The organism is Variovorax sp. GW821-FHT09D04 (assembly GCF_059416405.1).
In genome coordinates this window covers 166,537-391,024 of the sequence record NZ_JBWKPA010000002.1, presented here as the reverse complement: position 1 = coordinate 391,024, position 224,488 = coordinate 166,537, and the positions used below count along the sequence as shown (strand labels likewise).

Annotated in this window: 210 protein-coding genes, 1 tRNA gene and 2 pseudogenes (2 of these 213 running past the window's edge); 128 read left to right on the top strand and 85 right to left on the bottom strand. The window is 67.8% G+C overall.

Annotated elements, in window-relative coordinates; genetic code table 11:
- The 6 genes from AC07O4_RS08060 to AC07O4_RS08035 all read right to left on the bottom strand — a co-directional run.
- Nucleotides 1–607, bottom strand: partial view of a T6SS phospholipase effector Tle1-like catalytic domain-containing protein gene (locus AC07O4_RS08060; protein WP_495304242.1) — the start only. It extends 1,505 nt beyond the left edge of the window; only the first 607 of its 2,112 coding nucleotides appear in the window; it begins with the start codon at nt 605–607; its stop codon lies beyond the left edge, outside the window.
- Between the two features lie 44 nt (nt 608–651).
- Nucleotides 652–1,140, bottom strand: a complete 489-nt coding sequence (locus AC07O4_RS08055) for a DUF3304 domain-containing protein (protein WP_369630586.1) — start codon at nt 1,138–1,140, stop codon at nt 652–654.
- Between the two features lie 73 nt (nt 1,141–1,213).
- Nucleotides 1,214–1,684 carry a DUF3304 domain-containing protein gene (locus AC07O4_RS08050; RefSeq protein ID WP_495304240.1) on the bottom strand — a complete coding sequence of 157 codons (471 nt, stop codon included), beginning with the start codon at nt 1,682–1,684 and terminating at the stop codon, nt 1,214–1,216.
- Nucleotides 1,681–2,598: a DUF4123 domain-containing protein gene (locus AC07O4_RS08045; protein WP_495304239.1), complete on the bottom strand. Its 918-nt coding sequence runs from the start codon at nt 2,596–2,598 to the stop codon at nt 1,681–1,683. The genes AC07O4_RS08050 and AC07O4_RS08045 overlap by 4 nt, the downstream gene beginning before the upstream one ends.
- Before the next feature lie 8 nt (nt 2,599–2,606).
- Nucleotides 2,607–5,621: a type VI secretion system Vgr family protein gene (locus AC07O4_RS08040; RefSeq protein ID WP_495304238.1), complete on the bottom strand. Its 3,015-nt coding sequence runs from the start codon at nt 5,619–5,621 to the stop codon at nt 2,607–2,609.
- A 25-nt stretch (nt 5,622–5,646) separates the two neighbouring features.
- Complete coding sequence (locus AC07O4_RS08035) at nt 5,647–6,474, bottom strand: hypothetical protein (protein WP_495304236.1); 828 nt, start codon at nt 6,472–6,474, stop codon at nt 5,647–5,649.
- Nucleotides 6,475–6,634: 160 nt separating this feature from the next.
- On the opposite strand from AC07O4_RS08035, the gene AC07O4_RS08030 reads away from it, so the two are divergent.
- The 6 genes from AC07O4_RS08030 to AC07O4_RS08005 all read left to right on the top strand — a co-directional run bounded on the left by AC07O4_RS08030 (nt 6,635) and on the right by AC07O4_RS08005 (nt 15,130).
- Complete coding sequence (locus AC07O4_RS08030; protein WP_370681903.1) at nt 6,635–7,477, top strand: M15 family metallopeptidase; 843 nt, start codon at nt 6,635–6,637, stop codon at nt 7,475–7,477.
- Nucleotides 7,478–7,537: 60 nt separating this feature from the next.
- Nucleotides 7,538–7,831, top strand: a complete 294-nt coding sequence (locus AC07O4_RS08025) for a PAAR domain-containing protein (protein ID WP_062481115.1) — start codon at nt 7,538–7,540, stop codon at nt 7,829–7,831.
- A gap of 102 nt (nt 7,832–7,933) precedes the next feature.
- Nucleotides 7,934–9,406, top strand: a complete 1,473-nt coding sequence (locus AC07O4_RS08020; protein WP_495304235.1) for a hypothetical protein — start codon at nt 7,934–7,936, stop codon at nt 9,404–9,406.
- 24 nt (nt 9,407–9,430) lie between these two features.
- Nucleotides 9,431–13,297 (top strand): type VI secretion system membrane subunit TssM, encoded by a 3,867-nt coding sequence (gene tssM, locus AC07O4_RS08015; protein WP_070062956.1) that lies wholly within the window; start codon nt 9,431–9,433, stop codon nt 13,295–13,297.
- Entirely contained in the window at nt 13,294–14,277 is a 984-nt protein-coding gene (gene tagF / locus AC07O4_RS08010; protein ID WP_095950376.1) for a type VI secretion system-associated protein TagF, read from the top strand. Before tssM ends, tagF begins: the two co-directional genes overlap by 4 nt.
- Nucleotides 14,278–14,284: 7 nt before the next feature.
- Nucleotides 14,285–15,130, top strand: a complete 846-nt coding sequence (locus AC07O4_RS08005) for an OmpA family protein (protein WP_495304233.1) — start codon at nt 14,285–14,287, stop codon at nt 15,128–15,130.
- Between the two features lie 48 nt (nt 15,131–15,178).
- Here AC07O4_RS08005 and tssA read toward each other — a convergent pair whose 3' ends face one another.
- The 4 genes from tssA to tssJ all read right to left on the bottom strand — a co-directional run bounded on the left by tssA (nt 15,179) and on the right by tssJ (nt 19,196).
- Complete coding sequence (gene tssA / locus AC07O4_RS08000; RefSeq protein WP_390347936.1) at nt 15,179–16,339, bottom strand: type VI secretion system protein TssA; 1,161 nt, start codon at nt 16,337–16,339, stop codon at nt 15,179–15,181.
- Nucleotides 16,336–17,133, bottom strand: a complete 798-nt coding sequence (icmH, locus tag AC07O4_RS07995; protein WP_062481127.1) for a type IVB secretion system protein IcmH/DotU — start codon at nt 17,131–17,133, stop codon at nt 16,336–16,338. The genes tssA and icmH overlap by 4 nt, the downstream gene beginning before the upstream one ends.
- Before the next feature lie 16 nt (nt 17,134–17,149).
- On the bottom strand, nt 17,150–18,496 hold the full coding sequence (gene tssK, locus AC07O4_RS07990; protein ID WP_062481129.1) for a type VI secretion system baseplate subunit TssK: 1,347 nt from the start codon (nt 18,494–18,496) through the stop codon (nt 17,150–17,152).
- Nucleotides 18,497–18,575: 79 nt separating this feature from the next.
- Nucleotides 18,576–19,196 carry a type VI secretion system lipoprotein TssJ gene (gene tssJ, locus AC07O4_RS07985; RefSeq protein WP_062481131.1) on the bottom strand — a complete coding sequence of 207 codons (621 nt, stop codon included), beginning with the start codon at nt 19,194–19,196 and terminating at the stop codon, nt 18,576–18,578.
- A 217-nt stretch (nt 19,197–19,413) separates the two neighbouring features.
- Between tssJ and AC07O4_RS07980 the strand changes: the two genes are divergently transcribed.
- From AC07O4_RS07980 to ubiA, 21 genes are all read left to right on the top strand, one after another.
- Nucleotides 19,414–20,082, top strand: coding sequence for a tetratricopeptide repeat protein (locus AC07O4_RS07980; RefSeq protein ID WP_159279611.1), 669 nt, complete (start codon nt 19,414–19,416; stop codon nt 20,080–20,082).
- Nucleotides 20,083–20,202: 120 nt separating this feature from the next.
- The gene (tssB, locus tag AC07O4_RS07975) at nt 20,203–20,718 is read left to right on the top strand and encodes a type VI secretion system contractile sheath small subunit (protein WP_062474762.1); all 516 of its coding nucleotides are present in this window, start codon (nt 20,203–20,205) and stop codon (nt 20,716–20,718) included.
- Nucleotides 20,719–20,720: 2 nt separating this feature from the next.
- Nucleotides 20,721–22,223 (top strand): type VI secretion system contractile sheath large subunit, encoded by a 1,503-nt coding sequence (gene tssC, locus AC07O4_RS07970; protein WP_495304231.1) that lies wholly within the window; start codon nt 20,721–20,723, stop codon nt 22,221–22,223.
- An 84-nt stretch (nt 22,224–22,307) separates the two neighbouring features.
- The gene (locus AC07O4_RS07965) at nt 22,308–22,820 is read left to right on the top strand and encodes an Hcp family type VI secretion system effector (RefSeq protein WP_062474768.1); all 513 of its coding nucleotides are present in this window, start codon (nt 22,308–22,310) and stop codon (nt 22,818–22,820) included.
- A gap of 109 nt (nt 22,821–22,929) precedes the next feature.
- Entirely contained in the window at nt 22,930–23,421 is a 492-nt protein-coding gene (tssE, locus tag AC07O4_RS07960; RefSeq protein ID WP_495304230.1) for a type VI secretion system baseplate subunit TssE, read from the top strand.
- A 26-nt stretch (nt 23,422–23,447) separates the two neighbouring features.
- The gene (gene tssF / locus AC07O4_RS07955) at nt 23,448–25,298 is read left to right on the top strand and encodes a type VI secretion system baseplate subunit TssF (RefSeq protein ID WP_070062961.1); all 1,851 of its coding nucleotides are present in this window, start codon (nt 23,448–23,450) and stop codon (nt 25,296–25,298) included.
- Nucleotides 25,262–26,383, top strand: coding sequence for a type VI secretion system baseplate subunit TssG (gene tssG, locus AC07O4_RS07950; RefSeq protein WP_495304229.1), 1,122 nt, complete (start codon nt 25,262–25,264; stop codon nt 26,381–26,383). The genes tssF and tssG overlap by 37 nt, the downstream gene beginning before the upstream one ends.
- A 40-nt stretch (nt 26,384–26,423) precedes the next feature.
- The gene (gene tssH, locus AC07O4_RS07945; protein WP_495304227.1) at nt 26,424–29,150 is read left to right on the top strand and encodes a type VI secretion system ATPase TssH; all 2,727 of its coding nucleotides are present in this window, start codon (nt 26,424–26,426) and stop codon (nt 29,148–29,150) included.
- A gap of 38 nt (nt 29,151–29,188) precedes the next feature.
- Nucleotides 29,189–31,984 (top strand): type VI secretion system Vgr family protein, encoded by a 2,796-nt coding sequence (locus AC07O4_RS07940; protein ID WP_495304225.1) that lies wholly within the window; start codon nt 29,189–29,191, stop codon nt 31,982–31,984.
- On the top strand, nt 31,972–32,949 hold the full coding sequence (locus AC07O4_RS07935; protein WP_495304223.1) for a hypothetical protein: 978 nt from the start codon (nt 31,972–31,974) through the stop codon (nt 32,947–32,949). Before AC07O4_RS07940 ends, AC07O4_RS07935 begins: the two co-directional genes overlap by 13 nt.
- A 37-nt stretch (nt 32,950–32,986) precedes the next feature.
- A complete protein-coding gene (locus tag AC07O4_RS07930) occupies nt 32,987–36,496 on the top strand; it encodes a T6SS effector BTH_I2691 family protein (RefSeq protein WP_495304222.1) in 3,510 nt (1,169 codons plus the stop codon).
- A gap of 2 nt (nt 36,497–36,498) precedes the next feature.
- Complete coding sequence (locus AC07O4_RS07925; protein ID WP_495304221.1) at nt 36,499–37,440, top strand: DUF6708 domain-containing protein; 942 nt, start codon at nt 36,499–36,501, stop codon at nt 37,438–37,440.
- Nucleotides 37,441–37,510: 70 nt separating this feature from the next.
- Nucleotides 37,511–38,029: a hypothetical protein gene (locus AC07O4_RS07920; protein WP_495304219.1), complete on the top strand. Its 519-nt coding sequence runs from the start codon at nt 37,511–37,513 to the stop codon at nt 38,027–38,029.
- Between the two features lie 153 nt (nt 38,030–38,182).
- Nucleotides 38,183–41,056 (top strand): type VI secretion system Vgr family protein, encoded by a 2,874-nt coding sequence (locus AC07O4_RS07915; RefSeq protein ID WP_495304218.1) that lies wholly within the window; start codon nt 38,183–38,185, stop codon nt 41,054–41,056.
- Nucleotides 41,053–42,627 (top strand): hypothetical protein, encoded by a 1,575-nt coding sequence (locus tag AC07O4_RS07910; RefSeq protein WP_495304217.1) that lies wholly within the window; start codon nt 41,053–41,055, stop codon nt 42,625–42,627. The genes AC07O4_RS07915 and AC07O4_RS07910 overlap by 4 nt, the downstream gene beginning before the upstream one ends.
- A 10-nt stretch (nt 42,628–42,637) precedes the next feature.
- On the top strand, nt 42,638–43,642 hold the full coding sequence (locus tag AC07O4_RS07905) for a PoNe immunity protein domain-containing protein (RefSeq protein ID WP_495304216.1): 1,005 nt from the start codon (nt 42,638–42,640) through the stop codon (nt 43,640–43,642).
- Nucleotides 43,643–43,843: 201 nt separating this feature from the next.
- On the top strand, nt 43,844–44,716 hold the full coding sequence (locus tag AC07O4_RS07900; protein WP_495304215.1) for a PoNe immunity protein domain-containing protein: 873 nt from the start codon (nt 43,844–43,846) through the stop codon (nt 44,714–44,716).
- A 16-nt stretch (nt 44,717–44,732) separates the two neighbouring features.
- A complete protein-coding gene (locus tag AC07O4_RS07895; RefSeq protein WP_495304214.1) occupies nt 44,733–45,476 on the top strand; it encodes a hypothetical protein in 744 nt (247 codons plus the stop codon).
- 73 nt (nt 45,477–45,549) lie between these two features.
- The gene (locus AC07O4_RS07890; protein WP_062474802.1) at nt 45,550–46,515 is read left to right on the top strand and encodes a LysR substrate-binding domain-containing protein; all 966 of its coding nucleotides are present in this window, start codon (nt 45,550–45,552) and stop codon (nt 46,513–46,515) included.
- Between the two features lie 136 nt (nt 46,516–46,651).
- Nucleotides 46,652–47,236 carry a Dps family protein gene (locus AC07O4_RS07885; RefSeq protein WP_492741849.1) on the top strand — a complete coding sequence of 195 codons (585 nt, stop codon included), beginning with the start codon at nt 46,652–46,654 and terminating at the stop codon, nt 47,234–47,236.
- Between the two features lie 95 nt (nt 47,237–47,331).
- Complete coding sequence (gene ubiA, locus AC07O4_RS07880; protein ID WP_307582048.1) at nt 47,332–48,195, top strand: 4-hydroxybenzoate octaprenyltransferase; 864 nt, start codon at nt 47,332–47,334, stop codon at nt 48,193–48,195.
- Between the two features lie 15 nt (nt 48,196–48,210).
- Here ubiA and proC read toward each other — a convergent pair whose 3' ends face one another.
- Both proC and AC07O4_RS07870 read right to left on the bottom strand, forming a co-directional pair.
- Nucleotides 48,211–49,068, bottom strand: coding sequence for a pyrroline-5-carboxylate reductase (gene proC / locus AC07O4_RS07875; RefSeq protein WP_492741848.1), 858 nt, complete (start codon nt 49,066–49,068; stop codon nt 48,211–48,213).
- On the bottom strand, nt 49,065–50,261 hold the full coding sequence (locus AC07O4_RS07870) for an esterase-like activity of phytase family protein (protein WP_492741847.1): 1,197 nt from the start codon (nt 50,259–50,261) through the stop codon (nt 49,065–49,067). The genes proC and AC07O4_RS07870 overlap by 4 nt, the downstream gene beginning before the upstream one ends.
- A gap of 215 nt (nt 50,262–50,476) precedes the next feature.
- Between AC07O4_RS07870 and rplN the strand changes: the two genes are divergently transcribed.
- The 18 genes from rplN (at nt 50,477) to AC07O4_RS07780 (ending at nt 59,409) form a co-directional block, all read left to right on the top strand.
- Nucleotides 50,477–50,845: a 50S ribosomal protein L14 gene (rplN, locus tag AC07O4_RS07865; RefSeq protein WP_009124801.1), complete on the top strand. Its 369-nt coding sequence runs from the start codon at nt 50,477–50,479 to the stop codon at nt 50,843–50,845.
- A gap of 12 nt (nt 50,846–50,857) precedes the next feature.
- The gene (rplX, locus tag AC07O4_RS07860) at nt 50,858–51,190 is read left to right on the top strand and encodes a 50S ribosomal protein L24 (protein WP_062474813.1); all 333 of its coding nucleotides are present in this window, start codon (nt 50,858–50,860) and stop codon (nt 51,188–51,190) included.
- A gap of 11 nt (nt 51,191–51,201) precedes the next feature.
- Nucleotides 51,202–51,741 carry a 50S ribosomal protein L5 gene (rplE, locus tag AC07O4_RS07855; RefSeq protein ID WP_056576993.1) on the top strand — a complete coding sequence of 180 codons (540 nt, stop codon included), beginning with the start codon at nt 51,202–51,204 and terminating at the stop codon, nt 51,739–51,741.
- An 8-nt stretch (nt 51,742–51,749) separates the two neighbouring features.
- The gene (gene rpsN, locus AC07O4_RS07850) at nt 51,750–52,055 is read left to right on the top strand and encodes a 30S ribosomal protein S14 (RefSeq protein ID WP_056576989.1); all 306 of its coding nucleotides are present in this window, start codon (nt 51,750–51,752) and stop codon (nt 52,053–52,055) included.
- A gap of 20 nt (nt 52,056–52,075) precedes the next feature.
- Nucleotides 52,076–52,471 carry a 30S ribosomal protein S8 gene (rpsH, locus tag AC07O4_RS07845; protein WP_062474816.1) on the top strand — a complete coding sequence of 132 codons (396 nt, stop codon included), beginning with the start codon at nt 52,076–52,078 and terminating at the stop codon, nt 52,469–52,471.
- A gap of 24 nt (nt 52,472–52,495) precedes the next feature.
- A complete protein-coding gene (gene rplF / locus AC07O4_RS07840) occupies nt 52,496–53,029 on the top strand; it encodes a 50S ribosomal protein L6 (protein WP_062474819.1) in 534 nt (177 codons plus the stop codon).
- 14 nt (nt 53,030–53,043) lie between these two features.
- A complete protein-coding gene (gene rplR / locus AC07O4_RS07835; protein ID WP_056577252.1) occupies nt 53,044–53,409 on the top strand; it encodes a 50S ribosomal protein L18 in 366 nt (121 codons plus the stop codon).
- 18 nt (nt 53,410–53,427) lie between these two features.
- Entirely contained in the window at nt 53,428–53,946 is a 519-nt protein-coding gene (gene rpsE / locus AC07O4_RS07830) for a 30S ribosomal protein S5 (protein WP_056576983.1), read from the top strand.
- Nucleotides 53,947–53,981: 35 nt separating this feature from the next.
- Nucleotides 53,982–54,164: a 50S ribosomal protein L30 gene (gene rpmD, locus AC07O4_RS07825; RefSeq protein ID WP_019653974.1), complete on the top strand. Its 183-nt coding sequence runs from the start codon at nt 53,982–53,984 to the stop codon at nt 54,162–54,164.
- 11 nt (nt 54,165–54,175) lie between these two features.
- Entirely contained in the window at nt 54,176–54,607 is a 432-nt protein-coding gene (rplO, locus tag AC07O4_RS07820; RefSeq protein WP_056576982.1) for a 50S ribosomal protein L15, read from the top strand.
- A 27-nt stretch (nt 54,608–54,634) separates the two neighbouring features.
- Nucleotides 54,635–55,948, top strand: a complete 1,314-nt coding sequence (gene secY / locus AC07O4_RS07815; protein ID WP_056576979.1) for a preprotein translocase subunit SecY — start codon at nt 54,635–54,637, stop codon at nt 55,946–55,948.
- A 66-nt stretch (nt 55,949–56,014) separates the two neighbouring features.
- On the top strand, nt 56,015–56,128 hold the full coding sequence (rpmJ, locus tag AC07O4_RS07810) for a 50S ribosomal protein L36 (protein ID WP_013544106.1): 114 nt from the start codon (nt 56,015–56,017) through the stop codon (nt 56,126–56,128).
- Between the two features lie 23 nt (nt 56,129–56,151).
- On the top strand, nt 56,152–56,517 hold the full coding sequence (gene rpsM, locus AC07O4_RS07805) for a 30S ribosomal protein S13 (RefSeq protein WP_013544105.1): 366 nt from the start codon (nt 56,152–56,154) through the stop codon (nt 56,515–56,517).
- 12 nt (nt 56,518–56,529) lie between these two features.
- Complete coding sequence (gene rpsK, locus AC07O4_RS07800) at nt 56,530–56,934, top strand: 30S ribosomal protein S11 (RefSeq protein WP_009124825.1); 405 nt, start codon at nt 56,530–56,532, stop codon at nt 56,932–56,934.
- A 130-nt stretch (nt 56,935–57,064) separates the two neighbouring features.
- Nucleotides 57,065–57,688, top strand: a complete 624-nt coding sequence (gene rpsD, locus AC07O4_RS07795) for a 30S ribosomal protein S4 (RefSeq protein WP_056576976.1) — start codon at nt 57,065–57,067, stop codon at nt 57,686–57,688.
- Between the two features lie 142 nt (nt 57,689–57,830).
- Nucleotides 57,831–58,820, top strand: coding sequence for a DNA-directed RNA polymerase subunit alpha (locus AC07O4_RS07790; RefSeq protein WP_056576973.1), 990 nt, complete (start codon nt 57,831–57,833; stop codon nt 58,818–58,820).
- A 95-nt stretch (nt 58,821–58,915) separates the two neighbouring features.
- The gene (gene rplQ, locus AC07O4_RS07785; RefSeq protein ID WP_495304211.1) at nt 58,916–59,314 is read left to right on the top strand and encodes a 50S ribosomal protein L17; all 399 of its coding nucleotides are present in this window, start codon (nt 58,916–58,918) and stop codon (nt 59,312–59,314) included.
- Nucleotides 59,315–59,332: 18 nt separating this feature from the next.
- Nucleotides 59,333–59,409 (top strand) — tRNA-Met (locus tag AC07O4_RS07780).
- 202 nt (nt 59,410–59,611) lie between these two features.
- Here AC07O4_RS07780 and AC07O4_RS07775 read toward each other — a convergent pair.
- The 6 genes from AC07O4_RS07775 to AC07O4_RS07750 are packed head-to-tail and all read right to left on the bottom strand — an operon-like array spanning nt 59,612 to nt 66,555.
- The gene (locus tag AC07O4_RS07775; RefSeq protein WP_056576966.1) at nt 59,612–60,010 is read right to left on the bottom strand and encodes a RidA family protein; all 399 of its coding nucleotides are present in this window, start codon (nt 60,008–60,010) and stop codon (nt 59,612–59,614) included.
- A complete protein-coding gene (locus tag AC07O4_RS07770) occupies nt 60,007–61,635 on the bottom strand; it encodes an AMP-binding protein (protein WP_495304210.1) in 1,629 nt (542 codons plus the stop codon). Before AC07O4_RS07770 ends, AC07O4_RS07775 begins: the two co-directional genes overlap by 4 nt.
- Before the next feature lie 4 nt (nt 61,636–61,639).
- Nucleotides 61,640–62,833 carry an acyl-CoA dehydrogenase family protein gene (locus AC07O4_RS07765; protein WP_139700616.1) on the bottom strand — a complete coding sequence of 398 codons (1,194 nt, stop codon included), beginning with the start codon at nt 62,831–62,833 and terminating at the stop codon, nt 61,640–61,642.
- 5 nt (nt 62,834–62,838) lie between these two features.
- Entirely contained in the window at nt 62,839–63,693 is an 855-nt protein-coding gene (locus AC07O4_RS07760) for an enoyl-CoA hydratase family protein (protein WP_354347742.1), read from the bottom strand.
- On the bottom strand, nt 63,690–64,169 hold the full coding sequence (locus AC07O4_RS07755) for a MarR family winged helix-turn-helix transcriptional regulator (RefSeq protein WP_056576953.1): 480 nt from the start codon (nt 64,167–64,169) through the stop codon (nt 63,690–63,692). Before AC07O4_RS07755 ends, AC07O4_RS07760 begins: the two co-directional genes overlap by 4 nt.
- Nucleotide 64,170: 1 nt before the next feature.
- Complete coding sequence (locus AC07O4_RS07750; protein ID WP_495304209.1) at nt 64,171–66,555, bottom strand: bifunctional salicylyl-CoA 5-hydroxylase/oxidoreductase; 2,385 nt, start codon at nt 66,553–66,555, stop codon at nt 64,171–64,173.
- A gap of 118 nt (nt 66,556–66,673) precedes the next feature.
- Between AC07O4_RS07750 and AC07O4_RS07745 the strand changes: the two genes are divergently transcribed.
- A complete protein-coding gene (locus AC07O4_RS07745) occupies nt 66,674–67,942 on the top strand; it encodes a class I SAM-dependent methyltransferase (RefSeq protein ID WP_062474832.1) in 1,269 nt (422 codons plus the stop codon).
- Nucleotides 67,943–67,957: 15 nt separating this feature from the next.
- Entirely contained in the window at nt 67,958–68,287 is a 330-nt protein-coding gene (locus tag AC07O4_RS07740) for a DUF1840 domain-containing protein (protein WP_070062980.1), read from the top strand.
- A gap of 125 nt (nt 68,288–68,412) precedes the next feature.
- Here the strand turns inward: AC07O4_RS07740 and AC07O4_RS07735 are convergent, their stop codons facing one another.
- Together AC07O4_RS07735 and AC07O4_RS07730 are read right to left on the bottom strand one after the other, a co-directional pair.
- Nucleotides 68,413–69,447: a Bug family tripartite tricarboxylate transporter substrate binding protein gene (locus AC07O4_RS07735; protein WP_307582020.1), complete on the bottom strand. Its 1,035-nt coding sequence runs from the start codon at nt 69,445–69,447 to the stop codon at nt 68,413–68,415.
- Nucleotides 69,448–69,518: 71 nt separating this feature from the next.
- Nucleotides 69,519–70,448 carry a LysR family transcriptional regulator gene (locus tag AC07O4_RS07730; protein WP_070062982.1) on the bottom strand — a complete coding sequence of 310 codons (930 nt, stop codon included), beginning with the start codon at nt 70,446–70,448 and terminating at the stop codon, nt 69,519–69,521.
- A gap of 123 nt (nt 70,449–70,571) precedes the next feature.
- On the opposite strand from AC07O4_RS07730, the gene AC07O4_RS07725 reads away from it, so the two are divergent.
- On the top strand, nt 70,572–71,345 hold the full coding sequence (locus tag AC07O4_RS07725; protein ID WP_495304208.1) for an SDR family oxidoreductase: 774 nt from the start codon (nt 70,572–70,574) through the stop codon (nt 71,343–71,345).
- Here the strand turns inward: AC07O4_RS07725 and AC07O4_RS07720 are convergent.
- The 5 genes from AC07O4_RS07720 to AC07O4_RS07700 all read right to left on the bottom strand — a co-directional run bounded on the left by AC07O4_RS07720 (nt 71,333) and on the right by AC07O4_RS07700 (nt 74,793).
- Nucleotides 71,333–71,782, bottom strand: a complete 450-nt coding sequence (locus AC07O4_RS07720; protein ID WP_495304207.1) for a MarR family winged helix-turn-helix transcriptional regulator — start codon at nt 71,780–71,782, stop codon at nt 71,333–71,335. The two genes, AC07O4_RS07725 and AC07O4_RS07720, sit on opposite strands and share 13 nt — an antisense overlap.
- Nucleotides 71,783–71,803: 21 nt before the next feature.
- Nucleotides 71,804–72,766, bottom strand: a complete 963-nt coding sequence (locus AC07O4_RS07715) for an alpha-ketoacid dehydrogenase subunit beta (protein WP_495304205.1) — start codon at nt 72,764–72,766, stop codon at nt 71,804–71,806.
- Nucleotides 72,757–73,779 carry a thiamine pyrophosphate-dependent dehydrogenase E1 component subunit alpha gene (locus AC07O4_RS07710; RefSeq protein ID WP_495304204.1) on the bottom strand — a complete coding sequence of 341 codons (1,023 nt, stop codon included), beginning with the start codon at nt 73,777–73,779 and terminating at the stop codon, nt 72,757–72,759. The genes AC07O4_RS07715 and AC07O4_RS07710 overlap by 10 nt, the downstream gene beginning before the upstream one ends.
- 386 nt (nt 73,780–74,165) lie before the next feature.
- The gene (locus tag AC07O4_RS07705; protein WP_495304202.1) at nt 74,166–74,606 is read right to left on the bottom strand and encodes a Mor transcription activator family protein; all 441 of its coding nucleotides are present in this window, start codon (nt 74,604–74,606) and stop codon (nt 74,166–74,168) included.
- Between the two features lie 16 nt (nt 74,607–74,622).
- Nucleotides 74,623–74,793 (bottom strand): hypothetical protein, encoded by a 171-nt coding sequence (locus AC07O4_RS07700; protein ID WP_495304201.1) that lies wholly within the window; start codon nt 74,791–74,793, stop codon nt 74,623–74,625.
- A 7-nt stretch (nt 74,794–74,800) separates the two neighbouring features.
- Between AC07O4_RS07700 and AC07O4_RS07695 the strand changes: the two genes are divergently transcribed.
- The 9 genes and pseudogenes from AC07O4_RS07695 to AC07O4_RS07655 all read left to right on the top strand — a co-directional run bounded on the left by AC07O4_RS07695 (nt 74,801) and on the right by AC07O4_RS07655 (nt 86,557).
- Complete coding sequence (locus tag AC07O4_RS07695) at nt 74,801–76,741, top strand: phage tail tip fiber protein (RefSeq protein WP_495304200.1); 1,941 nt, start codon at nt 74,801–74,803, stop codon at nt 76,739–76,741.
- Between the two features lie 4 nt (nt 76,742–76,745).
- On the top strand, nt 76,746–77,369 hold the full coding sequence (locus tag AC07O4_RS07690; RefSeq protein ID WP_492741830.1) for a DUF4376 domain-containing protein: 624 nt from the start codon (nt 76,746–76,748) through the stop codon (nt 77,367–77,369).
- Nucleotides 77,366–79,927: a phage head spike fiber domain-containing protein gene (locus tag AC07O4_RS07685; RefSeq protein ID WP_492741829.1), complete on the top strand. Its 2,562-nt coding sequence runs from the start codon at nt 77,366–77,368 to the stop codon at nt 79,925–79,927. The genes AC07O4_RS07690 and AC07O4_RS07685 overlap by 4 nt, the downstream gene beginning before the upstream one ends.
- A 298-nt stretch (nt 79,928–80,225) precedes the next feature.
- Nucleotides 80,226–81,248 carry a D-xylose ABC transporter substrate-binding protein gene (xylF, locus tag AC07O4_RS07680; protein WP_409574661.1) on the top strand — a complete coding sequence of 341 codons (1,023 nt, stop codon included), beginning with the start codon at nt 80,226–80,228 and terminating at the stop codon, nt 81,246–81,248.
- Nucleotides 81,249–81,384: 136 nt separating this feature from the next.
- Entirely contained in the window at nt 81,385–82,575 is a 1,191-nt protein-coding gene (locus AC07O4_RS07675; RefSeq protein ID WP_095747146.1) for a sugar ABC transporter permease, read from the top strand.
- A 1-nt stretch (nt 82,576) separates the two neighbouring features.
- Complete coding sequence (locus AC07O4_RS07670; RefSeq protein WP_495304199.1) at nt 82,577–83,380, top strand: ATP-binding cassette domain-containing protein; 804 nt, start codon at nt 82,577–82,579, stop codon at nt 83,378–83,380.
- A 1-nt stretch (nt 83,381) separates the two neighbouring features.
- A complete protein-coding gene (locus AC07O4_RS07665; RefSeq protein ID WP_495304197.1) occupies nt 83,382–84,548 on the top strand; it encodes an ROK family transcriptional regulator in 1,167 nt (388 codons plus the stop codon).
- A gap of 457 nt (nt 84,549–85,005) precedes the next feature.
- Nucleotides 85,006–85,260 (top strand): annotated as a pseudogene (locus AC07O4_RS07660) (helix-turn-helix domain-containing protein); the annotation flags it as partial.
- Between the two features lie 121 nt (nt 85,261–85,381).
- Nucleotides 85,382–86,557: pseudogene (locus tag AC07O4_RS07655) on the top strand (IS3 family transposase).
- A gap of 2 nt (nt 86,558–86,559) precedes the next feature.
- Here the strand turns inward: AC07O4_RS07655 and AC07O4_RS07650 are convergent.
- From AC07O4_RS07650 to AC07O4_RS07640, 3 genes are all read right to left on the bottom strand, one after another.
- Nucleotides 86,560–88,635, bottom strand: a complete 2,076-nt coding sequence (locus tag AC07O4_RS07650) for a DUF6531 domain-containing protein (protein ID WP_495304196.1) — start codon at nt 88,633–88,635, stop codon at nt 86,560–86,562.
- On the bottom strand, nt 88,628–89,221 hold the full coding sequence (locus AC07O4_RS07645) for a contractile injection system protein, VgrG/Pvc8 family (protein WP_492741825.1): 594 nt from the start codon (nt 89,219–89,221) through the stop codon (nt 88,628–88,630). Before AC07O4_RS07645 ends, AC07O4_RS07650 begins: the two co-directional genes overlap by 8 nt.
- A 266-nt stretch (nt 89,222–89,487) precedes the next feature.
- A complete protein-coding gene (locus AC07O4_RS07640) occupies nt 89,488–90,738 on the bottom strand; it encodes a helix-turn-helix domain-containing protein (protein WP_495304195.1) in 1,251 nt (416 codons plus the stop codon).
- 143 nt (nt 90,739–90,881) lie between these two features.
- Here AC07O4_RS07640 and AC07O4_RS07635 point away from each other — a divergent pair, with 143 nt between their 5' ends.
- Nucleotides 90,882–93,014: a PQQ-dependent dehydrogenase, methanol/ethanol family gene (locus tag AC07O4_RS07635; RefSeq protein ID WP_495304194.1), complete on the top strand. Its 2,133-nt coding sequence runs from the start codon at nt 90,882–90,884 to the stop codon at nt 93,012–93,014.
- A gap of 65 nt (nt 93,015–93,079) precedes the next feature.
- Here the strand turns inward: AC07O4_RS07635 and AC07O4_RS07630 are convergent, their stop codons facing one another.
- On the bottom strand, nt 93,080–94,063 hold the full coding sequence (locus AC07O4_RS07630) for a helix-turn-helix transcriptional regulator (RefSeq protein ID WP_062473909.1): 984 nt from the start codon (nt 94,061–94,063) through the stop codon (nt 93,080–93,082).
- A 181-nt stretch (nt 94,064–94,244) separates the two neighbouring features.
- Here AC07O4_RS07630 and AC07O4_RS07625 point away from each other — a divergent pair, with 181 nt between their 5' ends.
- A complete protein-coding gene (locus tag AC07O4_RS07625; RefSeq protein WP_495304193.1) occupies nt 94,245–96,371 on the top strand; it encodes a carboxypeptidase regulatory-like domain-containing protein in 2,127 nt (708 codons plus the stop codon).
- Between the two features lie 80 nt (nt 96,372–96,451).
- Here AC07O4_RS07625 and AC07O4_RS07620 read toward each other — a convergent pair whose 3' ends face one another.
- Nucleotides 96,452–97,426: a tripartite tricarboxylate transporter substrate-binding protein gene (locus AC07O4_RS07620; RefSeq protein WP_070062994.1), complete on the bottom strand. Its 975-nt coding sequence runs from the start codon at nt 97,424–97,426 to the stop codon at nt 96,452–96,454.
- A 204-nt stretch (nt 97,427–97,630) separates the two neighbouring features.
- Here AC07O4_RS07620 and AC07O4_RS07615 point away from each other — a divergent pair, with 204 nt between their 5' ends.
- Nucleotides 97,631–98,815 carry a M48 family metalloprotease gene (locus AC07O4_RS07615; protein ID WP_495304192.1) on the top strand — a complete coding sequence of 395 codons (1,185 nt, stop codon included), beginning with the start codon at nt 97,631–97,633 and terminating at the stop codon, nt 98,813–98,815.
- 16 nt (nt 98,816–98,831) lie between these two features.
- Nucleotides 98,832–99,785: a hypothetical protein gene (locus tag AC07O4_RS07610; protein WP_095747135.1), complete on the top strand. Its 954-nt coding sequence runs from the start codon at nt 98,832–98,834 to the stop codon at nt 99,783–99,785.
- Here the strand turns inward: AC07O4_RS07610 and AC07O4_RS07605 are convergent.
- From AC07O4_RS07605 to AC07O4_RS07575, 7 genes are all read right to left on the bottom strand, one after another.
- Entirely contained in the window at nt 99,776–101,023 is a 1,248-nt protein-coding gene (locus tag AC07O4_RS07605) for a phenylacetate--CoA ligase family protein (RefSeq protein ID WP_495304190.1), read from the bottom strand. The genes AC07O4_RS07610 and AC07O4_RS07605 overlap by 10 nt on opposite strands.
- A gap of 46 nt (nt 101,024–101,069) precedes the next feature.
- Nucleotides 101,070–101,882, bottom strand: a complete 813-nt coding sequence (locus tag AC07O4_RS07600; RefSeq protein ID WP_492683399.1) for an ABC transporter ATP-binding protein — start codon at nt 101,880–101,882, stop codon at nt 101,070–101,072.
- An 85-nt stretch (nt 101,883–101,967) separates the two neighbouring features.
- Nucleotides 101,968–103,299, bottom strand: a complete 1,332-nt coding sequence (locus AC07O4_RS07595; RefSeq protein ID WP_062473894.1) for an ABC transporter substrate-binding protein — start codon at nt 103,297–103,299, stop codon at nt 101,968–101,970.
- A 68-nt stretch (nt 103,300–103,367) separates the two neighbouring features.
- Complete coding sequence (locus AC07O4_RS07590) at nt 103,368–104,432, bottom strand: branched-chain amino acid ABC transporter permease (protein ID WP_062473892.1); 1,065 nt, start codon at nt 104,430–104,432, stop codon at nt 103,368–103,370.
- Nucleotides 104,433–104,434: 2 nt separating this feature from the next.
- On the bottom strand, nt 104,435–105,364 hold the full coding sequence (locus tag AC07O4_RS07585) for a branched-chain amino acid ABC transporter permease (protein WP_070062998.1): 930 nt from the start codon (nt 105,362–105,364) through the stop codon (nt 104,435–104,437).
- A gap of 2 nt (nt 105,365–105,366) precedes the next feature.
- Complete coding sequence (locus AC07O4_RS07580) at nt 105,367–106,152, bottom strand: ABC transporter ATP-binding protein (protein WP_062473888.1); 786 nt, start codon at nt 106,150–106,152, stop codon at nt 105,367–105,369.
- On the bottom strand, nt 106,149–108,113 hold the full coding sequence (locus AC07O4_RS07575; protein ID WP_495304189.1) for an AMP-dependent synthetase/ligase: 1,965 nt from the start codon (nt 108,111–108,113) through the stop codon (nt 106,149–106,151). The genes AC07O4_RS07580 and AC07O4_RS07575 overlap by 4 nt, the downstream gene beginning before the upstream one ends.
- Nucleotides 108,114–108,197: 84 nt before the next feature.
- Here AC07O4_RS07575 and AC07O4_RS07570 point away from each other — a divergent pair, with 84 nt between their 5' ends.
- From AC07O4_RS07570 to AC07O4_RS07555, 4 genes are read left to right on the top strand one after another with little or no spacing between them, the layout of a single operon-like run.
- Entirely contained in the window at nt 108,198–108,962 is a 765-nt protein-coding gene (locus AC07O4_RS07570) for a Crp/Fnr family transcriptional regulator (protein ID WP_495304187.1), read from the top strand.
- 14 nt (nt 108,963–108,976) lie between these two features.
- Nucleotides 108,977–109,456 (top strand): hypothetical protein, encoded by a 480-nt coding sequence (locus AC07O4_RS07565; RefSeq protein ID WP_062473882.1) that lies wholly within the window; start codon nt 108,977–108,979, stop codon nt 109,454–109,456.
- A gap of 58 nt (nt 109,457–109,514) precedes the next feature.
- Nucleotides 109,515–110,288 carry an SDR family NAD(P)-dependent oxidoreductase gene (locus AC07O4_RS07560; RefSeq protein ID WP_487847490.1) on the top strand — a complete coding sequence of 258 codons (774 nt, stop codon included), beginning with the start codon at nt 109,515–109,517 and terminating at the stop codon, nt 110,286–110,288.
- 16 nt (nt 110,289–110,304) lie between these two features.
- Nucleotides 110,305–110,562: a hypothetical protein gene (locus AC07O4_RS07555; protein ID WP_062473877.1), complete on the top strand. Its 258-nt coding sequence runs from the start codon at nt 110,305–110,307 to the stop codon at nt 110,560–110,562.
- Nucleotides 110,563–110,672: 110 nt separating this feature from the next.
- On the opposite strand, the gene AC07O4_RS07550 is transcribed toward AC07O4_RS07555, so the two are convergent.
- Nucleotides 110,673–111,662, bottom strand: coding sequence for a Bug family tripartite tricarboxylate transporter substrate binding protein (locus tag AC07O4_RS07550; RefSeq protein ID WP_495304185.1), 990 nt, complete (start codon nt 111,660–111,662; stop codon nt 110,673–110,675).
- 244 nt (nt 111,663–111,906) lie between these two features.
- On the opposite strand from AC07O4_RS07550, the gene AC07O4_RS07545 reads away from it, so the two are divergent.
- Nucleotides 111,907–112,284: a VOC family protein gene (locus tag AC07O4_RS07545; RefSeq protein WP_495304183.1), complete on the top strand. Its 378-nt coding sequence runs from the start codon at nt 111,907–111,909 to the stop codon at nt 112,282–112,284.
- A gap of 105 nt (nt 112,285–112,389) precedes the next feature.
- The gene (locus AC07O4_RS07540; RefSeq protein ID WP_495304182.1) at nt 112,390–114,975 is read left to right on the top strand and encodes a hypothetical protein; all 2,586 of its coding nucleotides are present in this window, start codon (nt 112,390–112,392) and stop codon (nt 114,973–114,975) included.
- A gap of 49 nt (nt 114,976–115,024) precedes the next feature.
- Here AC07O4_RS07540 and AC07O4_RS07535 read toward each other — a convergent pair whose 3' ends face one another.
- From AC07O4_RS07535 to AC07O4_RS07515, 5 genes are read right to left on the bottom strand one after another with little or no spacing between them, the layout of a single operon-like run.
- Entirely contained in the window at nt 115,025–115,606 is a 582-nt protein-coding gene (locus AC07O4_RS07535; RefSeq protein WP_495304180.1) for a superoxide dismutase, read from the bottom strand.
- Nucleotides 115,607–115,649: 43 nt separating this feature from the next.
- Nucleotides 115,650–116,315: a helix-turn-helix transcriptional regulator gene (locus tag AC07O4_RS07530; protein WP_492686917.1), complete on the bottom strand. Its 666-nt coding sequence runs from the start codon at nt 116,313–116,315 to the stop codon at nt 115,650–115,652.
- A 35-nt stretch (nt 116,316–116,350) separates the two neighbouring features.
- Nucleotides 116,351–117,793: an efflux transporter outer membrane subunit gene (locus AC07O4_RS07525; protein ID WP_495304179.1), complete on the bottom strand. Its 1,443-nt coding sequence runs from the start codon at nt 117,791–117,793 to the stop codon at nt 116,351–116,353.
- A 12-nt stretch (nt 117,794–117,805) separates the two neighbouring features.
- The gene (locus AC07O4_RS07520) at nt 117,806–120,904 is read right to left on the bottom strand and encodes a MexW/MexI family multidrug efflux RND transporter permease subunit (protein WP_354347763.1); all 3,099 of its coding nucleotides are present in this window, start codon (nt 120,902–120,904) and stop codon (nt 117,806–117,808) included.
- Nucleotides 120,901–122,007, bottom strand: coding sequence for an efflux RND transporter periplasmic adaptor subunit (locus AC07O4_RS07515; protein ID WP_495304177.1), 1,107 nt, complete (start codon nt 122,005–122,007; stop codon nt 120,901–120,903). Before AC07O4_RS07515 ends, AC07O4_RS07520 begins: the two co-directional genes overlap by 4 nt.
- A 287-nt stretch (nt 122,008–122,294) precedes the next feature.
- On the opposite strand from AC07O4_RS07515, the gene AC07O4_RS07510 reads away from it, so the two are divergent.
- On the top strand, nt 122,295–122,621 hold the full coding sequence (locus AC07O4_RS07510; protein ID WP_062473861.1) for an ArsR/SmtB family transcription factor: 327 nt from the start codon (nt 122,295–122,297) through the stop codon (nt 122,619–122,621).
- A gap of 40 nt (nt 122,622–122,661) precedes the next feature.
- Here the strand turns inward: AC07O4_RS07510 and AC07O4_RS07505 are convergent, their stop codons facing one another.
- On the bottom strand, nt 122,662–123,075 hold the full coding sequence (locus AC07O4_RS07505) for a DsrE family protein (protein WP_062473859.1): 414 nt from the start codon (nt 123,073–123,075) through the stop codon (nt 122,662–122,664).
- Nucleotides 123,076–123,230: 155 nt separating this feature from the next.
- On the opposite strand from AC07O4_RS07505, the gene AC07O4_RS07500 reads away from it, so the two are divergent.
- The 23 genes from AC07O4_RS07500 (at nt 123,231) to kdpE (ending at nt 144,081) form a co-directional block, all read left to right on the top strand.
- Nucleotides 123,231–124,145: an MBL fold metallo-hydrolase gene (locus AC07O4_RS07500; protein ID WP_495304175.1), complete on the top strand. Its 915-nt coding sequence runs from the start codon at nt 123,231–123,233 to the stop codon at nt 124,143–124,145.
- Nucleotides 124,142–124,615 (top strand): thioredoxin fold domain-containing protein, encoded by a 474-nt coding sequence (locus AC07O4_RS07495; protein WP_495304174.1) that lies wholly within the window; start codon nt 124,142–124,144, stop codon nt 124,613–124,615. The genes AC07O4_RS07500 and AC07O4_RS07495 overlap by 4 nt, the downstream gene beginning before the upstream one ends.
- A gap of 144 nt (nt 124,616–124,759) precedes the next feature.
- Entirely contained in the window at nt 124,760–125,077 is a 318-nt protein-coding gene (locus AC07O4_RS07490; protein ID WP_062473853.1) for a c-type cytochrome, read from the top strand.
- 19 nt (nt 125,078–125,096) lie between these two features.
- Entirely contained in the window at nt 125,097–126,461 is a 1,365-nt protein-coding gene (gene soxC, locus AC07O4_RS07485) for a sulfite dehydrogenase (RefSeq protein ID WP_095747119.1), read from the top strand.
- Nucleotides 126,445–127,494: a c-type cytochrome gene (locus AC07O4_RS07480; protein ID WP_495304172.1), complete on the top strand. Its 1,050-nt coding sequence runs from the start codon at nt 126,445–126,447 to the stop codon at nt 127,492–127,494. Before soxC ends, AC07O4_RS07480 begins: the two co-directional genes overlap by 17 nt.
- A 19-nt stretch (nt 127,495–127,513) precedes the next feature.
- A complete protein-coding gene (gene soxY / locus AC07O4_RS07475; RefSeq protein ID WP_495304170.1) occupies nt 127,514–127,972 on the top strand; it encodes a thiosulfate oxidation carrier protein SoxY in 459 nt (152 codons plus the stop codon).
- 46 nt (nt 127,973–128,018) lie between these two features.
- Complete coding sequence (gene soxZ / locus AC07O4_RS07470) at nt 128,019–128,330, top strand: thiosulfate oxidation carrier complex protein SoxZ (RefSeq protein ID WP_172438442.1); 312 nt, start codon at nt 128,019–128,021, stop codon at nt 128,328–128,330.
- A 67-nt stretch (nt 128,331–128,397) separates the two neighbouring features.
- Nucleotides 128,398–129,201 (top strand): sulfur oxidation c-type cytochrome SoxA, encoded by an 804-nt coding sequence (gene soxA, locus AC07O4_RS07465; RefSeq protein ID WP_062473848.1) that lies wholly within the window; start codon nt 128,398–128,400, stop codon nt 129,199–129,201.
- 12 nt (nt 129,202–129,213) lie between these two features.
- Entirely contained in the window at nt 129,214–129,867 is a 654-nt protein-coding gene (gene soxX / locus AC07O4_RS07460) for a sulfur oxidation c-type cytochrome SoxX (RefSeq protein WP_492686923.1), read from the top strand.
- Between the two features lie 19 nt (nt 129,868–129,886).
- Nucleotides 129,887–131,611, top strand: coding sequence for a thiosulfohydrolase SoxB (gene soxB / locus AC07O4_RS07455; RefSeq protein WP_495304168.1), 1,725 nt, complete (start codon nt 129,887–129,889; stop codon nt 131,609–131,611).
- Nucleotides 131,612–131,653: 42 nt separating this feature from the next.
- Entirely contained in the window at nt 131,654–132,769 is a 1,116-nt protein-coding gene (locus tag AC07O4_RS07450; RefSeq protein WP_495304167.1) for a YeeE/YedE family protein, read from the top strand.
- Between the two features lie 184 nt (nt 132,770–132,953).
- Nucleotides 132,954–133,949, top strand: a complete 996-nt coding sequence (locus AC07O4_RS07445) for a DUF3829 domain-containing protein (RefSeq protein WP_495265128.1) — start codon at nt 132,954–132,956, stop codon at nt 133,947–133,949.
- An 8-nt stretch (nt 133,950–133,957) separates the two neighbouring features.
- Nucleotides 133,958–134,305, top strand: coding sequence for a hypothetical protein (locus AC07O4_RS07440; RefSeq protein WP_495304166.1), 348 nt, complete (start codon nt 133,958–133,960; stop codon nt 134,303–134,305).
- Between the two features lie 185 nt (nt 134,306–134,490).
- A complete protein-coding gene (locus tag AC07O4_RS07435) occupies nt 134,491–135,141 on the top strand; it encodes a hypothetical protein (RefSeq protein ID WP_495304165.1) in 651 nt (216 codons plus the stop codon).
- 214 nt (nt 135,142–135,355) lie between these two features.
- Complete coding sequence (locus tag AC07O4_RS07430; protein ID WP_172438440.1) at nt 135,356–135,496, top strand: hypothetical protein; 141 nt, start codon at nt 135,356–135,358, stop codon at nt 135,494–135,496.
- Nucleotides 135,493–135,591, top strand: coding sequence for a K(+)-transporting ATPase subunit F (gene kdpF, locus AC07O4_RS07425; protein ID WP_056576794.1), 99 nt, complete (start codon nt 135,493–135,495; stop codon nt 135,589–135,591). Before AC07O4_RS07430 ends, kdpF begins: the two co-directional genes overlap by 4 nt.
- Before the next feature lies 1 nt (nt 135,592).
- Nucleotides 135,593–137,392: a potassium-transporting ATPase subunit KdpA gene (gene kdpA, locus AC07O4_RS07420; protein WP_495304164.1), complete on the top strand. Its 1,800-nt coding sequence runs from the start codon at nt 135,593–135,595 to the stop codon at nt 137,390–137,392.
- Between the two features lie 13 nt (nt 137,393–137,405).
- Entirely contained in the window at nt 137,406–139,514 is a 2,109-nt protein-coding gene (gene kdpB, locus AC07O4_RS07415; RefSeq protein ID WP_495304163.1) for a potassium-transporting ATPase subunit KdpB, read from the top strand.
- 13 nt (nt 139,515–139,527) lie between these two features.
- On the top strand, nt 139,528–140,121 hold the full coding sequence (kdpC, locus tag AC07O4_RS07410; protein WP_369630527.1) for a potassium-transporting ATPase subunit KdpC: 594 nt from the start codon (nt 139,528–139,530) through the stop codon (nt 140,119–140,121).
- A 13-nt stretch (nt 140,122–140,134) separates the two neighbouring features.
- Entirely contained in the window at nt 140,135–140,491 is a 357-nt protein-coding gene (locus AC07O4_RS07405; protein ID WP_062473825.1) for a hypothetical protein, read from the top strand.
- Complete coding sequence (locus AC07O4_RS07400) at nt 140,481–140,615, top strand: hypothetical protein (RefSeq protein ID WP_276307467.1); 135 nt, start codon at nt 140,481–140,483, stop codon at nt 140,613–140,615. The genes AC07O4_RS07405 and AC07O4_RS07400 overlap by 11 nt, the downstream gene beginning before the upstream one ends.
- Nucleotides 140,616–140,626: 11 nt before the next feature.
- A complete protein-coding gene (locus AC07O4_RS07395; RefSeq protein WP_495304162.1) occupies nt 140,627–143,371 on the top strand; it encodes a DUF4118 domain-containing protein in 2,745 nt (914 codons plus the stop codon).
- An 8-nt stretch (nt 143,372–143,379) separates the two neighbouring features.
- Nucleotides 143,380–144,081, top strand: a complete 702-nt coding sequence (gene kdpE, locus AC07O4_RS07390) for a two-component system response regulator KdpE (RefSeq protein WP_119553599.1) — start codon at nt 143,380–143,382, stop codon at nt 144,079–144,081.
- On the opposite strand, the gene AC07O4_RS07385 is transcribed toward kdpE, so the two are convergent.
- From AC07O4_RS07385 to AC07O4_RS07375, 3 genes are read right to left on the bottom strand one after another with little or no spacing between them, the layout of a single operon-like run.
- Nucleotides 144,082–145,248 (bottom strand): acyl-CoA dehydrogenase family protein, encoded by a 1,167-nt coding sequence (locus tag AC07O4_RS07385; RefSeq protein ID WP_495304160.1) that lies wholly within the window; start codon nt 145,246–145,248, stop codon nt 144,082–144,084. It lies immediately after the preceding gene.
- Nucleotides 145,249–145,293: 45 nt separating this feature from the next.
- Nucleotides 145,294–146,064, bottom strand: coding sequence for an enoyl-CoA hydratase/isomerase family protein (locus tag AC07O4_RS07380; RefSeq protein WP_495304158.1), 771 nt, complete (start codon nt 146,062–146,064; stop codon nt 145,294–145,296).
- Nucleotides 146,061–147,056: a Bug family tripartite tricarboxylate transporter substrate binding protein gene (locus AC07O4_RS07375; protein WP_369630523.1), complete on the bottom strand. Its 996-nt coding sequence runs from the start codon at nt 147,054–147,056 to the stop codon at nt 146,061–146,063. Before AC07O4_RS07375 ends, AC07O4_RS07380 begins: the two co-directional genes overlap by 4 nt.
- Nucleotides 147,057–147,156: 100 nt before the next feature.
- Here AC07O4_RS07375 and AC07O4_RS07370 point away from each other — a divergent pair, with 100 nt between their 5' ends.
- Together AC07O4_RS07370 and AC07O4_RS07365 are read left to right on the top strand one after the other, a co-directional pair.
- On the top strand, nt 147,157–148,392 hold the full coding sequence (locus tag AC07O4_RS07370; protein ID WP_495304157.1) for a CaiB/BaiF CoA transferase family protein: 1,236 nt from the start codon (nt 147,157–147,159) through the stop codon (nt 148,390–148,392).
- 62 nt (nt 148,393–148,454) lie between these two features.
- Nucleotides 148,455–149,090, top strand: a complete 636-nt coding sequence (locus AC07O4_RS07365; RefSeq protein WP_495304155.1) for a TetR/AcrR family transcriptional regulator — start codon at nt 148,455–148,457, stop codon at nt 149,088–149,090.
- 73 nt (nt 149,091–149,163) lie between these two features.
- Here AC07O4_RS07365 and AC07O4_RS07360 read toward each other — a convergent pair whose 3' ends face one another.
- From AC07O4_RS07360 to AC07O4_RS07335, 6 genes are all read right to left on the bottom strand, one after another.
- A complete protein-coding gene (locus AC07O4_RS07360) occupies nt 149,164–150,294 on the bottom strand; it encodes a zinc-binding dehydrogenase (RefSeq protein WP_369630520.1) in 1,131 nt (376 codons plus the stop codon).
- A gap of 89 nt (nt 150,295–150,383) precedes the next feature.
- Entirely contained in the window at nt 150,384–150,923 is a 540-nt protein-coding gene (locus tag AC07O4_RS07355) for a dual specificity protein phosphatase family protein (protein WP_495304153.1), read from the bottom strand.
- Entirely contained in the window at nt 150,920–151,420 is a 501-nt protein-coding gene (locus AC07O4_RS07350) for a hypothetical protein (protein ID WP_495304151.1), read from the bottom strand. The genes AC07O4_RS07355 and AC07O4_RS07350 overlap by 4 nt, the downstream gene beginning before the upstream one ends.
- Entirely contained in the window at nt 151,417–152,559 is a 1,143-nt protein-coding gene (locus tag AC07O4_RS07345) for an MGDG synthase family glycosyltransferase (protein ID WP_495304149.1), read from the bottom strand. Before AC07O4_RS07345 ends, AC07O4_RS07350 begins: the two co-directional genes overlap by 4 nt.
- Nucleotides 152,560–152,643: 84 nt before the next feature.
- Nucleotides 152,644–154,089, bottom strand: coding sequence for a nicotinate phosphoribosyltransferase (locus tag AC07O4_RS07340; RefSeq protein ID WP_139700490.1), 1,446 nt, complete (start codon nt 154,087–154,089; stop codon nt 152,644–152,646).
- A gap of 65 nt (nt 154,090–154,154) precedes the next feature.
- A complete protein-coding gene (locus AC07O4_RS07335) occupies nt 154,155–155,231 on the bottom strand; it encodes a bifunctional nicotinamide-nucleotide adenylyltransferase/Nudix hydroxylase (RefSeq protein WP_495304148.1) in 1,077 nt (358 codons plus the stop codon).
- Nucleotides 155,232–155,394: 163 nt separating this feature from the next.
- On the opposite strand from AC07O4_RS07335, the gene AC07O4_RS07330 reads away from it, so the two are divergent.
- The 5 genes from AC07O4_RS07330 (at nt 155,395) to AC07O4_RS07310 (ending at nt 159,949) form a co-directional block, all read left to right on the top strand.
- Complete coding sequence (locus AC07O4_RS07330; RefSeq protein ID WP_062480682.1) at nt 155,395–156,228, top strand: pseudouridine synthase; 834 nt, start codon at nt 155,395–155,397, stop codon at nt 156,226–156,228.
- 10 nt (nt 156,229–156,238) lie between these two features.
- Nucleotides 156,239–157,348: a winged helix DNA-binding domain-containing protein gene (locus AC07O4_RS07325; RefSeq protein WP_495304147.1), complete on the top strand. Its 1,110-nt coding sequence runs from the start codon at nt 156,239–156,241 to the stop codon at nt 157,346–157,348.
- A gap of 98 nt (nt 157,349–157,446) precedes the next feature.
- A complete protein-coding gene (locus tag AC07O4_RS07320) occupies nt 157,447–158,103 on the top strand; it encodes a response regulator (protein ID WP_062480678.1) in 657 nt (218 codons plus the stop codon).
- Entirely contained in the window at nt 158,100–159,470 is a 1,371-nt protein-coding gene (locus AC07O4_RS07315) for a sensor histidine kinase (RefSeq protein ID WP_495304145.1), read from the top strand. The genes AC07O4_RS07320 and AC07O4_RS07315 overlap by 4 nt, the downstream gene beginning before the upstream one ends.
- 140 nt (nt 159,471–159,610) lie before the next feature.
- Nucleotides 159,611–159,949, top strand: coding sequence for a hypothetical protein (locus AC07O4_RS07310; RefSeq protein WP_495304144.1), 339 nt, complete (start codon nt 159,611–159,613; stop codon nt 159,947–159,949).
- Between the two features lie 25 nt (nt 159,950–159,974).
- On the opposite strand, the gene aqpZ is transcribed toward AC07O4_RS07310, so the two are convergent.
- Both aqpZ and AC07O4_RS07300 read right to left on the bottom strand, forming a co-directional pair.
- A complete protein-coding gene (aqpZ, locus tag AC07O4_RS07305; RefSeq protein ID WP_095747097.1) occupies nt 159,975–160,679 on the bottom strand; it encodes an aquaporin Z in 705 nt (234 codons plus the stop codon).
- 199 nt (nt 160,680–160,878) lie between these two features.
- Entirely contained in the window at nt 160,879–161,889 is a 1,011-nt protein-coding gene (locus AC07O4_RS07300; RefSeq protein WP_495304142.1) for a zinc-dependent alcohol dehydrogenase family protein, read from the bottom strand.
- Between the two features lie 101 nt (nt 161,890–161,990).
- On the opposite strand from AC07O4_RS07300, the gene AC07O4_RS07295 reads away from it, so the two are divergent.
- The 10 genes from AC07O4_RS07295 (at nt 161,991) to AC07O4_RS07250 (ending at nt 175,349) form a co-directional block, all read left to right on the top strand.
- Nucleotides 161,991–162,899: a LysR substrate-binding domain-containing protein gene (locus tag AC07O4_RS07295; RefSeq protein ID WP_495304141.1), complete on the top strand. Its 909-nt coding sequence runs from the start codon at nt 161,991–161,993 to the stop codon at nt 162,897–162,899.
- Between the two features lie 67 nt (nt 162,900–162,966).
- On the top strand, nt 162,967–164,016 hold the full coding sequence (locus AC07O4_RS07290) for an ABC transporter substrate-binding protein (protein WP_253252561.1): 1,050 nt from the start codon (nt 162,967–162,969) through the stop codon (nt 164,014–164,016).
- A 158-nt stretch (nt 164,017–164,174) separates the two neighbouring features.
- On the top strand, nt 164,175–166,211 hold the full coding sequence (gene htpG / locus AC07O4_RS07285; protein ID WP_495304140.1) for a molecular chaperone HtpG: 2,037 nt from the start codon (nt 164,175–164,177) through the stop codon (nt 166,209–166,211).
- Nucleotides 166,208–166,765, top strand: coding sequence for a hypothetical protein (locus AC07O4_RS07280; protein WP_495304139.1), 558 nt, complete (start codon nt 166,208–166,210; stop codon nt 166,763–166,765). Before htpG ends, AC07O4_RS07280 begins: the two co-directional genes overlap by 4 nt.
- Before the next feature lie 58 nt (nt 166,766–166,823).
- Nucleotides 166,824–168,170 (top strand): SWIM zinc finger family protein, encoded by a 1,347-nt coding sequence (locus tag AC07O4_RS07275; RefSeq protein WP_495304137.1) that lies wholly within the window; start codon nt 166,824–166,826, stop codon nt 168,168–168,170.
- On the top strand, nt 168,167–169,723 hold the full coding sequence (locus AC07O4_RS07270) for a DUF5691 domain-containing protein (protein ID WP_495304136.1): 1,557 nt from the start codon (nt 168,167–168,169) through the stop codon (nt 169,721–169,723). Before AC07O4_RS07275 ends, AC07O4_RS07270 begins: the two co-directional genes overlap by 4 nt.
- On the top strand, nt 169,720–170,799 hold the full coding sequence (locus AC07O4_RS07265; protein WP_062482644.1) for an AAA family ATPase: 1,080 nt from the start codon (nt 169,720–169,722) through the stop codon (nt 170,797–170,799). Before AC07O4_RS07270 ends, AC07O4_RS07265 begins: the two co-directional genes overlap by 4 nt.
- 13 nt (nt 170,800–170,812) lie before the next feature.
- Entirely contained in the window at nt 170,813–173,161 is a 2,349-nt protein-coding gene (locus tag AC07O4_RS07260) for a DUF5682 family protein (RefSeq protein WP_492745697.1), read from the top strand.
- Nucleotides 173,158–174,363, top strand: coding sequence for a VWA domain-containing protein (locus AC07O4_RS07255; RefSeq protein WP_492745699.1), 1,206 nt, complete (start codon nt 173,158–173,160; stop codon nt 174,361–174,363). The genes AC07O4_RS07260 and AC07O4_RS07255 overlap by 4 nt, the downstream gene beginning before the upstream one ends.
- Complete coding sequence (locus AC07O4_RS07250) at nt 174,360–175,349, top strand: Bug family tripartite tricarboxylate transporter substrate binding protein (protein ID WP_495304134.1); 990 nt, start codon at nt 174,360–174,362, stop codon at nt 175,347–175,349. The genes AC07O4_RS07255 and AC07O4_RS07250 overlap by 4 nt, the downstream gene beginning before the upstream one ends.
- 5 nt (nt 175,350–175,354) lie before the next feature.
- Here AC07O4_RS07250 and AC07O4_RS07245 read toward each other — a convergent pair whose 3' ends face one another.
- The 5 genes from AC07O4_RS07245 to AC07O4_RS07225 are packed head-to-tail and all read right to left on the bottom strand — an operon-like array spanning nt 175,355 to nt 180,702.
- Nucleotides 175,355–176,503 (bottom strand): CaiB/BaiF CoA transferase family protein, encoded by a 1,149-nt coding sequence (locus AC07O4_RS07245; RefSeq protein WP_495304132.1) that lies wholly within the window; start codon nt 176,501–176,503, stop codon nt 175,355–175,357.
- Complete coding sequence (locus AC07O4_RS07240; protein ID WP_495304130.1) at nt 176,500–176,946, bottom strand: PaaI family thioesterase; 447 nt, start codon at nt 176,944–176,946, stop codon at nt 176,500–176,502. Before AC07O4_RS07240 ends, AC07O4_RS07245 begins: the two co-directional genes overlap by 4 nt.
- Nucleotides 176,947–176,962: 16 nt before the next feature.
- Complete coding sequence (locus AC07O4_RS07235; protein ID WP_495304128.1) at nt 176,963–177,931, bottom strand: tripartite tricarboxylate transporter substrate binding protein; 969 nt, start codon at nt 177,929–177,931, stop codon at nt 176,963–176,965.
- A gap of 37 nt (nt 177,932–177,968) precedes the next feature.
- The gene (locus AC07O4_RS07230) at nt 177,969–178,958 is read right to left on the bottom strand and encodes a Bug family tripartite tricarboxylate transporter substrate binding protein (RefSeq protein WP_495304127.1); all 990 of its coding nucleotides are present in this window, start codon (nt 178,956–178,958) and stop codon (nt 177,969–177,971) included.
- Nucleotides 178,959–178,992: 34 nt separating this feature from the next.
- Nucleotides 178,993–180,702, bottom strand: a complete 1,710-nt coding sequence (locus AC07O4_RS07225) for an acyl-CoA dehydrogenase family protein (RefSeq protein ID WP_495304125.1) — start codon at nt 180,700–180,702, stop codon at nt 178,993–178,995.
- 90 nt (nt 180,703–180,792) lie between these two features.
- Here AC07O4_RS07225 and AC07O4_RS07220 point away from each other — a divergent pair, with 90 nt between their 5' ends.
- Nucleotides 180,793–181,689 (top strand): LysR family transcriptional regulator, encoded by an 897-nt coding sequence (locus AC07O4_RS07220; RefSeq protein WP_495304124.1) that lies wholly within the window; start codon nt 180,793–180,795, stop codon nt 181,687–181,689.
- Here the strand turns inward: AC07O4_RS07220 and AC07O4_RS07215 are convergent, their stop codons facing one another.
- The 7 genes from AC07O4_RS07215 to AC07O4_RS07185 form a co-directional block, all read right to left on the bottom strand.
- The gene (locus tag AC07O4_RS07215; RefSeq protein WP_070063054.1) at nt 181,690–182,733 is read right to left on the bottom strand and encodes a serine/threonine protein kinase; all 1,044 of its coding nucleotides are present in this window, start codon (nt 182,731–182,733) and stop codon (nt 181,690–181,692) included.
- A 33-nt stretch (nt 182,734–182,766) separates the two neighbouring features.
- The gene (locus tag AC07O4_RS07210; protein ID WP_495304122.1) at nt 182,767–183,885 is read right to left on the bottom strand and encodes a DUF2855 family protein; all 1,119 of its coding nucleotides are present in this window, start codon (nt 183,883–183,885) and stop codon (nt 182,767–182,769) included.
- A 188-nt stretch (nt 183,886–184,073) separates the two neighbouring features.
- Complete coding sequence (locus AC07O4_RS07205; RefSeq protein ID WP_062481095.1) at nt 184,074–184,499, bottom strand: organic hydroperoxide resistance protein; 426 nt, start codon at nt 184,497–184,499, stop codon at nt 184,074–184,076.
- A gap of 85 nt (nt 184,500–184,584) precedes the next feature.
- Nucleotides 184,585–185,037: a MarR family winged helix-turn-helix transcriptional regulator gene (locus AC07O4_RS07200; RefSeq protein WP_095950280.1), complete on the bottom strand. Its 453-nt coding sequence runs from the start codon at nt 185,035–185,037 to the stop codon at nt 184,585–184,587.
- An 807-nt stretch (nt 185,038–185,844) separates the two neighbouring features.
- Nucleotides 185,845–186,693: an ABC transporter permease gene (locus AC07O4_RS07195; protein ID WP_062481099.1), complete on the bottom strand. Its 849-nt coding sequence runs from the start codon at nt 186,691–186,693 to the stop codon at nt 185,845–185,847.
- Nucleotides 186,694–186,704: 11 nt separating this feature from the next.
- Nucleotides 186,705–187,670: an ATP-binding cassette domain-containing protein gene (locus AC07O4_RS07190; RefSeq protein ID WP_062481101.1), complete on the bottom strand. Its 966-nt coding sequence runs from the start codon at nt 187,668–187,670 to the stop codon at nt 186,705–186,707.
- Nucleotides 187,671–187,707: 37 nt separating this feature from the next.
- Nucleotides 187,708–188,598, bottom strand: coding sequence for a LysR family transcriptional regulator (locus tag AC07O4_RS07185; RefSeq protein WP_495304121.1), 891 nt, complete (start codon nt 188,596–188,598; stop codon nt 187,708–187,710).
- A 105-nt stretch (nt 188,599–188,703) separates the two neighbouring features.
- Here AC07O4_RS07185 and AC07O4_RS07180 point away from each other — a divergent pair, with 105 nt between their 5' ends.
- Both AC07O4_RS07180 and AC07O4_RS07175 read left to right on the top strand, forming a co-directional pair.
- A complete protein-coding gene (locus AC07O4_RS07180) occupies nt 188,704–189,369 on the top strand; it encodes a glutathione S-transferase family protein (protein WP_495304120.1) in 666 nt (221 codons plus the stop codon).
- Nucleotides 189,366–190,331 carry a flavin-nucleotide-binding protein gene (locus AC07O4_RS07175; protein ID WP_495304118.1) on the top strand — a complete coding sequence of 322 codons (966 nt, stop codon included), beginning with the start codon at nt 189,366–189,368 and terminating at the stop codon, nt 190,329–190,331. The genes AC07O4_RS07180 and AC07O4_RS07175 overlap by 4 nt, the downstream gene beginning before the upstream one ends.
- 1 nt (nt 190,332) lies before the next feature.
- Here AC07O4_RS07175 and AC07O4_RS07170 read toward each other — a convergent pair whose 3' ends face one another.
- On the bottom strand, nt 190,333–191,496 hold the full coding sequence (locus AC07O4_RS07170; protein ID WP_495304116.1) for a cytochrome P450: 1,164 nt from the start codon (nt 191,494–191,496) through the stop codon (nt 190,333–190,335).
- Between the two features lie 83 nt (nt 191,497–191,579).
- Between AC07O4_RS07170 and AC07O4_RS07165 the strand changes: the two genes are divergently transcribed.
- Nucleotides 191,580–192,275 carry an ArsR/SmtB family transcription factor gene (locus AC07O4_RS07165; protein WP_070061854.1) on the top strand — a complete coding sequence of 232 codons (696 nt, stop codon included), beginning with the start codon at nt 191,580–191,582 and terminating at the stop codon, nt 192,273–192,275.
- Nucleotides 192,276–192,287: 12 nt separating this feature from the next.
- Here AC07O4_RS07165 and AC07O4_RS07160 read toward each other — a convergent pair whose 3' ends face one another.
- From AC07O4_RS07160 to AC07O4_RS07130, 7 genes are all read right to left on the bottom strand, one after another.
- Nucleotides 192,288–193,313, bottom strand: coding sequence for a Bug family tripartite tricarboxylate transporter substrate binding protein (locus AC07O4_RS07160; protein ID WP_495304114.1), 1,026 nt, complete (start codon nt 193,311–193,313; stop codon nt 192,288–192,290).
- 115 nt (nt 193,314–193,428) lie between these two features.
- The gene (locus AC07O4_RS07155) at nt 193,429–194,946 is read right to left on the bottom strand and encodes an AMP nucleosidase (protein ID WP_062481401.1); all 1,518 of its coding nucleotides are present in this window, start codon (nt 194,944–194,946) and stop codon (nt 193,429–193,431) included.
- 59 nt (nt 194,947–195,005) lie between these two features.
- The gene (locus tag AC07O4_RS07150; protein WP_062481403.1) at nt 195,006–195,554 is read right to left on the bottom strand and encodes a TIGR00725 family protein; all 549 of its coding nucleotides are present in this window, start codon (nt 195,552–195,554) and stop codon (nt 195,006–195,008) included.
- Complete coding sequence (locus AC07O4_RS07145) at nt 195,505–196,326, bottom strand: ABC transporter permease (RefSeq protein ID WP_062481405.1); 822 nt, start codon at nt 196,324–196,326, stop codon at nt 195,505–195,507. The genes AC07O4_RS07150 and AC07O4_RS07145 overlap by 50 nt, the downstream gene beginning before the upstream one ends.
- A gap of 9 nt (nt 196,327–196,335) precedes the next feature.
- On the bottom strand, nt 196,336–197,412 hold the full coding sequence (locus tag AC07O4_RS07140; RefSeq protein WP_495304113.1) for an extracellular solute-binding protein: 1,077 nt from the start codon (nt 197,410–197,412) through the stop codon (nt 196,336–196,338).
- A gap of 23 nt (nt 197,413–197,435) precedes the next feature.
- On the bottom strand, nt 197,436–198,464 hold the full coding sequence (locus AC07O4_RS07135; RefSeq protein WP_495304111.1) for an ABC transporter ATP-binding protein: 1,029 nt from the start codon (nt 198,462–198,464) through the stop codon (nt 197,436–197,438).
- Nucleotides 198,465–198,469: 5 nt separating this feature from the next.
- The gene (locus tag AC07O4_RS07130; protein WP_070061918.1) at nt 198,470–199,237 is read right to left on the bottom strand and encodes an ABC transporter permease; all 768 of its coding nucleotides are present in this window, start codon (nt 199,235–199,237) and stop codon (nt 198,470–198,472) included.
- A gap of 187 nt (nt 199,238–199,424) precedes the next feature.
- Between AC07O4_RS07130 and AC07O4_RS07125 the strand changes: the two genes are divergently transcribed.
- Genes AC07O4_RS07125 through AC07O4_RS07115 form a run of 3 tightly spaced genes read left to right on the top strand, consistent with a single transcriptional unit; the run spans nt 199,425 to nt 203,320 of the window.
- Entirely contained in the window at nt 199,425–200,339 is a 915-nt protein-coding gene (locus tag AC07O4_RS07125) for a LysR substrate-binding domain-containing protein (protein WP_070061858.1), read from the top strand.
- 52 nt (nt 200,340–200,391) lie between these two features.
- A complete protein-coding gene (locus AC07O4_RS07120; protein WP_447747748.1) occupies nt 200,392–201,300 on the top strand; it encodes a ketopantoate reductase family protein in 909 nt (302 codons plus the stop codon).
- On the top strand, nt 201,284–203,320 hold the full coding sequence (locus tag AC07O4_RS07115; RefSeq protein ID WP_492745531.1) for a DUF3857 domain-containing transglutaminase family protein: 2,037 nt from the start codon (nt 201,284–201,286) through the stop codon (nt 203,318–203,320). The genes AC07O4_RS07120 and AC07O4_RS07115 overlap by 17 nt, the downstream gene beginning before the upstream one ends.
- 110 nt (nt 203,321–203,430) lie before the next feature.
- On the opposite strand, the gene gorA is transcribed toward AC07O4_RS07115, so the two are convergent.
- Entirely contained in the window at nt 203,431–204,789 is a 1,359-nt protein-coding gene (gorA, locus tag AC07O4_RS07110; RefSeq protein ID WP_070061861.1) for a glutathione-disulfide reductase, read from the bottom strand.
- A gap of 217 nt (nt 204,790–205,006) precedes the next feature.
- On the opposite strand from gorA, the gene AC07O4_RS07105 reads away from it, so the two are divergent.
- Nucleotides 205,007–205,294, top strand: a complete 288-nt coding sequence (locus AC07O4_RS07105) for a double zinc ribbon domain-containing protein (protein WP_062481416.1) — start codon at nt 205,007–205,009, stop codon at nt 205,292–205,294.
- A gap of 74 nt (nt 205,295–205,368) precedes the next feature.
- Entirely contained in the window at nt 205,369–207,396 is a 2,028-nt protein-coding gene (locus tag AC07O4_RS07100) for a PEP/pyruvate-binding domain-containing protein (RefSeq protein ID WP_495304109.1), read from the top strand.
- Nucleotides 207,397–207,408: 12 nt separating this feature from the next.
- On the opposite strand, the gene AC07O4_RS07095 is transcribed toward AC07O4_RS07100, so the two are convergent.
- Entirely contained in the window at nt 207,409–208,320 is a 912-nt protein-coding gene (locus AC07O4_RS07095; protein WP_495304108.1) for an MBL fold metallo-hydrolase, read from the bottom strand.
- 105 nt (nt 208,321–208,425) lie between these two features.
- Here AC07O4_RS07095 and AC07O4_RS07090 point away from each other — a divergent pair, with 105 nt between their 5' ends.
- From AC07O4_RS07090 to AC07O4_RS07080, 3 genes are read left to right on the top strand one after another with little or no spacing between them, the layout of a single operon-like run.
- Nucleotides 208,426–208,749, top strand: coding sequence for an ArsR/SmtB family transcription factor (locus AC07O4_RS07090; protein WP_062478840.1), 324 nt, complete (start codon nt 208,426–208,428; stop codon nt 208,747–208,749).
- A 2-nt stretch (nt 208,750–208,751) separates the two neighbouring features.
- Complete coding sequence (locus AC07O4_RS07085; protein ID WP_369630483.1) at nt 208,752–209,189, top strand: YeeE/YedE family protein; 438 nt, start codon at nt 208,752–208,754, stop codon at nt 209,187–209,189.
- Nucleotides 209,190–209,204: 15 nt separating this feature from the next.
- Nucleotides 209,205–209,645, top strand: a complete 441-nt coding sequence (locus AC07O4_RS07080; RefSeq protein WP_495304106.1) for a DUF6691 family protein — start codon at nt 209,205–209,207, stop codon at nt 209,643–209,645.
- A gap of 14 nt (nt 209,646–209,659) precedes the next feature.
- On the opposite strand, the gene AC07O4_RS07075 is transcribed toward AC07O4_RS07080, so the two are convergent.
- The 3 genes from AC07O4_RS07075 to AC07O4_RS07065 all read right to left on the bottom strand — a co-directional run bounded on the left by AC07O4_RS07075 (nt 209,660) and on the right by AC07O4_RS07065 (nt 213,499).
- Nucleotides 209,660–211,597, bottom strand: a complete 1,938-nt coding sequence (locus AC07O4_RS07075; protein WP_495304105.1) for a TRAP transporter large permease subunit — start codon at nt 211,595–211,597, stop codon at nt 209,660–209,662.
- Nucleotides 211,594–212,262, bottom strand: coding sequence for a TRAP transporter small permease subunit (locus AC07O4_RS07070; RefSeq protein WP_495304104.1), 669 nt, complete (start codon nt 212,260–212,262; stop codon nt 211,594–211,596). The genes AC07O4_RS07075 and AC07O4_RS07070 overlap by 4 nt, the downstream gene beginning before the upstream one ends.
- A gap of 127 nt (nt 212,263–212,389) precedes the next feature.
- Nucleotides 212,390–213,499: a TRAP transporter substrate-binding protein gene (locus AC07O4_RS07065; protein WP_495304101.1), complete on the bottom strand. Its 1,110-nt coding sequence runs from the start codon at nt 213,497–213,499 to the stop codon at nt 212,390–212,392.
- Between the two features lie 218 nt (nt 213,500–213,717).
- Here AC07O4_RS07065 and AC07O4_RS07060 point away from each other — a divergent pair, with 218 nt between their 5' ends.
- A complete protein-coding gene (locus AC07O4_RS07060; protein ID WP_062478826.1) occupies nt 213,718–214,128 on the top strand; it encodes a rhodanese-like domain-containing protein in 411 nt (136 codons plus the stop codon).
- A gap of 15 nt (nt 214,129–214,143) precedes the next feature.
- Here AC07O4_RS07060 and AC07O4_RS07055 read toward each other — a convergent pair whose 3' ends face one another.
- Entirely contained in the window at nt 214,144–214,416 is a 273-nt protein-coding gene (locus AC07O4_RS07055) for a DUF4242 domain-containing protein (RefSeq protein ID WP_095950262.1), read from the bottom strand.
- A 129-nt stretch (nt 214,417–214,545) separates the two neighbouring features.
- Between AC07O4_RS07055 and AC07O4_RS07050 the strand changes: the two genes are divergently transcribed.
- Nucleotides 214,546–215,499, top strand: a complete 954-nt coding sequence (locus AC07O4_RS07050; protein WP_495304099.1) for an AraC family transcriptional regulator — start codon at nt 214,546–214,548, stop codon at nt 215,497–215,499.
- A 19-nt stretch (nt 215,500–215,518) separates the two neighbouring features.
- Here AC07O4_RS07050 and lysM read toward each other — a convergent pair whose 3' ends face one another.
- Nucleotides 215,519–215,980: a peptidoglycan-binding protein LysM gene (gene lysM / locus AC07O4_RS07045; RefSeq protein ID WP_062478819.1), complete on the bottom strand. Its 462-nt coding sequence runs from the start codon at nt 215,978–215,980 to the stop codon at nt 215,519–215,521.
- 134 nt (nt 215,981–216,114) lie between these two features.
- On the opposite strand from lysM, the gene AC07O4_RS07040 reads away from it, so the two are divergent.
- Complete coding sequence (locus AC07O4_RS07040) at nt 216,115–216,900, top strand: type III pantothenate kinase (RefSeq protein WP_487847428.1); 786 nt, start codon at nt 216,115–216,117, stop codon at nt 216,898–216,900.
- Between the two features lie 27 nt (nt 216,901–216,927).
- Here the strand turns inward: AC07O4_RS07040 and AC07O4_RS07035 are convergent, their stop codons facing one another.
- The 3 genes from AC07O4_RS07035 to AC07O4_RS07025 are packed head-to-tail and all read right to left on the bottom strand — an operon-like array spanning nt 216,928 to nt 220,047.
- On the bottom strand, nt 216,928–218,286 hold the full coding sequence (locus AC07O4_RS07035; protein ID WP_095950259.1) for a serine hydrolase domain-containing protein: 1,359 nt from the start codon (nt 218,284–218,286) through the stop codon (nt 216,928–216,930).
- 56 nt (nt 218,287–218,342) lie between these two features.
- Nucleotides 218,343–219,158, bottom strand: a complete 816-nt coding sequence (locus AC07O4_RS07030) for a crotonase/enoyl-CoA hydratase family protein (RefSeq protein ID WP_095950258.1) — start codon at nt 219,156–219,158, stop codon at nt 218,343–218,345.
- Nucleotides 219,159–219,198: 40 nt separating this feature from the next.
- Entirely contained in the window at nt 219,199–220,047 is an 849-nt protein-coding gene (locus AC07O4_RS07025) for a 3-hydroxybutyryl-CoA dehydrogenase (protein WP_062478806.1), read from the bottom strand.
- Between the two features lie 181 nt (nt 220,048–220,228).
- Between AC07O4_RS07025 and purT the strand changes: the two genes are divergently transcribed.
- The 5 genes from purT to AC07O4_RS07000 form a co-directional block, all read left to right on the top strand.
- Nucleotides 220,229–221,431, top strand: coding sequence for a formate-dependent phosphoribosylglycinamide formyltransferase (gene purT / locus AC07O4_RS07020; protein ID WP_495266511.1), 1,203 nt, complete (start codon nt 220,229–220,231; stop codon nt 221,429–221,431).
- Nucleotides 221,432–221,620: 189 nt separating this feature from the next.
- Entirely contained in the window at nt 221,621–222,562 is a 942-nt protein-coding gene (gene lipP1 / locus AC07O4_RS07015; RefSeq protein WP_493195310.1) for a LipP1 family hormone-sensitive lipase, read from the top strand.
- A 113-nt stretch (nt 222,563–222,675) separates the two neighbouring features.
- Nucleotides 222,676–223,506 (top strand): helix-turn-helix domain-containing protein, encoded by an 831-nt coding sequence (locus AC07O4_RS07010; protein ID WP_095950254.1) that lies wholly within the window; start codon nt 222,676–222,678, stop codon nt 223,504–223,506.
- 21 nt (nt 223,507–223,527) lie between these two features.
- A complete protein-coding gene (locus AC07O4_RS07005; RefSeq protein WP_062478794.1) occupies nt 223,528–224,403 on the top strand; it encodes a branched-chain amino acid ABC transporter permease in 876 nt (291 codons plus the stop codon).
- A 7-nt stretch (nt 224,404–224,410) separates the two neighbouring features.
- On the top strand, nt 224,411–224,488 hold the 5' end (the start) of the coding sequence (locus AC07O4_RS07000; protein WP_062478791.1) for a branched-chain amino acid ABC transporter permease. It continues 999 nt past the right edge of the window; only the first 78 of its 1,077 coding nucleotides appear in the window; its start codon is at nt 224,411–224,413; the stop codon falls past the right edge of the window.

The window sequence follows — 224,488 nt, the reverse complement described above, 5'->3', positions numbered from 1 at the left end:
GTATCAACGCCCAATGGATGCGCGCTTCACCCCCGGTGCCGAAGCGCTTGCCGTTGTCCAGTTCCTTGATCTCTCCGATCTCGGGGAAATGTGTGCCGACGCCAGGGATGTAGAAGCGAAAATTCTCGACCTCGTCGTCCTTGTGCGCGTTGAAGAGGCTGACCACATTCGTGTGACTCTGGTCGCGTGAGTCGCGAATCAGGTTGTTGTTGGTGCCGTCAAAAAACAGGCCCACGTGAATCTCTTTGGCGCAACTCAGGGAATTGGCCTTGCTCGGGTCGGCGCTAGCGGCGCGTTGGCACAGTTCGCGTGCGGTCAGGGTCCGGTCGGCGCGCGAGTGGTCGCCAGGCAGTGCGGGCTGGTAGTTCTTGCCACCCGGGTCGTTGTCCCACCAGTCGCCTTTGGGCGCATTGGCCGTCCACTTGTAGCTGGGCAAACACTCGATGGCCCTGCCTGCGTCGTCCGACCACACCAGTATCTGCAGCCCCGTTTCCTTGACGATGCACTCGGCCGTGCAAAGCTTGGCGGTCTTGAAGTAGAGATAGCGCTTCTCACGGGTGTTGGCGTCGAAGCTGATTTCGTACCAGCCTTCTTCAAATTTTTCCATGTGTTGCTCCCGGATTTCTCAAGACATCTCTGGTTCGTCTTGGCTCACCATTTCCAGTCCGCAGGCTTCACCGGAGAGGCCGGACCGGGATAGTCCTTGGCACCGGCCCTCTTGTTGGAGATGATCAGCCGGACCTCGTTGTTCGGCAGGAAATGCACGTTCAGGAGCCCACCGGGCTCGTCATATTTTTCGATGGGAACGACTTTTTCATGCCACCGGGGCTTGATTGCATCCGGTCGTTTGTCGCCCGGAATTCCGCTGGAGGTCGTCCACTTCACTGTTGCATTGAGGCCGGCGCGCCACTTGGCGGGAAAGGAGATGCAGCACACAAAGCTGCCGCCGCCGCCGTACGGGTATGAGTTGCCGCCGCCGGCCCCGTCCACATAGAACTCGTGGATGTAGTCCTGCGTGTGGTTGTAGGCGCTGATGTTGGCGCTGTAGCTTTCGGCCGCCGGCTTCTTGCTGCTGCAAGCCACCAGTGGCAGTGTCAGCAGCGCCAGTGCACACAGCGTCAGGGTTGTAGTGCGTTTCATGGCGTGTAGCCTTTCCATACGTTCATAGGTTGTTCCTCCCGGACTCTTGTCGAATCTCTTGTTCGCCTCGGGCTCACCATTTCCAATCCGGCGGCTTCACCGGATAGGCGGGGCCAGGGTAGTTCTTGGCACCCGCCCCTTTGCTGGAAATGATCAACCGAACTTCGCCTTCGGGAAGAAAGTGGATGTTGAGCATGCCGCCCGGCACGGTGTATTCCTCGATGGGCACGACCTTCTCGTGCCAATGCTGGACATACGCTTCCGGTCGCCTGTCGCCTGGAATGCCGCTGGAGGTGGCCCAACGCACCTTGGCGCTCAAGCCAGGGCGCCATACGGCGGGATAGGAGATGCAGCACACGAAGCTGCCGCCACCGCCATACGCGCTCGAATGGCCGCCAAACATCCCGTCGACATACGGCTCGATATGGTCCGCCGTATGGTTGTACGGGCTGATACTGGCGCTGTAGCTTTCAGCCGCAGGCCTCTTGCTGCTGCAAGCCACCAGCGCCACCGCGCAAAGAACCAGGAGAGCAAAGCGCTTCATGAAGCCTTGCCCTCCAACGCCTTCCACAGTTCGTCGCTCCAGCCCTTCATCAGGCCCGACAGGCTGGTGCCTTGTGCGACGGCCTTCCATGTGTCCGACAGATCGGGATGCTGATAAAAGTCATCGCCGCAGGTCAGCGAGAGCACCACGAACTGCAGCCGGTCGGGGTTGCCTGCCACGTGCAGACGCGTGGCAACCGCGAGGGCGCGCTGGAGCCGCTGATGAAACGCTGCCCGGCCGGTCTGCGGGACCAGTTGCGACACCGTCTCGAGCAACTGCGCAAAGATGCCGTCGGCTTCCGAGGCATCCAGGAGCGTCGCGAATTGCGATGCATCGAGTTCGAGATGGTCGCGGGCATCGGCCACACCGTCCTTCCCAGAAGCTGCAAGCCAGTTGCCGACCACGGCACCGCTGCGATCGAACCACTGCCATTGCGAGATGGCCTGCGCCACGCGCCGTGCCTGTGGCTCGGCCAGCGTGGCGAGCAGCGTCGGAAGAACGCGTACATCGCCCATGCGGCAGTGCAGCTTCAAGCCGTCGTGCCGCGCCTGGGCCAGGTAGCCGAAGCAGGCCTGCAAATCCGCAGCGACGCGGCTGGATGCGATCCAGCTGAATGCGGGTGCTGCCGGGTCGATCGTGGCGAGGCGCCGCAAGCCCTCGGCGCGCACCTCGTCGTCCAGTGGCAGTTCCAGCAGCTGCGGTCCCCTTGCGCCATAGGCCGCCAATGGTGTGTTGGCCAGCGCATTGACGTGCGACCACCCGTTGCGGCGCAGCACCGATGCGAGGCGCGCCGGGTCGAGCAAGGCCGCATCGACCAGCAACCAGAGGCCGAAGGATGACGGTTGGGCGTCGGCCATCGCTTGCACGGCATGGGCAAGGTGGAGGGGGTCGATCAGATCGGTCGCGAATTCCAACGCCACGCTCACTGCAAGGCGGAGAAGGGGGCTCCGCTTTGTGCCGCCTTCAGCATGCACTCGATGCAGATGCTCTGCGGGAACAGCGGCAGCCCATACGGCGAGCTTGTCGGCCCAGCCAACTTCCGCTGCACCGAGTGATAAGTGATCTTCCCCGGACACTCGAAGGTGATGTCCCCATCCTGCAGCGTGATCGACGCGCCCTGCGCCGTCGCGATGCGGATCTTCTTCTTGGCCGCGAACTCCACCGTCTGGTCGGTGCTGGCGATCTTCAGGGCCTCCTTGGCCTGCACGCGCAGCTCGTCGTGCTGCGCCTGGAAGTCCAGGTCGTCGTTGCCCGCGATGACCGACAGGCCTGTGTCCGCATCCGCCTTCTGCGCTCCGGCCAGCACGCCGATGGCCTGGCCGCTGTGCACGCGCAGCACGTCGGCCAGCGCCAGGTTGATGTCACCGCCGCTGGCCAGCGTGGCGGTCTCGCCGCTGACGACCTGCAGCTGCTGACCCGCCACCATCGCCAGGCCGCCGCGTGCGGCCAGTGCGATCACGGCGTCACTCGTGTGCGGCACCTTGCCGTCGCCGGTGGCGATGGTTTTGTCTGCCGCATCTGCGTAGGCGGTGTCGAGCGCATCGGCGGCGACCATGCCGCTGGCGGTGCGCTCCATCGCGGCGTAGGGGGCGCGCTCCTTGTCGAGCTGGGATTCGTTGGCCTTGCCGGCCCCGATGTGCCCGGCCAGCTGCACGGTCTCGTGGGTCTTGGCCGCATCGCTCAGCGCCTGGCCCAGCTGCTGCACCTGCTTGAGCAGCGCCATGCCGGCGGCGAAGTCGCCCACGGGCTCCAGCTTCTGGCCGCCTGCGCCGTGGTAGGTGCTCAGCAAGACTCCCTTGCCGCCGCGCAGGGCGGCATAGCCGTCGGTGCGCAGCTCCAGGCCCTGGCCGCGGAAGCTGCCGCGGAAGTTGTCGGCCTGGTGGATCAGGTGGCCCAGGTTCAGCTGGCTGTGGGCGGTGCTCGCATGCAGCTGCACGCGCAGCTGCTGGTTCGAATCGTCGAAGACCAACTGGCTGAAGCCCTCGCCGCCGAACTCCTTGGTCTTGAAGCCGCTCAGGGCCGCTGCATTGCGGTGGCCCTTGTCGTCGGCGCTGGCGCCGTGCCAGGGTGGGGCATGGCCGGCCGCGAGGTTGGCCTGGGCGCTGGGCGAGGCGTTGCTCGCTTGGGCGAAAACGTCGTTGCTGTCGTTGTTGCCCTGCTCGCCGTTCTCACCGGTGCGCGATGCGCCGCCGGGCGTGGGGGCGATGCCGCCGTCGCCGCGGCCGTTGTACAGCGCCCCGACGATGACGGGCTGGTCCACATCGAGGTCGACGAACTTGACCAGCACTTCCTGCCCGATGCGCGGCAGCCACTGCCAGCCCATGCCGGGGCCGGCCTGGCGCTGGGCCACGCGGATCCAGCGGGTGCTGCGGTTGTCCTGGGCGTTGTCTCCATTGCTGCTGCTGTTGCCGTTGTCGCTCGATCCGTTCTGCCAGTGGAAGCGCACGCGCACGTCGCCACGGTCGTTGCAGTACAGCTCGTCGGCGCCATTGGGCGAGGTCTCGCCCGAAGGCCCGACCACGATGGCACTGTGCACGCCGCTGGCCGTGGGCCTGGCGTGCAGGCGGGCACCGTCGGCCGCCGCCAGTGCGGGGCGCCAGGGGCGAGGGGCGTGCACGCCCGAGAAGCTGTTGGCGTAGCCCTGGGCCTGCGCGGTGGCGAGGCTCTGGGGCTGCGGGTAGAGGTTGTTAGCGTTGCTTGTTGCCACTGCTGCAGACACCAGTCCGAATACATCGGCCTCGGCCGTCACGGGAGCGCAGGGCTGGTCGAACACGAGGTGTTCCGTCAGCGCGCCCAGCTGCGCCGCAATCGACGCCGCCGTGTCCTTGGGCAGGTTGTTGATGCCCACGTGCTCGATGGTGTCCAGCAGCAGTGCGGGCCTGGCCTGCAAGCCCAGCGCAGGTGCGTCGTCGATCTCGAGGCGCGTGCCCGCGCGCAAGGTGCGCACGGTGCTGTGGCCCAGCATCAGGTCGGCGCGGCATTCGGCCGCTTCCATCATCAATGCGGCATAGCGCTCGACGGTGCGGTTGGTGTCCCAGCCGCGGCTGCGGTCGTTCAGGCCGAGCACGTCGTCGTACTCCAGGCGCGGGGCGTTCTTGCCGCCGACCGGAAAGCGCGCCGGGGCGCTGCCTGTGAGCTGGCGCTTGCCGTCGACGTTCCAGGCGCTCAGGTGCACCTGGGCCACCGACTGGCGCATGCGGCGCACCAGCGCTTGCACGGCGTCGCTGCGCTCCTGCGAGCTCTTGCGGTGAAAGCGAACGGGCGAGCCTGCATCGGCGGTCTGGGTGTCGTTGGACGAGAAGATCACGAGCTTGTGGCCCGTCGGGGCCTGGGCGTCTTCTTCGATGCGCCAGGCCAGGCCTTCTTCGGCCAGCAGGCGCGAGAAGAAGTCGTAGTCGCTCTCACGGTACTGGGTGCAGTAGGTGCGAACGGGGGCGTCGGCCAGGAAGCTGTTCACTTCGGAAGAGAAGGCCCAGCTGCCCGCATCCGCATACGGCGCGAGCACGCGTTCGATGATGTCTGCCACGCTGCGCTGTTGGAAGACCTGGCTGCGTCCTTGCTGGGTGGCCAGCCAGAGCCAGGGCACCAAGGTCAGGCGGTAGCGGGCCAGGCCGCCGTCGGCGCCGAGTGACTCGACGGCGCGGATCAGGCCGGTGCGTCGTGCGAGCGAACCATTGGCCAGCACGGTGACCAACGTCAGCGGCTGGTCGATCAGCGATGACAGCGCCAGGTCCGCACGCAGGCTCAGGCACACGATGCGCAGCTCGAACAGCTGCGAGACCGCTTCGCGCTGCACCCAGCCTTCCACGCGCAAAGCATCGATGCTCTCGCGTGCGGCACTGTTGGAGGACGACGAAGCACTCGGCGCTTCGAGGCGATACAGCCGCGCCGTCTGGCTCAGCTCGGCCCACAGGGCGCTGCGGTCAGCGGAAGGCATCGGGAATTCGCTCAGGTTCGGATGCTCAAGGCTTGCAAGGTGCGCCCGGCTTGCAGTCCGCCGTTGCGGCAGTGGCCTGCGCCGACGGTGCGGGGTCGGAGGTCTTGCTGCGCTTGAGCAGCGCGGTCAGCAGGTCGGTGTCGGGATCGGGCCCCTTCGGCCGTGCCGCCGTCTGCGCGAGGTCGGTGCGCGCGGCGGGCTTCGCGGCCTTGCTGGTGTTGGCAGCGGTCTTGACGGGCTTGCCGTTCGCGGCCGTGCGCACGGGCTTCTTCGAGCCCGACGCGATGCGCTCCGGTTTCTTTGCAGCAACGGTGCTGGCCTTGCTGTCGGCGCCTGCCTTCTTTGCGGGGGAGGCCGCCGCAACGCGCGCAGGCTTCGCGGCCGGCGGCACGGCCATGGGCTGCGCACCGATGGCTGCGAACGGCGTGGAGGCCTGTGGTTGTTGCTGTTGCTGCTGTGGTGCCGGCGGCGGCGTGCTGTCGCCTTCGATGATGCGTGCGGGCGTGGGCTCCGGTGCCGCGGCTGCAACGGGCGCGTCGGGCTTCGGTGGTTCCTTGGCGGCAGGCGCTGCAACCGGCGCAGGCGTTGCTGCCGCCACGGTCGTGGCTGCGGCATCCGCGCGCTTCGATTGCAGGTGGTAGGTCGTGGCACCTGCCACACCGAGCAGCACCGCGAGCGAAGCCCACACGCCGGGCCGTGCGAAGAAAGAGCGCGCGCCGCTTTCGCGGCCACCGAACTGTGCGAGCACACGCGTGGATTCGCCTGCGGGTGCGGCGGTCGATGTGGCCGCGGTGGGTGCGCTCGAACCGAGCAGGCTCGGTCGGTCCTTGTGGGCGTCTGACGCGCCCATCATGGATGGGTGGTCCGGCTGGCTGCGGGCATGTGATTTCTCCCCTCGGCTTTATGTGGCGTGATCAACGCGATATCGCAATTGGGATGCAACAAGGTGCTGCGTGCGATGGGTTCAAATTTTTAAGCGACTCATACAATTGAGTGGCTCTCATTGAACACCGTTGATCTTCTTCACTCTCTTTTGTTATTTTGCCTTGATGGTGGCAGCACTTGCCATCTTCTTGTTCCCTTCTTTTCGTGACCGTGTGTTGCGAGCGACGGTCTCAATTTCTACTGCTATTGCATTCTTTTTTATTGGAATAGGACGTCGTCTCGGCTTTGTGTCCGAAGCAAGTTTTCAGTTGATGCGCGACAGCGGATCGGGAGTGCGTACTTTTGCCGTAAGGCATCGCTACTTGTTGCTGTCGGGTATGGGTCTGCTTATCGTGCCGGTGTTGTTAAGTGTGACTTTCGGAAGTGGCCGGGTTCTGTTCTTCGACGACTGGGCCGCCACAAGCGATCCGAAGATCGAGGCCTTGCTCAAGGGCGAGCAGCTGGTGCCGCCGCAGCCGTTGCCGCCCGAGGTGTTTGCGACGGCAGAGGTCGAGCAGATTCGTCCGCTCACGAAAGAAGGCAGTCGGGACTGGGCTGTTCTCGATGTGGACTTTCGTAATCGTTTGCTGCTCGTCTACAAGATCATGAAAGAAAAGCACGGCTACGACCTCGCATTGCTCGAGGGTTATCGCAGCCCCGAACGACAAGCCAAACTCGCTGCATTGGGCAATACAGTGACCATGGCGAAGGCCAATCAAAGCTATCATCAGTATGGACTTGCGGCAGACAACGCGTTCTATCGCAATGGCAAGCTGGTGATCTCTGAAAAAGATCCATGGGCCATGGAAGGCTATCGCCTCTATGGCGAAGCGGCCGAGTCCGTGGGCTTGGTGTGGGGTGGTCGATGGTCCTTCAGGGATTACGGTCACGTGGAGTACCGCAAGCCGGGATTTAAATTGTCACGCAACTGAATGCCGAGACGACACCTGTCGCATCGGCACACCACGAGGCAATCAAGGGGGAGAGTTCAAATGGGTGAGGATCAACCCGAGGCGGACAACGACCGCCCGTGGATCGTTCTGCATGACAAGACCGACCACGGTGGCTTCGTGATCACCGCATCCGAAAACACGCACATCGATGAACGGCGTGTGGCGCGCATCGGCGACATGGTGTCGTGCCCGCGGCCCGGCCATGGCATCAACCCCATCGTGACGGGCAGCGACTGCGTGTCGATCGATGGCCGTCGCGTGGCGCGCCACGGCGACCGGGCGGCCTGCGGTTGCAGGCTGTTGTCGAGCCAGATCGCTTCCGCGTCCGAATGACGGCGGTGTCTCCTTCTTCGGCTGCAGGCATGGCATGCGGTCACGCGACCGCGTGGGCCGCTGCCATCACCATCGCGTGACCCAGGCGTTCGAAAACTCCGGATGCTGTCGCGACTGATCAAGCCCGTTCTTTTGGCCTGCGCCGTGTTCATCACGGTGTGGGTGCTCGTGATCGTCTACTGGCAGTACACGGCGCGCATGCCGAGCACGAGCGACATCGTGCTCTACCTCGTGGTGCTGCCGCTGGCGCTGATGCTCTTCTATGTGGTGCTGCGCCGCATCTTCACGGCCGCGCCCGCTGCCGCGTTGCCCGCAGCCGGGGCGACAGTGGCCGCAGGCGCCGCGGCCTCATCGAATGCCGCGGCAACCGAGGCTTCGCAGGAGCGCCTGCAGATGGCCGTGCTGGCCTTCGCCCTTCGCACGCCGCGCGGCAGCGATGCCGACACGGTGGCCACGGCGATCGGCCAGGCGCAGACGCCAGAGATCGTTCCCGAACTGCGTGACGGCGAAGGCTTTCCCGTCATCGCGGGCCGCGTCGAAGGCATCGACGAGAACGAGCTGCGCGAGCACCTGCGCGAAAGCCTGCAACCCGCTGGCGAAGCTTTCGATATCGATGCGCTGCCCGACGATCGGCTGCGCGCCATCCATCTCATGTCCGACGTGCTGCAGGAGCTGCTGGCGTCCGCGGCCGAAGCCATCGCCAACGCGGGCGATGCGCTCGCGGTGCGCGCGCCCGGGCGCTTCGTGTCCAGCGGCGGCGTCATCCCGGGGCCGGCGGCGGCGCCGCAGCTGAACCTCTCGCTGCTGTTGCCGGGTGCATGGAGCGAGAGCGAACGCGCGATCGCCACGCAGTGGGTGCAGCAGCGCGTGCGCGAAGGCGATGCCTCGCAGCGCTGGCTTGTCGACTGCTTCAAGAGCGAAGACGGCGTGTCCGGCATGGCGCTGCTCGACCGCATCAGCCTGTCGCTGCATCGCGAGCAAAGGCCCGCGCTGTGGATCGCGCTGGCGGCCGATTCCTCGGTGTCCGAAGCGAGCATTGCGCGCTGGGAGGCCGACGGCCTGCTGTACACCGCCACGCGCCGCAAGGGCCGCGTGCCCGGCGAAGCCGCCGCGGGCCTGCTGCTCGTGCGCGCCGGCGATGCACTGCTGGCACCGGCCGAGGCCGTGCGGCTGTCGCGCAGTGCCAGCGGCCAGCGCGAGGCCTCGGCCGACACCGCGCGCACACCCGATGCCAGCCTGCTCGATCGCTTCGCCCAGCACCTGCTCGCCACCTCGACGCTCGAGACCGCCCAGGTCGACTGGGTCGTGAGCGACGCCGACCACCGCACCAGCCGCGTCACCGAAGTGGCCAAGCTCGTGCAGGAGCGGCTGCCGCACGTGCCCTTCGAAAACAACCTTTCTGTCTGCGCCACCCTGGGTCACCTGGGGGCCGCGGCCGACATGAGTGCCGTCGTGCTCGCGTGCCACCTGGCCGCGCGCGATGCACGGCACGTGCTCGCCATTTCCGTGCAGGACGCGCTCGCGCGGACGGCCCTCCTGGCCGGCCCGGCGAGCCCCGCGTCATCCGCTACTTAAACAGGACCGATTCCAGAAACTTCTATGCGGCGATTCTTCAGTTTCCTGGCCGATCCGCGCACCTTGTCGGTGATCGGCGCCATCGCGCTCGGCGCGTTCCTGCTGCTCGGGGCGCAGACGCTCGAAGTCGGCGCGATCTGGGCCGTCGGCATCTTCGTGGTGCTGCTGCTGTTGTGGCTGCTGGTGTGGTTCGTGCGGCGCATGCGCACGCGCGCGGCCAACCGCAAGCTCGGCGACATGCTCGAGGACCAGGCCGACGCCGCCGTGCGCGACAGCGACCCCGAGCGCAAGGCCGAGATCGACGAGCTGCGCGGGCGCATGGTCGAGGCGGTGAAGACCATCAAGACCTCGAAGATCGGGCAGATGTCGGGCAGCGAGGCGCTGTACGAGCTGCCCTGGTACATGGTCATCGGCAACCCGGCGGCGGGCAAGAGCAGCGCCATCCTGAATTCGGGCCTGCAGTTCCCGTTCGCCGACAAGGGCAACGCGGTGATCCAGGGCATTGGCGGCACGCGCAACTGCGACTGGTTCTTCACCACCGAAGGCATCGTGCTCGACACGGCGGGCCGCTATTCGATTCACCAGGAAGACCGCAAGGAGTGGTTCGGCTTCCTCGACCTGCTCAAGAAGTACCGGCCGAAGGCGCCCATCAACGGCATCATCATCACGGCCAGCATTCCCGAGCTGATTGGCAGCCGGCCCGACTTCGCCATTCAACTCGCGAAGAACCTGCGCCAGCGCATGCAGGAACTCACCGAGCGGCTCGAAGTGTTCGCGCCGGTGTACGTGATGTTCACCAAGGCCGACCTGATCACCGGCTTTGCAGAATTCTTCGGCGACAGCGACAAGATGGAGCGCGACCGCGTGTGGGGCGCCTCGCTGCCGTACGACGGTGACGAGAAGCAGGACGCCGTGGCGCTGTTCGACAAGCGCTTCGACGAGCTCTACATGGGCCTGAAGGAAATCAGCGTCTCGCACTTCGCGAACCACCGCAGCAGCGACCCGTCGCCCGAGCTCTTGATCTTTCCGCTCGAGTTCGCGGCCATCAAGCCCGCGCTGCGCGCCTTCCTGGCCACGCTGTTCGAGAGCAACCCCTTCCAGCACAAGCCGGTGTTCCGCGGTTTCTACTTCACCAGCGCCTTGCAGGAAGGCACGATGCGCAGCCTGTCGACCGAGCGCATCGCCAAGCGCTTCGGCCTCACGCTGAGCAACGCGGCCACCAAGTCGAAGGAAATCTATTCGCAGAACGGGTTCTTCCTGCGCGACCTGTTCTCCAAGGTGATCTTTGCCGACAAGAAGACGGTGCGGCAGTTCTCCAGCCCCGTGAAGGCGCGCGTGCGCTACGTGAGCTTCTTCGCCTTCGTCGCCGTGCTGGGCCTGCTGCTGGGCGGCTGGACCTGGTCGTACCTCGGCAACCGCCAGCTGGTGGAGAACGTGCAGGCCGACCTCGACAAGGTGGTCAAGCTGCAGGCCAGCGACAACGGGCTGCGCACGCGCTTCGAGGCGCTGGGCATCCTGCAGGACCGCATCGAGCAGCTCGAGAAATTCCGCAACGACCGGCCGCTGTCGCTGTCGCTGGGCCTGTACCAGGGCAACCAGCTCGAAGACAAGCTCGTGGCCGAGTACTACGGCGGCGTGAAGCAGCTGATGCTCGCGCCGGTGTCGGACAACCTGCAGGCCTTCCTGCGCGAGGTGAACGCGCACCCCGACCGCCTGAAGCGCGCCGACGCGGTGGCCGCACTGACGGGCGGCACGGCGCCCGCGCCGTTGCCGGTCGCCGGTGCCACGACCACCACGGCACCCGCCGCAGCGCCGGAAGGCGGCGGCCTGTATGCCGGCTCCTCGCCGGCCGACGTGCAGGACGCCTACAACGCGCTCAAGACCTACCTCATGCTGTCCGACAAGCGGCAGGTGGAAACGGCGCACCTCACCGACCAGATCTCGCGCTTCTGGCGCGGCTGGCTGGAGAGCAACCGCGGCGACATGCCGCGCGCGGCGGTCATCCGCGACGCCGAGCGCATGATCACCTTCTACCTGCGCCGCGTGGGCGACGACAACTGGCCCGCGCTGGCCGACACCAACCTGGCGCTGGTCGAGCAGACGCGCGACAACCTGCGTCGCGTGGTGCGCGGCATGCCGGCGCGCGAACGCGTGTACGCCGAGATCAAGGCGCGCGCTTCCACGCGCTTCGCGCCGATGACCGTGGCGCGCATCCTCGGGGCAACGGCCAGCAGCGCCGAAGCCGAAGGCACCCTCGCCGGCAGCGTCGCCATCTCGGGCGCGTTCACGCGCGAGGCCTGGCAGCAGTACGTGGACGACGCGATCCGCGACGCCGCGAACAAGGAAACATCGAGCAAGGACTGGGTGCTCAACGTTGCCGGCAACGACGACCTGACGCTTGAAGGCAGCCCGGAGCAGATCCGCAAGACGCTGGCCACCATGTACAAGCTGGAGTACGCCAAGGAGTGGCAACGCTTCCTGCAGGGCATCGCGGTGAAGGACATGGGCAGCTTCGAGCAGGCCGTGGTGGCGATGAACCAGCTGGGCGATCCGCAGAACTCGCCGATCCGCAAGGTCTTCGATACGGTGTACGACCAGACCTCATGGGACAACCCCTCGCTGGTCAACGCCGGCCTGCAGCAGGCGCGCACCGGGGCCTTCAACTGGTTCAAGCGGCTCTTCAGCCGCGCCACGCCGTCGCAGGTCAACGTGAACGTCGACCTCAACGGCGGCGCCACGGAAATCCCGATGGGCCCGATCGGGCGCGAGTTCGCGGGCGTGGCGCGCCTGGTGGTCGAGCGCGACAACACCTCGCTGCTGCGCGGCTACCTGGGCACGCTGTCCAAGCTGCGCGGGCGCTTCAACCAGATCAAGAACCAGGGCGACCCCGGGCCGGGCGCGCGCCAGCTCATGCAGCAGACGCTGGAGGGCAACGGCTCCGAGCTGGCCGATGCGCTCAAGTACGTCGACGAGCAGATGCTCACCGGCATGGACGCCGCGCAGCGCCAGGCGCTGCGCCCGCTGCTGGTGCGGCCGCTCCTGCAGGCCTATGCGGTGACAGTGCAGCCGACGGCGGTGGAGGTCAACAAGATCTGGAGCGCGCAGGTGCACCAGCCCTTCCAGCAGTCGCTGGCCACCAAGTACCCGTTCTCGGCGAGCGCGAAGATCGAAGCCTCGCCGGCGGAGATCGCGCAGTTCTTCGGGCCTGAAGGCGCCATCGGCAAGTTCGTGACGACCACGCTGGGCTCGCTGGTGATCCGCCGCGGCGACCTGCTGTCGCCGCGCGCCTGGGGCGACCAGGGCCTCACGCTGAGCCCCGACTTCGTGAACGGTTTTGCGCAGTGGGTGGCACCGCTGTCGGGTGGCGCCGCGGCCGGGGCCGGCGGCAGCGCGCAGCCGCAGACGCTGTTCCAGATCCTGCCGCAGCCCGTGTCGGGCCTGACGGAATACATGGTCGAGATCGACGGCCAGCAGCTGCGCTACCGCAACACGCCGCCGCAGTGGTCCAACTTCGTCTGGCCCAACGCACAGGGCACGCCGGGCGCGAAGATCACCGCAGTGACCTTCGACGGGCGCACGGTCGAGCTGATCAACGAGCCGGGCAACTTCGGCCTGGAGCGCCTGCTGAGTACGGCGCAACGCACCAAGTTGCCCGACGGCAGCTTCGAGCTCACATGGGCGCGCGACAACGCGAGCGTGACCGTCAAGCTGCGCGTGATCCAGAACACGCAGTCGGCCGGTTCGGGCGGCGATTCGCCGCAAGGCAAGGGCCTGCGCGGCACGGTGCTGCCGTCGACGGTCGCGGAGATCGGTGTGCCGCGCGCAGCAGCACCCGCAGCGGTTCAGGCACCGGCCCAGGCGCCGGTGCAGGCAGGGGGAGCAGGCAAATGAGCGCGCCACAACAGCTGTGCTACTTCGGCAAGTTGCCCGGTCGCGGCGACTTCGTGAAGGGCCTGTACAACCCGCAGCTCATCAAGGTGTTCGACCACTGGCTGTCGCAGACCATGGAGATGCTGTCGGAAGACCCGCGCTGGAAGCTGATCTACGACAACGCCGCGCCGATGCACTTCGTGTGCCTGGGTTCGCGCAGCCGCGTGGCCATTGCGGGGCACGTGCGCCCCAGCCGCGACGAGTCGTCGCGCCGCTACCCGTTCCTGGCGGCCACCTCGGTGGACGTGGACGAGGCGCTCGACTTCATGCGCGGCGCGCCGATGCTCATCGGCCCCTACTGGGACCGCATGGCGGTGCAGGTGCAGTCGCTGGCGGCCGGCACCGACCTGGACAACGAGCTGAAGAAGTTCGAGGCCATCGACCCGGCCATCGAGACCGGCTTCAAGAAGTCGGCCTCGCGCGCCACCTATGCGGCGTTCACGCGCGACACCAGCCTGCTGCGCATCGAGCAGATGCTCAACTTCGACGGCCACAAGGTGTCGCTGCGCCGTGCCATCCTGGCGCTGGGTTTGCTGCTGCAGCCGGTGATGGCCAGCGCGGTGTCGCACCTGGAAAAGGGGCTCACGCTGCCGCTGCCGCGCGACCCGGTCGACCGCTCGCTGATCGCCACCTTCTGGCTCGAGATGGTGTCGCAGTTCCTGGCCAAGGCCGACTTCGAGCTGGTGCTGCTGGTCACCGAGATCGACGGCCGCTCGCGGCTGGTGATCGGCTTCAACGGCCTGTCGCCGCGCAGCCTGCAGAGCGTGCTGCACCCGCAGGTCTACACCGAGCACAACATCGACATCGACAACCCGGAGTGGGTCGAGGACACCATCCACAGCAACTACGCGATGTTCAAGCTGGTGAGCTACCTCGACCAGCCGCAGCTGCCGCTGGACATCGTGCTCACCGCCTTTCGCGAAGTCTTCATCGGGGAATGACACGGTCATGAATTGTTCTTTGCGCGTTCTCGTGCTGTCCATGGCCTGCGGGCTCGCGCTCGTGCCGGCCGTGCAGGCCCAGCAACCACAGCAACAACCGCCCGCGGCGGGCGCCACCGCCGCCCGCGTCGAGACCACGCCCGCGGCCGTCGGCAAGGGCGAGCCGGTCGTGGCCGGCGGGCAGGTGCCCGACGAAGCCACGCGCATCGCCGTCATCGAGGCGCTGCGCCGCGTCTATGGCCCCAGCGGCGTGATCGACAAGATCGAGGTGGTGAACACCGTCAGCATGCCGGCCAACTGGGCCGCCAACGTGCAGCGGCTGATCACGCCCTCGCTCAAGGACATCCACCGCGGCCAGCTCCAGATCGAGGGCACGCAGATGGCGCTCAGCGGCGAGGTCGGCAACGAGGCGCTGCGCCAGAAGATCGTGAGCGACATGGCGAATTCGCTCAACCCGACCTACACCATCAAGAACAGCCTGCGCGTGCCCGCGTCGGAGCAGATCGCGGTCGACCAGGTGCTGGGCAACCGCACCATCGAGTTCGAGCTGGGCAGCGCCACGCTCACGGGCAAGGGCCGCGCCATCCTCGACGAGATGGCGCCCATCCTGCAGAAGCTCACCAACAAGTCGGTGGCGGTGGTGGGCCACACCGACAACGCCGGCAACCGCACGTCGAACCTGGCGCTGAGCCAGTCGCGCGCCGAATCGGTCAAAGGCTACCTGGTGGGCAAGGGCATCGACCCGATGACGCTCACGACCTCGGGCGTGGGCCCGGACCAGCCGGTGGCGAGCAACGCGACCGACGAGGGGCGTTCGCGCAACCGGCGCATCGAGTTCCGGGTCGGACGCTAAATAAAAAGGCCCGCAACGCGGGCCTTTTTTCTTTCGCTCAGCGCGCAGTCAACGCGACTCGTCGTCGCCCTTGGGCAGATCGAGCAGGTCCACCAGCTGGGCCAGCTCCTGCTCGTTCTTGATCACGTTGCGCAGCCAGGCATGCAGCGGCATGTCGGCCCAGCGCGCGGCCTTGTTCGCCATGTAGGCGGCCGGGCTCGAAGGCTCGGTCTGCTCGAAATACGCCGCCACTTCCTTGAGCTGCGCGATGGCCTGCGCGCGGCTGTGGATGCCGGGTGGCAGCGCGGCGGGCACATGCACCGCCGCGTGGTAGGTGGGAGATGAATGGGGCATGGCGGCGTCGAAGACAGGTTCGATGCGGGTCGGGGCAGCCGGTGCGCTGGCGGCCGGTGCAGCGGCAGTGGCTTGCTGCGCCGCGCCGTTGTCGATCGGCACGCCGGCCTCGCGCGCAAAGCGCTCGACGGCCTGGCGGATGGCCGTGGCCGCGTCCTTCGCGGCGCGAAAGCTCGGGCCGTTGGAGGCGGTGCGTTCGTCGAACACGGCCTCGAACTCGGCCAGCGCCTGCTCGCAGGCCTGCACGTCGCGGTGCGTCTTCTGCAAGAACTTCGCGGGCGTGGCGCGGCGCAGGCGGTCGAACTGCTCGAGCGTCACCTTGTTGCGTTGCAGCTCGTCGGCCTGCGCCGGCGTGCGGCGGATGGCCTGGTCGAGCGCCAGCGCGGTCTCCCACACCAGCGCGCTGTGGCCGGTGTGGCCGTCGCTCACGATGGGCGCGCGCTGCAGCAGCTCGACCGAGCGCGAGATCAGCCAGGTGACGGTGCCGATGCGCATCTCGATGTCGCCGCCCTCGGGCTGCGGATGCAGTTCATCCCAGTACTGGCGGCACAGGCCGCTGAGCAGGCGGTAGCCGTCGGCCAGCCCCTCGAAGCCGCGCTGGCTGGCCAGCGCGTCGGTGAGCCACACGCCCAGCCGCAAATCCTTGGTGGACGCGCGCAGCAGCTTCTCGCACTCCGAAATCACGAAAGGCCAGTTGGCTTCCTTCAGCTCGATGACCCATTCGCCCTGTTCGAGCGAGGGATCGTCGTGCTTGCGCGCCTCTTGGATGGCGTCGAACTCGCGCGAGAACAGCATGTCCTCGCCGCAGGGCTTGGCCTCCGAGATCGGGGCCAGCAGAGCCGCGAGGTCGAGGCGGTTCGTCGCGGCCGTGGTCATGGCAGCGAGATCGTCAGGTTGGCCTGGCGCGGGCCGAGCTTCACGATGTCCTGGTAGCTCGCGAGCGCGCCCTGCGTGGTGCTGCCCAGGTGCGCCGACAGGCCGATGAAGCCCAGCAGCCCGATGAGCGCGAACAGCGCGGCCACCACCCACTGCGGCGCCTCGCGCTTGAGCGAGTGCGAGATGAGGTCGGGCAGCGGCCAGTGCGGCGCGAAGGGCGTGCGCTTGCCGCGCGCGTTGGCGATCTCGTCGCCCACGCGCGCCGTGAGGTAGGCCAGCTTCTCGGTGCCGTCGATGGCGTACTTGCCCTGGAAGCCCAGCAGCAGGCACATGTAGAACACCTCGAGCGTCTGGATGCGCGCGGCGCCGTGGGCCCGCTCGACCTCGAGCATGTTGAAGAAGTTCTCGCCCGCCAGCTGGTCGCCGAACAGCGTGAGCTGCAGCGGCCGGCGCTCCCACTCGGAGCGGATGGCGAACTCGGGCGCCGAGAGCACGAACTCGTCGACCGTGGCGCAGAAGGCGTACTTGGCCGCGTGGATCTGCTCGGCCGTGGCGTCGAGCTTGCGCGCGTTGCGCTCGAACTCGCCCAGGTAGTTGCGGATGCCCGTGAGGAACTGCTCGGTGGTGGCCGGCTGCTGCTTCTTCTTCAGCAGGAACAGCATCACGAAGCCGTCGTACAGCAGGTCGAGCAGGCTCGAATCGGCGTCGGGCGCCACGCCGGCCGGCGTGAACGAAGCGGGCGGCGCGTCGGCGCCCAGCAGGGAAGGGGCCTTGTTGAGGGTGGTGGTGTTCATACGATCGGGCGGGTGATCAGCCGGTCACGGCGATCAGTTCGAGTTGCATGTCGGGGATGCCGGCCGGCGCGTAGATGGTGACGCTCTGCGCCTGCAGCATGCGGTCGTACAGCTGGCTCTTGCTGTCGATGGAAAAGTAGCAGGCGCCCGCGCGGATCGGAATGGCCGGCGGCACCTGCGGCGCGTAGACGATGCGCACGCCCGGCATGGCCGAGAGCACGAGCTTGTCGACGTCTTCGGGCGCGCCGATCTTGAAGCGCTGCGGCACCACCTCGGCCAGCTCGGCGGCCGGCATGCTGGCGGTGACCGACATGTAGAACACGGTCTTCTCGTCGATCTTTCCGGAGTCCAGGCGCCCCAGGTAGAAGGCGTTGCGCGTCTCGGTGAGCGCAATGGCGAAGTAGCGCGTGGAGATGACGGTGTCGAGCAGGTCGCGCACGATGCGGTCGAGCTCGGCGAAGGCCGGGCCGGGCTTCTCGTGGTCGTACACCGGCAGGTCGTTCAGCGAGTAGGTCTTGGCGAAGGTCATCAGCGCGCCGGCCAGGCTCAGCAGTTCCTGGAACAGCCGCTCCGGGTGCAGCGACGGGTGATGGAACAGGTGCGAGAGCGAGGCGAACGCCGAGTTGGCCGTGTGCAGCAGCCAGAACGAGGCGATGTCGCCCGAGCGGAACTCGATGATGTTCTTGCTCGGCTCGCGGTGGATGCCGTACAGCGAATTGACCTTGGCCTGCAGCACGTCGAGCAGCCGGCGCAGCTGCTGGAACACGGTGGGCGAGGCGTCGATGCTGGTGCACGGCGGCACGAAGCTGCGGTCGATCTCGAAGCCGCCCGCGGCGGTGCGGCGGATGCGGATCACCGGGATCGACACGAACTGCTCGCGCGGCTCGGTGTCGGCCAGGAGCTTCACGCTCTTGCGCAGGAACACCACCTCGGCGCTCACGGCGTTGGTGTACAGGTCGAGCGACTGCGTCGCGTCGCTGGTGTAGCGCGCGGCAAAGCCTTCCTCGTTGGGGTCGGTGTAGTTCTTGCCGAGCTCCTTCACCGGGTGCAGCACGAGGTAGAAGGTGATCTCGTTCTGGCCCGGGCTCAGCGTGTCCAGCGAGATGGGCGGGGGCAGCGCGTCGGCTTGCGGCGCCGCGTAAGGCTCGCCGTCGGGGAACACCAGCGACAGCTGCGAGGCGCGCAGCATGCCGCTGGCCAGCGCATCGAGGTCGAAGCTGATGGAGCGCACGCCCCAGAAGTACGGATGCAGCGTCTGCGCCGTGGCGCGCAGGCGCGCCTCGTGGTACGCGTCTTGGCGCTGGAAATGCTGGGGGCGTAGAAACAAGCCCTCTCCCCAGAGGACCTTGGCTGCATAGCTCACGTCGGATCAACTCCCCTCAATTTTTTTTGAATGTATCGCATCGTCGTGTCGACTTGAACGGCCCCGCCGTCGCTGCAGATCAGGCGGGAGAGGGCCGGCAAGTCACCGGCCCCAACAGGTTGAGCGCGCCCGTGGGGGCGGCGCCTTGTGCGTTCTGCTGGCCCACCACCGCGCCTGTCGTGACGGTGAGCGCGCAGGCATGCGCGCCCATCACGATGCCGGTTTTCTCGGCGTCGGCGGCGTTGAAGGCGAAGCGCCAGCGCTGTGCATCGGGCGAGTGGAACAGCACCACCACGGCCACCGCGTTGGCGCTGCGCGGAACCATCTCGGTCCAGGTGTATTGCTGGTCGGGAATGAGCGTGATCTCGCGGCTCTCGACGAGGTCGTCGCCCAGCTGCGTCTTGTCGCGCCCCGGCGTGACGAAGGCGTCGAAGGACGACTGGTAGAAGCCCGTCGTCTCCTTCAGCTTGTAGATGCGCATCACCACGGACAGCGGGCGGTTGCGGCCGTCGGCGTTGAGGTTCTTGCCCGCGGCGATCGACATCGTCACCTTGCGCGGGGGCTTCTGCGACTCGGGCAGCTCGGGCTTCTTCAGTCCGCTCGCCTCGAGCGCGATGTTGGCGATCGTGAGGGCCGGCGAGCTGCACCCGCCGAGCATCAACGCGGCCAGCAGCGCGCCAGATGTAATTAATATTTTCATTAAAAGCGAGTCGTAACAATATTTCGATGGACCAAATAGGATTAACCGATTTCGAAAATGACTTTCGATTAGGAAATTAGCATTAATCCGCCCCCGTCATTTGCCATCCACGCGGCTGTAGTATCGTGTATTGTTATTGTCAACGGTCGCAATTTAATGAATGATTGCGGCCTGCTAAAAAGTCAGATCAGGGGGGAATGTGTCGATTCGAAAAATCATGTCGCGCACGATGATTGCCGGTGCCATTGCGAGCACCGTCTTTTTGTCGGCCTGTACCACCACGCCGGACGCGGCCGTTGCCCAGGCCACCGCGGCCTACAACAAGAGCCTGGCCGAGGTCGATGCCGCCGCGGCAGCCGCCACCGGCGACAAGGCGCCCGTCATCCGTCAGTACCAGCAGCTCGCCACCGACAACCCGACCCGCGGTGAGCCGTGGTCGCGCATCGCGCAGATCTACTTCAACGAAGGCCGCTACAGCCTGGCCATCTCGGCCGCCGAGGAGTCGCTGCGCCGCGACCCCTCCAGCCGGCAGGCCAAGAGCATCACCGCCGTGGGCGGCCTGCGCCTGGCGGCCCGCTCCATCGAGGACCTGGGCAAGGACAGCAGCCTGAGCGGCGACGCCAACGCCGACGCCTACCGCCTGGCCGCCCTGCTGCGCGAAACCCTGGGCCTGTCGGTCCTGGTGCCCGCCGGCCCCGAAGCCCGGCCGGCACCCACGCGCCGCGCCGCGGCCCCCAGCCCGGCACCCGCGCCCTCGTCGTCATCGTCCGCCGCGCCGACCCCGGTCGCCGCCGCACGGCCCGCCCCGGTCGCCGCGCCGCGCCCGGCACCTGCCGCGCCCGCCCCGCGCGCGGGTGGCGGCAATCCATTTGACGCGCTCAAGTAATTGTCCGGTTTTTGAATTGGTTTTTAAACCAATGTATTAACGAATGGGCGTGCGATCTGGAAATGGGTCGTACAACTTTTTAATTCGTTTCTCAGTCCTATTGCGAAGGTATTGAAGCTTATGGCGACCAAAAGACAGAGCGTGCAGAAGCGTCTCCAAAAAGTGCGCCCGCCGCGCGTGCAACTCACGTACGACGTGGAACTCGGTGACGCCATCGAGAAAAAGGAATTGCCTTTCGTCGTCGGCGTGATCGCCGACCTGGCGGGCCAGTCCGAGGTCGAGCAGCCCAAGCTCAAGGACCGCAAGTTCGTCAACATCGACCGCGACAACATGGACGACGTCATGAAGGGCGTGGCCCCGCGTGCCGCCTTCCAGGTGCCGAACAAGCTGGACGGACGCGGCGGCAGCTTCGGTGTCGACCTCACCTTCAACTCGATGGACGCCTTCTCGCCCGAAGCCGTCGTCGAGCAGATCGAGCCGCTCAAGCGCCTGCTCGACGCGCGCACCAAGCTGGCCGACCTGCGCAACAAGATGGCCGGCAACAGCAAGCTCGAAGACCTGCTGGCCGACGTGCTGAACAACACCGAGCAACTCCAGCGCCTGGGACAAGGCGTTGGCAAGAAGGACGAAAGCTGAACATGACCGCGCAAGCACTTTCGGCATCGGGCGGTGCCTCTTCGTCCCAGGTTTCGTCTGAAGTCTCCGTCGACCTGCTCGACCAGATCGTCGAGAAGAGCAAGGTCGCCAAGTCCGACGTGGAACACACGCGCACCAAGGACCTCATCGGCGAACTGGTCAGCCAGGTCCTCGAAGGCTCGGTGATCGTCTCCGACAACGTGTCGGCCATGATCGACGCCCGCGTGGCCGACCTCGATGCGCTCATCTCCGCCCAGCTCAGCGCCGTGATGCACGCGCCCGAGTTCCAGAAGCTGGAGAGCACCTGGCGCGGCCTGGAGTACCTGGTCAAGGAAACGCCGACCGGCACCATGCTCAAGATCAAGGTCATCAACGCCACCAAGCGCGACCTGATCCGCGACTTCAAGGCCGCCGTCGAGTTCGACCAGAGCGCGATGTTCAAGAAGGTCTACGAAGAAGAATTCGGCACCTTCGGCGGTGCGCCGTTCGGTGCGCTGGTGGGCGACTTCGACGTCACGCGCCAGCCCGAAGACATGTACTTCCTGGACCAGATGGCGCACGTGGCGGCTGCCGCGCACGCGCCCTTCATCGGCGCGGCCTCGCCCGAGCTGCTGGGCCTGGAAAGCTTTGCCGACCTGGGCAAGCCGCGCGACATGGCCAAGGTGTTCGACACCGTCGAGTACGCCAAGTGGAAGTCGTTCCGCGATTCGGAAGACTCGCGCTATGTGGGCCTCACGCTGCCCCGCTTCCTCGGGCGCCTGCCCTACCACCCGCGCGAAGGCACGGTGGTCGACAGCTTCAACTTCGTCGAAGACGTCGACGGCACCGACCACGCCAAGTACCTGTGGTGCAACGCCGCCTGGGCCTTCGCCACGCGCCTGACGGCCGCGTTCGACGACTTCGGCTGGTGCGCGGCCATCCGCGGTGTCGAAGGTGGCGGCCTGGTCGAAGACCTGCCCACGCACACCTTCAAGACCGACGAGGGCGAGATCGCCCTGAAGTGCCCGACCGAGATCGCCATCACCGACCGGCGCGAAAAGGAGCTCAGCGACCTGGGCTTCATTCCGCTCGTGCACTGCAAGAACTCCGACTACGCGGCGTTCTTCGGCGCGCAGTCGCTGCAGAAGGCCAAGAAGTACAACACCGACAGCGCCAACGCCAACGCGGTGCTCTCGGCGCAGCTGCAGTACATCTTCTCGGTGTCCCGCATCGCGCACTACCTCAAGGCCATGATGCGCGACAAGATCGGCAGCTTTGCCTCGGCGCACAACGTCGAACAGTTCCTGAACCGCTGGATCGCGCAGTACGTGCTGCTCGACGACAACGCGACGCAGGAACAGAAGGCCCAGTTCCCGCTGCGCGAAGCCGCCATCCAGGTCGGCGAAGTGCCCGGGCGGCCCGGCGTGTACCGCGCGGTCGCGTTCCTGCGGCCGCACTTCCAGCTGGATGAACTGTCTATTTCACTGCGCTTGGTCGCCGATCTGCCGAAGTCAGTGAATAAGTAAGGAGGCAGATCGGGTGCGCGGCCGAGGGGCCGTGCTGCAACACGTTAACTGTCAGTAATCAATCAATCAAGAAGGGGAAGAAACATGAAAGATATCTACGTCAAGTTCGGCAGCCCGGCCATCAACGGCGAGTCGCAGGACAAGGACCACAAGGACTGGATCGAAGTCAGCTCGTGGCAGCACAGCATCGTGCAACCGCGCTCGGCCACCGCGTCGACCGCCGGCGGCCACACCGCCGAGCGCTGCGAGCACGGCGAGATGATCTTCACGAAGGACATGGACGTCGTCAGCCCGCTGCTGTACCAGCACGCGTCGGGCGGCACCACCTTCGACGAAGTCACGGTGCAGTTCTACCGTGCCGACGGCGAAGGCAAGCGCGTGCAGTACATGGAGATCAAGCTCAAGTACGTGCTGATCGCCAGCGTGAACCCGAAGGTCGTGAGCACCGATGTGGCCAGCGTGCCGAGCGAGACCTTCTCGCTGAAGTACGCCGCCGTGCAGTGGAAGTACACGCAGCAGAAGATCGGCGGCAACCAGGGCGGCAACTCGCAAGGCGCCTGGAGCCTCACGAAGAACGACAAGACCTACTCGGTCTGACGCCAGTCGGGCAATGACGACCGCGGCGCAGGCCGCGGTTTCTTTTTGGCGCCGCGCCCCTCGCGCGGCGCCGTGCCCGTTGTCCGACGCGAGAGACAGGGAGTGACCCATGACAGGATTCGAACCGGGCCTGCTCGACAAGCTGTTCGATGACGACTGGCGCGGGCCGGCTTCGCCGGTGCTGCGGCATTTGTCGCTTGACGAGGTCAAGAACGTGGTCGCACGCGACCTCGAATCCCTGCTCAACACGCGCATGGTCTTCGACGACGCCAAGCTCCAGCCCTACCCCGAGTGCCGGCGTTCCGTCATGACCTACGGCCTGAGCGATTTCTCGGGCCTGAGCCTGGCCAGCCACTACGACCGTTCGTTCATCTGCCGCTCGCTGGAGCAGGCGATCGCCCGCCACGAATCGCGCCTGCGCGATGTCTCGGTGTCGCTCGAGGTCGACGGCCAGGCCAGCACCCACATGCTCTATTTTGGAATCACCGCCCTGCTCGTGCTGCCCGAGCTGGCCGAGCCGGTGAACTTCGACGCCATGCTGCAGCCCACGACGCTGCAGTACTCCATCACCCGCGGCACCGGCAAGAGCCGGTACGCCTAGCGCCACGCCGGACCCCGACGCCCACCATGGACGAGTTGCTGCCCTTCTACGAACGCGAACTGGCCTTCCTGCGCGGCTACTCGCAGGAGTTCGCCAAGGGCTACCCGAAGATCGCCGCGCGCCTGGCCATCTCGGCCGACGCCAGCGAAGACCCGCACGTCGAACGCATGATCCAGTCGTTCGCGCTGCTCACGGCCCGCATCAGCAAGAAGCTCGACGACGACTACCCCGAGCTCACCGAAGCGCTGCTCGAGGTGATGTACCCGCACTACCTGCGGCCCTTTCCGTCGTGCTCCATCGCGCAGTTCGACGCCGGCGGCGCGGCGCTCGCCAAGCTCAGCAAGCCCGTCACCATCGCGCGCGGCACCGAGCTCACCTCGCAGCCGGTGCGCGGCGGCGCCTGCCGCTTTCGCAGCGTGTACGACGTCACGCTGGCGGCGGTGCAGGTGTCGAACGTGGTCTACCACTCGGTGGTCAACGCGCCCGCGCAGGCCTCGCTGCCGCGCAACGCCACGGGCTGCCTCTCGGTCACGCTCGAGGCCACCGGCGAGCAGAAGTCGCTCGGCACCCTGGCGCTCACGCTGGCGCGGCTGCGCACCTTCATCGACGCCGAGCCCTCGCTGGCCACGGCGCTGGCCGACGCCATCTTCCTGAAGACGGCCGCCGTCTTCGTGGAGCCCGAGCGCAGCGGCAAGTGGACGCTGGTGCAGGGCGAGGCGCTGCACCCCGTCGGCTTCGAGGAGGCCGATGCGCTCATCGAACTGCCGGCGCGCTCGCACCCGGCCTACCGCCTGCTCAGCGAGTACTTCGCGTTCCCCGAGAAGTTCAACTTCGTCGACATCGACCTGGCGAACGCGCTGCGCCACATCGGCTCGTGCCGCTCGATCACGCTGCACCTGGTGATGACCGGCGTGCGCGCCGATTCGCCCACGGCGCGGCTGCTCGAGGGCGTGTCCAGCCGCAACCTGCGCCTGGGCTGCACGCCCGTCATCAACCTCTTCAAGCAGCGCAGCGACCCGATCCGTGTCACGCACGCCGCGGCCGCCTACCCCGTGGTGGCCGACGCGCGCCGCGCCTTCGGCTTCGAGGTCTACAGCATCGACTCGGTCAAGCTCGTGAAGCAGACCGCCGAGGGCGACGCGTACATCGAGTTCCGGCCCTTCTACTCGCTGCACCACGGCGAGCATCCGAAGGAGGCCGAACACTACTGGTTTGCGCGGCGCAACGAGCTCGTGGCGCAGCGCAGCCCGGGCTACGAGACCGAGCTCTCGATCGTCGACATCGACTTCCAGCCCTCGCTGCCGCAGACCGAAACGCTGAGCATCGATCTCACCTGCACCAACCGCGACCTGCCGCATTCGCTGGCCTTCGGCCTGCCCGGCGGCGACCTGTTCATCGAGGGCAACTCGGTGGCGCGCTCGATCCGCATGCTGCGCCGCCCGACGCAGACGCTGCGCATGCCGCGCGGCAAGGGCGTGCAGTGGCGGCTGGTGTCGCACCTGTCGCTCAACCACCTGTCGCTGGCCACCAGCGGGCTGCCGGCGTTGAAGGAAATGCTGCGGCTGTACGACCTGGGCCGCTCGGCCGTGTCGGCGCGGCAGATCGAGGCCATCACCGCGATCGAGCAGCAGGCCACCACCCAGTGGTTGCCGGGCAAGCCCTTCGCGACCTTCGTGCGCGGCATCGAGCTCAAGCTCACGGTCGACGAGACCGGCTTCGTGGGCAGCAGCCTGCAGGCCTTTGCCCGCGTGATGGACCATTTCTTCGGTCTCTATGTGCACCTGAACAGCTTCACCCAACTGGTGATCGTTTCGGCGCGCGACAAGGAGGAGCTGGTGCGATGCAAGCCCCGCAGCGGCGAATCGATCCTCCTGTAGCCGAAAGGCTGCTGCGCGAACCCTACCGCTTCGAATTTTTCCAGGCGGTGCGGTTGATCGAGCTCATGCTGCTCAAGCGGCAGGAGCGCGACGTGCACCAGCGCCTGGTGCCCGGCGAGCGCATGGTGCCGCGCTGGGTGCGCTTTCGCAGCTCCACGAGCCTGAACTTCCCGCCCAGCGAGATCGAGGCGCTGGCGGTGCGCGACGCCGTGGGCGAGCTGATGTCGGGCGTGCAGCTGTGCGAGCCGCCACTGCCGCATGAGGACGAACACGGCCTGGGCCGCATCGAGCTCACGCCCGCGTCGTTCGGCATGCTGGGCGTGTCGGGCGCCTTGCCCATCGTCTACACCGAGATGCTGATGCGCCGCGAGCAGCATCTGCGCGACAGCTCGGCGCGCGCCTTTCTCGACGTGTTCAGCAACCGCGCCGCCGCGCTCTTCTATGCCGCGTGGCGCAAGTACCGCCTGCCGCTGCACTACGAGCACGAGCGCAGCCGCGCCTACCTGCCGGTGCTGCTGTCGATGGCCGGGCTGGAGCACACGGCCCAGCGCGATCCGCTGACCGACGGCACGGGCACCGTGTTCGACGAGACCGTGGCCGGCTACGCCGCCGCGGTGCGCCACCGGCCGATGTCGGCGGCGTACCTGCAGCGCGTGCTGTCCGACTACTTCCGCAGCCACATCCGCATCGAGCAGTTCCTGGGCAAGTGGTACGACATGCCTGTGCAGCAGCGCTCCAGGCTGGGCGAGGGCAACGTGAGCCTGGGCCAGAACGCGATGGCGGGCGAGCGCATCTGGCAGCGCGACCTGCGCATCCGTCTGTGGATCGGCCCGCTCAAGCGCAGCGCGCTGCGCGAGTTCTTTCCGGGCCGCGCGCATGCGAAGGCGCTCGAAAAGATGCTGGCGCTGCTGGCCGGCGTGACCTGCGAATACGAAGTGCGCCTGATCCTGGCGCGCGAAGAAGTGGCAGCCGTGCAGCTCAGCGACAGCGGCGGAAGCCACCTCGGCTGGGACAGCTTCATCACCACCCGCGAGGCCGAGAGCGACCGCAGCGACACGCAGTACGAGCTTCAGCCCCTGCAGTGACCTTTCAACGAACACGACCGACAGAAGAACACCACCGCTCATGAGCACCTCGCTGAAGACACTGATCACCAAGCTCAACGCCAGCGCCCGCATGGCCACGCAGCGCGCCGCCAACCTGTGCCTGGCCCACGGCCACTACGAGGTCGACCTGGAGCACCTGTTCCTGGCGCTGCTGGAGCAGACCGACAATGACCTCGCCCGCGTGCTGCGGGCCAACCGCATCAGCGCCACCGCGATCCAGTCGGACCTGGAGCGCGAGATCCAGACCTTCAAGAACGGCAACACGCGCACGCCCGTGTTCTCGCAGCACCTGCAGCAGCTGTTCCAGCAGGCGTGGCTGCTCGCCTCGCTCGACGCGCATGCGGCGCAGATCCGCTCGGGCCATCTGCTGCTCGCGCTGCTCACGCAGCCCGACCTCGCGCAACTCGCGCAGCGCGGCTCGCCGCTCTTTGCCAAGATCCGCCTCGAAGACCTGAAGCACGATTTCGACAAGCTCACCGACGGGTCGAGCGAAGCGGCAGAAGCCGGCGCCTCGGGCGCGGCCGCCGAAGGCGACGCGCAGCAAGCGCCGGCCGACCCGCTGGCCGCGGGCGTGCCCGGCAAGACGCCCGCGCTCGACCAGTTCACCACCAACCTCACGCAGCGCGCGAAGGACGGCGCGCTCGACCCGGTGATCGGTCGCGACACCGAGATCCGCCAGGTCATCGACATCCTGATGCGCCGTCGCCAGAACAACCCCATCCTCACGGGCGAAGCCGGCGTCGGCAAGACGGCCGTGGTCGAGGGGCTGGCGCTGCGCATCGCCGCGCAGGACGTGCCCGAGTCGCTGCGCGCCGTGGCGTTGCACACGCTGGACATGGGCCTCTTGCAGGCCGGCGCGAGCGTGAAGGGCGAGTTCGAGAACCGCCTGAAGAACGTGATTGCCGAAGTGAAGAAGAGCCCGCACCCGATCGTGCTGTTCATCGACGAGGCTCACACCATGATCGGCGCGGGCGGCCAGGCGGGGCAGAGCGACGCGGCCAACCTGCTCAAGCCGGCGCTGGCGCGCGGCGAGCTGCGCACCATCGCCGCCACCACCTGGGGCGAGTACAAGAAATACTTCGAGAAGGACGCGGCGCTCGCGCGGCGCTTCCAGGTCGTGAAGGTCGAGGAGCCCAGCGAGACGCTGGCCGCCGCCATGCTGCGCGGCATGGTGCCGCTGATGGAGAAGCACTTCAACATCCGCGTGCTCGACGAAGCCATCACCGAGGCCGTGCGCCTGTCGCACCGCTACATCAGCGGACGGCAGTTGCCCGACAAGGCGGTGAGCGTGCTCGACACGGCCTGCGCGAAAGTCGCGCTCGGCCAGAGCGCGACGCCGGCGCTGATCGAAGAAGCGAACCGCGGCCTCGAACGCATCGAAGCCGAGAGCGCCGCGCTGGTGCGCGATACCGCGGCCGGCGGGCGCCATGAAGCGCGCCTGGCCGAACTCGCGGAAAAGAAGAGCGCGCTGCAGGCCGAGTTGGCCGCGAGCCAGCAACGCCTGGCCGAAGAGAACGCGCTGGTCGAACGCATCCGCGCGCTGCGTGCACAACGCGACGAGTCGGCCGCGCAGCAGCCCGAGGCCGCACCCGTCGTGGCGGAGAAAGCGCCGGCTCGCGCCGCCAGCCGCAAGAAAGTGGCTGCCGCTGCCGACCCCGCGCGCGATGAACTCGATGCCCTGCTGGCCGAACTGCGCGCACTGCAAGGCACCACGCCGATGGTGCCGCTGCAGGTCGATGGCCACGTCGTCGCCGAGATCGTCTCGGCCTGGACCGGCGTGCCGCTCGGCCGCATGGTCAAGGACGAGATCAAGACCGTGCGCAGCCTCGACACGCTGCTCGCCGAGCGCGTCATCGGCCAGGACCACGCGCTCGCCGCCGTGGCCCAGCGCGTGCGCACCGCGAGCGCGCGCCTGGAAGACCCCAACAAGCCGCGCGGCGTGTTCATGTTCGTCGGCCCCTCGGGCGTCGGCAAGACCGAGACCGCGCTCGCGCTGGCCGACATCCTGTACGGCGGCGAGAAGAAGCTCATCACCATCAACATGAGCGAGTACCAGGAGGCGCACAGCGTTTCGGGCCTGAAGGGCTCGCCGCCCGGCTACGTGGGCTATGGCGAAGGCGGCGTGCTCACCGAGGCCGTGCGCCGCCAGCCCTACAGCGTGGTGCTGCTCGACGAGGTCGAGAAGGCGCACCCCGACGTGCTCGAGATGTTCTTCCAGGTGTTCGACAAGGGCATGATGGACGACGCCGAGGGCCGCGAGATCGACTTCCGCAACACGCTGATCATCCTCACCTCGAACATCGGTTCGTCGCAGATCATGCAGGCGTGCCTCAACAAGGCCGACGAGGAGCGCCCCGCGCCCGACGCGCTGGCCGAGGCGCTGCGCCCCGTGCTCATGAAGGCCTTCAAGCCGGCCTTCCTGGGCCGCATGAAGGTGGCGCCGTTCTATCCGATCACCGATGCGGTGCTCGAGCAGATCATTGCGCTCAAGCTCGGGCGCATCCGCGACCGCATCGCGACCAACCACAAGGCCGTGTTCGAGTGGGACGACGCGCTGGTCGAGGCCGTGCTCGCACGCTGCACCGAGGTCGACTCGGGCGCGCGCAACGTCGACCACATCCTCAACGGCACCTTGCTGCCCGAGATCGCCGAGGCCGTGCTCACGCGCATGGCCGACGAGACGCCGCTGGCCAAGATCAAGGCCAGCTGCGGCAAGGGCGGCGAGTTCCGCTACCGGATCACCTAGGCGCAGCCGCCGCGCGTGCCCACGGGAGAACAAAAACAATGACGACGACCTTCACATCGGCCTCGCTCGGCGGGCTCATGCGCGCGGGCACCACGCAGCGCGATCGCCTGCTGGTGCTGCACACGCCGCTGGGCGAGAACAAGCTGCTGGCCGAGCGCCTGGACGGCGTGGAGTGCATCGACGGCGGCGGCTTTCGCTTCGAACTCACCGCGCTGAGCGACGACGCGCACATCGAACTCAAGACCCTCATCGGGCAGGGCGTGCGGCTCGATCTGCAGACCGCGCAAAGCCGCACCGAGCTGCGCCCCTTCCACGGCCATGTGAGCGAGGCCGAGTGCGTGTCGAGCAACGGCGGCATGGCGCGCTACCGGCTCGTCGTCGAGCCGTGGATCGCCTTCCTGCGGTATCGCCAGGACAGCTGCCTGTTCCAGCACCAGAACGTGTTCGACATCGTCGATGCCGTGTTCGGTCGTTACCAGAGCCAGGGCCAGCTCGCGCCGCAGTGGCGCTGGGAGATCGCCCAGCGCGACATCTATCCTGTGCGCGGCATCACCACCCAGTACCAGGAAAGCGACTTCGACTTCGTTGCGCGGCTGCTGGCGGAAGAGGGCCTGTGCTACTGGTTCGAACACACCACGGGCAAGGACGGTGCACTGGGCAGCCACACCCTCGTCATCGCCGACCACAACGGCGCCTTCCGCGCCAATGCCCAGCCCACCATTCGTTTCCACCGCGCCGATGCGAGCGAGCGCGAGGACACCATCCAGCAGTGGCGCGGCCACCGTCAGCTGCAGACCAACAGCCTCGCGCAGCAGAGCTGGGACTACAAGAGCGTGAACGCCCGCCCCGTGCAACAGCAAAGCCGCGCCGCGGGCCAGCGCACCCTGCACTGGAGCGACGACCCCGGCGCCTACGGCTGGGAGACCAGTGCACAAGGCGAGCGCCTGCTCGCCAACGCCCTGCAGGCGCTGGAGCTGCGCAACAAGCGCTTCGAAGGCCGCAGCGCCGTGCGCACCCTGGGCCCGGCCACCACCTTCACGCTGAGCGGGCACGAGCAGCATGACAAGGACAGCGAGCAGGACCGTCGCTTCGCCGTGCTTGCCGTGCGCCACATCGCACGCAACAACTTCGACGAAGACCTGAAGACCGGCATCGGCGAGCGGCTGGGCCTGCCCGACATCGCCACCGTGTTCGACAGCGGCAACGGCGATACGACCGCAGACGCCGTCACCCACTACCGCAACGAGTTCGCCACCGTGCGCGCGGCCATCCCCTACCGGCCGCTGAGCCTGGACGGCCACGGCCAGCGCATCCACCCCAAGCCCAGCGTGCACGGCAGCCAGAGCGCCATCGTCATCGGGGTGGGCGGCGCCGATGCGCCGGTGCACACCGACCGTGACCACCGCATCAAGGTGCAGTTCCACTGGCAGCGCGGCAGTGCGTCGAGCGCACGCCAGTCGCGCACCGACGGCCAGGACAACGCGCCCGCCGCCGACCGCCTGGGCGCCTGGGTGCGCGTGGCCGCCAGCGCCGCCGGCGACAACTGGGGCCAGATGAGCCTGCCGCGCGTGGGCCAGGAAGTGCTGGTGGAATTCCACCACGGCGACATCGACCGCCCCGTGGTCGTCGCCGCGCTGTACAACGGCGCCGGCCAGGTCGACGCCCAGCACAACCAGAAACCCGCGGGCGCCGCCCAGTCCACCGGCAACGCGCCCGCGTGGTTCGCCGGCGAAGGCAAGGGCGCCAAGGAGCACGCGCACAACGCCGTCTTCAGCGGCATCAAGACCCAGGAACTGAGCGCCAGCCAGAGCGGCGACGGGGGCTACAACCAGCTCGTCTTCGACGACACCCCCGGCCAGGGCAGCACCAGCCTGGCCACCACCCAGGCCAGCAGCCGCCTGCACCTGGGCCACCACAAGCAGCAGGACGACAACGCCCGCGGCAAGGGCCGCGGCCACGGTGCCGAGCTGGCGACCACCGCGCAAGGCGCCATCCGCGCCGGCGCGGGCCTGCTCGTGAGCGCCTATGCCCAGCCGAACGCCAAGGGCGCGTTCATGGCGAGCCGCGAAGCGCAGCAGCAGACGAAGCAGGCCGAAGAGCTCGCCACCTCACTCGCCCAGAGTGCGCAGACGCAGAAGGCGCAGATCAAGGGTGAAGGGGCTCCGGGCGAGCTGCCGGCCATCGCTGCGCTGAAGCATGTGGCTGAAGTGCTGGAGGCGAAGCAGGAGGGCGGTGCTGCGGCATCAAGCAACGGATCGGGCGGCGGCGAGATCAAGGCCACCGAAGGCGGCCACGGCAGCGTCACCGCCTACAGCGAGCCGCACCTGCAGTTCAGCGCGCCCATGGGCATCGGCTTCGTCACGCCGAAGGAAGTGATCGCCGTGAGCGGGCAGCACACCGCCATCGTCGCGAGCCAGGATGTTGACCTGCCCGCGCAAGGGCAGATCGCGGTGAGCGTGGCCAAGGGGGTGAACCTGTACACGGTGGGCGCGAAAGCCGGAGAAGGCAGCGAACCGAACCAGGAGCGCGGCATCGCGCTGCATGCGGCCAGCGGCAAGGTGAGCCTTCAGAGCCAGACCGGCGCCACGAAGATCGCGGCGGACAAGAAGGTGACGATCGCCAGCACGGCGAAGGACGTGGCCGTGGAAGCACCCAAGCACGTGCTGCTGACCAGCGCGGGGGCGTACATCAAGCTGGAAGGATCGAGCATCAAGATCCATGCGCCGGGGAAGGTGACGTTCAGGGGGATGCACAACTTTGTGGGGCCGATGGCGGACAAGACCGACGAGTCGGTCAAGGCAGGAAATCTGGCCGACTGCGAGTGGAAAAGATGACATATTCGGATCAAGCACCCGGGCCCGATGCCGACGAATTGCGCGCGCAACTTCGAGCGCATTTTTTCCAGTGGCGCGAGGTGCACCCCCATGCCCACATCTATGCGTTGCTCGACCTGAATTGCCCTGTTGCGAAGTACGACGAACTGCATCCGTCGCATCTGAGCCAGCGGCCGATGGAGCGGCACATCGAACCGGTGCACCGACCCGATCTGGCGCATGAAGTCGAGCTTTTACCGCAGCTCTTGCAGCTGTACATCGCTGGCGAGCATGGCTATGCGGACGAAGCATTGATCGACCTCATGGTGGAGAGTGCTGTTGCGCGTTGCCGCAGCGTGAACGGTGCCTATTTGGCGGGCTGGCTGTGCAGTGATGCATCGCCCACTGCCGTGGCTCGCCATTTGTCCAAGGCGGGTGTGGTGTTCGACAAGAGCCAGGCACGCCAGCGCTATCTACCCTTTTTTGAGCCCTATCGACTGGCCTTGCTGGCGGACGACCCGGCTGCGGCAGGATTCCTGCGGCGCTGGTTGGGGCCGGTCAGGCATTGGGCGTTCGTTGACACGGCGGGTGCACTCAAGATCGTATCGGCGGCGTCGAAAGACGATTCCGAAAGCGCCGTGTCGCTCGGTCTCGAGCAATTTGCGTCTCAGGCGCGCGTTGCCACCGCACGCTTTGTCGTGATGGCGCTGACACGCTCAGGCATCACCATCGCCACGCAGCCCGAGTTGCGCATCGACGCAGCGATACGCAGCGCCACGCACAGCGGCCTCTCCCGCACAGAAGACATCGTCTTCTACGCGCTCAACGTTTTCACGCTGGGGCCCCGATGGGCCGAGCATCCGCAAGCCGCGGAGTTGATTCGCCAAGTGGCCGATGCGCCCGATGACCAGATGGGGCTGGCGCAGCTCGTTGCCGCTTTGCCCGACGTTGTGCTCGACGAGATTGCCGCGAGCGCGCACGAATAGCCATCGCACCAGATAAAAAACGGGGGAACGCAAGCTCATGGGAACCGAACAAACCAAAGCAAGGACGGCCACAGGCGCGCAGACCATTCGCGCGAACGGCCAGGCCGCCGAAGCGTGTGCGCTGGGCGCCGATGGGAAGTGCGCCTTTTGCGGTCGCGTGGGTCTGCCAGTCTTGCCACTGCGCTATGCGGTCGTACCGTCATACATGCCCGGCATCGTGACCGATGCGACCACATGGGCCAAGCTTGGAACGGGTTTGAAGGGCAAGCCTCCGGAAGGGCTCAAAGGTCATCGCTATGCCTTGCGCACCCTGCGCAAGGGCTTCGTCATGGTCTATTTCGGATCCAGCCTCTGGCATACCTATGCCGTGACCGCGAGTGGGCTGCTTCGCAAGCTGGCAGATCCCGACGACCCCGATTTCAAGACCGATCGCGAAATGACGCCAGCCTGCCTGCGCGAAGGGCACAACGTTCCCGCGAGCTTCATCACGATTCCGCCGATTCCGGTCGGAGGAAAGCGCGCACTGCCCACCAAGTTCTGGATTGCTTTCAGCGATGTGCCATGGACGCGCCGCGTGCGCCAGAAGTACGAAGGTGCCGGCGCCGCCGGCGCGCGGACCGGGCGCATGCAGGAATTCAGTACGGACGCACTCGGCAAACAAGCCGACACCGTGACCGATGCGTTTCAACTCCTCGCCGACGAGGTCCGCACGACCCAACGTCTGAACCGTCTGGTTCTGGAGTACGCGGAAGACGATGCGCAAGCGCGCCTGCGCACCCAGTACGACGCCATCGACCCCTACGACGCAAAGAAGCGGAACCACGTTGAATGGCAGAGCGCGCACGGTGTGAGCATGCGCACCGGCGGGGCGCCGGCCGTGGCCAAATTTACCGTCAAGCCGAGCGACTTCAACGGCCAGCAGTTCATGGCCAGTGCCATTGTGCTCAACGATCCCCTGGGCATGGTGCAAGAGCTGAATGTGACGCGACTCCAGGTCATGGACTCTCGCCAGCGCTACCTGAGCGATGCACGCATTGCCAGGCCACTGTTGATTTCTCAATCGATTCTGGGCCTGAAGCAGCTGATCGGAGAACAAGTCGCAGCGACCGTGCTGGAGGAAGAATCGAGCAAGGGCCAGCCCGATGTGCAGACTGAAACGTATAGCTTCCCGGACGATCTACCGAGCCAGGCCCAGACGGTCAGCGTGACCACCACGCGCAAGGAACGCGTGGACGCCAAGACCACGAGCCTGTGGTCTTCGCTGCAAAAGCACTACCGTGAAGCCGACCGCGCGGCTTTCGAGACCACACTGAAAGCGACGCTCCAGAGTTTTCAGGATTGGCTCGTGCGCACCGATGCCGACTATGCGTACTGGCTTGCGCAACCTGAATGGGTGCTGCGGCGTCACGATTTCGACAACGAGTCTCCCGCACAGCAAGATGTGTTGATCGAGGCGTTCGCAGCCGCGCTCAGCGGAGGGCCCAGCAGCAGCCCTTCCCAGGAGCAGGGCCAGGAGGCGCCGAAGGACACCCGTGTCTACGAAGTCTGGAAAGACCTGATCGCCAAGAGCCCCACGGACGAGACCAACCCGATCTACGTGGCCCTCTTTGGCGATCAACACGGGCTGTTCGAGTACCTCATGCCCGAGGGGCCGGACCCGACGGAGGACAGCCTGCACAAGGGCAGCAAGCTGTTCAAGGCCGTGAAGAACATCATCGGCACCAAGGACTGGACCAGCAATACGATGCAGGGCGTTCGCGAAGAAGGCTTCAGCCTCACGCGCGAAGCGGCTGACAAAGTCCCCAATCGTGCACGCGTCAAAGGCGCCGCCGTCATGGACAAGATCCGCGGCGGCTGGATTCCCAAAGCCTCCGGCGCTGTCGCAAACAGCCTGTTCACTGTTGGCAGCGCGCTCGCGCGGATGGCGGGAAGTGCGGTCAGCACAATCGCCGAGGCCACTGTTCTGCGCGCGATTCAAGGCGCAGTGCTCTTGTATGAACGACGCGAGATCATTCTCGTGACTTCTCAGATCAAGGTGCGCGAGTACCTCGCGTACCTCAACGACCTCGCCTTTCGGGCTTCCGATGCGGCCTTCGACGCTGCGGCCAAAGGCATACGTCGCGTGGCTCAAGCCGGCAAGAACACCGTGCGCTCGATGTCCATTGCAGGTGCCCTTCGTATCAGTGACAAGAAGACGCGTGACGGACTGATTGAGGTCATGTACTGGGCCTACAACGACCTGAACGACGTCACCAAGGCGATCGATGACCTGGCCCCTGCGCAGGACGCTGCGCGCTCGGCGCACCAGGCAGCGCAGGCGGCCAACGCAGCGGAAAGCGCGGTCATGGTTGCAGCCATGCGTGTGCACCCGCTGACCATCAGTCCTGGCGCACAGAAATTCGTGGATGCGGTGATGCAACGCGCGAACGCCGCGAAGGCTGGGACGGCCAGCGTTCTGAAGACATTGACGCGCACCAGCCTGAGATTGAGCAGCACCGGCTCGGGAATCCTGGCCGTGGCCTCGTTGCTCGTTCAGGCCTGGTCGTTCAAGGACAGCGTCAAGAAAGCGGACAAGACCTTTCGAGGCAGCAACGAAGCGCGCATATTGGTGATAGCCGCTGGTACTGCGTGCATTGGGGCCGCGGTGGAACTCGTTGGCGTCAGCGGAAAACTGATGGGCGCAACGTGGGGAACGGCGATTGGGCGCGTGGGGGGCGCGATCGGTGCCGCCGCTTCGATCGTGGAGGGGGTGCAGGCAGGCATGGCCGCCATCAGGACGGCGCGACGCGGCGATACCGATGCCCGCAACCTCTATGCGCTTTCAGGCGCCGCGATGATCGCCGGTGGCGTCGTAGGCATCTATGGCGCCGTCACCGGTGCGGCCCTTCTCGGTCCGATCGGGTGGGCGTTGATCTTGATCGCTGCCGGTGTGCTTCTGCTGTACTTCGCGATGAAAGCCGAAGACAGCCAGGCTGCCATCTGGCTCGACCGCTGCTACTGGGGCAAGGGATCGCGCTATGCGAATGCGAAGAATGTGGCCGACCGCCCCTGGACGAACCAGGAGATCGACGACGAGCTCAGCCAGCTCAACGCCATCATCTTGGGCTTGGCTGGTGAAACCGGATTCAACGACGACGGCTGGGGCTTTGGGGACCTTCGGTGGGACACGGTCAAGACCAAGATCACGTTTCCAAACTACAACGCGACGGACTCGGCTTTTGAATGGCGCCTGTCTGCGGTCAAGGGGCGCAAGGTCCAGAGCGTGGTACTCGCAAGCGGCAAACACAACACATTGCCGGCTGGCCCGAGTGCGATCTCCAACGCCAGTCCTGTCACACCCCGTCGCAACGACAAGACACAGTACTTCCGCAATCTCGTGGGGCCGACCTACAAGCTGGAGGGGAAGAACAAGGACATGCTTATCGCCGAGGTCAGCGTGGAGGTGCTGGTGGCGCAGTTTCAGGATCTGGAGCTGACAGCCGAATACGTACCGGACGTGTCCGACCCGCACGGCCGGGCGAGTTTGGTGCTCAACGAGGAAGACTGATCATGACTGCCGAGAGAGAGCCGCTCCGAGGGCCCCGCATCAAACCTGCCCACCCTCGGTGGGTACAGGACCTGGTGCTGCGGGATGCGCCGCCTTCGGGCAAGGCCGACGGCTGGGACGAGCTGAACCATCTGGACGAGACCTATCTGGAGTTCTCGATGGCTTCGGATATTCCCAGAGGGCCCATGCTTTGGTGCGGCATCATCAGCGCGGCTGCGGGCTTGTTTCCCGGCTACTTGATATCCCTGACCTGGGCGGCGCGTGGCTTCGACATCTGGGCAGATGGCGTGTTGATTGCACCGTCGCTCTTCATGTTCTGCCTTGCCTTCTTCTTCTTGCGCTTCGATTTGCGTGTGCCCAAGGACCGACCTGTTCGCTTCAATCGCCGCCAAGGCAAGGTCTACGCCAACAGCTACACCTGGAACCACAACCCCTTTGGCCGATGGGGCGGTGGCGCGAAAGTCTTCGATTGGTCCACGTTGCAGGCCGAGATCACCAAGCAGATCGGTGCCAGCGGCGAAGTGGTGACTCAGCGCTACGCGCTCGAACTCGTGGCCTGCAAGCCCGGCTCGTTCGAGGAAATGGACCGATTCCGGCTGCAACACGGTGCCCAAACGACCCGGCAGTATGAAGAGCAGTGGGAACTGCTGCGCCGCTACATGAACGACGGTCCTGCGGACCTGCCCCCGCAGAATCTGCGCAATCAAACCCCGGGCTTCATCGATTGCCTGCTGTTCGCCATGCCGTGGTTCGCACCCACGGAGATGGGGCGGCGCGCACGCGAGCGGATGCGCGGCTTCCTCGGCACGCTGATGATGGTGCTGATGTCACTCGTGTTCCCGCTGTGGCTGTTGTTTGGCCTGGGCAATTTCGTGGTGATGCGCCTCGCTCCGGAGGCGAGCTGGCCTGCAGGCATGGATGAAGCCTCGAAGTCATCCTCGTGACCACCATCACCGTTCCTCGCCCATTGCTTGCGATAGACGACCGCGTGTTGTCCCGCCGTTCTTTCTCCCTATGAAGCGATTCGTTCTACTTGCCGCAGTTGTTGTTGCAGCCCTCATCGCGTCGGCTGTGGCGTACCGCGGCTATCGGGTGAACACGAGCACTTCCGGCACTTCAACCGCGGTGTCGAGCGACGAGAGCCAGGCCCAGGGGAGGCTGTTGGCGAAGCTTCGTTTCGATGCACCGTCTTTTGGCGATTGCTCGGTCCATGACGCGTGGCTGGAAAAGTCCTCCACGTTCGTGACGCGCAGCTGGTTCGGAATCCGTCTTGGAAATGAAACCATTCCGACAGCCGCCATTCATGTGGTCCTCGACATGCCCAAAGAGCCGTTCCTTTTTGCGCAAAGCCTGAGCTTCGACGAGACGAACCCGACCGCTTCCGACCTGGGGCTGACCGGCTCGTTCACCCAGACCGTCACGATCAATGCAAAGCGCTACCGGCTGTTCGGATCGAACACCGTGTTTCCGCCGCCTGCGGTCATGAAATTCAGCTGTGGCACAGCAAACGCACATGCAACGTTGGCGAACTAGGATTTTTCCGGTCCACGCGATGTCGATCGGCCAGCCCCTGAACCGACAGGGCGGGAAGATTGCGCGCGGCCATGCATCGAACGAAGACCGGCACGACCGGCACTGACACCAGGGAGGTGGATATCCATGTCATCAGACACATCAAGCAGCTTCATGCCGACGCCATGGAAGCTCGAAGGCCTGAACGTCGCGCGGCTCTCGGAGCAGGCGCGGCTCATCAAGCTGCAGCTGCCCGCATCGGCACCGCAGAACGCCGTCGTCGTCGAGCGCTTCACCGGCAGCGAAGGCCTCAACGAACTCTTCGACTTCACCATCGACACCCTCGCCACGTCGAGCGAGTTCGACCCGTTCGCGCTGATCGGCGAAGAGCTGAGCCTGCGCCTGCTGCTGGCCAACGGCAGCTTTCGCACCTGGCACGGCTACCTCACGGCCGTCGATGCGCTGGGCGGTGACGGCGGCCTGGCACGCTACCGGCTGCATCTGCAGCCCTGGCTCGCCGCGCTCGGCCTGCGCCGCGACAGCTTCGTGTACGCCGCCAAGCACGTGCAGGACATCGTCAGCGAAGTGTTCGCCGACCACACGACCGCAAGCTTCAGCTTCGAAGTCACGCAGGAGATGCCCGTGCGGCCCACCTGTGTGCAGTACCGCGAGTCGGACCTGGCCTTCGTGCTGCGCCTGCTGGCGGAAGAAGGGCTGAGCTTTCGCTTCGAGCATGAGCAGCAACAGTCGACCGGTGGCGGGAGTGGCAACACCACGCCCTCGCACCACCGCCTGGTGATCTTCGACCGCGCGGCAATCCCGCCCGACTGCGCCCTTTCTCAGATTCGCTTCCACCGCGTCGACGCCACCGAAGCGACCGACGCCATCACCGCATGGAGCAGCCGGCGCCAGGTCACCACCAACGCCGTCATGCGCAACGCTTGGGACGCCAGCGTGTTGCAGGCCCCCACCGGCGCGGTGCAGAGCGCGCTGGCCATGGGCGAGGTGCCCGTGCTGGAGCACTACGACGGCGCCGGCGCGCAGCGCTATGCCGACAGCGCCACCGCTGCCCGCCGCGCCGAGCAGCAGCTGGTGGCCTTCGAGTCGCGCATCAAGCGCTACGGCGCCGCGGGCAGCGTGCGACAGCTCGGTGCCGGCGAGCGCTTCACGCTCACGCAGCACGACCGCTACGACGGCCGCAAATTCCTCGCACTGCGCGTGCGCCACGAAGCGGCCAACAACCTCGGCGCACAGGCCGCGCAGGTGCTCGAGGCCGGCGAACTCGAGAAGGGCAGCTACCGCAACAGCTTCGAGGCGCAGCCGGCCGAGGCACAGGTCGTGCCGTTGTGGCGCCCCAAGCCCACGGCCCCCGAGGCCATGGTCGCGCTCGTGGTCGGCGGCGATGACGACGAGGCGCCGACCGCAGTCCACACGCAGCGCGACCATCGTGTGCAGGTGCGCTTCCATTGGCAGGCCCAGCGTGCAGGCCAGCAGCAATCGGCGAGCAGCGGACAAGGCAGCCTCGTCGCTGCCGGTCGCCACGCGAGCAATCGCCAGTCCGTCTGGCTGCGCGTGGCTGCACCCGTTGCGGGCCCGAACTGGGGCGCACACCACCTGCCGCGCGTGGGTTCCGAAGTGCTCGTGTCCTTCATCGAAGGCGACATCGACCGGCCGGTGGTCGCTCAGCAGCTCTACAACGGACAGGACCTGCCGCCCTGGTCGGCTGGCACCGATTCATCCGCCAACCATGCGGGCGTGCTCTCGGGCTGGCACAGCCGCGCGCTCGACGGCAGCGGCTACAACCAGTGGATCGCCGACGACGCACCCGGCCAGGTGCGCACCCGCCTGGCCAGCTCGCACGCGGCCAGCCAGCTCAATCTGGGCCACCTCAACGCCCAGTCGCCCGACGAGAGCAGCCGCGGCGCCTGGCGCGGCAGCGGCGCCGAGCTGCGCTCCGACGCCTGGGTCGCCACGCGCGCCGGCGAGGGTTTGTTGATCTCCACGCTGGCCCAGGAACGCGCGGCAGGCAGCGTGCAGGACACTACCAGCGTGCGTGGCCAGCTCGCCGGCGCGTTGCGCGAGGCGCAGAAGCTGTCCGATGCGGCCGGCGGCGCGAAGGCGCTGGCGTTGAGCGCCACGGCGCTGCTGCAGCCGCTCATCGACGACATCGATCCGCAGAAGAATGGGCACTATCCCGGCAGCGTCAACGGACAGGACGCGCGCGAGCCCAAGGGTGGAGAGGGCGCAGGTTCACGTGAAGGGCAAGACCCCGTGCCCGCCTTCGCCCGGCCGCTCATGGTGCTCGATGCGGCCATGAGCCTGAGCATGGCCACGCCCGCCAGCGCGACTGTGTACGCGGGCGAGGCCATCCACTGGACCGCGCAGGCGCAGGCCCATATCGCGGCGGGCAAGACCGTGAGCTTTGCGGCCGCCAAATCTGTGGGCCTTTACAGCCACGAAGGTGGCATCCAGGTCATCGCGCAAGACGGGCCGGTGAGCGTGCAGGCGCACACCGACGAACTCGAATGGCTGGCCAAGGAAGGCTTCACGGTCACCAGCAGCAACGACGAGATCCACGTGCTGGCGCAGCAGAAGATCACGCTCAAGGGGGGGCAGACGAGCATCGAGCTGGAAGGGGTGAACATCACCTTGAAGATGCCGGGGCTGCTGGATGTGAAGGGGACGAGCAAGAGCTTTGTGGGGCCGGGGCGGGGTTCGGTGGAGTTGCCGCAACTACCGTCCGACGCGATGGACCTCAAGAACTGGATCGCACTCACTTATCACTATGCCGATCTGGACCCCGTCGCAGGCGCCAAGTACACCGCGACCTTTTCAGATGGTTCTGTTCGCAGCGGCAACTTGGACGCACAGGGGCATGCTCGAATGGAGAACGTGCCACCGGGTCCGGTCAAGGTGAAATACGAGGAGGTGAAGACGATCGACCCCTCCGTGCATTCCAAAGACAAGGCACAAGCGGACGTCTCGGCATGGCGCAGCGCGCTCACGGCGGCGTTCGCGGATCAAGTTGAACAGGGAGTCAAAAAATGAGCGGCGACAGAGGTGAATTGGTCAGTCTCGAAGACGCGCATGCGCACACCTACCTGAGCGACGCGTTCGATTGGGTGCGGGACCTGGCGGCCAAGGGCGCGCGCAGCGCTGCGGACACCGTGGACGACTGGACGATCGAACTCGACAAGCTGAACTTCAATGGCTCCGACGCATTGAAAAGTTATCTGCGCGAGCAAGGCAACTGGGTCTCCGACTTGTTCGCTGAAATACTCAGCCTTGTCGAACTGATCAATCCGCTGACCATCGGCAAGCAGATCGCCATCTGGATTCTGGAAGACTTCCGCGACGTGTTGCGCGCCCTGGCGTTGCTGGTCGACTTCAAGGACGACACGGCAGAGGAAACCAAGGATGCCTTGGTGGAGCTGGGCATGGCCGCTGCCGCCTTGTGCATCCCCTACGTGGGACGGGCTGGCAAGGTGATCTACCGGATGCTGCCGAAGTTCGCCAACATGCGTTTTGCGGTTGCTGCGCTGGAGACCGGCGAAGGTGCCGCGATGCTGCGGTTCCTGGGCACCGGTGACACCCTGGGGTACCTCAAGGGACTGAACTTCCCTTCCTACGCGGGCAAGATCAACTCGCTGCTGCGCCAGATATTCGACAAGATCGGGGCTGCCGTGGGGCGCTACCTGCCCAGGATGTCCAAGGTGATCAGCGAGTGGTACGCCAAGATCAGTGGTTGGGTGACGAGCGCTCTCAAGCAGGTCCAGATCTGGGTGGCTGCTGCCGTTGCCAAGCTCCAGCATGTGGTCTACAACGCCGCGACCAACATCACGAACCCCAAGGTGCTGGACAAGATTCCCGACAAATTGCTCGACTGGATGTACGCGCAGATCAACGGCAACTTGTGCGAGAGCTGCGTGGACAATTACTTCATCAACTTCATGGGCTACTCGCGTCTTTTCCCAGCGCCAAACACATCCAAGCGCGATACCAGCGCGTTCTTCGGCTCGGACCAGGGCATCGATGGCCTCTTCGAAAAAGAGCCCAGTGTGGTGACCGGTGGCACCTTGCTGCCACCGCACTACAACGGTATCCCCAACAGCCTGGGCTGGATACTAGACGAACTCGATGTGGAGATACCTGGTGAGCAGATTGCGAAGGCGGCCGTCAGCCGCAGCATCAAGCCCTTCGGCGATATCGATTCAGACTTCAACCCGGTGACGGGCAAGCCCGCCACGTTTCCGCGCTTTGTGGTGATGGAGGCCAAGTTCGGCTATCACGTCAAGTCGGGCAACAAGCTTCAGGACATTGAATGGAAGAACAAGCTGGGGACGACGACGACGGGACAGAAGCAAATGAGTCGCAACTGGATCAATAGTCGTCTGCAAAGCACCGTTTTCCCTCCCGATCCCGTCACAGGACAACCACCTGCAAAGCTGAAATCCGTAATAGCACAGTATCTTCGGTGGCTCTATGGTTGCCAGCCCGCAAATGCCAAGAACAAGAAGGTAGCGCAATCCCGAGGTGGAAGGCGCATGAAGGGCCTGGCCTTCTTCCCACCTTATGCATTGCGTGGCTACGACATCGACAAGATGAATTGGAAAGTTTAAGAGCGGACAAATGAGCAACTTCTACTCGATCCGACGTGAGAGGTTCTTGAACGAAGAGCCCTACGTAGTTCAGACCAAAGGCAGGACTGCATCGATCCAGGACTACCAACGCTCACTGGTCGAAGAACTTGCGGATGCTGGCGAGTTCGCGTGGCATGGTTGGAACTGGTTCATCGCCTCGAATAAGCTCGAATTGCTGGTTCTGAACTATTCAGCTGGCGAGCCGATTGGCGAGTTGGCGCTTTCTTTTGAGAATGTGCTTGCAGCTCAGGAGCCATCTGCCCTTCCGCACCCTACACAGCGCACGGAACCAGTTTTCCTCGAAGAACTCGATGGCTACCACTACGCCATGACTTTGCTGTCGTTGGCCAAGCTGCTGCGCCACGACGACCTCGTTCCACGCGTGGTCGCACTGTTCGAAGTAGCTCGGACCGAGAACCGCGGGAAAGATGCCTTGTATGAAGCGCTGCTGGAGAAACTGGGCCTACCAACAGTTCATGCAACGGGCATGCTGCGCTTCCTGAAAGCCCATCCGCTGCTGCTAAAGGCCATCGAAGCTGAACCCCGAAAGCGCCCGCTGTTTATCGCCGAGTTCTTAAAAAAGTGGTATCCCTCCATGAAGGGGACTTACTGGCATGGCCTGCACGACAAGGTACCGCAGAGCTTCTTCGGCTACTGGGCCTTCGAGGCCGGGCTGGTGACCTACCTCTGGGACATCGACGACAGCAGCTACCGAGACCTGCCGTTCTATCCCAAAGACCTCGTTGACTATGCGCGCACGCATAGCGCGGTCGCATCGCCTGACACCAGCGCTTCCCTTTCGGCACAAGACGGCCCTCCGGTCTCAACACGAGGTGGAGAGCCTTGCCCACTGGCCGGCTGGTGGTTCACGCCAGCCAAGGCGGGCAGCCGACGCTACTTCAAGGCGGACGAGGTCATGCCCGTCATCGAGGGCAGCAGCTACGGCGCAACCTTCTGGCAATGGAGTGCGGATCAAACGGCGCCCAAGCTCTGAGACTCAAGTCAAATGCGCGGTTTGGACTGGTGAGCTATGAGTAGTTCTTACTCGAAGCGTCGCGAACGACTTGTGAATGAAGAGTCATGAGCACAACGATGAAATTTTTCGATACGCAGGATATCGATGAGCTTGTTACCGAACTGAAGGAGTGTGGCGACGGCTTCGAAAAGATGAATTGAAAAGTTTGAGAGCGAACAGATGAGCAACTTCTACTCGACCCGACGCGAGAGGTTCTTGGACGAGGAGCCTTATCTACTTCTTGTGAACGCAACCCGAGCAAACGTCGCGGAGCTTGAAGGCTATCTAAGAAATGATCTGGCCTCCGCGGATGAAAATGCTTGGTCCCGCTGGCACAGCTTCTTGGCCGGTTCGAAATTTTCCTTGTTCGTTGGGGACTATTCCGCAGGGAGCCCGGTGCAGGAAATCGCGAGAGCTTTTCCTTCTTTGATTCAAGCTGTCGAGGCCGAAAGTCTGCCTCACCCGATCTATCAGACAGAGCCTGTTTTCCTCGAAGAACTCGACGGCTACCACTACGCCATGACCTTGCTGTCGTTGGCCAAGCTGTTGCGCCACGACGGTCTTGTTCCGCGCGTGGCCGCCCTGTTCGATGTGGCTTGGGCCGAAAATCGCGGAAAGGATGCTTTGTACGAAACGCTGCTTGGAAAGCTTGGCCTACCGACAATTCCTGCAAAGGGCATGTTGCGTTTTCTCAAAGCCCATCCGTTGCTGTTGAAGGCCATCGAGGCCGAGCCGAGAAAGCGCCCCTTGTTCGTGACCGAATTCCTCAAAAAGTGGTACCCCGCCATGAAGGGCACTTACTGGCACGCGCTGCACGACAGAGCACCGCAGAGCTTCTTCGGCTACTGGGCCTTCGAGACCGGGCTGGTGACCTACCTCTGGGACATCGACGACAGCAGCTACCGAGACCTGCCGTTCTATCCCAAGGACCTCGTTGACTATGCGCGCACGCATGGCGCGGTCGCATCGCCTGACATCAATGCGACCCTTGCGGCACAAGACGGCCCTCCCGCCTCCACTCGAAGTGGAGAGGTTTGCCCGAAACAGGGTTGATGGTTCAACCAGTCCCATGTGGCTCTACCTGCATCACACCGCCTCAGACCTCATCGACCTGGACCCCACAACCGGCCGTTGGCGCCCAGTCGACGACGCCGAGAAACCCCCAGGCGCGTCGGTACTCGCCGACCTCCCGGTCAAAGGCGGCTACACGATCGAGAACGACAAGCGCTACTACAGCTACTGGACGTCCGACGAGAAGTTCGTCTTTCACACCGACGACGGTGCCGTGTTCGAGATCTGCCAGAAGCGCGGCGACGGCTCCGTGGTGATGCTCTCGCCCGTCCTGCGCAGCGAGATCGCGCCTTCGCGGTACGGCGATGGGCGCTTGCGGCAAGGCTTCAGCCAGTTCCGGCTGGTGGAGGCCGCGACAGGCCAGGTCGTCTTCGCGCTGGACTACAACGCCGAGCGCTACCAGCGCCTGTACCAGGCCGACTTCACCGCCGCGGCGGCGGAGCAGGATCTGTCCGATTGGGATTTCTTCATCGCCCTGCAAGGCGCCATCGAAATCTTCGAAGAGCGTGCCGTGTCCGGCCGCGTCGCTTTCTCCGTGCACGACGATGGCTCGGCGCAGGTCCAGGGGCACCGCATGCGCCGCGATGAGCTGCTGTTTGCGGACACGGGCCAGACCTGTCCCCGCTCGGGCGTCTGGGCCTGCCTGACCGACCTGCGCGTGAGCACGGCGGTCACGCAGGGTGAGCCGATGCCCTCGAACGCTGGGCAGCCAGTGCAATGGGTCTGGAGCCGCGCCGGCTGAGCGCAGCGCAGCCCGCGGCTTTTAACCCCGCCCCAGCCGGGTCACAGACCCTTGCGCATAATTGACGCAAGCTATGACTCTCACCGAACTCAAATATATCGTCGCAGTCGCCCGCGAGCGGCACTTCGGCAAGGCGGCCGAGGCCTGTTATGTGTCCCAGCCGACGCTTTCGGTGGCCATCAAGAAACTCGAGGACGAACTCGAGGTCAAGCTCTTCGAGCGCAGCGCCGGTGAAGTCACCGTGACGCCGCTCGGCGAGCAGATCGTCCAGCAGGCGCAGAGCGTGCTCGACCAGGCCGCCAGCATCAAGGAGATCGCCAAGCGCGGCAAGGACCCGCTGGCTGGCCCGCTGAACCTGGGCGTGATCTACACGATCGGCCCGTATCTGCTGCCCGACCTGGTGCGCCAGGTGATCGCGCGCACGCCGCAGATGCCGCTGGTGCTGCAGGAGAACTTCACGGTCAAGCTGCTCGAGATGCTGCGCGCCGGCGAGATCGACTGCGCGATCATGGCGGAGCCCTTTCCCGACACGGGCCTGGCGATGGCGCCGCTGTACGACGAGCCCTTCATGGCGGCGCTGCCCGTGAAGCACAAGCTGGCCGACCGCGAGTCGATCACGTCGGAAGAGCTGCAGAGCGAGACGATGCTGCTGCTGGGCACGGGCCACTGCTTTCGCGACCACGTGCTCGAAGTGTGTCCCGAGTTCGCGCGCTTCTCGAGCAACGCCGAGGGCATCCGCAAGAGCTTCGAGGGCTCGTCGCTGGAGACCATCAAGCACATGGTGGCCTCGGGCATGGGCGTGACGCTGGTGCCGCGCCTGTCGGTGCCGGCCGAGGCGCTCAAGCCGAAGGTCAAGGGCCGCAAGGAGCCCGAGCAGATGGTGCGCTACCTGCCCGTGCGCGACGCGCAGGACCGTGACCCGCCGATGCGCCGCGTGGTGCTGGCCTGGCGCCGCACCTTCACGCGCTACGAGGCCATTGCGGCGCTGCGCAACGCGATCTACGCGTGCGAGCTGCCGGGTGTCAAACGACTCTCCTAGCGATTCGGGGCCTTCGCCTACGCGCGGGCTGTTTGGGATCGCTGATCGCTGGGATAGAGTGAAGCTGTTGCGAAGCCGCCTGCCGGCTTTCAGAATTTCGGTGTTGTCACCCAACTTCAAGAAAGACCCCTCCGCCATGGCCAAACCCTCGAAGAAAACCAAGTCCCCGTCGCCCGCAGCTTCCGCCGGCAAGGTGCCCAAGAAGGGCGGCGCCGCCGTCGCGCAGGAGTCGGGCAGCCGCAACGCGCCTATCATCAACATCGGCATCGAACGCCAGGACCGCGCGGCCATCGCCGAAGGCCTGAGCCGCGTACTGGCCGACACCTACACGCTGTACCTCACGACGCACAACTTCCACTGGAACGTGACGGGGCCGCACTTCAACTCGCTGCATGCGATGTTCATGACGCAGTACACCGAGCTGTGGGGCTCGACGGACGTGCTCGCCGAGCGCATCCGCGCGCTGGGCCACTACGCGCCGGGCTCGTACGCCGAGTTCAGCAAGATCGCCACCGTGCCCGACGTGCCGCAAACCCCGCCCAAGGCGATGGAGATGGTGCGCATCCTCGTGAAGGGTCACGAAACGGTGTCGCGCATCGCGCGCGAGTTCATCCCGGTGGCCGAAGAGGCCGGCGACGACCCGACCGCCGACATGCTGACCGCGCGCTGCACGGTGCACGACCAGACGGCTTGGATGCTGCGCTCGCTGCTCGAGGACTGATGACGGCCTCCTGATCTCCCCGCACCTGATGTGTGTCGGGAGCCCCTCCAAGAGCGGCACAATGGCCGCTCTTTTTTCGTCTGCCCGTCCGCCGCATGCCTCTCGCCCGCCGTTTTGCGCTCTACCTCGATCTGATCCGCTGGAACCGGCCGGCCGGCTGGCTGTTGTTGCTGTGGCCCACGCTGGGCGCGCTCTGGTTCGCGGCCGACGGCTGGCCCGGCTGGCACCTGCTCGCGGTGTTCACGCTCGGCACCTTCCTGATGCGCAGCGCGGGCTGCTGCGTCAACGACGTGGCCGACCGCGACTTCGACCGCCACGTGAAGCGCACGGCCCAGCGGCCCGTGACGAGCGGTGCGATGTCGGTCAAGGAGGCGTTGGGGCTGGGCGCGGTGCTGGCGCTGCTGTCCTTCGGGCTGGTGCTCACCACCAACCGCACGACGGTGCTGTGGTCGTTCGCGGCCCTGGCGATCACGCTGATCTATCCGTTCGCCAAGCGCTTCGTGTCGATCCCGCAGGCGGTGCTGGGCATTGCCTTCAGTTTCGGCATCCCGATGGCCTTTGCCGCGGTGCAGTCGACGGTGCCGGCTTTTGCCTGGTGGCTGCTGGCGGGCAACCTGTTCTGGGTGCTGGCCTACGACACCGAGTACGCGATGGTGGACCGCGACGACGACCTGAAGATCGGCATGAAGACCTCGGCGATCACCTTCGGCCGCTTCGACGTGGCGGCGGTGATGGCGAGCTATGCGATCTTCCTGGCGGTCTGGATCTGGGCCGGTGCCAGCCGGTCGCTGGGGGTGCTCTTCTATCTGGGCATTGCCGCGGCGGTGGCGCAGGCGCTCTGGCACTGGCGCCTGATCCATGACCGCACGCGCGAAGGCTGCTTCAAGGCCTTCCGCGAAAACCACTGGCTGGGCTTCGCGGTGTTCGTCGGCATCGTGGCGGGCTACGCCCTCCGATAGCCCCCGCTGGGCGGGTCAGCCGCGCCCGAATTCCTCGCCCAGCTCGGCCGCGCGCTTCTGCGCCGCGCGGATGGCGGTCTTGAACTGGCCCTTCACATCGGAGGCTTCGAGCGCGCTCAGGGCCGCGTAGGTCGTGCCGCCCTTGGAGGTCACGCGTTCGCGCAGCACCGACGGCGGCTCGGTCGCGCTGTGCGCCAGCGCCGAGGCGCCGGTGAAGGTGCCGATGGCCAGCCGCTGGGCCTGGTCGGGCGTGAGGCCCATCTCGACGCCGGCCTCGGTCATCGCCTCGATGAAATAGAACACGTAGGCCGGGCCGGAGCCCGACATGGCGGTCACCGCGTCGAGCGCGGGTTCGGCGTCGACCCAGATCAGCTCGCCGGTCGGCGCCAGCAGCTGGCCGACGCGTGCGCGGTCCGCGCTTTCGACGCCGGGCCGCGCGAACAGGCCGGTCATGCCCTTGCCGACCAGGGCCGGCGTGTTGGGCATGGCGCGCACCACGCGCTCGGTACCGAGCCAGCGGGCGATGCTGTCGGACGGAATGCCCGCCGCCACGCTCAGGTGCAGGGCGTCGCCGGCAAAGGCGCGCACCGGGCGCGTGGCTTCCGCGAAGGTCTGGGGCTTGACCGCCCACACCACCACGGCGCAGCGCGCGAGGGCCTCGGTGGCCTCGGCCTTGGCGACGATGCCGTAGGACTGGGCCAGCTTGGTGCGGGCCTCCTCGAAAGGCTCGATCACTTCGAAGTTGTCGGCCGCGACGCCTTGCTGGATCAGGCCGCCGATGATGGCGCTGGCCATGTTGCCGCCGCCTATGAAGGCGATGGGGGGCAGGGGGCCCGGCGCGGTGCGGGGCAGGAAGGTCACGGCGATGGTCATGGTCGGTCGGTGTAGGCGAAGGCGGCGAACTGCGTCACTTGCAGCGGGTTGAAATTGTCGTCGCTCACGACCACCAGCAGGCGGCGGCCGTCGGGCAGCGGCGGGCCCCAGCACATGCCCTCGGTGTTGTCGAGGCGCGAGAGGCCGAGGGTGGCGAAGTCGGCCACGAGCGTCTTGGCGGCCGGGCGGTGGTTGCCGGGGGCGAGGGCGTCGATGGCGAGCACGTCGTCGGCGGTCCGGGTGTCTATTTCATACAGGCGCAGCGAATTGCCGGCGCCGGTGGCGTAGGCCCGCTCCAGCACCAGCATGCGGTGGGCGTCGAGCATGAGCACCTCGCTCACGCCGTTGTCGGCGTAGGTGCCCGGCACCAGCGGGCGCAGCGGGATGGCGTCGGGCACATAGGCGATCTGGCGCACGGCGCGGCCGGTCGCGAGGTCGACCTGGGTGAAGCGACAGGGGCCGCCGGGGGCGGTGGTGGTCGGGACGGGGCCGTCCTGGACCAGGGCGTTTTCCATTGCAAGCCAGGCCGACCGGTCGTCGGGCGTGAGGGCCAGGCCCTCGAGTGTCTGGTTGTCGCGCGGGCCGCGGCGCTGGGTCGGGTCGGGGGCGAACATCGCCGGCAGGGCGAATTCGCGCAGGAAGCGTCCGTCGCGCGCCGATTCATACATAGCGGGGCCGAAGCCGCGGGCCAGGTCGCCTTCGCTGGTCCAGAGCAGGGTGCCGGCCGAGGGGCGCAGGCGCAGGGCCTCGGGATCGGGAACGGGAACGGGAACGGGAACGGGCAGGCCGTCGACCGCGTGGCGCCGACCGGGCCAGGGGCCGCCGCCGGGGCGTTGCAGCTGGACAACGCCGGTGGGCTCGGGGGCTGCGTCGACCGGCTGGGGCCAACGTGCGGTGTAGCAGCGCACGGGGCTCAGATCTGACCGGTCATCGCTGAGAAGCAGGTACTCACCTTTGATGGGGTCGTAGTCGATGCCGGAGAGGCCGCCTGCCGTGGTGCTCTCTATAGAGCGTCGGTGCGTCCAGCGGGCTTCCCCCAGGCGCTGCAGCCGGCCGGTGTCCGGCGCCGGTGTTGCGCTGCGGCAACCCGCAAGCCCCAGCGATCCCAGGCCCAGCAGGCCCGCGCCGCCCGCCAGCAGGCGTCGGCGCAGCAGGGAAGGCGGCGAAACGAGGGGGTGGTTGGGGGCGCGCACGCCACAAAGTCTAGCGGCTGTCGAAGTTCGCGTGATGAGGCAGTTGACATCGCCCGGCATGGGTGCCACAATCGCGGGCTTCGCTTTCAAAAGGCGAAGCTTTCAGCCCAAAGCGGAAGCGTCTCGAGTGGTTCGAGGCGTGGACGACGGGCCCAAGACTGACCGCGGTGTCTCCCTCCTGGAGGCTCATCGGTACAAGTTGGGAATATCAAGAAATGATCCAAACTGAATCCCGGCTCGAAGTGGCCGACAACACGGGCGCGAAATCCGTCCTGTGTATCAAGGTGCTCGGTGGCTCCAAGCGGCGTTACGCCAGCGTGGGCGACGTCATCAAGGTCAGCATCAAGGAAGCCGCTCCGCGTGGTCGCGTCAAGAAGGGCGAGATCTACAGCGCAGTGGTGGTCCGCACCGCCAAGGGCATCCGTCGTGCTGACGGTTCGCTCGTCAAGTTCGACGGCAATGCCGCCGTGCTGCTCAACGCCAAGCTGGAGCCCATCGGCACCCGCATCTTCGGACCGGTCACGCGCGAACTGCGCACCGAGAAGTTCATGAAGATCGTGTCGCTGGCACCCGAAGTTCTCTAAGGACGCAACGCCATGAACAAGATTCGCAAAGGCGACCAGGTCATCGTGTTGGCCGGTCGTGACAAGGGTAAGCGCGGCGTCGTGTCGCTGCGCGCAGACGATTCGCATGTGATCGTCGACGGCATCAACCTCGTCAAGAAGCACACCAAGCCGAACCCCCTCAAGGGTACGACCGGTGGCATCGTCGAGAAGACCATGCCGATTCACCAATCCAACGTGGCGATCTTCAATGCCGCGACCGGCAAGGCCGATCGCGTGGGCATCAAGGTCACCCAAGGTGCCGACGGCAAGCGCGTGGCTGTTCGCGTCTTCAAGTCGAGCGGCGACGAAATCAAGTTCGCCTAAGAGGTACTCACATGGCACGTCTCCAACAACACTATCGCGAAAAGATCGCGAAAGACCTGACGGAAAAGTTCGGCTACAAGTCGCCGATGCAAGTTCCGCGTCTCACCAAGATCACCCTGAACATGGGTGTGGGTGAAGCAGTCGCCGACAAGAAGGTCCTCGACAACGCCGTCGCCGACCTGACCAAGATCGCTGGCCAGAAGCCCGTGGTTACCAAGTCGAAGAAGGCCATTGCCGGCTTCAAGATCCGCGAAAACCAGCCGATCGGCTGCATGGTCACGCTGCGTGGCGTGCACATGTACGAGTTCCTGGACCGTTTCGTCACCGTGGCCCTGCCCCGCGTGCGTGACTTCCGCGGTATCTCGGGTCGTGCATTCGACGGCCGTGGCAACTACAACATCGGCGTCAAAGAGCAGATCATTTTCCCTGAGATCGAGTACGACAAGGTCGACGCCCTGCGCGGTCTCAATATCAGCATCACGACGACGGCCAAGACCGACGAAGAAGCCAAGGCGCTTCTCGCTGGCTTCCGTTTCCCGTTCAAGAACTGAGGTGATCTGTGGCTAAAGCATCTTTGATCCAGCGCGAACTCAAGCGCGACAAGCTGGTTGCCAAGTTCGCTGCGAAGCACGCAGAACTGAAGGCAACTTCCAACGACGCGAAGAAGAGCGACGAAGAGCGCGCAGCGGCCCGCCTGGCCCTGCAGAAGCTCCCGCGCAACGCGAACCCCACGCGCCAGCGCAACCGTTGCGAAATCACCGGTCGCCCCCGTGGCACCTTCCGTCAATTCGGTCTGGCCCGCGCCAAGATCCGCGAACTGGCTTTCAACGGCGACATCCCCGGTGTCACCAAGGCCAGCTGGTAAGCCAGGCAGGAGCAAACAACATGAGCATGAGTGATCCCATTGCCGACCTGCTGACGCGTATCCGTAACGCGCAGATGGTGGCGAAGCCCACCGTGTCGGTCCCGTCTTCCAAGGTGAAGATCGCGATCGCACAAGTCCTGAAGGACGAGGGCTACATCGACGGCTTCCAGGTCAAGACCGAAGCCGGCAAGAGCGAACTTGAAATCTCGCTGAAGTACTACGCTGGCCGTCCGGTCATCGAGCGCATTGAGCGCGTGAGCCGCCCCGGCCTGCGCGTCTACAAGGCCAGCACTTCCATTCCGCAAGTCCAGAACGGCCTCGGCGTTGCGATCGTTACGACCCCCAAGGGCGTGATGACCGACCGCAAGGCGCGCGCCACCGGTGTCGGCGGCGAAGTTCTGTGCTACGTCGCCTAACCGAGACATCGAGGAGTTACTGAAATGTCCCGAGTAGGAAAAATGCCGGTCGCCATCCCCGCAGGCGTGGATGTGTCGATCAAGGAAGACCAGATCAGCGTCAAGGGCACGGGCGGCACGCTCAGCCTGGCTCGCAACGCGCTGGTGAATGTCGTCAACAAGGACGGCAAGCTGAGCTTCGAGCCCGCCAACGATTCGCGTGAAGCGAATGCGATGAGCGGCACGATTCGCCAGCTGGTGAACAACATGGTGGTTGGCGTGACCAAGGGCTTCGAAAAGAAGCTGAACCTGGTCGGCGTCGGCTACAAGGCTGCAGCGTCCGGCGCCAAGCTGAACCTGCAAGTCGGTTACTCGCACCCGGTCAACATCGACATGCCGCAAGGCATCACGGTGACCACCGCGACCCCGACCGAAGTGGTGATCAAGGGCGCTGACCGTCAACGCGTCGGCCAGATCGCCGCTGAGATCCGCGCTGTTCGTCCGCCAGAGCCCTACAAGGGCAAGGGCATCCGCTATGCGGACGAGAAGATCGTGATCAAAGAGACCAAGAAGAAGTAAGGGGCAGCAAAATGATGTTGACCAAAAAAGCACAGCGTCTTCGCCGCTCGCGCCAGACCCGCATCCGCATTGCGACGCAGGGCGTGGCTCGCCTCACGGTGAACCGCACCAACCTGCACATCTATGCCACCGTCATCTCCGACGACGGCACCAAGGTGATCGCAACCGCATCGACCGCCGAAGCCGAAGTGCGCGCAGCACTCGGCGCCTCGGGCAAGGGTGGCAATGCCGCCGCTGCCACCGCCATCGGCAAGCGCATCGCTGAAAAGGCGAAGGCTGCCGGCGTCGAGAAGGTCGCTTTCGATCGTGCAGGTTTCGCCTACCACGGCCGCGTCAAGGCGCTGGCCGAGGCAGCCCGCGAAGCCGGTCTGCAGTTCTAATCGGACACGAGATTCAAAATGGCAAAGATTCAAGCAAGAACGCAGAACGAAGGTCCTGAGGACGGTCTGCGCGAGAAGATGATCGCGATCAACCGCGTCACCAAGGTGGTGAAGGGTGGTCGTATCCTCGGTTTCGCAGCACTGACCGTGGTCGGTGACGGCGATGGCCGCGTCGGCATGGGCAAGGGCAAGTCGAAGGAAGTGCCTGCTGCCGTGCAGAAGGCAATGGAAGAAGCCCGCCGCAACCTGTTCAAGGCTCCGATCAAGAACGGTACGCTGCACCACCAGGTGCAAGGTCACCACGGTGCTGCCACCGTCGTGATGTACCCGGCTCCCAAGGGTACCGGCATCATCGCCGGCGGCCCGATGCGCGCCGTGTTCGAAGTCATGGGCATCACCGACATCGTGGCCAAGAGCCATGGTTCGTCGAACCCCTACAACATGGTTCGCGCCACGCTCGACGGGTTGAAGAACTCGACGACGGCCGGCCAAGTGGCTGCCAAGCGCGGTCTCACCGTCGAAGAAATCTTCGCCTGAGCGCAAGCTCTCGCAAGGCTGAAGGAAGCATTCAAATGACGCAACAACAAACCCTCAAGGTGCAGCTGGTGAAGAGCCCGATCGGCACCAAGGAATCGCATCGCGCGACCGTGCGTGGCCTCGGCCTGCGCAAGCTCAACAGCGTGAGCGAGCTGCAAGACACGCCCGCAGTGCGCGGCATGATCAACAAGATCAGTTATCTGGTCAAAGTTCTGTAAGAGAGACTGATATGGAACTCAATGGCATCAAGCCGGCAGCTGGCGCCAAGCACGCCAAGCGTCGCGTTGGCCGCGGTATCGGCTCCGGCATCGGCAAGACCGCAGGTCGCGGTCACAAGGGCCAGAAGTCGCGCGCAGGCGGTTTCCACAAGGTCGGCTTCGAAGGCGGTCAAATGCCGCTGCAGCGTCGCCTGCCCAAGCGCGGCTTCAAGTCGCACCTGCTGAAGTACAACGCCGAAGTCACGCTGACTGCTCTCGAGCAGCTCGGCCTGGCCGAAGTCGATGTCCTGGCGCTGAAGCAAGCCGGCCTCGTGGGCCAGCTCGCCAAGGTCGTCAAGATCATCAAGACCGGCGAACTCACCAAGGCCGTCAAGCTGACGGGCGTGGGTGCGACCGCTGGTGCCAAGGCTGCGATCGAAGCAGCCGGCGGCAGCCTCGCCTGATCACCTTCGGACTGAAAGAAGTTCTTCGTGGCAACTAACGCGGCAACGATCGCAAAAACAGGCAAGTTCGGCGACCTCCGTCGTCGGCTCGTCTTTTTGCTGCTCGCGCTCGTGGTCTACCGGATTGGCGCGCACATTCCTGTGCCGGGTATCAACCCGGACCAGCTGGCAGCGTTATTCCAGGGCCAGCAGGGCGGCATTCTGAGCCTGTTCAACATGTTCTCGGGCGGGGCGCTGTCGCGTTTCACCGTGTTCGCGTTGGGGATCATGCCGTACATCTCGGCGTCGATCATCATGCAGCTGATGACCTACGTGCTTCCGACCTTCGAGCAATTGAAGAAGGAAGGCGAGGCCGGTCGCCGCAAGATCACGCAGTACACGCGCTATGGCGCGCTCGGCCTGGCTCTGTTCCAGTCGTTCAGCATCGCAGTGGCCCTCGAATCGTCGGCCGGTCTGGTGATCGCCCCCGGTTTCGGCTTCCGCCTGACCGCCATGGTGAGCCTGACGGCAGGTTCGATGTTCCTGATGTGGCTCGGCGAGCAGATCACCGAACGCGGCCTGGGCAACGGCATCTCGATCCTGATCTTTGCAGGTATCGCGGCCGGTCTGCCCGGTGCGATCGGCGGCCTGGCTTCGCTGGTGACGACCGGTGCGATGAACCCCATCGTTGCGCTCTTCATCATCGCTGTCGTGGTGCTGGTCACCTACTTCGTGGTGTTCGTGGAACGTGGTCAGCGCAAGATCCTCGTGAACTATGCGCGGCGCCAGGTTGGCAACAAGGTCTACGGCGGTCAGTCGTCGCACCTGCCCCTGAAGCTGAACATGGCCGGTGTGATTCCTCCGATCTTCGCGTCGTCGATCATTCTGCTGCCGGCAACGGTGGTGGGCTGGTTCAGCGCTGGTGACGGTGGCTTCCGCTGGATCAAGGACATCGCCAGCGCACTGCGTCCGGGCGAGCCGATCTACGTGCTGCTGTACGCCGCTGCGATCGTTTTCTTCTGCTTCTTCTACACGGCACTCGTGTTCAACAGCAAGGAAACGGCCGACAACCTGAAGAAGAGTGGTGCGTTCATTCCTGGCATTCGCCCGGGTGACCAGACCGCTCGCTATATCGACAAGATTCTGGTTCGCCTGACGTTGGCTGGCGCGGTGTACATCACCTTCGTCTGCCTGCTGCCCGAGTTCCTGATCCTGAAGTACAACGTGCCGTTCTACTTCGGTGGTACCTCCCTGCTGATCATCGTGGTCGTCACGATGGACTTCATGGCCCAGGTGCAAAACTACATGATGTCCCAGCAGTACGAATCGCTGCTGAAGAAGGCGAACTTCAAGACATCGTAGGGCTGTGAGTTTCAGTATTGAGTCCGGGCGGTAGACCGCCACGTTAAACAGTTTTAGGAGAATGAAATGAGAGTTTCGGCTTCGGTCAAAACCATCTGCCGTAATTGCAAGGTCATCCGCCGTAAAGGTGTGGTGCGTGTGATTTGCACCGACCCGCGCCACAAGCAGCGCCAGGGTTGATTGAAGAGTATTAGAGGACGCACATGGCACGTATTGCTGGCATCAACATCCCGCCGCACAAGCACGCTGAAATCGGCCTGACCGCCATTTTCGGTATCGGTCGCACCCGCGCCCGTCAAATCTGCGAAGCGAGCGGCATCGAATATTCGAAGAAGATCAAGGATCTGACCGACGCCGATCTCGAAAAGATCCGCGACCAGATCGCTCTGTTCACGATCGAAGGCGATCTGCGTCGCGAGACGACGATGAACATCAAGCGTTTGATGGACATCGGCTGCTATCGCGGCTTCCGTCACCGTCGCGGCCTGCCGATGCGCGGCCAGCGCACGCGCACCAACGCCCGCACCCGCAAGGGTCCGCGCAAGGCTGCGCAGTCCCTGAAGAAATAAGGATAGACAAGCATGGCTAAAGCACCTGCAAACAACGCCGCACAGCGCGTTCGCAAGAAGGTTCGCAAGAACGTTGCGGACGGTATCGCCCACGTGCATGCCTCGTTCAACAACACCATCATCACGATCACCGATCGCCAGGGCAACGCCCTGTCGTGGGCTTCGTCGGGTGGCCAGGGCTTCAAGGGCTCGCGCAAGTCGACCCCGTTCGCTGCGCAGGTCGCTTCCGAAGTGGCCGGCCGTGCTGCTGTCGAACAAGGTATCAAGAACCTCGACGTCGAGATCAAGGGCCCCGGTCCTGGTCGCGAGTCGTCGGTGCGCGCCCTGGCTGCGCTCGGCATCCGGATCAATTCCATTGCCGACGTGACGCCCGTTCCGCACAACGGCTGCCGTCCCCAGAAGCGTCGCCGCATCTGATCGTCAGTCCGCAAGGCGCAGCCAGCTTTCGAGCGGCTGCGCATTTGTTTTTTCACTAAGCCCACCGCCATCGGCACATCCGCCGACGGCTCCCGCAGGCAACTGCGGCAGATGACACCAAGGAAATACCGTGGCACGTTACCTCGGCCCCAAGGCCAAACTTTCCCGCCGTGAAGGCACCGACCTGTTCCTGAAGAGCGCCCGCCGTTCGATCCAGGACAAGGCCAAGTTCGACTCCAAGCCCGGCCAGCACGGCCGCACCTCGGGTCAGCGCACCTCCGACTACGGTCTGCAGCTGCGTGAGAAGCAGAAGGTCAAGCGCATGTACGGCGTGCTCGAGAAGCAGTTCCGCCGCTACTTCGAAGAAGCCGATCGCCGCCGTGGCAACACCGGCGCCAACCTGCTGTTCATCCTCGAGTCGCGCCTGGACAACGTGGTCTATCGCATGGGCTTCGGCTCGACGCGCGCCGAAGCACGCCAGCTCGTGTCGCACAAGGCGATCACCGTGAACGGCCAGTCGGTCAACATCCCGTCGTACCTGGTCAAGACCGGTGACGTGATCGCCGTGCGCGAAAAGTCCAAGAAGCAGAACCGCATTGTCGAAGCGCTGCAACTGGCCCAACAAGTCGGCATGCCGGCCTGGGTCGATGTGAACGCCGACAAGGCCGAAGGCACCTTCAAGAAGGTCCCGGATCGCGACGAATTCGCAGCCGACATCAACGAATCGCTGATCGTCGAACTGTATTCGCGTTGATTTTCTCTACCCGCCTGCGCGTCCTTGCGCCGGCGGGAGATTGATATTGTTGTTCACGTTCCTGCTCCGCACTCTGTTGCGGATCAGGCGCTTCACCAGCCTTACCGGTGTAACGAGCCGGGGGTATTGAGAGGAAGTCTGCATGCAAACCACCCTGCTGAAACCCAAGACCATCCAGGTCGAGCAACTTGCCGCCAACAAGGCCAAGGTCACGCTCGAGCCTTTCGAGCGCGGCTACGGCCACACGCTCGGCAACGCGCTGCGTCGCGTTCTGCTGTCGTCCATGGTCGGCTACTCGGCCACCGAAGTCACGATCGCTGGCGTTCTGCATGAGTACTCGTCGATCGACGGCGTGCAGGAAGATGTCGTCAACATCCTGCTGAATCTCAAGGGCGTGGTGTTCAAGCTCCACAACCGCGACGAAGTCACGTTGAGCCTGCGCAAGGACGGCGAAGGCCCGGTCCTCGCATCGGACATCCAGACCCCGCACGACGTCGAGATCATCAACCCCGACCACGTGATCGCGCACCTGTCGCAAGGCGGCAAGCTCGACATGCAGATCAAGGTCGAAAAGGGTCGCGGCTATGTGCCCGGCACGATGCGTCGCTACGCCGACGAGCCGACCAAGTCGATCGGCCGCATCGTCCTCGACGCATCGTTCTCGCCCGTCAAGCGCGTGAGCTACACCGTCGAAAGCGCCCGCGTCGAACAGCGTACCGACCTGGACAAGCTGCTGGTCGAGATCGAGACCAACGGTGCGATCAGCGCCGAAGATGCCGTTCGCGCATCGGCTAAAATCCTGGTCGAGCAGCTCGCCGTGTTCGCGCAGCTCGAAGGCGGCGAACTCGCTGCATTCGATGCACCCGCACCGCGCAGCGCCCAGCAATTCGATCCGATCCTGCTGCGCCCTGTCGACGAACTCGAACTGACGGTGCGTTCGGCCAACTGCCTGAAGGCCGAAAACATCTACTACATCGGTGACCTGATCCAGCGCACCGAAAACGAGCTGCTTAAGACCCCGAACCTGGGTCGCAAGTCGCTCAACGAAATCAAGGAAGTGCTCGCTTCGCGCGGTCTCACCCTTGGCATGAAGCTCGAAAGCTGGCCGCCGGCTGGTCTCGACAAGCGTTGATTTGAATTTTTGAGAAATCGGCCCCCTGAAAAGGGCCAGTGCACCGGACAGTACCTGACACGGCTGTCTGTTTTTATAAAGTAAAGGAAAGCACCATGCGTCACGGACACGGACTCCGCAAACTCAACCGCACCAGCTCGCACCGCCTCGCGATGCTGCAGAGCATGATGAATTCGCTCATCGAGCACGAAGTCATCAAGACCACGGTCCCCAAGGCCAAGGAACTGCGCCGCGTCATCGAGCCGATGATCACGCTCGCCAAGAAGCCCACGCTCGCCAACAAGCGCCTGGCCTTCGACCGCCTGCGCAGCCGCGACAGCGTCGTCAAGCTCTTCGGCGAACTCGGCCCGCGTTTCGCCGCGCGTCCGGGCGGCTACACCCGCATCCTGAAGATGGGTTTCCGCGTGGGCGACAACGCTCCGATGGCGCTCGTCGAACTGGTCGACCGTGCTGAAATTAAAGATGCTGGCGCTGAGCAAAACGCCGCTGAATAAGCTATAATTGATACTTGCCGCGCGATGGAGCAGCCTGGTAGCTCGTTGGGCTCATAACCCAAAGGTCGCAAGTTCAAATCTTGCTCGCGCAACCAATTTAAAAGGCCCTTTGAGAAATCAAAGGGCCTTTTTCTTTGGCCGAATTCTTTTGGAAATTCCTGGTCGAAATTCGACACAAAAAAAGCCCTCGCGAAGAGGGCTTTTCTGTTTCCGGGCCAGCCCCGCGAAGAGGCCGGTCTTGAGAACGCGCCGCAGCGGCGCCTGACGACTGCGCTGACGCGCAGCCCAAGCGCAGGATCAGTCCGGGATGACCGCCGTCACCTCGATCTCCACCTTCGCACGGTGCTCCACCAGCGCCGCCACCTGCACGCAGGTCATGGCCGGGAAATTGCGGCCCAGCGCATCGCGGTAGACCGGGCCGAGCTCGGACAGGCGTCGGCTGTACTCGTCGCGGTCCGTCACGTACCAAGTCATGCGCACCATGTGCTCGGGGCCGGCACCGGCTTCGCGCAGCACCTCGGCGATGTTGCGCAGCGCCTGGCCGCACTGGTCGATGAAGTCGTCGGATTCGAACTGCTGCTGGGCATTCCAGCCGATCTGGCCGCCGACGAACACCTGGGTGCCGCGCGCCGCGATGCCGTTTGCATAGCCCTTCGGGGGCAGCCAGCCCGGGGGCTGAATGAGTTTGTTCGTCATGATGGTGTGTTGCTGTTGAGTTGTCTCAATTTGAAGCGTTGGAGTTTGCCGGTTTCGGTGCGCGGCAGCGCCGTCACGAACTCGATCTCCCGCGGATACTTGAAGGGGGCGATGGTGGCTTTCACGTGGTCCTGGAGGGCCTTCACCATCGCCGCGTCGCCGGTGTTGCCGGGCTTGAGCACGCAGAAGGCCTTCACGATCATGCCCCGGTCAGTGTCGGGCTTGCCGATCACACCGCACTCGGCCACGGCCGGGTGCTTGAGCAGCGCATCCTCCACTTCCGGGCCGCCGACGTTGTAGCCGGCCGTGATGATCATGTCGTCCGCACGCGCCTGATAGAAGAAGTAGCCGTCGTCATCCTGCACGAAGGAGTCGCCGGGGTAGTTCCAGCCGTTCTTCACGTAGTCGGCCTGGCGCGAATCGTCGAGGTAGCGGCAGCCGACCGGGCCTTGCAGCGCCAGCTTGCCGACCGTGCCGCGCGGCACTTCGTTGCCCTGGTCGTCGACCACCTTGGCCGTGAACCCCGGCACCGCCTTGCCGACGGCGCCGCGGCGCACCTCGTCGCCGGCGGCCGAGATGTAGATGTGGAACACCTCGGTGCCGCCGATGCCGTCGAGCATCTCGATGCCGGTGGTCTCCTTCCAGAGCTGGCGCGTGGCGTCGGGAAGCGCCTCGCCTGCGCTCACGCAGATGCGCAGGCTCGGCGCCCCGTGCTGCCGGACGAAGGGCGCCATCTGGCGATAGAAGGTGGGCGCGGTGTAGCAGATGGTCGCGCCGACTTCGTTGATGAGCTTCACGAGCGCTTCCGGCGAGAAGGCGCCGTCGGGAAAGTACACCGACGCACCGGCCCACATCGGGAAGATCAGCAGCCCGCCGAGCCCGAAGGTGAAGGCCAGTGGGGGCGTGCCGACCACGATGTCGTCGCTGCGCGCGCGCAGCACGTGGCGCGGCCAGGTCTGGCACATGGCGACCACGTCGCGGTGCGTGGTGACGGGTGCCTTGGGCTTGCCCGTGGTGCCCGAGGTAAATGCGAGCAGCGCGATGTCGTCGGCCGCCGTGGGGCAGGCGGTGAACACGCCGCTCTTGCCGGCCGCGCGCGCCGACAGCGAATCGGGTGCGTCGGGCTGGTTGAAGGCAATCACCGTCGCGAGCACCGGGTGCGCCTGCTGCGCGGCCACCAGCTCCTCGAGCAGGCGGCCTTCGCACAGCGCGGCCACGGGCTGCGATTTCTCGATGATCTCGCCCAGTTCCTTGGCTCGCAGCAGCGGCATGGTTGCTACCGCGATCAGCCCGGCCTTGACCACGGCGAGCCACGACAGCGCCATCCACACCGAGTTGCCGCCGCGCAGCAGCACGCGGTTGCCGGGCACGAGCCCGAGATCCTCGACCAGCACCTGGGCGATGCGGTTCACCTCGACGCCCGCCTGGGCGTAGGTGAGCACGCCGGCGGGCGAGCGCAGCATCGGCCGGTCGCCGAAGCCCTTGGCGACCGCCTTGTCCAGCAGCTCCTCGACCAGGTTCAGCTGGTCGGGGAACTGCAGCTCGGGCAGGTCGTAGCGAAAGACCGGCAGCTGCGCGGCAGGCGGCAGGCGGTCATGAACGAAGCGATCGACTTGGGCAGACACGGTTTCACCCCCGCAAAACGGATTTGCCGATGATCAGTTGCTGGACTTCCGTCGCGCCTTCGTAGATGCGCAGCGAGCGGATATCCCGGTACAGGCTTTCGATCTTGGTGCCGACCTTCACGCCGAGTCCCCCATGCATCTGCAGCGCCATGTCGATCACGCGGCTGGCGTTCTCGGTGGCGCACATCTTGGCCATGGCCGCAGCGGCCGACACGTCGCCGACCGCCGGCGCGCCGCGGCGTTCCGCGTCGTCGCGCATCCACGCGGCGCGGTAGGTGAGCAGCGCGGCGCTGTCGATCAGCGCGGCCATCTCGCCGAGCTTGGCCTGCGTGAGCTGGAAGTCGGCCAGCGTCTGGCCGAACATGCGGCGGCCCTTGGCGTGCGCGATGGCTTCGGCGAGCGCGCGGCGTCCCATGCCGAGCGCGGCCGCGGCGACCGAAGCGCGGAAGATGTCGAGCGTGCGCATCGCGAGCTTGAAGCCGCCGTTCAGCGTGCCCAGCTGCGCCGTGCGCGGCACGACGCAGTTGTCGAAGCGCAGGGTGGCCAGCGGGTGCGGCGCCATCACGTCGATGTGGGCCGAGGTGTCGAGCCCCGGCGTCGTCGCGTCGACGATGAATACCGTGATGCCGCGCGTGCCGGCCGTGGGGTCGGTCTTGGCGAACACGCAGTAGAAGTCGGCGATGCCGCCGTTGCTGATCCAGGTCTTCTCGCCGTTCAGGCGCCAGCCGTCGGCGGTGGGCTCGGCGCGCATCGCCATCGCCGCCACGTCGGAGCCGGCCTCGGGTTCGCTGAGCGCGAAGGCCGCGATCTTCTTGCCCTGGCCCACGGCCGTGAGGTACTGCGACTGCTGCTCGGGCGTGCCGTCCAGCGTGATCGCGCCGCTGCCCAGGCCCTGCATCGCGAAGGCGAAATCGGCCAGTGGCGAGTGGTAGCCGAGCGTTTCGCGCAGCAGCACGAGCGCGCGCGAATCGAGGCGCTCGAGCGCGCCGCCGGCACTGCCCGGCACCGCATAGCGCAACCAGCCGGCGTCGCCGAGGCGGCGCACCCATTCGCGGCAAGCCGCGCGGTCGTCGCGCTCATCGATCTCCTGGGCGGCGCACCAGGGCAGCAGGTCGTTGGCGAGCGCGCGGTGCGCGTCGTCGAAGAACGGCAGCGCGAGGTGCGCGGTCGACGGTGGGGCAGGAATCTTGGTCATCATGCGCGTCAGTCTCCGCCGAACACCGGCTTGCGCTTGGCCGCGAAGGCCTCGTAGGCGCGCTTGAAGTCTTCGGTCTGCATGCAGATCGCCTGCGCCTGCGCTTCGGCCTCGATGGCCTGGTCGATGGTCATCGACCATTCCTGCGACAGCATGGTCTTGGTCATGCCGTGCGCGAAGCTCGGGCCCTCGGCCAGGTCGCGTGCGACCTTGGTGGCGGCGTCGAGCAGCGAGGCGCTGTCGTGCAGTGCGTTGAAGAAGCCCCAGGCCTGGCCTTCGTCGGCGGTCATGGCGCGGCCGGTGAACAGCAGCTCCGAGGCGCGGCCCTGGCCGATCACGCGCGGCAGCAGTGCGCAGGCGCCCATGTCCGCGCCAGCCAGGCCCACGCGGGTGAACAGGAACGCGGTGCGCGTGGCGGGCGTGCCGTAGCGCAGGTCGCAGGCCAACGCGATCATCGCGCCGGCGCCAGCGCACACGCCGTCGATCGCGCCGACGATCGGCTGCGGGCAGTTGCGGATGGCCTTCACGAGGTCGCCCGTCATGCGCGTGAACTCGAGCAGCTCGGGCATGCGCATGCCGGTCAGCGGGCCGATGATTTCATGCACGTCGCCGCCCGAGCAGAAGTTGCCGCCGGCACCGGTGACGACGATCACCTTCACGTCGGTCGCGTAGGTCAGCGCGCGGAACAGGTCGCGCAGCTCGGCGTACGAGTCGAAGGTCAGCGGGTTCTTGCGCTCGGGGCGGTTCAGCGTGATGGTGCCGACACCGGCTTCATAGCGCCAGGCAAAGTGCTCGGCCTTGTAGTCGGCCTTGGGTTCGAATTGCGCGCGCATGGGATTGCTTGCGCCGATGTAGTGCTTCATGCGGTCTCCGCCAATTGGCTGCTGTGGGAATGTTGCTTGACCTTGCCGAGCAGCTTGTGAAGCTGCGCGATCTCCTTGGGGTTGAGGCTCGAGAAAGCCTCGACGATCCAGTCTTCGTGCTGCTGCGCCATCTCGTTGAAGAGCTTGCGTCCGCGCGGCGTGAGGCGCACGCGCCAGGCGCGGCGGTCGCCCTCGACGTTGATGCGCTCCACCAGCCCTTCGGTCACGAGCTGGTCGGTGATGCCGGTGACGTTGCCGCCCGTGACCATCATGCGGCGCGAGAGCTCGTTCATCTTCAGGCCGTCGGGCGAGCGCTCGAGTTGCGACATGAGATCGAAGCGCGGCAGCGTGGTGGCGAACTGCGCGCGCAGGCCGTTGCGCACCTGCTTTTCCACCAGCTGCGTGCAGGTGAGCAGACGCAGCCAGAGGCGCAGCGCCTCGGGGTGCTCGCTGTGGGCGCGTGCTTCGAGGTCCATGTCAGTGCGTCTCTTCGGCGTCGGCCGCGCGGCCCGCGGCAGCGGTGGCCGCGGCGATCTGCTGCTGCTTGGCGATCTCGCGGTACATCTGGTCGCGGCCGCTCAGGTACTGCTTGGGCCAGTCGACGTCGCGGCTTTGCAGCTTGGCGGCTTCGTGCAGCGTCCACGCCGGGTCGGCCAGGTGCGGGCGCGCCACGGCGCACAGGTCGGCGCGGCCGGCCGCGATGATGCTGTTGGCCTGGTCGGCGTCGGTGATGGCGCCCACTGCGATGGTCGAGATGCCGACCTCGTTGCGGATGCGGTCGGCGAACGGCGTCTGGTACATGCGGCCGTACACGGGCTTGGCGGCGCGCGTGGTCTGGCCCGAGGACACGTCGATGAAGTCGGCACCGGCCTCCTTGAAGAGGCGCGCGACCACCACGGCGTCGGCATCGGTGTTGCCGCCGGGCGCCCAGTCGTGCGCCGAGATGCGCACGCTCATCGGCTTGTCGGTCGGCCACACGGCGCGCATCGCGCGGAACACTTCGAGCGGGTAGCGGCAGCGCGCTTCGATGTCGCCGCCGTACTCGTCGGGGCGCAGGTTGGTGAGCGGGCTGATGAAGGCCGACAGCAGGTAGCCGTGCGCGCAGTGCAGCTCGAGCCAGTCGAAGCCGCACTCGACCGCGCGGCGCGTGGAGTCGACGAACTGGTCGCGCAGCGTGTCCATCTCGGCGCGCGTGATCGCGGCTGGCCGCTGGTTCTGTTCACCATAGGGCAGAGCGCTCGCGCCGAGCACGGGCCAGTTGCCGCTTTCGAGCGGCTCGTCGGTGCCTTCCCAGCCCACGCGGGTCGAGCCCTTGGGGCCGCTGTGGCCGAGCTGGATCGCGATCTTGGCGCTCGACTGCGTGTGCACGAAGTCGACGATGCGCTTGAACGCGGCCTGCTGCGTGTCGTTGTACAGGCCCGTGCAGGCCGGCGTGATGCGGCCTTCTGGCGTCGGGCTCGTCATTTCGACGCACACCATCGCGGCGCCGCCGAGCGCGCGTGCGCCCAGGTGCACCAGCAGGAAGTCCTGCGGCACGCCGTCGACCGCGCTGTAGGTCGCCATCGGCGAGACCACGATGCGGTTCTTGAGCTCGAGGCCGCGCACCTTCAGCGGCATCAGCATCGGTGCCACGGCCTTGCCGCCCGCCAGCCACTGCTCGTAGCCGCCGAGCCATTGCGTGTCGCGCACGCGCAGGTTCTCGTGGCTGATGCGCTGCGAGCGCGTGAGCAGCGAGTAGGCGAACTGCTCGATCTCCATGCCCGTGTAGCGCGGCACGTTCTCGAACCATTCGGTGGAGTTGCGCGCGGCGTTCTGGATCTTCAGCACCTCGACGCTGCGGCGTGCTTCATAGCCTTCGAGCACATGGTCGACAGTGCCGCCCTGTTCGAATTCGTTGGCCAAGTCGATCGCGTCCTCGAGCGCGAGCTTGGTGCCCGAGCCGATCGAGAAGTGCGCCGTGTGCGCGGCGTCGCCCATGAGCACGACGGGGACCGAGCGGCCTTCGACATCGATGCGGTGCGTCCAGCGCTCGCACACCACGCGCGGAAAGCGGATCCAGTTGGCCGAGCCGCGCAGGTGCGTGGCGTTGCTGATGAGCGCGTGGCCGCCCAGGTACTTGGCGAACAGCTTCTCGCAGAAGGCGATGGCCTCGGGCTGCTCCATCTGGTCGAGGCCGTGGGCCTTCCACACGGCTTCGGGCGTCTCGACGATGAAGGTCGAGGTCTTGTCGTCGAACTGGTAGGCATGCGCCTGGAACCAGCCGTGCTCGGTCTGTTCGAAGGCGAAGGTGAAGGCGTCGAAGGTCTGGTGCGTGCCCAGCCAGACGAAGCGGCAGTTGCGCAGGTCGATGTCGGGCTTGAACACGTCGGCATAGCGCTGGCGGATGCGGCTGTTGAGGCCGTCGCTGGCAATGACGAGGTCGGCCTTGTACTGCGCGGCAATGGCCTGGTCGTCGGTGGCGTCGGTCTCGAACACCAGCTCCACGCCGAGTTCGAGGCAGCGTTCCTGCAGGATGTTCAAGAGGCGCTTGCGGCCGATGCCGCAGAAGCCGTGGCCGCCCGAGCGCACCTGGCGGTCCTTGAAGAAGACCTGGATGTCGTCCCAGTGGTGGAACTCGTTGCCGATGAGCGCGGCCGTGGGGCCGTCGGCTTCGCGCAGGTTGCCCAGCGTCTGGTCGCTGAGCACCACGCCCCAGCCGAAGGTGTCGAAGGGGCGGTTGCGTTCGACCACGGTGATCTGCAGCGCCGGGTTGCGGGCCTTCATCAGCAGGGCGAAATACAGGCCGGCTGGACCCCCACCGATGCACAGGATGCGCTGGAGGTCCGAGGCGGGCGCGAGGCGGGGGGAGGTCAAGCTGTTCATGGTTGAATAGTTTAGGCATAAACAATCTGTTGTCAACGAGGGCTTCTCTGCAGAGGCCCTGGGCCCGCGCGGCGCGTGATGTCATGCAAATCCTTGGAAAAATCAATACCATGGACGCATGCAACACTTGATACCCAAGATCGAGTCGCAGCTGGCCTCGCTGCCCGTGCCCATCGCACTGGAGTTGCCCGACGGGCGCCGGGTCGCCCAGGCGGGTTCACGCGTGACGCTGGCTTTCAAGGAGTGGTCGGTGCTGGCCAAGCTGGCCGGCCGGCAGGTCGGGGCCATCGGCGAGGCCTACGTCGAGGGCAAGGTGCAGATCGAGGGCGCCATGCGCGACCTGATCGACGCCACCGTCGGCCTGTTGCCCGGCAACCCGGCCGAGACCGACACCACCTGGTGGAGCCGCCTGCAGCGCCGCGCCAAGTCGCGCGGCTCGCACTCGCTGCGCAAGGACGCCGCGCAGATCGAGTTCCACTACGACGTCTCCGACGATTTCTACGCGCTGTGGCTGGACCCGCGCCGCGTCTATTCATGCGCCTACTTCCGCACGCCCGAGCTCACGCTGGCGCAGGCGCAGGAAGCCAAGCTCGACCACATCTGCCGCAAGCTCATGCTGCAGCCCGGCGAGCGCTACCTGGACATCGGCTCGGGCTGGGGCGCGCTGCTGCTGTGGGCGGCCGAGCACTACGGCGTGGACGCCACCGGCATCACACTGTCGAAGAACCAGCATGCGCACGTGCAGCGGCTCATCGAGGAAAAAGGCCTGCAGGGCCGCGTGCGCGTGGAGCTGCGCGACTACCGCGAGCTGCCCGACGACCAGCCCTTCGACAAGATCTCGTCGGTGGGCATGTTCGAGCACGTGGGCGCGGCCAACATGCCGACCTACTTCCACAAGATCCACACCCTGCTCAAGCCGGGCGGGCTGGTGCTCAACCACGGCATCACCTCGGGCGAACTGAACTACCGCCAGCTCGGCGCGGGCATGGGCGACTTCATCGAGAAATACATCTTCCCCGGCGGCGAGTTGCTGCACGTGACGCACGTGCTGCGCGAGACCGCGGCGGCCGGGCTGGAGATGGTCGACACCGAGAGCCTGCGCCCGCACTACGCGCGCACGCTGTGGGCCTGGTCGGATGCGCTCGAGGCGCAGCTCGATGCCGCGCGCGAAGTGCTGGGCCGCAGCGGCGGGCGCCAGGGCGAGAACGCCGAGCGCATTCTTCGCGCCTACCGCCTGTACCTCGCGGGCTCGGCGATGAGCTTCGAGCAGGGCTGGATCTCGCTGCACCAGATGCTGTCGACCAAGCCCGACGGCAAGGTCGAACACGGTGCCTTGCGCGGTGCGCAATCGGTGTACCCTTTTGCCCGTGACTACATCTACAAATAAGTGAGGACACCACCCATGCTCTACCGCTTCAAATCCCGGGCCGCCCCAGACTTCGTGATGCTCGAGGTGCATGCGCGCCAGCTGCTCGACATCGTCGGCAAGCCGGCCGCGCCGCAGGGCATCATCACGGTCGAGCAGATCCCCGGCGCCATTGCTGCCCTCGAAGCCGCACTGGCGCTCGAAAGCAGCAAGCCCGCGCCGCACAACCACGACGAGCACGTCGTCGAAGGCCATGACGCCGACGCCGAGAAGCAGCATGTCGGCCTGCACCAGCGCGCCGCGCCGCTGCTGCACATGCTCAAGGACTCGCAGGCCGAGAGCAAGGATGTGACCTGGGGGACCTGAGCCCCGACCTCAGCAAGTCACCCTGTCTTTTCGAGGAACACCGCGGAACCGGCTTTGCCGGGCCGCAGGTGTTGCCCCCTGCAAGGGGGTTGGCGTAGCGACACGACGTGCGCGAAGACTGGGGGTTAGTCCACCTTTGCGCCGGAGTCTTTCACGACCTTCGCCCACTTCACATGCTCACTCGCAATGAGCTTCGTGAAGTCCGCCGGCGAATTGCCGCTCGGGATCGCGCCCTGGGCCAGCATCTTTTCCTTGATCGCCGGCGTGCCCAGCGACTTGGCCACTTCCTGCTGGATGCGGTTCACGATCTCCGGCGACGTGCCGGCCGGCGCCAGCAATCCGAACCATGAGCTCGCCTCGTAGCCCTTGAGCGCGGGGCCGCCGGCTTCTGCCACCGTCGGCACATCGGGCAGCGCGGGCGAGCGCTGGGCGCTGGTCACGGCCAGCGGCGTGAGCTTGCCGCCCTTGATCTGCGCCATCGACGAAGGCAGGTTGTCGAACATCAGGTCGGCGCTGCCGCCCACCAGGTCGAGCAGCGCCGGGCCCGAGCCCCGGTACGGGATGTGCGTCATGAAGGTGCCCGTCATGCTCTTGAACAGCTCGCCCGCCAGGTGGATCGACGTGCCGCTGCCGCTCGAGGCCATGTTGAGCTTGCCCGGGTTGGCCTTGGCGTACTTGAGGAAGTCCTGCACGTTGCGGATGTTCAGCGACTTGGCTTTCTCGGCGTTCATCTCCATCACGTTCGGCACCGCGGCCACCAGGGTGATCGGCACGAAGTCCTTGATCGGGTCGAAGGGCAGCTTGGGGTACAGCGCGCGGTTGATGCCGTGCGTGCCCACCGTGCCCATCAGCAGCGTGTAGCCGTCGTTGGCCGAGCGCGCGACGATCTCGGCACCCACGTTGCCGCCGGCACCCGCGCGGTTGTCCACGATGAACTGCTGGCCGAAGGCCTTCGAAAGCTCGGGCGCCACCGCGCGCGCCAGGATGTCGGTGGTGCCGCCGGCCGCGAAGGGCACGACGATGCGCACCGGCTTGGTCGGCCAGGTGGCCTGCGCGTGTGCGGTGCCGCCCAGCAGCGCAAGGGTGGCCGCCGCCGTGGCGACGAGCGCGAAGCGGCGGGTGGATGAAGTGACGGAAGAAGAGCGGGAGATGGAAGTCATGCGCGCCTTTGTACAGGGGGGCGCCGGAAGCGTCGCGAGTAAAAACCCCGGCCTCTTGGGGCCATCGCCGCTCAACCTACCTGCATCCGCTGCGCGAAGCGCGCCTCGCGAAAGCGCGCCAGCACGAAGTCGACGAACACCCGCGTCTTGGGCGGCAGCAGCTTCTTGCTCGGGTAGTAGATCCACACGGCGCCCGAATCCTGGTACCACCCGGGCAGCAGCCGCACCAGCGCGCCGCTGCGCAGGCCGCGCTCCACGAAAGGCATCGGCAGCATCGCCACGCCGAGCCCCAGCAGCGCCGCCTGCGCGATCGCCTCGGGGTCGTTGAAGATCGCGCGCGGGCGCGCCGGCAGGTCGACCATGGTTTCCTCGCCGCTCGCATGCCGCAGCGTCCACGGCCGCAGCCGGCCCGTGGGCGAGGAGCGGCGCAGCAGCACGTCGAAGCGCGCCAGCTCGGACGGGTGCGCGGGCAGCGCGCGCCCCGCCAGGTAGGCCGGCGCCGCCACCGCGACCACGTGGATGCGCGCCAGCTCGCGTGCCACCACGCCGGGCGACAGCGCAATGCCGCCGCCGATGGCCGCGTCGAAGCCCTCGCCGACCAGGTCGACCTGCTGGTTGTCGAAATGCCAGTCGGGCACGATGCCCGGGTAGCGCGCCAGGAAGTCGCCCATGAACGGCAGCACGTGCTCGCGCCCGAAGGCCTGGCCCATGCTCACCTTCAGCGTGCCCGAGGGCTGGCCGTCGTCCTGCGCGAGGCCGGCCACCGCGTCCTGCAGCGTGGCCAGCGCGCCGCCGACCTGCGCCAGGAAGCGCTCGCCGGCCTCGGTCAGCGTGAGCCGGCGCGTGCTGCGCTGGAACAGCCGCACGCCCAGCCGCGCCTCGAGCCGCGCCACGTTCTTGCTGACCGCCGCCGGCGTGAGCCCCAGGCGCCGCGCGGCCGCCGAGAAGCTGCCGCCCTCGGCGCTCTGCACGAAGGATTCGAGGTGATTGAGCGGTTCCATGCCGCCATTCTGGCGCGCATCTTCAACTTTGGGTTGAATCTGATCGGGCCGATTGATGGCTACCACAAAGGGAATGGAATTCCGACACTGAAGGCCTTCCTCCTCCAACTGATCGGAAAAATCATGGCTTCCACCTCTGTGTCCTCCTCCTCTTCCCCCGTCCTGGCCGGCAAGGTCGCCTTCGTCACCGGCGGCTCGCGCGGCATCGGCGCCGCCATCGTGCGCCGGCTGGCGCGCGACGGCGCGGCCGTGGCCTTCACCTACGTCAGCGCGCAGGCCGAGGCCGACAAGCTCGCCGGCGAGATCCAGGCCGCCGGCGGCCGCGCGCTGGCCATCCGCGCCGACGTCGGCGACGCCGCCGCGCTCACGGCCGCCATTGCCCAGGGCGCACGCGCCTTCGAGCGGCTCGACATCCTGGTGAACAACGCCGGCGTGTACCTCGGCGGCGAGCTCGACACCTTCTCGCTCGAAGACTTCGACCGCACCATCGACGTCAACGTGCGCGCCACCTTCGTGGCCGTCCAGGCCGCCGCGCGCCACATGGGCGACGGCACGGGCCGCATCGTCAACATCGGCAGCATCAACGCCGAGCGCGTGCTGGACGCGGGCGCCAGCGTCTACGCGATGAGCAAGGCCGCCATCGTCGGCCTCACGCGCGGCCTGGCGCGCGACCTGGGCGCGCGCGGCATCACCGTGAACAACGTGCAGCCCGGTCCCATCGACACCGCCATGAACCCCGCCACCGGTCCGCGCGCGGCCTCGATGCACGACGTGATGGTGCTGCCGCGCCACGGCCGCGCCGAAGAGATCGCCGGCATGGTCGCCTACCTCGTGGGCCCCGACGGCGGCTTCGTCACCGGCGCCAACCTGAGCGTGGACGGCGGCTACACGGTCTGACCGGCAGTGCCTGAGTCGGGCGCGCGCTCCACCGCGCGGATCAGCGTGTCGAGCGTATCGCTCAGGCGGGCCAGTTCGCGGGCGTCGACGCCCGCGAACAGCTCGGCCTCGCGCTGCCGTCCCAGCACGCCGACGGTGGCGTGCAGCGCCTTGCCGGCGGCCGTGAGGTACAGGCGGCTGCAGCGCTGGTCGGTCGGGTCGCTGCGGCGCTGCACGCGCTGGTGGCGCTTCAGGCCCGCCAGCGCGCGGCTCACGGCCATCTTGTCCAGGCCGGTGAGGTCGGCGACCTGCGTGGCGCTGAGCCCCGGCTGCGCGGCCAGCACGGCCATTGCGCGCCACTCGTTCAGCGTGAGCTGGTGCTCGCGCCCCACACGCTCATGGAACGGCCGCGCCGTGAGGTTGACGACCCGCACCAGCTTGAAGAAGAGCGGGTCCATGGCCGTTCGTGCTTTTGTGGTTCAGCCGGCCAGCTTCTTCGCCGCCGCCACGATCGCGTCCACGCCGACGCGCGACTGCGCCTCCAGCACCGGCGCGTAGCCGACCGGAATGCGCGGCGCGCCCAGCCGCGCGACGCGGCAGCCCGTGGCCTCGGCCGCGCTCGCGGCGATCTCGGCGCCGAAGCCCGCGGCCTGCACCGCCTCGTGCACCACCAGCAGCCGCCCCGTGCGCGCGCACGACGACAGCACCGTCTCGCGGTCCCAGGGCCAAAGCGTGCGCAGGTCAATCAGGTCGACTGCGATGCCCTCGGCCGCCAGCGCGTCGCATGCGGCGGCGCAAGGCTGCATCTGCTTGCTCCAGCTCACGAGCGTGAGCGCGTTGCCCTCGCGCACGCGCGCCGCCTGGCCCAGCGGCACGGCCAGTGTGTCGTCCACCTCGCCGCGCACGCCCCACAGCGTCTTGTGCTCGATGTAGACCACCGGGTCGCCGCACTGCAGCGCCGCGCGCAGCAGGCCGTGGTTGTCCTGCGGCGTCGACGGGCTCACCACCACCACGCCCGGCAGGTGCGCGAACCAGGCCTCGAGCGACTGCGAATGCTGCGCCGCCGACGCGTCCCAGATGCCGCCCGGCATGCGCGCCACCAGCGGCACGCGGCCCTGGCCGCCGAACATGAAGCGGTTCTTGGCGGCCTGGTTCACCAGCTCGTCCATGCCGCACAGCGCGAAGTCGACCACGCGCATCTCGACCACGGGGCGCAGCCCCGCGAGCGCCATGCCCACGCCGGCGCCCATGATCGCGGCCTCGCTGATCGGCGTGTCGATCACGCGCTCGGCGCCGTACTGCTGCTGCAGCCCCTTGTACTGGCCGAAGATGCCGCCGCGGCCCACGTCCTCGCCGAGCACGACCACGCGCGGATCGGCGTCCATTTCCTGCTGCAGCGCGCGCACGGCGGCTTCGGAATAGCTCCGCGTCGTCACAGCCATTGGCCTGCTCCCGTGGTCTGCACGTCGGTGAAGGCGGCGCTCGCCTCGGGCCAGGGCGCTGCGTCGGCCACGGCGAGGGCCGTGTCCACCTCGTCGCGCGCGGCGTTCTCGATGGCGTCCAGCGTCGCGGCGGCCACGCCGGTGTCCAGCAGGTGGCCGCGGGCGCGCGCGATCGGGTCGGTCTCCAGCGCGGCGGCCAGCTCGGCCGGGTCGCGGTAGGCCGCGAGGTCGACCGACACGTGGCCCTTCACGCGGTAGGTCAGCGCGTGCAGCAGGCGCGGCCCCGCGCCGCTGCGCACCTCGGCCACCAGCCGTGCGGCAGCGGCATGCACCGCGAACACATCGTTGCCGTCGACCTGCGTGGCCGCGATGTCCATCGACGCGGCGCGCGCCGAGGCGCCGTCGCCGGCCGTCATCGGGCCGCTCGCGGTCGTGGCGCTCCAGCGGTTGTCCTCGCAGACGAAGAGCACGGGCAGGTCGTACACGCGGGCCCAGTTCAGCGCTTCGAGGAACGGGCCGCGGTTGATCGCGCCGTCGCCGAAGAAGCAGACCGTGATGTCGTCGCTTTGCTTCAAGAGCTTCTGCGCATGCGCTGCGCCCACGGCGATCGGCAGCCCTGCCGCGACCACGCCGTTGGCGCCCAGCATGCCCACCGAGAAATCCGCGATGTGCATCGAGCCGCCCTTGCCGCCGTTGAAGCCCGTGGCCTTGCCGAACAGCTCGCACATCATCCGCGTGAGGTCCGCGCCCTTGGCCAGCGTGTGGCCGTGGCCGCGGTGCGTGGAGGTGAGGTAGTCGCTCGCGCGCAGGTGGGCGCACACGCCCGCCGGCACCGCTTCCTGCCCGGTCGACAGGTGCAGCGGCCCGCGCACCTTGGCGGCGCCGCCCGCCTGCTGGCCGTAGGCGCTGACCCCGCCTTGGCTGGCGGTTTCGGCGGCGTTCTCGAAGGCGCGGATGCGCACCATGACGCGGTACAGCGCCTCGCCGGCGCCTGGGGGGTTGCTCGGGTCCATCTTGTCTCCAACGCCCTTGGGATCGGCGCTTTGAGAAAAATCGTATCAACCGAGACGGGTTCGACCTACCGGGCTAACCCTTCGACCCCCCGCCCGGCCTCTTTTTCGGGCGCGGGCTTCCTGCTCTCTTCTCTATTTATTCTTCTTATTTAAGTTAGTAGTAGTAGATAAGGGTAAACCCGCCCTGTGGACAGGGCACTTTTTCCCTTGCCTGACAACAACTTGTCACACCCCGGACACTGTGTGCTCCTGTGCTTTCGCGGTGCTATCAAACCAGGAACAACTTGGGCGGGGTCGCTCCCGCTGTGGATAACAGGGGGCTTGTCCGGAAACTGTCCCCAGAGTTTTCCTGTGAGGAGGCCGGGCCTTGCCGCCCGGCCTCCGGGTCAGAGCGAAATGTCCGCGACGATGCGCGAGACCTGGCGTTCCACGAGGCTGTGTTCCGCGGCCAGCACGCGGATGGACTTGCCCGTGCTGTAGTCCGTGCGGATCTGTTCGTTGCGGATGGCGTCGAGGGCCCGTTGGGCCTTGGGCAGCACGAAGCGAAGCCCCGTGCCGTCGACGGCGTACTCGGCGCTGAGGGCGCGCAGGTTGTCGAAGCCGATCAGCGCGGCGAACGGATGGTCGGGGGCCGGGTTCGCCGGAATGTAGATCCGCAGGCCGCCGTAGCGCGCGACGAAGGACATGGTGGCCGACAACCCGATCAGGCGGGCGAACTCCCGCAACCGGGGCGGCAGCAGGTCGCGCGCCGGCGCGGCCCTGCGCGGCCACGGCGCGATCGTGTGCGTCGGAAACGGCATGGTGCTGACGAACTCGGGAGGGCTCATGGGGTGGGGCTCCGTTTCAGATGTCGGTGGGGCCGATCTGCACCTTGGCGGGCGGGCGCTCCCGCATCGCCGAGGGTTCGACCAGGCCCGCGGCTTCGAGCTGCGGCCGGCACGCGTCGCAGGCGATCTCGTGCAGGCTGGCGCCGGGCGCCAGCCTGGACACGGTGATCGGGGCGTCGCTGGTCAACGACTTCGTGAGCAATGCCTTCGAAGTCTGGGAGAAGCCGACGGGCCCGACGCTCGCCAGCGGCCTGATCTACGAGGAGCGCCAGGCGCGCATCACGGCGGATGCGGCCGAGGTGTCTGCACGGCAAGCGCTCGAAGCGGTCGTCAACACGAACAAGGCAGATGCCGCCGCAGCCGTGACGGCCGAGCAGAGTGCCCGCGTCACCGCGGACACGGCGAACGCCAATGCGATCACGGCGCTGTCGGCGACCGTCAACCACACGACGAACGGCCTGCCGAGCAAGGCCAGCAACACGGCCCTGACCGCATTGACGACGCGCGTCACGAATGCAGAGGGCCTGATCACCTCGCAGGGCGATGCGATCACCAGCATCAACAGTGGGCTGGAGCTGGGGCGTGCCGATTCGCAGGCCAGCCTGACGGCAGACGAGAGCCTGGCGAATGCGACGGCATGGCGCAGCCACTACGGCACCAACCTGTCGACGTTCTTCGTCACGACCACGACCGGCAAGGTCGCCACGACGGTGTGCCGTTCGCCCGTGGGCGGCGCGAACTTCTGGAACTACTCGAAGAGCAAGGTGGTGATCGATCCGGCGCGGACCTACCGCCTCACGGCATGGGTCCGGCGCGTGGATGCCAACGGCACGCACTACTGGACCTGGTGGCGCAACACGTTGGGCAACTACAGCAACAGTCCCATCGCGATCGGCAGCTTGCCCAACAACGTCTGGACCCGGATCTCGCTGGACCTGCTCGGCAGCGCCTTCGGCGACACCTCGGTCAGCCCCGGCTTCGCCATGAACCACACGGGTGGCACCACGGGCTACTCGGAGATCCAGGGGTTCCGCTTCGAGGATGTCACGGACAGCCTGCGGATCACCAAGGCGGAGACCACGAAGGCGGACGCCAGCGCGGTCAATGCACTGACCACGCGAGTCACCAGTGCCGAAGGCTCGATCACGGCCCAGGCCAACTCGATGACTTCGTTGACCGCTACGGTGAACGGTCACACCTCGTCGATCTCGACCAACGCCTCTGCTATCGCAACACTGGATGGCACCGTCAAGTCGCAATGGCGCCTGAACGTCAACGCGGACAAGAAGGTCGCGGGCATGATCCTCAACAACGACGGCACGAAATCCGAGCTGGTCGTGCTGGTCGACAAGTTCGCCATCGCGCAGGACGGTCCGGGCGGCGTGCCGACGTTCCCTTTCGTTGTCGGCAGCATCGGTGGCACACCTTCGGTCGGGATCAACGGCAACATGTTCGTCGACGGGTCGATCAAGGCTCGTTCGCTGGATGTGGAGCAGTTGACGGCTTCGATCTCGAAGCTGGGCTACATCACTTCCGGTCAGATCGCGATCAACGGGGACATCACGGGAACCGGTTGGGGCTACATCCGAAGCCGTGAAAAGTGGCGCGATGCCTCTTCGGGCTGGGTCCTGGCGCAGCACCCCAACGGTGACATGTTCGTCGACTTCAATCTCGGCGGCTGCGGGCTTGTGATGCATTCCATTCCCGCGAGTTCGTACGCAGGATTTCGTCTCTGGGGGCCTGGTTTCAATCTGGATCAGAGTGGACTGACGATCGGAAGGGCGGTGATCGACACGCTGAGCATCCGAGGTGGGGCCGTCACGCTGCCCAATGCGAAGCAAGCCGAAAACGGTGGCAGTGGAACCACGATGTGGTTCACCGTGCCAGACAACGAGGGCGAATGGGTGCAAACCTACATCACGGCGACAACCTTCGTGAACCCCTTTGGCTTCGGCGTCGGAACACTAACCATTCGTGTGGATGGCAACTCTGAATGGCTGGGCGTCGGCTTGGAGGGAACAACGATCACCGGTGCAATCGTCCGATATCTGAAGCCCGGCGGACACAGCATCGAAGTTGTAGGGACGTTCAATTGCACGGGAACTTCCGTATTTTCTTTGGGATGTAGGAGATAAAGAGATGCCTGTTTACACGGTCTACGACAACACATCGGGTCGCGTGCTTGCGAGCGGATCCGCGCCCACAAACGAGGATTGTTTGATGCAAGCCCGGGAGACGCACGAAAGCGTCTTGCTGGGGCAGACGGTGCCGCAGGGGCACTACCTTCATGTGGCCACGCTGAAGCCCATTCCGATGGGCGACAAGCCTAGCCAGCATCATGTGTTCGACTGGACGCAATACGGCTGGGTCGATCCTCGATCGACCGAAAAGCGGCGCCAGGATCTGCGCGCACTTGTGACGGCGCGTCGATGGGAAATCGAAACCGGCGGCATCACGTTGCAGAACGGCGTGCGCGTTCTCACGGGCAAGCCCGACCAGGACCGCATCACGGCGGTGATCGTCAACGCCGACATCGCAGGCATCGACGCCGTCGACTTCAAGGCCGACAGCGGATGGGCCCGCCTGACCCTCGACGAACTTCGCGGTGTGGCCCGTGCGATCGGCCTGCATGTCCAGGCGTGCTTCAGTGCCGAGCGCACGCACCACGCCGCCATCGACCAACTCCGGACAGAGGCCGAGACCGAGGCCTACGACATCTCCGCGGGATGGCCCCTCACCAACAACAGCATTGAAACGCAATGACCACCACGCTCACCGAAAAAACGTTTGCCGAATTGTTCACCTACGCGGGGGCGGCACAAGGCACTTTCACGAACGCCCAAGGATGGATTCAGCCGAAGCCTGCCGGCGCTGTGCCCCGCTACGACTACGACCCCCTCACGAAGGCGCCAAAGGGCCTGTTGATCGAAGGATCACGCACGAACGTGCTCTTGGGTTCATCTCGCTTCGAGACCTCCTCCTGGGCTAAATCGAACGTCGTGGTAACCCCGGGCGCTGCCATCGCACCGAACGGTCGTTGGGACGCCTGCAAGCTGACGTTGATCAATGGTGCTAATGCTGGCGCTGGGCACACCATTCAAACGACCGCAAAAGGCGAGGCAGCCGGCACCTACGCCTTTTCGTTCTACGCAAAGGCTGCCGGCTCGTCCAATGGATACCTCTACGCACGCGGCGCATCAACGGCCAACAGCATCACCATCGGATTCAATTTGGCCACGATGACGACCACGGGCTCCACTATTGGCGGGTTCGTCGAAGTGTCCCGGAAGATCATTGATATCGGCAACGGCTGGCGCAGGGTCGAGGGCGTCTTCACGACCGATGCGACTGCAGTGCTGGGGGCTGCCATTTACCCTGGATCGGCGGCAGGTACTGGGCCTGGCGACGGTGTCGTGGGCATCTACATATGGGGCGCGCAACTCGAAGTGGGTACGTTCCCCAGCACTTACATCCTCAATGTGGAGACGTTCAATAGTCGCGCCTCCATTGGCGGCTACTACGACGCCAACGGCGTCATGCGCTATGCCGCGGCAGGCGCGGCGCGCCACAGCTACGAGCCGTCGAACCTGACGCTGCCGCCTATGCTGATGACGGAAGAGCAGCGGACGAACGTCTTGGCCAAGAGCAGCGATCTGCACCTGTCGCCGTGGGTAGGCAGTGGGCTCACGCGTATCCCTGGAAAGCTCGCTCCGGACGGGACTTTGCGGGCGGTAGAGTTTTCGGGGGCATCGATCGGCCCGTTCACCCAGCAGGTGACCGCGACGGCGACCGTGATGACCTACTCTATCTACGTCAAGAATGTGTCGAGGACTGCTTCCATCGAGCTGCTCTTGCGGAACGACACCACTGCCACCAATGGGGTGTATGGCATCGTCTCCCTACACACGGCGACTCCGACTATCACCGGTGCTGGCTGGGAAATGCGTGACGTGGGGAACGGCTGGTTGCGGTGCGCCTACACGTCGGCGTTCCCGATTGCGGTCGGGGATTTGGTGAGGTTCTATACGGTGGTCACGGGAGCACGGGCTGATGCCGGAGCGTGTCTTGCCTGGGGCGCTCAGCTCGAAGCCGGCGCATTCGCAACCAGCTACATCCCGAACACCGAGACCTTCACCGGCCGCGCTTCCATCGGCACCTACTTCGACTCAACGGGGGCGATGAAGACTGCGGCGGCGGGCGTTGCACGGATGACCTACAACCCGGCCGACTTGACCATTGCGCCGTGGTTGTTGCTGGAAGGCGGGAGCACGAACCTGTTGCTGAACAGCCAGATCACGCTCGGCGTCGCGGAAGGGAGCACGCCGCCCACGGTAGCGGGAACGACTGTCGATGGCGAGGCGTGCGTCGCCGTGACGTTTACATCGGCCAGCGCCGTTGGCTATGCAGGCAGTCGCGTCCGAGGCGGCACAGGCATCTACGCAGCTATCACTTCTGGGACCGCCTATTCGATGAGTGCCTATCTGAAGCTGAGCAGACCGTTGACTGGGACCGAGGCAATCAACCTGTACTACACCGGCGCATCGGGAATGGGGGGCTTCTCCATCAGCGCAGCGAATTCAACCCAGTTCGTGGACCGGTTCTCTCGGACGATCACTCAAAACATTGCACCGTCTGCCACGGGGGCGATTTACCCTGTCGTTCACACCAGTGGAGCCCTTGCCAGCAACCTCACGGTGTGGATCTGCAAGGGCCAAATCGAAGAAGGCCCGGTGGCAACCAGCTACATCCCGACAACGTCGGCGACCGTCACCCGGGCTGCAGACGTGTCGACGTCGGCCGTCACAACCCGCCTGGGCGACTCCTTCACTTCAGTGGCCACGACACGCGCCGGCGACGGCGTTCGGGTCGACACCTCCAAGGGCTGGTGCAATGCGGCTGAGGGCACCATCTTCATGGAATTCGGACGACCGAGAGAAGGAGATGTGACGACAAGGAATCTTGTCGAGATCGGCACCGCAGTCGGGAATCGCCTGGGTATCGGGTTCACTGCATCGGCGCTCGCCTATGCGTACTCGGCTGTCAACGGCCCGTCCGGGCCGAACACGGTCTCCACCGGGCTCCTGGGTACACCTGTGGGAGGCCCGGTCAAGGTCGCCCTCAGCTATGGCGCCGATGGACTCCGGTTCGCGTGCAACGGCCAACTCCTCAAGGCCGCCATGCCGACGGTCCCGCCGTTCGCCAGCCTTGGCATTGGAAATCTGTCCTATAGCGGCGGCAATCAACCGTTTTTCCACGTTCGCGCGGTGCGCTATCAACCGCAGAAGCTGACGGATGCGGAAGTGGTGGCATTGACGACATAAGGAGGGGCTCTGGTAAGAAGGGCAGTGCGAAAAGAGCAATCACCACCAGGCCCTTCGGGGCCTTTTTCACGCCTGCTTGCGTACCCACGCCATCTTCACGCAGTCCTTCTTCGTACTGCCAACCTCCTTGGCATCCGCTCCCAAAGCGCGCGGAGCGCTTCCCACGCCTGCGTCTCGGGGAATTCCCGGGTGCCCGGAATCTCCCCCCAATGGGATAGTTAGTTCGCCACTCAAACTAACTACCCCGGTCCGCCAGCTCACGCTCGGCACACCGTTCTGAGGAGAGACACCGATGCAACTGACAACGAAACACACCCTGGCCGCCCTGGCTTTCGGTCTCACGGCCGTGGGCGCGATGGCGCAGACCGTGGTCGGCGTGAGCTGGTCCAACTTCCAGGAAGAACGCTGGAAGACCGACGAGGCCGCGATCAAGGCGCAACTCGAAAAACTCGGCGCCAAGTACATCAGCGCCGACGCGGGCGGCTCGCCCGAGAAGCAGCTGGGCGACATCGAGGGGCTGATGTCCAAGGGCGCGAAGGCGCTCATCGTGCTGGCGATGGACAAGGACGCGATCCTGCCCGCCGTCACCAAGGCCACGCGGCAGAAGGTGCCGGTGGTGGCGTACGACCGGCTGATCGAGGCGCCGGGCGTGTTCTACATCACCTTCGACAATGTCGAGGTCGGGCGCATGGAGGCGCGCGAGGTGCTCAAGGTCAAGCCCAAGGGCAACTACGTGATCATCAAGGGCTCGCCGAGCGACCCGAACGCCGACTTCCTGCGCGCCGGCCAGCAAGAGGTGCTGGACGCCGCGATCAAGAAGGGCGACATCAAGATCGTCGGCGACGAGTACACCGAAGGCTGGAAGCCCGAGGTCGCGCAGAAGAACATGGAGCAGATCCTCACCAAGAACGGCAACAAGGTCGACGCGGTGGTGGCGGCCAACGACGGCACGGCCGGCGGCGCGGTCGCTGCGCTCACGGCCAAGGGCCTGCGCGGCATTCCGGTGTCGGGCCAGGACGCCGACTTCGCCGCGCTGAACCGCGTGGCACTGGGCACGCAGACCGCGACCATCTGGAAGGACTCGCGCGAGCTCGGCCGCGAAGCCGCCACGGCGGCGGTCTCGCTGGCGGCCGGCAAGCCGGTCGACAAGGCTGCGCCCTGGGCCGGCGGCGCCAAGAAGCTCTCGCTGTCCTCGCGCTTGCTGACGCCGGTGCCGATCACGCGCGACAACCTCGACGTGATCGTCAAGGCCGGCTGGATCAAGAAGGACGAACTCTGCAAGGGCGTCTCGGGCGCGAACGCGCCCGCGGCCTGCAAGTAACGCTGCAACCACCGGCGCGTTTGGCTTCTCGCTGAACGCGCCCTCCATCTCTTCGCAACATGGCTTCCGGCCGACCCGCAAGGGCCTGCCGGTGGGCGGTTGCGCACCTGTAGTCCGTCCCGAGGGGGTCTGAAAAATGAGCGATCCAACACCCGGCTGGTGGCGCCGCACCGGCATCGACCTGCGCCTGCTCCTGATGTGCGTGCTGCTGGCCGTGATGGCGGTGGCGTTCAGCATCATGTCGGGCGGCGTGTTCCTCTCGCCGGAGAACCTCTACAACGTCGCGCAGCAGACGGCGGTGGTCGGCATCGTCTCCACGGTGATGGTGCTGATCATCGTGGCGCGCCACATCGACCTGTCGGTGGGCTCGGTGATGGGCTTCGTCGGCGTGCTCATCGCCTACCTGCAGTACACCTCGGGCTGGTCGTGGCCCACGGCCTGCCTCGCGGGGCTCGCGGTGGCGCTCTTGGTGTCGATCTACCAGGGCTGGCTCACGGCGGTGCTGGGCGTGCCCTCGTTCGTGGTCACGCTGGGCGGGTTGATGTCGTTTCGCGGCGCGGCCTTCCTGGTGGCCGACGGCAAGACGCAGCCGGTGAACGACGAGTTCTTCCAGCGCCTGGGCGGCGGCTACGACGGCGGCATCGGCGTCACGGCCAGCTGGGTGCTCGCGGGGCTGGTGGCGCTGGTGCTGTTCGGGCGCATGGTGCAAAAGCGCCGCGCGCGCCAGCGCTACGACATGCCGACCGAGGCGCTGTGGCTCGACGTGCTGCTCACGGCCGTGCCGGTGGCGGTGGTGGTCGGCTTCGCCTGGGTGATGAACAGCTACCAGATCTCGTCCAAGAGCGAGCCGCAGGGCATTCCGATCCCGGTGCTGATCTGGGCGGCGGTGGCGATCGTGCTGTCGTTCATCGTGCATCGCACGCGCTTCGGCCGCTATGTGTTCGCGATGGGCGGCAACCCCGACGCGGCGGCGCTGGTGGGCATTCCGGTGCAGCGCGTCACGCTGATGCTGTTCGCGCTGCTGGCGGTGCTGGTGACGGTGGCCGCCATCGTGTCGATCGCGCGGCTCAACGCGGGCACCAACTCTCTGGGCACGGGCATGGAGCTGTACGTGATCGCGGCGGCCGTCATCGGCGGCACGGCGCTGGCGGGCGGCAGCGGCTCGATCTTCGGCTCGGTGCTGGGCGCGCTGATCATGCAGTCGCTGGACAGCGGCATGCTGCTGCTCGACGTGCCCATCGGCAAGCGCATGGTGATCATCGGCCAGGTGCTGATCGTCGCGGTGGTGTTCGACGTGCTGTACCGCCGCAAGTTCGGGGAGAACTGACATGGCTGACATCGACAAGACCAAACCACTCGTCGAGCTGCGCGAGATCCGCAAGGCTTTCGGCGGCGTGAAGGCCGTGGACGGCGTGAGCATCAACCTCTACCCCGGCGAGGTGGTGGCGCTCCTGGGCCACAACGGCGCGGGCAAGTCCACGCTGATGAAGATGCTTGCGGGTGCCTACCCGATCGATTCGGGCGACACGCTCATCGCCGGCGAGAAGGTCCACATCCGCACGCCTGCCGAGGCGCAGGCGCAGGGCATCGAGACCATCTACCAGACGCTCGCGCTGGCCGACAACCTCGACTCGGTGGCCAATCTCTTTCTGGGTCGCGAGAAGATGACGGCGTGGAACACGCTGGACGACCACTTCATGGAAGTGCAGGCGCGCAAGGTGTTCCAGCGCCTGAACAAGAACTTCACCAACATCCGCATCCCGGTGCGGCGCCTGTCGGGCGGGCAGCGGCAGGTGGTGGCGATCTCGCGCGCGCTGTACTTCAACGCGCGCATCCTCATCATGGACGAGCCCTGCGCCGCGCTCGGCCCCGAAGAGACCGCGATGGTCGGGCGCCTGGTCAAGCAGCTGAAGGACGACGGCGTCGGCATCTTCCTGATCACGCACGACATGCCCGACGTGTTCTCGCTGAGCGACCGGCTCGCAGTGATGAAGAACGGCAAGCTCGTGGGCACCTACCGCACGTCCGATGTCACCGAAGACGAGGTGCTCGGGATGATCATTGCCGGCAAGCGGCCCGAGGGGCGCGAACAGGCGCACCACGCGGCAACCGCGGCCACCGCAGCGGCATGACATGAAGACCATCGGCGACCAGCAGCTGCTCAAGCGCCTGAACCGCAGCGTGCTGCTGCGGTTGCTGCGCGCGCAGCCGGGCTTGTCGCGCGCGCGGCTCGCGAGCGAAAGCGGGCTCACCAAGTCGACCGTGAGCCTGCTGGTGCGCGAGCTGCTCGATGAGGGCTGGCTCAGCGAATCGGGCGCCGCCGTGGCCGACGGGCTCGGGCGGCCGTCCACGCCGCTGCGGATCAACGTCGGCGTGCGCGCGCTGATGGGCGTGGAGATCGCCGTCGAAACGCTGCGCCTCGTGTGCGTCTCGCTGCAGGGCGAGGTGCTGCATGCGGAAGCCCAGCCGCTGGACGACGGCGAGCCCGGCCGCGTGTGCGCGCAGCTCGCGCGCATGGCCGCGGCCGCGCACGCGCACCTCGACCAGCGCGGCCTGCGCCTGTCGAGCATCGGCGTGTGCGTGCCCGGCGCGGTGGACGACTGCACGGGCGTCGTGCGCTTCGCGCCCAACCTCGGCTGGCGCAACGTGAGCCTGCTGCCCGCGCTCGAAAAGGCGCTGGCCGCGGCGGGCCTGCCGGGCGTCACCGTGCAGCTGCAGAACGACGCCGATGCGGCCGCGCTCGGCGAGTACGAGTTCGCCGCGGGCGAGGGCGAAGACCCGCTGATCTTCGTCAACAGCGACGTCGGCGTGGGCGCGGGCGTGGTGCTGAACGACCGCCTCTTCACCGGCGCGCAAGGCATGGCCGGCGAGATCGGCCACACCATCCTGCAGCTGGACGGGCCGCTGTGCTCGTGCGGCCGGCGCGGCTGCGCCGAGGCCTTCTTCGGTTCGCGAGTGCTGGCGCGCGAGGGCGCGGACATGGCGCGCGCCGCTGCGTTCTTCGGCGTGCTGCTGCAGAACCTGTGGGTCACCTTCAACCCGCGCGCGATCGTGCTCGGGGGCAAGGTCTGCGCCGAGCATCCGGAGTTCGCGCAGGCGGCGTTCGAAGGCGTGAAGGGGCACGCGGAGCGTGCCGGCATGCCTGCGCCGGAACTGCGTACGGCGCGGTACGAAGCACTCGCGCCCGCGGTGGGGGCGGCGGCGTTGGCGCTGCACGAATACTTAAGGCCGCTGCAGCCCGACGCCCGCACGCGGCGTGCGCGCGCCGCGCAGGGTCTCGCCACCGCGGCCCGAGCGTAATCGTTGGTCTAGAACCGACGAGCCGCAGACCAGTCCTCAGTCGAGCTGCAATCCCGCTTTTTGCGCTGCCTTGGGCAGGTTGTGGCGTTCTGTGCAGCGCCCCGCTCCACAACGGATCCCGCGCGAGATCATAGCTGCCGCCATTGCGTCATCAACGTTTTTACGCCTGACGCTCAGTGGCCCTTGGTGTTCATGGGTTACCAGAGCTTGAGATGAGGAGTGCAGAAGCCGCGGACAACATCCAACACCTCAAGGACACGATCCTCACCGGATTCACTGACCACTGAACTTCGGAGTTGCTCCAGTGCATGCGCGATTTCTTCCGCTGTCAATCCTCGTCGCTTGTACTGGTGTCGGTTGCCGCCAAAAATTGACCCTCTTAATGCAGTAATTTCCGTCTAAGACTGATCCACGTAGAACCCTATCCTGCTGATTTTTAGAACAGGGGGTCCTAGGAGTGATAGACGTGGCGACATTGAGTGTCATCAGACGCTGGACCCTGCGTGAGCAGATGTCCATTCGCGAGATTGCAAGGCGTCCAGGCCTGTCTCGCAACACCGTAAAGAAGTACCTGCGAGCCGACGATGAAGAGCCGCGTTACGCCAACCGGGCGAGTTCAAGCAAGCTCGATCCCTATGCCGAGAAGTTCGCGACTTGGCTCGCGATCGAGGTAACCAAATCGCGGAAACAGCGGCGCAATCTGCGGCAGATCACACAAGGAGTACATCAACCACTTATCCACATAGTGAAGCCTTCAGGCTCACAAAGTGTGACCTTGCCCCCGAAAAACGTCCCCCTTGCCGAGTGTTTCAATACAAGCAAGGAGAGTCGAAATGACGAAGACGGCAAGAGCGCGCTACACGCTCGAATTCAAGCTTGAGGCAGTGCGACTGGTCGAGGGCGGCCAGAGCATCGCGCACCTTGGGCGTGGTCGAGCAGACCTTGTTCAACTGGGTCAAGGCCCGGCGCCAGGGCAAGCTCACTGGCGCTGACAGCAAGGCGGTGAGCGCCGAGCAGATGGAGATCAGCCGGCTGCGTGCCGAGCTGGCGCGCGTGAAGATGGAGCGCGATATCTTGGAAAAAGCCACAGCGTACTTCGCGAAAGTGCAGCGGTGAAGTACGCCTTTGTCCAACGCCACCGACGTGTGTGGCCGATCTCGGTGCAATGCCGGGTGCTGCGAATCAGTTTGACGGGATATCACGAGCACTTCGTGCGCAAGGCCAGCGGCGCGCAGCGACGTCATCTGAGCGACGATGCCTTGCTGGTGCACATCAAGGCCATCCATGCCGAGACACGTGGGGGCTACGGCTGGCCGCGCATCTGGAAGGAGTTGCTCGCACGCGGCATCCGCGTTGGCAAGGACCGGGTGCAAAAGCTCATGCAACGCCACGGCATACGCGCCCGAGGCAAGCGCCGCTTCAAGGTCACCACCGACAGCCGCCACGATCTGCCGATCTCGCCCAACCTGCTGAATCGCGAGTTCACCGTGAATGAACCCGACCGGGTGTGGGTGGGCGACATCACCTACATTGCCACCGACGAGGGATGGTTGTTCCTGGCGGTGGTGATCGATCTGTTCAGTCGCCAGGTGGTGGGTTGGTCGCTGCGCCAGGACATGACGCGCGATCTCGTGATCGACGCGCTGCGCATGGCGTGGTTCAAGCGGCACCCGAGCAAGCAGGTCGGTCTGATCTTCCACAGCGATCGGGGCAGCCAATACGCCAGCCACGACTTCAGGGACGTGCTCAAGCAGTACGGCATCACCAGTTCGATGAGTCGCAAAGGCAACTGCTGGGACAACGCCTGCAGCGAGACCCTGTTCGGCTCATTGAAGGTGGAGCGGTTGCACGGGCAACGCTTCAAGACCCAGCGTGAGGCCAAGGACGAGACCGTCGCGTGGCTGCTCTGGTACAACCGTGCTCGACTGCATTCGACGCTGGCCTATGTCAGTCCGATGCAGTTCGAGCAGGACTGGCTTGCCAATCAACCAAGGCAAGCCAACTCATGAGCTCAGCTATGGGGTACGGATTCCAGGGGCAAGGTCAGTGTGTGGGTCAGTATTCGATGGAAATCTAGGGTCAGAGATCGGCGGAATCCAACAGCCTGGGCGCTGTTGTCGGCGGTCAGCGCAATGGAGAAGCCGTCTTCGTGCTTCCAATGGAGGTGGGTGCCACGGCCGGTGCGGTCGGTGTACCTGGAGATCAGATGGGTACTGGATTTTCCCCCTGCAGGCTTGTATTCGTAGTGCCAGCTTTGCTGATTTTCATCCTGGGCGGCGATGAGGTCGCTGCTGCCATCGGGCGACGCCTGATGCGTGTAGGCGGCGAGTTGGCGTATGGCCTGTCCATCCTGAACGAGCCACAGGCTTTGAATGCGGCCGAGTTCGTCGATGGCAGTGCTGACATGGATCTGGCCGCTGACAATGTCGGAGAGCTGGCCGCCTTCATGGCGATAGGCCAACCTCGTGGTGTGGCCGTTGCGCGTGCGCTGGCTTGTCAGCCGGTAATGCACGGCCTTGCCTTGCGTGCGCGCCTTGCCCTCGCGGACGAACTGGGGGGCGAGCTCGAAGGTCTCGACGTAGTCACGCCCATGGCTCAGGACGAGCAGGCCGGCATTGCCTCGCCCGAGGGTGAGGTCTTCAATGGCATTGTGGTGAGTCTGGCCGGCCTTGCCATCTTCAGGTTCGGCCAATTTGGGGAAGCGATGCTCGCGGCCATCGGCCGCGAAGTAGCTCAGCGTGCCATCTGCGGCCTGATCGATGCGGGTGGTGTAGGGACTGGTCCACCGGGCACCAAGGTAAGCGCTGGTGCCGGCCTGTCCGGATTGCTGCACCAGTGGGTCGTAAGCTGACAGGCGCGAGTGGTACGTGCGACTCCAGACGATGGGCATGTGGCCCGGCAAGGTGAAATCGGTATGGGTGAAGGTCTCGCTGCCGGTTGCAAAGCTGATGGAGCCGGGCGTTCGAGCGGCCGTTTCACAGTCCTTGCAGCGGTTGGCATCCTGTATTCGTCTCGTGCGCTCGGAGCCCCCTGTATCCAGTTCCCCTTCCGGCTTCTTCTGATCGTGCTTTCCGGTCGTCGTTGGGTTGACTGTGGCGCCTCCCGTCTTGCCCTTGGCGCGAAAGCGCAAGACAGCGTCCTTGAGCCTCTTGAGAAGCCAACCGATGGACATGTCGGCACGCGCATCGCCCAACGCCTTGATCTTCGTCTTCGCCGTTCTGCCCAGATCGTCGAGCAAGTCGGCGTAGGTGTTCATCAGCTTGGAGGCCTTGCCGCCGGCTTCGGTGTTGCGCATGGCCAGGCCGACGCCGGCATTGCTTGCAACCTTGGCGCCTTGCACGACCTTCCCGCCGACATACCCGGCTCCCTCTGAGATCCCCTCTCCGACATCGTCGGCAATTCCTTTGATGGCTCCCCAGACACCGCTCTCGTAGGTGGTCTTGGGATCGCGCTTCAAGGAGATTTCTGGCGCCGGTGCGCTGGTATCGAAAGGCTTGCCCGATGCGAGCTTGCGCAATGCGCTGCCCAATCCGGAGATCAGGTCATGCGCCATGGAGGCGGCTTCTTCCAGAATGCCCTCGAGCTTCTTGATGGCCTCGTCCACGAACTTGTCGATCTCACCGGCCAGCGTGGCATTGAGGTGGTCAACAAGCAGTGCGACGAGGGCATCGTCGAGGCCGTGGCCGACGGTGCGCAACTTGCTTCGCACAAGATGCAGCGCAGGTCTCAGGCTGGTGCGCGCCGCAGCCATGGTCGGAGGGAACGGAATGATTCCAATCAGGTTGGTACCAAGGCTGACCCAGTTGAGTCCCTTCTCGACGCTGCTGGAGGTCTTGTTCTGGACAAGAACGATGATGTCGCACACGGCATCGATGGCTGCCAGGATGTTGCCGAGAATGGGAACGGCACTGGCGACAGCCATGACTCGGTCCACCGTGACGTAGTTGCCGCTGATGCTCTTGAGCCAGTCGTTGACAACCTTCTTGGCGCCCGGAAGCTCTGCGGGATCGATCTGATCCAACGGCTTGACGAATATCTCCTGTTCGTCTTCTTTCTTCGCCATCTCCGCTTGCGATAGGTCAGCCATGCTGGGACTCCCTGAGCCGCTTGGCTCGTGTCGATTTTTTTATGCACTGCATGCACGCAATGCGCGCATATGCGGCTTGAGCTCTAGACCGTGGTGTGAGGACCTGCCGCGCCGGGTGGCAAGCGACATCGGTCATGCCCGCAATGCCGGCTGCATCGATTGCCAACCTGGCGAGCTGACCGTCGGCCATCGCGGCTGTCGCCCAGTCGGTACTCACGGGCGCCAGATGCAGCCAGGGACGCAACGTGAGCTTGTCTTGAATGTGGCGACCTTCTTCACCCCACAGCTGCGCGCCGGCGATGAGCGCATTGATCTGCCGGGCGTCGGCGCCCAGCCCGCCTGCGTTGCCGCCCACCACGCCGGCCACAAACTCCCCCGTGTCATCGAGTTCGATCGCGTAGCTGATCTCGCAGCCGATGAGGGCATCCAGGTCGATGTCGGCCACCTGGCTGAAGCTGAGTGCATCGGGAGGTTTGAGCGCAAGCTCGTATTCGAACAAGGCATTGAGGCCTTCGTGGCCCGACAGGCGCACGGGTTCGAGGGCATCGGGCAGCACAGGGCTTGTGACCGCAAGGGTGTGAGACACGTGGTGGACCTCTGACAAAACAGGGATCCAAAAAGTCTGTGGCACACCCGCGCCGCACCGTTGCAAACAATGGTCAACCAGCGCTCACGCGTGCAACTGGCGCAGCGTGGCGTGAAAAATTCGTGGAACTGAGTTCGAGTGAACTGGAGCGAAGAGCGATTCGCGGCCCAAGGCGGCCACCGCTCATCCGATTGGCCGGATGGCTGCACGATCATTCAGGCATCGTGTTCTCAACCTCTCTGCAATGGGCAGACGATGCCCGCACTTTATTCGGCCTGAGGCTGCTCGCTGTCGCGCCAGCCGCGCAACCGCCGGTACAGCGTGCCGCGCGACACGCGCAGCTGCCGCGCCGCCTGAGACACGTTGCCGCCATGCGCCGCGAGCGTGTCCTCGATCAGCTTGCGGCTGTGCTCGCGCAGGGTTTCGGTGGGCGGTGTCTCGCTGGCGGGTGCAAGCGCCACGGGCTGCTCCGCCTGCACGTCGATCGCCACGGGCGCCTCGACCTGTGCGCTCGCCATGTCCGGCATCGCCACCGCGTGGCGGAAGTCCGCGCCGTCCGCGCCCTTGAGCTGCGCCTGCATCCACACGCCGAGCCCGCTGGCCAGCCGCAGCGGCTGCGCGGCCTCGCGCCGGCCCAGCCGCAGCAGGCTCGCGAGGTCGTGGCCCAGCAGGCATTCCACGTCGCGGTCGTCGGGGGCCTCGGGCAGCCGTCCCAGCAGCCGCGCGCCGGCGTTGTTGAGCCACGCGATGGTGCCGTCGGGCGCGATGCCCGCGAGCGCCTCGAGCGGCGTGCCCAGCAGCGTGGGGCTGGCCTGGAAGCGCAGGATGAGGTGGTCGCGCGACTGCGCCTGCAGCAGCCGGTTCTCGATGATGGTGGCGTGCAGCGCCACCATCGAGGCCGCGTCGAAGCCGAAGCGCCGCGCCTCCACCGTGAGGTCGAGCACGCCCGCGAGCCGGCCGCACACGTCGCGGATCGGCGCCGCGGCGCATTGCATGTGGCACAGCACGTCGTAGTAGTGCTCGGCACCGTCCACGGTGCAGGCCTGCCCGGTGCTGGCCACGATGCCCGGCGCCGTGGTGCCCACCACGCGCTCGGAGATGTTCACGCCCAGCCGTGCGGTCTGGCGCAGCACGGGCTGGTGCGTGCCGGCGGGCTGGCTCGTGACATGCACCACCACGCCGTCGCGGTCGGTCAGGATCACGCGGCAGTCGGTGCCCGCGAGCATGTGCTCCATCTGCACGAGCTCCTGCCGCGCCACGTCCAGCAGCTCGCGGTTGCGCGCGAGCGTGGTGTGCAGCCGGCTGGGCGTGACGGCGTCGAAGGCCACCACGCGCTGCCGGTCGGCGTGGGTGCGGCTGCAGCGCATCCACGACTGGATCACCGCCTCGCCGACCAGCCCCGAGGGGCGCACGCCTTCTTCGAAAAACTGCTGCCGCGCCAGCGCCACGCGCTGCGCCGGCGTGCTGGCAAAGAGTTGGCGCGGCGCATCCGCCGTGCCGAGCCTGTCGAGCGCCATGGGTTCGCCGCCTCTTCCGGGTTCAGGGACCCTCTCGAATGTGTTCCGCAATGGAACAAGGCTTGATTGGGGAAATCCCGGGGGTGAAGGCCGATGCCGTGCGAACGATCCTTGGGGCAGAACGAAGAAGGAGACAGACCCCGATGAAGACGACAACGACACAGCCTCTTTCCGGGCGGCGCCTGCTTGCGGGCGCCTTGCTGTGCCTGGGCCTGGTGGCCCCGGCGCTGGCCCAGACGGCCGCCAGCCCGCAGGACCGCGCCGGCGCGGCCGCCAAGCGCGTCGACGGCAACTTCGTGCGTGCCAACGCGGCGAAGAAGACGCCCGACTGGCCCAGCTACGGGCTCGACTACGCCGAGTCGCGCTTCAGCAAACTCGACCAGGTCAACACCGGCAACGTGAAGCAGCTCGGGCTGGTCTGGTCGTACAACCTCGAATCGACGCGCGGCGTGGAAGCCACGCCGCTGGTGGTCGACGGCATCATGTACGTCACGGCCTCGTGGAGCATCGTGCATGCGATCGACACGCGCACCGGGCAGAAGATCTGGACCTTCGATCCGCAGGTCGACCGCACGAAAGGCTTCAGGGGCTGCTGCGACGTGGTCAACCGCGGCGTGGCGCTGTACGAAGGCCGCGTCTACGTGGCGGCTTACGACGGCCGGCTGATCGCGCTCGACGCCGCCACCGGCCAGAAGGTGTGGGAGAAGAACACCATCGACGGCCAGAAGGGCAGCTACACCATCACCGGCGCGCCGCGCGTGTTCAAGGGCAAGGTCATCATCGGCAACGGCGGCGCCGAGTACGGCGTGCGCGGCTATGTCACCGCCTACGACGCGAAGACCGGCGACCAGAAGTGGCGCTGGTTCGTGGTGCCCGGCGACCCGAGCAAGCCCTTCGAGGACGAGTCGATGGCGCGCGCCGCCAAGACCTGGGACCCGAGCGGCAAGTACTGGGAGGCCGGCGGCGGCGGCACCGCCTGGGACAGCTTCGCCTTCGACCCCGAGCTCAACCTGATGTACGTGGGCACCGGCAACGGCTCGCCCTGGGCCGCCAAGGCGCGCAGCCCCAAGGGCGGCGACAACCTCTACCTGGGCTCGGTGGTGGCGCTCGACCCGGACACCGGCAAGTACAAGTGGCACTACCAGGAGACGCCCGGCGACAACTGGGACTACACCTCGACCCAGTCGATGATCCTGGCCGACGTCAAGCTGAACGGCAAGGCGCGCAAGGTGCTGCTGCACGCGCCCAAGAACGGCTTCTTCTTCGTCATCGACCGCACCAACGGCAAGTTCATCTCGGCGAAGAACTTCGTCGCGGTCAACTGGGCCACGGGCTACGACAAGAACGGCCGGCCGATCGAGGTCCCCGCCGCGCGGCAGAACGAGAAGCCGGGCGACAGCATCCCGGGCCCGTTCGGCGCGCACAACTGGCACCCGATGTCCTACAACCCGCAGACCGGCCTGGCCTACCTGCCCGCCCAGCACGTGCCGATCAACCTGATGGACGACAAGGCCTGGAAGTTCGACGAGAACGCACCCGGCCGGCCGCACGCGGCGCTGGGCTGGAACCTGGGCAAGTTTGCCAACGTCGAGCCGCCCACGAGCAAGCCCTTCGGCCGCCTCGTGGCCTGGGACCCCATCAAGCAGAAGGAAGCCTGGGGCGTGGACTATGCCTCGCCGTGGAACGGCGGCACGCTGACCACCGCCGGCGACCTCGTGTTCCAGGGCACGGCCGACGGGCGCCTGGTGGCCTACCACGCCAAGACCGGCGAGAAGCTCTGGGAAACGCCCACCGGCACCGGCGTGGTGGCGGCGCCCGCGACCTACATGGTGGACGGCAAGCAGTACGTGTCGGTGGCCGTGGGCTGGGGCGGCGTGTACGGCCTGGCGCAGCGCGCCACCGAACGCCAGGGCCCGGGCACGGTCTACACCTTCGCGGTCGGCGGCACGGCCAAGATGCCCGCCTTCGTCGAGTACCGCATGGCCAAGCTGGTGCAGGGCGTGAAGTACGACCCCGCCAAGGTCCAGGCCGGCACCATGCTGTACGTGAGCAACTGCGTGTTCTGCCACGGCGTGCCGGGCGTGGATCGCGGCGGCAACATCCCGAACCTGGGCTACCTCGACCCGGCCTACATCGAGAACCTCGACAAGTTCGTGCTCAAGGGCCCGGCCATGTCGCGCGGCATGCCCGACTTCACGGGCAAGCTCTCGGGCGACGACATCGAGAGCATCAAGGCCTTCATCCAGGGCACGGCGGACGCGATCCGGCCGAAGTAGAGGCATCGCGGACTCAAACAGAAAAGGCGCCCTCGGCGCCTTTTCTTTTGGGGGCAGGGCGCTCGTCAGCCCGCCAGCCGCAGCTCGTGGATCAGCCCCGCCACGTTGCCCACCTGCAGCTTGTCGTAGATCGACTGAATGTGGTTGCGCACCGTGGCCGGCGAGCGGTTCAGGATGGCGGCCACTTCCTTGTGGGTGTCGCCGCGCGCCAGCAGTTCGGCGATGGTGTGCTCGCGCGGCGTGAGGCTGTCGGCGCGGCAGCGATGGCGGCACTTGAGGAACAGCAGGCGCTGCTCGACGCGGTGCGTGACCACGATCTCGCGCCCGTTGAAGCGCGCGTGGCCCTGCAGGAAGTGCTGCAGCAGCGCATCGGGCAGCGTGCGGCCGTGCCAGGCCGGCCACTCGGCCTTCAGCATGGCCTCGAACAGCCGGTCGGCGTGGTACAGCACGCCGCGCAGGTCGCCGATGGCCGAGCCGCCGGGCGACGCGCTGCCCGCTTCGAGGCGGTCCAGGTGCATCACGCGGTTCAGCGCCAGCGCCTGCATCACGTGCGGCGCGAGGCTGGCGAGCAGTTGCCGCTCTTCCTCCGTGCCGTGGGCTTCCGGGTCGGCGCGGAACAGACTGAGCCAGTGGACGAAGCTCGTCTGCGGGTTCGAATCCGAGGTGATGAAGAAGTTGGCCTGCTCGAAGCGGCGGCCGTAGTCGCGCAGCTCGGCCTGGTCGTCGCGGCAGAACCACGCCTGCGCATTGAAGGCGAGCGTGGCGTTCGACTGCTTGGCCACCTCGCCAGCGGCCGTGTCCATGTGCTTGACCTGCTCGTAGGCCGTGACCATCTCGAGCGGCTGGTTGTGCAGGTGGATCGTGTGGATGTCGATGCCGTGGTCGGTGCGGGTGGCGGTACCCCACATCGACGAGTCGAAGGGCAGCACGGGCTTGAGGAGGTCGAGCGCGGCGTCCTGGAAGGCGTCGATGGGCAGCTCGTGCGAGAGGCGGTACAGCCGCAACAGGAGGTCGCTGAAGTCGCGCGGGACACCGGCCGTGAAGGTCATGCGGGGAGTCTTCCAGCCCCGGCGCCGCATGCCCATCCCATGTTCCGGTGACGCGCGCGGGGCTCGGCCGCGCGGTTTCAAGAATGGTGCATTTGCATCATTTGATTTCCAAAAGCGAAAGCTATTGTTTGCAGCGCCCTCGGTTGCTGACCAGGCCCTTTCCCTTTTCGAGAGACCCACGATGCCCCACCCCACCTCCAGAATTCCCCACGCCCTGTCCCTTGCCACCCTGTTGATCCTCGGCGCCTGCGGCGGCGGTGGGGGTGGCGGAGGCGGCGGTGGCTTTGCATTCCCCGTCGGTACGGGCGGCAACGGCGGCACGCCGCCCGCCGCCGAGTCGCCCGGCACGTTGAGCGGCACCGTGGCCACCGGCGCGGCCTTTGCCGGCGCCGCGCTCACCGTGTTCGACCAGACCGGCGCCAAGGTCTGCGAAGTGACCGTGCCGGCCGAAGGCACCTACAGCTGCGTGCTGCCCGCGGGCACCAAGGCGCCGCTGGTGATCCAGGCCGTGCGCGACGACCTCACGCTCTACAGCACCACCGCCAGCACCGCCACCGGCACCACCAACGTCACGCCGCTGACCACCGTGGTGGTGGCGCAGCTGTCGCCCAACGGCGACCCCGCCAAGCTCGCCGCCGCGGTGCAGGCCGATGCCGGCGCCGTCACGCCGGGCGCCATCAGCGACCAGGTGGCGAAGCTCGTGGCCGCGCTCAAGCCACTGCTGGACGCGCTCAACACCAGCATCGACCCGATGAGCGGCACTTTCCAGGCCAACGGCACGGGCCAGGACCGCGTGCTCGACACGCTGAACGTCTCGGTGCGCCCCGACGGCACGGCCGCCAACATCGAGATCACCGTCAAGGCGCAGCCCGCGAGCGAAGAGAGCGCGCCCGTGTCCATCGTCTTTCGCACCGGCGAGAGCAGCATCGCGCCGCTGCCCGCGGTCGATGCCGCGGCCCTCGTGCAGCCGCCCACGCCGGCGATGGTCAAGGACCTGCTGGACCGCCTCAACGCCTGCTACGCGCTGCCGCTGAACGAGCGCGTGGACAGCACCATCGGCTCCGACGGCAATGCCTTCGGCGAGGCCGCCGACGTGGTCGCGCCGGCCTGCCGCACGCTGTTCGTGGGCGACGACCCGGCCAGCTTCGTCGCGGCCGGCCTGCACATCGGGCGCGCGTCGAGCGGCCCGCGCCGGCCTTTCGAAAGCCTGTTCCGCTTCGGCCCCACGAACCTGAAGCACGACCGCGGCAACTTCGAATACTTCCACCCGGGCGGCGACATCGCGCTCACCTACCGCTGGACCGACAGCGTGGGCAACACCGACAACGACGTGTTCAACGCCAGGATCGTGAATGGCACGCTCAAGCTCACCGGCAACAGCAACGCCTACCGCGCCGCCGTGCGCCCGCAGCAGGAGCTGAAGGACTTCCTCAAGCACGCGAACCTGAAGTACCACGCCGCGGGCTACAACGTGTCGGTGGACAACGTGCTCGACGGCAATGGCGACTCGATCTTCACGAAGGTAGTGGCGACCTCGTCGGCGCTGCCGGGGCGCGAGCTGGTCCTCGTGCCCCGGGCCGGGCTGACCACCCTGGTGCTCACCACCGACGGCACCGCCAACGGCGCGCTGAACTCCTCGCTGTGGCGCATGGCCGCACGCTACGTGGACCCGGCGCAAGGCGGCAACCCGAGCAGCGTCGAGTCCGGCAATCTCTTCGCAGCGCCGCAGTTCGACGACACGCAGCTGGGCGCCATTCCCGACCAGGCGGTCTGGAAGCTCGAGTTCTTCCTGGCGGCCGGCGGGCCCAACCCGGTGCAGTACGTGCGCACCTTCTCGCGCGCGCCGACCCTCGCCGAGGCCGTGCAACTGCCGACCGTGGAAATGACGCCGGCCTTGCGCGCCGAGCTGATGCAGGAAATCGACGGCGTTCCGCGCGGCATCGTGTTCGGCGCGCCGGTGCCGTCCGACCCCACCGCCAACAACATCGACTTCAGCGCCGAGGGCAACCTCGACGGCTGGGCCGTGCCCAGCGGCGCCTACGCCCCGACCACCTTCCTGGTGGCCGGCCGTGGCCCGAACAACAACCGCTTCACCGACTCGATCACCGTGCGCACCTCGGCGCGCAAGGCCGTCATCTACTGCCAGCCGGTGAACTCGCCGAGCGACAACCACTGCGTGAGCGTCGGCAACAACGCGTACCAATACGCGCAGGGCTCGTCGGTCAGCAGCTTCATCTTCACGGCACGCACCGCGCGCCAGGTCGATGTGCGCAAGAACTTCGAGGCGTGGACCTACTCGCCTCCCTGATTCTTTTCCTGCTGTCACCGCATGAAAAAAGCCGCCGGCCCTTTCGGGTCGGCGGCTTTTTCGATGGGAGATCGAAAGGATCAGTCCGCGTACACGCCGGCGGCCTTGATGATCGGACCCCACTTGGCGATTTCAGCCGAGACGAACTTCTTGTGCTCGGCCGGCTCGACGCGCTTGTCGGTGGTGATCACGGCGCCCAGGCCTTCCTGGCGCTTGATGAACGCCGGGTCCTTCATGGCGGCCTTGATGGCCTCGTTGACCTTCTTCAGCACCGGTGCGGGCGTGCCCTTGGGGGCGTACACGCCGTGCCAGATCGACACTTCGAAGCCCTTCAGGCCCGACTCGTCGAGCGTGGGCAGGTCTTTCAGCGCGGGCGTGCTCAGGCGCTTGCTGGTGGTCACGGCGTAGGCCTTGACCTTTTTGGCCTCGATCTGCGACGTGGTGTTGGTGGTCTGGTCGCACAGCAGGTCGATCTGGCCGCCCAGCAGGTCGGCGATGGCCGGCGCGGTGCCCTTGTACGGCACGGGCGTCATCTCGATCTTCAGCGCGCTCTGGAACAGCAGGCCGCACAGGTGCGAGGCGGCGCCCAGGCCGGCATTGCCCAGGTTGATCTTGCCCTTGTTGGCATTGATCCAGGTCGTCAGTTCCTTGTAGTTGTTGGCGGGCAGGCCGGGCTTGCCGATGAGCGTCATCGGCACTTCATTGACCATGCCGAGGTATTCGAAGTCGTTCTCGACGTTGAACGGCAGCTTGCGGTACAGCGCCGGCATCGTCGACATGCCGATGTGGTTCAGCAGCAGCGTGTAGCCGTCGGGGTTGGCGCGCGCCACCTTGGCGGTGCCGATCGAGCTGCCGGCGCCGGCGGTGTTGTCCACGATGATCGTCGTGCCCAGCGTCTTCTGCAGCGATTCGGCCAGGTCGCGGGCCACGCGGTCGGTCGGGCCGCCGGCCGAGAAAGGCACCACCAGCGTCACGGGCTTGCCTGCGGGGAAATCCTGGGCGTGTGCGCCGACGGCGGCCGCGGCAATCGCCGCGAGGGCAAACAGTTTCTTCATGATGTCTCCGACGGAGTTTTTAAATGGAAAGGGTCGCGATCTTATCGGCTGACCGGGGGCTGACCCATACCGAATAGCCCTTAGGAATGTCACCGTTTTCGCCCCATGCTGGGGCATGATCACGCCCGTCCCGCGCACCCGCGCCGGGGTGACCACAACCACAAACAGGCCAGCCCGACGGGCGGCATCGAGGAGAAGAAACCAATGGATCCCTGGGTCTATCCGCGCGAGCGTTGGCTCGGCAAACTCACGCTCGTTCTGGGCCTGCTGGCCTGGACGCTGATCGTCGTCGGCACGCTGGGCATTGCGCTGCTGTACGTGCTGCTGGGCTTCATCGGCTACGTGTTCGCGCAGTCGGCGGTCATCGCCTGGATCAAAGGGACGGGCGTGAAGCTGTCGCCCCAGCAGCTGCCCGAGCTGCACGCGCGCTTCGTCGACTGCTGCACCCGCCTGGGCATCGCGCAGCCGCCCGAGGCCTACCTGCTGCACGGCGACGGCATGTTCAACGCCTTCGCCACGCGCTTCTTCGGCCGCAACTTCGTGGTGCTGCTGTCCGACGTGGTCGACGCCATGGAGGCGCAGCCCGACGGCATCCACTTCTACATGGGCCACGAGCTGGGCCACATCCGCCGCGGCCACCTCACGGGCCACATCTGGCGCGCGCCGGTGCTCTGGCTGCCGCTCCTGGGCGCGGCCTATGCGCGCGCCAAGGAATACACCTGCGACCTGCACGGCGCCGCCTGCTGCCGCGAGGTCGACTCCGCACCGCGCGCGCTGGTGGCGCTGGCCGCCGGCGCGCAGCAGTGGCGCAACGTGAACCTGCAGCGCTACGCCGCCCAGTCGGCCGGCAATCGCGGCTTCTGGGGCTCGTTCCACGAACTCATCGGCGGCTACCCCTGGCTCACCAAGCGCGTCGCGCGCGCCATCGACCCGGGCGCCAAGCTGCCCGAGCGCAACCCGGTGGCCTACCTGCTCGCGTTCTTCGTGCCGTATGCCGGCCGAGCCGGCGGCGGCGCGGCGGGTGTGCTGATCGTGGTGGCTGTCATCGGCGTCATGGCGGCTGCAGCCATCCCCGCCTACCAGGAGTACCAGACCCGCGCCGTCGTCGCGCAGGCCTGGTCCGAGGGCGCGCCGGTGCGCAACGCGCTCACGCGCCACTACGAGGAAAAGGCCGAGATCCCCGACTCCCTGGCCGCCGTCGGCCTGCCGGAGAACCTGCCCAACGGCGCGACCCTCACGCTCGACCCCGACAGCATGGTGGTGGAGGTGGCCACGCCCAAGGGCACGCTGCGCATGGAGCCGTCGTCGACCGACCGGGGCATTGCGTGGCATTGCAGCGCGGGTGACGGGTTGAAGGAGAAGGCGTTGCCGGCGAGCTGCAAGAAGTAGCCGGGCATTGGCCCTGATGACGTCCCCCGCTTCCATCGCACACGCGTGGCGCCTGCCGCGCGACTTCGCGCTCATCACCGTGGCGGTCGAAGCGGCCATCGTGGGGGTCCACTTCGGCAGGCAGTTGTGGCCCGGCTCGGGGCACGAGGGCTATGGCCTGGACGTGTGGGCGGGCATGGCGGCCAACCTCGCAATGTCCTGGGTGCTGGCGGCGGCACTGGCCTGGAGCCATGCGCGCCAGGCATTGGAGGTGCGCGGCGGTGCGCGCCTGGCGCAGCTGCGCGGCCCGCGTGTGCGCCATGCCGGGGCCTATCTCATCGTGCGGGTGCTGGACTACTTCGTGCTGAGCCCGTGGCTCTACGGGCTGGGGTTGCTCTACATGCCGGGCGGTCGGCTGGTGCAACTGGCGATGCTGGTGCTGAGCGTGTGGCTGGCAACCTGGCTTGCGCTGAGGCAGGGCACTCAGGCATCGGCCGCGTCGTTCGATGCGGGCGATGCCGACGCCGTGGCGCCCGCGAGCGCATCGCCGGGTCGCGCCACGGTAGCGCTGTTGATCGCCGCCGTGTCCGCGTCGATCCAGATTTGGTGCGCGATGGTCACGGACCCGTGGCACGAGGCCATGAGGACCATGGACCGCGTGGCGCCCTTCCTGAGCTGGGTCGCGCCGCCGTTGTTGGTCTTTGCTCTGGCGTTCTGGGGCGCGTGGCTCGGCATCGGCCGTGGCCCGCTCCCCACACGGGTCCGGCCCTTCCGGGCCGTGGCCGCGTCGGTGCTGGCCTTTGTGCTGGTGCTGGCGGGCTGCGCTGCCGTCATCCTCGCGGGACTGGGGTTGCTGGAGCCGTCCCAGACCAGCATGGCCGGTGTCGGCGACCTGGTCATCCTGCTGGCCGCGCTCGTACCGCTCTACCCCTTACTGACCGTGCTGCTCACGCGCTTCATCACGCGCCGCCTGTACCGCCCCTACTTGTAGCTGCGCGCGTCCTCGATCACCTTGCCGTCGTTCGGCAGGCTGCCCGGCGCCACCAGTTCGATGGTGCCGCGCAGCTTGGTCACTTCGCGCACCGCGTCGGCAATGCGTGCGTCGAGCCCGGCCGGGGCGCCGGCGCATTCGAGCTTGAAGGTCATCTGGTCGTCGCCCATCTCGCCCGACACCACGAGCCGCGCGCGCACGATCTCGGGAAAGCGCCGCACGACCTCGGCGACCTGCGAGGGGTGCACGAACATGCCACGCACCTTGGTGGTCTGGTCGGCGCGGCCGAGCCAGCCCTTGATGCGCTTGTTGGTGCGGCCCGTGGGGCAGGTGCCCGCGAGCACGGCCGAGAGGTCGCCGGTGCCGAAGCGCACCAGCGGGTAGTCGGGGTTGAAGGTGGTGACGACGATCTCGCCCACCTCGCCGTCGGGCACCGGGTCGCCGGTGCCGGGGCGCACGATCTCGACCAGCACGCCCTCGTCGATCACCAGGCCCTGGCGCGCGCTGGTTTCATAAGCGATGAGGCCCAGGTCGGCGGTCGCGTAGCACTGGATGCCCTGCACGCCGTGCGCGGCGATCCAGTCGTGCAGGCTGGGCGGAAAGGCCTCGCCGGACACCAGCGCCTTGGTGAACCACGGCAGCTTCTGGCCCTTTTCTTCGGCCTTCTCCAGCAGGATCTTCAGGAAGCTCGGCGTGCCCGCGTAGCCGTCGGGCTTGAGGTCGACGATGGCTTCGAGCTGCTGCTCGGTCTGGCCCGTGCCGCCCGCGAAGATGGTGCAGCCCATGGCATGCGCGCCGCTCTCCATGATGGAGCCGGCCGGCGTCATGTGGTAGCTGAAGCTGTTGTGGATCAGCTCGCCGCTGCGAAAGCCCGCCGCATGCAGCGCCCGCGCGGTGCGCCAGTAGTCGCGCGCCTCGCCCTCGGGTTCGTAGATGGTGCCGGGGCTCGCGAAGATGCGCGGCATGCGCGGCCCGCGCACGATCGACGCAAAGCCGCCGAAGGGGTCGTCGGCGCGGCGCGCCTTCTGCAGCTCGAGCAGTTCCGACTTGCGCGTGACGGGCAGCTTGGCGAGGGCCTCGCGCGAGGTGACGTCGGCGGGCTTCACGCCGTCGAGGATCTTCGTGAAGGCGGACGTTGCAGTCTGTGCCTGGGCGATCTGCCGGGGCAGCGCGGCCAGCAGGTCACGTTCGCGTTCGGCGGGGTCGCGGATTTCCAGTTGGTCGTAGTGGTCGTTCATGTCCGTACCCTTCGTCTATCGATTCGGTCGCTCTGGGGTGGGTACTTCAGGCCAACCAGCGCTTGCGGCGCTTGTAGCTCTTCACGTCACGGAAGCTCTTGCGGTCTGCGCCGCCCACGCCGAGGTAGAACTCTTTCACGTCCTCGTTCTCGCGCAGGCTCTTGGCCTCGCCGTCCATCACGATGCGGCCGTTCTCCAGGATGTAGCCGTAGTCGGCATAGCGCAGCGCCATGTTGGTGTTCTGCTCGGCCAGCAGGAAGGTCACTTTTTCCTTGGTGTTCAGGTCTTTGACGATCTCGAACACCTCTTCCACGATCTGCGGCGCCAGGCCCATCGAGGGCTCGTCCAGCAGCACCATGGTCGGGTTGGCCATCAGCGCGCGGCCGATGGCGCACATCTGCTGCTCGCCGCCCGAGGTGTAGGCCGCCTGCGAGGTGCGGCGCGTCTTCAGGCGCGGGAAATACGCGTAGACCTTCTCCAGCGTCTCCTGCACCGCGGCCTTGCCGTCGGTGCGCGTGTAGGCGCCGGTCATCAGGTTCTCTTCGATGGTCAGGTGGGCGAAGCAGTGGCGGCCTTCCATCACCTGGATCAGCCCGCGCTTGACCAGCTCGGCCGGCGACAGCGCCTCGATGCGCTCGCCGCGCAGCTCGATGGTGCCCTTGGTCACGGCGCCGCGTTCGCCCGCGAGCAGGTTGCTCACGGCGCGCAGCGTGGTCGTCTTGCCGGCGCCGTTGCCGCCGAGCAGCGCCACGATGCCGCTTTCGGGCACGGTCAGCGACACGCCCTTGAGCACGAGGATCACGTGGTTGTAGATGACCTCGATGCCGTTGACGTTGAGAAGGATCTTGGGTTCGCTCATGGTGTGGTCCGAAGCATTCGCAAGAACGGCACATCGCCGTCCTTGCGAATGGCGGCTCTTGCGAGCCGCCACGGCACTCAGTGCATCAGGATTGGCAGTCGGCTGCTTCGCGGCGGGTGAGCTTCTTCTCGCCCGCGTACTTGTCGGCCGCCGCCTTCACCATCGGCTTGATGATCTGGCTGTCGGCCTCGTACCAGTCGGACATGCCGCCCCACTTGGCGCCGTCCCAGGTATGGACGCGCGCCCAGGTCGAGCCCATGTGGTCCTGGCACGAGGTGCTCACCGGACGCATCACGCCCGAGAAGCCGAGGGCGTCGAGCTTCTTCTGGTCGAGCGCGAGGTTTTCCATGCCCCAGCGCACCTGCTCGCCGGTCATGACCTTGCCCTTGCCGAAGCGCTCCTGCGCACGACGCACGGCCTCGATGGTCAGCATCTGGATGATCACGCCGCGCGTGTAGAGCACCGAGCCCACTTCGTCCTTCGGACCCGTGCCCTGGCCCTTGTCATGCACCTGCTTGAGGATGTCCTGGATCACCTTCGGCTGCGTGCCCGAGGTGTTCAGCGCCAGCGCGTTGTAGCCCTTGGCGTTGGCGCCCACGTCCTTCACGTCGGGTTCGGCGCCGGCCCACCACACGCCGTACATCTTCTCGCGCGGGTAGCCCGTGGCCACGGCTTCCTTCAGGGCGGTGGAGTTCATCACGCCCCAGCCCCACAGCAGCACGAAGTCAGGACGCGACTGGCGCACCTGCAGCCAGGCCGACTTCTGTTCCACGCCCGGTGCGGTCACGGGGATCAGCGACAGCTCGAAGCCGTTCTGCTTGGCGCGCTCCTGCAGCAGCGGGATCGGTTCCTTGCCGAATGGCGAGTCGTGGTACACGAGGGCGATCTTCTTGCCCTTGAGCTTGTCCATGCCGCCTTCTTTTTTGCCGATGTGCTGGATCAGGATGTCGGCCGCGGTCCAGTAGGAGCCCATGAGCGGGAAGTTCCACTTGAACACGCCGCCGTCCTGCGAGGCCGACAGGCCGTAGCCCAGCGTGATGAGCGGGATCTTGTCGGTGGGCACCTTGTCGGTCAGCGCGAAGGTGATGCCGGTGGCCTGCGGGTCGAACAGCGTCACGCCCGGGCGGCCCTTCAGGCGCTCGTAGCATTCCACGCCCTTGTCGGTGGCGTAGCCGGTTTCGCATTCCTCGTACGTGATCTTCACGCCGTTGATGCCACCGGTGGCGTTGATGTACTTGATGTAGTCCTGCTTGCCGTTGGCCCAGGGCGTGCCGTTGGGCGCGTAGGGGCCGGTGCGGTACACCAGCAGCGGGAAGAACTGTTCCTTGGCCTGGGCCTGCGCGAGCGAAGGCGCGAAGGCCGCGCCGAGGGTGCTGGCCACCAGGGCGGCGGTCAGAGCGAGCGATTTCAGTGTCATGCCTGTCTCCTTTTGTGGGCACCTCGGTGCCGGGTTTTTACGAACGAACAACAACGAACCAGAACCTGTCAGTGCGGGAAGGGCCACAGCCGCAGCTTTTCCTTGGCCGTGGACCACAGCCGCGCCAGGCCGTGGGGCTCGACGATCAGGAAGAACACGATCAGCGCGCCGAAGATCATGGTCTCCAGGTGCGAGGCCAATGCGGTCGAGATCGAGAAGCCCAACCACCCCGGCAGCTGGTTCAGGAAGAGCGGCAGCAGCACGATGAAGGCGGCGCCGAAGAAGCTGCCCATGATCGAACCGAGCCCGCCGATGATCACCATGAACAGCAGTTGGAACGAACGGTCGATGCTGAACGCCGCCGGCTCCCAGGCACCGAGGTGAATGAAGCCCCACAGCGCGCCGGCCACGCCGACGATGAAGCTGCTCACCGCGAAGGCCGTGAGCTTGGCGTACACCGGGCGGATGCCGATCACCGCGGCGGCCACGTCCATGTCGCGCATCGCCATCCATTCGCGGCCGATGGCGCTGCGCACGAGGTTCTTGGCGAGCAGTGCGAACACCACCACGAAGATCAGGCAGAACAGATACTTCTGCACCGGCGACTCGATCGGCACGCCGAACACGTTCAGGCCCGCCACGCTCACCGAGCCCGAGGACGAGTTGTTGGTGAACCACTGGATGCGCAGGAACGCCCAGTCGGTGAAGAACTGCGCGGCCAGCGTGGCCACAGCGAGGTACAGGCCCTTGATGCGCAGGCTCGGAATGCCGAACAGCACGCCGATCACCGTGGCGCACAGCCCGCCCAGCAGCAGCGAGGCGATGAGCGGCATGCCGTCGATGCGCACCTGGAAGTTGTAGGCCGCATACGCGCCCACCGCCATGAAGGCGCCGGTGCCCAGCGAAATCTGGCCGCAATAGCCGACCAGGATGTTCAGGCCCAGCGCCGCCAGCGACAGGATCAAAAAGGGCGTGAGGATGGCGCGCATCCAGTAGTCGGACACGCCCATCGGCACCACGACGAACGCCACGAGCAGCAGCACCAGGATCGCCAGGCGGTCCTGCGCGATCGGGAAGATCTGTTGGTCGGCGCGGTAGCTCGACTTGAACTGGCCGTTTTCTCTGTAGAACATTCTCAGACCCGATCGATGATTTTTTCGCCGAACAGGCCTTGCGGGCGAACCAGCAGGAAGACCAGTGCCAGCACGTAGGCAAACCAGATCTCGATGCCGCCACCGAGCATGGGGCCGAGATAGATTTCAGACAGCTTCTCGCCGACACCGATCAACAGGCCGCCGATGATGGCGCCGGGGATCGAGGTCAGCCCGCCGAGGATCACCACCGGCAGCGCCTTCAGCGCCACCAGCGAGAGCGAGAACTGCACGCCGAGCTTGGAGCCCCAGATGATCCCGGCCACCAGCGCCGAGAAACCGGCCACCGACCACACGATCACCCAGATGCGCGACAGCGGAATGCCGATCGATTGCGCGGCCTGGTGGTCGTCGGCCACCGCGCGCAGCGCCCGGCCCGTGGCGGTCTTCTGGAAGAAGATCGCCAGCACCACCACCAGCGCGGCGGACACCAGCGCGGCGATCAGGTCTTCCTGGCTCAGCAGCAGGCCGCCCTGGAAGGTGCCTTCGAGCACCATCAGCGGCTCCTTGGGCATGCCCACGTCGATCTTGTAGATGTCGTTGCCGAAGATCGTCTGGCCCACGCCGTCGAGAAAGTAGGCGATGCCCAGCGTGGCCATCAGCAGCGTGATGCCTTCCTGGTTCACCAGCTTGCTCAGCGCCAGCCGTTCGATGAGCCAGGCCACCACGATCATCACGGCCATGGCCGCGATGAAGGCCAGGATGTTCGCGAGGATCTGGCTCTGGAAGCCGAACCACTGCGGGAACCACTCGGCAAAGCGCGCCATGGCCAGCGCCGCGAACAGCACCATCGCGCCCTGCGCGAAGTTGAAGACGCCCGAGGCCTTGTAGATCAGCACGAAGCCGATCGCGATCAGCGAATACAGCATGCCGACCATGAGGCCGCCGAAAAGGGTTTCGAGGAAAAATCCCATGGTCAATGCTCCACGCCGAGGTATGCCCGGATCACGTCTTCGTTGTTCCGAACTTCATCCGGCGTGCCGTCGCCGATCTTCTTGCCGTAGTCCAGCACCACCACGCGGTCGGAGATGTCCATCACCACGCCCATGTCGTGCTCGATGAGCACGATGGTCGCGCCGAACTCGTCGTTCACGTCGAGGATGAAGCGGCTCATGTCCTGCTTCTCTTCGACGTTCATGCCGGCCATGGGTTCGTCCAGCAGCAGCACCTGCGGCTCCATCGCCAGCGCGCGGCCGAGGTCGACGCGCTTTTGCAGGCCGTAGGGCAGGCGGCCCACCGGCGTCTTGCGGTGCGCCTGGATTTCCAGGAAGTCGATGATGTGCTCGACGAACTCGCGGTGCTGCAGCTCTTCGCGTTCGGCCGGGCCCCAGCGCAGCGCCTGTGCGAACAGGCCGCTCTTCATCTTGAGGTTGCGCCCGGTCATGATGTTGTCGAGCACGCTCATGCCCTTGAACAGCGCCAGGTTCTGGAAGGTGCGCGCCACGCCCATCTCGGCCACCTGGCGCGAGTTCATGTGCTTGAAGGTCTGGCCGCGGAAGGTGATGGAGCCCTGCTGCGGCCAGTACACGCCGTTGATGCAGTTCAGCATCGAGCTCTTGCCCGCGCCGTTGGGGCCGATGATGGCCCGCACCTCGTGCTCGCGCACGTTGAAGCTGATGTCGGTCAGCGCCTTCACGCCGCCGAAGCTCAGCGAGATGTTCTGGACGTCGAGGATGACGTCGCCAATTTTCCGATTGCTCATGCGGCGGCCTTCACGATGGGGAAGGTCTTGGCGTCGTTGATCTTCAGCGTGGCGCTGACAACCCCCGTGCGTCCGTCCTCGAACTTGACCTGGGTCTCGATGTACTGCGCGGTCTTGCCGCCGTACAGCGCATCGACCAGCACGGCGTATTTCTCGGCGATGAAGCCGCGGCGCACCTTGCGCGTGCGGGTCAGCTCGTCGTCGTCGGGGTCGAGCTCCTTGTGCAGCACGAGGAAGCGCGCGATTTGCGTCTCGCCCATGCCGTCCTCGGCCGCGAGGTCGGCGTTGACCTTGGCGATGCACTCGGCCACCAGCGTCAGCACCTCGGGCTTGCCGGCCAGGTCCACATAGCCGCCGTAGGCCAGGCCGCGGCGCTCGGCCCAATTGCCGACCGCCTCGAAGTCGATGTTGATGAAGGCGCAGACCTCGTCGCGGCCGTTGCCGAAGCACACGGCCTCCTTGATCTGCGGGAAGAACTTGAGCTTGTTCTCGATGTAGTTGGGCGCAAAGATCGCGCCGCCCACGAGCCGGCCCACGTCCTTGGCGCGGTCGATGATGCGCAGGTGGCCTTCGCTGTCGAGCACGCCCGCGTCGCCGGTGTGGAAGTAGCCGTTGGCATCGAGCACCTCGGCGGTGGCGTCGGGGCGCTTGTAGTACTCCTTGAGCACCGACACGCCGCGCACCAGCACTTCGCCGTCTTCCGCAATCTTCAGTTCGATGCCTGGCGCCGCCGTGCCCACGGTCTGCAGCTTGACCTTGCCGTCCTGCTGCAGGCACACGTAGGCGCAGGTCTCGGTCTGGCCGTAGAACTGCTTCAAGTTCACGCCGATGGAGCGGTAGAAGCGGAACAGGTCGGGCCCGATGGCCGCGCCGGCCGTGTAGGCCACGCGGATGCGGCTCATGCCCAGCACGTTGCGCAGCGGGCCGTAGATGAGCAGGTTGCCCAGGCTGTACATGACGCGGTCGCCGGTGCTCACGGGCGCGCCGTTGAGGATGTCGGCGCCCACGCGCTGTGCCAGCGCCATGAACTTCGCGTACAGCCAGCGCTTGGGCGCGGCCGCGTCTTCCATGCGGATCGACACGGCCGTGAGCAAGCCCTCGAAGGTGCGCGGCGGGCCGAAGTAGTAGCTCGGGCCGATCTCGCGCATGTCGTTCATCACCGTCTCGGCCGACTCGGGGCAGTTGAGCGTGAAGCCGCCCACCAGCCACTGCGCCACCGAGAACAGGTGGTCGCCCACCCAGGCCATCGGCAGGTAGCTCATGATGTTGTCGCCGGGGCCGAGCTTGTCGGTCTCGACGCCGCCGCGCCCCGCCGCGATGAAGCTGGCGTGCGTCTGGCACACGCCCTTGGGGCGGCCGGTGGTGCCCGAGGTGTAGAGGATCACGCCGACGTCGGACGCCTCGCCGCTGGCCACGGCGCGGTCGTAGTAGCCGGCGTTGGCCTTGTCGAAGGCCCGGCCCAGCTCGCGCAGCTGCTCGTAGCTCATGAGCCCCGGCTGCTCGTAATGGCGCAGGCCCTTGGGGTCGTCGTAGATGATGTGGCGGATGCCCTGCTGCTGGCCCTCCTGGCCTTGCTGCAGCTCGCGGCATTCGAGCAGCTTGTCGACCTGCTCCTGGTCTTCGACGATCACGAACTCGATGCTCGCGTCGTTCAGCATGAAGACCATCTCGCTGGCGACCGCGTCCTGGTACAGCGGCACGGGCACGCCGCGCAGGCTTTGCGCGGCGAGCACGGCCATGTACAAGTGCGGCCGGTTGGCGCCGACGATCGCAAGGTTGTCGAAGGCCTTGAAGCCAAGGCTTGCCAGACCGCAGGCCATCTCGCGCACTTCCTGCGCCACGGCGTTCCAGGTCCAGGTTTGCCAGATGCCAAGGTCTTTTTCGCGCACGGCGGGAGCCTCGGGACGGGCCTCGGCATGCGCGAGCAGCAGACGGGGGAAGGTGGGGGCGGTGGTTTGCACAGTGGCCGGATCGTAGGTCCCACTTTGACGCCCGGTTGTCGTTCCAACGACAATCCTAGGGACACTACTCCCCGGAGTTTCCCGATGCCTCCTGGCAACCTCAACCCACAGAACGTGCTCGGCGGTTCCATCAAGGACCGCGTGCGCCCCGCCAATGCGACCGAGCTCGACGGTATTCCGTGGCTGCCCACGCTCACGCCCGCCGAGCGCCGCCGCGCCGAGGCCACGCTCGTGGTGGGCGAGGCCGAGCCCGGCGACCTGGTGTGCCGCGTCGGGCGTTCGCCCACCTACTGGTTCGGCGTGGTCGAGGGGTTGCTGAAGATGAGCAACGACAACGCCGACGGCGGCTCGGTCACCTACACCGGCGTGCCGCCCGGCGGCTGGTTCGGCGAGGGCACGGTGATGAAGCGCGAGCCCTACCGCTACAACATCCAGGCGCTGCGCCGCAGCCTCGTGGCGGGGCTGCCGATCGAGAGCTTCCACTGGCTGCTGGACCACTCCATCGGCTTCAACCGCTTCGTGATGAACCAGCTCAACGAGCGGCTGGGCCAGTTCATCGCGGCGCTGGAGATCGACCGCCTGAACAACCCCGACGCGCGCGTGGCGCGCAACCTGGTGTCGCTGTTCAACCCGGTGCTGTACCCCGGCGTGGGCGAGGTCTTGCGCATCACGCAGCAGGAACTGGCGTACCTTGTCGGCCTGTCGCGCCAGCGCGTGAACGAGGCGCTCAATGCGCTGTCGGCGCAGGGGCTGATCCGCGTGGAGTACGGTGGCCTGCGCGTGCTCGACCTGCCCGGCCTGCGCGCCACCGCGATGTCCAGCCGCAAGAACAACAGCACCTCGACCTGAAAGAAGAAAAGACCATGGCCCTTTCCGACCACCTGCAGATCGTGCCCGCCGACGCACAGGCGAGCTTTCTGCCGCCCCAGCAGCAACAGGCCACGCAGGCCCGCAACGAGGAAGACGACGGCCCGACGCTGGAAGAAGCCATCGACCGCGCCGAAGCCTTGGGCGAACAGATCGACGCGCTCAACGAGATCCTGGCGCGCCCGCTGAAAGACATCCTCGCGGACCGCGAAAAGTCCGAAGAGGCCGCACTGGCCTGGGACCGTTTCGGCGCGATGTGGATGCTGTCGCAGCGCGCCATGCGCCGTGTCGCGCTCGACCTGGCGGCGCAGCTCGGCGTGAGCGAGGAAGAGGTCGTGGCCCGCGCCATGGCGAACGCCAATGCGGTGCTCAACGGCGCGGACGAAGTCGACCTCGGCGGCTCCATCGCACCGGCACAGCTGCAGCACATCGCCCGTCACCGCAACTTCCTGCGCGCCCAGTTCCGCACCGGCTGACGCGCGCGGCCTTTCGATATCCCTTAGCCTTGCGGCCTTCTCCTGCTCCCACACACCCATGACCACCTCCGCTTCTTCCCACCTCACCGTCATCACCGGCGCCTCGCGCGGCCTGGGCCGCGCCATGGCCGAACAGCTGCTGCAGGCCGGCCACACGGTGCTCGGCATCGCGCGCAAGTCCTCGCCCGAACTCGCCGAAGCCCCCAAGGCCGGCGGCGCCGAACTGACGCAATGGGAGCAGGACCTGTCCGACCCGGTGGCCGCCGCGGCGCGCCTGTCGGACTGGCTGCGTACGCTGGACGGCCAGCGCTTCGACAGCGTCACGCTCATCAACAACGCCGGCACCGTCGGCAACCCCGCGCCGCTGTCGCGCGCCGTGCCGGCCGAACTGGCGCAGGCGCTGCGCATCGGGCTCGAAGCGCCGATGCTGCTCACGGCCGCTTTCCTCGGCGGCACGCGCGAATGGCGCGGCGCGCGCAAGGTGCTGAACATCTCGTCGGGCCTGGGCCGCAACGCCCTGGGCAGCCAGGCGCCGTACTGCGCGGCCAAGGCCGGCATGGACCATTTCTCGCGCGCCGTGGCGCTCGAGGAGGTGCATGCACCGAACGGCGCACGCATCGTGTCGCTGGCGCCCGGCATCATCGACACCGACATGCAGGTGCAGCTGCGCGGCGCTTCGGCCGAACAGTTCCCGGACCGCACGCGTTTCGTGAGCATGAAGGAAGAAGGCCGGCTCGACAGCCCCCAGAGCGCCGCGGCCAAGGTGCTCGCCTACCTGGCGCGCGCGGACTTCGGCAGCAACCCCGTGGCCGACGTGCGCGACCCGGCCTGAACACGGCGACCACATCATGGCCACCGCAAAGTCCATCGACACCGTCGAATACAAGCTCTTCCCATCGCCGAGGAACGTGCACCGCATCGTCTTCGAGCACCAGGTGTTCGTGCCGTACCCGTACGCGCTGATCGTGATGGACGAGTTCTATTTCAAGGGCCGCTACAGCCTGTTCTCGGCCTGCCGCATGAGCGACGGGAAGATGGGGCAGGTGGCGACGTTCGAGGATGCGGCGGACGTCGAGATCTTCAACGCCAAGTTCGTGCCTGATTGAGCTCGCCCCCAGGCTTCGCGCACTTCGTGTCGCTTCGCCAACCCCCTGCCGGGGGCAACACCAGCGGCCCGGCAAAGCCGGTTCCGCGGTGTTCCTGCTGAAAACCCCTCTTACTCGATCGTCGCGCCCGAGGCCTGCACGATCCCCTTCCACTTCTCGTAGTCGGTCTTCAGCAGCGCGCCGAACTGCTCCGGCGTCATGCTTTGCGGCTCGGCGCCCTGGGCAATGATGGCCGCCTTCATTTCGGGCGTGGCCAGCAGCTTGTTGATCGCCGCGTTCAGCGTGGCGACCACGTCCTTGGGCGTGCCGGCCGGCACGAAGACGCCGTACCAGGTGCTCACGTCGAAGTCCTTGTAGCCCAGCTCGGCCACGGTGGGCGTGTCGGGCAGCGAGGTGCTGCGCTTGGCGGAGGTGACGGCCAGCGGGCGCAGCTTGCCGGCCTTGATCTGCGCCATGGCCGAGGGCACCGACGACACCATCAGGTCGACGTTGCCCGCGAGCACGTCCATCATGGCCGCGTTGGAGCCCTTGTAGGGCACGTGGCGCATCTTGATCTTGGCCGCGCCGTTGAAGATCTCGCCGGCCAGGTGGATGGTGGTGCCGTTGCCCGGCGAGCCGTAGGTGATGGTGTCGGGCGCGGCGCGCGCGGCCTTCACCACGTCGTCCAGCGTCTTGAACTTGGAGTTGGCCTGCGTGACGATCACCACGGGCGTGTAGGCCACGTGGGCCACGGCCGTGAGGTCCTTCACCGGGTTGTAGCTCAGGCTCTTGTAGAGCCAGGGCGCGACGACCATGTTGTCCTTCTGGCCCATCACGATGTCGTAGCCCGTGGGCGTGGCGCGCGCGGCCTCGGCGATGCCGATGGTGCCGCCGGCGCCCGCGCGGTTGTCGGGCACCACGGTCCAGTGGTTGGCCTCGGTGAGCTTCTGCGCGACCAGGCGCGCCAGGATGTCGGTGCCGCCGCCGGGCGGGAAGGGCACGACCATGCGGATGGGCTTGGCGGGGTAGGCGGCGGTCTGGGCGTGGGCCGGGGCGGTGGCCGCCACGGCGGTGAAGGCCAGCGCGAAGGCCAGCGGACGGAGGAAGTTCGATGGGGTCATGGGGGCATTGTCTCGTTCTGGGGGCAAGGGGGATGCAGTCTGCCGGAAGTGCCGATGCAGGGTTTTCGCGGTTCGCGATGGCCCTCGTCTCGGCTGGCGGGGGCAGAACGCGGGGCGGTGCGTACTTTCGGACGCCTTGACATGCCGCGAGGCGAGTCGAATACTCCACCAAATGGTTGAGTATTTCTGGCTCGCCCGGCGCTCGGCGGCTTCCGGGCGCCCATCCTCTTTGCAGGAGGCACCCATGCTCGGACACATCAATGCAGTGGCCAACCTGGCGGTGAAAGACCTCGCCGTGGCCCGACGCTTCTACGAAGACACGCTCGGCCTCGCGCAGGTCGATGCCGAAGGCGACGAGGTCGTCGTCTACCGCAGCGGCAACACGCGGCTCAACGTCTACCGCTCGGCCTTCGCGGGCACCAACCAGGCCACGGCCGTGACCTGGTCGGTCGATGGCGACATCGAGCGCCTCGTGGCCGCGCTCAAGGCCAAGGGCGTGCGCTTCGAGCACTACGACATGCCCGACACCACGCTCGCGGGCGACATCCACGTCATGGGCGACATGAAGGTCGCGTGGTTCAAGGACCCGGACGGGAACATCCTGAACCTCACCAACGTCTGAGGGGCCCCTGTCCATCCGGCATCCCCCGTTTGGGGGAAGCCAAGGGCGACGCGCTGCGGACAATTCCTCCTGCCATGCACCGGCCTGGCATGGAGGAGTCACCACATGAGCGCACCGCCGCCCGAGCAGTCAACGCCTGAACCACCCGCGCGCCCCGAGCGCGTCGCGGTCATCGCCATCCACGGCGTGGCCGACCAGAAGGCCGGCGACACGGCCCGCGCCATTGCCTCGCTGATGCTCAACCACCCCGGCCCCGGCGCCACCTACCGCCAGGCCGATTGCGACAGCCACCTCCTGCCGGTGCCGCCGCTGACCTCGATGGTGCAGCAGCGCACGGGGCATCAGGACAAGACCGAGAAGGCCGCCACGGAAGGCGGCGCTGCGCAGAAGGCCTACGTGCCGCCCGTGCGCAAGGCGATGCGGCAATCGAAGACCTCGGACTTCAGCGCCGACGACTGGATCTCGACCGCCGAGGCCGACGACGCGGGCGTGGTGCGCGCCGCCAAGGGACGCGGGCCGCTCACGCCGCGCGAGCTGAAGAAGAGCAACCCCGACATCGCCTTCAGCGACTACCTGCTGTTCAAGTCGCAGCGCGCCGAGCCCGACCACGAGGCCTACGAGGCCACGCGCGTGCGCATGACGCGCGACGCCACCGATGCGAACGGGCAGCCGGTGCAGCAGCGTATCGACGTGCACGAGATGTACTGGGCCGACCTGTCGCGCCTGCCGGGTTCGGTGGCGCGCATCGTCGCCGAGCTGTTCACCATCGTGTTCCGCCTCTCGCAGCTGGGCCGCGACGCGGTGGACCGCGCCGCCGAGGCGGCCGGCGTGAACAGGAAGCCCCGCCCGCCCGGCGCGCGGCGCTGGGCCTGCCTGGCGTCGCTGCAGACCGCGCTCGACTGGGCCTTTGCCAACCTGCTGGCGAACCTCTTCCTGCAGCTGCTGCTGGTCGGGCTGGTGATCGCGGGGCTTGGCGGGCTGGCGCGGGTCGAGCCCGCGCCCCATGCGTTGTCGCTCACCGAACTGCTGCGCCGGGTGCTGGCCGTGGCCGTGCCGGTGCTGGCGATCTGGTGGTACTGCTACCAGGCGCGCACCCAGGCTTCCTCGCGGATCGTGGTGGGCCTGTACGCGCTCCTGGCGGGCTGGCTGCTGTGGGCGTTGGTGCCCGCGCACTGGGTGGTCGGCGTGGCCTGGCTGGCGCTGCTCGCCGCGTTGGCCGACCGCGCCCTGCGCATCGCGCGCGACCGCTTTCCGGCGGCGCGCACCTGGGGGCTGGGGCTGATGGCGCTGACCGCGGCGGCGCTGTTGGTGCACGTGGCGATCAACGCCTCGGCCGCGGGCGCCACGGACGACCTGCGCCACTGGGTGCGCGCCGGCATGCGGGTGGTCGAGTACCTGCTGTTGGGCGTCGTGGCCTGGTGGGGCGTGGCCGGCGTGCTGCTCATCGCCTGGCTGCTCGCCGGGGAGACGGTGCCCGACCGCGGCGCCGCCGCGCGCGCCAGCATCGCCACGGGGCGGCTGGGGCTGTTCGTGTCGGTGGCGGCGTTCGTGGCGCTGTCGATGGTGTCGTGGGCCGTGCTGACGAACCTCGTGGAGCTCGGCGCGAAGGACGTCGACTACGCGCCGTTCTGGTTCGGCAAGGACGTCTACTGGGCCGACGGCGCGAACTTCCTGCACAGCCGCTACGAGAAGAGCACGCAGGCCTTCGCCTTGACGGCCGGCCTCACGCTGTCGCTGCTGGCCTACCTGGTGGCGGTGCTGGTGCCCAGCCTGTTCGCCGAGCTCAAGGTGGCCTTCGGCACCTCGCAGGGCCTGGGCCGCTGGCTCGGCGCGGGCTACCGGCGGCTGGACCGCTTCGTCGCCGTGCTGACCAGCGCCAGCGTGGTGGTCGCCTTCGCGGTGGCCCTGTTGCTGGTGCTCAAGCAGTGCAATGTCTCGGTCGGGGGGTGGATCGACGAGGCGGTGATCTGGGTGTCGGCGCTGTCGCAAAGCGGGCTCAAGCCGCTGATCTTCACCGCCGCCACGCTGGCCGCTTCCGTCTCGCTGCTCGGCGGTTTTCTCACGCGCACCGTGCCGGGCCTGCGCATGCCGCTCGACGTGGCGCTGGACGTCGACGGCCACTTCCGCGAGTTCCCGCGCCGCGCCATTCCGCGCGCGCGCATCTTCTCGCGCTACGTGTCGCTGCTGGAGCATGTGGCGGCGCAGGGCTACGACCGCATCGTGATCGTGGCGCACAGCCAGGGCACGGTGATCTCGACCGAGCTGCTGCGCTACCTGCAGTTCCGCGCCGCGCAGCAGGTCGATGCGCGGGTGACCGACCTTTGGGCGGCGCTCAACAAGAGCCGCTTGCTGCTGCTCACCGCCGGCTGCCCGCTGCGCCAGCTGTATGCGGCGCGCTTTCCGCACCTCTACGGCTGGGTGACGGCGGAAGACGCGAACGGCGGTGGGCCGAGCGCGGCCCAGGTCGGCGTGGCCCGCTGGGTCAACCTGTACACGGCGGGCGACTACGTCGGGCGCTGGCTCTGGGGCGCGGACGACAAACCCTACGAACAGGTGACGACGCCGCCGGCCTGGTGTGTCGCGGCCGAGCACGAGGCCTGCCTCGGCCTGGGCGCCCACACCCATTACTTCGATCTCGACCAGGCGCACGTGGCGCGCTGGATCGACTGGATGGTGACGGCGCGCCCATGAAAAAAGCCGGCCCGCAGGCCGGCTTTTCTTCATGCCGAAAGCGCGGGCTTCAGCCGAAGTTTTTGGCCGCGAAGTCCCAGTTCACCAGCTTGGCCAGGAAGGTCTCGACGAACTTCGGACGCAGGTTGCGGTAGTCGATGTAGTACGCGTGCTCCCACACGTCCACCGTCAGCAGCGCGGTGTCGGCGGTGGTCAGCGGCGTGCCGGCGGCGCCGGTGTTCACGATGTCCACCGAGCCGTCGGCCTTCTTCACCAGCCAGGTCCAGCCCGAGCCGAAGTTGCCCACGGCCGACTTCACGAAAGCTTCCTTGAAGGCGTCGTAGCTGCCCCACTTGGCATCGATGGCCTTGGCCAGCGCGCCGGTGGGGGTGCCGCCGCCCTGGGGCTTCATGCAGTTCCAGAAGAAGGTGTGGTTCCAGATCTGGGCGGCGTTGTTGTAGATGCCGCCGCTGGACTTCTTGACGATCTCTTCGAGCGTCATCGCTTCGAACTCGGTGCCCTTTTGCAGGTTGTTCAGGTTCACCACGTAGGCGTTGTGGTGCTTGCCGTGGTGGAACTCGAGCGTTTCCTTCGAATACTCGGGGGCCAGCGCGTCGATGGCGTACGGCAGCGGGGGAAGGGTGTGTTCCATGGGGGTCTTTCTTTCTAGTTGGTGGATAAAAACAAAAGGTGCCTCAGGCGCGGGCCTTGGGCACGATGCGGTAGGCGCAGCGCCGCGCGCCCGCGAGCACGTGCTCGACACGGCTCACGTCGGCCTCGGGCCCCAGCACCTCGTCGAAGAGCTGCAGTTCGCTGCGGCAAAAGCCGGTGCAGGCCTGCGCCGCGGTGCAGATGGGGCAGTGGTTCTCGATGAAGAGAAAGCCGTCGCCCTCGGCCCGGTACTCGGCCATGTAGCCCTCGCGGCTGCGGATGTCCGCGAGCCGTTCGAGCCGCGTCTCGAGATTGCGCGCGCCGCGCATGGCCTCGGTGTAGGTGGCGCGCATGGTGGCTTCGCGCGCGCCGATGAGCTGGTCCATGCCCTTTTCGCCGAACACGCTGATCACGGCGCTGATCATCTGCACCGTCATCTCGGCGTGCGTGTCGGGAAAGCGCTTGTGGCCCTCGCCGGTGAGCCGCCAGATCTGGGTGGGGCGGCCGCGGCCGCTGGAGCGGCTCTCGGCGTCCACCAGCCCTTCGGTCTCGAGCTTGGACATCTGCTGGCGCACCGCCTCGACCGTCACGTGCAGCACCTTGGCGATGTCGGGGATGCCGAGCGCGCCGCGGGTCTTCAGCGTGGAGAGGATGCGGTCTGCCGGCTGGTGCGGCATCCAGGTGGGCTTGGTGGCATCGGGGGCGGACATGGCGGCTTCGGTCGTGGGGGAAAACAGCGTCATTGTCAGGTGGTTGGGCCTCCCCTCGCATCCGTGGGCGCTTGCCAGCCTCCGCCCAGCGCTTTGTACAGCGCGACGAGGCTGGTGAACGAGGCCGTTTCAGCCTCGGCCACGGCATCCTGCGCGCGCAGCAGGGTGCGCTGCGCGTCGAGCACGCTCAGGTAGGGTGCGGCGCCTTCGCGGTAGCGCACTTCGGCCAGCTCGGCGGCGCGGCCGCTGCGGGCCGAGGCCTCCAGCAGCCGCTGCAGGCGCAGCTGGTTCTGGCCGTAGCCGGTGAGGGCGCTTTCGACGTCCTCGATGGCGCGCAGCACGGTCTGCTCGTAGACGGCGCGCTCGCCCTCGGCCCGGGCCTCGGCGCCGCGCAGGCGGGCCTTGACCGAACCCAGCCGCAGCGCAGGCCAGCTCACGCCGGGCGTGACGCTGAAGGCGCGGCTCGACGAACTGCCCAGGTCGGCACCGCGCAGCGCGATGAAGCCCAGGAAGCCGCCGATGTCGACGCGCGGGTACAGCTCGGCCGTGGCCGCGCCCACGTCGGCGGTGCTGGCGGCCAGGCCGCGCTCGGCGCGCAGCACGTCGGGTCGGCGGCGCAGCAGATCGCCCAGGTCGCCGATGGGCAGGCGCTTGTCGAGCACGCGCAGCGGGTGCGGCTGCAGCATGGGCGCCAGCTCGGGCGGGCGCAGGCCCGCCAGCACGGCGACACGGTGCGCGGCCTGGCGGCGCGTGGTCTCGAGCGCGGGCAGCTGGCTCTCGGTGCTGGCCAGGTTGGCCTGCGCGCTCGCCAGGTCGCCTTCGAGGCCGCGCCCGGTGCGCACCTGCGCCTCGGTCACGCGCAGGCTCTGGCGCAGGCTCTCGAGCGTGCGCTGCGTCACGGCCAGGCGCTGCTCGGCGCCGCGCATCTCGTAGTAGTTGCGCGCCAGTTCGGCCACGGCCACGATGCGCACCTGTTCGAGGTCGGCCGCGCTGGCCTGAGCGCGCGCGGTGGCGGCTTCGTCCAGGCGCTGCAGGCGGCCGAACAGGTCGATCTCCCAGCCGGCGTCGAAGCCGGCGCGGCTGCTTTGCGCCAGCGTGCGCGCATCGGCCGGCACGCCGTTGCCCTGCGCGATGCTGCGCGTCTTGCTGGCGCCCAGCGTCACCACGGGCAGGCGGTCGAGTTCGGCCTCGGTCTGCATCGCACGCGCTTCCAGCAGCCGCGCGTGGGCGATGCGGATGTCGTGGTTTCCGGCCAGCGCGCGTTCGATGAGCGCGTCGAGCTGCGGGTCGTCGAGCTGGCGCCACCAGTCGCGCTGCACCGCGTCGGGCGCGAACAGCGCGCGCTCGGGGGCGGCGATGGCCACCGGCGCATCGTTCGGCGCGGCGTACTTCGGCCCGACCGCGCAACCGGCCAGCACCAGCAGGCTGAGGGCGAACGGCGCGGCGTAGGAGAAGGGTCTTCTTGTCGTCATGGTCATGCTCCCGGTGTCTCAGACGGTGTCGCCCGCAGGCTCGCGCGCCACGAGCGCCTCGAGTTCGGCGGCGCGTTGCGAGCGGCCCACCGTGCGGTGGTCGCGCGCCAGCAGCGTGTACATGGTGGGCAGCACGAACAGCGTGAACAGCGTGCCCACCAGCATGCCGACCACGATCACCAGGCCGATGCTGAAGCGGCTGTTGGCGCCCGCGCCGCTGGCGAACAAGAGCGGCACCAGGCCCACCACCATCGCGGCCGTGGTCATCAAAATCGGGCGCAGCCGGATGCGCGCGGCCTGCTCGATGGCGGCGCGGCGCTCCAGGTTCAGGCGCTCCTGGATCTCGTTGGCAAACTCCACCATCAGGATGCCGTGCTTGCTGATGAGCCCGATCAGCGTCACCAGCCCGATCTGCGTGTAGATGTTGATGGTGGCAAAGCCCAGCGCCAGCGGCACCAGCGCGCCGCAGATCGACATCGGCACGCTGACCAGGATGATCAGCGGGTCGCGCAGGCTCTCGTACTGCGCGGCCAGCACCAGGTAGATCACCACGATCGCGAACACGAAGGCCATCACCAGGGCAGAGCCTTCCTGCGTGAACTGGCGTGCGTCCGACTGCCAGTCGTAGCTGAAGCCGGCCGGCAGCTTCTTCGCCTCTTCGCTGAGGAACGCCACGGCGTCGCCCATGGTCACGCCCGGCATCGGAATGGCCTGGAAGGTCGCGGCGTTGAGCTGGTTGAACTGCGTGAGTTTGTTGGGCCCCACGCTGGTCGACAGCTGCACCAGGTTGGCCAGCGGCACGGGCTGGCCGCTCGCGCTCTTCACGAAGTAGCGCGACAGGGCCTCGGCCGTGAGCCGCTGGTCGCGCGGCGACTGCGGAATCACGTCATACGAGCGCCCGTCCATGCCGAAGCGGTTGACGTAGTTCTCGCCCACCAGCACCGCCAGCGTGTCGCCGATGGCCTTCATGGTCACGCCCATGCTGTTGGCCTTGGCGCGGTCCACGCGCACTTCGGTCACCGGGTTGTTGAACTCCAGGTCGCTGTCGACCACGGCGAACTTGCCGCTCTCGCGCGCCGCCTTCTTCAGCGTTTCCATCGCCTCGAACACGCTGCGGTGGTCGCCCGCGCTGCGGATCACCATCTGCACCGGAAGCCCGCCGGTCGAACCGGGAAGCGACGGCAGCTGAAAGGCGAACACGCTGCTGCCCTCGACCTCGTTCATGCCGCCTTGCACGTCGCCCTGGATCTGGTCGGCGTTGCGCTGGCGAGCGTTCCAGTCGGACAGCTGCACGCCGCCGATGCTGTTGGAGACGCCGTCCGAGCCGTTGATGAGCCAGCGGCCGGTGTTCTCGGGCAGCTTGGCCAGCACCTCGTCCCACTTCTGGCCGAACTTCTCGACGTAGTCGATGTTGGCGTGCTGCGGCGACTTGATGACGGTCATCACCATGGCCTGGTCTTCGCCCGGCGCCAGCTCGCGCTGCGCCGCGTTGTACAAGAAGGGCAGGCTCACGAGCACGGCCGCCGCCAGCAGGCCCGTGACCCAGCGGTGGTGCAGCGACACGTCGAGCAGCCGGCCGTAGGCCGTGGCCAGCTTGTGGAAGAAGGCCTCGGCATAGCGCGCCATGCGGCCCGCCGTCGCGTCCTGCGGTAGCAGGAACGAACTCATCACCGGCGACAGCGTGAGCGCGATCACGCCCGACACCACCACCGCGCCCGCCAGCGTGAAGGCGAACTCCTTGAACAGCGAGCCCGTGAGTCCGCCCATGAGGCCGATGGGCGCGTACACCGCGGCCAGCGTGAGCGTCATCGCGATCACCGGGCCGGCCACTTCGCGTGCGCCGATCAGCGCGGCCTGCACGCGCGACTTGCCTTCCTCGATGTGGCGGTGCACGTTCTCCACCACCACGATCGCGTCGTCCACCACCAAGCCGATGGCCAGCACCATCGCCAGCAGCGTGAGCAGGTTGATGCTGAAGCCGAACAGCAGCATCAGCGCCGCGGCACCGAGCATCGACAAGGGAATCGTCACCACCGGAATGAGCACCGCACGCAGCGAGCCCAGGCACAGAAAGATCACCAGCACCACGATGGCGATGGCTTCGAGCAGCGTCTTCTGCACCTCGTCGATCGAGGCCTCGATGAAGCGCGCGAGTTCAAAAGGCAGCTGCACCTCCACGCCCGGCGGCAGGTTCTGCTTGATGCCGGGCAGCAGGTCGCGGATGCGCTTCACGATCACCAGCGGGTTGCCGTTGGGCGCGGCCTGCAGGCCGAGGTAGATGGCCTTGTCGCCGTCCATCGTCGCGCTGCTGTCGGCACTCGCCGCGCCGAGTTCCACCGTGGCCACGTCGCCCAGGCGCACGATGGCATCGCCGTCACGCTTGATGACCATGTCGCGGAACTCCGCCACGTTCACCAGGTCGGTGTTCACGCGGATGTTCGACACCACGTACAGGCCCTTCACCTGCCCGGGTGCGGCCTGCACGTTGTTCTGGCGCAGCGCGTCGGCCAGCTCGCCGGCCGAGATGCCGCGCGCGGCCATGCGGTTGGCATCGAGCCACACGCGCATCGCCAGCGTCTGCCCGCCCGACACCTCGACGCCCGAGACGCCCTCGATCGACGCGAACTGCGGCTGCACCACGCGCGAGAGGTAGTCGGTGAGCTGCGGCACGGGCATCGTCTTGCTCGAGAAGCCCACGTAGGCGACGGCCGTGGCCTCGCCCGACGACTTGAGGATCACGGGGTCGAAGGCCTCGGCCGGCAGCCGGTACTTCACCTGACTGACCTGCGCCATGGCCTGCGTGAGCGCCTGGTTGGCGTCGGCGTTGAGCTTCATGCGCACGCTGATCACGCTGCGGCCCAGTGTGGACGAGGACGAGAGGTAGTCGACGTTCTCGATGGTCGCCACCGCCTGCGCGATGGGCTGCGTGACGAAGCCCTGCATCAGCTCCGGCGAGGCGCCGGGGTACTGCGTGGTGATGGTGAGCGTGGTGCTCTCGGTGAGCGGGTACTGGCGCACCGGCAGGTCGCCCAGCGCACGCGCGCCGAGCAGCAGGATGAGCGTGCTCACCACCAGCGCCAGCACGGGCCGGCGCACGAAGAGGTCGGTGAACTTCATGACTTCGCGTCCTGCAGGGCCAGCGTGTCCTTCGCGGCCGGGGCCACGGCGGCGCCGTTGTACAGGCGCAGCTGGCCCGAGGTGACGACCTGCTCGCCGGCCTTCAGGCCCTGCTCGACGACGACCAGGCCGTCTTGCCGCTCGCCGGTCTTCACGAACACCTGCTGCACCGAGAAGCCGTCGCCCTTGTCGCCAGCGCGCACCACGAACACCGAGTCGCCGTGCGTGCTGTAGGTGATGGCGGTTTCAGGCACCGCGATGGCGTCGGCGCGCGCGGGCAGCGCCACCTTGGCGTTGACGTACATGCCGGGCGTGAGCGCGCCGTCGGCGTTGTCGACCGTGGCCTGCAGCCGCACGGTGCGCGTGTCGCTGCCGATCATGGGCTCGATGGCGCTGAGCTTGGCGGGGAACACGCGGCCCGGGTAGGCATCGACCGCGAGCGCCACCGCCTGGTTGCGCCGCAGCGCCGGCAGCGCGTTCTCGGGCAGCGTGAGGTTGGCGAACAGCGTGCGCGCATCGGTGAGCGACACCAGCGCATCGCCGGCGCGCACGAACTGGCCGAGGTTGACCTTGCGGATGCCCAGCACGCCGTCGAACGGCGCCCGGATGTGCTTCTGCTCGATGAGCGCCTGCACGCGGCGCAGCTCGCCGCCGGCCTGGTCGAAGGCGGCTTGCGCCTGTTCCATCTGCTCCTGGGTGGCCGCCTGCTGCGGCAGCAGGCGGCGCGTGCGCTCGAGCAGGGCCCTGGCATTGGCCTGCTGGGCGCGCAAGCGTTCGAGGTCGCCCTGTTCGGGCGCGTCGTTCAGCTGCACCAGCAGCTGGCCGGCACGCACCTGCGCGCCCGGCGTGAAAAGGATCTTCGCGACCCGTCCCTCCACCTCGGCCGGCACCTCGACCTGCCGGTTGGCCTCCAGCGTGCCGATGCCGCCGAGAAAGCGCGCCATCTCGGTTTGCCGCGCGGGGGCCACCGCCACCTTGGCCGGCGGCATGGCGCCGCCCTGTGCATGGGCCGGCTGGAATTTCGCCACGAGCCCGTAGCCCGCCGCGCCCAGCACCGCGACCGTGAGACCGGCGCCGAGCCAGGTCCTGGATTGTTTGTTCATACGCAACCTGCTTTTTTATCAAAGAAAGTGCTTTGATTATTAGATCGCGTCCGAATGCTGTCGAGAAAGACGTGGCAATGGCCCCGATAGGGCAGGGCTATCTTTGGCGTGGCGTGCATGGTGGGTGCTCCGGGTGGTTGCGCGGGGACATCCCCGCACCCCGAAGACGGACAGCGCGTCGCTTTTGTGACGCGGCGCCGGCGTGCAATCGCCATACGGCCGCCGGGACATCGCTCGCGCCGCCAAGCGCCGATGTACATTGCGACCTGCGCATGAACCTATTCAGCATGGCCACCAAACCCCGTAAGAAGTCCGCGGCTGTCACCGAGGACGAGGTCTTCGACATGGCCGCCGACCTGTTCCGGGCCATGGCCGCGCCCATGCGGCTGAAGATCGTGAGCCTGCTGTGCAACGGCGAGAAGAACGTGAGCGAGCTGCTCGCGCAGATCGACACCACGCAGCCCAACATGTCGCAGCACCTGAACACGCTCTACCAGGCGGGCGTGCTCGCCCGACGCCGCGACGGCGTGAGCATCTACTACAGCATCGCGAACGAGACCGTGGTGGCGCTGTGCCGCAGCATCTGCGTGCAGATCGCCATCGAGCAGGAATAAGAAGAGAAGAAGAGGGCCGGCATCAGCCGGCTTTCGCGCCTCAGGGCTTCAGGTAGACGTAGCCTTCCTTCGCCTGCAGCCGCGCCACCTCGGCCACGCCCGAGGGCACCACCTTGGTTTCCATCAGCAGCTTGCCCGCGTCGATGTTGCGCGTGGTCAGCGTGTTGTTGCACACCTTGAACTCCACGCCGCGCCCGGCCAGCGCACTCACCGGGCCGCTGAACTCGCGGCCTCGGCTGTCCTTGGCGTCGCTCAGCAGGAAGTCGATGCCGGGGCCGTGCGTGACCACCACGATCTTCGCCTTCGGCTCCGCGTTCAGGTGGTTCGTGATGTTCGCGAGGATGGCGGCGCTGCTCTCCACGCCGGTGTTGACGTGGTAGACCACCTTGGTCTCCTGCGCGCCCGCGAACGTGGCGACCATGGCGAGCAGGAAAGCGATGAATGCGTGTCTCATGGGGAACCCTCTGGCTGTTGTCGTTGCCCGCAAAATATCATCTTCTGCTTATATTTACAGCCGGGCAAGCCCGCGGCCCTCGCCGCCCAGCCCGCAGGAGACGACCCACGATGTTCCCGTGCCGGCCCACCGCCGTTCGCGCGAAGGCACTGCTGATGTGTGCTGCGCTCTGGCTGAGCGCCAGTGCCGCGTTCGCCGCTCCCGAGATCCGCCCGCTGCCCGTGGCGCCCGACATCTACTACGTGCAGGGCATCCCCGCGCTGGGCTCGAAGGAGAACCAGAACTTCATCTCCAACGCCGGCTTCGTCGTCACGCGCGACAGCGTCGTGATGATCGACGCGCTCGGCTCGCCCGCCGTCGCCGAGCGCATGGTGGAAGAGATCCGCAAGCTCACGCCCAAGCCGATCAGCCACGTCATCCTCACGCACTACCACGCCGACCACATCTACGGCCTGCAGGTGTTCAAGGCGCTGGGCGCGCAGATCGTGGCGCACACGCGGGGCAAGAGCTACCTCACGTCCGACACCGCGCGGCTGCGGCTCGAGGCCTCGCGCCAGGAGCTCGCGCCGTGGATCGACGAGCGCACGCGGCTGGTGCCGGCCGATGTGTGGATCGACGGCCGCACCGAGCTGACGATTGGCGGCACGCGCTTCGTGATCCAGCCCGCCGGCCCCGCGCACACGCCCGAAGACCTCGCCATCTTCCTGCCGCAGCAGAAGGTGCTGTTCACCGGCGACATCGTGTTCCGAAACCGCACGCCCTACGTGGGATCGGCCGACAGCCGGCACTGGATCACGTCGCTCGACGCGCTGCTCGCACTCGACGCGCGCACCATCGTGCCGGGCCACGGCCCCGCATCGGACGACCCGGCGCAAGACCTGCGGCAGACGCGCGACTACCTCGTCTTCCTGCGCGGCGCGATGCAGAAGGCCGCGACCGAGATGACGCCCTTCGATGAAGCCTATGCCGCCACCGACTGGTCGCGCTTCGAGGCCTGGCCGCTGTTCAAGGTCGCCAACCGCATGAATGCCTACAACACGTACCTGCTGCTGGAGCAGGAGGCGCGATGAGCGGCGACCGCACGCGCCGGCAGCTCGTCGCGGGCCTTGCCGCGTGGTGCGTCGCGCCGATGGCTGTGCATGCGGCTGAGGTGCAGCAATTGCCCGCACCCGTCTCGCTGGGCGGCGCGCTCGCGGCGGCGTTAGCCCGCTCGCAACCGCTGGTCGTCATGGCCAGCCTGCAGGGCTGCCCGTTCTGCAAGATCGTGCGCGAGCACTACCTCGCGCCTGAAGTCGCAGCCGGCCTGCCCGTGGTGCAGATCGACTTTCGTGACGCGCGCACCGTGCGCGACTTCGACGGCGCCACGCGCACGCACGACGCGCTCATCAAGGCATGGCACGTCAGCGTCGCGCCGACCGTGCTCTTCTTCGGCCGCAACGGCCGCGAGGTCGCCGAGCGCCTGACCGGCGGCGACTCGGACTTCTACGGCGCCTACCTCGAAGCACGCCTGCAGCAAGCGCGCACCGCCGTGCGCGGCTGACGTTATGCATGGCGAAACCGAACGGGTTTCCCCCAAGAGCAAAGCCCTTCCCTTGTTCACGATCGTCCCTAAAATCAATACATAACGATTTACTTATTTAACGATGAAACCGGCCGCTTCGGGGCGCGTTTCGAGGAGACCGAATTGAAGTTGCTGCTGCCGTCGCTCGCCGTCGCTGTCACCGCCTTGCTGCTGTCGACACCGGCCCTTGCCAACAAGGAACTGGCCCAGAAGAACGCCTGCCTCGCCTGCCATGCGGTCGACAAGAAGCTGGTCGGCCCGGCCTACCTCGACGTCGCGAAGAAGTACACCGGCCAGGCCGACGCGCTCGCCGCGCTCACCGCGAGCATCCAGAAGGGCAGCACCGGCAAGTGGGGCGCCGTGCCCATGCCCGCGCAGCCTGCGATGAGCGAGGCCGATGCCAAGGCGCTGGCCGCCTGGGTGTTGGGCGGCGCCAAGTAAGGCCCACGGACGCGACGCCATGAGCGGCAGCATCCAGCAGACCGGGCAGGTGCGCAAGGCACCCGAGAATTTTCTCGACGCGCAGGGCGTGCGCGCCGTCTTCGCCGAAGCCGGCAAGGGGCGGCGCGACTTCATCCGCAACGCCTTCGCCGCCGCCGTGGCAGGCACGGCGGCCACGTCGTCCGCGCTCGCGCAAACGCGCACCGCCGTGGGCGACGGCGACCCCGCCATATTGAATCTGCCCGCGCACAGCACGGGCCTCGGCCAGCCGGTGGTCACCGACGGCTACGGCAAGCCTTCCAAGTACGAAGCCAACGTGCAGCGCCGCCAGAGCCCGGGGCTCACGCCGACCGCACAGGCCTCGGTGTCGTTCGCGCCGCTGCAGTCGCTGTTCGGCATCGTCACGCCCAGCGGCCTGCACTTCGAGCGGCACCACCAAGGCTGGTGGGACATCGATCCCTCGAAGCACCGGCTGATGGTCAACGGCATGGTGAAGACGCCGAAGGTCTTCACGCTCGACGAGCTGATGCGCCTGCCCTCGGTGTCGCGCTTTCACTTCATCGAGTGCGGCGCCAACACCGGCATGGAATGGGGCAACGTCGCGGTGCCGACGGCCCAGTACACGCACGGCATGCTGTCGTGCAGCGAGTTCACCGGCGTGCCGCTGATCACGCTGCTCGAGATGGCGGGCGCCGACCTCAAGGGCGAGCGCTTCGTGCTCGCCGAAGGCGCCGACGGCTCGTCGATGACGCGCACCATTCCCATGAGCCTCATCCGCTCCGGCGAGGTGCTCGTGGCCTACGGCCAGAACGGCGAGATGCTGCGGCCCGAGCAGGGCTACCCGCTGCGGCTCGTGGTGCCCGGCGTGCAGGGCGTGAGCTGGGTCAAGTACCTGCGCCGCATCGAACTGGGCGACCAGCCCTACGGCGCCAAGGACGAGACCGTGCACTACGTCGACCTCATGCCCGACGGCCAGCACCGCCAGTACACCAGCATCCAGGAATGCAAGAGCGTCGTGACCACGCCTTCGGGCGGGCAGATGCTGCTGGACAAGGGCTTCTACAACATCACCGGCCTCGCATGGTCGGGCCGCGGCAAGGTGAAGCGCGTGGACGTGAGCGTGGACGGCGGGCGCAACTGGCGCACCGCGCGGCTCGAATCGCCCGTGCTCTCGAAGTGCCTCACGCGCTTCAACATCGACTGGGTGTGGGACGGCACGCCCGCCATCATCCAGAGCCGCGCGATGGACGACACCGGCTACGTGCAGCCCAGCTACAAGCAGCTGCGCGCGGTGCGCGGCACGCGCTCGATCTATCACAACAACGCCATCCAGTCGTGGCAGGTGCAGGCGAACGGGGAGGTGGCGAATGTCCAGCTTTCCTAAGCGCGCGCTGCTGCTGCTCGTTCTCGCATGCGGTGCAGCCGCATGGGCACAGCCGAAGACGGCAGGCTACGCCGGCATCGGCCGCGACGCCACGCCCAGGGAAGTGGCCGCGTGGGACATCGACGTGCGCCCCGACTTCAAGGGCCTGCCGCCCGGCTCGGGCTCCGTCACGCGCGGGCAGGACCTGTGGGAAGGCAAGTGCGCCTCGTGCCACGGCGTGTTCGGCGAATCGAACCAGGTGTTCAGCCCCATCGTCGGCGGCACCACGGCCGAGGACATCAAGAGCGGCCACGTCGCGCGCCTGAAAGACCCGGCCTTCCCGGGCCGCACCACGCTGATGAAGGTCACGAGCCTGTCGACCGTGTGGGACTACGTGTACCGCGCCATGCCGTGGAACCAGCCCAAGTCGTTGACACCCGACGACGTGTACGCCGTCACCGCCTACATGCTGAACCTCGGCGGCATCGTGCCCGACGATTTCACGCTGTCCGACAAGAACATCCGCGAGGTGCAGGCCCGCATGCCCAATCGCAACGGCGGCACCACCGCGCACGCGATGTGGCCCGGCAGCGAGTTCGGCCGCGCGGCCAAGCCCGACGTGCCGGCCGTGGCCTGCATGCGCGACTGCGTGCCGGCGGCGTCGTCCGTCGCGCAGTTGCCGCCGCATGCGCGTGGCAGCCACGGCAACCTCGCCGACCAGAACCGGCTGGTGGGCGCACAGCGCGGCATTGCCACCGCAGCGCCTGCTGCTGTTGCCGTGAAGACCAGCGCACCGGCCGCGGCCCCGAAAGTGCCCGTGGCGCTGCTCGAGAAGAACAGCTGCACCGCCTGCCACGGCATGACGCAGAAGCTCGTCGGCCCCGCCTTCTCGGACATCGCGAAGAAGTACCCCGGCCAGACCGACCACCTGCTGCAGAAGATCAAGGCAGGCAGCACCGGCGTCTGGGGGGCGATCCCGATGCCGCCGCAGACCCTCGGCGACGATGATGCCAAGGCCATCGCACGCTGGCTCGCCGACAGCGCCGGACCATGATTCGACAGGAGACAACCCCATGACAAACCGCAGACAGATGCTCACGCAGTCCGCCGCCCTCGCAGGCCTGGCGGCCACCGCCGGCTGGCTCCCCGCCACCGCGTTCGCCTATTCCAAAGACGCCTTCGACGCCAAGAGCGTGGCCGACGCGCTCAAGGCCGTGGGTGTCACCGGCGCGCCCACCGAGAGCAAGGACGTCACCATCACCGGCCCCGACATCGCCGAGAACGGCGCCGTGGTGCCGCTCAGCGTGGCCACCGCCTTGCCCGGCGTGAAGCAGCTCATGCTGCTGGTCGAGAAGAACCCCAACGCCGTGGTCGCGATCTTCAACACCTCGGAGTTCGTCGAGTCGAACTTCACCACGCGCGCCAAGCTGGGCCAGTCGTCCGACGTGTACGCGATCGCGGTCATGAACGACGGCAAGGCGCTCTTCGCCAAGAAGGAAGTCAAGGTCACGCTCGGCGGCTGCGGCGGCTGAGCGACGGGCTTCACACACAGAACACGACGAGAAGAAGGAGACCACCATGGCAGATCCCATGCGCATCCGCGCCCAGGCCGCGGGCGACAAGACGACCGTGCGCATCCTCATGGCGCACGAAATGGAAACCGGCCAGCGCAAGGACGCCGCGGGCAAGACCATCCCCGCCTGGTTCATCCAGGAGGTCACGGCCTCGCTCAACGGCAAGACCGTGCTCACGGCCGACTGGGGCCCGGCGGTGTCGAAGAACCCCTTCATGCAGTTCACGCTGAAGGGCGCGAAGGCCGGCGACAAGATCGCCGTGACCTGGAAGGACAACCGCGGCGACACCCGCACCGACGAAGCCACCGTCAGCTGACGCTTTCTTCGCCCACGCGGGCGCTCGCTCGCGTGTTGTGTTCCCCACGAGAAAAAAAGGCGGCCCCATGAGGACAACCACATGCCTGAGCCTGCTGGTGCTGGCCGGCAGCATCGCACTGCCCGCCGCGGCGCAGAAGACCACGGCCGAAGGCATCGCGGAATACCGCGCGCTGCTGCAGGACGGCAACCCCGCCGAACTGTTCGAGGCCAAGGGCGAAGACCTCTGGAAACAGAAGCGCGGTCCCAAGGCCGCATCGATGGAGAAGTGCGACCTCGGCAAGGGCCCGGGCGTGGTGAAGGGCGCGTTCGCCGAACTGCCGCGCTACTTTCCCGACACCGGCCGCGTGCAGGACATGGAGTCGCGCCTGCTCACCTGCATGGAAACCTTGCAGGGCTTCGACGCCGCCGCCATCGCCAAGACGCCGTTCGGCCAGGGCGAGCAGAAGAACCTCGAGGGGCTGGTGGCGTGGATCTCGGCCGAATCGAAAGGCCTGCCGCTGAACCTGCCGCAGTCGCACGCCAGCGAACGCCGCGCCTATGAAGTGGGCAAGCGCCTGTTCTTCCTGCGCGCCGGCCCGCACGACTTTGCGTGTGCGACCTGCCACGGCGCCGACGGCAAGCGCATCCGCCTGCAAGACCTTCCCAACCTCACGAAGAACCCCGGCGCGGGCGAAGGCTTCGGCGCCTGGCCAGCCTACCGCGTGTCGTCGGGCGAGCTGTGGGGCATGCAGCGCCGGCTCAACGACTGCTTCCGCCAGCAGCGCTTTCCGTACCCGGGCTACGCCAGCGACGTGACCGTGGCGCTGGCCGTGTACATGGGCGTCAACGGCAAGGGCGGCAAGACCACCGCGCCCGCCATCAAGCGCTGAAGGAGCCACGCCATGAAATCCGATCATTTCTTCGGCCTGGCCGCCGTGGCCTGCGCGCTCACCGTGTTCGGCTGCGCGTCCGTCGACAGCGCCGCCGAGCTCGACAAGCTCACCGCCGACGCGCTGCAGCGCTCCTTCCGCGACCAGGGCATCGCCAAGGTCGACCGCCTCGTGCAAGACCCGGCCAACCTCGCGTGCAGCGAGGCCGACGCCAGCGGCAAGCCGCTGGACGAGCAGCGCACCAAGGAGATCGAGGCCGCCAACATGAAGACCGTGCGCTGGCCCTCCGACGGCAAGTTCGTCGGCGACTGGCGCGAGGGCGAGAAGATCGCGCAGAACGGCCGCGGCCTCACCTGGACCGACGCCGCGAATGCGGCCAACGGCGGCAATTGCTACAACTGCCACCAGATGTCGAAGGAAGAAATCTCCTTCGGCACGCTCGGCCCGAGCCTGTACCACTACGGCAAGCTGCGCGGCGTGAGCGACCCGGCCAGCGCTGCGTCCAAGCCCATCGTCGAATACACCTGGGGCAAGCTGTGGAACGCGCGCGCCTACAACGCCTGCTCGAACATGCCGCGCGTCGGCCATTCCGGCATCCTCAACGAGAAGCAGATCCGCGACGTGATGGGCTTGCTGCTCGACCCCCAGTCTCCCGTCAACCGCTGAACGCCCGGCCTCTCTCTTCATGAACCTTTCCAAGCGCGAGTTCGTCCAGATGCTCGGTGCCGGCGCTGTCGCCGGCCTGGGCCTGGGTCGCCACGGCAGCAGCATGGCCGCCGGCCTCGACGGCATGTACACCGTGCCGGCCTTCGGCAACGTGTCGATGCTGCACATGACCGACTGCCACGCGCAGCTCAAGCCGCTGTACTTCCGTGAACCGGGCGTCAACATCGGCGTCGGAAACATGCGCGGCAAGGTGCCGCACCTCGTGGGCGAGCACCTGCTGAAAGCCGCAGGCGTGAAGCCCGGCACGCGCATGGCGCACGCGCTCACCTACCTCGACTTCGACAAGGCCGCGCAGCGCTACGGCAAGGTCGGCGGCTTCGCGCACCTGGCCACGCTGGTCAAGCAGCTCAAGGCCAGCCGTCCCGGCGCGCTGCTGCTCGACGGCGGCGACACCTGGCAGGGCTCGGCCACGTCGCTGTGGACCGATGCGCAGGACATGGTCGACGCCTGCAAGCTGCTCGGCGTCGACGTGATGACCGGGCACTGGGAGTTCACCTACGGCATGGCGCGGGTGCAGCAGATCATCGAGAAGGACTTTGCGGGCAAGGTCGAGTTCGTGGCGCAGAACGTCAAGACTGCCGACTTCGGCGACCCGGTGTTCAAGCCGTACGTGATGCGCGAGATCAACGGCGTGCCCTGCGCCATCATCGGCCAGGCCTTTCCGTACACGCCCATCGCCAACCCGCGCTACATGGTGGCCGACTGGACCTTCGGCATCCAGGACGACAACCTGCAGCGCGTGGTGAACGAGGCGCGCGCCAAGGGCGCGCAGGTGGTGGTGGTGCTGTCGCACAACGGCATGGACGTCGACCTGAAGATGGCCAGCCGCGTCACCGGCATCGACGCCATCCTGGGCGGCCACACGCACGACGGCACGCCCATGCCCACGCTGGTGAGCAACGGGGGCGGCAAGACCATCGTGGTCAACGGCGGCTCCAACGGCAAGTTCCTCGGCGTGATCGACTTCGACGTCAAGGGCAAGAAGGTGAGCGACTTCCGCTACCGCCTGCTGCCCGTGTTCTCCGACCTCATTCCGGCCGACAAGGAGATGGACGCGCTCATCACCCGCGTGCGCGCGCCCTACGAAGCCAAGCTGTCCGAAACCCTGGCCCACACCGACGGCGCGCTGTACCGGCGCGGCAACTTCAACGGCACCGGCGACCAGCTGCTGCTCGACGCGCTCATGGAAGTGCAGGACGCGCCCATCGCCTTCTCGCCCGGCTTCCGCTGGGGCACCTCGCTGCTGCCCGGCCAGGCGATCACGCGCGAGTGGCTGATGGACATGACGGCCACCACCTACTCGTACGCGACGGTGACGCAGATGACCGGCGAGACGCTCAAGACCGTGCTCGAAGACGTCTGCGACAACCTCTTCAACCCCGACCCCTACTACCAGCAGGGCGGCGACATGGTGCGCGTGGGCGGGCTGCAGTACACCTGCGACCCGACGGCCGCCATGGGCCAGCGCATCCAGGACATGCGCCTGGGCGGCAAGCCCATCGACGCCAGCCGCAGCTACAAGGTCGCGGGCTGGGCGCCGGTGAGCGAAGAGGCGCGCACCGCCGGCAACAAGCCGGTGTGGGAGGTCATCGAGCCGTGGCTGAAGTCGCGCAAGGTGGTGACCACGCGCCGGCTCGACGAACCCGTGCTGAAGAACATCGCGCCGAACCCCGGCCTGGGCTGAATGGGGCCCCGCACGCGCGGGGTCGCTCCCTAGAATCGGGGCATGTCCATCGCGCAGCTTTCCCTTCTCACCACGCTCGCGCTCGTGGCGGCCTTCGTGCTGTCGGCGGTGTTCGGCGCCGTCGCGCGTGCCACGCGCTTTTGCACCATGGGCGCGATCAGCGACGTGGTGGCGCTGGGCGACTGGACGCGCGTGAAGCAGTGGGCCGCGGCCGGCGGCGTCGCGCTCATCGGCTTCTCGGCGCTCGTGTTCGCGGGGCTCGTCGATGCCGACCGCACGCTCTACGCCTCGCACCAGATCCTCTGGCTCGCCGCGCTCGTCGGCGGCCTGCTGTTCGGCGTCGGCATGGTGCTGTCTTCGGGCTGCGGCAACAAGACGCTGGTGCGCCTGGGCGGCGGCAGCCTCAAGGCGCTGGTGGTGCTGGTGCTCATGGGCGTGTCGGCCTTCGCCACGCTGAAGGGCATCACCGCGGTGCTGCGCGTCGCGACCGTCGATGCGGTGCACATCGACCTGGCGATGAACGCGTCGCTGCCCGATGTGCTGGCCGCGTCTTTCCAACTGAACGCATCGTCGCTGCGCCTCGCGCTCGGCCTCGTGCTCGGCGGCGCGCTGCTCGTGTGGGCCGCATGGGGCCGCGAGACGCGCGACGTGCGCAGCCTCGTCGGCGGCATGCTGATCGGCGCGCTGGTCGTCGGTGCATGGTGGCTCAGCGGCCACTGGGCGGTGGTCGAGGAGCATCCGCTCACGCTCGAGCACGTGTTCCTCGCCACCAACTCTGGCCGTGCCGAAGCCTTGAGCTTCGTCACACCGGTGGCCTACGCGCTCGACTGGCTCATGTTCTACAGCGACGCCAACAAGCGGCTCACGCTGGGCATCGTGTCGGTGGCCGGCGTGGTGGCAGGTGCCGCACTGCACGCGCTGTGGTCGCGCGAATTCCGCTGGGAAGGCTTCGCCAACACCGGCGACCTCGCGCACCACGCGACGGGCGCGGTGCTCATGGGCATCGGCGGCGTCACGGCCATGGGCTGCACCATCGGGCAGGGCCTGAGTGCGCTGTCGACGCTGAGCATCGCGAGCCTGCCGGCCATCGCGGGCATCGTCATCGGCGCGGTGGTAAGCCTGAAGTACCAAGCCTGGCAGCTCGAACGCACGCTCTGACTTTCCAGGGCACGCATTGAAGCGAATCCTCACAATTTAGTTCGGTGCGCGGGGCGTTTTTCGCGCGTTCGCGACGATCGGGCGCGGTGGTGCTGGCTATCATTTTCCGCACCTGTTGCCGCTGCGAACGATGGCCTTCATCGACGGGCGCGGCACCGAACAACCACAACCGAGGGAGAGCGCCATGACTGCGCACAACAACCGATCGGCGCGCACGCGCCTGTTTGCCTTGAGCCTTTGCTTCTGCGCCGTGCTCGCGGCCTGCAAGGAAGACAACAAGCCGACGCCGGCGGCGGCCTCGCCATCGCCGTCCGCATCGGGCAAGACCCAGCCCGCCAAGGACCCGGCCCGCGTGCAGGCCGCGGCCCGCACCACCTACAGCCAGGGCTACAACCGGCTCATCGACGACAACCGCAGCGTGGGTGCCAAGTACAAGAGCTACGTGCAGATGAACGTGAACGGCAAGTCGCCGAGCGGGAACTCGTTCTATGGCAGCCCTTCCGATGTGCAGTCCATCGTGGACGACCTGAAGAAGGCACGTGCCGACGGCTCGGGCGACGCGGCGCTCGACGCGGCCGTCGACGGTGTGGTGGCCACGGGCGAGAAGCTCGTCGCCGTCTGGACGCCGATGGACCCGTACTACCGGTCCAAGAGTTTTCTCGAAGACAAGTGGGTCAAGGGCCGCGCGGCCGACGCCGACATGAACGCCGGCTTCAAGGGCCTGCTGGCCAGCATCGACAAGCTGGGCAGCGAGCTGGACCGCGTGCAGGAGGCGTCGCGCACCGAACGCATGGCCAAGCTCAAGGCCGAGGGCGACATGCTCAACTACCACACGCTGGCCTCGATGGCGGTGGCCAAGAAGTTCGTCAACGGCCTCGACCAGATCGACGGCCTGAAGAACAAGGACGCCGTCGCCAAGGTCGATGCGGCGGCCAGCGAGTTGCAGGCTTCGCTGGAAGAACTCTCCAAGGCGCTGGAAGAAGCCAAGGCCGCAGCCAAGGCCAAGGGGGAAGCAGGCAAGGCGCCCAACTACAACTACGAGTCGCTGCACGGCAGCCTGCTGAACATGATCGGCCAATGGCGCACGTTCAAGGACAGCAAGTTCCCGTCGACGTACAAGAACATCGTGAGCTACTACAACTCCGCCGTGGGTTCGTACAACCGCGGCTTCGGCCGCTGACCCGGGCCATGGGCACCGCGCGGGGTCTTTCGCGCGGCAGCGTCGCGGCCCTGGCGGTCGCGGCGCTTCTCGTTGCGACGGGGTTGGCGGGATGCGGCAGCGCCCGCGAGACGCAGCAGATTCCCGTCACCGCGTTCCGCAACTACGGCGCGTCGCCGCTGCAGCACACCTTCTACATCGGCTCCGACGCGCGCTTCCACCGCTTCCAATGGTCCAACGGCAAGCAGGGCGGCACCTGGCTGATCGCGCGCGCCGAGATGGACATCGTCAACGAGAAATCAGTCGACGACCCGCGCGTCGCCCGCGCCGGCTACTTCCTCAGCCGGCGTGACGACGGGCGGTGGATGGCGCACTGAGCCTGTCGCTCGCCCGAATCAGGGCATCACGTCCATGACCACCGGGTCGTAGAAGTCATAGGCAGGACCTCCGTCCGGGGTGTAGCGGAAGTGAATCTGTGCGCTGTAGCGTCCGGGCACCAGGCATGCACCCGACCCGATCGGCAGATAGCATGTGCGTTCATCCCCACCAACTTCGCCCCCGCATGACCCTCTCGACGAGAAACCTGAAGGCGCTTCCAGACATTCCGACGTTGAAGCGACTGACCCAGTCTCTTGCAATGCTCGACGCCATGCTCTCGCCGGAGTGGGAGTACCGGTACTACTCGTTCAACGCCGCGTGGTCGGATGAGGCGGCGATGGCATCGATGCGCAATGGTTCGGGCGATCATTGGTTTGCCGTCTTCTGCCAGGCTGGCGTCGCGCTCCACGGGCTTGCGCACGAGGCTCCGGCATTCCGGCCGGGGACGCCATGGCCCGGAATCTTCGAGCGGCTGCCGGCGGAGTTCCACGCCAACCTGCTGGAAGAGCCGGCGTTCACGACCAGCGACAGCACCTTCTGTCTCTGGCGCCTGAGCAATGAAGAACGCTGGACTTGCGGACCGGTCGAGCTTCCGCCGGGGGAGGATCCGGATGGCTCCGCCGAGTTGCTTGGCATCCTCGCCGGGCGGCCCGCGCAGTACGTCGAATTCGCGGCTGACTACTACGAACGCGACCTCGACCTGGGCGATGTCGAGGCGATCTATCGGCACCAACCGCTCAGCGACGCGCTCGTCCGGCGATTCAATCCCGACCTCGACATGGCGTCGCTCGAAAATGACATCGCCGAGATCGGGTATCCCCGGCAGGTGGACTGACAGGGCCGCGCCATCGGCAACAGCCTCGGCTGTTTGAATGGCCCCGGCTCCCTTGCTGGCGCTCGCCGAGGCATTCGACGCGACGCACCAGGCCGGCCTCACCCTCCGCGTTGCCGGCGTTTTTACGCTTTCTTTACGCCCCCCCACCCACTCTTTCCCCCGGTTTTACGCACGCCTGCCGAGACTCCTTTCATCTTGTTTGCAGGAGTGATGAATGGACATCGTCTGGATGGGCGCCTTGCTGGCGCTGTGGGTCGTGGTAGCGGCCATGGTCGTCGGGCTGAACCGGCTCGAAGGGCCCCAAAAGCCGCACGCGGGCGTTGATACGACACGCACGCCGGGGGATGCATCGTGATCGGCCTCGAAGTCCTGTACGGCTTCGGCGCGCTGGTCGCCGTGGTCCTGTTCGCGTACCTGGTGTTCGCGCTGATCTGCGCCGAGGAGTTCTGACATGGAAACCTCGGCCTGGGTCTTGCTGACCCTTTTTCTCGGCGCGCTGCTGGTGCTGGCCTGGCCGCTGGGCAAGCTGCTGGCCGCGCTGTGCGCCGAGCGCGTGCCGCGCTGGATGCAGCGCGTCGAAGCGCCGCTGTACCGGCTCGCGGGCACGCAGCCCGAGCAGTCGATGCACTGGCTGCGCTACGCGCTGGCGCTGCTGGCGTTCAACGCCATCGGTGCGATCTTTCTCTATGCCCTGCAGCGCCTGCAGGGCGGGCTGCCGTTCAACCCGGCCGGCATGGGCGCGGTGTCGCCCGACTCGGCCTTCAACACGGCGGTGAGCTTCGTCGCCAACACCAACTGGCAGGGCTATGCCGGCGAGTCGACCATGAGCTACCTCACGCAGATGCTCGGCCTGGCGGTGCAGAACTTCCTGTCCGCCGCCACCGGCATCGCGGTGGCCTTCGCACTGGTGCGCGGCTTCGCGCGCCGGGGTGACGGCAAGGGCCTGGTCGGCAACTTCTGGGCCGACGTGACGCGCGTCACGCTGTGGGTGCTGCTGCCGATCTCGTTCGTGCTCGCGCTGTGCCTGGCAGGGCAGGGCGTGATCCAGAACTTCGACGCCTACAAGAGCGTGCAGACGATCGAAGCCACGGCCTTCCAGCAACCGAAGAACGGCCCCGACGGCCAGCCGTTGAAGGACGACAAGGGCGCGCCCGTGATGGAAGACGCCACCACTCAAACGCAGACGCTCGCCATGGGCCCGGTCGCTTCGCAGGAAGCGATCAAGATGCTCGGCACCAACGGCGGCGGCTTCTTCAACGCCAACTCGGCGCACCCCTACGAGAACCCGTCGGCGTTCAGCAACCTGCTGGAGATGCTGGCGATCTTCCTGATCCCCGCGGCGCTGTGCTTCGCCTTCGGCCGCGTGGTCGGCGACCTGCGCCAGGGCTGGGCCGTGCTCGCGGCGATGACGGTGCTGTTCGTGGTGGCGGTGCTGGCCGTCACGCCCGCCGAGCAGGCCGGCAACCCGCTGCTGGGTCCGCTGGGCGTGGACCAGGTGGCCAGCGCGCTGCAAAGCGGCGGCAACATGGAAGGCAAGGAAGTGCGCTTCGGCATCGATGCCTCGGCCCTCTTCGCCGCCGTGACCACCGCCGCCTCGTGCGGCGCGGTGAACGCCATGCACGACTCGCTCACGCCCGTCGGCGGCATGGTCCCCATGGTGCTGATGCAGCTGGGCGAGGTCGTCTTCGGTGGCGTCGGCAGCGGCCTGTACGGCATGCTGGTGTTCGCCATGCTCGCGGTGTTCATCGCAGGCCTGATGATCGGTCGCACGCCCGAGTACCTCGGCAAGAAGATCGAGGTGCGCGAGATGAAGCTGATCTCCATCGCCATCCTGGTCACGCCCGTGTTGGTGCTGGCGGGCACGGCGCTGGCGGTGAGCGCGGGTGCGGGCAAGGTCGGCATCGCCAACCCCGGCGCGCACGGCTTCTCCGAGGTGTTGTATGCGCTGACCTCGGCCGCCAACAACAACGGCAGTGCCTTCGCGGGCCTGTCGGCCAACACACCGTTCTACAACGGCCTGCTCGGCCTGGCGATGTGGCTCGGTCGCTTCGCGATGATCGTGCCGGTGCTCGCCATTGCCGGCGCGCTGGCCGCCAAGAAGCGCCTGCCCGTCACCAGCGGCACGCTGCCCACGCACGGCCCGCTGTTCGTCTTCCTGCTGATCGGCACCGTGCTGCTGGTCGGCCTGCTCAACTACGTGCCGGCACTGGCCCTGGGCCCGATCGTCGAACACCTCGTGCTCTGGAAATAAGAAGGAGCGCACCATGACTGCCAAAACCAAAACTTCCCTCTCGCTGTTCGACGCAGCGCTGGTCAAGCCCGCGCTCTGGGGCGCCTTCGCCAAGCTGAACCCGCGCACCCAGTGGCGCAACCCGGTGATGTTCATCGTCTACATCGGGAGCATCCTCACGACGCTGCTCTGGGTGCATGCGCTGAGCTTTCCGGGCGACACCGGCATGAAGCCCGCCTTCGTGCTGGCCGTGACCGTGTGGCTGTGGTTCACCGTGCTGTTCGCCAACTTCGCCGAAGCGCTGGCCGAAGGCCGCAGCAAGGCGCAGGCGGCCTCGCTGCGCGGCCTGCGCAAGGACACCTGGGCCAAGAAGCTGAAGGACCAGCAACAGCCGCACCACGGCGCGCCGTGGCTGCCGGAGCAGGCGCCCAACCTGCGCAAGGGCGACGTCGTGCTGGTCGAAGCCGGCGACGTGATCCCGCTCGACGGCGAAGTGATCGAAGGCGTGGCCTCGGTCGACGAAAGCGCCATCACCGGCGAATCGGCGCCCGTGGTGCGCGAGTCGGGCGGCGACTTCTCGGCCGTCACCGGCGGCACCCGCGTGCTGTCCGACTGGCTGGTGGTGCGCATCTCGGTGAACCCCGGCGAGTCGTTCCTGGACCGCATGATCGGCATGGTCGAGGCGGCCAAGCGCCACAAGACGCCGAACGAGATCGCGCTGACCATCCTGCTGGTGGCGCTCACCATCGTGTTCCTCATGGTCACCGTCACGCTGCTGCCGTTCTCGGTGTTCAGCGTGGAAGCCGCGGGCGCGGGCACCGTGGTGTCGCTCACCGCGCTGGTGGCGCTGCTCGTGTGCCTGATCCCGACCACCATCGGCGGCCTGCTCTCGGCCGTGGGCGTGGCCGGCATGAGCCGCATGATGCAGGCCAACGTGATCGCCACCTCGGGCCGCGCGGTGGAAGCGGCCGGCGACGTCGACGTGCTGCTGCTGGACAAGACCGGCACCATCACGCACGGCAACCGCCAGGCCAGCGCCTTCCTGCCTGCGCCCGGCGTGCCCAAGGGCCGCCTCGCACGCGCCGCCATGCTCGCCTCGCTGGCCGATGAAACGCCCGAGGGCCGCAGCATCGTCGAGCTGGCACGCCGCGACGGCCTCGAAGCGGCGTCGGTCGAAGGCGCGCGCTTCGTGCCCTTCACCGCGCAGACCCGCATGAGCGGCGTCGACCTGCCGGCCGCGCCGAACAGCCTGGACGTCGACGCCATCGTGCTGCGCAAGGGCGCGGTCGATGCGGTGCGCCGCCATGTCGAATCGCTGGGCGGCAGCGTGCCGGCCGAGATGCTGCGCGCCGCCGAAGAAACGGCACGCCGCGGCAGCACGCCGCTGGCCGTGGCCGAAGGCAACCGCGTGCTCGGCGTGGTCGAGCTCAAGGACATCGTCAAGACCGGCATCCGCGACCGCTTTGCCGAGCTGCGCCGCATGGGCATCAAGACCGTGATGATCACGGGCGACAACAAGCTCACGGCCGCCGCCATTGCGGCCGAGGCCGGCGTCGACGACTTCCTGGCCGAGGCCACGCCCGAGGACAAGCTCGCGCTCATCCGCAAGTACCAGGCCGAAGGCCGGCTGGTCGCGATGACCGGCGACGGCACCAACGACGCCCCCGCGCTCGCGCAGGCCGACGTGGCCGTGGCCATGGGCAGCGGTACGCAGGCCGCGAAGGAGGCCGGCAACATGGTCGACCTCGACTCCAACCCGACCAAGTTGCTCGAGGTGGTGGAAACCGGCAAGGCGCTGCTCATGACGCGCGGCTCGCTCACCACCTTCTCGATCGCGAACGACGTGGCGAAGTACTTCGCGATCATTCCGGCGATCTTCGTGTCGACCTACCCGCAGCTGGGTGCGCTCAACGTGATGCGCCTGGCCAGCCCGTCGTCGGCCATCCTGTCGGCGGTGATCTTCAACGCGCTCGTCATCGTGTTCCTGATCCCGCTGGCGCTCAAGGGCGTGCGCTACCGGCCCGTGGGCGCGGCCGCGCTGCTGCGCCGCAACCTCGCCATCTACGGCCTGGGCGGTTTGCTCGTTCCCTTCATCGGCATCAAGTTGATCGACTGGCTGCTGGTTGCAGTCCATCTGGTCTGAGGAGTTCTTCACCATGAAAAACAACAACAGCAGCATCGTCCGCCCCGCGCTCGTGCTCTTCGCACTGCTGAGCGCATTCACCGGCCTGCTCTACCCGGCGGCCGTCACCGGCGCCGCGCAGGCGCTGTTCCCCGCGCAGGCGGCGGGCAGCCTGGTGATGCGCGATGGCAAGCCCGTCGGCTCCGCGCTCATCGGCCAGAACTTCAGCGACCCGAAGCACTTCTGGGGCCGCCCGTCGGCCACCGCGCCGCAGCCCTACAACGCGAGCGCCTCGGGCGGCTCCAACCAGGGCCCGCTGAACCCCGCGCTGGCCGATGCGGTGAAGGCGCGCGTCGAGGCGCTGCGCGCGGCCGATCCGGGCAACACCGCGCCGGTGCCGGTGGACCTCGTCACGGCCTCGGCCAGCGGGCTCGACCCCGACATCAGCCCCGCCGCCGCCCACTACCAGGCCGCCCGCGTGGCGCGCGAACGCGGCGTGCCGATCGATCAGGTGAACGCGTTGATCGCGAAGAACACCCAGTCGCCGCTGTGGGGCGTGCTGGGTGAATCGCGCGTCAACGTGCTGGCGCTGAACCTGGCGCTCGATGCTTCTTCGACGGTGCGTTGAGGAGAAAACAACCATGGCCTATGCCGCCTACCGTGAACATCCTGTCGCCGTCGTGCGAAGTCCGATCGCGCCGCGCACGACGCAGTTCCATGTGCTCGACGTCACCGTCTGCTGCGCCGACGCGCTGCGCGTGCGCCGCAGCATCGCTGCCTGCGCCGAGGCCGGCGTGGTGCGCTGCGAGCCGCTGCTGCATGCCTGCAGCTCGCAGGAAAGCGACGCGCCCTGCGTGCGGCTGATGATCCGCTTTCCGACCGCGCGCTATGCCGAGGTGCTGCACCGCCTCATCGAATGCGTGCCTTCGGGCGAGATCGGCCGGCTCATGAGCTGGCGCGATCACCTCGCGCGCTGCGGCCTGCGCCATGGTCACTGACCTGCTGCACGCGCTGCTGGCCATGGCGGCGCTGTTCGTGCCACTGGGCTTCGCCTGGTGGGTGCTGTCGCGCACCGCACGCCGGCATGAACGGCGGCGCAAGAACGGGCCGCCGATGCGATAACCTGAGAAGCCATGCTCGAGACCCGCCCCGACCCCGACGCCCTGCTCGCGCAACTGCGCAGTGACGAGGCGCGCGCGCTGCGCGGCAAGCTGCGCATCTACTTCGGCGCCAGCGCCGGCGTGGGCAAGACCTGGGCCATGCTCAGCGCCGCCCGGCGCGAGCGCGAGGCCGGGCGCGACGTGCTCATCGGCGTGGTCGAAACCCACGGCCGCAGCGAGACCGCCGCGCTGCTCGCGGGGCTCGACACGCTGCCGCTGCGCGAGCTGCCTTATCGCGGCCGCACGCTCGCCGAGTTCGATTTGGACGCCGCCCTGGCGCGCAAGCCCGCCGTGCTGCTGGTCGACGAACTGGCCCACACCAACGCGCCCGGCTCGCGCCACGCCAAGCGCTGGCAGGACGTGCAGGAGCTGCTGGCCGCGGGCATCGAGGTGTGGTCGGCGCTCAACGTGCAACACCTGGAAAGCCTCAACGGCACCGTGGGCGCCATCACCGGCGTGCGCGTGCACGAGACCGTGCCCGACACCGTGCTCGACGAGGCCGACGAGGTGGTGCTGGTCGACGTCACGCCCGACGAACTCACGGCGCGGCTCGCGGCCGGCAAGGTCTACCTGCCGCAGCAGGCCGAGCGCGCCGCGCAGAACTTCTTCCGCAAGGGCAACCTGATCGCGCTGCGCGAGATCGCCTTGCGCCGCACCGCGGAGCATGTCGAGGACGACGTGCGCGGCTGGCGCGTCGAACAGTCGGGCCCCGGCGGCAACGGGCAGGGCGGTGCGGCGCTGCAGGCCTGGAACACCTCGGGCGCGATCCTGGCCTGCGTCGGCCCGCACGAGGGCGCGGCGCAGACCGTGCGCACCGCCGCGCGGCTCGCGGGCCAGCTCAACGTGCGCTGGCATGCCGCGTACGTCGAGACGCCGCGGCTGCAGCGCCTCGATGCCGCGCAGCGCGACCGCATCCTCGCCGTGCTCAAGCTCGCCGAGGAACTGGGCGCGGCCACGGCCGTGCTCACCGGCGCCGATGTGGCGGAGCAACTGTCCGAGCAGGCGCGGCGCCTCAATTGCGCGACGCTGGTCATCGGGCGCGCGGAGCCCGTGCGCGGCTGGCGGCGCTGGTGGGGTGCGTCCGCGGTGCCGCTGGCGCGCGCGCTGGCGCAGCGGGCGCCGGCGCTCGACATCCTCGAAGTGGGCCGCGCCGACAGCGCGCGCCGCCTGTCGCAGGCGACGCTGGTCGCCACGCAGGCCGACGACGACGATGAGCGCGCGCAGTCGCGCTGGCCCGGCTACGCCTGGGCCGCGGCCACCAGCATTGCGCTCACGCTGCTGTGCACGCCGCTCACGGGCGTGCTGGAGCTGTCCAACATCGTCATGCTGTTCCTGCTCGGCGTGGTGGGTGTGGCGATGCGCTTCGGGCGCGGGCCTTCGGCGCTCGCGGCCATGCTCAACGTGGCGGCCTTCGACTACTTCTTCGTCGCACCGCGTCTGTCCTTCGCGGTCAGCGACGTGCAGTACCTGCTGACCTTCGCCGTGATGCTCGGCGTCGGCCTGCTGGTGGGCCAGCTCACGGCCGGGCTGCGCTTCGCGGCCGGCGTGTCGACCAGCCGCGAGCGCCGCGCGCGCTCGCTGTTCGAGCTCACGCGCGAACTCTCGGCCGCACTCGAAAGCACCCAGGTCGTCGCGCTCGGCGCCGCCGCCGTGCAGGCCCATTTCGGCGGCCATGCGCGCGTGCTGGTCACCGACGCGGCCGACCAGCTCGTGCCCCCCGCCGATCCGCCGCCCGGCTTCGACGCGCAGGTGGCCGACTGGGCCTTCCGCCACGGCCAGCCCGCCGGCCTGGCCACCACCACGCTCGCCGCCCAGCCCTGGCACTACGTGCCGCTGCGCGCACCCATGCGTGTGCGCGGCGTGCTCGCGCTGTGCCCGGCCCGCCCGCGCTGGCTGCTCATTCCCGAGCAGGCGCAGCAGCTGGACACGCTGGCGCGCCAGATCGCCATCGCGCTGGAGCGCGTGCACTACGTCGAAGTCGCGCAGCGCGCCGTGGTCGAGATGGAATCGGAGCGCCTGCGCAACGCACTGCTCGGCGCCATCTCGCACGACGTGCGCACGCCGCTCACCGCGCTCATCGCATTGGCCGAGTCGCTGCAGACCCTGCCGCCCGAAGAACACGGCGAGGCCGCGCGCGCCATCGTCGCGCAGGCCCATGCCCTGCATGCGCTGGTCAGCAACCTGCTCGACATGGCGCGCCTCGAAAGCGGCGTGGCCGGCGGCACGGTCAACCTGCGGCGCGACTGGCAATCGGTCGAAGAGGTGGTGGGCGCCGCCATCCGCGCCGCACGCCCCGCACTGCGCGGCATGACCGTGCAGACCGCGTGGGACCCGGAGCTGCCGCTGGTCGAGTTCGACGCCGTGCTCATCGAGCGCGTGCTCGTCAACCTGCTGGAGAACGCCGCCAAGTACGGCGCCGCGCCCATCGAGGTGGGCGCACGCGCCGAGCCCGGCACGCTGGTGCTCACGGTGCGCGACCATGGCCCCGGCCTGCCCGCAGCGCTGCACGGCCGTGAGCAGACCCTGTTCGACAAGTTCACGCGCGGCGAGGCCGAATCCGCCACGCCCGGCGTCGGCCTCGGCCTGGCCATCTGCCGCGCCGTGGTGAGCGCGCACGGCGGCGAGATCAGCGCGGCGAATGCGCGCGACGGCGGTGCAGAATTCACCGTCACCTTGCCGCGCCGCGAGCCACCCGAACCCGCTGAAGCCCAGCTCTGAAACCCGCCATGCCATCCCCCACCGCCATCGTGATCGAAGACGAGCCGCAGATCCGTCGCTTCGTGCGCGGCGCGCTCGAGGCCGAAGGCTGGCAGGTGCACGAGGCCGGCACCTTGCGCGACGGCCTTGCCGCCGCCGGCACGCGCCAGCCCGATCTGCTGGTGCTCGACCTGGGCCTGCCCGACGGCGACGGCGTGTCGCTGATCCGCGATGTGCGCGGCTGGTCGCAGGTGCCGATCATCGTGCTCTCGGCCCGCACCGACGAAGCCGACAAGATCGCCGCGCTCGACGCCGGCGCCGACGACTACCTCACCAAGCCCTTCGGCACCGGTGAGCTGCTGGCCCGCGTGCGCGCCAACCTGCGCCGACCACGTGCCGCGAGCGGCAACGGCGATGAACCGGCCGCAGAGGCCGTGTTCCGCTTCGGCGAGATCGAACTGGACCGCGCCGCTCGCATCGTGCGCCGCGCCGGCGCCGAGGTGCACCTCACGCCGACCGAGTACCGGCTGCTGTCGGTGCTGGTGGCCAACGCCGGCCGCGTGCTGACGCAGCGGCAGCTGCTGCGCGAGGTGTGGGGCCCGTCGCACACGGACCAGAGCCACTACCTGCGCATCTACATGGGGCATCTGCGGCAGAAGCTGGAGGCCGATCCGGCGCAGCCGAAGCATCTGTTGACGGAGACGGCGGTGGGATACCGGCTGGTCGTCTAGTCAGCGTTTCAAGCCGAGCAGTTCGCGCGCCACGACCCAGCGGTGCACTTCGCTCGGACCTTCGTAGATCCGCATCAGACGCGCTTCGTTGGCCATCTGATGCAGTGGCATTTCCTTGGTCATGCCCATGGCGCCGAACATCTGCATCGCGTGGTCGATCACTTTCCCCGCCATTTCCGTGGCGAACACCTTGACCATGGAGACCTGGCTGCGCGCCTCGTCGCCACGATCGATGCGCGCGGCTGCTTCGTAGGTCATGAGTCGACAGGCGTGAATGCGCGTGGCCGCGTCGGCAATCCACCATTGCACCGTCTGGCGTTCGGCGAGCGAGGCGCCGAAGGTGCTGCGCTGCGGTGCGTACTCGCACATCATGTCGAGCGCGCGCTGGGCGCGGCCCACGCACCACGCAGCCATCTGCAGGCGCCGGCTCGACAGGCGCGCCTGCATCGGCGCGAACCCCTGGCCTTCCTGGCCGAGCAGGCGTGCATGCGGTACGCGACAGTCTTCGAGCAGCACCTCGTAGGTCGAGACGCCGCCGATCATGGGGATGCGACGCTCGACGCGAAAGCCCGGGGTGTTGCGGTCGACGATGAACGCCGAGATGGCTGGGCGCCCCACCTTGGTCTTGTCCGTGACGGCCATGACGATGGTCCAGTCCGCGTGCGCGGCGCGGCTGATCCAGATCTTGCGGCCGTTGAGAACCCAGTCGTCGCCGTCGCGCACGGCGCGCGTCGACATGGCCGAAGGGTCGGCGCCTGCGCCGGGCTCCGAAATGGCGATGGCCGAAACCGTCTCTCCGCGCGCGTAAGGGGCCAGGTAGGCGGCGCGCTGTGCGTCGTTGGCGGCGGTCAGCAGCATCCGCAGGTTGGGCGAGTCGGGGGGCAGCTCGTAGGGCGTGATGGTCTTGCCGAATTCTTCGTTCACCCCGACCATCGCCACCACCGGCAGGTCGAGGCCCTCCATTTCGGCGGGCGCATCGAGGCCCCACAGGCCCCGGGCCTTCGACACGGTGTCCAGCCGCGCGTGCTCGTCGGCCGACAGCTCCCAAGGTTCACCGGCGGCCTCCCGCTTCAGCAGGGCCGGTTCCAGCGGCAGCAGGTCTTCGCGCACGAAGCTGGCGACAAGCTCCTTGAGCGTCTGGTGTTCGGGGTCGAGTTCGAAATTCATTCAGGTACTCCGTCGTTGTCTGTGCAAAGCTGATCGAGTGGTCGCTCAGCGACCTGTGAAGCGCGGTGTGCGGCGCTCGGCCATGGCCTTGACGCCTTCACGGAAGTCTTCGCTCAGGAATTGCACCTGTTGCTCGGCCAGCTCCCGTTGGTTGATTGCGCGCACGTCGTGCGCGCAGCCGGCGCGCAAGGTGGCGCGCGTGCTCTGTACCGCGAGCGGCGCCGACCCGGCGATCTCCTGGGCGAGCGCCTGGGCGCGGGCCAGCACCTCGTCCGTCGTCACCAGCTCGTCGACCAGGCCGATGGCCAGCGCTTCGGTGCCGTCGATGCGGCGGCCCGTGTAGAACAGCATCGAGGCCTGCTGCATGCCGATCAGGCGAGGCAATGTGTGGCTCAGACCGAAGCCGGGGTGAAAGCCGAGCCGGTTGAAGTTGACGCTGAACCGCGCCTCGGCGCAGGCCACGCGAAAGTCGGCCACCAGCGCGAGCCCGACGCCCGCGCCCACCGCCGCGCCCTGCACCGCCGCGACCAACGGCTTTCGAGCGTCGAAGAGCCGCATGGCATGGGTGTAGAAGTCGGCGGGGTCGACGGCCTGGCCGCCCGAGGGAACGCCCGAGAAGTCGGCGCCGGCACAGAACGACTTGCCTTCGGCCGCGAGCACGATGGCGCGGCAGTCCGCATCGTCGTCGAGCGCGGCCAGGCGATCGGCCAGGTCGCGCATCGTGGTGGCGTCGACGAAGTTGTGAGGGCCGCGCCGCAGGGTCAGCGTGACGACATGGGCGTCGCGGCTTTGGGAAATGGAGGGCGAATCGGTCATTGGAGTTCGATCCTTGCGGCCGCCGCGATGCGCTTCCAGACGGCGATCTGTTCGCGCTGGAAGTCGCGCAGCTCGTCCTGGCCGCCTTTCATCGTGATCACGTTCTGCCTGGCGTAGAACTCTCGCGTCTCGGGCATGGCGAGGATCTTCACGAACATGTCCGACAGCTTGTCGACCACCGGCTTGGGCGTGTTGGCCGCCACGGCGACGCCCGTCCACGTGTCGGCGCTGAAGCCGCCGATGCCCTGTTCCTGCGCGGTGGGCACATCGGGCAGGCCGGCAAGGCGCTGGTCGGCCGCAATGGCGAGTGCGCGGATCTTGCCGCCGCGCAGCAACTCCATGGTGGCGGTGATGTCGGAAAAGCCCAGATCGGTCTGCCCGGAGAGCGTGGCGTTGACTGCATCGGGCGCGCCCTTGTAGGGCACGTTGAGCAGCTGGATGCCGGCCTTGTCGGCGAACAGTTCGCCCATGAGCTGGTAGGCGGCCGACCCCGATGCATAGGTGCGCTGCCCGGGCTTGGCGCGCGCCGCATCGATCAGGTCCTTGAGTGTCTTGTAGGGCGAGTTGGCCGGCACGATGAGCACGATGGGCGAGCGCATGAGGGTCGAGACCGGGGCCAGGTCCTTCACCGGGTCGTACGGCAGTTGCTTGAACAGCGCCACGTTGGTGGCCAGCGTCGAATTGCTGCCCATCAGCAGGGTGTAGCCGTCGGCAGGCGCGGAGGTCACGGCCTTCACGGCGATGAAGCCGTTGGCGCCCGCGCGGTTCTCGACAATCACCGGCTGTCCTGCCAGCTCGCTCAGCTTTCGTGCGAAGAAGCGTGCGCCGACGTCGGTGCCGGAGCCGGGCGGAAAAGGCACGACGAAATGGATCGGCTTGGACGGATAGGTCGCGGCGGCCTGTTGTGGCTGGGCCTGCGCGAACGGTGCCGCGGCGGATGCCAGCGCGGCCGTGAACGCCGCGGCGCGCAGCATCTTCGACAAAGGGTTCATGAACGTGTCTCCTGTGGTGGAGGCCGGATTCTATGAAGTTACTTGTTGATCGACAAGCAAGTTGATAAGATGACCTTCACCACATCAGCAGAGAACCTTCATGGAAAAACGGCCCCCCACGACACCAGCGGCGAGCGGACCGCTCAAGGGCGTTCGCGTGCTCGACCTGACCTCGGTCGTGCTCGGACCCGTTGCCACGCAGATCCTGGGCGACTATGGCGCCGACGTCATCAAGGTCGAGCCGATCGAAGGCGATCTGATGCGCGCCAACGGTGTGTCGCGCCACGCCGGCATGAGTTCGATCTTCCTGGCCATCAATCGCAACAAGCGCTCCCTGGCGGTCGACCTCAAGAGCGCCGAAGGCCGGAAGATCCTGCTCGAACTCGCGGCGGACGCCGATGTCTTCGTGCACAACATGCGCGTTCCGGCCATTGAACGCCTGGGCCTGGGCTACGACGCGCTGCGTGCGGTACGTCCCGACATCGTCTACTGCGCGGCCACCGGCTTCGGCCAGGACGGCCCAGACCATGCCAAGCCTGCGTTCGACGACATCATTCAGGCCGCCAGCGGTGTCGCGGGGCTGATGTGGCAGTCCACGGGAACGGCCGACTACGTGCCCACGCTGATGGCCGACAAGACCACCGGCATCGTGGTCGTCAATGCGGTGCTTGCGGCGCTGTTCCATCGCGAGCGCACCGGAAACGGCCAGTACGTCGAAGTGCCCATGCTCGAGACGATGGTCGAGTTCACCATGGTGGAGCACATGGGCGGGCTCGCCTTCGATCCGCCGACTGCACCCGCCGGCTACGGGCGCGTGGTGAGCGGCGGGCGCAAGCCGGCGCCGACGTCGGACGGCTACATCGCCATGCTGCCGTACAGCCCGCAGCAGTGGCTCGCGCTGTTCCGCCGCGTGGGACGGGAAGACCTGGCGGGTGCCTACGACCTGTCGGACCGGCACAAGCTCAACGCGAGCGTTCGCGAGCTCTATCGCGAGCTCCACAGCCTGACACCGACGCGCAGCACCGCCGAGTGGGTCGCGATCTGCGAAGAGCTCGACATTCCCGCCACGCAGATCTGGCGCATCGACGACCTGCCCGAGCACCCGCACCTGAAAGCGGTCGGCATGTTCCAGCCGATGGACCATCCCTCGGAAGGCGCCCTGCAGACCACGCGGCCGGCCACGCTGTTCGGCGCCACGCCGGCGCAGATCCGCAGCGGTGCGCCGCTGCTCGGGCAGCACTCGAACGAGATCCTCGGGGAGCTGGGCTATGCCGGCGACCGGATCGACCGGCTGCTCAGCGCCGGCGTGGTGAAGGATGCCGCATCGCGTCGTTAGACTTCGGGCCCATGAGGACCGCCGCCAAATCGCCGAACACCACGCTCCCTCGCCGAACGCAAATGGAGCGCCGCGCAGCCGCTGAGGCACGCCTGCTCGAAGCGGCCCGCGAGATCGTGTCGCGCAAGGGGTGGGTCGGGATGACGCTGGCCGAAGTGGGCGAGGCGGCCGGCTACAGCCGGGGCCTGGCGGCGCATCATTTCGGAAGCAAGCCTGCGCTGCTGCGTGCGCTGGCTGCCTACATCAACCAGAACTTCATGCACGAGCTCGAGCGCAGCCCACCGGCCGACGAGGGCATGGCATCGTTGCTTTCCTTCGTGGACGTGTACCTGGGGCGCGCCGATGGCGGATGGACCAACACCCGCGCCTTGCTGGTGCTGATGGCCGAGGCCACTACCGACGATTCCGAAACCGGCGAAAGCCTGGGGCGCTACAACCAGAGCGTGATCGACTTTCTGGCGTTGCACTTTCGGGCCGCCATCGCGGCAGGCGAAATGCGAAAGGGCGTCGATCCCGCCACGGCTGCCGTCATCGTGCTGGGGGCGCTGCGTGGCGTGATGCTGCAGGCGCTGCTGAAGGAATCGACGGTCGATTTGCGCGCGGTGCAAAAAGAGCTGTCGACGATGATTGTTCAAAGCTTCGCGCAAGACCCCGACGCATGGCAGGGGCCCCGCAGCCGCAATTCGCGGCCGAGGTGAGGGGCCACGCCGGCTGAATCGAGCCGAACGCCGGGTTGCGGGCCGGGCCGATGGCCTTGCGCCCAGGCAGGTGTCAGCCCGCCAGCCCCTTGTTCGGATTCAGCAGGAATTTCTCTCCCGTCGCCTGCTTCCCATACACCCCGATCGCATCCAGCTGCAGCGCCTCGACCAGCGAAACCTCCCGCGTGTAGTGGCTGGCAAACGTCGTCTTCAGTTCCGCGATCACGCGCGAACGCAGCCGCTGCGTGCCTTCATCGCCCAGCTTCTGCAGGAACGGGAACAGCAGCCAGCCGCCCATGCCCCAGGCCATGCCGAAGTTGCGCACGAACTCGGTCGGGCTGCGGTCCAGGCCGCCGTAGATGTAGACCTGCTTGTGCGTGGTCGAGCCGTAGCGGCTGTATTCCTTGGCCGTGCGGTTCAGCGCCGCTTCCATGCAGCCGAGGATCTGGCCGGCCAGCTTGCCGCCGCCCGTGGCGTCGAAGGCCAGCGTGGCGCCGGTGGCGACCAGCGCGTCGGTCAGTTGTTCGAGGAAGTCCGGCGAGCTCGCGTTGCACACGTACTTCGCGCCGATGCCGCGCAGCAGCGCTTCCTGCTCGGGCTTGCGCACGATGTTGACGAGGTCGATGCCGTCCTTCTGGCAGATCTTGTTGAGCATCTGGCCCAGGTTGGACGCGGCCGCGGTGTGCACCAGCGCCTTGTGGCCTTCGCGCTTCATGGTCTCGACCATGCCCAGCGAGGTCAGCGGGTTCACGAAGCACGACGCGCCCTCGGCCGGCGTGGTGCCCGCCGGCAGCTCGAGGCACATCTGCACGGGCACCGCGCGGTACTGCGAGTACATCGCGCCGCCGATGGCCGCCACGGTCTTGCCCAGCAGCGCCTGCGCGGCCGGCGACGAACCGGCCTTCACGACCACGCCCGCTCCTTCGTTGCCCACCGGCATCGACTGGTCGAGCCGCGCCGCCATCGAGGCGCGCGCGCGTTCGGGCACGGTGGCGGTGACGACGGGGCGATCGGCGGTGCCGGAGGCCACGGCGGTGCTCATGTCGGCGGCGCCGAAGAGCAGGCCCAGGTCCGACGGGTTCATCGGCGAGGCCTCGACGCGGATCACCACCTCGTGGGCCTGCGGTTCGGGCATCGGGTCGTCGTGCAGGGAGAGTTCGAGTTCGCCGTTGGAACGGACGAGGGAGCGCAGTTGGAGTGCCATGGGAAAGCCCCTGTGAAAGGTCGTTCGGAGATGGCCATCGGCCACGGGGCGGCCAGTATAGGAGCGGGTGCGCGCGCCTGCTGGCGCCTTCAAGACACCATGGGGATCACCGGGGCATGGGCCAGCGCGTGGCGCATCCGCGGCGGATCGAGCCGCTCGATGTAGCGCGGGATGTTGCGCCACAGCGTGTGGTACCCATAGCCGCCGCGCAGCATCTCCTGGCGCGCGCTGTCCTTGTCCCAGTCCTGCACGGCCATGCGGTAGACGGCCGCCACCACGCCCGTGCGGTCGGCGCCGTGCATGCAGTGGATGAGCACCGGCCCCTGCTTTTCGGCCTCGCGCATGGCGACCAGCGCGCGCAGCACCTTGGCGTCGTCGATGGCCCAGGTGTTGATCGGCACGCGCACCAGCCGGATGCCGCTGCCCGCAAACACCTTCCGGTCGTCGTTGAAGGAACGCAGGCTCACGACGGTGCGGATGCCCAGCGACTGCAGCGCCGCCACGTTGGCGCGGCGCGGCTGCGCGCTGCGGTACAGCGTGGGCGTGACGCGGTGCAGGTTCTCGACCTGCAGGGCGTCGAGCGGATCGGCCCAGTGGCCGGGGCGCAGGTCGGCGGTGTCTTGCTTCATCGTGCGCGGCGCGGCCAGTGGCGACGCACCAGGATCAGCAGCGCCACCGCGAGCCCGCCCCAGTAGTCGACCGGCGCGCCCCACAGCCAGTGCTTGTGCCAGAAGGCCTTCACGGGGTTGAAGTTCTCGAAGCCGAAGGCCGGGTTGATGAGAAACCACAGGAAGTCTTCGCAGACCCAGAAAACGATCAGCCCCGCGAGCGCCAGCCCCCAGTCGCGCAGCGTCCAGCGCCCCTGGAAGGCCAGCGGCGAGAAGAACACGAGCATCATGAAGGTGAACACCCAGGCGTGGTACCCCGTCATCGCGCGCCCGCCCCAGAACAGGTCGAGCCAGATGTTGTTCTCGATGCGCCAGGTGGGCAGCGAGGTGGCCCAGCCGGCGCCGCCTTCGATCTGGATCTCGGCGTTGGCGAAGAAGAACGCCATCGTCACGACCCACGCGAGGTAGACCAGCGTGCGGCCGATGCTGGGCCGCGGCTCTGCGACGGCGGTGCTCATTCGGTGAGGCCGAGCACGCGCTGCAGCACCGCGCGCGCGGCCTGCGGCTTGCCCAGCGCGCGGCTGCGCGCGGCCATGGCCGCGAGCTTGGCGGGGTCGGCCATGAGGCGCGCGACCTTGTAGTCCAGGCCGATGGCGTCGTAGGCCAGCCAGGCGGCGCTTTCTTCCATGAGGAAGCCGGCGTTGTGCTCTTCCTGCCCCGGAATCGGCGAGATCAGCAGCATCGGCTTGCCCAGCGCCAGGCACTCCGACACCGTGAGGCCGCCGGGCTTGGTCACGACCAGGTCGGCCGCGGCCATCATCTTGTGCATCTCGTTCGTGAAGCCGACGGCCACCACGCGGCCCGGATGGCGCTGCGAGAGCGCCTCAAGCCGCGCATGGGCTTCGGCGTTGCGGCCGGCCACGGCGATGACCTGGAAGGGCGTGTCGCCGCCGAGCGCGAGCACGCGCTCGACCATGCTGGGCAGATCGCCCACACCGGCACCGCCCGACGCCATCAGCAGCACCGGCCGTGCGGGGTCCAGGCCCAGCGCACTCGCGCAGGCCGCGTGCGCGAGCTCCGGCGCATCGGGCTCCGAAAAGGCCGGCATCACCGGAATGCCCGTGACATGCACGCGCTCGGGCGGAATGCCGCGCGCGCGCAGCCGGAAGGCGACTTCTTCCGTCGCCGCGAGGTAGCCCGTCATGCCCGGCACCAGCCACATGTTGTGCAGGTCGTAGTCGGTGATCTGCAGCCACACGGGGCACTCGATGCGGCCCCGGTTGCGCTCGCGCATCAGCAGCTCGGCCGGCAGGAAGTGGGTGCAGATCACGGCGTCGGGCTTGGCGCGGCGGATCTCGCGCACCAGCGCCCCGGTGCTCAGGCGCTCGATGCCGCGGCGCAGCCGCTGCGAGGGCGCGTGGTGCGGCGTGACGTCGGTGCGCTGGTGCAGGTACGACCACAGCTCGGGCGCGCGGTTCACCAGCTGCAGGTACCAGTCGGTGTACACCTTGCGAAAGCCCGCCGGCACATGGGCCATGGCGTCGACATGCACCGCGGTATGCGGCGCGAACGACTGGGCGAGGGTGGCTTCAAGCGCCTGGGCGGCGCGCACATGGCCGTTGCCGGCGCTCACACTGAGGATCAGGAGTTTGGTCATGGATTCGGCGGGCTGGTCGCCGGATTATGGACATGCCATGTGGCACGGCCGGTGCACACGCGCCGTGCTGGAAGGATCAGCGCCTCAGAGCGGCGCCCGCGACGTGACGAGCTGATTCACGCCAGCGGCCGCCCGCTCGCGAATCGCCTCGAAGGTGGTGTTCGCGACGATGCGTCCGTTCTCGAACACCGTTTGCAGCAGATCGACCTGGCCGCTCGCCAGCGCTTCTTCGCGCAAGGTCTGCACTTCGCCGCGCGCGTTGCGCACCAGCGCGAGCCGCCCCTTCTTCGAGGCCTTGTTCACATCGCCCACCGGCGACTTGTAGACATCGCGCCACTCGCCGTTCACCTGCATCGCCGAGCACTTCATCGCCCATTGCATCGTGTCGCGGTTGACCTGCTGCAGCAGGCCGCCGCCCATGCCGAAGGAGATGTTCTCGGTCGAGAAGCCGTTGTGGAAGAAGTTCGAGAGGCACAGCCGCAGCGAGTCGAGGTTCACGCCGTCGCCCTGGATGATGCGCACGTTGTTCAGCACGCGGAACCCCTTGGCATTCGTCGTGGTGCCGAATCGCTCGGCCAGGATCTGCGCCACCTTGAGCGTGGTTTCGGCCGGGTCGCCCGAGTCGGGCCGCACCACCAGCGTCGCGCCCGAGGCCACCACCTTCGCCTTGAGCTCGTCGCCCCAGATGCGCGCGCAGGCATTGAATATGTCGTAGCTGTCGCTCACCACGGCGAAGGTCGTGCCGGGCTTGGCGAACTGGTCGACCATGTTGCTGTACGCGTCGGACTCGTGGTCGCGGCCCCAGCCCGTGATGGTGCTGTGCTCGGCCGCGGGGATCGAGAAGCCCGCCACGTCGCAGTCGTAGTAACGACGCGCCGCCACCAAGGCCGCCAGCGTGTCGGTGCCCATGAAGTTGACCAGGTGGGCCATGCCGCCGAGTGCCGCCGACTCCAGGCTCGACACCCCGCGCGCGCCGAAGTCGTGCAGCCTGAACGCGATCTGGCCTTGCGGGTCGTCGCAGGTCGCTTCGAGGTAGCGCAGCAGCGTGGTGCGCGCGGCGGCCGAGAGCGTGGCCACCGTGGTCGGATACCAGATGGCGCGCAGCAATTCGGTTTCGAGAAAGCTCGTGACCCAGAAGAACTCGGGGTCGGTGTTCTCGATGGTCGCGAGCACGTTGTGCACCGGCAGCACGCTGCCCTCGGGCACCGCACGGATGCGCACGGGCATCAGTCCGTCGTGCTTCTCGATCAGCCGCAGCCACCCTTCGCGGTTGAAGGGTTCGCCGTGCACGGCCATCATCGCAGCGGCCTCCTCGACGTCGCTGCGCGTCACCGGCGTCTGCAGGTACTCGCGCAGGTACGCCTGCAGGCCGAAGAACAGCGAATGGCTGAAGAGCCCGCCGCGCGATTCGATGTAGCTGTGCACGGTCTGCGTACCGGGCGGGTACTGCATCCAGTGCGACACCTTGTAGGAGTCGGTGCGCAGCAACAGGTTGTTGCCCAGGGGCGAGGAGGTGAGGTTGCGGTTCATGTGAAAGCTCCTTTCACGTGGGCCCCGTCAACCGGAGCCCGTTCTTGCTGACAAAGCCTGGTCGTTCAGTTCTTGCCCAGGCCACCCAAAAAATGGTTTGCGATGAAGTAGTGGTCTTCGTAGATGCGGTCCGGCATCCCGAGGAACTCGGCAATCGGCACCCACCGCACGGCGGCCGCGTCGTCGTCGGCACGCACATCCGACAGGCCCGTCCACTGGTTGTGGGCCAGCTCGAAGAAGAAGCCGTGCGTGATCGTGCGGCCGCGCTGCGAGCGGTCGGGCGCATCGAACACATGGCTGGCCTTCATGCTGCCGTTGAGCACGGGCACGGGCACCTTGAGGCGGGTTTCTTCCTTCAGCTCGCGAATGGCCGCGTCCTGCAGCCGCTCGTGCTGGCCGACGAAGCCGCCGGGCAGCGCCCATGTGCCCTTGCCAGGGTGGAACTTGCGCTGCACCAGGAGGATGTGGCCGGCCTCGACCACGATGGCATCGACCGTGGTGTAGATCGGCGGAAAGTCGCTGCCTGCGTAGCGGTACTTGTCGCGGTAGTCGACGAGGAAGGCGCGCTCGTTGCAGAGCTCGGCATAGTCGGCGGTGCCGGTGAACTTGTCGAGGAAGGCGGCGGTGCCGTCGGGCAGGTCGGCGCGTGCGAGCTGGCCTCGGTTCTCGGGGTCGAAATAGAGGTTGCGCACGTCGGTGGCGTTGAGGCTTTCCACGCTGTGCTGGCCCACGAACTCCCAGTGCGGGAAGAGCTTGAGGTAGTAGCTGGAGCTGTCCTTCAGGTGCCCCACCAGCGCGACCTTGGCCTGCGCCGCGGGCACATGGCCATCCTGCTGGATCAGCCGCTCGACGGCAGACTGGATCGACGCGATCCAGATCTGGTCGTTGTAGGGCGAGTCGCCGACGCCGACGACGCTCACGCGCATCTGCTCGCTGCCGCGCAGGCACGCGCGCACCATGCGCTCGCGTTCATCGAAGGTGAAGGGGTCCTTGACGCTGCGGGGCTTGCGGTCGGAGCCGACCACCACGATGACCCGATCGGCGGCGCGAAGGCCTTCTTCGATGAGTCGCTGGTGACCGAAATGAACGGGCTGGAAACGCCCGATGACGATGGCGTACTGAAACTTGCGTGTGTTTGGCATGCTCACTTGGGAATCCCCCAAAAAGGGCGCAATCAACTTGCGCCTGGATTCAGGATAGCACCGGTGCGACGCATCGATCAAGTGTTCCTGGCCCCACGGGGCAGGCGGCCGATGGCAAACGGCCAGATACTCGCAGGGCGCATTTGCTAGGATTTGCCCCCCCATGACCGAGCCCTCCACCTCCCCCCACGCGCCCGTGCGCCTCAACAAACGCATGGCCGAACTCGGCCTGTGCTCGCGCCGCGAGGCCGACGACTGGATCGCGCAGGGCTGGGTGCGCGTCAACGGCAAGCCCGCCGAGATGGGCGTGAAGGTCACGCCCAACGACCGCATCGAGGTCGACAAGGCCGCCAAGGGGCAGCAGGCGAACCAGGTCACGATCCTCATCAACAAACCCATCGGCTACGTGAGCGGGCAGGCCGAAGACGGCCACGAGCCGGCGGTCACGCTGTTCACGCCGCAGAACCGCTGGTCGGAAGACAACGCGCGCTTCTTCTTCGGCCCGCAGCAGCTGCGCGGCCTGGCGCCGTGCGGGCGGCTGGACATCGACTCCACCGGCCTGCTCGTGATGACGCAGGACGGCCGCATCGCGCGCCAGCTCATCGGCGAAGACTCGACGATGGACAAGGAATACCTCGTGCGCGTGGCCTACCACGGCCTGGACCAGCCCGCGCCCACCGGCCAGCTGGTGCGCCTGGACGACGACGACCCGGTCACCACCAACGTGCAGGCGGTGTTTCCGCCCGCCATGCTGGCCCGGCTGCGGCACGGCCTGAGCCTGGACGGCCAGGCGCTCAAGCCGGCGCGTGTGGAGTGGCAGAACCCCGAGCAGCTGCGCTTCGTGCTCACCGAAGGCAAGAAGCGCCAGATCCGCCGCATGTGCGAACTGGTCGGCCTCAAGGTGGTGGGCCTGAAGCGCGTGCGCATCGGCAAGGTGATGCTCGGCAACCTGCCGGTGGGCCAGTGGCGCTACCTGGCGCCGCACGAAAAATTCTGACGATCTGCCCATGGCCGCGGTGCTGAGCCGGCGCGCGCTGAACCGAGCCACGCTGGCGCGGCAGATGCTGCTGGCGCGGCGCAAGGCGAGCGTCGCGCAGGCCATCGACAAGCTGGCCGGGCTGCAGGCGCAGGCGCCCAACCCGCCCTACATCGGCCTGTGGAGCCGGCTCGAAGGCTTTCACCGCGCGCAGCTGACCGACGCGCTGAAGAACCGCCGCATCGTGCGCATGTCGACGCTGCGCGCCACCCTGCACCTGATGACCGCCGCCGACGCGTGGGCCTGGCGGCCGCTGCTCGAGCCCGTGCACCAGCGCGGCCTGTCGGGCCTGCATGCGCGGGCCCTCGAAGGCGTCGACCGCGCGGCCGTGGTGAAGGCGGGCCGTGCGTTGCTCGACGACGGGCCGCTCACCGGCACCGCCCTCGGCCAGGCGCTCGCGGCGCGCTGGACAGACCACGCGCCGGCCTCGCTCGCCGCGCTCATCCGCAACAGCGTGCCGCTGGTCCACCTGCCGCCCGCGGGCAGCTGGAACTCGCACCGGAACGCGCTGCTGCAGCCGCTCGGTGACTGGTTGGGCGATGCCACCGCCGGGATCGCCACCGCCACGCAGGACGACCTGCTGCTGCGCTACCTCGCCGCCTTCGGCCCCGCGACGCTGGCCGATGCCGGCGCGTGGTCGGGCCTCACGGGCTGGAAGGCCGTGGCCGATCGATTGAGGCCGCAGCTGCGCGTGTTCACCGGCGACGAGGGGCAGGAGCTTTTCGACCTGCCGCGCGCGCCGCGCCCCGACCCCGACACGCCCGCGCCGCCGCGCCTGGTCGCCGAATGGGACAACCTGCTGCTCTCGCACGCCGACCGCCGCCGCGTGCTCGACGAGGCGCACCGCGCGCGCGTCTTCACCATCAACGGCATCGTGCGCGGCACGGTGCTGCTCGACGGCTTCGTGGCGGGCACCTGGAAGATCGAGCGCGCGACGCGCACGGCCACCGTGGTGCTGGAGCCCTTCACGCGCTGGTCGGCGGCCGACCGGCGCGGCGTGGAAGAAGAGGCGCTGCGCCTGCTGGCCTTCGCCGCGGACGCTGAGGACGAGCGGCACGCCGTCCGCGTCCTGCGGCCCTAAGCCCCGCCTAAGTCTTCGCGCCTACGCTGCGCCGAGGCGCAGGGCCCCTGACGATCATCCCGGTCGCGTGCTACCTTGCGCGCAAAGGAGTCGCCGCGATGCGCGTGCTGCTGGTGGAAGACGACGAAATGATCGGGCGCAGCCTGAAGCAGGCGCTCGAGGGCGCGGGCTGGTCGGCCGACTGGGTGCGCGACGGCGAGCTGGCGCACAGCGCGCTCGGCGACGGCGGCTACACCTGCGTGCTGCTCGACCTGGGCCTGCCCCGCCAGGACGGCACCGAGGTGCTGCGCCGCGCGCGCGAACGCGGCGACGCCACGCCCGTGCTGGTGCTCACCGCGCGCGATGGCCTGGACGACCGCATCCACAGCCTGGACCTGGGCGCCGATGACTACCTGCTCAAGCCCTTCGAGTTCCGCGAGCTGCTCGCGCGCATGCGCGCCGTGGTGCGCCGCCGCGACGGCGCCGCGCATTCGCTGATCGGCACCGCCGCGCTGCAGCTGGACCTCACGACGCGCGAAGTGGCCGTGAACGGCGTGCGCGAGGCGCTCACCGCGCGCGAGTTCGCGCTGCTGCACGCACTGCTGGAGCGGCCCGGCGCCATCCTCTCGCGCGAGCAGCTCGAAAACCGCATCTACGGCTGGGGCGACGAAGTGACCAGCAACGCCATCGACGTGCTGATCCACGGCATGCGCCGCAAGCTCGGCGCCGACGCGATCCGCAACGTGCGCGGGCTGGGCTGGCGAGTGGCGGCATGACCGATGCCGCCCGCCGCTGGTGGCGCCCGCGTTCGCTGCGCACCCAGCTGCTGCTGTGGCTGGTCACGCTGCATGTGGTGGCGGCGGTGCTCACGGCGTGGTTCTCTTTCCTGGCCTACGGCAACCTCGTGCACAACGCGCTGGACGACCAGATGCGGCTGGTGGCCGAGTCCTACGCGGGCAACGACCCGCCCAAGACCCCGCGCGCGATGGACGGCGAGGCGGCCTTCTCGCGCGGCGCCTTCGTGGTGCAGATCTGGAGCGCCGACGGCGCCACCTTGCGCGCGAGTTCGTGGCTCGCGCTGTCGGTGCCGCTGCAGCCCGGCAACGGCTTCAGTGACGTGCACGCCGAAGGGCCCGCGCATTCGCGCTGGCGCGTGTTCACGGCCGAGCCCGCGCCGCATGCCGACGCGCCGCGCGTGCAGGTGCTGCAGAACGAGGACTACCGCCATCGCCGCGCGCTGCGCCGCGCCCTGCTCGAGGGCCTGCCGATCGCGCTGCTGCTGCCGGCGGCGCTGCTGGTGCTGTGGCTCATCGTGTCGGCCGCCTCGCGCTCGCTGCGCGGCGTGGCGCGCGACGTGGCCTCGCAGGACGAGCGCCGCCCCACCGAGCTGTCACTGGCGCGCGTGCCCGACGAGATCACGCCGCTGGTGGGCGCCTTCAACCACCTGCTGTCGCGCGTGCGCAGCGCCTTCGCCACGCAGCGCCGCTTCGTGCAGGACGCGGCGCACGAGCTGCGCACGCCGATGGCCGCCATCGGCCTGCAGATCGAGAACCTGCGCGCGCACGTGCCGGCCGGCGAAGCCACCGAACGCTTCAACCAGCTCGAGGCCGGCGTGACGCGCGCGCAGCATCTCATCGAGCAGCTGCTGCAGCTGTCGCGGCAGGACGCGCCGCCGTCGGATGCGCCGGGCGAGCGGGTCGACATCGAGGCGCTGCTGCGCGAGAGCCTGGGCCAGCGCATGGTGTTGGCCGATGCGCGGCGCATCGACGTGGGCTTCGAAGGTCTGACCGCTGCGGTGGTGACCGCACCCGCGTCCGAACTGCGCAGCGTGTTCGACAACCTCATCGACAACGCACTGCGCTACGCGCCCGAAGGCGGCGTGGTCGATGTGCGGTTGCATCGGGTCGACGGGCAGGCGGTGGTCGACGTGCTCGACAACGGGCCGGGCATTCCGCCGGCCGAACTGGAGCGCGTGTTCGACCGCTTCTTCCGCGTGCCCGGCGCGGCGGCGGGCGGCAGCGGGCTGGGCCTGGCGATTGCGCGCACGGCGGCCGAGCGGCATGGCCTGCGCATCGAGTTGCGCAACAGGGACGACGGGCCGGGGCTGAGGGCGCGGGTGCTGCTGCCGATGCAGCCGCCGTAGCCGTTGCGGTGCTCACTCCCGGCTCATTCTTCGCTCACGCTGGCCTCAGTCTGGCTGCCTAGAGTGGCTGCAGGTCCTGCTGCGCGCGGTCCGCGCGACGGCACCGGACCGGAGACAACCTGCCCTCAGGAGAACACACCATGCGCACTTCGTTCAAGCTTCTCGCCGTTGCTTCCTTCGCCGCGTTCGCGGCGCTGGGCACGGTCAACGCCTCCGCCGAAACCACCGACGGTTCGGACTTCCACCCGCTGCAGATGAATTCGCCGGAGAACCCGGAAGTGCAGGCCGGCGCGATGGCGGCGGCACGTCCGAGCGGCACGGAGCCCATCGGGCAGTCGACGTCGGCGCCGGCGATCAATGGGATGACCCCGGTGTCCGACATCCAGGCCGGTGCCTATGCGGCGTCGCATCCGACCGGCACCGAGCCCATCGGGCAATCGACTTCACTGCCGATGGTGAAGTCGGGCAGCGGAAGCTGAGCCTCTAGCTTCCGCTGCAGGAAGCTCAGTCGTCGTTGCTGCTGAGCAGTGCGCGGTAGATCACCGCGCCGATGATCGCGCCCACGATCGGGGCGACCCAGAACAGCCACAGCTCCGACACCGCGTACGACGGGCCGAACAGGGCCGGGCCGGTGCTGCGCGCCGGGTTCACCGAGGTGTTGGTCACGGGGATCGACACCAGGTGGATCAGCGTCAGGCACAGGCCGATGGCCATGCCCGCGAAGCCGGCCGCCGCGCGCTTGGCGGTGGCACCCAGGATCACGATCAGGAACACGGCGGTCATCACCACTTCGCTGATGAGTGCGGCCGTCATGCCGTACTTGCCGGGCGAGTGCTCGCCGTAGCCGTTGGTGGCAAAGCCGCCGATGTCCGCGCCCGGCTTGCCGGTGGCGATCAGGTACAGCACGCCGGCCGCTGCGATGGCGCCCAGCACCTGCGACACGATGTAGCCCGGCAGCTGCCCGGCCTTGAAGCGGCCCGCGGCGGCCAGGCCGATCGACACGGCCGGATTGAAGTGGCCGCCCGAGATCGGACCGAGCGCATAGGCGCCCGTGACCACCGTCAGGCCGAAGGCCAGCGAGACGCCGAGCAGGCCGATGCCGACGCCCGGAAAGGCCGCCGCCAGAACTGCGCTTCCGCAGCCTCCGAGCGTGAGCCAGAAAGTACCAATGAATTCTGCAGACCACTTTTTGTAGGTACTGTGTTCCATAACGCTCCATCCTGAAGTTGAGAAAGCACGCACGGCGGGAGCCGAACGCGGGCCGCATTCTAGGAACGGGAAATGGAGGCGTCGAGCAAACGGGCGCGCTTAGCGGCAACTGTTCACGATTGCTGTGGATTTGTGCAGTGCGTCATTTGCAAATGAGTGGGGCAAGGGCGCGCCACCGCACATCGACACGGCATCGACATCACATCGTCACGACCACTTTGCCGAACGCGCCGCGCTCCAGATGGTCGAGTGCGGCAGGCAGCGCGTCGAAGCCGTAGCGCGCCGCGATCACCGGCTTGAGCGCATTCGCATCGACCGCGCGCACCAGCTCTTCGAGCGCACGGCGATGGCCGACGCCGATGCCCTGCACCGTCACGCGGCCGAGCACCATCGCGTAGAACGACGCGCTCAGCGTGTCGCCGCCGAGCATGCCGATGATCGACACGCGCCCGCCCTGCTTCACGGCCTGCAGCGAGCGGTCGAGGTCGGGGCCGCTGGAGAGTTCGAGCACGTGATCGGCGCCGCGCCCGTGCGTGAGCCGGCGCACTTCGGCGGGCCAGTCGCTGTCGCGCGCGAGCACGTGCGTGGCGCCGAGCGCGCGTGCCGCGGCCTGCTTGTCGGCGCTGCCCGTCACCACGATGGCCTGCGCGCCGTGCAGCCGCGCAAGCTGCAGGCCGAACAGCGCGACGCCGCCGGTGCCGTGGACCAGCACGGTCTCGCCCGCGCGCAGGGCGCCGGTTTCCACCAGCGCGAACCACGCCGTGAGGCCGGCGCAGGGCAGCGTGCTCGCTTCCTCGAGGCTCAACGTGGCCGGCGCGGCCACGGCCCAGTTCGCGTCGATGCACACGTGCGAGGCCAGCATGCCCGGCCCGGGGCCGCCGAGCAGCGTGGTGTCGGCGTGCCAGTGGCTGTCGGTCCAGCCGCCCCAGAAGGTGTTGATCACGCGGTCGCCCACGGCAAAGCGGCGCACGCCGGGGCTCACGGCCACCACCGTGCCCGCCATGTCCGAGCCGGGCGTGAAGGGCAGGTCGAGCGCCATGCCCATGCCGTCGCGCACCATGAGCAGGTCGCGGTAGTTGAGCGCCACCGCGCCCACGCGCACGAGGATCTGGCCCGGGCCTGGCGAGGACATCGGCGCCTCGGTGTGTTCCAGGTGGGCGCGGCCCAGTCGGGGAAGCTGCCAGCGGCGCAGCACATCGGGTTCTTGCATCGGAAAAGGCTCCATCGGAAAAGATCGGCCTCGATGCTATTGACGATGAAAACGATCCGGTGGTGGATAATTTTCCGAAGAATGGTGCTTGAAAGTATCCAATGAGCCAACGCCTGCAAGGCATCGAGGAGTTCGTCGCGGCGGTGGAGGCGGGCAGCTTCGCGCTCGCCGCGCAGCGCCTGCACGTCACCCGTTCGGCGGTTGCCAAGAGCATCGCGCGGCTCGAGGCGCGGCTGGACACGCGCCTGTTCCTGCGCACCACGCGCAGCCAGAGCCTCACCGAGGAAGGGCACGGCTACTACGAGCGCTGCCGCCGCGCGCTGGCCGAGCTGGAGGCGGCCGAGGCGCTCACCGATGCCGCGCGCCACACGGCCGCCGGCCTCGTGCGCCTGAGCATGCCGGCGATGCTGGGGCGGCTCAAGGTCGGGCCGCTGCTGCTGGCATTGGCGCGCCAGCATCCGCAGCTGTCGCTGGAGCTGGCCTTCAACGACCGGCGCGTCGACCTCGTGGAAGAGGGGCTCGACCTGGCCATCCGCAGCGGCGAGCTCGACGACAGCGCGGGGCTCGTGGCGCGGCCGGTCGGCGTGCAGTGGATGCTGCTGTGCGCCGCGCCCGCGTACCTGGCCGAGCGCGGCCATCCGCGCGACCTTGCGGCACTGGTCGCGCCGCACGAGGCCGTGTACTACGCCCGCGACGGGCAGGTCTCGCCCTGGCGCTTTCGCGAGGGCGACGCGGAGGTGGAGGCCGCGCTGCCGTCGCGGCTGCGCTGCGACAGCGCCGAGGTGCTGCTGGAGGCCGCCATCGGCGGCATGGGCCTGGCGCGGCTGCCGGCCTGGCTGGCGGCCGACGCGCTCGCGGCCGGCACGCTGGTGCGCGTGTTCGAGGAGCCCGAGCCTTTCGGTTTTCCGCTGCACGTGATCCGCACGCCGAGCCGCTACCTGCCGCTGAAGACGCGCGTGGTGATCGACTGGCTGGTGGCGCATCTGCCGCCGCTGCTGGCGGCGCGCTGACCTCAAGCACCCACGCCGGCGCTATCCTGCGCCTTCATACAACGTCGAACAACGAGGAGACCCGCCCATGCCTTCATTCGCCCCCCGGCACACCGTGCGTGCCCTTGCCACCGCCTGCCTGGGCACGGCGCTCCTGCTCGGGGCGTCGCAGGCCGCCGCGCAGGGCACCGTCAACGCGCTGTGCAGCACCGACGCGGGCTGGTGCGAGGCGGCCGCCACGGCCTTCACGCGCGAGACCGGCATCAAGGTGCAGCAGGCCCACAAGGGCACCGGCGAGATCGGTGCGCAGCTGCGCGCCGAAGCCGCCAACCCCAAGACCGACCTCTGGTGGGGCGGCACCGGCGACCCGTTCCTGCAGGCCGCCGAGCAGGGCCTGCTCGAGCCCTACCGCCCGGCCTACATCAACGACCTGCACGACTGGTCGGTGCGCCAGTACGCCATGTCGCAGAACATGGTGGGCGGCTTCTACACGAGCGCGATGGGCTTCGGCTTCAACACCGAGCTGCTGAAGAAAAAGAAGCTCGCCGAGCCGAAGTGCTGGGCCGACCTCATCAAGCCTGAGTACAAGGGCGAGATCGAAATTTCGCACCCCGCCACCAGCGGCACGGCCTACACCGTCATCGCGGGCCTGGTGCAGCAGATGGGCGAGGAGCCCGCGTTCGACTACCTGAAGAAGCTGCACAAGAACGTCACCAGCTACACGCGCAGCGGCCAGGCCCAGGCGCCCAACGTGGCCAAGGGCGAGGTGGCGATCGGCGTGAGCTTCATCTTCGGCTTCGAGCGCTGGCGGCACGACAAATTTCCGGTGAAGACCGCCGCGCCCTGCGAAGGCACGGGCTTCGAGATCGGCGGCATCGCGCTCGTGAAGGGCGCGCGCAACAAGGAGAACGCCAAGCGCTACTACGACTGGCTCATGAGCCCCGCGGGCCAGTCCATCGGCGCCAAGGCCGGCAGCCTGCAGTCGCCGGCCAACAAGACCTTCAAGCCCGATCCGCGCATTCCCTCGATGGAGAGCGTGAAGCTCATCAAGTACGACTTCGAGAAGTACGGCAAGGCGGCCGAGCGCAAGCGGCTCATCGACCGCTGGACGCGCGAGGTGGAATCGCAACCGCGCTGAAAGCGCGGCGCGTAGCCGACAGCCGTGTGACAAAGTTCGCGCGGCCTTGCGCTCGTTGTTTTTTGGCGCGACAACCCCAGTTCATAAAGTTGGCAAGGCCGCCGCCCGCCGCGGGCGGCTCGCCTTAGAATTTTTTGGCTTCGATCCCTTTCTTTCCCATGGCTGATTCCCCCAATACCAAACTCCCGTTCCAGGCTGAAGTCGCGCAACTGCTGCACCTCGTCACGCATGCGCTGTACTCCAACAAGGAAATCTTCCTGCGCGAGCTGATCTCGAACGCGTCCGACGCGTGCGACAAGCTGCGCTTCGAGGCGCTCGACCACCCCGCGCTGTACGAAGACCAGCCCGACCTGGACGTGCGCCTGTCGTTCGACAAGGCCGCGCGCACCCTCACCATCACCGACAAGGGCATCGGCCTGTCGCGCCAGGAAGCCATCGACAACCTGGGCACCATCGCCAAGAGTGGTACCAAAGACTTCATGAGCCGCCTCAGCGGCGACCAGAAGGCTGACGCCCAGCTCATCGGCCAGTTCGGCGTGGGCTTCTACTCGGGCTTCATCGTGGCCGACAAGATCACGGTCGAGTCGCGCCGCGCGGGCCTGCCCGCCGACCAGGGCGTGCGCTGGGTGAGCGGCGGCGCCGGCGACTTCGAGGTGGCCGACATCACGCGCGCCGCGCGCGGCACCAGCATCACGCTGCACCTGCGCGACGACGCCGACGAATACCTCAACGCCTGGAAGCTCAAGCAGATCGTCGGCAAGTACTCCGACCACATCTCCCTGCCCATCCTGATGGAAAAGGAAGAGTGGAAAGACGGCGAGAACGACCAGCCCGGCGACATGGTGAAGACCGGCGAGTGGGAAACGGTGAACAAGGCCAACGCCCTGTGGAGCCGTCCCAAGAAGGACATCACCGCCGAGCAGTACGAAGAGTTCTACAAGAGCATCAGCCACGACTTCGAGGCGCCGCTGGCCTGGAGCCACAACCGCGTCGAAGGCAGCACCGAGTACACGCAGCTGCTGTACATCCCGTCCAAGGCCCCGTTCGACCTGTGGAACCGCGACAAGAGCGCGGGCGTCAAGCTGTACGTCAAGCGCGTCTTCATCATGGACGACGCCGAGGCGCTGCTGCCCAACTACCTGCGCTTCGTGAAGGGCGTGATCGACTCGGCCGACCTGCCGCTGAACGTGAGCCGCGAGCTGCTGCAGGAAAGCCGCGACGTGAAGGCCATCCGCGAAGGCAGCACCAAGCGCGTGCTGTCGATGCTCGAAGACCTGGCCAAGAAGCAGAAGACCGCGCCCGAGAGCGGTGAAGGCAAGGTCGACGTGGGCTCGGGCGAATCGGTGCCCGCCCCCGAGCCGACCGAAGGCGTGACCGACGTGGTCGACAAGAACACCACCCCCGCCGCCGAAGCCGCCGCCGAGTACGCCGACGAATCGGGCAAGTTCGCCAAGTTCTACGCCGAGTTCGGCGCGGTGCTGAAGGAAGGCCTGGGCGAGGACATGGGCAACCGCGACCGCATCGCCAAGCTGCTGCGCTTTGCCTCCACCACGAGCGACGTCGCGAGCGTGAGCTTCGCCGACTACAAGGCGCGCATGAAGGAAGGCCAGGACGCGATCTACTACATCACGGCCGACAACCTCGCCGCCGCCAAGAACAGCCCGCAGCTCGAAGTCTTCAAGAAGAAGGGCATCGAGGTGCTGCTCATGACCGACCGTGTCGACGAGTGGGCGCTGAACTACCTGAACGAGTTCGACGGCACGCCGCTGCAGAGCGTGGCCAAGGGCGCGGTCGACCTGGGCAAGCTGCAGGACGAGGCCGAGAAGAAGGCCGCCGAGGAAGCCGCCGAGTCGTTCAAGCCGCTGCTCGAGAAGCTGAAGGAAGCGCTCAAGGACAAGGCCGAAGACGTGCGCGTGACCACGCGCCTGGTCGACTCGCCCGCCTGCCTCGTGGTGGAAGACGGCGGCATGAGCACGCAGCTCGCGCGCATGCTCAAGCAGGCCGGCCAGCCCGCGCCCGACCTCAAGCCCGTGCTCGAAGTCAACGCCGAGCACCCGCTGGTGAAGAAGCTCGAAGGCTCCGCGCATTTCGACGACCTCGCGAACATCCTGTTCGACCAGGCGCTGCTGGCCGAAGGTGGCCTGCCGGCCGACCCCGCGGCCTACGTGAGGCGCGTCAACGCGCTGCTGGTGTGAACGCCCGGCCGCGCATCGTTCGTCGCGCAGCGGCTGCCACCTCGGCGCTGCTGCTGTTGCTTCTGGTGGGCGGCTGTTCGCACTATCACATCGGCATTCCGATCGTGCCCGGGCTCTCGCTCGGGCTCGGTGCCACGAAGGACGGCAATTTCTCCGTCGGCCTGAACACCGGCTGGGGCCCGCTCGGCGCGGGCGTGGCGCTGCATGACAACGGCGCCGTGACCGGCTCGGCCAGCGTCGGCGTGGGGGTCGGCGTCGGGCCGATCGGCACCGGCGTGGGCGTCGGCAAGAGCGTGGTGCTGCACAACCCGTACGAGACGGCGCCAGCGCCCGGGCAGGCGACGCCGGCCGTGGTGGTGCCTGCCGGCACGCCCGTCACCGTCACCAAGGCCGGCGTCACGCGGCCCATGGCTTCGTCGCCGTCGCCGCAGCCGTCGCCACCGATCGCCGCCGCACCCGTGCCGGCGGCCCGCGTGTCCTACCGCCCCCCCGCTGCGAAAACAGCGGTCGTGGCCGGCGAAGCAGGCACGCCCGGCAACCCCATCGCGCCCTGATGGTCGCGCCCCTCCCACCCCTGACCGCGCCGCGGCCCGGCGCGAGGCTGCCCTTTCCATGAGTCTCAGTACCGAAGCCGTCCTCGCGCTCGCGCCGGACGACGCCTCCGCGAAGGCCGCCAAAGGCCTGCTCGCGCCCGCCAAGTGGCCCACGCTCGGGCATTCCGACGACGCTGTCTGGGGCGAATGCCAGGGCAGCGGCAGCAAGCCGTACCAGACGCAGGTCGACCTGTCGGGCCCGGTGTTCCGCTGCTCCTGCCCGAGCCGCAAGTTCCCTTGCAAGCACGGCCTGGCGCTCTTGCTGCTGCGCGCGCAAAGCGAAGCCAGCTTCACCGCCGGCGCGCCGCCGCCGTGGGTGGCCGACTGGCTCGCCTCGCGCCGCGAGAAGGCCGAGAAGAAAGAAGCGCGCGCCGCCGAGCCGGCCGCCGCGCCCGATCCCGCTGCCGCCGCCAAGCGCGACGCGCAGCGCTGGAAGCGCATCGAGGCCGGCGTGCAGGAGCTCGCGCGCTGGCTCGACGACCAGACCCAGCGCGGCCTGGCCGCGCTCGGCAGCGAGCAGGCCGAAGGCTGGGCCGCCATGGCCGCGCGCATGGTCGATGCGCAGGCGCCGGGGCTCGGCCAGCGCATCACGCAGGCGGCCGAGCTGATCGGCGCCGGCGAAGGCTGGCCCGCGCGGCTGCTCGACCGGCTGGGCCGGCTGCAACTGATCGTCGATGCGGTGCCGCGCCGCGACAGCCTCTCGCCCGCCACGCGCGCCGACCTGCGCGCTGCGCTCGGCTGGCCGCAGGACCGCGAGGCGCTGCTGGCCGACGGCGAACGCGTGAGCGACCACTGGCTCGTGCTGGGCCAGTGCCTGGACGAGCGCGACACCAAGCTGGTCGAGCGCCATGTGTGGCTGCAGGGCCGCGCGAGCGGACGCCGCGCGCTGCTGCTCGACTACTCGCACGGCGGGCGCGGCTTCGAGACCGGCTGGGTCAGCGGCAGCGAACGCGCGGCCGTGCTGTGCTTCTATCCCGGCCACGCCTCGCAGCGCGCGGTGGTGGCCGAGTTGCCGGCCGAGGCCGCGTCGACCGCAGCGCCTGTCGCAGCCAATGACGAAGCCGGTGAATGGCAACGCATGGCGCAGCAGATCGCGGCCAACCCGTGGCAACCGCTGCTGCCCCTGGTGTGGGCCGATGCCGTGCCCGCGCGGCACGGCGACCAGTGGTGGCTGCGCCTGGGCGCCGCGTCGCAGGCCCTGCCGATGCAGCTGGCCGCGGCCGAAGCCTGGCAGCTGCTGGCGCATTCGGGCGGCGCGCCGCTGCGCGTCTTCGGCGAATGGGACGGCGAACACTTCGCGCCACTCACCGCGTGGGCGGCTGAGGGTGGAACACCCGTCTGGACCTTGAGCGGAGCGCGCGCATGAGCCACTGGAACACCTTGCTGCAGACCGCGCTTGTCGGCACTGCACGCCAACCCGTGCCGGCCGCCGACGGCATGGCCGGCGATTTCGGCGCGCTGCTTCAAGCGCTGCAACAACCCACCGACACCGCGCAGGGCCAACTGCTGCGCGTCGCGGGCGCCGTGGCCGTGGGCCGCCGTGCGGGCTTCGTCGCGCCGGGCCTGCCGGCCGACGACGCACCGCCCGCCGCCAACGACACTTGTCCCGCGCTCGGCGACCCCGCCTTGCTTGCCGTGATCGCCGATGCACTCGCCGCCGGCCCGCAGCGCCTGCAGCACGAAGTGCTGACCGTGCTCGCCACTGCCGGCTGGCGCCTGCCACCGAGCCTGCTGCCCGCCGCGCTCGATGCCGGCCGCCGCGACACCGCATTGCGGCCCGCCGTGGTGCTCGCACTCGGCGAGCGTGGGCGCTGGCTGGCCGCGCGCAACGACGACTGGCGCTACGCCGTCGGCGCCAGCGCGCAGGCCGACACGCAGACCCGCTGGGACGAAGGCAGCATCGACCAGCGCCGCGCCGTGCTGGCCGAGCAACGCCGCGACGACCCGGCCGGCGCGCGCGAGCGCCTCGCCGCCGAACTGCCGCAGTTGCCCGCCAAGGAGCGCGCCGTGCTGCTCGGCGCGCTGGCCGAGAACCTCGGCCCCGACGACGAAGCGCTGCTCGAAGCCCAGCTGAAAGACCGCGCGCGCGACGTGCGCCAGACCGTGGTCGAGCTGCTGCAGCGCCTGCCGGCCAGCGCGCATGTGCGGCGCGTCGAAGCCTTCCTCGCGCCCTTGCTCTCATCGCAAGGCGCGACGTGGCAACTGAACGCCCCCGAAGCCGCCGACCCGCGCTGGAAGGACGACGCCATCGACGCCGCGCGCCCCACGCACGACAGCCTCGGCGAGCGCGCCTGGTGGCTCTACCAGCTCGTGCGCCAGATGCCGCTCGCGTGGTGGACCACGCGCACCGGCATGACGCCCGCTGCATTGCTCGACTGGGCCGCCAAGGGCGACTGGCACGACGCGCTGCTGCGCGGCTGGAACGAGGCCGTGCTGGCCGCGCCCGATTTCGACTGGTGCGACGCGCTGCTCGATCGCCCGCGCGCCCACCGCGGCGGCGTGGGCCCGCTGCTGGCGCTGCTGCCGCGCGAGCGCCGCGAACGCCACTGGGCGACGCAGCTCGGCGATGCCGGGCAGGGCGTGCAGGACGTCGTCGCGTTCGCCGACCAGGCCTGCGCGCCCGGCGACACGCCCTCGGCCGCGCTGTCGCTGCGCATCGCCCAGGCGCTGCGCATGCGCGTCGAGCGCGGCGACCTCGTCAACGACTACGTGCTGCGCCAGGTGCTCGGCACCGCCGCCGCGCTGCTGCACCTCGATGCACTGCCGCTGCTGGCCGACCTGCCGCGCGCGGCCGAGGAAAGCCCCGGCCTCGCCAACGCACTGGCCGACACCGCGCGCATCGTGCGCGCGCGCCGGCTGGTCGCCACGCTTCCTTCCTCTTCTTCTTCACTTTCAACCTCTTCCCAAGGCCGTCCATGAGCAATGTCCTGCGCCAGCATGCCGAACAGCAATTCGCCGAAGAACTTGAAGCGCTCCAGAAGGTCGACGACCGCCAGCGCCCGGCCAACTGGAAGCTCTCGCCCTGGGCCGTGCTCACCTACCTGATGGGCGGCAAGCTGGCCAACGGCTTCGAGGTCAGCCCCAAGTACATCGGCAATTCGCGCCTGATGGAAATCGCCGTGTCCACGCTCGCCACCGACCGCGCGCTGCTGCTGTACGGCGTGCCGGGCACGGCCAAGTCGTGGGTGTCGGAGCACCTGGCCGCCGCCGTGAGCGGCGACTCCACCATGCTGATCCAGGGCACCGCCGGCACCAGCGAAGAACAGCTGCGCTACGGCTGGAACTACGCCGAGCTGCTGGCCCATGGCCCTTCGGAAAAAGCGCTGGTGCCGAGCCCGCTGGTGCACGCCATGCGCCTGGGCAAGATCGCGCGCGTCGAAGAACTCACGCGCATCCCGGCCGACGTGCAGGATTCGCTGATCACCGTGCTGTCCGAAAAGACGCTGCCCGTGCCCGAGCTGGGCACCGAGGTGCAGGCCACGCGCGGCTTCTCGGTGATTGCCACCGCCAACAACCGCGACAAGGGCGTGAACGAACTGTCGAGCGCGCTCAAGCGCCGCTTCAACACCGTGGTGCTGCCGGTGCCGTCGAGCGAGGCCGAGGAAGTGCAGATCGTCGTCAAGCGCGTCGGCGAACTGGGCCGCGCGCTCGCGCTGCCGGCCGAGCCGCCCGCGCTGCAGGAAGTGCGCCGCGTGGTGCAGATCTTCCGCGAGCTGCGCAACGGCCAGACCGAAGACGGCAAGACGCGCATCAAGTCGCCCACCTCCACGCTCTCGACCGCCGAGGCCATCTCGGTCATCAACAGCGGCATGGCGCTGGCCGGCCACTTCGGCGACGGCGTGCTGCGCTCGGCCGACGTGGCCTCGGGCCTGATCGGCGCGGTCATCAAGGACCCGGTGCAGGACCAGGTGGTGTGGAAGGAATACCTGGAGACCGTGGTGAAGGAACGGGCCGACTGGAAGGACCTGTACCGCGCCTGCCGCGAACAACTCTGACGCGAGCCGGCGCATGAGCACGAGCGCGGCGCCTTCGCCGCTGCACTATTTCGGCATCCGCCACCACGGCCCCGGCTGTGCGCGCAGCCTGCTGCGCGCCTTCGAATCGCTGCAGCCCGACTGCATCCTCGTCGAGGGCCCGCCCGAGGCCGAGCCGCTGCTGTCCTTCCTGGCGCATGCCGACCTGCAACCGCCGGTCGCGGTGCTGATCCACGCGAGCGAGGACACCGGCCTGGCCGCGTTCTATCCCTTCGCCACCTTCTCGCCCGAGTGGCAGGCGCTGCAGTGGGGCGCGGCGCGCGGCGTGCCCACGCGCTTCATCGACCTGCCGCAGGCGCACCGCATGGCGATCGAGCAGGCTGCGCGTGTGGCCGACGAAGCCAAGGCCGCAGAGCCTGAAGACACACCACTCGGCGATGACGAGACCGACACGGTGCCCGTCGCCGAAACCGTCGACGAACCCGAGGAAGAACAGGCCGCGCACACGCTGCCCGACGACCCCTTCGACTGGCTCGCCCATGCCGCCGGCTATGCCGACGGCGAGAGCTGGTGGAACCACATGGTCGAGGAGCGCGGCGACGGCGAAGACCTGTTCGGTGCCATCGCCGAAGCCATGACGGCCGTGCGCGCCGAAACGCCCGAAGACCGGCGCGGCGTGCGCGCGATGGAACGCGAGCAGCGGCGCGAAGCCTTCATGCGGCAATCGATCCGCGAGGCCGTCAAGGCCGGCCACCAGCGCATCGCCGTCGTGTGCGGCGCCTGGCACGTGCCCGCGCTGCAGGGCGCGGCCACCGCCAAGGCCGATGCCGCGCTGCTCAAGGGCCTGCCCAAGCTCAAGGTGCTCGCGACCTGGGTGCCGTGGACCTACCGGCACCTCACGAGCGCCAGCGGCTACGGCGCGGGCATCGATTCGCCGGGCTGGTACGAGCACCTGTGGCAGCAGGGGCACGAGGTGGCGGGGCGCAGCACCGGCTGGCTCGCCCGCGTCGCGCGGCTGCTGCGCGAGCACGACCTCGACTGTTCGTCCGCCCACCTGATCGAGGCCACGCGCCTGGCCGACACGCTGGCCGCATTGCGCGAGCGCCCCGCGCCCGGCCTGCCCGAGCTCGACGAGGCCGTGCGCAGCGTGATCTGCATGGGCGAGCAGGCGCCGCTCACGCTCATCCGCGAACGCCTCACGGTCGGCGACCGCATGGGCCAGGTGCCGGCCGACGTGCCCACCGTGCCGCTGCAGCGCGACCTCGAACAGGCGCAGAAAAGCCTGCGCCTCAAGCCCGAGGCCACCGCGAAGACGCTCGACCTCGACCTGCGCCAGCCCAACGACCTGGCGCGCAGCCACCTGCTGCACCGCCTGCGCCTGCTCGGCCTGCCGTGGGGCGAGGTCACGGCCGGCCAGCGTGCGAGCCGCGGCACCTTCCACGAGGTGTGGCAGCTGCAGTGGCAGCCCGAGTTCGCGCTGCGCGTCATCGAGGCCAGCCGCTTCGGCGCCACCGTGGCGCATGCCGCCAGCGCGCGCGTGATGGAAGGGCTCGCGGCCGAGACCTCGCTCACCGCACTGGCCGAGCAGGTCGACACCGTGCTGCTGGCCGACCTGCCCGTGGCCGTGCAGGCCGTGACCCGCGCGCTCGAGGACCGCGCCGCGCTCACCGGCGACGCCGTGCAGCTCATCGGCGCCGTGCCGCCGCTGGCCAACGTGTTCCGCTACGGCAGCGTGCGCCAGACCGACAGCGCGCTGCTCTCGCACGTGCTCGACAGCCTCATCGTGCGCGGCGCCATCGGCCTGCCGATCGCCTGCGGCGCGCTCGACGCCGAAGCCGCCGAGTCGCTGCGCACCCGTCTCATCGGCGCGCACGACGCGGTGCGCCTGCGCGACGGCGAAGAAACGACCACCGCCTGGCGCAACGCGCTGCGCGCCATCGCCTTCGGCGAAACCGGCGCGCCGCTGCTGCGCGGCGTGAGCTGCCGGCTGCTGCTCGACGATGCGCAGATCGACAGCGACGGCGCTTCGCAGCAACTCGCGCGCAACCTCTCGGCCGGCGCGCCGCCCACCGATGCGGCGGCCTGGCTCGAAGGTTTTCTCAACCGCAACGCGATGGTGCTGCTGCACGACGATGCCGTGTGGTCGCTGGTCGACGGCTGGCTCGCGGGGCTCGGCGAAGAGCACTTCGTGCAGGTGCTGCCGCTGGTGCGGCGCAGCTTCGCGGACTTCTCGGGCGCCGACCGGCGCGCGCTCGGCGAACGCGCGAAACGCGGCGCGGTCGGCAGCACCTTGCCGTCCGCCGTGGCCGCCACCGACTGGGACGAATCACGCGCGGTGCTCGCGCTGCCGCTGCTGCGGGAACTGCTGGGAGTGAAGGCATGAGCGCGAATCCGATGGAAGAAGACACCTTGCCGCCCACCGACCGCCTGCAGCGCTGGCGCCTCGTGCTCGGCAGCGAAGCCAACGCCAGCTGCGGCGCCATCGAAGGCCGCGTGCGCGAGATCGACCAGGCGCTGGCCGCGCTCTACGAAGCCGACGGCCGGCGCGGCCTGGGCCAGGGCGGGCAGCGCGGCGGCCGGGGCGATTCGGCGCCCAGCGTGGCGCGCTGGCTCGGCGACATCCGCAAGTACTTCCCCAGCCAGGTGGTGCAGGTGATGCAGCGCGACGCGATGGAGCGCCTGAACCTGCGCCAGATGCTGCTGCAGCCCGAGATGCTGGAGAACGCGCAGCCCGACGTGCACCTGGTGGCCAACCTCGTGGCGCTGGCGAGCGTGATCCCGGCCGGCACCAAGGACACGGCGCGCGCCGTGGTGCGCAAGGTGGTCGACGAGCTCATGAAGAAGCTCGAGGAGCCGATGCGCAGCGCCGTGAGCGGCGCGCTCAACCGCAGCCAGCGCAACCGCCGCCCGCGCCATTCGGAGATCGACTGGCACCGCACCATCCGCGCCAACCTGCGCCACTGGCAGCCCGAATACCGCACGGTGGTGCCGCAGACGCTGGTGGGCTACGGACGCAAGGCGCGCCAGCCGCAGCGCGAAGTGATCCTGTGCATCGACCAGAGCGGCTCCATGGCCGCGTCGGTGGTCTATTCGAGCATCTTCGGCGCGGTGATGGCGAGCCTGCCGGCGGTGTCGACCAAGCTGGTGGTGTTCGACACCGCCGTGGTCGACATGACCGAGCAGCTGCAGGACCCGGTCGACCTGCTGTTCGGCGTGCAGCTGGGCGGCGGCACCGACATCAACGGCGCCGTGGGCTACTGCCAGACGCTGGTGCGCGAGCCGCGCAACACCATCCTGATCCTCATCTCCGACCTGTACGAAGGCGGCGTGGAAGACGGCCTGCTGCGCCGCGCCCACCAGCTGGTGGAGGCCGGCGTGCAGTTCATCGCGCTGCTGGCGCTCAGCGACGAGGGCGCGCCCTCGTACGACCGCGACCTGGCCGCCAAGCTCGCTGCCCTGGGCGTGCCCTCGTTCGCCTGCACGCCCGATGCGTTCCCCGGCCTCATGGCCGCGGCCATCAAGCGCGAGGACGTGTCGACCTGGGCCGCCGGGCAGGGCCTGAAGACCAGCCGGGCCGCCCCGTGACGCAGCGCCGCCTGCCCGACCTGAAGCGACGGCGGCTGGCCGCGCTGCTGGGTCTGGTGGCGGGCACGGCCTGGGCGCAGCCCTCCGACGACACCGCGCGGCCGATCCGCTGGATCGTGCCGTTCCCCACGGGCGCGATCGCCGACGTCGTCGCGCGCGCCATCGGCGCCCAGCTCACCATCGACACGGGCCAGCCGGTGCAGATCGAGAACCGCCCCGGCGGCAACACCGCGCTCGCCGCCCTCGAAGCTGCGCGCGCACCGGCCGACGGCCACACCGTGCTGTCGGCCGACAACGGCATGTGGGTGTTCAACCCCGCGCTGTACCGCAGCCTGAGCTACAGCCCGTCGCGCGATTTCACACCCGTCACGCAGCTGGTGCGGCTGCCGATGGTGCTGCTGGTCGGCCCGGCCAGCGGCGTGCGCGATGCGCGTGCCTTCATCGAGGATGCGCGCGCCTTTCCGGGTCGCTTCAGTTTTGCCTCGGCCGGCAACGGCAGCGCGCAGCACCTCGCGATGGCGCTGCTGGCGCGCGAGGCGGGGCTGGAGATGGTGCATGTGCCGTACCGCAGCGCCGGGCCGGCGCTGGTCGAGGTGGCGGGCGGGCAGTTGCCGTTCGCGATGGGCGAGCTGGCGACGGCGCGCCGCTTCATCCAGGGCGGCCGGCTGCGCGTGCTCGCGGTGGCGAACTCCGTGCGCCTGGCGCAATGGCCGGGCGTGCCGACCTTCGCGGAACTGGGCCTGCCGAAGGTCGAGGCCGCGATCTTCCACGGCCTCGTGGCGCCGGCGGGCACGCCGCCCGAGGTGGTGGCGCGGCTGCAGCGCGCGGTGGCCAGCGCGCTGCACAACCCGGTGGTGCAGCGCCGCCTCGCCGAGGCCGGCGTCGAGCCGGTGGGCGGCACGCCGGCCGAGTTCGAGACCCTGCTGGCGCGCGAGTCGGCGCGCTGGCATCCGCTGATCCGCGCGCTCAAGCTCTCGCTGGATTGAACAGGTCAGCGCGCTGCGCTGTCGTCGCTCGGCAGGAAGGAATCGCCCGGCGTCAGCGGCGCATGGCGGTAGCTGGCCGGCGTGCGGCTGAGCTTCACGGGCGCGCCGATGCCGCGGTAGCCGCCTTCCATCTCCACCACCATCTCGCGGTGCAGCGTGTGCGGGTGCTGCAGCGCGGCCGCCACCGGCAGCACGGGCGCGGCGGGCACGCCGGCGGCCATCAGCTGGTCGACCAGCGTGCGGCCGTCGAAGGCGGCGAGTGCGGCTTCGAGCTGCTGCTTGAGGCCGTCGCGGTTCACCGAGCGCGCGCCAGCGGTGCGGTACAGCGGGTCGTCGGCCAGCGCGGGCAGGCCGATGCAGCGGCAGAAGCTCGCGAACTGGCGGTCGTTGCCCACGGCCACGAAGATCGGGTCGGTGCCCGTGGCCAGCGCGTCGTAGGGGTAGATGTTGGGGTGCGCGTTGCCCGTGCGGCGCGGCGCCGTGCCGTCCATGAACCAGTTGGCCGCGTGCGGGTGCAGCAGCGAGAGACCGCTGTCGTACAGCGCCGCCTCCACGAACTGGCCGCGTCCGCTGCGGTTGCGCTCTTGCAGCGCGAGCAGCACGCCGATCACCGCGTTCAGCCCCGTCACCATGTCGACCACCGGCAGGCCCACGCGCAGCGGGCCGCCGTCGGCCTCGCCGTTGATGCTCATGATGCCGGTCATGGCCTGCACGGCGGCGTCGTAGCCCGGCAGCGCGCCCAGCGGGCCGTCGGCGCCGAAGCCCGACACGCGGCACCACACGAGGCGCGGAAAGCGCTGCGACAGCGCCTCGTAACCGATGCCCCAGCGTTCCATCGTGCCGGTCTTGAAGTTCTCGATCAGCACGTCGGCCTCGGCCACCAGCGCCAGCAGCGCCTCGCGGCCTTCCTCGGTCGAGAAGTCCAGGTGCTGCACGCGCTTGTTGCGGTTCAGGCCGTGGTAGTACGAGGCCACGCCTTCCTTGAAGGGCGGGCCCCAGGTGCGCGTGTCGTCGCCCTGCGGCGGCTCGACCTTGAGCACGTCGGCGCCGTGGTCGCCGAGGATCTGGCCGCAGTAGGGGCCGCCGAGGATGCGCGAGATGTCGAGCACGCGGATGCCCGCGAGGGCGCCGGTCGAAGAAGGGGCGGTGGTCATGGGGTGGACTCGGAAGAAGAGGGAGCGGTGCGCGGCACCAGCTTGAAGGTGCCGGTGGCCAGCGCGAGCAGCTCGCCGTCGGCGTTGCGCGCCTCGCCGCGCGCGAAGCACATCGCACGGCCGCGCCGCTCGCACACGGCGGTGGCGATCACGTCGCCGGCGCAGGGCGCGGTGTAGTGCACCGTGATGTCGACGGTGACCACGCCGAAGGCCGTGGGCGCGTGCGAACGCACGGCGCTGGAGAGTGCGCAGTCGAACAGCACGGCGATCGCGCCGCCGTGCACGTCGCCGCGGCTGTTGGTGTGGTCGGCGCTGTAGGGCATGCGCACGCGTGCGCGCTCGTCGCCGATGGCCTCGCCGTGCAGCGCGAAGGCACGCGCCATCGGCATGGGCAGGCCGAACAGCACGCCCGGTGGTTCGTCGACGAAAGCGGTGTTCGACATGGTGTGCGTCTGGGGGTCAGTCGAGCAGGCCGCGCTGGCGCAGGCGCGCCACGCGTTCCTTCTCGCGCGCGGTCGTGGCCAGCGCGTAGCGGCGGTACTGTTCGGGGTCCATCGCGTTGGCCTGCTGGTTCAGCTGCTCCAGCACGCGCAGGCCGGCGGGCGACGCCAACGCCTTGCGGAAGGCGTCGTGCACGGTCTTCACACGCGCCGGGTCCATGCCCGCGGGGCCGGCGATGCCGTAGGGCGAGTCGATGACCGCGTCCACGCCCTGCTCGCGCAGCGTCGGCACCTGCGGGTAGCGCTTGACGCGCTGCGGCGTGAGCATCACGAGGTAGCGCATCTTGCCGGCGTCGATGTGCGGCACGGCCACGCCCGACAGCGGCGCGGCGTCGATGTGGCCGCCGAGGATGGCGTTGGTCACTTCGGCGTCGCCCTTGAAGGGCACCATGTTGAGCTGGACCTTCGCCATCTCGGCGGCCTCGTCCATCACGATGCGCGGCGTGCCCACCGCGCCGGTGGCGCCCACGTTGAGCTTGCCCGGGCGGCGCGCAGCGTCGGTCGCGAAGTCCTGCCAGGTCTTCCACGGCGCGTCGGCCTTCACCGCGAGGCCGAAGGTGTAGTCGGACAGCATCACCACGTACGAGAAGCTGCGCGCGGGGTCGAAGGCCACCTTGTTGATGAAGGGCTCGCGGTACACCGAGGCCGGCAGCACGGCCAGCGTGTAGCCGTCGGGCGCGGCGCGCACGAGCGCGGCGGCGCCGTTGGTGCCGCTCGCGCCGGGGCGGTTGTCGAGCACCACGGGCTGGCCCAGGGCCTTGCCGGCTTCTTCTGCCACGGCGCGCAGGTGCTGGTCGGTGGGGCCGCCCGCGGCGTACGGAACGATCAGCGTGACGGGGCGTTGCGGGTAGGTCTCCGCGGTGGCGGCGCCGGCGGCGGTGAACAGCGCGGCGAGGGCGAGCAGGCGTGACAGCCGTTGCGTTTTCATCTTCTTGTCTCCTTGTTTTTCTTGTGCGTCGTGGCGGTCAGTCGAGCTGCGCGCCGGACTTCTTCACCACGTCCTTCCACTTGACCGTTTCGCTGCCGATGAACTGCGCGAGCTTCTGCGGCGAGGTGTCCACCGTGGCTTCCAGGCCCTGCGCGGCGAACATCTGCTTGACCTTCGGCGAGTTGAGCACCTCGGCGAACGCGTGGTTGAGCTTGGTCACGCGGTCGGCCGGCGTGCCGGCCGGCGCGACGATGCCGAAGAACACGCTCACGTCGTAGGGCTTGTGCAGCTGCTCGGTGATGGTCGGCACCTCGGGCAGCGCCTGCGAGCGCGCCGAGGTGGCCACGCCGAGTGCGCGCAGCTTGCCGGCCTTGACGTAGGGCAGCGCGGTGAGGATGTCGGTGAAGGTCATGCTGACCTGGTTGCCCAGCAGGTCGTTGAGCGCCGGGCCCGTGCCCTTGTAGGGCACGTGCAGCAGGTCGGTGCCGGCCACCGAGTTGAACAGCACGCCCGCCAGGTGCGACGAGGCGCCGTTGCCCGACGAGGCATAGCTGAGCTTGCCCGGGTTGGCCTTGGCGTAGGCGACCAGCTCGGCCACGTTCTTCACCGGCAGGGCCGGGTTCACCACCAGGATGTTCGGCAGGTAGCCGACCTGGATCACGGGCGCGAAGCTCTTCGTCGGGTCGTAGCTGATCTTGCGGTACAGGCTCACGTTGATGGCCAGCGGGCCCGAGGTGCCGAACAGCAACGTGTGGCCGTCGGCCTCGGCGCGCGCCACGTAGTCGGCACCGATGTTGCCGCCCGCGCCCGCGCGGTTCTCCACGATCATGGGCTGGCCGAGCTTGTCGCGCAGCTCGGCGGCGAGCGTGCGCGCCATCGCGTCGGTCGGGCCGCCGGGTGGGAAGGGCACGACCAGCGTCATGGGCTTGGTCGGGAAGGCGCCGGGCTGGGCCTGCGCGGCGGGCGTGGCTGCCAGCAGCAGCGCGGCGCAGGCGGTGCCGAGGAGGAGGCTGAGTCGTTGTCGCATGGGTGGTTGTCTCCGTTGTTCTCAAAAAAGAGGCTCAGGCGGCCGTGCGCACGAGCGCGGCGTGCCAGTCGGCGGGCAGTGCGTCGGGTGCCAGCGGATCGCGCGGCAGTACGCGGTGCAGCAGCACCAGCTGGGCCCAGCGCAGGCGCGCGGCGGAGCCGCCGGCCGAGGCCTCCCAGGCCATCGCGGCGGCGCTGGTGCAGTGGTACAGCGCCGATGCGGCCTGGCGCGCGAGCACGTCGCCGCCTTCGCGCGCGGCGGTCTCGGCCAGGGCGCAGGCGCGGGCCATGGTGTCGCGCAGCGCGGCGGCAAAGGCCGGCGTGAGTCCGGTGGCGTCGGCGATCAGCTTTTCGACGTGCGCGCGCAGCACGGGCAGCGAGCCTTCGCGCTTCACGGCGCGGATCACGTCCAGCGCCACGATGTTGCTGGTGCCTTCCCAGATCGAGCCCAGGTGCGCGTCGCGCACGAGGCGCGGGTCGCTCCACTCCTCGATGTAGCCGCAGCCGCCGCGCACTTCCATCGCATCGCCCGTGACCTGGCGCGCGTCGCGGCAGGCGCGGAACTTGATGAGCGGCGTGAGGATGCGCAGCAGTGCGTACGCATCGGGCTCGCCGGCGTCGGAGCGTGCGAGCGCCTGCGCGGTCTGGCAGACCATGGTGCGGGCCTGCTCGGACGGCACGCGCAGCTTGTCGAGCTGGCGCTGCATCAGCGGCATCTGCTCGAGCGCGCGGCCGAAGGCGCGGCGTTCGGAGGCGATGTACTCGGCCTCGGCCACCGCGCGGCGCATCAGGCCGGCGGAGCGCACGCCGTTGGACAGGCGCGAGTTGTTGACCATGTCGGCCATCTGCTGGAAGCCGCGACCTTCCTCGCCCACGAGGTAGGCCACGGCGCCTTCGAGGCGGATCTCGCCGCTGGCCATCGAGCGCGTGCCCAGCTTGTCCTTCAGCCGGATGATGCGGTAGTGGTTGAGGCTGCCGTCGTCGAGCTCGCGCGGCAGCAGGAACAGCGACACGCCCTTCATGCCCGCAGGCGCGTCGTCGGCGCGCGCCAGCACCATCGCAAAGCCGGCGTCGGGGTTGGAGCAGAACCACTTGTCGCCGGCCAGGCGCCAGCTGCCGTCGGCCTGGCGCTGCGCGGTGGTGGCGGTGGCGGCGATGTCGGAGCCGGCGGCCTGCTCGGTCATGAACATCGCGCCCTGCGCGAGCTCGTCGAAGTCGAGCGAGGTCAGGCGCGGCAGGTACTTGGCGACCAGCTCGGGCGCGCCGAACTTCTTCAGCGTGCGCGTGAGCGAGTCGGTCATCGAGACCGGGCAGCACAGGCCGAACTCGGCCTGCACGAAGAGGTAGGTCAGCACGTACTTGACCAGCGGCGGCATCTTGCCGGCCCAGCCCAGCGTCTCGTCGCGGTGCGAGATGGCGGCCAGGCCGAATTCGCTGAGCGCCAGGCGCTCCATCTCGACATAGGCCGGGTGCTTGATGACCTTCTGCTCGTCGATGCCGGTGCGCGTGCGCTGCTTCAGCGTGGGCGGGTTGCGGTCGGCGGTGCCGGCCAGGTCGTCCAGCAGGCCGCCCGCCAGGCCGCCCAGGCGCTCGAAGTGCGGGCGCATGTGGGTGCGCAGGGCTTCGGGCAGGTACAGCGCGAGCAGCGTGTGCAGCTCGGTGTCGGTGGTGAAGAGGTTCTGGCCGTGGCGATCGGGGATCGGGTGCGCGGCGGCTGTGGCAGCGGAAGCAGCGGGTGTGGGCATGCGGGCGTCTCCTGGTTCGCCGCATTGTTGAGTTGGCAACGATCCGTGTCTAATATTGATTTGGTCTTGTACGATTTGATCTAACTATTCATGGAACTGCGGCACCTGCGCTACTTCTCCGTGCTCGCCGAAGAGCTGCACTTCGGGCGCGCCGCGCGGCGGCTGGCCATTTCGCAGCCACCGCTGTCGGTGGCGATCCGTCAGCTCGAAGACTCGGTGGGCGCGCGCCTGTTCGAGCGCAACAGCAAGGAAGTGCGGCTCACGCCGGCGGGCGAGGCGCTGCGCGTGTCGGCGCGGCGCGTGCTGCTGCAGGCCGAAGAGGCCGCGCTGGAGGCGCGCGACGTGGCCACCGGCTCGGCGGGCCGGCTGCGCATCGGCTTCGTGGGCGCCATGCTCTACCGCGGCCTGCCGCCCGCGCTGCGCGCGTTCCAGGCGCGGCATCCGGCGGTGCGCATCACGCTGAGCGAACTCAACTCGGGCGTGCAGATCGCCGAGCTGCTGCACGACCGGCTCGACCTGGGCTTTGTCCACACCAGCCGCATGCCGGCCGAGCTGCAGCACCGGCTGCTGCTGTCGGAGCCCTTCGTGGCCTGCCTGCCCGCGGGCCATGCGCTGGCGCGCAAGCGCGTGCTGGCGCCGACCGACTTGCGCGATCAGCCCTTCGTGCTGTTCTCGCGCGAGGCCTCACCCGATTACCACGAGCGCATCCTGTCGATCTGTGCCGAGGCGGGCTTCTTGCCCGAGGTGCGTCACGAGGTGCGGCACTGGCTGGCCGTGGTGTCGCTGGTGTCGCAGGGCATGGGCGTGGCGCTGGTGCCGCAGGCGATGCGGCACTCGGCGCTGCGCGGCGCGGTGTTCCGCCCGCTCGACCGCGCGGTGGCGCAGTCGGAGGCCTACGGCGTGTGGCGCACCGGGCCGGTCAATGTGCTGGTCGAGCGGCTGCTCGAAGGCGTGGCGCAGAGCCTGGCCGCGAACGCCGCTCAGTGATCACGCGTAGAGCGGTTCCTCGGCCATCTGCTCGCACTGGTCTTCCAGCACGAGGATCTGGCCCTTCCAGTAGTCGCTGGAGCCGAACCACGGGAAGTTGATCGGGAAGATCGGGTCTTCCCAGCGCCGTGCCAGCCAGGCGCTGTAGTGGATGAGCCGCAGCGTGCGCAGCGGCTCGATGAGCGCCAGCTCGCGGCGGTCGAATTCGCGGAACTGCTCGTAGCCGTCGAGCAGGCCCGACAGCTGCGCCGTGCGCTGCGCGCGGTCGCCCGACAGCAGCATCCACAGGTCTTGCACCGCGAAGCCCGTGCGCGCGTCGTCCAGGTCGACGAAGTGCGGGCCGCCGCCGGGGCGGTCGGTGGGCGTCCACAGGATGTTGCCGGGGTGCACGTCGCCGTGCAGGCGCAGCTTGCGGGGCTTGAAGTCGGAGGCCGGCGGCTGCAGCGCCAGGGCGGTGGCGCGAACCATGTCCAGCGCCTCGTTGCAGATCTTTTCCCAGTCGCGCTGCATGTCGAGCGGGATCTTGTCGTTCTCGAGCAGCCAGTCGCGCGAATCGAGGCCGAAGGTCTGCAGGTCGAGCGCGGGGCGGGCCTCGAAAGGCTTGGCGCTGCCCACCGTATGGATGCGCGCCAGGAAGCGGCCCACCCATTCGAGCACCTCGAAGTTGTCCAGCTCGGGCGCGCGCCCGCCGCGGTAGGGGCTCACGCTGAAGGCAAAGCCGGCGTGGTGGTGCAGCGTCTTGCCGTCGAAGGCCAGCGGCGGCACGGCCGGCACTTCGCCGGCGGCCAGTTCGAGCGAGAAGGCGTGCTCTTCGAGGATCTCGGCCTCGCTCCAGCGGCCGGGGCGGTAGAACTTGAGCACCACGGCCGGGTGCGGGTTCGGGTCTTCCAGGTAGACCTGGTAGACCCGGTTTTCATAGGAGTTCAGGCCGGTGAGGCGGCCGTCGCCGTGCAGGCCGAGTGTCGCGAGCGCGTCGAGCACCACGTCAGGCGTGAGGCTCTCGTAAGGATGGGTGTTCGCGGGCGCGACAGAAGAAGGGGTCATGCGGCGATTGTCGCCACATGGGCCCCGTGCGGGTCAGCGAGCGCCCGCTTGTTTGTAAAGCGAAAGGATATGGCCGGTGCGCGGGTCGCCCTTGCCCGCCAGCACCTGCGCGTAGGCGGCCTGCACCGCCTCGCCGCCGTGGTGGTGCTCGGTGTGCAGCCAGGGGTTGCTGGCGTTGGTCACCGTGGCCAGGAAGCGGTGCCACGCGGCCACCATGCGCCGGCCGAACTCGTCGGCGCCCCATTCGGTGGTGCGCTTCTTGATCTGCGCCGGCGCGAAGAACAGCGTGGCGCGCGGGCCGGTCAGGCTCTTGCCCGCGCCCTTGGCGGCGAGCTGCTCCACGTGCGTGCCGCCGATCGAGCTGCTGTACTTGAGGTTGGTGAAGCGCTCGTGGATCGCGGTGCGCAGCTCGCCGTTGCCGGCGAAGTCGATGTACACGCAGGGCGTGTCGGCCGCGATGGTGTCCAGCGCGTCGTAGGTCACCACGCGGTCGTAGCAGCCCAGGCTCTGGCAGAAGGCCACGTTGGCGGGTGAGGTGAGGCCGACCACCTCGATGCCGTCGCGCTGGTGCAGCTGGAAGGCCGTGCCGTAGGCCGTCTTGCTCGACGCACTCGACAGCAGCATGGTGGTGGCTCCGAAGAAGTCGTTGTCGGCCATGAAGTCGTCGATCAGCCACGAGGTGATGAACAGCGGGCGCAGCAGCGCCTGCAGGTCTTCGGTGTCGGTGGTGTACAGCGGGTCGGCGTTGCAGCGGAAGTACTGGTTGTAGACCGCGGGCAGCTCGGCGCGGTGCGCCGCCGCATCGGTGAAGCGCGAGGGCGAGAGCCGGTCGGGGCTGAGCACCGCGCTCGTGGACATCGGCCAGTAGCCGTAGATCCGTTCGCCCACGGCCACGCCCGGGTGCTGCGACTGCACCACGCTGGCAAAGCCCCACACCGGGATGCTGCCCCAGCCTTCTTCCTCGGAGGGAAAGAACTGCCAGTAGCTCATCGCATCGCCGAAGGCGGCGTAGGTGATGTTGTTGGAGGTGAGCGCAAAGCTGTCGATGCGCACGCGCACCTGGCCGTCGGCCAGCGGCCGGTCGGAGGTGTCGGTGTGCAGGCGCGCGGTGGCCAGCTGGTCTTTGCGGATCAGGAGGTGGGTGGTGCTCATGGGGTCGATCTCCACGGGTGTGTGTTGAAGACGGGTGGCGGGACGGGCGAGACGTGCGGCCACATTAGCCAAGCTTGGTGAAAGGCGCTATCTCGGCGTGCGTTTCGGCGTCACCCGTGAGACAGACATGAAAAAAGCGCCCGGGCTTGTGGCCGGGGCGCTTTTTTCGTGAAACCGTCAGAGCGGAATCAGACGATGGTCAGTTCCACGTCGATGTTGCCGCGGGTGGCGTTCGAGTACGGGCAGACCTGGTGAGCCGTGTCGACCAGCAGCTTCTTCTGTGCGTCGTCGAGGCCGGGCAGCGAGATCGCCAACTGCACCGAGATGCCGTAGGCCGCGCCGCCGTTCGTCGGGCCGAGGGAGACCTTCGAGTCGATGGCGACTTCTTCCGGCACCTTGACGCTGATCTTCGGGCCGACGGCCTTCATGGCGCCGATGAAGCAGGCTGCGTAGCCGACCGCGAACAGCTGCTCGGGGTTGGTGCCGGGCTTGCCCGAGCCGGGCGAGCTCAGCTTGACGTCGATGGCGCCATCGCTGGACTTGCCGGCGCCGTCACGGCCGCCGACGGTGTGGGCTTCTGCGGTGTAGAGAACTTTGTCGAGCTTGGTGGTCATGGTGATTTCCTTTGGTCAGGGGAGTGGTGATGAAAGGGCTTCTTCTCACGAAGCCGGGGAGAACTCTGGATGGGTTGTTTGTGTGTCAGGCGGCTTTGCGGATGCGGTCGCGCAGGGTTTGTATTTGCTGCGTGAGGGCGATCAGCTCGGGGACGGAGCATTCGGCGGCGGCCATGAGGCACTCGGGGACGTTGGCAGCACGGGACTTGAGCTTGCGGCCTGCGGTGGTGAGCGTGATGTGGACGCGGCGCTCGTCTGCGACGTCGCGGACTCGGGCTACGTAGCCGTTGGCTTCGAGGCGCTTGAGGAGCGGGGTGAGGGTGCCGGAATCCAAAGAGAGACGCTCGCCGAGGGCGGAGACGGTGGGGCCGTCTTGCTCCCAGAGGGCGAGCATCACGAGGTATTGGGGGTAGGTGAGCTGGAGCTTTTCTAGCAACGGCTTGTAGAGACGGGTCATTGCCAAGGAGGCGGAGTAGACGGCGAAGCAGAGCTGGTTGTCTAGCTTGAGCAGGTCGTCTGTGTTGGGTTTCGTTGGCATGGGGGGAATTGTAGTTCGCAATTCAATTGTGTGCAATGTAGTTGTTTTGGGTGACTTGGGGTGGTGGTCGTTTTGCTTCCCGAGGCCGGGACTCGCCCCGGCGGGCGACTCACTTTCTTTGCTTCGCCAAAGAAAGTAAGCAAAGAAAGGCGACCCCACTGTCTGCGACCCTTCGCTTCGCTACGGGCAACCTGCGGTGCTCGCGTTTCGCGGGGTCTCGCAGAACTCGCTTCGCTCAAACAGCTGCGAGCCCTGATCCGCGAAACGCTGCGCTCCTCGGCGCAGCCAGAGGGGCTTTGATACCGGGCGGGCCGTCGCTTCGCTCGGCCCGGGAACTTCCAATAGCCGGATGCCACGGCTTTGCTCGTGCTCGTGCTCGTGCTCGTGCTCGTGCTCGTGCTCGTGCTCGTGCTCGCAGGCCCATCTGCATCTGCGTGAGCGCACACGCCAGCGGCTCATGCAGCGACCAACGTCACAACCAATCCCCGCCGCAGCAGGCGCGAAGCGCCTGCTGCGGCCCACTGGCCGAGCGAAGCGATGGCCCGAGGGGTTCCCCAATCCCTTCTGTATGCGCCGAGGAGCGCAGCGTTTCGCGGATCAGGGCTCGCCCTTGTTTGAGCGAAGCGAGTTTGGGCGAGACCCCGCGGAACGTGAGCACCGCAGGTTGCCCGTAGCGAAGCGGAGGGACGCAGACAGTAGGGTCGCCTTTCTTTTGCCTACGTTTCTTTGGCGAAGCAAAGAAAAGTAGGTCGGCCGCCGGGCCGAGACCCGGCCTCGGGAAGCAAACCAAGCCAACACCTCAACGAACTACCCCCGAAACCGCTTCCGAGTCAAAGCCAGTGCAATCCAGAAAGCAACAACCGCATACACAACCAAAACACCCGCATGCACCCACCACCCCTCAGGCCACCGATCCATAAACAGCGGCCGCACCAAAGCAACAGCATTCGTCAAAGGCAACCAAGCAGCCACAGCACGCACAACAGAAGGCAGCTGCTCCAGCGGAAAAAACACCCCACTCAAAAACATCATCGGCGTCATGAACAGCGTGAAGTAATAGGTAAAAAAGTCATACCCCTTCGCCAACGCATTGAAGATCAACGCCACAGAAGAGAACGTGATCCCACACCCAATCAACACCATCCAGGCCACGATCAACTTAGGGCTGTGACTGATCCCAAGCCCAAGCATCACAAACAAGATCGCAGTCACAGTAAAAATCGACTTGAACGCCGCCCACAACATCTCAGCGAGCACGATGTCATCCAGCCCCACCGGCGCATTCATGATCCCGTCCCACGTCTTCTGCACATGCATCCGAGAAAACGCCGAATACAGCGCCTCGAAGCTCGCCGCATTCATCGCACTCATGCAGATCGACCCACTCGCCAGGAACAGGATGTACGGCACCTGCGTGCCATCCACCGTCACCTGCCCGACGAGAGCGCCCATCCCGTAGCCAAACGCCACCAGCCAGATCAGCGGCTCCGCGATGTTCCCGATCAGGCTCGGCAAGGCAAGCTTGCGCCACACCAGCAGGTTGCGCAAAAACACCGGCCACCATCGCATCGACAGCTCAGGCGCGCGCCACACAGAGGGTGAAGGCGGCACAGGCGTCTCGGGAGAAACGGCAGAAGAAGCAGTGGTTGTGTTCATAGAAAGAAGGCCTAGCCATCCTGGCGAATCTGCCGACCGGTGAGCTTGAGGAAAAGATCTTCCAGATTGGCCGGCCGATGAAAGGTGCGCAGCCCGCCGTGCTGCGTCAACGCATCGAGCAGACGCCGCGCATCCTGCGTATAGAAGAACACGGTCTCGCCACTCACCTCCACGCGCGCAGCCAGCGCCTGCAGCTCGGCCGACCCGGCCAGCGACAGCGCCCCGTTGCCATACACCTCGACCACATCGGGCTCCAGGTGCTCGGCGATCAGGTCACGCGGACGACCTTCGGCGATCTTGCGGCCATGGTCGAGCACCAGCAGACGCGAACACAGGCGCTCGGCCTCGTCCATGAAGTGCGTGGTCAACAGGATCGACTTGCCCTGCTGCAACAGCACCTGCAACCGTTCCCACATCAGGTGCCGCGCCTGCGGGTCGAGGCCGGTCGTGGGTTCGTCGAGCAGCAGCAACTTGGGGTCGTTCACCAGCGCGCGCGCCAGCGACAGGCGCCGGCGCATGCCGCCCGACAGCTCGCCGGGCTTGGCGTCGGCCTTGTGCGAGAGCGCCGCGAACTCCAGCAGCTGCGGCACGCGCGCGCGCACATGCGCCTTGCTGAAGCCGAAGTAGCGGCCGTACACCACGAGGTTCTCGGCGCAGCTGAAGTCGGGATCGAGGGTGTCGAACTGCGACACCACGCCCAGTTGCGCCTTGATGGCCAGCGCGTCGCGCGGCATCTGCAGGCCCAGCGCCTCGATGCTGCCGCCGTCGGGCGCGGTGAGGCCCAGGCACATGCGGATGGTGGTGGTCTTGCCCGCGCCGTTCGGCCCGATCACGCCCAGGCACTCGCCGGGCGCGATCTCGAACGAGAGGTCGTCGACGACCGTGGTCTCGCCGTAGCGCTTGCGCAGCCCACGGACCTGGAACAACGGGGAAGAGGACGAAGAGGAAGGCGAGGAGGGGGTGGTGTGGGATGGCACGCGGCCATTCTGACGCAGCCGGCCGATTGGCGCACGGCTACATGCGCAGCCCGCTGAACTCGCTTTTCATCCACTCGATGAAGGCCCGCGTGCGCGCCGGCAGCAGCCGCGCATTCGGGTAGATCACGCTCACGGGCCGGGGCGCGGGCTCGTAGTCTTCGAGCACCAGCTGCAACCGGCCCTGTGCCACGTGCGGCAGCACCTGGTAAGAGAAGAAGGTGCCGAAGCCCATGCCCGCGGCGCAGGCCTCGATGGCGGGCGCGAGGTGGTTGAACTCCAGGCGGTTGTCGGGCGTCACGTGCACGGTCTTGCCGCCGTCGCGGAACGCCCATTGCGACGGTGCATCGATGCGCCCGCGCACGCAGGGTGCGCCCGCCAGGTCGCGCGGATGACGCGGCACGCCGTGCTGCGCCAGGAAGGCGGGGCTGGCCACCACCACGCGGCGGATGGTGCCCAGCGTCTGCGCCACCAGCGACGAGTCTTCGAGCGGGCTGATGCGGATGCCGACGTCGATGCCTTCTTCGAGCAAATTCACCGTGCGGTCGTGCAGCCGCACGCTGCAGCGCACCTTCTCGTGGCGCTGCATGAAGCGCACGATGGCGGGCGCCACGTACATGTGGCCGAACAGCACCGGCGCGGTGATGACCAGCTGCCCGGCGGGCTCGCGCGCCTCGGCCTTCAGCGCCTGGTCGGCGGCGTCGGCCGCGAGCAGCACCTCGCGCGCGCTCGGCAGGTAGTGGCGACCCTCCTCGGTGAGCGACAGGCGCCGCGTCGTGCGGTGAAACAGGCGCACGCCCAGGTGCGCCTCGAGCGCGGCGAGCGCGCGCACCACGGCGGGCAGCGAACTGCCGAGCGCCTCGGCGGCGCGGGTCAGGCTGCCCTGGTCGGCAATCTGCACGAAGGTCTGCATGGCCTTGAAACGATCCATGGCGCGATTAAACCGGAAAACGCAGCAGTCAAATCCGGTAAAGGCTATTCATTCATTTGGTGGAAGAGAGAAGAATCGAGGCCATACCCACCCGAAGGACTCTTCATGACCGAGAACAGCACCACCGCCCGTCAGCCCGCCCAGCCCATCCAGCTCTTCGGCAGCGCCATCTCGGGCCACGTGCACCGCGTGCGCTTCTTCCTCTCGGTGCTGGGCCTGCCCTTCGAGATCGTCGAGCTCAACCTGCGCCAGCGCGAGCACCGCACGCCGGAGTTCCTGGCGCGCAACCCCTTCGGCCAGGTGCCGGTGATCGAGGACGGCGAGGTCACGCTGGCCGACTCCAACGCCATCCTCGTGTACCTCAACGAACGCTACGCCCCCGATCCGGCGCGCTGGATGCCGCGCGACCCGGTGGGCGCGGCGCGCGTGCAGCGCTGGTTCTCGGTGGCGGCCGGCCCGCTGGCCTACGGCCCGGCGGCGGCGCGCATCATGGTGCTGTTCGGCGTGGACGCCGACCGCACCGAGACCGTCAAGCGCTCGCACGCGCTGCTCGCGGTGATGGAGACCTGCCTGTCCGAGCAGCCCTTCCTCGCGGGGCCGTCGGCCACGCTGGCCGACATCGCGAACTACGCCTACGTGGCCCATGCGCCCGAAGGCAGCGTGTCGCTCGACGCCTACCCGCAGCTGCGCGCCTGGCTGGCGCGCGTGGAAGCCTTGCCCGGGTTCGTGCCGATGGTGCGTTCGCCGGTCGGCCTGGCGGTGGCGTCATGATCGCCGCACCCTTCCACGCCGGCGAGCGCGCGCTGCAATCGCTCGTGGGCGCGCGCGAGCAGATGGAGGCGATGGGCCCGCGCGTGATCCGCGACTACATGCCCGACCAGCACCGCGAGTTCTTCGCGCTGCTGCCGTTCCTCGTGGTCGGCAGCCTCGACGCCGACCTGCAGCCGTGGGCCAGCATGCTCGCCGCGCCCGCCGGCTTTGCGCACTCGCCCGACGCGACGCACCTGCGCATCGATGCACTGCCGGGCGCCGGCGATCCGCTCACCGGCCAGCTCGCGCCCGGTGCCACGCTGGGGCTGCTGGGCATCCAGCCGCACACGCGGCGGCGCAACCGCATGAACGGCACGGTCGAGGCGCTCGATGCGGCGGGCTTCATGGTCGAGGTGCAGCAGAGCTTCGGCAACTGCCCGCGCTACATCCAGGCGCGCGAGCCGGTGTTCGCCGCGCCGCCTGCCAACGAGCCCGCCGTGCAGTGGCTCGACACGCTCGACCTCGCGGCCGAACGGCTCATCGGCGCCGCCGACACGCTGTTCATCGCCACGGCGTACCCCGACGCGGTGGCGGTGGGCGACGCGGCCGATGCGCGCTCGCACGGCGTCGACGTGTCGCACCGCGGCGGTCGGCCGGGCTTCGTGCGCGTCGATGCGGGCGGCGTGCTCACGGTGCCCGACTTCAACGGCAACCGCTTCTTCAACACGCTCGGCAACCTGCAGGCGCACCCGCGCGCGGGCCTGCTGTTCGTCGATTTCGACACCGGCGAGCTGCTGCACCTGAGCGCCACGGCGGAGATCGTCACGGACGGGCCTGAAGTGGCGGCGTTCGAAGGCGCGGAGCGGCTGATGCGCTTTCACGTCACGCGCGCGCTGCGCCGTCCGGCCGCACTGCCGCTGCGCTGGGGCGAGGCTGCGTTGTCGCCGCACCTGGCAGGCACCGGCCGCTGGGCCGCGCACTGACTCAGTCGAAGACGGGAATGCGCCCGTTGACTGACGGGCGGTAGTGCCAACTGAGCGCATCGAGATCGGGTGCGCTTCGTTGGCGCAGCAGCGCTTCGAGGCCCGCCGCAGCCAGCGTGCAGGCCAGCGCCTGCCCCGGACACGCATGCAGGCCATGACCGAAGCCAAGCACGCGGCGCCGCGCACGCACGGGCATGAAGCGGTCGGGCTCGGGGTTGAACGCCGGATCGCGCTGCGCCGAGGCCAGCAGCACCAGCACCGCATCGCCCGCCGCCAGCGAGGTGCCGGCGATCTCGACGGGCTCGATCGCGAAGCGGCGCGTGTTCTGCACCGACGGGTCGTGGCGCGACGTCTCCTCGACGATGGCGAGCAGCCCGTCGCGCGTGCGTGCCAGCGGGCGCAGCGCAGGCTCGCGCGCCAGTGCGATCAGGCTGTTGCCCAGCAGGCCCGCCGTGGCGTCGCAGGTCTGCGAGAGCAGGCCCACGAGGTTCGCCAGCAGCGCGCGCGAGAGCGGCGCGCTGGCCGCGCTTTCGGCCAGCACCGCTGCCAGCAGCGTGCCGTCACGCGGCGAAGCGTTCGCGCTCAGGGTTTCGAAACGGTTCATCAGCGCGCCGGCCGCCACGCTTGCCGCCTGCAGCTGGTCGGCGTTCGACAGCGGCGAAAGGCAGGCGACGAAATCGCGCATCCAGCGGTCTACCTGCGGCAGTGATGCACCGTCGAAGCCGAGCAGGTGCGCCATCGCCCGCACGGGCAGCGAGAACAGCGCCTCGGACAGCGGCGCCTGCGCAGGCAGCTGCTGCGCCACGTCGAGCGCGGCGGCGTGCGCCGCCTGCAGGTCGAGCCCGGCCAGCGCACGCTGCAGTGCCGGCCGGTGCGCCTGGTGCGCGGGGCCGTCGTTCATGCGCACGAGGTGGCCGAACACCTCGCCGGCGGGGCTGCCCACGATCGCGCGCGGCACGGGCTCGGCGGCGGGGCGCACGCGCAGCGCGCCGTGGGCCTGCAGCACCTGCATGACGACATCGGCGCGGCTCGCGACCCACACGCGCAGGCCCTCGTGCCACGCGAGCGGCGGGCCGTCGCGCAGCGTGGCGTAGTACGGGTAGGGGTCGGCATGCGTGGCGGCGGCGACCGGGTCGGCGGGATGAGTGAGCGTGGCGGTAGTCATGGCGCGCAGTGTGCGTTCGCCGCCGCCGGCACACTTCGGTCGCGAACGAAGTGTGGGATGCGGCATCGCCTTAGGATGCCCGCATGGACGACACCACCGCTTCCGATTTCCAGCTCGCCCGCCTCGCCGGCGCCATCGCCGAGCCGGCGCGCGCCCGCATGCTGAACTGCCTGATGGACGGCCACGCCCGCACGGCGACCGAGCTCGCCACGGTGGCCGAGGTGGCGGCCTCGACCGCGAGCGCGCACCTTGCGCGCCTGAAGGAGGAGCGGCTGGTCGAGGTGCTCGTGCAGGGCAAGCATCGCTACTTCCGCCTGGCCAGCGACGACGTGGCCGCCGCGCTCGAAAGCCTCATGGTGGTGGCCGGCGCGCCGCGCCCCGCGGCCACCGCCTTCCAGCCCAACACGCCGAGCCGCCTGCGCAGCGCCCGCACCTGCTACGACCACATGGCCGGCACCGCGGGTGTCGCGCTGCACGACCGGCTGCATGCGCAGGGCTGGCTCAGCGGCCTGGCGAGCGGCTCGTACGAACTCACGCCCGACGGCGCCATCGCGCTGGAGAGCCTGGGCGTCGAGGTCGACGCCGTGCGCCGCTCGCGCCGCCGCTTCGCCTGCGCCTGCCTCGACTGGAGCGAACGCCGCCCGCACCTGGGCGGCGCGCTCGGGGCCGCGTGGCTGCAGCTGTCGCTGCGGCGCGGCTGGGTGCGGCAGGAACTCGACGGGCGCGCGCTCACGCTCACGCCGAAGGCGCAGCGCGAGATGCCGGAGCTCTTCGCCTGAGGGCGAAGGCGCTCAGGCCTTCAGCTTGAGCAGATAGATGAGTGGACCGGCCATCGCCGTGTCGAGTTCGAGAAAGCTCTCGAAGTCTTTCCCCGCCATCCAGTACGGGTCCCAGTTGTTGCGCTTGATGGTCTTCTGCCAGAGGTCATGCGTGGTGGCGCGTTGCACGGCCTCGAGCAGCTGGCCGCGGCGGTAGGGCGGCACCTTCTTGCCCGTCATCACGCCGCGCCAGTTGGCAAGGTCGGCGTCCACGCCCTGCTGGCGCACCGAGGCGATCCCCTGGAACGGGTGCTTGGACGACACGCCGATGGCGCGCAGCTTGCCGTTGGCGATGTTCTCGGCGAACTCGCTGTAGCCCGAGATGCCGACCGCCGCCTTGCCCGTCTCGAGGGCTTCGACTACCTGCGCGCCGCCCGGGTGCGGCTGGTAGTTCAGCGACGCCGAGGCGCCGGCCACGCGTGCCAGCATGCCGGCGAACATGTGGTCCACGCCGCCGGCCGAGCCGCCCGCGATGACGGTGTTGGCGGCATCGGCGCGCAGCTGGGCGACGAGGTCCTTGGGGGTCTTGATGGGTGAGTCGGCCTTGACGGCGACCACCTCGTAGTCGCTGGTCAGGCGCGCCACGGGCGACACATGCGCCAGCGTGACGGCGGGCTTTTGCAGCGCCACCGCGCCGACCATCACCATGCCGCTGACCAGCAGCGCCTCGGGGTCGGCGTCGTACTTCTCGACGTACTTGGCCAGCCCGATGGTGCCGCCCTTGCCGCCGATGTTCTCGTAGCTGACGGTGCCCACGGCGCCCGAGGCCAGCAGGGCGGCGCCGAGGGCGCGGCCGGTCTGGTCCCAGCCGCCGCCTTCGTTGGCGGGAATGACGATGCGCAGCTTGCTGCTCAGCGGCGCGTCGGCCGCGCGGGCGTTGCCGGCCCACAGCGCGGCCTGGCCCGCACCGGCGGCAGCGGCCGAGGCTGCCAGCCAGGTGCCGAAGCGGCGGCGGGACAGGGGAAGGGCGGCGGCAGCAGGCGGCGAAGACGGGCGCATCGTGTTTCCAGTTGTGTACGTGACAGCCAATGATGTCCGCGAAACAAGGCAAACACGCCCTCGCCCGCACAGGGAGAAACCCTGAGGGGGAAAGAGGGGGGAAAGGCGTCGGAGCCTACTGGAAAGCCACTTCCGCGAAGCTTCGCAGCTTGCGGCTGTGCAGCCGGGTCGTGCCTTCCTGGCGCAGGATCTCGATGGCGCGCATGCCGATGCGCAGGTGCTGTTCCACGCGCTCGCGGTAGAAGTGGTTGGCCATGCCGGGCAGCTTGATCTCGCCGTGCAGCGGCTTGTCGCTCACGCACAGCAGCGTGCCGTAGGGCACCCGGAAGCGGAAGCCGTTGGCCGCGATGGTCGCGCTTTCCATGTCCAGCGCCACGGCGCGGCTCTGGCTGAAGCGGCGCTGCGGCTGGTTGCCGGGCAGCAACTCCCAGTTGCGGTTGTCGGTGCTGGCCACGGTGCCGGTGCGCATGATCGTCTTCAGGTCGGGGCCCTCGCACTTCGTGACGTCGGCCACCGCCTGCTCGAGCGCCAGCTGGATCTCCGACAGCGCCGGGATCGGCACCCACAGCGGCAGCTCCTCGTCGAGCACGTGGTCCTCGCGCACGTAGGCGTGGGCCAGCACGTAGTCGCCCAGCTGCTGCGTGTTGCGCAGGCCCGCGCAGTGGCCCAGCATCATCCAGGCGTGCGGGCGCAGCACGGCGATGTGGTCGGTGATGGTCTTGGCGTTGGCCGGGCCGACGCCGATGTTGGTCATGGTGATGCCGCTGTAGTCCTCGCGCACCAGGTGGTAGGCCGGCATCTGCGGCAGGCGCGGCGGCGCGGTGCCCTGGCTGCCGTCCAGCAGGTGGGCGAAGGTGTCGCTGTGGCCCGCGGCCAGCCCGCGCCGGCGCGTGATCACGTTGCCGGGCTCGATGAAGGCGATGTACTCGCTGTTCTCGTCGGCCATGGCCTCGTGGCCCAGGCGCACGAACTCGTCGATGTAGAACTGGTAGTTGGTGAACAGCACGAAGTTCTGGAACCACTCGGGCGCCGTGCCCGTGTAGTGGCGCAGGCGGTGCAGCGAGTAGTCGACCCGCGCCGCCGTGAACAGCGACAGCGGCTGCGGCTCGCCGGGCAGCGCCTCGAAGGTGCCGTTGGCGATGCCGTCGTCCATGGCGCCCAGGTCGGGCAGGTCGAACACGTCGCGCATGAGGGCGCGGCGCTCGGCGCTCATCGTGCCTTCGATGTGGTCGTTCTCGGCGAACGAGAAGTGGATCGGAATGGGCTGCGTGCTGGTGCCCACCTCGATCTCGACCTGGTGGTTTTCCAGCAGCAGGCGGAACTGGTCGAGGTAGTAGCGCGAGAACAGGTCGGGCCGCGTCAGCGTGGTCTCGTAGCGGCCGGGGCCGGCCACGAAGCCGTAGCTCAGGCCGGCGTTGGCCGGCGGCGTGTGGCGCGAGACGGTGTGCGTGTGCACCCGCACGAACGGGTAGCAGGCCCGCACCCGGCCCGGCAGCGCCTCGCCGGCGACGAAGCGCAGCATCGATTCGCGCAGGTGGGCCAGGCCGCCCTGGTAGATGGCTTTGACCTGGTCGAGCGCCTCGGCGGCGTCGGTGAAGCGGGCGGGAGCGACGAAGGTGGGCATGTAGGGCATGCCGTCATTGTGCAATGCGCCCGTGTCGATGGGGAGGCCGGAAACAGGGTGAGCAGGCCTCAGTCCAGCAGGCAGGCCAGCACCTTGGCCAGCATGTCGTCCACGTCCGTGGCCTGCACCGCGCCGGGCAGGGCGACGTCGCCGTGCATCACGAACACCGGCTTGCCCCATTTCAGCCCCATCGCCATCTCCGACAGCGTGCCCATGTTGCCGCCGATGGCGACCAGGCACACGCCGCTGCGCGCGATGATGCCGTTGCGCATCTCGCCCATGCCGGTGGGAATGGCCACGCTGAGCCATTCGTTGGCGTGGCGGTCGTCGTCCTCGGGCAGGATGCCCACGGCGATGCCGCCGGCTTCCACCGCGCCGCGCGAGGCCGCGGCCATCACGCCGCCGCGCCCGCCGCAGACCACCGCCATGCCCGCGCCGGCCAGCGCATGCGCCACCGCGTAGGCGGCCTCGCATTCGGCCGGGCCGCCGTCGCCGGGGCCGAGCATCGCCACCGGCTGGCGGTGGCGCTGCGGCCCCCACTGCCGTTGCGCCAGGCGCGTCAGCGCCTCAGTGACCGGCGCCGACAGCACCGCGCTCGCGCCTTCGTGTAAAGACATCGCCCACTCCCATCACGACCACACACACCACCATCAGCACCAGCGACAGGGCCGCCGCCACCGCGAAATCGGACCCGCCGTCGCCCACCTGCGCGAGCAGCATCAGCGGCAGGATGTTCAGCTGCGTGCCCACCAGCGCCAGCGCCGTGCCGTAGGTGCCCATGGCAATCGCGGCCACCATGCAGGCGTTCGACAGCACCGAGGGCAGCACCTCGGGCAGCACCGTGTCCCGGAAGGCGCGCGCCTTCGAGGCGCCCAGCGTGCGCGCCGCCTGCGCCGGGCGCAGGTCGAGGTTGGCGAACACGGGGTACAGCGACAGCGCCACGCGCGGGATCAGGTAGTAGGCATACGCCAGCCCCAGGCCCGACACGCTGTAGATCCAGCTGCCGATCACGGCCGGGTCGGCGCCCAGGCCCGCGAGCAGCTGCGTCACGAAGCCCGCGCGGCCGAAGGCCAGGATGAAGCCGTAGGCGATCACCAGCCCCGAGAAGGCGAGCGGCAGGCCCAGCAGGGTCATCATCCATTGGCGCCGGCCCTCGGGCTGGCGCGCCAGTTCGATGGCGATGCAGGTGCCCACCAGCGCCGAGATCGCGCCCGCCGCCAGGCCCAGGCCCAGCGTGTTGCGCAGCGCGCCCAGGAACAGCGGGTTGCCGAACAGCCGCCCGAAGGCACTGCCGCCCTCGCCGAAGGCCTCGGGCAGCAGCGCTGCGAGCGGCACCGCGAAGAAGAGCGCCATGAAGGCCCATGCGGGCCAGGCGCCAAAGCGTCGCATCACGGCCTCTTACTTGCCCAGCGCGGCCTGCGCCCAAAGCTTGTCGACCTCGGCCTTGCGCTCCGAGGCCTTCACCACGTCGAGGGGCTTGATCTGCGGCGCGGCCGGCATCTTGGCCGCGACATCGGCCGAGAGCGGCGTGCCCGGCACGGCCGGGCGCACGAAGCCCTGCGCGAACAGCGACTGGCCGGCCTCGCTCATGATGAAGTTGAGCCACAGCTTGCCGGCGTTCGGGTTCGGGCCGTTCTTCACCAGGCTGATGGCGTAGGGCGCGGCCACGCTGGCTTCCTTCGGGATCACGACTTCCACCGCATCGCCCATGCCATCGACATGCTTGGCCTTGAGGCCGTCGTTCTCGTAGCTGATCCACACCGGGATCTCGCCCTTGAGGAACTTGGCGTAGGGCGTGGTGCCTTCCACGCGCAGCACGTTGCCGGCCGCATGCAGCTTGCCCAGGTAGTCGGTGCCGGGCTGCACGTTGTCGACGCTGCCGCCGTTGGCGTAGGCCGCGGCGAAGGTCAGCACCTGGCCGATGCCGGTGGAGCGCGGGTCGAGGTAGACGACCGTGCTCTTGAACTCGGGCTTGAGCAGGTCGGCCCAGCCGGTGGGCACGTTCTTCACCAGCTTCTTGTTCACGAGGAAAGCGATGTTGAGCGTGTGGATGGTGAACCAGCGGCCCTCGGCCTCGCGGAACACCGGCGGCAGCTTGTCGAAGTTGACGGGCTTGAAGGGCGCGACCACGTCCTTCTTCGCGGCATCGACGGCCGAGGCGGCGAAGTAATAGGCGGTGTCGGCCTGCGGGCGGCGCTTGGTCTTCTCGAGCGCGACCACGGTGGCGGCCGAGCCGATGTCGTTGTAGGTCAGCTCGATCTCGGGGTAGCGCTTCTTGAAGTCGCGGAACAGCGACTTCCAGTTGGCCCACTCGGGGCCGGTGTCGAAGGAGACGCACAGGCCTTCCTTCTGCGCTTCGGCGTACAGCGCCTTCTCGCCCGCGTAGAGCTCGGGGCCGTCGAAAGCGAAGGCGGTGCGCGCGAGCGCCAGCACGGGCAGTGCGCCGGCGGCCTGGATCAGATGTCTGCGTTGCATGGAGGCTCCTTGGAAGGAAAAGGTCAGTGGTCGAGCAGGCGAAGGTGTTCGGGGGCGATGGCGATCGCTTCGGCCGCCGGCGCGGCCGACTCGGCGAGGAAGGGCTTGCCCGCGCCCGCCACGTCGAAGTCGTAGCGCGTGAGCGCGCCCAGGTAGCGCTGCGCGCCGATGCGGCCGGCCAGGCGGTTCACGCTGTCGGGCGCCGGGTCGGGCCGGATGTGTTCGGGCCGCACCAGCACGTACACGGGCGTGCCGAAGGGGCGGTTGCCGGTCTCGGCGAAGAGCTCGGCAAAGCCCATGTCGAGCCGGCCCGGCGACGCCACCTTGGCGGGCAGGATCGTCGAGAGCCCGACGAACTCGGCCACCGCGCGGCTCGCGGGGTGCTCGTAGATCTCGCGCGGCGTGGCGATCTGCAGCAGGCGGCCGTCTTTCAGCATTGCCACGCGGTCTGCCATCACCAGCGCTTCTTCCTGGTCGTGCGTGACCAGCAGCGTGGTCGCGTTGAAGCGCTGCTGGATCGAGCGGATCTGGTCGCGCAGATGGCCGCGCACGCTGGCGTCGAGGGCCGACAGCGGTTCGTCGAGCAGCAGCGCCCGCGGGTCGATCGCGAGCGCGCGGGCCAGGGCCACGCGCTGCTGCTGGCCGCCCGAGAGCTGCGCCACGGCGCGCTGCGCGTGGTCGCCCAGCCCGACGATGTCGAGCAGCTCCTGCGCGCGCTGGCGGCGCGGGGCCGTGTCCACCTTGCGCAGCTTGAGCCCGTAGGCCACGTTGTCCAGCACGCTCAGGTGCGGAAACAGCGCATAGCTCTGGAACACCATGCCGATGTGGCGCTGGTGCACCGGCGTGCGCGACATGTCGTCGCCGCCGAGCACGATGCGGCCCGTGTGGCCGGTCTCCAGCCCCGCCACCAGCTTGAGCAGCGTCGACTTGCCCGAGCCGCTGGGCCCGATCACCGCGACGAGCTCGCCCGTACGCACGTCGAGCGACACGTCGTGCAGGCCGTGCGCGCTGCCGGGGTAGTTGTAGCTGACGTTGTCCAGGAGGAGGCTCATAAGGATTACGCGCGCTGCTTCACAAGGGAGGAAGAAAGAAGGGCCGACGCGCTCGCCAGCACGAGAAGGATGACGGTCGCTGCGCAGGCGAAGCCCGTCGCGCCGTAGAAGGCCTGCAGCAGCACCACCGGGTAGGTGCGGTTCTGGAAGCTCGTGAGCAGGTTCGACAACCCGAACTCGCCCACCGAAATGGCCGCCACCATCACCAGCCCGCTGATCAGGCTCTGGCGCAGGCTGGGCAGCACGATGCCGGTGAACTGCTGCCAGCCCGAGGCGCCGAGCGTGGCGGCCGCCTGCTCGAGCCGCCCGAGGTCCAGGTGGCGCAGGTCGGTGAGCAGCGTGTTGGTGAGGTAGGGCAGCGTGAGGATCGCGTGCGCCGCGATCAGCAGCGGCATCGAGCCCAGCCAGGGCGCGAGGTCGGTGTTGAACACGATCATGTAGCCGAAGGCCAGCGTGATGGTCGGCACCGCCACCGGCGTGGCGCTCACGATGCGCGCCGCGATGCTGCTGCCGCGCCGCGCGCCGTGGTACAGCGCATAGGCCAGCGGCAGCGCCAGCACCGTGTTGATCGCGCAGGCCGCCATCGCCACCACGAGGCTGCTCACGAAGGCCTTGCGGAACGAGGTGTCCAGCCACAGGTCGACATACCACTGCCCGGTGACGCCCGTGGGCAGCAGCGTGTTGGTCCAGTTGCCGCCGAAGCTGCCGATCGCCAGCAGGGCGATGGGCAGCAGCAGGTACAGGCCGTAGACGAGCGAGATGCCGCGAATCAAGGGGGTGTCTCCGAAGGTCTTGCGCACCCGGCATACTTTCCGGATGCTCTACTTTTTGCCCACGGCGGATTGCCGCGTTCCAGCGAATTCTAGGAAGCAGATGCACACTTATGGGTGAAAGTTGGATGACGACACTTGAGCAATCGGCAAGTGTTTTTCACACGACTTTCATCAACCGGAGCCAGGCATGAAACGCGACTGCCCCACCATCCAGGAACTGCTGGCCTTCGACGCCGTGGCGCGCCAGCAGAGCATCACGCTCGCGGCCGGTGCGCTGTGCATCACCGTGAGCGCCGTGAGCAAGCAGATTGCGGGGCTCGAGGCTTTCCTGGGCCGCGAGCTGCTGCAGAAGAACGGCCGCGGCGTGCAGCTCACGCCGCAGGGGCGCGTGTACTGGCAGAAGATCTCGGGCGGCCTGCGCGCCATCGAGACCGCGACCTTCGAGGCGCGCTCGGGCGATGCCGGCGCCGGCCTGCTCACGCTGGCCAGCGTGCCCACCTTCCTCACCAAATGGCTCATTCCGCGCCTGCCGGCCTTCAGCCAGAAGAGCCGCCACGTGATGCTGAGCTTCAGCCGCCACCTGGAGCCCAGCGACGGCATCCCGGCCGGCGTCGATGCCGCCATCCGCTACGGCCCTGATGGCTGGCCCGGCGTGGTGTCCGAATACATCGCGGGGCGCGAGTTCGTGCTGATCGTGGCGCGCGCGCTGGTCGAGGGGCGCCACCGCATCGTGCAGCCCATCGACATCGTCGGCCACACCTTGCTGCATCACGAGGGCGCGCCCACCGCCTGGCGTCAGTGGGCCGCGCAGCACGGCGTGCCCGAGGTGCAGACCGTGGCCGGTCCGCGTTTCGCGCAGTACTCGGCGCTGATCCAGGCGGCGCTCAACGGGCTGGGCATCGGGCTCGTGCCGAAACTGCTGGTGCAGGAAGAGCTGGCCGAAGGCGCGCTGCTGAGCCCCTGCGGCACGCCGGTGCGCGTGGACCAGGGCCACTACCTGTGCTACCGGCCCGACCGCCTCGACCTGCCGGCCTTCGCGGCGTTTCGCGAATGGATCATGGACGAAGGGCAGAAGTCGCGCGGCGTGGAGACCGAGGCATGAAGCGGCCGTCTTCGCTACGCTCTGCCCACGGAACAACCAAGGAATCGAATCGATGAAAGTCGCAGTCATGGGTGCCGGCGCGGTCGGCTGTTACTACGGCGCCATGCTGGCGCGCGCGGGTCACGAAGTCGTGCTGATCGGCCGGCCTTCGCATGTGGAGGCGGTGCGTGCGAACGGGCTGCGGCTGGAGACCAAGGCCTTCGATGAACAGGTGCGCCTCGAGGCCAGCACCGAAGCGGGCGCCGTGCAGGGCGCCGACCTGGTGCTGTTCTGCGTGAAGTCCACCGACACCGAATCGGCCGCCGCGCAGATCCAGCCGCACCTCGCGCCCGGCGCGCTGGTGCTCACGCTGCAGAACGGCGTCGACAACGACGCGCGCGTGCGCGCGGCACTGCCGTCGCACGACGTGGCCGCCGCCGTGGTCTACGTGGCGACCGAGATGGCGGGGCCGGGCCATGTGAAGCACCACGGCCGCGGCGAGCTGGTGATCGCGCCCTCGCGCCGCAGCGACGAGGTCGCACAGGCGCTGATCGCCGCCGGCGTGCCCACGCAGATTTCCGACAACGTGCGCGGCGCGCTGTGGGCCAAGCTGGTGCTCAACTGCGCCTACAACGCGCTGTCGGCCGTGTCGCAGCTGCCCTACGGCGAGCTCGTGCAGGGCACGGGCGTGACCGACGTGATCCGTGACGTGGTCGCCGAATGCCTCGCGGTGGCGAAGGCCGAGGGCGTGGTGATTCCGGGCGATGTCGACGCGGCGGTGCGCGGCATCGCGCAGTCGATGCCCTCGCAGTACTCGTCGACCGCGCAAGATCTCGCACGCGGCAAGCGCAGCGAGATCGACCACCTCAACGGGCTGGTCGTGCGGCGCGGCGAGGCGCTGGGCGTGCCGACGCCGGCGAACCGGGTGCTGTTCGTGATGGTGAAGCTGCTGGAAGGCAAGCAGCATGGGGCTCGCCTCTAGCCTCGACGGTTGGCGCGACTTCTGTATCATTTTGAAACGCGCCTCGCACGGCGCGACACGACGGGGTCTGCACTCCGTTCCCACACAAGAAGCGCTGGAGGAAATCATGTTCGGACGGATGCAACAGGCCATCGTGCGGCCTTGGGGGGTGTTTTGCCTGACGGCCGTTCTGGCGAGTGCTGCGGTGGCGCAGACCGCGGAACCTCAGCAGGCCCATGTCATTTCAAAGCAGTGGCACGCGGACTACGAAGTCGCGTCGGACGGCCGGTCCACGATGACCTATGCATCGGCGAACCAGGTGCTGCACGCGAGCGCGCTGGAAGACGCGAAGTCCTTGTCCTTCTCGTACAGCACGAGCATCCAGAAGGGCGAGATCCTGGAGGCCTACACGTTGAAGGCCGATGGACGGCGCATTGCGGTGCCTTCGACCAACTACCAGACCGAGGTCAACAACGGGCGTGACGGTGCGAAGCCGCTTTTCTCGGACTACACGCGACTCTCGGTGGTGTTTCCGGACGTGGCCGTGGGAGATACGGTCGGGGTGAAGTACCGGGTGGCAGACAAGGAGCCCATCTTTCCGGGTGCTTTCTCGGTTGTGCAGTCGTTCTCGCCCGCGACCGTCTATGAAGATGCTCGCATCACGGTTCGTTTCGCCAAGCCACTCGCCCTGAAGTTCGAAAGCCACAACCTGCAGGAAGAAGCCGCCCGCGAGGACAACGGCCTTCAGGTGCGTGAGTGGCGCTACCGCAATCCTGTGCCGCGGACCTATGACGAGGCGGACGAAGGAATCTGGCGCCTGGAGGAATTTCCGGTGCTGATGGTGAGCACCTTTCCGAGCTACGAATCGATCGCCAAGGCCTATGGCGACCGTGCCTTGCCCAAGGCCGAGCCCACGACCCGTGTGACGACGCTGGCGAAGTCCATCGTGGGTGACCAGACCGATCCGCTCACACGCGCCCGGCTGCTGTACGAATGGGTGTCCCGCAACATCACCTATGGTGGCAATTGCATCGGCGTGGGAGCGGTCGTGCCACGAGACACCGACACGGTGCTCGACAACAAGATGGGCGACTGCAAGGACCACGCGACGCTGCTGCAGGCGCTGTGGCGCGCGGCCGGTATCCGGGGCGAGCAGGTGCTGATCAATGCCGGCAACCAACTCGACCTGCCAGCCACGCCTGTCGTGTCCATGGTCAATCACGTCATCAACTATCTGCCCGACTGGAAGATCTACCTGGACGCGACGGCCAAGGAGATTCCCTTCGGCTACCTGCCGGATGGCTCGTATGGCAAGCCGGTTCTTCATGTCGGAGCGGCCACGACATTGGCGACCATCCCGCCTTCGGCCCCCGATCGCACGCAGCAGCATGTGCGGACCCGGCTTCGCATCGGCGCCGATGGCAGCGCGACGGGCGATATCCAGATCAGCCTCAAGGGAACACGGGCCGCGCAAATGCGCACCTACATGCGTGACCTGAAAGCGGCCACCGTTCGCGACTTCGTTCGACGCACGCTGTCGGGCTCCGGCTTCAAGGCCAAGGGCGAACTGGATCGCGGCGATCTGTCCGAGGCCAAGGCCCTGTCGGACGAGTACGCGTTCGGCTTTACCTTCGAGATCGACAACTACCTGCAAGCCGGCACTTCCGGAGCCTTCCGGTTGGCGCCCGTCGTGAACCTGCCGCTGTCCGTTGCCGGCTTTGCATTCAAGGGGGAGCAGGCCCCCGTCACGAGGCGCCACTACTGCGAAGGCTTCAAGATCGATGAGAGCTACGACATCGAACTGGCGCCCGGCGTGAGCTTTGCCCAACTCCCGGAATCGTTGACGAAGCGCGGCCGATATCTCGAATTTGCGAGCAGCTACAAGCGCACGAAGAACGGCGTGCGTGTGGTGCGTGAACTGTTCGACAAGACGCCGGACGGTGTGTGCACGGCAGACTTCATGAATGCCTGGCAGGCCGAAGTCGAGCCGATTGCACAGAACCTGAAGTCACAGGTCTTCTACAAGCGCAAGTCGCGCTGAGTTCTCCAGCGTGCGTCGGATGTCGGTCAGTCTTTGCTGGCCATCCTGACAACGAGACCGCCTGACTCGGGTCCCCCAGGAGTCCGGAGGCTCCGAGCTTCTCTGACTGCTCAGCCCGGCATCGGTTCGCGCATCGTCACGAACTCTTCGGCAGCGGTGGGGTGGATGCCGATGGTGCTGTCGAACAGCGCCTTCGTCGCACCCGCGCGCATCGCCACCGCGAAGCCCTGCACGACTTCACCCGCGTCCGCGCCCACCATGTGCAGGCCCACCACGCGATCGCTCTTCTTGTCGACCACGAGCTTCATGAAGGTGCGCTCGCTGCGGCCCGAGAGGGTGTGGCGCAGCGACTTGAACTCGCTGGAGAACACGGTGACCTCGCCGAACTTCGCGCGGGCGTCGATCTCGCTGTAGCCGCAGGTGCCGATGTTGGGGTGGGTGAACACCGCGGTGGGAATGAACTCGTAGTCCATGCCGCGCTTGCCTTTGCCGAACAGCGCATCGACCACCACCATCGCCTCGGCCAGCGCCACGGGCGTGAGCTGCACGCGGGTCGACACGTCGCCCACCGCGTAGATCGACGGCACCGAGGTGCGGTAGTGCGCATCGACCGCGATGGCGCCCTTGGCGTCGAGCTTCACGCCCGCGGCCTCGAGGCCGAGGCCCTGCGTGTTGGGCACGCGGCCGGTGGCGAAGAGCACGGTGTCGGCCTCGATCTGCTGGCCGCGCGCGAGCGTGACCACGAGGCCGTCGGGGCCGCGCGCGATGGACGACGCCTCGCAGTTCAGGCGCACGTCGACGCCGGCCTTGCCCATCTCGTTGGCAAGAAATTGGCGCACGTCGTCGTCGAAGCCGGTGAGCAGGTGGGCGCGGCGGTGCAGCTGCGTCACCTTGGACCCCAGGCCGTTGAAGATCGACGCGAACTCGCAGGCGATGTAGCCACCGCCCACCACCAGCAGGCGCTTGGGGAACGGGTCGAGGTCGAACATCGCGTCGGAGGTCACGATGTGCTCGCGGCCCGGAATCTCGGGCACGAAGGGCGTGCCGCCGGTGGCCACCAACAGGTGGCGCGCGGTGTGGCGCTTGCCTTCGATTTCCACCGTGTGCGCATCGACCAGCTGCGCCCAGCCGGTGACGAGCGTGACGCCCGAGTTCTTCAGCAGCGAGCCGTAGATGCCGTTGAGCCGGCTGATCTCCTTGGCGCGCTGGGCTTTGAGGTGCGCCCAGTCGAACTGCGGCGCCGACGGGAGCTTCCAGCCGTAGCCTTCGGCTTCCTCGAACGACTCGGCATAGCCGGCCGCATAGCTGTAGAGCTTCTTCGGGATGCAGCCCACGTTGACGCAGGTGCCGCCGAGCTCGGCGGCCTCGGCCAGCGCGACGCGTGCGCCGGTCTGCGCCGCCATGCGCGCGGCGCGCACACCGCCGCTGCCGCCGCCAATGACGAAGAGGTCGAAATCGAATGGTTGCATGAGAAAGACGCTCCTTGCGGCCGACTGTAGCGGCGGGGCGGCGGCGGCGCTTTCGGCATGGGCATGGCCGTGAAGCACCGCGGCCTGCGAGGGTCTTTGCCGGGGGCGCTTGACCCTGAAGCGGCTTCAGGGAATCCACTGTCTGCAGGCCCGCGGGAATTCATCGCCATCGGCGACGTTGCCACCGGCCCTGTTGCACGACGCAAGGGAGAAACACATGGGCATGCTGGAACGACTCTTCGGTGGACATGGCGGCGCGCGCCACGGCGGTGGCGGCGGGCACCACGGTTCGCAAGGTGGCTATGGGTACGGCCGCGACGCACCGCCACCGCCACCCGGCGGCAGCGCCTGCCCCGCTTGCCGCGCGGTGAACACGGCCGGTGCACGCTTCTGCCAGCAATGCGGCACGTCGATGCTGCCCGCGGCCTGCCGGCAGTGCGGCACGGCGATGGCGCCCGGCGCGAAGTTCTGCGCGCAATGCGGGCAGTCGACGCAGGCGACGTAGCGCGGCCGACACGCGAAAAATGGGGCGGGCCGCCAGCGAGAATCCGCGCTTGTCGGCAATGAAGGAGGAGCCCCATGAAGAACGATTCCAACAGGCAGAAGAAGAACGGTGCTGCACTGGCGTGGCTGCCGGCCCTGGCGCTGTGCACGATGGCCGTCGCGCCGGCCGGTGCGCAGCTCGCGCGCAAGCCGTCGTACTACCAGCAGCAGAACCAGCCGCAGCCCGAAGGGCCCGCCGCGCAACTGGTGCTGCGCCCCGCGGTGCCCGCCTCGTTGCCGGCGCTGCGCAGCCAGGGCGATTTCGACATGCTGGCGCGCGTCTACGACGCCGGCACGCCGATGCAGCTGGCCCATGTGCTGTTCGCGATCGACCGGCAGGCGAAGCCGGCGCGCATGCACTACATCGACACGCCGCGCTTCCAGCTGCATGTGCGCTTCCTGCGCGACACGCGGCTCACGCCGAACACGGTCAAGCGCGAGATCGACCGCAACTACCTCGTGCCGGACCGCCGCTTCCTGTTCGGCACGCTGAGCTGGCAGCAGAACATCGGCACCTTCACCTACGAGTTCTGGGAAGGCGACCGGCTCACCGTGCCGCTGCTGCGCGAGGCCGAGGCACAGGTGAAGGCCAGCTTCTTCGCGCCGGTGAAGTTCAAGACCAACTCCACGCTGCACGAGCGCATCGCGAAGGAGGCCGGCATCGACTTCGTGAGCCAGGAGGCGCTGATCCGCGAGCAGCCCTACCTGCCGATGAATCTGGGCACCGCCACCGGCCGCGTGCGCATCGTGAACGACGCCTCGGGCCTGAACGCGCTGTTGCCCGACGACATCGCCGTGCTGCGCGAGGTGCCGATCAACCTGCCGCCGGTGGCCGGCGTGCTCACCGAGCGGCCGTCCACGGCGCTGTCGCACGTCAACCTGCTGGCCAAGGGCTGGGGCATTCCGAACGCCTACGTGCGCGATGCAGCCACGGTGCTGAAGGCGCATGCGGGCCAGTGGGTGGCGCTGAAGGTGGCGGCCTCGGGTTACCAGCTGCGCCGCCTCACGCCGGAAGAAATCGCCGCGCTGCCGCCGCGCGCCGTGCGTGCGGCTGCCACCGGCGCGCTGCCCGGCAGCAAGGCCGCGAAGCCGGACCTGCGCGAGGCGCGCCTGCTGCCGCTGGCCTCGCTGCGCGCGCGGCACAGCGTGCAATGCGGCTCGAAGGCGGCCAACCTCGGCGCGGTGCTGGCCGCGCGCATTCCCTCGACGACCGTGCCCGACGGCTTCTGCATTCCGTTCGCGCACTACGACCGCTTCATGCGATCGAACGGGCTGGCCGAGCGCATCGCGCGCATGCAGCAGCAGCCCGGCTTCGCGGGCGACCCGCAGGTGCGGCTGAAGGCGCTGGCGCAGCTGCGCGACGAGATCGTGCAATGGCCCGTCGAGCCCGCCACCGCGGCGGCCTGGCGCGCGGCGTGGCAGGCGCAGCTGGGCGGGGGCGGCGTGTTCGTGCGCAGCTCGTCCAACTCGGAAGACCTGCCGGGCTTCAGCGGCGCGGGGCTCTACACCACGGTGCCCAACGTGAAGACCGGCGACGCGCTCGAGCTCGCGGTGAAGAAGGTCTGGGCCTCGGTGTTCAACCCCGAGGCCTGGGAGGCGCGCAGCGCCGCAGGCTTTGGCGCCGAGTCGGTGCTGATGGGCGTGTTCGTGCAGACCGCCATCGACTCGACCAACGCCGGCGTGATGATCACGCGCGACCCCTTCGACGCGGGGCACCCGCACGTCACCTACATCTCGGCCAAGCGCGGCATCGGCATCCGCGTGGTCGAGGGCAAGCGCGTGGCGGAGCAGGTGATGTACTCGAGCTGGTCGAAAGCCATCCAGGTGCTCAGCCGTTCGGCCGAGGAGACGGCGCTGCAGCTGGACAAGGACGGCGGCGTGAAGGAAGTGCCCGTGGAAGTCGGCCGCCACGTGCTGACCGACGAGCTGGTGGTGCGGCTTGCCAACGTGGGCGCGGCGGTGAAGCGCACCTTCAATGCGGTCGACCAGGACATCGAATGGGCGACGGTGGGCGACAAGATCGTGCTGCTGCAGGCGCGGCCATATGTGGAGCGGCGACGCTAGTTCACGGAGGCCTCAGCCCGGCGTGGCACGTGGGCGGTGGCCCGGCAGCGTGTTCAGCGGAATGCGCAGGTAGGCCACGCCGTTGTCTTCAGGCGGCGGCAGGCGGCCGCCGCGCACGTTGACCTGCATCGACGGCAGGATCAGCGTCGGCACTTCGAGCGTGGCGTCGCGCGCGGTGCGCATGCGCACGAACGCGTCTTCGCCGATGCCGTCGCGCACGTGGATGTTGTGGGCACGCTGCTGCGCCACCGTGCTCTGCCAGCGCGGCTCGCGCGTGGCGGGCGGGTAGTCGTGGCAGACGTACAGCGTGGTCTCGGGCGGCAGCGCGAGCAGCCGGCGCATCGAGCGGTAGAGCTCGCGCGCGTCGCCGCCCGGAAAGTCGGCGCGCGCGCTGCCCAGGTCGGGCATGAACAGCGTGTCGCCGACGAAGACCGCGTCGTCGACGAGGTACGCCATGTCGGCCGGCGTGTGGCCGGGCACGCGCAGCGCCTGCGCCTCGATCTCACCGATGTGAAAGCGCTCGCCGTCCTGGAACAGGTGGTCGAACTGGCTGCCGTCGGGCAGGAAGTCGCGTTCCAGGTTGTAGAGGCTGCGGAAGGTGGCCTGCACCGTGCGGATGTGCTCGCCGATGGCGATGCGCCCGCCGGCCTGTGACTGCACATGGCGCGCGCCCGAGAGGTGGTCGGCGTGCGCGTGAGTCTCCAGGACCCAGTCGACCTGCAGCGCCTGCGCGCGCACGTACGCCAGCAGGCGGTCGGCCGAGGCGGTGTCGGTGTGGCCGGAGCGGAAGTCGTAGTCGAGCACCGGGTCGATGACGGCGGCGCGCTTCGTCGCACGGTCCCAGATCACGTAGGACACCGTGCCCGTCGCGGGATCGAAGAAGGCCTGGGTGGTGGCGCGTGGGGGCATGGGGGTCGGGGTCATCGGCGCTCCTTCTGCGGTGCCTGGAAGCCAGGCACTCATTCAATCAATCAAGCGACAAATATTATATGAATTCATATAATGTTATTTCGCGAACTGTAATTCCCCATGAAGACCCCGACCCACGCCATCGACCCCCAACTGCTGCGCAGCGCCGCCGGCCAGGCCGTCGCCGTGCTCAAGCTGCTGGCCCACGAGGCCCGGCTGCTGCTGCTGTGCCAGCTCTCGCAGGGCGAGATGTGCGTGAGCGACCTCGAAAGCACGCTGGGCATCCGCCAGCCGACCCTGTCGCAGCAGCTGTCGGTGCTGCGCACCGAAGGCGTGGTGGACACCCGCCGCGAGGGCAAGAACATCTACTACCGCGTGGCCGACCCGGCCCTGCTCGAGATCCTGGCGGTGCTGTACCGCCTCTACTGCCCGAAGGAGAACTGAAGATGCCCACCATCGACTGGCCTCATTTCACGCCCTGGGCCGCACTGGCCGGCGGCGTGCTCATCGGACTTTCCGCCGCGATGTTCGTGCTGCTCAACGGGCGCATCGCCGGCGTCAGCGGCGTGCTGGGCGGCTTGCTGCGCCCCATGAAGGGCGACATGGCCTGGCGCGCGGCCTTCGTGCTCGGGCTGGTCGGCGCACCGCTCGTCTACGGGCTGTTCGCCGTGCTGCCCGCGGCGCAGATCGACGCGGGCTACGGCACGCTCGCGCTGGCCGGCCTGCTGGTGGGCGTGGGCACGCGCTATGGCGCGGGCTGCACCAGCGGCCACGGCGTGTGCGGGCTGGCGCGGCGCTCGCCGCGTTCGCTGGTCGCCACGCTGGCGTTCATGGCCGCGGGGTTCGCCACGGTGTTCGTGGTGCGCCACCTGTTGAACCTCTGAATCGGGAGACCTGCCATGTGGACCGCCATTGCTTCCTTGCTCGCCGGCCTTGTCTTCGGGCTCGGCCTCATCGTCTCCGGCATGGCCAACCCGGCCAAGATCCTGGGCTTTCTTGACGTGGGCGGGGCCTGGGACCCGTCGCTCGCCTTCGTGATGGCCGGCGCGGTGGCGGTGAGCACCGCCGGCTTCCTGCTCGCGGGCCGTCGCAAGGAGTCGCTGCTCGGAGGGCCGCTCACGCTGCCCAGCCTGCGCCACATCGACCGCCGCCTGGTCGGCGGCAGCCTGCTGTTCGGCGTCGGCTGGGGCATCGCGGGCTTCTGCCCCGGGCCCGCGCTGGTCTCGCTCGGCACGGGCGAGGTCAAGGCGCTGGTCTTCGTGGGCGCCATGCTGCTGGGCATGGGCCTGTTCGAGCTGCTCGAGCGCCGCCGCTTCGCACGGCGCCCGGCCTCAGCCTGAGAAGGCGCGCGCGTTCAGCCGTACAGGTACTGCGGCAGCCACAGCGTCAGCCCCGGCCAGATGTACATGAACACCATGCACAGGATGACGATCAGCATGTACGGCATCATCCCCGCGAAGATCTGGTTGATCGTCACGTGCGGCGGCGACACCCCCTTCAGATAGAAGGCCGACATCGCCACCGGCGGCGACAGGAACGCCGCCTGCAGGTTCACGAACACCAGCACGCCGAACAGCAGCGGATCGATCTGGAAGTGCGCCAGCAGCGGCAGGAAGATGGGCACGAAGATCACGATGATCTCGGTCCACTCCAGCGGCCAGCCCAGCACGAAGATGATCGCCTGCGACAGCAGCAGGAACTGCAGCGGCGACAGGTTCATGCTCAGCACCCACTCCTCGACGATGCGCTGGCCGCCCAGCAGCGCGAACACCGCCGAGAACAGCGCCGAGCCCACGAACAGCCAGCAGACCATCGAGGTGGTCTTGAGCGTGAGGAACACCGCCTCCTTGATCTTCTTGAAGTTCAGCGTGCCGGCCTGCCACGCCATCAGGAAGGCGCCGGCCGCGCCGACCGCCGCCGACTCGGTGGCGGTCGTGATGCCGAACAGGATCACGCCCAGCACCACCAGCGTGAGCGTGGCCAGCGGCATCACCGATGACACCAGCATGCGCAGGATCTCGAACTGCTCCGCGTCCATGCGCCAGTAGTACCAGCCCAGCAGCGCCAGCGTGAAGAGGCAGGCCACCCAGAAGCCGGAGTAGAAGGCATCGGGCACCGCGGCGGTCTTGGGCGCCTCGACCGCGTCGCCCAGCTGCTGCAGGCCACCTTCACTGGCAGGGGCGGCGGCGGGCTCGCTGCCCGGAGGCTCCTCGACGCCGCCGGGCGGCTCCTGCAGGCCGCTGCTTTCGGTGGTGTTCGCGGGTTCGTCGGTGCTCGGCGGCTCGGCCAGACCGGTGCCGGACGGCTCGGCGACGGCCGGCGCGGCGGCGGCGGGCTCGCCGGTCTTCTGCGTCGCCTGCTGCGTGGCCACCGGGGCGGCCGCGTTGTTGTCCTTCTGCGAGTAGATGGTCACGTACCACCACACCGAACCCAGCGTGACCGCGGCCAGCGCCAGCGGCACCAGCGCGCTCAGCAGGCCGCGCAGCAGCATCCACCAGCTCAGGCGCACGCCCTCGACCGCGCCGCGCAAGGCGCGACCCGGCGCCACCACGGCCGCGGCGAGCGCGGGCAGCATGCGCGGGGAGTAACTGGCCGCGAGGTGGGCCACCCACGGCGTGATCGGTGCGCGCTGCTGGTCGATCGGCATCTTGGGCGCCACCTTCGGTTGCAGCACGGCCCACCCGATCACGTAGATCAGGTACAGCAGGGCGAGGAAGAAGCCCGGGAACATCGCCGCCGCATAGAGCTTGACCACCGACTGCCCGGCCACGGCCGCGTACACGATGATCATCACCGAGGGCGGAATGAGAATGCCCAGCGTGCCGCCGGCCGTGATCACGCCGGCCGCCAGGCGCGTGTCGTAGCCCGCGTTGAGCATGGGGCGCATCGCGATCACACCCATCAGCACCACCACCGCGCCCACCAGGCCGCTCGCAATGCCCCAGAAGGTGCACACGATGAGCGTGGTCACCGCCAGCGAGCCCGGCACGCGGCGGAACGCGAGCTGCACGCTGTGGAACATCTTGTCGACCAGCGCGCCGCGCTCCATCACGTAGCCCATGAGCACGAAGAGCGGAATGGACAGCAGCGTCTCGTTGGTCATGGCCCCGAAGGCGCGCTGCACCATCAGGTCGAAAACCTTGTTGTCGAGCCAGGGCGAGGCGGGGTCGTAGAAGGCGATGAAGCCGAAGAACATGCCCAGCCCCATCAGCGTGAACGCCGTGGGGAAGCCGAGCATGATCACGAAGACGATCAGGCCCAGCATCAGCAGGCCGAGTGCGGGTTCGCTCATGCTGCGCCTCCCGTCGTGTCGCTCTTGCGTTGCTGCGCAGCCTGTTCGATGGCGTGGGCCTTCTCGATCACCTCGCGCTTGTCGGCCTCGTTCACGTAGCTGCTGCCGGCGAGCTGGTCGCCGACCACGTCCATTTCTTCCGCGTCCTTCAGGCGCGGCGTCCACACGCCGGTCTTCAGGCACAGCACGCAGCGCACCATCTCGGCGAGGCCCTGCACCAGCAGCACCGCGCCGGCCACGGGAATCACGAACTTGAAGGGGTACACCGGAATCGGGTCGGCGTTGAAGGTCTGTTCGCGCATCGCGAGCGATTCACCGAAGTAGGTCCAGCCCGACCAGGTGAGCGCCACCACGCCGGGCAGGAAGAAAACCGCGAACAGCACGAGGTCGAGCGCGGCCTGCGTGCGCGGCTTCATGCTGCCGTAGAAGAAGTCGCCGCGCACATGGCCGGCCTGCGAGAGCGTGTAGGCGCCGCCCATCATGAAGAGCGTGCCGTACAGCATGTTGTTGGCATCGAAGATCCAGGCCGTGGGCGCGTTCAGCGCATAGCGCTTGAACACCTCGCCGCACACCAGCAGCATCAGCGCGACGATGAGCCACGAGAAGGTCTTGCCCACCAGCATGCTGAACCGGTCGACGGCGTGGAGGAAGCGTTGGATGGTCATGGCGGCAGCAGCATGGGCGAGGCCCGTTCATGGAACACCGTGGCGCCGGCGATGCCGGGCCACCGGTGTTGCCCCCTGTGCGGGGGGAAGGCGCGCGCAGGAACGACGTGCGCGCCGACGGGAAGCATCAGCTCTTCTTTTTCCCGAAGTAGTGGTTGTAGGCCATCTTGAAGTCGACGCCATAGTCGTTCTGCCACTGCAGCGCACGCTCGGCGAACACGCGCTGCGACTCCAGCACCTTCTTGAAGAGCGGGTTCTCGCTGGCCTTCTTTTCCACCGTCTTGTCCCAAGCCGCGAGCTGGGCGCGCAGCACGGCGTCGGGCGTCTTGTAGAACTTGATGCCGGCCTTCTTCATGTCGGCGTAGTCCTGCGAGTTGCGCTGCACCGCCTTCCAGCTCATGTCGGCGCTGGCCGCCTGCACGGCGTAGTCGATGATGGAGCGCAGCTCCTGCGGCATCGCGGCGTACTTGCCCTTGTTGAACAGCACCTCGAACTGCTCGCCCGACTGGTGAAAGCTCTGCAGCATGCAGTTCTTCACCACGTCGGGAAAGCCCAGCACGCGGTCGCTCGAGGCGTTGTTGAACTCGGCTGCGTCGATCAGGCCGCGGTCCAGCGCGGGCACGATCTCGCCGCCGGGCAGCGGGTTCACCGCCGTGCCCATCTCGGTGAACATGTCCACGGCCAGGCCCACGGTGCGGAACTTCAGGCCCTTCATGTCCTCGACCTTGGCCACCGGCTTCTTGAACCAGCCCAGCGGCTGCGTGGGCATGGGGCCGTACAGGTACGACACCACTTCCATGTTCAGGCTCTTGTAGATCTCGTCGAGCAGCGCCTTGCCGCCGCCGTAGTTGTGCCAGGCCAGCACGGTGTTGGCGTCCATGCCGAAGCCGGGGCCCGAACCCCACAGCGCCAGCGCCGAGTTCTTGCCGTAGTGGTAGGCCACCACGCCGTGGCCGCCGTCGAGCGTGCCCTTGTTCACCGCTTCGAGCAGCTGGAAGGCGGGCACGACGGCGCCCGAGGGCAGCACCTCGATCTTCAGGCGCCCGCCCGCCATGTCGTTCACCTTCTTGGCGAAGTCGTTGGCGTACTCGTGGAAGATGTCCTTCGCCGGCCAGGTGCTCTGGAAACGCAGCGACGTGGTTTGGGCCATGCTGACCATCGGCGCGGACATCGCGCCTGCGGCCACCGCCGCGCCCTTAAGAAGGCTGCGACGGCGGGGCGATTTGCTGTCTGTCATGTGTCTCTCCATATAGTTCTCTGACCGGAACACCCAGGCCGTCGTCTTCACGTTATGGTTTCGACTGGCCGCGACCACCATCTTTGGCGCGCCACACCTTGTGACAAACAGGGTTTTCACGAACCGGTGAAAAATTCCATCATCCGGCGTGCAGATCGATCGCCCCCAGCCGCCAAAGGCTCCGGGCTTACCCTAGAGATTCGAGAGAGAAAGCAACCATGAGTGAACCCGTTGGAGAAAAAGGCTACGCCGGCGACGTGACGCCCGAGCAGGCGGCGCAGTGGATGGCGAGCGGCGAGGCCGTGCTGGTGGACGTGCGCACCGATGCCGAGCGCGAGTGGGTCGGCTACGTGCCCGGCGCCGTGCCGCTGGCCTGGAAGCAGTGGCCGGGCATGGCGATCAACCCGGCGTTCGACGACGGCGTGCGCGCCGCCGCGGAGGGCGGCAAGAAGCTGGTGCTGCTGTGCCGCAGCGGCGTGCGCTCGATCGCGGCGGCGAAGCGGGCGACCGAGCTGGGCGCGCAGGCCTACAACATCCTCGAAGGCTTCGAGGGCAACCCGGACGAGAACGGGCACCGCGGGTTGACCGGTGGCTGGCGCCGGCGCGGGCTGCCCTGGCGCCAGAACTAGAGCGCGCCGCCCGCCTCACTCGGCCGTGGCCGGGTCGATCACGCTGTACACCCGGTCCACGCGGTTGGCCGGGAAGCCACCGAGCTCCGCGTGCCGGCGCACCAGGGCCTCGTCGGTGGCCTGGTAGACGCAGTAGATCCGGTCGTCGGCCACGTAGCTGTGGATCCACTGGATGTCGGTGCCCATGCTGCTGAGCACGCCGCAGGATTTTTGCGAGATGGCTTTCAGGTCCGCCGCAGTGAACTGGCCGGCGCCGGGGATCTCTCGCTCGATGACGAACTTGGGCATGGCGGTACTCCTGTCTAGAATCGGTCGAAGGCGACCAGGACCTATGGTGCCGACGCGAAGCCGTCCTGTATTGCCCGTCTCGCCGGACTTGTTGTCCGGAACCCCGCCCTCGCTAGCCGGGAGGTGACCATGGATGTCTTGTCGGACGTGCTGCGGACCATCCGCCTGGAGGGCGCGCTGTTCCTGAACGGGGACATGTATGCACCCTGGTGCTTCAAGGTACCCAGAGGCGCGGACATCGCGCAGGTGCTCAAGCCCGGCGCACAGCGCCTGGCCATCTGCCACCTCGTGCTGCAAGGCGAATGCTGGGCCCAGGTCGACGGTGAGGCGCCGGTCCGTGCGTGCGCCGGCGACGTGATCGCCGTGCCGCATGGCGACTCGCATGCACTGGGCAGTGGCCTGCACCATGCGGCCATCGACATGTCGCATGTGGTGAGTCCGCGGGCGCCCGAGCTGGAGCGCGTGCGCTACGGCGGCCAGGGCGATCGCACCTTGCTGGTGTGCAGCTGGTTCGCGTACGAAGGCGACGCGCCCAACCCCGTCATGGCGAACATCCCGCGCCTGTTCACCACGCCCTTGCGCAGCAGGCCGGCAGGCCCGTGGATCGAGCAGTCGGTCAACTTCGTCCTGGGGGATGCGGCTTCGCACGCGCCCGGTTCGGAGATGGTGGCCGCCAAGGTGGCGGAAGTGCTGTTCACCGAAGTGCTGCGCGGCTACATCGAATCCATGCCCGCCAACAACCCGGGCTGGCTGGCGGGCCTGCGCGACCCCCACGTGAGCCGCTGCCTGGCGCTGATGCACGCCGAGCCCGCGCGCAACTGGACGGTCGACGCACTGGCGCAGGAAATCCACGTGTCGCGCAGCGTGCTGGCGGACCGCTTCACCGAACTGGTGGGCGCGCCGCCCATGCATTACCTGGCGCGCTGGCGCATGGTCCTGGCCGCCGGCATGCTGCGCAAGGACCAGGGCAACCTGGCGCGCATCGCCGAAGGCGTGGGCTACGAATCGGAAGCCGCTTTCAACCGCGCGTTCAAGCGCGAGTACGGCGTGTCGCCAGGGGCCTGGCGGCACAACGGCGCCTAGCGAGGCGCCGTTGCGGTGATCAGAGCGCCGGAATGCGCAGCTTCTGCCCCGGATAGATCTTGTCGGGGTGCGACAGCATCGGCTTGTTCGCCTCGAAGATCGCGTTGTACTTGTTGGCGTCGCCGTAGTACTTCTTCGAGATGGCCGAGAGCGTGTCGCCGCGCACCACGTCGTGGTACTGGGCGGGCGGCGCGGCCGGGGCGACGAGGTTGTTGTCCACGCTCGTCACGTTGGCCACGTTGCCCGCGGCGAGCGCGGCTTTCTCGCTGGCTTCCTGCGAGGGCGCCTGGCCCGCGAGGGTGACGACGCCGCTGCTGGCGGTGTAGGTCACTTCCAGTCCGGTGAGGCCGAGGTTCTGGGTCTCGATGTAGGTCTTGATGGCCGCGGCAGCTGCCGTGTTCGCATCGGGCGTGGCCGCCTGGGCCGACGAACCGCCGAACAGTTTTTCACCGGCTTCCTTGATGAAGCTGAGCAATCCCATGGTTTTCTCCTTGTGCCGTGGTGGATGGAAAAGGCGAATGTAGCGGTGGAACCGGGACCCTCCGCGTAGGCCCGCGCCGCGACTGTCAAAGAGGCGCCAGCAGGAATAACAACAAAGTCGCAATAATCGCGCGCATGTCTTCCCCCTTCCTCGCCATCGACATCGGCAACACCCGGCTCAAGTGGGCGCTTTACGAGGGGGCCTTCCCCGGTGCGGCACTGCAGGCCCATGGTGCCGAGTTTCTCGACCACATCGAACGCTTGGCCGATGGCCCCTGGGCCGACCTGCCGGCGCCCGGTTCCATGCTGGGCTGCGTCGTGGCCGGCGACACCTTGCGGCGGCGCGCCGAAGAGCAGATCACCGAGCGCTTCGACTGCGCCCCGCGCTGGGTGGTGTCGAGCGCGGGCGAGGCCGGCATCGTCAACGGCTACGACCATCCGACGCGGCTGGGCGCCGACCGCTTCGTGGCCATGATCGGCGCGCGCCACCGCATGCTGTCGCAGGGGCCCGAGCGGCCGATGGTGGTGGTGCTGATCGGCACGGCCGTCACCGTGGAGGCGATCGATGCCAGCGGCAAGTTCCTGGGCGGCCTGATCCTGCCGGGCCACGGCATCATGCTGCGCGCGCTCGAGTCGGGCACGGCGGGCCTGCACGTGCCCACCGGCGAGGTGCGTGAATTTCCCACCAACACCAGCGACGCGCTGACCAGCGGCGGCACCTACGCCATCGCGGGCGCGGTCGAGCGCATGGTGCAGCACGTGCGCTCGCACTGCGGCGCCGAGCCGGCCTGCTTCATGACCGGCGGCGCGGGCTGGAAGATGGCGCCCGCCATGAACGGGGACTTCGAACTGGTCGAGAGCCTGATCATGGACGGCCTGCTCGTCATCGCGAAGGCGCGGGCCCCGGCGGCGGCCGGCTGACCCGTCTTCCTTCTTCTCACCGCCTCATTACGGCTCGGGCTTCATCAGCGCCTCGCCCATGGCCTGGAAGGCGGGCAGGGTGAGCGGGTCGTTGCCCGCGTTGGCGGCGATCGGGTGCGCGGCGTAGCGCACGATCACCATCTCGGCCTTCGGATCGACATAGATGCTCTGGCCGTGGATGCCGCGCGCCATGTACGCACCGTGCGGGTTGTGCGAGACCCACCACATGTTCCGGTAGCTCCAGCCCGGCAGCAGCGCATAGCCCGCCTTCGCGAACTTGGCCGGGTCGGCGCCGCGCTGGATGTCGTCGACCACGGCCTTGGCGATCGCCTGCTGCCCGTTGGGCGCGCGACCGCCGTTGCGCAGTGTTTCGCCGAAGCGCGCGATGTCGCGCAGCACGGTGTTCAGGCCGCCGCCGCCCGACTCGGTGCCGATGCGGTCGACCATGAAGTACGCGTCCTGCTCGGCGCCGATGCGGCGCCAGATCTTCTCGCTCAGCAGGTCGGCCAGCGAGCGGTTGGACGCACGGCGCACGATCCAGGCCAGCACCTCGGCGTTGACCGTCTTGTAGGCAAAGGCATCGCCGTGCGTGCCTTCCTTCTTGAGCGTGGCGAGGAATTCGTAGAACGACTTCGGGCCCGTGTAGTTGGCGCCCTGCGTGAGCATGCCGCCGGCGCGCGCATAGTCCCAGACCTCGGCCTTCGGGTCGGCGTAGTTCTCGGAGTAGCGCACGCCGATGGTCATGTCCATCACCTGGCGCACGGTGGCGTCGCCGTAGGCCGTGTCCTTGAGCTCGGGCAGGTACTTGGTGACCGGCGCCGACGGGTCGAGCGTGCCTTCCTGCGCGAGGATGGCCGCCAGTGTGCCCACGAACGACTTGGTGACCGACATCGCCAGGTGCGGCCGTTCGGGCGTGAGCGCGCCGAAGTATTTCTCGTAGACCACCTGGCCGCGGTGCAGCACCAGGATGCCGTCGGTGTAGGTGCGCGCGATCATCTGGCCGAAGGTCTGCGCCTCGCCGCCGCCCATGGGCTGGAAGCGCACGGCCTCGATGTCGATGCGCGGCGTGGCCGCCGGCAGCGGGCTGGCGGCGCCGGGGCCGCGCCACACGTTGGCCGTGGGCACCGTCTCGCGCACGTGCGAGAAGCTCCAGCGGATGCGCGGGTACACGCCGCCGACCGGGTTGTCGAAGGTGATCTGCTTGTCGGGCGGCGGCGGAAAGCCCTGCATCCAGCCCAGCGCCTCGACCGAGGTGGCGGCGGGATCGGGCAGCGCGGGCGCCGGCGGGGTCTGGGCGAGGCTGGTGTTCACGGCAAGAAGGGTGAAGGCGGCGGCCAGCGCCGTGCGTTGAAAGAAGAAGGGCACGAGGGAACGGACAGCATGCATGCAACGGGCTCCAGTGGACGACGGAAGGGGAACGGGAAGCAACAGCTTCAATGGCCTCAACGGCCGCTGAAACGCGCAGGCCGGCGCTCGATGAAGGAGCGCACGCCTTCGGCCGCGTCCTCGCTGTTCGACAGGCGTTTCTGCGTCTCGATGAATTCCGCCACGGCCGCCAGCGGCCCATGTTCGATCGCCTTGAGCACGTTGAGCCGCGTGGCCTGCACGGCCAGCGGCGCCTGGGCCGCGATGCGCTGCGCGATCTGCAGCGCTTCGTCCAGCTCCTGGCCGGCCGGCACCACTTTCTGCACGAAGTTCAGGCGATAGGCCTCGGCGCTGCCGAACTCGTCGGCGGTGAGCAGGTGCAGCATCGCGTTGCCCAGCCCCGCGCGCTCGGCCATGCGCAGCGTGGCGCCGCCCGTGGCCATGATGCCGCGCTGCACTTCCATCTGCGAGAAGCGGCAGTTGTCGGCCGCCACCACGATGTCCGCGCCCAGCATGAGTTCGATGCCCACCGTGAAGCAGATGCCCTTCACGGCCGCCACCATCGGCTTGGTGCGGCGGCGGTAGCCCTCCAGGCCGAAGTCGTGCGGCTCCACCAGCCCGGCCGGAATCGCCTTCTCGCCGCGCTTCATGTACTCGGTGACCGCCGGCAGGTCCAGGCCCGCCGTGAAGTGGTCGCCGAAGGCATGCAGCACGCCCACGCGCAGGCTCGGGTCGTCGTCCAGCCGCGTGTAGGCCTCGGCCAGCTGCTTGAACATCGGCGGCGTCCAGCCGTTGCGCTTGGCGGGGCGGTTGATGCCGATCAGCAGCACGTGGTCGAGCACCTGCGTGTCGATGCAGCCTTCGGCGGGCGGGGTGGTGGGGGTCGCAGTCATCGGTCTTGTCTCCTTGTTGTTGTCGTCGTGGCGCTGCGGATCAGTACGTGTAGACGCCGCGGCCGGTCTTGCGGCCCAACTGGCCGGCGGCGACCATTTCCTTCAGCAGCGGGCAGGGGCGGTACTTGGAATCGCCGAACTGCTCGAGGTAGACCTCCATCACGGCCAGGCACACGTCCAGGCCGATCATGTCGGCCAGGGCCAGCGGGCCGATGGGCTGGTTGCAGCCCAGCTTCATGCCGGCGTCGATGTCCTCGGCGGTGGCCAGGCCCTCGGCCAGCACGAAGAAGGCTTCGTTGATCATCGGCACCAGGATGCGGTTGACCACGAAGCCCGGCGCGTTCTTCACCGTGATGGGCGACTTGCCCAGCTTCTCGGCCAGCGCCTTCACGGCGTCGTGCGTGGCGTCGCTCGTGAGGTAGCCGCGGATCAGCTCCACCAGCGCCATCATCGGCACCGGGTTGAAGAAGTGCATGCCGATGAAGCGGTCGGCGCGCGAGGTGGCGGCGGCCAGCTGCGTGATCGAGATCGACGAGGTGTTCGACGCAATGATCACCTCGGGGCCCACCAGCTCGTCCACCTGCTTGAGGATCTTGAGCTTGAGCGCGTGGTTCTCGGTGGCGGCCTCGATGACGAGCTGCGCGCCCTTGAGGTCGTTGTAGTCGGTCGAGCCCTTGATCAGCGCCAGCGCGGCGGCCTTCTGCTCGGCCGTGAGCTTTTCCTTCTTGATGAGGCGGTCGAGGCTGCCCGAGATGGTGGCGATGCCCTTGTCGACGGCGGCCTGGGCCACGTCGATCATCACCACGTTGACGCCCGACACCGCGCAGGCCTGGGCGATGCCGTTGCCCATGGTGCCGGCGCCGATGATGCCCACAGTCTGAATCGTCATGAAAAATGCTCCTTGAAACAAAAAAAGAAAATCGGAGGCGAGGGCGGCCGCGGGGCCGCCGTCACGCAATGGCGGTAATTGTGAAGCAGCCCGATGGGCCCGCCGTTCCCTTGGGCGACACCGGCCCGGGGTGGCTTACAGTGCTGCGATTGTTTTCAACCCCATTTTTTCGAGCCCTCGCATGACCACCCTCGGCACTCCCCTGTCCCCTTCCGCCACCCGCGTGATGCTGCTCGGCTCCGGCGAGCTCGGCAAGGAGGTGCTGATCGCCCTGCAGCGCCTGGGTGTCGAGACCATCGCGGTCGACCGCTACGAGAACGCCCCCGGCCAGCAGGTGGCGCACCACGCGCGCACCATCACCATGAGCGACCCCGACCAGCTCAAGGCGCTCATCGAGGCCGAGAAGCCCACGCTGGTGGTGCCCGAGATCGAGGCCATCGCCACGCCCATGCTGCAGCAGCTGGAAGACGCGGGCGTGGTGCGCGTGATTCCCACGGCCCGCGCCGCCCGCCTCACGATGGACCGCGAAGGCATCCGCCGCCTGGCCGCCGAGACGCTGGGCGTGCCCACCAGCCCCTACAAGTTCTGCGATTCGCTGGCCGAGCTGCAGGCCGCCATCGACGGCGGCATCGGCTACCCCTGCATCGTCAAGCCCGTGATGAGCAGCTCCGGCAAGGGCCAGAGCAAGATCGACGGCCCCGCCGACGTGCAGAAGGCCTGGGACTACGCCATGGCCGGCGGCCGCGTGAGCCATGGCCGCGTGATCGTCGAGGGCTTCATCGACTTCGACTACGAGATCACGCTGCTGACCGTGCGCGCGAAAGACGCGGCGGGCGCCGTCGAAACGAAGTTCTGCGACCCCATCGGCCACGTGCAGGTGAGCGGCGACTATGTGGAAAGCTGGCAGCCGCACCCCATGGCGCCGGCCGCGCTGCAGAAGGCGCAGCAGATCGCACAGGCCGTCACGGCCGACCTCGGCGGCCAGGGCCTCTTCGGCGTGGAGCTGTTCGTGAAGGGCGACGAGGTCTGGTTCAGCGAAGTCAGCCCGCGCCCGCATGACACCGGCATGGTCACCATGGCCACGCAGTGGCAGAACGAGTTCGAGCTGCATGCGCGCGCCATCCTCGGCCTGCCGGTCGACACCTCGCTCAAGAGCCCGGGCGCCAGCGCCGTGATCTATGGCGGCGTGGACGCCACCGGCATCGCCTTCGACGGCGTGGCCGAGGCGCTGCAGGTGCCGGGCAGCGACATCCGCCTGTTCGGCAAGCCCGAGAGCTTCGTCAAGCGCCGCATGGGCGTGGCGCTGGTGCATGCGGCCGACACCGACACGGCGCGCCAGCTGGCCAAGGAAGCCGCTTCGCGCGTGAAGCCGCGCACGGCCTGAGCGACCGAACCCTCCGGGTGAACCCGCGAGCCGGGCCCCGGTAGCCAGTTTTCGCAAGCGACCCCGCAGCGGTGCGGGCATGGTGCGGGTCTTGTCGCCAGGACGCCGGTCGGGTGCGGGTGCATGCGGATACCCCGCAGGCGCCCCGCCCTCCACACTGAGCGCTCCGTTCGATTCACCGGAGACACCATGCTGCATCCCCAGGCGCGCGCCTTGCTGGATTTCATCGAAGCGCGCGGCATTCCGCCGACCCACACCCTGTCGCCCGCCGACGCGCGGGCCTACTACCGCGAGCGCCGCACCGCCACGCAGCCGCTGCCGCCCGAGGTCGCCGAGGTGCGCGACCTCGCCGCCGACGGGCCGCACGGCACCATTGCGGTGCGGCTGTACAAGCCGCTCGGCGCAGGCCCGGGCCCGCTGCCGGTGCTCGTGTACTACCACGGCGGCGGCTGGGTCATCGGCGACCTCGACACGCACGACGTGCTGTGCCGCGAGCTGGCCAACGGCGCGGGCTGCGCGGTGGTCGCGGTCGACTACCGCATGGGGCCGGAGCACCGCTTTCCCACCGCCGTGGACGACGTGCTCGCCGCCACCCGCTGGGTGCGCCGCGAGGCCGCCGCGCTGGGGCTCGATGCGAGCCGCCTCGCGGTGGGCGGCGACAGCGCGGGCGGCAACCTCGCGGCCGTGGCGTCGATCGCCGCGCGCGATGCGGGCGACCTGCCGATCGTGTTCCAGCTCCTGATCTACCCGGCCACCGACATGCGCCGCGGCCATCCGTCGCACCAGGCGAACGGGCAGGGCTACCTGCTCACGCGCGACACGATGACCTACTTCCACGACCACTACATCACCGACGCGAAGCACGACCTCGACTGGCGCGCCTCGCCGCTGCTGCACACCAACCTGTCGGGCCTGCCGCCGGCGCTCGTGCTCACGGCCGGCTACGACCCGCTGCGCGACGAAGGCGCGGCGTATGCCGAGGCGCTCACGGCCGCCGGCAACCGTGCGAACTACGTGTGCTTCGAGCGCCAGATCCATGGCTTCATCACCATGGGCAAGGTGCTCGACGAGGCCCACACCGCCGTCGCGTTGTGCGCGGCGGAACTGCGCCGCGCGTTCGCGTCGGCCTAGGGAAAGTCCCCGCGCAAATGGATGCCGCGCGCAAGGCCCCCGCCGCTACGATCCAGCGAACACGACGCCACCCCCCGGTCGGACGTCGTCGACCGATGCAGGAGACAGACACCATGCAGCGAACCAGGACGTCGACGCCTTCGGGCGGCGATGCACGGCAGGGCGAACGCCTCATGTGGCTCACGCCGCAGCGCGTCTTCTACGCCGGGCTGCTCGGCGCCGCGGCCGAGCGCGCCATGGGCGGGCACGGCGTGTACGTGTCGCCCGCCGGTGCGCCGCCCAACCGCATCCGCATCGGCGGCGGGGCCTGGCAAAGCGGCGAGTTCATCGTGGTGCCGCCGCACGTGCCGCACCAGGTCGAGAGCGCCTGCCCGCTGATCTTCAACCTGCTGATCGAATCGGAGTCGGTCGATCCCGCGCGCATGCCGGCCTTCTTGCAGCACTGCGGCCCGGTCGATGCGCCGGCCTTCGTGCAGCGCATGCGCGAGGTCCATGCCCACCTGCTGGCGGCCTCGGCGCGCGGCATCGACTTCGACGGCTTCGATTTCGACGCGCTGTTCTTCGACGGCCCGCTCACGCCGCGCCCGCTCGACGCGCGCATCCGCAAGGTGGTCGACATGCTCGTGGCCGACCCGGCCGCGCCCGCCTCGGCGGAAGACTGCGCGGCCTCGGTGCACCTGTCGTTCTCGCGCTTTTTGCACCTGTTCAAGCAGGAGACGGGCATGGCCTTTCGCGGCTTCCGGGCCTGGAAGCGGGCGCGCAGCCTGCTGCGCTACGTGCACCAGAGCGGCACGCTGACCGACATCGCGCTGGACACCGGCTACCCCGATTCCACGCACTTCAGCCATTCGATCCGCCAGGTCTACGGGCTCAAGCCCAGCGACATCGTGGCGGGCTCGCGCCGCCTCGCGCTGCACGACGCGGCCGGCGGGTTCCGGCAGTAAGCGCAGGCGGGACGGCATCGCATGCAGATCCTCCAACTCCTGCTGTCGGGCATCGCACAAGGGTGCATCTACGGGCTCATCGCACTGGGCTTCGTGCTGATCTACAAGGCCACCGAAACGGTGAGCTTCGCGCAGGGCGACCTGATGATGCTCGGCGCGTTCGGTGCCTTCGCGGGCATGTCGCTCTTTGGCATGCCGTTCTGGCTTGCGGCGCTCCTGGCCGTGGTGGCCATGGCGGCCTTCGGCGTGCTGCTCGAGCTGGTGGTGATCCGCCCGATCCTCGGGCAGCCGCAGTTCTCGATCGTGATGCTGACCATCGGCATCGCCTACGTGGCGCGCGGCCTCATCACCATGGTGCCGGGCATCGGCACCGACACCCACACGCTGGCGGTGCCCTACAAGGACCAGATCTGGAAGCTCGGCGAGCTGGTGGTGAACCTCGAGCAGTTCGTGATCATCATCGCTACCGCGATCCTGTGCGGCCTGCTGTACGCCATGTTCCGCTACAGCAAGCTGGGCATCGCGATGCAGGCCTCGTCGCAGAACCAGCTCGCGGCCTACTACATGGGCATTCCGGTGAAGCGGCTCAACGGGCTGGTGTGGGGGCTCGCCGCCGCCGTGGCGGCCATTGCCGGCATGCTGCTGGCGCCCATCACCTTCGTGCACGCCAACATGGGCTTCATCGGGCTCAAGGCCTTTCCTGCCGCGGTGGTCGGTGGCTTCGGCAGCCTGCCGGGCGCAATCGTCGGCGGGCTGGTGATCGGCATCGTCGAGTCGTTCGCGGGCTTCTATCTGCCCGACGGTTTCAAGGACACGGCGCCGTACATCGTGGTGCTGCTGATGCTCATGATCAAGCCGAACGGTCTGTTCGGCGAGAAGCTGCGCAAGAAGGTGTAAGTCTCATATGCGCTTCATCTTCAAGACCAGCTACGACCAGGACATCCGCCTCGCGCGGCACGGCGGCCACGTGCTCTGGTACAGC

Coding starts and splice junctions, on each gene's coding strand:
- AC07O4_RS08055 (WP_369630586.1), bottom strand. CDS start 1,140: ATGAAACGCACTACAACCCTGACGCTGTGTGCACTGGCGCTGCTGACA.
- AC07O4_RS08050 (WP_495304240.1), bottom strand. CDS start 1,684: ATGAAGCGCTTTGCTCTCCTGGTTCTTTGCGCGGTGGCGCTGGTGGCT.
- AC07O4_RS08040 (WP_495304238.1), bottom strand. CDS start 5,621: ATGCCTTCCGCTGACCGCAGCGCCCTGTGGGCCGAGCTGAGCCAGACG.
- AC07O4_RS08035 (WP_495304236.1), bottom strand. CDS start 6,474: ATGATGGGCGCGTCAGACGCCCACAAGGACCGACCGAGCCTGCTCGGT.
- AC07O4_RS08025 (WP_062481115.1), top strand. CDS start 7,538: ATGGGTGAGGATCAACCCGAGGCGGACAACGACCGCCCGTGGATCGTT.
- AC07O4_RS08020 (WP_495304235.1), top strand. CDS start 7,934: ATGCTGTCGCGACTGATCAAGCCCGTTCTTTTGGCCTGCGCCGTGTTC.
- tssM (WP_070062956.1), top strand. CDS start 9,431: ATGCGGCGATTCTTCAGTTTCCTGGCCGATCCGCGCACCTTGTCGGTG.
- tagF (WP_095950376.1), top strand. CDS start 13,294: ATGAGCGCGCCACAACAGCTGTGCTACTTCGGCAAGTTGCCCGGTCGC.
- AC07O4_RS08005 (WP_495304233.1), top strand. CDS start 14,285: ATGAATTGTTCTTTGCGCGTTCTCGTGCTGTCCATGGCCTGCGGGCTC.
- tssA (WP_390347936.1), bottom strand. CDS start 16,339: ATGACCACGGCCGCGACGAACCGCCTCGACCTCGCGGCTCTGCTGGCC.
- icmH (WP_062481127.1), bottom strand. CDS start 17,133: ATGAACACCACCACCCTCAACAAGGCCCCTTCCCTGCTGGGCGCCGAC.
- tssJ (WP_062481131.1), bottom strand. CDS start 19,196: ATGAAAATATTAATTACATCTGGCGCGCTGCTGGCCGCGTTGATGCTC.
- AC07O4_RS07980 (WP_159279611.1), top strand. CDS start 19,414: ATGTCGCGCACGATGATTGCCGGTGCCATTGCGAGCACCGTCTTTTTG.
- tssB (WP_062474762.1), top strand. CDS start 20,203: ATGGCGACCAAAAGACAGAGCGTGCAGAAGCGTCTCCAAAAAGTGCGC.
- tssC (WP_495304231.1), top strand. CDS start 20,721: ATGACCGCGCAAGCACTTTCGGCATCGGGCGGTGCCTCTTCGTCCCAG.
- AC07O4_RS07965 (WP_062474768.1), top strand. CDS start 22,308: ATGAAAGATATCTACGTCAAGTTCGGCAGCCCGGCCATCAACGGCGAG.
- tssE (WP_495304230.1), top strand. CDS start 22,930: ATGACAGGATTCGAACCGGGCCTGCTCGACAAGCTGTTCGATGACGAC.
- tssF (WP_070062961.1), top strand. CDS start 23,448: ATGGACGAGTTGCTGCCCTTCTACGAACGCGAACTGGCCTTCCTGCGC.
- tssG (WP_495304229.1), top strand. CDS start 25,262: ATGCAAGCCCCGCAGCGGCGAATCGATCCTCCTGTAGCCGAAAGGCTG.
- tssH (WP_495304227.1), top strand. CDS start 26,424: ATGAGCACCTCGCTGAAGACACTGATCACCAAGCTCAACGCCAGCGCC.
- AC07O4_RS07940 (WP_495304225.1), top strand. CDS start 29,189: ATGACGACGACCTTCACATCGGCCTCGCTCGGCGGGCTCATGCGCGCG.
- AC07O4_RS07930 (WP_495304222.1), top strand. CDS start 32,987: ATGGGAACCGAACAAACCAAAGCAAGGACGGCCACAGGCGCGCAGACC.
- AC07O4_RS07925 (WP_495304221.1), top strand. CDS start 36,499: ATGACTGCCGAGAGAGAGCCGCTCCGAGGGCCCCGCATCAAACCTGCC.
- AC07O4_RS07920 (WP_495304219.1), top strand. CDS start 37,511: ATGAAGCGATTCGTTCTACTTGCCGCAGTTGTTGTTGCAGCCCTCATC.
- AC07O4_RS07915 (WP_495304218.1), top strand. CDS start 38,183: ATGCCGACGCCATGGAAGCTCGAAGGCCTGAACGTCGCGCGGCTCTCG.
- AC07O4_RS07910 (WP_495304217.1), top strand. CDS start 41,053: ATGAGCGGCGACAGAGGTGAATTGGTCAGTCTCGAAGACGCGCATGCG.
- AC07O4_RS07905 (WP_495304216.1), top strand. CDS start 42,638: ATGAGCAACTTCTACTCGATCCGACGTGAGAGGTTCTTGAACGAAGAG.
- AC07O4_RS07900 (WP_495304215.1), top strand. CDS start 43,844: ATGAGCAACTTCTACTCGACCCGACGCGAGAGGTTCTTGGACGAGGAG.
- AC07O4_RS07895 (WP_495304214.1), top strand. CDS start 44,733: ATGTGGCTCTACCTGCATCACACCGCCTCAGACCTCATCGACCTGGAC.
- AC07O4_RS07890 (WP_062474802.1), top strand. CDS start 45,550: ATGACTCTCACCGAACTCAAATATATCGTCGCAGTCGCCCGCGAGCGG.
- AC07O4_RS07885 (WP_492741849.1), top strand. CDS start 46,652: ATGGCCAAACCCTCGAAGAAAACCAAGTCCCCGTCGCCCGCAGCTTCC.
- ubiA (WP_307582048.1), top strand. CDS start 47,332: ATGCCTCTCGCCCGCCGTTTTGCGCTCTACCTCGATCTGATCCGCTGG.
- proC (WP_492741848.1), bottom strand. CDS start 49,068: ATGACCATCGCCGTGACCTTCCTGCCCCGCACCGCGCCGGGCCCCCTG.
- rplN (WP_009124801.1), top strand. CDS start 50,477: ATGATCCAAACTGAATCCCGGCTCGAAGTGGCCGACAACACGGGCGCG.
- rplX (WP_062474813.1), top strand. CDS start 50,858: ATGAACAAGATTCGCAAAGGCGACCAGGTCATCGTGTTGGCCGGTCGT.
- rplE (WP_056576993.1), top strand. CDS start 51,202: ATGGCACGTCTCCAACAACACTATCGCGAAAAGATCGCGAAAGACCTG.
- rpsH (WP_062474816.1), top strand. CDS start 52,076: ATGAGCATGAGTGATCCCATTGCCGACCTGCTGACGCGTATCCGTAAC.
- rplF (WP_062474819.1), top strand. CDS start 52,496: ATGTCCCGAGTAGGAAAAATGCCGGTCGCCATCCCCGCAGGCGTGGAT.
- rplR (WP_056577252.1), top strand. CDS start 53,044: ATGTTGACCAAAAAAGCACAGCGTCTTCGCCGCTCGCGCCAGACCCGC.
- rpsE (WP_056576983.1), top strand. CDS start 53,428: ATGGCAAAGATTCAAGCAAGAACGCAGAACGAAGGTCCTGAGGACGGT.
- rpmD (WP_019653974.1), top strand. CDS start 53,982: ATGACGCAACAACAAACCCTCAAGGTGCAGCTGGTGAAGAGCCCGATC.
- rplO (WP_056576982.1), top strand. CDS start 54,176: ATGGAACTCAATGGCATCAAGCCGGCAGCTGGCGCCAAGCACGCCAAG.
- rpmJ (WP_013544106.1), top strand. CDS start 56,015: ATGAGAGTTTCGGCTTCGGTCAAAACCATCTGCCGTAATTGCAAGGTC.
- rpsM (WP_013544105.1), top strand. CDS start 56,152: ATGGCACGTATTGCTGGCATCAACATCCCGCCGCACAAGCACGCTGAA.
- rpsK (WP_009124825.1), top strand. CDS start 56,530: ATGGCTAAAGCACCTGCAAACAACGCCGCACAGCGCGTTCGCAAGAAG.
- AC07O4_RS07790 (WP_056576973.1), top strand. CDS start 57,831: ATGCAAACCACCCTGCTGAAACCCAAGACCATCCAGGTCGAGCAACTT.
- rplQ (WP_495304211.1), top strand. CDS start 58,916: ATGCGTCACGGACACGGACTCCGCAAACTCAACCGCACCAGCTCGCAC.
- AC07O4_RS07775 (WP_056576966.1), bottom strand. CDS start 60,010: ATGACGAACAAACTCATTCAGCCCCCGGGCTGGCTGCCCCCGAAGGGC.
- AC07O4_RS07765 (WP_139700616.1), bottom strand. CDS start 62,833: ATGATGACCAAGATTCCTGCCCCACCGTCGACCGCGCACCTCGCGCTG.
- AC07O4_RS07760 (WP_354347742.1), bottom strand. CDS start 63,693: ATGAAGCACTACATCGGCGCAAGCAATCCCATGCGCGCGCAATTCGAA.
- AC07O4_RS07755 (WP_056576953.1), bottom strand. CDS start 64,169: ATGGACCTCGAAGCACGCGCCCACAGCGAGCACCCCGAGGCGCTGCGC.
- AC07O4_RS07750 (WP_495304209.1), bottom strand. CDS start 66,555: ATGAACAGCTTGACCTCCCCCCGCCTCGCGCCCGCCTCGGACCTCCAG.
- AC07O4_RS07745 (WP_062474832.1), top strand. CDS start 66,674: ATGCAACACTTGATACCCAAGATCGAGTCGCAGCTGGCCTCGCTGCCC.
- AC07O4_RS07740 (WP_070062980.1), top strand. CDS start 67,958: ATGCTCTACCGCTTCAAATCCCGGGCCGCCCCAGACTTCGTGATGCTC.
- AC07O4_RS07735 (WP_307582020.1), bottom strand. CDS start 69,447: ATGACTTCCATCTCCCGCTCTTCTTCCGTCACTTCATCCACCCGCCGC.
- AC07O4_RS07730 (WP_070062982.1), bottom strand. CDS start 70,448: ATGGAACCGCTCAATCACCTCGAATCCTTCGTGCAGAGCGCCGAGGGC.
- AC07O4_RS07725 (WP_495304208.1), top strand. CDS start 70,572: ATGGCTTCCACCTCTGTGTCCTCCTCCTCTTCCCCCGTCCTGGCCGGC.
- AC07O4_RS07720 (WP_495304207.1), bottom strand. CDS start 71,782: ATGGACCCGCTCTTCTTCAAGCTGGTGCGGGTCGTCAACCTCACGGCG.
- AC07O4_RS07715 (WP_495304205.1), bottom strand. CDS start 72,766: ATGGCTGTGACGACGCGGAGCTATTCCGAAGCCGCCGTGCGCGCGCTG.
- AC07O4_RS07710 (WP_495304204.1), bottom strand. CDS start 73,779: ATGGACCCGAGCAACCCCCCAGGCGCCGGCGAGGCGCTGTACCGCGTC.
- AC07O4_RS07705 (WP_495304202.1), bottom strand. CDS start 74,606: ATGAGCCCTCCCGAGTTCGTCAGCACCATGCCGTTTCCGACGCACACG.
- AC07O4_RS07690 (WP_492741830.1), top strand. CDS start 76,746: ATGCCTGTTTACACGGTCTACGACAACACATCGGGTCGCGTGCTTGCG.
- AC07O4_RS07685 (WP_492741829.1), top strand. CDS start 77,366: ATGACCACCACGCTCACCGAAAAAACGTTTGCCGAATTGTTCACCTAC.
- AC07O4_RS07675 (WP_095747146.1), top strand. CDS start 81,385: ATGAGCGATCCAACACCCGGCTGGTGGCGCCGCACCGGCATCGACCTG.
- AC07O4_RS07670 (WP_495304199.1), top strand. CDS start 82,577: ATGGCTGACATCGACAAGACCAAACCACTCGTCGAGCTGCGCGAGATC.
- AC07O4_RS07665 (WP_495304197.1), top strand. CDS start 83,382: ATGAAGACCATCGGCGACCAGCAGCTGCTCAAGCGCCTGAACCGCAGC.
- AC07O4_RS07650 (WP_495304196.1), bottom strand. CDS start 88,635: ATGGCTGACCTATCGCAAGCGGAGATGGCGAAGAAAGAAGACGAACAG.
- AC07O4_RS07640 (WP_495304195.1), bottom strand. CDS start 90,738: ATGGCGCTCGACAGGCTCGGCACGGCGGATGCGCCGCGCCAACTCTTT.
- AC07O4_RS07635 (WP_495304194.1), top strand. CDS start 90,882: ATGAAGACGACAACGACACAGCCTCTTTCCGGGCGGCGCCTGCTTGCG.
- AC07O4_RS07630 (WP_062473909.1), bottom strand. CDS start 94,063: ATGACCTTCACGGCCGGTGTCCCGCGCGACTTCAGCGACCTCCTGTTG.
- AC07O4_RS07625 (WP_495304193.1), top strand. CDS start 94,245: ATGCCCCACCCCACCTCCAGAATTCCCCACGCCCTGTCCCTTGCCACC.
- AC07O4_RS07620 (WP_070062994.1), bottom strand. CDS start 97,426: ATGAAGAAACTGTTTGCCCTCGCGGCGATTGCCGCGGCCGCCGTCGGC.
- AC07O4_RS07615 (WP_495304192.1), top strand. CDS start 97,631: ATGGATCCCTGGGTCTATCCGCGCGAGCGTTGGCTCGGCAAACTCACG.
- AC07O4_RS07610 (WP_095747135.1), top strand. CDS start 98,832: ATGACGTCCCCCGCTTCCATCGCACACGCGTGGCGCCTGCCGCGCGAC.
- AC07O4_RS07605 (WP_495304190.1), bottom strand. CDS start 101,023: ATGAACGACCACTACGACCAACTGGAAATCCGCGACCCCGCCGAACGC.
- AC07O4_RS07600 (WP_492683399.1), bottom strand. CDS start 101,882: ATGAGCGAACCCAAGATCCTTCTCAACGTCAACGGCATCGAGGTCATC.
- AC07O4_RS07595 (WP_062473894.1), bottom strand. CDS start 103,299: ATGACACTGAAATCGCTCGCTCTGACCGCCGCCCTGGTGGCCAGCACC.
- AC07O4_RS07590 (WP_062473892.1), bottom strand. CDS start 104,432: ATGTTCTACAGAGAAAACGGCCAGTTCAAGTCGAGCTACCGCGCCGAC.
- AC07O4_RS07585 (WP_070062998.1), bottom strand. CDS start 105,364: ATGGGATTTTTCCTCGAAACCCTTTTCGGCGGCCTCATGGTCGGCATG.
- AC07O4_RS07580 (WP_062473888.1), bottom strand. CDS start 106,152: ATGAGCAATCGGAAAATTGGCGACGTCATCCTCGACGTCCAGAACATC.
- AC07O4_RS07570 (WP_495304187.1), top strand. CDS start 108,198: ATGCCTCCTGGCAACCTCAACCCACAGAACGTGCTCGGCGGTTCCATC.
- AC07O4_RS07565 (WP_062473882.1), top strand. CDS start 108,977: ATGGCCCTTTCCGACCACCTGCAGATCGTGCCCGCCGACGCACAGGCG.
- AC07O4_RS07560 (WP_487847490.1), top strand. CDS start 109,515: ATGACCACCTCCGCTTCTTCCCACCTCACCGTCATCACCGGCGCCTCG.
- AC07O4_RS07555 (WP_062473877.1), top strand. CDS start 110,305: ATGGCCACCGCAAAGTCCATCGACACCGTCGAATACAAGCTCTTCCCA.
- AC07O4_RS07550 (WP_495304185.1), bottom strand. CDS start 111,662: ATGACCCCATCGAACTTCCTCCGTCCGCTGGCCTTCGCGCTGGCCTTC.
- AC07O4_RS07545 (WP_495304183.1), top strand. CDS start 111,907: ATGCTCGGACACATCAATGCAGTGGCCAACCTGGCGGTGAAAGACCTC.
- AC07O4_RS07540 (WP_495304182.1), top strand. CDS start 112,390: ATGAGCGCACCGCCGCCCGAGCAGTCAACGCCTGAACCACCCGCGCGC.
- AC07O4_RS07535 (WP_495304180.1), bottom strand. CDS start 115,606: ATGGAACACACCCTTCCCCCGCTGCCGTACGCCATCGACGCGCTGGCC.
- AC07O4_RS07530 (WP_492686917.1), bottom strand. CDS start 116,315: ATGTCCGCCCCCGATGCCACCAAGCCCACCTGGATGCCGCACCAGCCG.
- AC07O4_RS07525 (WP_495304179.1), bottom strand. CDS start 117,793: ATGACCATGACGACAAGAAGACCCTTCTCCTACGCCGCGCCGTTCGCC.
- AC07O4_RS07520 (WP_354347763.1), bottom strand. CDS start 120,904: ATGAAGTTCACCGACCTCTTCGTGCGCCGGCCCGTGCTGGCGCTGGTG.
- AC07O4_RS07515 (WP_495304177.1), bottom strand. CDS start 122,007: ATGAACAAACAATCCAGGACCTGGCTCGGCGCCGGTCTCACGGTCGCG.
- AC07O4_RS07510 (WP_062473861.1), top strand. CDS start 122,295: ATGGCCACCAAACCCCGTAAGAAGTCCGCGGCTGTCACCGAGGACGAG.
- AC07O4_RS07505 (WP_062473859.1), bottom strand. CDS start 123,075: ATGAGACACGCATTCATCGCTTTCCTGCTCGCCATGGTCGCCACGTTC.
- AC07O4_RS07500 (WP_495304175.1), top strand. CDS start 123,231: ATGTGTGCTGCGCTCTGGCTGAGCGCCAGTGCCGCGTTCGCCGCTCCC.
- AC07O4_RS07495 (WP_495304174.1), top strand. CDS start 124,142: ATGAGCGGCGACCGCACGCGCCGGCAGCTCGTCGCGGGCCTTGCCGCG.
- soxC (WP_095747119.1), top strand. CDS start 125,097: ATGAGCGGCAGCATCCAGCAGACCGGGCAGGTGCGCAAGGCACCCGAG.
- AC07O4_RS07480 (WP_495304172.1), top strand. CDS start 126,445: ATGTCCAGCTTTCCTAAGCGCGCGCTGCTGCTGCTCGTTCTCGCATGC.
- soxY (WP_495304170.1), top strand. CDS start 127,514: ATGACAAACCGCAGACAGATGCTCACGCAGTCCGCCGCCCTCGCAGGC.
- soxZ (WP_172438442.1), top strand. CDS start 128,019: ATGGCAGATCCCATGCGCATCCGCGCCCAGGCCGCGGGCGACAAGACG.
- soxA (WP_062473848.1), top strand. CDS start 128,398: ATGAGGACAACCACATGCCTGAGCCTGCTGGTGCTGGCCGGCAGCATC.
- soxX (WP_492686923.1), top strand. CDS start 129,214: ATGAAATCCGATCATTTCTTCGGCCTGGCCGCCGTGGCCTGCGCGCTC.
- soxB (WP_495304168.1), top strand. CDS start 129,887: ATGAACCTTTCCAAGCGCGAGTTCGTCCAGATGCTCGGTGCCGGCGCT.
- AC07O4_RS07450 (WP_495304167.1), top strand. CDS start 131,654: ATGTCCATCGCGCAGCTTTCCCTTCTCACCACGCTCGCGCTCGTGGCG.
- AC07O4_RS07445 (WP_495265128.1), top strand. CDS start 132,954: ATGACTGCGCACAACAACCGATCGGCGCGCACGCGCCTGTTTGCCTTG.
- AC07O4_RS07440 (WP_495304166.1), top strand. CDS start 133,958: ATGGGCACCGCGCGGGGTCTTTCGCGCGGCAGCGTCGCGGCCCTGGCG.
- AC07O4_RS07435 (WP_495304165.1), top strand. CDS start 134,491: ATGACCCTCTCGACGAGAAACCTGAAGGCGCTTCCAGACATTCCGACG.
- AC07O4_RS07430 (WP_172438440.1), top strand. CDS start 135,356: ATGGACATCGTCTGGATGGGCGCCTTGCTGGCGCTGTGGGTCGTGGTA.
- kdpA (WP_495304164.1), top strand. CDS start 135,593: ATGGAAACCTCGGCCTGGGTCTTGCTGACCCTTTTTCTCGGCGCGCTG.
- kdpB (WP_495304163.1), top strand. CDS start 137,406: ATGACTGCCAAAACCAAAACTTCCCTCTCGCTGTTCGACGCAGCGCTG.
- kdpC (WP_369630527.1), top strand. CDS start 139,528: ATGAAAAACAACAACAGCAGCATCGTCCGCCCCGCGCTCGTGCTCTTC.
- AC07O4_RS07405 (WP_062473825.1), top strand. CDS start 140,135: ATGGCCTATGCCGCCTACCGTGAACATCCTGTCGCCGTCGTGCGAAGT.
- AC07O4_RS07400 (WP_276307467.1), top strand. CDS start 140,481: ATGGTCACTGACCTGCTGCACGCGCTGCTGGCCATGGCGGCGCTGTTC.
- AC07O4_RS07395 (WP_495304162.1), top strand. CDS start 140,627: ATGCTCGAGACCCGCCCCGACCCCGACGCCCTGCTCGCGCAACTGCGC.
- kdpE (WP_119553599.1), top strand. CDS start 143,380: ATGCCATCCCCCACCGCCATCGTGATCGAAGACGAGCCGCAGATCCGT.
- AC07O4_RS07385 (WP_495304160.1), bottom strand. CDS start 145,248: ATGAATTTCGAACTCGACCCCGAACACCAGACGCTCAAGGAGCTTGTC.
- AC07O4_RS07380 (WP_495304158.1), bottom strand. CDS start 146,064: ATGACCGATTCGCCCTCCATTTCCCAAAGCCGCGACGCCCATGTCGTC.
- AC07O4_RS07375 (WP_369630523.1), bottom strand. CDS start 147,056: ATGAACCCTTTGTCGAAGATGCTGCGCGCCGCGGCGTTCACGGCCGCG.
- AC07O4_RS07370 (WP_495304157.1), top strand. CDS start 147,157: ATGGAAAAACGGCCCCCCACGACACCAGCGGCGAGCGGACCGCTCAAG.
- AC07O4_RS07365 (WP_495304155.1), top strand. CDS start 148,455: ATGGAGCGCCGCGCAGCCGCTGAGGCACGCCTGCTCGAAGCGGCCCGC.
- AC07O4_RS07360 (WP_369630520.1), bottom strand. CDS start 150,294: ATGGCACTCCAACTGCGCTCCCTCGTCCGTTCCAACGGCGAACTCGAA.
- AC07O4_RS07355 (WP_495304153.1), bottom strand. CDS start 150,923: ATGAAGCAAGACACCGCCGACCTGCGCCCCGGCCACTGGGCCGATCCG.
- AC07O4_RS07350 (WP_495304151.1), bottom strand. CDS start 151,420: ATGAGCACCGCCGTCGCAGAGCCGCGGCCCAGCATCGGCCGCACGCTG.
- AC07O4_RS07345 (WP_495304149.1), bottom strand. CDS start 152,559: ATGACCAAACTCCTGATCCTCAGTGTGAGCGCCGGCAACGGCCATGTG.
- AC07O4_RS07340 (WP_139700490.1), bottom strand. CDS start 154,089: ATGAACCGCAACCTCACCTCCTCGCCCCTGGGCAACAACCTGTTGCTG.
- AC07O4_RS07335 (WP_495304148.1), bottom strand. CDS start 155,231: ATGCCAAACACACGCAAGTTTCAGTACGCCATCGTCATCGGGCGTTTC.
- AC07O4_RS07330 (WP_062480682.1), top strand. CDS start 155,395: ATGACCGAGCCCTCCACCTCCCCCCACGCGCCCGTGCGCCTCAACAAA.
- AC07O4_RS07325 (WP_495304147.1), top strand. CDS start 156,239: ATGGCCGCGGTGCTGAGCCGGCGCGCGCTGAACCGAGCCACGCTGGCG.
- AC07O4_RS07320 (WP_062480678.1), top strand. CDS start 157,447: ATGCGCGTGCTGCTGGTGGAAGACGACGAAATGATCGGGCGCAGCCTG.
- AC07O4_RS07315 (WP_495304145.1), top strand. CDS start 158,100: ATGACCGATGCCGCCCGCCGCTGGTGGCGCCCGCGTTCGCTGCGCACC.
- AC07O4_RS07310 (WP_495304144.1), top strand. CDS start 159,611: ATGCGCACTTCGTTCAAGCTTCTCGCCGTTGCTTCCTTCGCCGCGTTC.
- aqpZ (WP_095747097.1), bottom strand. CDS start 160,679: ATGGAACACAGTACCTACAAAAAGTGGTCTGCAGAATTCATTGGTACT.
- AC07O4_RS07300 (WP_495304142.1), bottom strand. CDS start 161,889: ATGCAAGAACCCGATGTGCTGCGCCGCTGGCAGCTTCCCCGACTGGGC.
- AC07O4_RS07295 (WP_495304141.1), top strand. CDS start 161,991: ATGAGCCAACGCCTGCAAGGCATCGAGGAGTTCGTCGCGGCGGTGGAG.
- AC07O4_RS07290 (WP_253252561.1), top strand. CDS start 162,967: ATGCCTTCATTCGCCCCCCGGCACACCGTGCGTGCCCTTGCCACCGCC.
- htpG (WP_495304140.1), top strand. CDS start 164,175: ATGGCTGATTCCCCCAATACCAAACTCCCGTTCCAGGCTGAAGTCGCG.
- AC07O4_RS07275 (WP_495304137.1), top strand. CDS start 166,824: ATGAGTCTCAGTACCGAAGCCGTCCTCGCGCTCGCGCCGGACGACGCC.
- AC07O4_RS07270 (WP_495304136.1), top strand. CDS start 168,167: ATGAGCCACTGGAACACCTTGCTGCAGACCGCGCTTGTCGGCACTGCA.
- AC07O4_RS07265 (WP_062482644.1), top strand. CDS start 169,720: ATGAGCAATGTCCTGCGCCAGCATGCCGAACAGCAATTCGCCGAAGAA.
- AC07O4_RS07260 (WP_492745697.1), top strand. CDS start 170,813: ATGAGCACGAGCGCGGCGCCTTCGCCGCTGCACTATTTCGGCATCCGC.
- AC07O4_RS07255 (WP_492745699.1), top strand. CDS start 173,158: ATGAGCGCGAATCCGATGGAAGAAGACACCTTGCCGCCCACCGACCGC.
- AC07O4_RS07245 (WP_495304132.1), bottom strand. CDS start 176,503: ATGACCACCGCCCCTTCTTCGACCGGCGCCCTCGCGGGCATCCGCGTG.
- AC07O4_RS07240 (WP_495304130.1), bottom strand. CDS start 176,946: ATGTCGAACACCGCTTTCGTCGACGAACCACCGGGCGTGCTGTTCGGC.
- AC07O4_RS07235 (WP_495304128.1), bottom strand. CDS start 177,931: ATGAAAACGCAACGGCTGTCACGCCTGCTCGCCCTCGCCGCGCTGTTC.
- AC07O4_RS07230 (WP_495304127.1), bottom strand. CDS start 178,958: ATGCGACAACGACTCAGCCTCCTCCTCGGCACCGCCTGCGCCGCGCTG.
- AC07O4_RS07225 (WP_495304125.1), bottom strand. CDS start 180,702: ATGCCCACACCCGCTGCTTCCGCTGCCACAGCCGCCGCGCACCCGATC.
- AC07O4_RS07220 (WP_495304124.1), top strand. CDS start 180,793: ATGGAACTGCGGCACCTGCGCTACTTCTCCGTGCTCGCCGAAGAGCTG.
- AC07O4_RS07215 (WP_070063054.1), bottom strand. CDS start 182,733: ATGACCCCTTCTTCTGTCGCGCCCGCGAACACCCATCCTTACGAGAGC.
- AC07O4_RS07210 (WP_495304122.1), bottom strand. CDS start 183,885: ATGAGCACCACCCACCTCCTGATCCGCAAAGACCAGCTGGCCACCGCG.
- AC07O4_RS07205 (WP_062481095.1), bottom strand. CDS start 184,499: ATGACCACCAAGCTCGACAAAGTTCTCTACACCGCAGAAGCCCACACC.
- AC07O4_RS07200 (WP_095950280.1), bottom strand. CDS start 185,037: ATGCCAACGAAACCCAACACAGACGACCTGCTCAAGCTAGACAACCAG.
- AC07O4_RS07195 (WP_062481099.1), bottom strand. CDS start 186,693: ATGAACACAACCACTGCTTCTTCTGCCGTTTCTCCCGAGACGCCTGTG.
- AC07O4_RS07185 (WP_495304121.1), bottom strand. CDS start 188,598: ATGGATCGTTTCAAGGCCATGCAGACCTTCGTGCAGATTGCCGACCAG.
- AC07O4_RS07180 (WP_495304120.1), top strand. CDS start 188,704: ATGACCGAGAACAGCACCACCGCCCGTCAGCCCGCCCAGCCCATCCAG.
- AC07O4_RS07175 (WP_495304118.1), top strand. CDS start 189,366: ATGATCGCCGCACCCTTCCACGCCGGCGAGCGCGCGCTGCAATCGCTC.
- AC07O4_RS07170 (WP_495304116.1), bottom strand. CDS start 191,496: ATGACTACCGCCACGCTCACTCATCCCGCCGACCCGGTCGCCGCCGCC.
- AC07O4_RS07165 (WP_070061854.1), top strand. CDS start 191,580: ATGGACGACACCACCGCTTCCGATTTCCAGCTCGCCCGCCTCGCCGGC.
- AC07O4_RS07160 (WP_495304114.1), bottom strand. CDS start 193,313: ATGCGCCCGTCTTCGCCGCCTGCTGCCGCCGCCCTTCCCCTGTCCCGC.
- AC07O4_RS07155 (WP_062481401.1), bottom strand. CDS start 194,946: ATGCCCTACATGCCCACCTTCGTCGCTCCCGCCCGCTTCACCGACGCC.
- AC07O4_RS07150 (WP_062481403.1), bottom strand. CDS start 195,554: ATGTCTTTACACGAAGGCGCGAGCGCGGTGCTGTCGGCGCCGGTCACT.
- AC07O4_RS07145 (WP_062481405.1), bottom strand. CDS start 196,326: ATGCGACGCTTTGGCGCCTGGCCCGCATGGGCCTTCATGGCGCTCTTC.
- AC07O4_RS07140 (WP_495304113.1), bottom strand. CDS start 197,412: ATGCAACGCAGACATCTGATCCAGGCCGCCGGCGCACTGCCCGTGCTG.
- AC07O4_RS07135 (WP_495304111.1), bottom strand. CDS start 198,464: ATGAGCCTCCTCCTGGACAACGTCAGCTACAACTACCCCGGCAGCGCG.
- AC07O4_RS07125 (WP_070061858.1), top strand. CDS start 199,425: ATGAAACGCGACTGCCCCACCATCCAGGAACTGCTGGCCTTCGACGCC.
- AC07O4_RS07120 (WP_447747748.1), top strand. CDS start 200,392: ATGAAAGTCGCAGTCATGGGTGCCGGCGCGGTCGGCTGTTACTACGGC.
- AC07O4_RS07115 (WP_492745531.1), top strand. CDS start 201,284: ATGGGGCTCGCCTCTAGCCTCGACGGTTGGCGCGACTTCTGTATCATT.
- gorA (WP_070061861.1), bottom strand. CDS start 204,789: ATGCAACCATTCGATTTCGACCTCTTCGTCATTGGCGGCGGCAGCGGC.
- AC07O4_RS07105 (WP_062481416.1), top strand. CDS start 205,007: ATGGGCATGCTGGAACGACTCTTCGGTGGACATGGCGGCGCGCGCCAC.
- AC07O4_RS07100 (WP_495304109.1), top strand. CDS start 205,369: ATGAAGAACGATTCCAACAGGCAGAAGAAGAACGGTGCTGCACTGGCG.
- AC07O4_RS07095 (WP_495304108.1), bottom strand. CDS start 208,320: ATGACCCCGACCCCCATGCCCCCACGCGCCACCACCCAGGCCTTCTTC.
- AC07O4_RS07090 (WP_062478840.1), top strand. CDS start 208,426: ATGAAGACCCCGACCCACGCCATCGACCCCCAACTGCTGCGCAGCGCC.
- AC07O4_RS07085 (WP_369630483.1), top strand. CDS start 208,752: ATGCCCACCATCGACTGGCCTCATTTCACGCCCTGGGCCGCACTGGCC.
- AC07O4_RS07080 (WP_495304106.1), top strand. CDS start 209,205: ATGTGGACCGCCATTGCTTCCTTGCTCGCCGGCCTTGTCTTCGGGCTC.
- AC07O4_RS07075 (WP_495304105.1), bottom strand. CDS start 211,597: ATGAGCGAACCCGCACTCGGCCTGCTGATGCTGGGCCTGATCGTCTTC.
- AC07O4_RS07070 (WP_495304104.1), bottom strand. CDS start 212,262: ATGACCATCCAACGCTTCCTCCACGCCGTCGACCGGTTCAGCATGCTG.
- AC07O4_RS07065 (WP_495304101.1), bottom strand. CDS start 213,499: ATGACAGACAGCAAATCGCCCCGCCGTCGCAGCCTTCTTAAGGGCGCG.
- AC07O4_RS07060 (WP_062478826.1), top strand. CDS start 213,718: ATGAGTGAACCCGTTGGAGAAAAAGGCTACGCCGGCGACGTGACGCCC.
- AC07O4_RS07055 (WP_095950262.1), bottom strand. CDS start 214,416: ATGCCCAAGTTCGTCATCGAGCGAGAGATCCCCGGCGCCGGCCAGTTC.
- AC07O4_RS07050 (WP_495304099.1), top strand. CDS start 214,546: ATGGATGTCTTGTCGGACGTGCTGCGGACCATCCGCCTGGAGGGCGCG.
- lysM (WP_062478819.1), bottom strand. CDS start 215,980: ATGGGATTGCTCAGCTTCATCAAGGAAGCCGGTGAAAAACTGTTCGGC.
- AC07O4_RS07040 (WP_487847428.1), top strand. CDS start 216,115: ATGTCTTCCCCCTTCCTCGCCATCGACATCGGCAACACCCGGCTCAAG.
- AC07O4_RS07035 (WP_095950259.1), bottom strand. CDS start 218,286: ATGCATGCTGTCCGTTCCCTCGTGCCCTTCTTCTTTCAACGCACGGCG.
- AC07O4_RS07030 (WP_095950258.1), bottom strand. CDS start 219,158: ATGACTGCGACCCCCACCACCCCGCCCGCCGAAGGCTGCATCGACACG.
- AC07O4_RS07025 (WP_062478806.1), bottom strand. CDS start 220,047: ATGACGATTCAGACTGTGGGCATCATCGGCGCCGGCACCATGGGCAAC.
- purT (WP_495266511.1), top strand. CDS start 220,229: ATGACCACCCTCGGCACTCCCCTGTCCCCTTCCGCCACCCGCGTGATG.
- lipP1 (WP_493195310.1), top strand. CDS start 221,621: ATGCTGCATCCCCAGGCGCGCGCCTTGCTGGATTTCATCGAAGCGCGC.
- AC07O4_RS07010 (WP_095950254.1), top strand. CDS start 222,676: ATGCAGCGAACCAGGACGTCGACGCCTTCGGGCGGCGATGCACGGCAG.
- AC07O4_RS07005 (WP_062478794.1), top strand. CDS start 223,528: ATGCAGATCCTCCAACTCCTGCTGTCGGGCATCGCACAAGGGTGCATC.